Genomic DNA, 171,744 nt, shown 5'->3' with positions numbered 1-171,744 from the left:
TCGAACTCGGCCGTGAAACCTGACTGCGCCGATGGTACTATCGCTTAAGCGCTGGAAGAGTAGGTCGCCGCCAGGCTTTGCAGCAGGCGCATCCGGATTTGTTACATCAGAACCCATTCATAATGTTACGGCCTCGGCCGACGAGAAAGCTCCCTTCGGGGAGCTTTTTTTGTGCCCGGAATCCGGGAGGCGGAACTGCCTTCGATACTGCAGACAAACCCGGATCGTCATGTCAGCCCTTCGACTGTCGGCAAGCAGGCCTGCAGGATAAACCTCATTCCCGGTGATGGCCGGCATCTCCCGACCATATCGGGCCGTATCTGTGGCAGATTCCAGCCCGTGCTCGCTGCCATTCCAGATTTGCGTGAGAGAAAGCGCAAGGCAAACGCTCGCTGAATTTCGCGCTTTCGCGTCTTCGCGTGAACTTTTGCGGTCCTGGCGGCCACGGCCAGGCCCCATTGGTTTCACGCGAAAGCGCGAAGCCGCGAAGAAAACAGGGCTGAAGCGCTTGTTTGCCTGAAGGTCACCGATCCTCCGCGTCTCCGCGTGAACCTGTTGGTTCAAGCCAGCTATGGATCCTGCTTCTTCTGTTCTCCGACGTTTCACGGAAAGGCAGGATCCCCGCGTTCGCGGGGATGACAGGTGGAGGCAGTTCTGGGGAGTGCCCGCTCAGCCTGGCGGCAATGCCCAGTCGATCGGCTTCATGCCCCTGGCTTCGAGGAACGCATTGGCCTTGGAGAAATGGCGGCAGCCGAAAAAGCCGTTATGCGCGGAGAGCGGCGAGGGGTGCGGCGCCTTCAGCACCAGATGGCGCGAGCTATCGACGAACGCGGCCTTTTTCTGCGCGTAGCTTCCCCACAGCATGAACACCACGGGATCGCTCCGTTCGTTCACGAGCTTGATCACCGCGTCTGTGAAGCGTTCCCAGCCCTTGCCCTGATGCGCGGCCGCGCGCGCCATCTCGACGGTGAGCACCGCGTTGAGCAGCAGCACGCCTTGTTCCGCCCAATGTTCGAGGAAACCGTGGTTCGGGCGGGGCAGGCCGAGATCGCTTTCCAGTTCCTTGTAGATATTGACCAGCGACGGCGGCGTCCGCACGCCGGGCCTGACGCTGAAGCACAGGCCATGCGCCTGGCCCTCGCCATGATAGGGATCCTGGCCCAGGATCACGACGCGCACCTTGTCGAGCGGAGTGAGATCGAGCGCGCGAAAATATTCGCTGCCCTTGGGGAAGATCCGCCGGCCTTTCGCTTTCTCGTCGATCAGGAACTGCCGCAGCGCCGCCATATAGGGGCTGTCGAATTCCGGCAGCAAAGGTGTTTTCCAGCTGTCGTGCAGCTTGACCGCGTCGCTCATGCCGGGCTTTGTCGATGACGGGCCGCGCCGAGTCAATCGGCGGCGGCGGACAGTGAGCGTGCGCGGAGGATGCCGGTGAATCAGCCCATATTCTATTTCGATTTCGGCAGCCCCAATGCCTATCTGGCCTGGCGCGTGCTGCCAGCGATCGAGCGCCGGACGGGCGCGCGCTTTCGTATGATCCCCGCGCTGCTCGGCGGCATCTTCAAGGCGACGGGAAACCAGTCACCGATGACCGCATTCGCGGGCATTCCCGCCAAACTCGCTTATGAACGCCGTGAGATCGAGCGCTTCGTCGCCAGGCACCGGCTGTTCGAATTCCGGATGAATCCGCATTTTCCGGTCAACACGCTGATGCTGATGCGCGGCGCGGTCGCGGCGGAGGCCGAAGGGGTGTTCGACGCCTATGTCGCCGCCGCCTTCCATCACATGTGGGAGGCGCCCAAGAAGATGGATGATCCGCAGACATTCGGTGACGCCTTTCGCGCGTCGCGCCTGCCGGTCGATCGCATCGCCGATCGCGCGCAGGATCCGGTGATCAAGGATCGGCTGATCGCCAACACCCAGGCGGCGATCGATCAGGGCGTATTCGGCCTGCCGTCGTTCATCGTCGGCAGCGAACTCTATTTCGGCAAGGACCGGCTGGAGGAGATCGAGGCTATGCTGCAACCCGCATCCGTGGTTGCCGATTGACAGGATCGACGAAGCGCCGCCTGATTGGCGGATGAGCAGCTTCGAAACCATCGCGGTCGATATCGACGGCGGCATCCTCACCCTGACCCTCAACCGACCCGATCGCCTCAACGCCTTCAACAGGGCGATGATGGCGGAGGTGATCGCCGCGCTCGATATCGCCGATGCCGACGATGCGGTGCGCGCGGTGATTGTGACCGGCGCCGGCCGCGCTTTCTGTGCGGGCGCGGATCTGGGGGCGGGCGGCGCCACATTCGATTATGGCGAGGGATCGCGCTGGAGCGATGCCGGGTCGCCCGTCCGGAGCGACGGCAGCGTCGATTACGATCATGAAGGCGTGCGCGATGGTGGCGGCCTGGTGTCGCTGCGCATCTTCAATTGCCGCAAGCCCGTGATCGGCGCGATCAACGGCGCGGCGGTGGGCATCGGCGTCACCATGACGCTGCCGATGGATATCCGCCTCACAAGCGAGGATGCGCGGTTCGGCTTCGTCTTCGCACGGCGCGGCATCGTGCCCGAAGCGGCATCGAGCTGGTTCCTGCCCCGGCTGGTCGGCATGCCGCAGGCGCTCAGATGGTGCTATTCGGGCAGGATCTTCGACGCGGCCGAGGCGTTGGCGGGCGGGCTGGTCAGCGCGGTTCATCCGGGTGACGCGTTATTGCCGGCCGCGCGTGCCCTGGCCCATGAACTCACCGACGAGAGCGCGCCGGTATCGGTCGCGCTCACCCGGCAGATGCTCTGGCGGATGGCGGGCGCCGCCCATCCGATCGAGGCGCATCGGCTCGACAGCCGGCTGGTCTGGGCGCGGGGAAGCAGCGCGGATGCGCGCGAGGGCATCGGATCGTTCCTGGAAAAGCGCGCCGCGCATTTTCCCGATCGCGTCTCCACCGACACGCCGCATTTTGCGCGCTGGATGGATGACCCCGATTATGCGTAATTCAAGATAAGAGGCCCCGGACGTGTGCGTGACTTCACGTCCGGGGCCCTCACCGGCCCACTGAAGCTGAAGCGGGCGGTGAGATCCGATGATAGGTTCAGAACGAGAACTTGATGGTTCCGCCCCATGTTCTGGGATCGCCCGGCTGGCCGGCGATCAGGCCGACATTGCTGGGGGCGACCTGAAGCAGCTCGAAATAATTGACGTCGAACGCGTTGCGCACCCAGCCATAGACATCGAAGCCATCGGTACGGAAACCGGCGCGGAAGTTGGTGAGCGCATAGCCCTTGATCCAGGTATAGTCGGACGGTGACGGGTTGGACGAGAAGTTCGACCGGTAATTGCCGTCGACGCCGAAATAGATCTGCCCGTCCTTGGCGAGCAAGGTGACCGGCGCGTTGACCTCGGCGCCGTAGGAGAAGGACCATTTGGAGACGCCGGGCAGGCGCTGCCCCGAAATGTCGCAATTGGCCGGGCTCAGGCCGCCGGGCGTGCCGGGTGCGCTTGGCGTCTGGCCGGCGCCGACGGTGGTGCCGCCGGAGAGTTCGGGCGGGCAGGGCGCATCGACGAACTTGACGTATTTCGCGTCGGTATAGGCTGCGCTGGCATAGGCGGTGAAGCGCTCGCTCGGCCGGACCGAGAAATCGGCTTCCAGACCCTGCGAGCGGACCTTGCCGGCATTGGCGAGATAGCCGCGCAGAACGCCGAGCTGCCCGTTGGTGACCGTCGCCTGATAATTCTTGATCTCGGTCCGGAAGGCCGAGAGGTTGAAGGTGGCGCGGCGATCCCAGAACTGCGTCTTGATGCCGGCTTCGAAGTGGTTCACCGATTCCGGCTTGATCACGCCTGCCGAGGTGATCGGATTGCCGGCGGCGTCGGTGGGCAGGCCGTTCTGGTTGATGCCGACGGTCTTGAAGCTCTTGGCATAGGTCGCATAGGTCAGGATGTCCGGCGCGATCTTGTAGCTGAGCGTCAGATCATAGCTGAAATTCCAGTCGCTGACCGAAGGCGAACTCACCTGGGGCGAGAAGACGCCGCGCTGCGCCACCTTGATCGGATCGGTCTGGCCGAACAGCACCGGATTGCCCTGCGCGTCGAACACCTTGCGTTCGTAGAAGCCGGACTTCTTGTCATAGTTCAGGCGCACGCCCGGCTGAATGGTGAGCGCGTCGGTCACCTTCCAGCTCACCTGGCCGAACAGTGCGGCGCTCGTGCTCTTGAGCCACTGGGTGTTGATCGCGGTCAGGCCGTTCAGGATGCTCGGATCGTTCGCCTGGGCGCCGGTGAGGTTCCATTTGCTCGATGCCGCGCCATGCTGCTCGGTACCCTGCGTGTCGATGCGCTGCTTGAAGCCGAAGGCACCGACGACAAAGTCGATCTTGTCGGCCGAATAATTATAGCGGATTTCCTGCGAATACTGATCCTGCTGCGAGGGGTTCTGCGATTTGGAAACGATCGGCAGGCCGGTGAAGTCGCGGTCGTTCTCCGGCTTCCAGTCCCAGAAGCGCCAGGCGGTGATCGAGGTCAGCGTGCCGGGGCCGACATCCCATTTCACCTTCAGCGACGCGCCGCCGATCTTGTTGCCGGCGTTCAGGCTGGCATCGATATCGGTCAGGCGATCGAACGGATTCTTGCTGACGACGCTATAGCCCTGAAGCGCTGCGAGCGCGTCATATTGCCGGGCCAGCGCGCGTTGCGTGCGGCCGACGCGCACGAATACAGTGCCGCAGCATTCGGGCTGCTGGTCGCTGTAATCGCCGGCCAGCGTGATGCTGAGATCCTCGCTGGGCTTGAACAGCAACTGCCCGCGCAGGCCGAAATTATCCTGTTCGTTGATCCAGCGATCGCTCTTCACGTTGAAGATGGTGCCGCGACGGCTGGTGGTCGAAACCGCGATGCGCGCGGCGATCGTGTCGGACAGCGGGCCGGAGATCGCGGCCTTCGCTTGCTTGAACTGGAGGTTACCGAGCGACACCTCCGCCTTCCCCTCGAAGTCGAAGGTCGGCTGGTTGGTCGTGATGTTGATCGCGCCGGCGGTGGTGTTCTTGCCGTAAAGCGTGCCCTGCGGCCCACGCAGCACTTCGACCTGCGAAACGTCGAGGAAATCGAAGACGGCGGCGGCGACGCGCGCGTTGTAGACGTCGTCGACATAGATGCCGACGCCCTGTTCGAAGCCGTCGCTGGTCAGGCCGAACGGCACGCCCAGGCCGCGGATATTGACGGCGGTGTTGCGCGGGTTCGACGAATAGACCTGCAGCGTCGGCGTGATCTGCTGAAGCTTGTTGATGTTGAAATTGCCGGTGGCCTCGATGCTTTCGGCGCCGATCACCGAGATCGCCAGCGGCACGTCTTGCGCGGTTTCGGCGCGGCGGCGGGCGGTGACGATGATCTCGCCCTGGCCCGGCGCGGCGTCGGCCGCCTGCGGGTCCTCGGTCTGATCGGGCACGGCATCCTGCGCGGACGCGGCGAATGGCAGTGCAAGCGAGACGAGCGCCGTCCCGGCGAAAAGCAGATTCCGAATGGTCACGCAGTAGCCTCCCTTTGATTCGGACTGTTCTCTACCGATTCGATTGAAAACTTTGGAACATAGATTTTCTTGTCTATCAATTCAGTTGGCTTTTATGAGTCGTCCGAACGCCCGGAATCCGGGCCGAACCGAAGGTCGCGCGCGGCTCCGCTCGACTTTGCCTGCCCTGCCGGGCTAGGGTCGGCGTTCGATGGGGAGCGATTGATGAGCAAGTTATTCAGAAAAAAGGAAATAATTGTCGGCGATGCGCAGCCTGCGGATCAGCGGATGGCGCGGACCTTGTCATGGCCGCATCTGGTGGCGTTGGGTGTGGGTGCGATCGTCGGTACCGGCATCCTGACGCTGATCGGGGTCGGCGCGGATCGCGCCGGGCCGGCGGTGCTCATCTCCTTCGCGGTCGCCGGGCTCATCTGCGCCTGCGCCGCGCTCGCCTATGCCGAGATGTCGACGATGATGCCGGCATCGGGCAGCGCCTACACCTATAGCTATGCCGTGCTGGGCGAGGTCTTCGCCTGGGTGATCGGCTGGAGCCTGATCCTCGAATATTCGCTGGTGGTCTCGACCGTCGCGGTCGGCTGGTCAGGCTATGCCGCGCCGTTGCTCCATGATTGGCTGGGCTATCCGCTCGAACTCGCCAGGGGGCCGGAACTGGGCGGCATCATCAACCTGCCCGCGATCTTCATTATCGCGGTCGTCGCCGGCCTGCTCTCGGTGGGGACGAAGGAAAGCGCCACGCTCAACGCGGTGCTGGTGCTGGTGAAGATCGCCACGCTCACCCTGTTTGTCGCGGTGGCGCTGCCGCATTTCGATGCGACCAATCTCGAACCCTTTATGCCCTTCGGCTTCGGCAAGACCATGGCGCCCGATGGCGTCGAGCGCGGCGTGATGGCGGCGGCCGCGATCATCTTCTTCGCCTTCTACGGCTTCGACGCGATCTCGACCGCGGCGGAGGAGACCAAGAACCCCGAACGCAACCTTCCGATCGGCATCGTCGGATCGATGCTCGCCTGCACGGTGATCTACATGGTCGTCGCCGCCGCCGCCGTCGGCGCGTTGCCTTTCACCAGCTTTGCCGACAGTCCGGAGCCGCTCGCGCTGATCCTGCGCGACCTGCAACAGCCCGGTATCGCCACCATCATCGCCGCCGCGGCGGTGATCGCGCTGCCGACCGTCATCCTCGCCTTCCTCTACGGGCAGAGCCGCATCTTCCTGGTGATGGCGCGTGACGGCTTCCTGCCGCCCGCGCTCGCCCGGATCTCGTCACGCGGCACGCCTGTCCGTATCACCATGATCACCGCCGCCCTCGTCTCGATCATCGCCGGCGTGCTGCCGATCGACGAGATCGCGGCCCTCGCCAATGCCGGAACGCTCGCCGCCTTCGCCGCCGTCGCGCTCTGCATGCTCATCCTACGCCGTCGCGCGCCCGATGCGCCCAGGCCTTTCCGTACGCCCGCGGCTCTCCTCGTCGGCCTGATCGCCATCCTCGGTTGCGCCTATCTTTTCCTCAGCCTGCCCACCAAGACGCAGCTCTATTTCCTCGTCTGGAATGGGCTGGGGCTTCTGGCCTATTTTGGATATGGAATGCACAAAAGCCTCGCAAAATAAGAGGGGTGCCTATGGGAAGGATGCTTTGCCTCGCGGCGCTGATCGCCGCGAGTTCGACGGGGGCCGCCGCCAGGACCATCACGGTCGAGGCGGGCCCCGACGCGCAGGAGCGGCTTCAGACCGCGCTGATCGAAGCGGCGCCGGGCGATGTGGTGCAGATCGGGGAGGGGCGGTTCGAACTGACCGACGGCCTGTCGCTCGACGTGCCGCGCGTCACGGTGCGCGGCACCGGCATCGACGGGACGGTGCTGAGCTTCAAGGGACAGCAGGGCGCGGGCGAGGGGCTGCTCGTCACCTCGGACGACGTGGTGCTGCGCGATTTCGCGGTGGAGGACAGCAGGGGCGACGGCATCAAGTCCAAGGGCGCCGATCGCATCGTCTACCACAATATCCGCGTCGAATGGACCGGCGGGCCGAAGCCGACCAACGGCGCCTATGGTGTCTATCCCGTCGAATCGCAGGATGTGCTGATCGATACCGTGCTGGTACGCGGCGCGTCCGATGCGGGCATCTATGTCGGCCAGTCGCGCCGGATCGTGGTCCGCAATTCGCGCGCCGAACGCAATGTGGCGGGCATCGAGATCGAGAACAGTTTCGAGGCCGACGTCCACGACAATATCGCGCAGTACAACACCGGCGGGATCCTGGTGTTCGACCTGCCCAACCTGCCGCAGATGGGCGGGCATTCGATCCGTGTGTTCGACAATATCGTTTCGGACAACGACACGCCCAACTTCGCGCCCAAGGGCAATATCGTCGCGACCGTGCCGATGGGGACGGGCGTGATGATCATGGCCAATCGCGACGTGCATGTCTTCAACAACGCGTTGGAAGGCAATGCGACCGCCAATGTCATGATCGTCGCGTACAAGCAGCCGTTCGAGGACGCCAAATACGAACCGCGCGTGCGCAATCTGGTGGTGCGGGACAATCTGCACGGCCGCGCCGGTTTCGCGCCCGATTTTCCCGGCGGCAAGGATCTGGCGGCCGCGATGGGCGGATCGCTGCTGCCGATCTTCTGGGACGGCGTCGGCGGCGCGGATACGAATATCCGGGTGACCGATCGGGTGGGAGTGCTCAGCCTCAATCTCGCCAAGCCGACCTCGCCGGTGACGGAGGCCAAGCCGGCGCCTGCCGACCTATCGGGTGGGGCGGATATCGCGGAGCCGAAACCGGTGGTGCTGCCGGCGGCGATGGAGGCGGCCATACGGTGATTGTAGAGGGTAGACGTCCCTTCATCGTCACCCCGGCGAAAGCCGGGGTCCATGCGATCTTTCAAACTGCTCGGACGATGGCCGATCCAGCATGGGCTCCAGCTTTCGCTGGAGCGACGGCGGAGATCTGATGATTCACCGTTTGGGCCTCACGATCGCCTGGCTGTTCCTCGCCAGCGCCGCGCCCGCACCGGTCGCGCTCGATCTCGTGCTTGGCGATACGCTGCCGCCCCGGCTCTCCGATTTCAGGCTGTTCACCGATGCGCGCGGCACCCGGCCCAATGACGGTGTCGAGCCTTATGACCTCAACACCCCGCTCTTCTCCGACTATGCGGAGAAGTTCCGCTATCTCTACCTGCCGCCGGGCACCACGGCGCGCTCCGATGGCGATGGCCTGCCCGATTTTCCGGTGGGCACGGTGCTGGTCAAGAGCTTCGGTTATCCCGCCGACATGCGGCATCCGGAACGTGACGTCTCGATCATCGAAACGCGCCTGCTGATCCGCCGCGCGCACGGCTGGGTTGCGCTCCCCTATGTCTGGAATGCCGAACTTGGCGATGCAGAGTTGAAGCGCGGCGGGAAGCGTCTGCCGGTCGACTGGATCGACGCGCAGGGGCGAAGCCGCAGCATCAGCTATGCCGTGCCGAACCAGAATCAATGCAAGGAATGCCATGCGCTGTCGGGCGAGATCACGCCGATCGGACCGAAGGCGCGCAATATGCGCGGCGGCGCGCGCGCGACCTTGCCGGTCTGGAACGATCCCGGGACCGGCTCGCTCGACCGGCGCGCCCGCGCCTATCTCGACGTCAATTGCGGTCATTGTCACAACCCGAAGGGCGCCGCGAGCAATTCGGGACTGTTCCTCACCTGGGAGGAGAGCGACCGCACGGCGCTCGGTATCGGCAAGCGGCCTGTCGCCGCCGGGCGTGGCAGTGGTGGGCTGGATTTCGATATCGCGCCCGGCCATCCCGAACGATCGATCCTGACCTTCCGGATGAAGACCACCGAACCGGGGCTCGCCATGCCTGAACTGGGCCGCGCGACCGTCCATGACGAAGCGATTGTCGTTATCGAGAACTGGATTCGGGCGATGAACTGATCGCAAAGGTCTTGCCGATCCTGCCCCTTCGGTGTTCATGGGCGACCAATCTCTATCAAGGTGACGGCATGAGCAGCGAATGGACCATCGGCGTGGTCGGGGGATCCGGCGTCTACGCGATCGACGGTCTCGAGGATCCCGAATGGATCGCGATCGATACGCCCTGGGGGGCGCCTTCCGACGAATTGCTGACCGGCCGGATCGAGGGGGTGAAGTTCGTTTTCCTGCCGCGTCACGGCCGTGGCCATCGCATTTCACCAAGCGAGCTCAATGCCCGTGCCAATATCGATGCGCTGAAGCGGGCGGGCTGCACCGATGTGATTTCGCTCTCGGCGATCGGCTCGCTCCAGGAGCATCTGCCGCCAGGGAAATTCGTGGTGGTCGACCAGTTCGTCGATCGCACCTTCGCGCGCGTGAAGAGCTTTTTCGGCACCGGCTGCGTCGCGCATGTCTCGGTCGCCGATCCGGTCTGTCCCCGGCTTTCGGCGATGCTGGCGGCAGCGGGCCGCGCGGTCGGCGCCGATATCCATGAAGGGGCGACGCAACTCGTGATGGAGGGGCCACAATTCTCGACGCGTGCCGAAAGCCGGCTCTATCGCCAATGGGGCTGCGACGTGATCGGCATGACCGCGATGCCGGAGGCCAAGCTCGCGCGCGAGGCGGAGCTTCCCTATGCGGTGGTCGGCATGGTGACCGATTATGACAGCTGGCGCGAAGGCGAAGGCCATGTCGAGGTGGACGAGGTCATCGCGCAACTCATCGCGAACAGCGGCCTCGCCAAACAGCTCGTCGTCGAATTCGCGAGGTCGCTTCCCGCCGAACGGACGCCGTCGCCGATCGACACCGCGCTCGACGTCGCGCTGATGACCGCGCCGGAGAAACGCGATCCGGCATTGATGGCGAAGCTCGACGCGATCACCGCGCGGGTGCTGGGCGGACGGTGAACGACGCGTGAGCTGGTCTTTTTCGATCGATCGTGGCGGCACCTTCACCGATATCGTTGCGCGAACACCGGAAGGGCGGGTGCTGACCGCCAAGCTTCTCTCCGAAAACCCCGAACAGTATGAGGATGCCGCGACGGCGGGCATCCGCATGCTGATGGCCCAGCATGGCGGCGGCGCGATCGAGTCGGTGAAGATGGGCACAACCGTCGCCACCAACGCGCTGCTCGAACGCAAGGGCGACCGGACCTTGCTCGCCATCACGCGCGGTTTCGGCGACGCGCTTCGAATCGGCTATCAGGCGCGGCCAGACATTTTCGCGCGCAGGATCATCCTGCCCGATCCGCTTTACGAACGCGTCGTCGAGATCGACGAGCGCGTGACCGCCGATGGCGACGTGCTCCAGCCGATCGATCTGGACGCCGCCGAAATCGCGCTCCGCGCAGCCCATGCCGATGGCATCACCGCGATCGCCATCGTGCTCATGCATGGCTGGCGCTGGACCCGGCATGAAGCGGCGCTGGCCGAACTCGCGCGCCGGATCGGCTTCGCGCAGGTGTCGGCAAGCCATATTGTCGGCCCACTCGTCAAGCTGATCGGGCGCGGCGACACCACGGTGGTCGACGCCTATCTGTCGCCGGTGCTCCGGCGCTATGTCGATCGTGTCGTCGCGTCGCTCGACAGCGATGCGCATCTGCTGTTCATGCAATCGAGCGGCGGGCTGATCGAGCATGACGGGCTGCAGGGCAAGGATGCGATCCTGTCCGGCCCGGCGGGCGGGATCGTCGGCATGGTGCGGACCGCCGCGCAGGCCGGCCATAACCGCGTCATCGGTTTCGACATGGGCGGCACCTCCACCGACGTTTCGCATTTCGCGGGCGAATATGAGCGGACGGTGGAGACCATGGTGGCGGGCGTGCGCGTCCGCGCGCCGATGCTCGAGATTCATACCGTCGCGGCGGGCGGTGGATCGGTCTGTCATTTCGATGGCACGCGCTTCCGCGTCGGCCCCGATTCCGCCGGCGCGGTTCCCGGCCCCGCCTGCTACCGGCGCGGCGGGCCGCTGACCGTCACCGATTGCAACCTGCTGCTCGGCAAGATCCGGCCGGAGCATTTTCCCGCCATGTTCGGACCCGACGGCAACCAGCCGATCGATGCCGACATCGTGCACGCCAAATTCGTCGTGCTGGCCGAGGAGGTGGCGTCCGCGACGGGCATGCGGATGACCCCGCAAGAGGTGGCGCAAGGCTTCCTGCGCATCGCGATCGACAATATGGCCAATGCGATCAAGAAGATCTCGATCGCGCGCGGCCATGACGTCACGCGCTATACCCTGGCCTGTTTCGGCGGCGCCGGCGGCCAGCACGCCTGTCTTGTCGCCGATGCGCTGGGCATGGAGCGCGTGCTGATCCATCCGCTTGCCGGCGTGCTTTCCGCCTATGGCATGGGCCTCGCCGATATCAGCGTGCTGCGGCAGGAGAGTTTCGGACGGCCGCTCGGCAGCAATCTCGTGCCGATCGACCGGCTGGCGCGCGAGGCGCTGACGACCTTGCGCGGGCAGGACGTGCCGCTGGCGCACAGCGTGGTCCAGCGCCGTGTCGCGTTGCGCTACGAAGGCAGCGACAGCACGATCGAATTGCCTCTGGGCCTTGCCGACGAGATGCTCGTCGAATTCGAGGCGCGGCACCAGACGCGCTTCGGCTTCACCTCTCCCGGTACGCCGGTCATCGTCGAGACGCTGATCGCGGAGGCGATCGGCCGGTCATGGGACGAAGGCGGGTTGCTCGACATTCCCGAAGCCGCGCTGGACCGGCCGGCGAACGATACGCACATCGCATCGGGCTATGGCGCGGTTCACGATCGCGCGATGCTGCGCGAACGCGATCTCGTCATGGGGCCGGCGCTGATCGTCGATGCCTCGTCCACCACCGCCGTCGAGCCGGGCTGGCAGGCGGAGGTCGATGCGATCGGCAACCTGTTGCTGACGCGGGCGACGCCGCGCGAGGCGGCGCATGCGATCGGCACCGATGCCGATCCGGTGATGCTGGAGATCTTCAACAATCTGTTCATGGCGATCGCCGAGGAAATGGGCGTCGCGCTCCAGAACACCGCGAACTCGGTCAATATCAAGGAGCGGCTGGATTTCTCGTGCGCGCTGTTCGATGCCGGCGGCGCGCTGATCGCCAATGCGCCGCATATCCCGGTCCATCTGGGATCGATGGGCGACAGCATCCGCACCATCATCGATGCGCGTGGCGCCGACGAACGCGGCGTTCCGCGCGACGGGCGCGGCATGAAGCCGGGCGACGCCTATGTGCTCAACGCCCCCTATCGCGGCGGCACCCATTTGCCCGATATCACTGTGATCAAGCCGATCTTCGTCGATGGCGGGTTGGCGCCCGCCGCCTTTGTCGCGGCGCGTGGCCATCATGCCGATATCGGCGGGATCGCGCCGGGATCGATGCCGCCCGACAGCCGCAGCGTCGATGATGAAGGCGTGCTGATCGACAATCACCTGCTTGTCGATGCCGGCCATTTTCGTGAGGCGGAAACGCGGGAATTGCTCGCATCGGGCGCCTGGCCCGCGCGCAACCCCGATCGCAATATCGCCGACCTGAAGGCGCAGGTGGCGGCCTGCGCGCGCGGCGAGAGCGAGTTCCGCCGCGTGGTATCCGAATATGGCGCGGATGTGCTCCGCGCCTATATGGGCCATGTCATCGCCAATGCCGAGGAAGCCGTGCGCCGGCTGATCGCGGGATTGAGCGACGGCGCCGCGACCGTCGAGATGGACAATGGCGCCGCGATCCATGTCGCGGTCTCGGTCGACAAGGCGGCCCGATCGGCGCGGATCGATTTCACCGGCACCAGCGCGCAATTGCCCGACAATTTCAATGCTCCCTATTCGATCTGCCGCGCGGCCACGCTCTATGTGTTCCGCACATTGGTGGACGACGCGATCCCGATGAATGACGGTTGTCTGAAGCCGATCGAGCTGGTGGTGCCCGCCGGATCGATGCTCAATCCCGCCTATCCTGCGGCGGTGGTCGCGGGCAATGTCGAGACCAGCCAGGCGATCACCGACGCCCTGTTCGCCGCGACCGGGGCGCTGGCCGGATCGCAGGGGACGATGAACAATTTCATCTTCGGCGATGCGCAGCACCAATATTATGAGACGATCGCGGGCGGCGCCGGTGCGGGCCCGGGCTTCGATGGTGCCAGCGCCGTCCAGACGCATATGACCAACAGCCGGCTGACCGATCCCGAGATATTGGAGACGCGCCTGCCGGTACTGCTCGAATCCTTCTCGGTGCGCGAAGGCTCGGGCGGCGGGGGCGCCGCGACCGGCGGCGATGGAGTGGTCCGCCGCGTTCGTTTCCTTGCGCCGATGCGCGCATCGATCCTGTCGAACCGGCGCGCGGTGCCACCGCGCGGCCTGGATGGCGGTGAAGACGGCGCACCGGGCATCAATCGCGTGATCCGTGCCGATGGCGGCGAGGAATTGCTGCCGGCGACCGCCGGGGTCGACATGGCGGCAGGGGATGTGTTCGTGATCGAGACACCGGGGGGTGGCGGCTATGGTGCGAAGGACTGAGAGTCTGTTTGGAAATGCGCCGATGGCGCATTGCCGCACCACCCTCCACAGGCATTCCAACGATGCTTCGCATCGCCGGAACCTTGGCCTGTTCCGCCCGCTCCCCCACCCGGCCTCCCAACGGCAGTATCTTCTGGGAGGCCGGGTGGGGGAGCGGGCTGGTGCGGCCTTGAAAATGTGTTCTTCCGCACATTTTCAAACAGACTCTGACTGGTCGATCGCTGGTTCGAATAAGGGGGAGGAGCGATGAGCTACCTCCCGCTGCTCGGCATCCTCGTCGTCATTGTCGGCTTCGTGCTGCGTTTCAATCCGCTGCTGGTGGTGACCGTCGCGGCTTTCGTCACCGGCCTGGCGGCGGGCTTCGATTTCGCCGCCGTGCTCGCGGCGCTCGGCAAGGCGTTCAACGACAATCGCTTCGTCACCGTCGTCTATGTCGTCTTGCCGGTGATCGGCCTGCTCGAACGTTTCGGCCTGCAGCAACGCGCGCGCGCGCTGATCTCGGGCGTGAAGGGGGCCACGACCGGGCGGCTGCTGCTGCTCTATCTCGCCTTGCGCCAGGGACTGTCGGCGCTCGGCCTCACCTCGGTCGCCGGCCATCCCCAGACGGTGCGTCCGCTGGTGGCGCCGATGGCGGAGGCGGCGGCCGAACGTCAGGGCGCGGGTGACGAGGATACGCGCGAAGAGGTGAAGGCATATGCCGCCGCCACCGACAATGTCGGGCTGTTTTTCGGTGAGGATATCTTCATCGCCATCGCCTCGATCCTGTTGATCAAGGGGACGTTCGAAACCTACGGCATCGTGCTCGCACCATTGCAATTGTCGGTCTGGGCGATCCCGACCGCGATCCTCGCCTTCCTGATCCACGGCACGCGGTTGTTGCTGCTCGATCGCCGGCTCAAGGCACGTGCTGCGGCCGGGCAGGGGCGGGAACCATGATCACGCTCGGCTGGCTGTACACGCTCGGCGGCGCGATGTTCGCCGCCTATGCCGTGCTCAGCGCGCGCGATCGCCTCAATCCCCGGCGCTGGGGCAATGCCGCCTTCTGGGGGCTGCTCTCCCTCAGCTTCCTCGGCGGTCACATGCTGGGCGATATCGGCAATGGCGTGCTGGTGCTGTGCCTGGTCGGGCTGGCGGGCTTCGGCGCGATCGGCCGGGGGGCGCCCGAGACGACGAACGACGCGGAACGGGAGGCGCATTCACGGCGGCTGGGCAACCGGCTGTTCCTGCCGGCCCTGATCATTCCCGCCACCGCCTTTTTCGGCACGCTCGCCTATAATTACACCCCGTTCGGGCAATCGGGGCTGTTCGATCCGAAATGGGTGACGCTGATCCTGCTCGGCACCGGCGCGCTCGCTGCGGTGGCGGTGACGATGGTCTGGCTGAAGCCGCCCGCAATAGCGCCGCTCCAGGAAGGGCGGCGACTGATCGATTCGATCGGCTGGGCGGTGGTGCTGCCGCAGATGCTCGCGGCGCTGGGCGCGGTCTTCGCGCTCGCCGGCGTCGGCGACATTATCGGCGCGCTTGCGGGGCATGCGATTCCTGAGGGGAACCGCTTCGTCGCCGTTGCGATCTATGCGCTGGGCATGGCGCTGTTCACGATGATCATGGGCAATGCCTTCGCCGCTTTTCCGGTGATGGCGGCGGCGATCGGCGTGCCCTTGCTGATCAAGGGCTATGGCGGCGATGCGGCGGTGATCGGCGCGGTCGGCATGCTCGCCGGCTTTTGCGGCACGCTGATGACGCCGATGGCCGCCAACTTCAACATCGTGCCCGCCGCGTTGCTCGACCTCAAGGACCGCAACGGCGTGATCAAGGCGCAGATCGGCACGGCGCTGCCGTTACTCGCCTGCAACCTTTTGTTGATCTATTTTCTCGCCTTCCGATGAGTCTGTTTTGAAATGCGCCGAGGGCGCATTGCCGCACCGGCCCACTCCCCCACCCGGCCTCCCAACGGCAGTATCTTCTGGGAGGCCGGGTGGGGGAGCGGGCCGGTGCGGCCTTGGAAATGTGCTCTTCCGCACATTTCCAAACAGACTTTAAGCGCCCTGATCTGATAGGGCGCGGGGCATGACCGCTCTCACCCAGGATCTCGCCACGCGTTTCGCCACGATCGCGCTCGGCCATGTCACGCTCGAATATCCGCACAAGCTCGATCATGTCATGGACGGGCCGGAGGATGTGCTCGGTCCCAGGGCGCTTCACCCGATCTTCCATGGCAGTTTCGACTGGCATAGTTGCGTCCATGGCTATTGGCTGCTGCTGTCGTTGGCGCGACGCTTTCCCAAGGCGGTATTCGCGGCCGACGTCCGCGCGCTTGCGGACAGGATGCTGACCGCCGGCAAGGTGGCGGGCGAACTCGCCTATCTCGACCGCGCCTATACCGGCGGCTTCGAGCGCCCCTATGGCTGGGCCTGGCTGTTGGCGCTGCACGGCGAGGCGGCACGGCATGAAGATGCTGAATGGGCTGAAGCGCTGGAGCCGCTGGCCCGCGCCTTCGCGCAGCGTTTTCACGATTTCCTGCCGCGCCAGACCTATCCGATCCGCACCGGCACGCACTACAGCACCGCTTTCGCGCTGATACTCGCGCTCGATTGGGCGGAGGTGCATGATCCGGCGCTGGCGGATCTCGTACGCGCGCGTGCGATCGACTATTTCGGCGGCGACCGGGCTTGCCCGGGATGGGAACCGGGGGGTGACGAGTTTCTCTCATCGGCATTGATCGAGGCGCTGTGCATGCGCCGCATTCTGCCCGCGCCGGATTTCCGCACCTGGTTTGCCGGCTTTCTGCCCGGCCTGGCGGCCGGCGAGCCGGCGAGCCTGTTCACGCCGGCGTTCGTGTCCGATCGCAGCGACGGCAAGATCGCGCATCTCGACGGCTTCAACCTCAGCCGCGCCTGGTGCTGGCGATCGCTCGGATCGGCGCTGGACGAAGCCGGGAAAGGACTTGCGCTCAAGGCTGCCGACGCGCATCTCGCCGCCAGCCTGCCACATGTGTCGGGCGATTATATGGGCGAGCATTGGCTGGCGAGCTTCGCGCTGCTGGCCTTGATCGCGGGGGAGAGTGAATGAGCCGCGTAACCCTGTTCGATTATTTCCGTTCGTCCGCGAGTTACCGCGTCCGCATCGCGCTCAACCTGAAGGGCGTGACCTATGAGCGCGTCGATATCAGCCTGCTCGACGGCGATCAGCGGACACCCGCCAATCTGGCGCGCAATCCGCAGGGTTTCGTGCCGACGCTCGAGATCGACGGGCATCGACTGACCCAGAGCCTGGCGATCATCGACTATCTCGACGCGAAATATCCCGATCCGCCGCTGGTTTCGCAGGATCCCGCCACGCGTGCGGCGACGCTCGCCCAGGCACTGGTGATCGCCGCCGATATCCACCCGATCGATAATCTGCGCGTGCTCAAATATCTGAAGGATGTGCTGGGTGTCGATCAGGACGGGCGCGACACCTGGTATCGCCATTGGGTCGCCGAAGGGCTTCGCGCGCTGGAGGCGATGGCGGTCGATGCCGGCGCGTTCCTGGGCGGTGACCGGCCGGGCCTCGCCGATATCTGCCTGGTGCCGCAACTGTTCAACGCGCGGCGTTTCTCCTTGCCGCTCGACGATTATCCGATCCTGACGCGGATCGATGCGGCCTGTGCCGCGCTGGAACCGTTCGCCGCAGCCCATCCCGACCGTGTCGGAGCACAGGCATGATTCGTCGCTTCGGCCTGGTGCTTGCCTGTGTCGCGACCCCCGCGCTGGCCGAGGATCCCGATATCGTCGTGACCGGCCATGGGCTGGAGGAAGCGAAGGGTGACGCGGCCTATGACATCGTCCGGATCGATCGCGACCGGCTGACCGGCAGCGCGAGCGGGCGGCTGGAAGATGTGCTGAAGGATGTCGCCGGGCTGCAGCAGTTCCGCCGATCGGACGCGCGTTCCGCCAATCCGACGAGCCAGGGCGTGACCTTGCGCGGGCTCGGCGGCAACGCGTCGAGCCGCGCGCTGGTGATCCTCGATGGCGTGCCGCAGAGCGATCCCTTCGGCGGCTGGATCAGTTGGCCGGCCTTCGCGCCGGGGCGGCTCGACCATGTCCGCGTCACGCGCGGTGGTGGCAGCGGCGCGCTCGGCGCGGGCGCGCTGGCGGGCACGATCGAACTGACCAGTGCTGGCACCGATACGCTGCCGCGCTTCGGCGGCGGCGTCGCCTATGGCAGCCGTGAATCGATCACCGCCGATGCGACGGCGGCGCTGCCGCTGGGCGCGGGTTTCGCTACGATCAGCGCCGATTATGCGCGCAGCGACGGTTTCATCCCGATCGCCGAGGCGAATCGCGGCCCCGCCGATCGGCGCGCGCCCTATGAACAGGCCAGCGTCGCCGCGCGCGCGGTGATTCCGGTGGGCGAGGAGACCGAGCTTCAGGCGAACATGCTCGCCTTCACCGACGATCGCGATCGCGGCTTCGCCTTCAGCGCAAATGGTGGTGATGGCGCCGATGCCAGCCTGCGTTTCGTTGGGCGTGGACGCTGGGGCTATTCGGCGCTCGCCTATCTCCAGGTCCGCGATTTCTACAGTGGTTTCGCCAGCCTCAGTCCGGGGCGGACGACGGCGACCGCCGTTGCCGAACAATATAATGTGCCCTCGACCGGGCTTGGCGCACGGTTCGAGCTGCGGCCGCCGGTCGGCGAGGCGCTGGAATTGCGGCTTGGCGCCGATTGGCGGCGAACGAGTGGCGTTACCAAGGAATATTTCTTCTACAACGCGGCCGGCGCGCCGCAGCGCGGGCGCGAGGCGGGCGGGCACAGCGATACCGCCGGTGCCTTCGCCGAACTGAGCGCCGATCTGGGCGACGCGCTGACGTTGACGGGCGCGGCACGGATCGATCGCTGGTGGATCGGCCAGGGTTTCCTGCGCGAGCGCAACCTGTCGGGCGGGCCGCTGATCACCAACGCCGTCTATGCCGCGCGGCAGGGATGGGAGCCGACGGCACGCGGCGGCATCGCCTATCGTCCGCTCGAAAGCGTCACGCTGCGCGCCGCCGCCTATCTCGGCTGGCGCCTGCCGACGCTCAACGAACTCTATCGTCCGTTCCGGGTGGGCAATGAAACGACGCAGGCGAATGCGGCGCTCAGCCCCGAGCGGCTGTCGGGCGTCGAGGCGGGCATCGACTGGCGGCCGAGCGATTCGGCGCGGATCGGCGTGACTGTGTTCACCAACCGGATGAAGGACGCGATCGCCAACGTCACCGTGGTGCCGCGTGTCACCCGCCGCCGTGAGAATCTCGATGCGGTCCGCGCGCGGGGCGTCGAACTCGACGCGAGCTATGCGGCGGGCGATCTGCGCTTCGCGGCATCCTATGCCTATACCGAAAGCGTGGTGCGCGCGTCCGGCCTGGCATTGCCGCTCGATGGGTTGCGCCCCGCGCAGACCCCGCGACACATGGCGTCGGCCACGCTCGGCTGGCAGCTGCCGTCGGGGCCGGCCGCGTCGGTGACGCTGCGCTATGTCTCGGTGCAGTATGAGGATGACTTGAACGTCGTGCCGCTGCGCGATGCGCTGACCGCCGATGCGCGCATCCTGTTCCCGATCACCAAGGGCCTGTCGATCGAGGCGCGTGGCGAGAATCTCGGCAATGTCCGGGTCGATGCCGCGCGCAGCGACGATGGCGTGATCGAACGCGCCAGCCCGCGTACCCTGTGGCTGGGTGTGCGAATCGCGACCTGATCGGATTGCGGGGAAGGGGCGCCGTTCGGGCGCTCCTGCCCAGCCTCAGTCGGGCTTCTTCTTGGTGCTGCGATTGACGTAGAGCAGCGCGGCGACGATCGCGGCCGATCCGATCGCGGCGCCAAGGCCGGCATTGGACCAGCGTGACGAACGCTGTTCGCCCTTCGATGCGGTCTCGGCCTTGGATTTCGCGGGTGCCCGCTTTGCCGGCGCGGTCTTCGCCGTGCGCTTGGGCGCAGCGCGCTTTTTCGGAGCTTGCTTCGATTCGGGCGTGTCGTCAGCCATCCGGCACTCCGCTTACGCGATCCAGAACATGTTGGTCGGGGAGAGAGGATTCGAACCTCCGGCCCCTGCCTCCCGAAGACAACTCCGGGCGACGTATGTGGCAGTATTGCGTCATCCCTGCTGATGCAACCCTGTCGTTTAGTGCGCCCTGTTCCCCCCTCGTTCACGGATAAGGTTCAAGCTGAACTCAGTGCCCCTGTTCTTCATCCTGCTGTGCGAATATCGCCATTGCCGCGCGCCGCGCGCGCCGCTGTGCGCCTAGTCGGGGATCGCGGCGTAGGGCGAGATCGTGGAACCATTGCGCCCGTTTCAGATGCGCGTCCCGGCGATCGCGCGCCAGCTGTTCCAGGTCGACGTTCGCGTCTTCGCAGCAGAAGCCCCAGTGGCGCGGCGGCTGTCCGCAGCGCGTGCATTTGAGACGCGCCGCCACGGCGGCGAGGCCGGTCGGCCAGCCATGCGCCAGCGCCCAGTTATAGAGCTGCCCGTGCGCGAAGACCGAGATCCGGCCGCAGCCGCATTCCACCCGGAAATTCAGCCGGTGCTGTCGCAGCTCGCCAAGGTTCCTGATGTTCTTTCGGCCCATGCGGGCACGATAGCCCGTTCGCGAAAATGAGAACAGATTGAGAACAAATCGCGGCGGGTGTATGCAGGCTGGCGACTCGATTCGTGGAGGGACCATGCAAGTCGCGACCGATACCTGGAACATCGTCGAGGAAACGGCCCGCTGGAGCTACGCGGCCGACATGATCGACGAACATGGCGAGCACGCCCGCTGTGTCATCATGGACAAGGTTTATGAAGGCCAGTCGAAAGGCGATCGCAACGCTGTCGATTTCTGGATGGACATAGCCGGCCGGGCTCTCGCTCTCGTCAGCTCTGCCGTGCATTAGGAGGATGGACATGAACGACAGGATCCGGCCGTTCGATCGCGGCTATCCCGGCGAAGAACTCGCTTCCCTGTCGGACGGCGAGCTTGCCGATTATATGCGCAAGGATGTCGATATGGATCCGGAATGCCGCCGCGCATCTACGCGATCGGTGCTCGCGGAGATCGAGCGCCGGAACCTGACCGGCGAGCAGCTGGACGCGGCATGGGATCTGCTAGAGCGCGAGCAGGCGGCGAGCGGAAAAGCCCGATTGACTCCCATCGCCTGACAGGCCGATGTTGCGGCCATGTGCAATCTCTATCGCAACGATGTGAGCGGTAAGGAGATCGCCGAAGCGGTTGATGCCGTGATCGGCGGAGATTCGTTATGGGCGGCCGGCTATGTCGCCCCCGGCAAGCCTGGCGCCGTGATCCTTGGCGGCCCAGGCGATCGCGAAATCGCGATCATGAATTGGGGCTTCGAAACGCGCCGGCCGCGCAAGGTCGCGCCCAAAGAGGGGCAAGCGCCCTACGTCTCGGAATATTGGACCAACGCCCGCAATCTCGACGGCAATCTCTGGCGGCCGATCGCCAATCCCGCACAGCGCTGCCTCGTGCCGTTTACCCGTTTCAGCGAGCCGAAAGGCAAGGCGGATCGCAAGGATGCCAAGGATCTCTATTGGTGGTTCACCGTCGATGATCAGCCGTTGCCATGCTTTGCCGGCATCTGGCGGCCGGGCTTCGACGCGCCGGAGTTTGCGTTTCTAACGACCGAGCCGAACCCGATCGTTGCGGCGGTTCATCCCAAGGCGATGCCGGTCATCCTGCTCGCCGAAGATCATGACCGATGGCTCAACGGATCGCTCGACGACGCGCTGTCGCTACAGGCCGCGTATCCGTCGCAATTGATGCGGGTCGAATAGCCCAAAAAATCTGAAAATGATGTCCCAAAATGTCTCTTTTCGCTTGCACGATGGGACATTTTGGGACATAAGGGCTTTGTCAGACGGCGACACCAACCCGGCAAGCCCGCTGACCTAGCCCCGAAAGGAAAAGAGGCATGGTAGTGCATCTAATCCGGTTCCGGATCTGGCGGATCGAAGTGAAAATCTTCGAACTGACGATCCGATAAGAACCCCCCGCCCTGTGGCTGCCACCACAGGGCGGGGATAGGGGCAAAATAGGGCACAGATGATGACGATGCAAGCAAACGAGCTGATCGAGATCCGCAAGGCGCTGGGCATGACGCAGAGCGCATTAGCGGATGAGCTAGGGGTGAGCCGCAAAACGATCATGCGGATGGAAGACGGCGGAGAGATCGATCGCCGGACGGAACTAGCCGTCCGATATCTGGCGGCCGTTCATGACGATGACGACGAACCGGCCGTGGACACTCTGAATTACCGACCGGCGACCGAAGAAGATATCGCAGCCGTCCGTGCGGGCCAGCAAAGGGAATTGCTGAATATGGAAGCCGACCTCAACAGGATCCGGAAAGCCATCCGCCGGATTGCCAGCCAGACGCCGGAGAATGACCGATGACCGCCGCGTTTTACGCTTGGTGCGTCATCGCGACCGATAGCGGCTATGAAGCGCGGGAGCTGCCCTACGAGAAGCTGGACGCACCAAATGTGCTGGCGATCCACCCCGATCGCAATAGCGCGGACAATGCGGTCAACCGCGCGATCCTGATGCGCGAACAGGTTGACGAACAATGGCGGCCACAGTTCGACCGCGAACAGAAGGTCCGCGCCGAACTGCCAGCCGGAGCGATCGCCGAACGGCTCGCATCGATCGAGTATGAGACGACGCTGCGGAACAAGCTGTCGGCTTCGATACGCGAGATCGCCCAGCCCCGAGCCTAACCCTTCGGCCAAGCATCCACGGCCCGCTGCCGCCGCCCGTCGCAGCGGGCCAGGTCGCCGTCGCGCAGGCGGAGATTCATTTCCGCGTCAGCGCTCGTCATCGATCCGTCCGGCTGCACCTGCGGCGGTGTCCGGTCGCACGGCATCGCCGCGTCGATCGGCACCGGCGGGATAGGCGGGAAAGAGGGCGGCGGCGTCCGCTTCGATCCCGCGCACGCGGTCAGCAGCAAGGCAGGCAGCACGGCCAGCAGGGGTCTGCGCATATTGGATCACTCTTTCGGTTGAACGCAGGATGATCGGATCGATCGCCGCGAGGCGTTCGGCGTATCGAACCGCCGAAGCCGTCTCGCGGCGCTCATTCTCCACGCGCAGATCAGCGATGCGCTGATCCCTCACGCGGACTTCGGCCTGCCACTTCGCCGCTTCGGCCAGCCGGCCGGCGTCGTGACGGGCATTCCCGAACATCCATATGGCGAACGCCGCCAGCGCGAGGATCCCCGCGCCGGCGGCAAGCTTCGCCCACATGCTATTTCGGCTTCTGGCCGAGCGCGGCGGCGGCGGCATCCGCCTTCGATCCGCTGCGCAGGAACACGGCCGTGATCGCGGCGAAGCCGGCGCCGATCGCCTGCCCATCGGTCAGGTCACCGTTGAGCCAGCTGATCACCACTGCCAGCAGAGCCGCCAGCACGGTCAGATAGGTCTTTTTGCCAGCCAGGAAGTCCCGCATGGCATTCTCCTTTCGTGGTTGCCGGGAAACCGCCCGGCGCGGATCAGGCTTCGTTCGTGGAAAGCCCGCCGGTCGCGGCGACGCGGTAGGGCTTCATGCTCGCCGGCGGCGTCGTCATCGGTGGACGGCGAACCGCGATGCAGCGTGATTTCAGGATGCGCGTGATGGTGACCGCGTCGGACTGGTTGCCGCCCAGCACATGATAGGCCTGGTCATCTTCGGCGATGTAGAAGCCCACATGGCCGCCGCCGTCACGCACGAAGACAAGCACGTCGCCAAGCGACGCCTTGGGCGAGGGCGCGCCGAACTTCGCCCAGTTGCGCGCCCAGAGCGGACCGGCGATCACGGGCTTGCCCGCGCGCTTCACGACGACGGCCGCGAACAGGCCACACCACGGGATGCTGTCCGCGCCATAGGCGGCGGCCACATCCTTGCCCACTTCGCGCGCCCATCCGAGAATGACGGGATTGTTCGCGGCGCCAGGCGCTTCCAGCGTGCCATACAGCGCCAGCCCCTCGCTGATCACCTTCGGCAGCGTGCCGATGGAGCCCAGCCACGCGTATTTCTTCGGAATCGGCATCGGCCGTCCTTTCCTGCTCGTTGGTTGTTCGGGTGCCGGCGCGATCGCGCCGGATCAGGTGTCGGTCTTGGCCAGCTCGCTCGCGGCGGCCGCCGCGTCGATCCGATCCAGCATCATCCCGAAATCGACCGGGAAGGCCTTGGCCAGCATCTGTTCGGCCTGGATTAGCGCCGGGTTTTTCGGATCGATGCGGATTAGCGCCGCCGCGACATGATGGAAGGCGAAGCGGATCGCCTCGTTCTGGCGGCTGATCGCCTCCAGCCGGGCTTTCATCCGGTCGTTATCGGCCTTGAGCTCTTCGCGGATCGCCTGCCACTCGCGATCCACGCGCTGATCCTGCGCGTCGAGCAAATCCTGCCGGCGATCGAGGCGGCCGGTGATCCACTGGAAAAACCAGCGGATCGCATAGAAGCCGCCCCCGGCCCCGGCGCCGCCCGCCGCGATCTGCACCGCGTTATCGACGATGCCCCCATCGTCCATCACAGCGGATCCACCAGCAGCAAGGATCCGGCGTTGAGCTGCGCGGCGGAAGACCCCACTTCGGTGCCCCAGCGGATTTCGAGCGATCCGGATCCGGTGCAGACGAAAACGAAATCGGCGATGATATGCGTCGGCGTATTGATGGTGGTCACGCCGGTGGTGACCAGCTCCGCCGGCAACGCGCCGATCGCCATCGCCAGCGCCGTGGCGGCCGCGTTGTGGTTTATCCCGCCCGCCATATAGCCGTTGATGGTGCCGGTCGCGCCGGAAACGGCCGCGATCGCCAGACGCCCGCCGGTCGCCGTCGCTGCGGTCTGATAGGTACCAATGATCTGGACGCGATAGGTCTGCCCATTGGCCACGGGAAAGGTCCAGTCGCCATTGGTATCCGTGATCAGCGCCGCCGTGGGGCTGGTGCTCGATTCCGCCGCTGCGAGAACCCTACGCGTGCGGTCATCCTGCTTGCGCGGGCCGCTCAGGGCGATCCGCCAATCCGTCTTCGTGCCGCTGCCGCCTGTGTAGCTGACATTGATGGTCAGCGATCCGGTCGTGGCGTTATGCGCGGTCACCTGCCCATACATGTAATTGGCCGGATCGGCATTGCTGGCGGCGATCGCGAACTGACCGACCTGGAAGATCTTCTGCGTCTGGATCGCGAAGACCTTCGACCCGGTGCCGATCGCAAGGCTGGTCGTGCTCGTCGCGTTGTAGTTGTCGGCGGTGTAGGCCGCGACCATCGCCGCCACGAGCGCCTGAATTTGATAGCTCCAGAGGTAGAGCGCCAAGTTCCACTCGTCGCCCTTGGTAACGAACGCGTCCTTTTCATCGACAAGGCGCTGCGGCGGTTCGGGTAGTTCATCGACAGTTGGTAGTGCCATCAGGTCAGCCCTTCGATTTCGAGGGTGCAGACCGACAGCGTCGGATATGCGACCTCGATGTTGAAATCCTTGTAAAATCCGAAAATCACGGACGAGCTGAAGCCGCCGTCCGGTTTCCAGAGAGCGGCCGTCGCGCGGTATTGCGCGAGCATGTGATGCACGCGATCAACCTCGACATTGTCGAGATAGACCTTGAAGGAGCCGCGCCGGCTGTAGCCGCGCTCCACCACCGCGAAATTGCCGAAATCGTCGCGCGCCTTGCGGCTATAATCCTGAATACCGAGCGACAGGCCTTGTTCGGTCAACCCGACCGTTTGGCTCTGGCCGACGACGAGCGCACCGACGGCTGCCATCCCGCCGGGCGCGGCGACGGTGACCCAGACCTCGTCATAATTATATTGTTCGATGTCATCGACGATCAGGTCGGTCTTGCGGACGATCGGCTCGTAATAATAATCCCACAGATCGAAGACCTTGGAATTGTCGGTCATGATGAAGCTGCGCTCGATCGGATCTTCAAGCTGTTCCGCAATGAGCGAAATGCTGATCGTGGCCGCGTCCACGTTCAGGAATGCCAGTGTGTCGAAGCTCCGGCCGAAGATCAGCCGATAGCTCATGGTCTCAGGGGCGGTGGTCTGCGTTCCCGGCGAATTATCGAGCATCGCCCAGCGGTTCGAGGGCTCGCGATCAAGCCAAAAATCGATATCCGAAAGCGGCTTGTTGAAGGTCGGGTTGGCGGTCGCGGTGATCGTGTCCGTTACGCCGCTGCCCGTCGTGTTGAGCGCAGCGCCGCCGGGTGCCGCTGCCAGGTTGAAGCTGTTCGCCAACGGCGACTTGACATAATAGACGACCAACTCGTCCAGCCCGGCGGGCATGATGCCCGTGCTTTCGAAGACGATCGGCGTGTCGGCGGGCAGATCGTGCCCGACCCAGGACACGACAGCCGGCGTGCCGATGCTGATCGTCACGACCGCTTGCGTCCCCTGCAGGGCCTCCATGGTCCGGTGGTTGACGATGTCGAGCACCCGATCGCCGGCCTTGAACACGAAGTAAGGCAGAACGTCCGGGGTGAGCGCCATGTAGGTCCAGGCGGTTTTCTTCCACGAGCCGGGCGACGTTGCGGGATAGTTGCCGAGGTTGTCGTCGTGCAGGCTGATGTAGGTGGTGATGACCCCGCCATAGACGCCGACCGAGGCGCCTTCTCCCGCCGTATAATTCCAGGCCGGATTGAAGGCGCTCGCCATCTCACCTTCAGCAACCGTGGTGCTGTCCAGCCCCAGATCGTTGATCGGCGGCAGGATCGGGATCAGCTTCATGCGACCTCTTTCGTGTTCACCGGGCTCGCCACGGTGTTGATGATCGTCACCTCGCCGGTCAGCGGCTGGTCGCTTTCGTTGCGAATGGTGATCGCATCCTCGCGGATCACGCGGTTCAGCAGCCGCGCGATCGTGGCGGTGTTTATCGCGATCGCCTCATTCTGCGCGCGATTGTCCTCGCGCAGGCCGGTCAGCGTCGATGCCAGCGCATCGAGTTGCGGTGCGCTGGGCGCCGGCGCCGACAGCCCCGGCGTGCTCGCCGGCAACGCAACGACGGGCGAGGGCGAAAGTGCATCCTCTTCCTCGATCGCGTCGAGCAGCGCCAGCATGGCTTCCTCCACGCTTAGCACCGCGTCGGTCGTGTCGATCTGCCCCGCGACAAGGGCCTCCAGCTGGCTCAGCTGCTGATCCGCGATCGTCACTTCCCGATCGGCCGCGCCGATCGCCGCGTCGGTCGCGCGCGCCACCCGCGCCACATCCCGCTGATATTCGGCCAGCGACGACGCGCGATCCAGGCTGGCGTCGAGGAATGACTTGCCGACGGCCGCCATCGCGCCAAGCGCCTGTTCGTCGCCGCGCCGCGCCCGCGCCGCCGTATCGACGAACTCCGCCTGCGCACGGCGATACTGGTCGAAGATCGAATCTCCACCGATCACCAGCGTACCGCGGAACTCGCGGAGCGAGGCCGAGAAGGACTTGAACCGGTCGATCGTGTCGCGAAGCGCGCCGCTTTCGCGCTCATAGGCCGCGCTCAGGGCGCCGCGCGCTTCCGTCACCTTGTCCGCCGCCGCCTTTTGCCGTTCGGCCAGTTCGGCCGCCGCGACCTCCGCATCCTCATACGCATAGATCAGCTGCTGCAACGGCCGCAGGCTGGCATCCATCGCCGCCAGTTCCTGTGCGCGCTTCATCGCCGTGGCTTCGGCGGTGCGGCCCTGCAACTCCAGGATCCGGATTTCCAGAGCGCTCCGGTCCTTGGCCAGCTGCTCGGCGCGCTGGGCGGCTTCCTCTTGCGCCTTCGCCAGCTCTTCCTGCGCGCGCGCCGCGTCTTCGGCCGCCCAGATCTGCTGCTGGAGCGCGCGAAGCGTCGGATCCAGCGCCGCCAGCTCACGCTGCCGCTCGCGCGCCAGCGCTTCGGTATCCTTGCCCAGCGCGCGCAACAGCTGGATCTCCATCGTCGCGCGCTGGTCCGCCAGCGCCTGGGCAGCGCGCGCCGCTTCTTCGGCGGCCTGCTGCTGCTCGCGGATCGCGGCTTCCTGCGATGCCTGCGCCTGGCGGTTCGCTTCCGCCTGGGCGGCCTGTACCCTGGCGAGATCTTCGGCGGCATAGATCGCCTGCAACGTGGCGTGCAGGCTGGCGTCGGTCGCGGCCAGTTCCTGCTGCCGGCGCGCCGCAAGCGCCGCCTCGCTATGGCCCTGCGCGTCGAGCAGCCGGATATTGAGATCCGCCGCCTGTTTCGCGATCGCCGCCGCATCGGCCTGCGCCTGCGCCAGCGCCTGCTGCGCCGCTGCCGCATCCTGCGCCGTCCACACCGCTTGCTGGAGCGCGCGCAACAGCGGATCCAGCGCCGCCAGCTCGTCCGCCCTGCGCGCCGCCGCCGCGCCGGCGGCGTCGCCGGTCGCCTCCATATACTGGATCTCCAGATCGCGTCGCTTGTCCGCGATGGCCTTGGCCTGGGCGGCGGCTTCCTCCGCGACGCGCGCCGCTTCCGCCTGTGCTTCGGCCAGCGCCTGCTGCGCCGCCGCCGCGTCCTCCGCCGCCCAGATCGCCAGTTTCAGCCCGCGCAGGCTGGCGTCCAGCGCCGCCAGCTCGTCCGCGCGCGCCGCCGCCGTCGCGCCGGCGGTATCGCCCAGCGCGCGCATCAGGTCGATTTCCAGCGCGCGCCGCTGCGCCGCCAGGTCCTGCGCCTGGCGAAGCGCTTCGGCCTGCGCCGCCGCTTCCTCGTCCGCGCGCTGCTGTGCCGCCTGCGCTGCCGCCTCTTCGGCCGCGCGCAGATCCTCCAGCGCATAAATGCGTTCCTGCAACGCGCGCAGGCTGGGATCCAGCGCCGCCAGCTCGTCCGCGCGACGGGCCGCCAGCGCGCCGACCGCATCGCCGGTCAGCTCCATGATGCGGATGTCCATGTCGCGCCGCTTGTCGGCCAGCGCCGCCGCTGCCTGGGCGGCCGCTTCGGTCGCGGCCGCCAGTTCCTTCGCCACCGCCGAAGCGTCCAGCGCCGCCCACACTTCCAGCTGTTTCGCCCGCAGCGTCTCGTCCAGCGCCGCCAGCTCGTCCGCGCGACGCGCCGCCAGCGCGCCCGCGCTGTCGCCCAGCGCGTCCATCAGCTGGATGTCCAGCGATCGCGCCTGCTTGGCGATGGCGGCCAGCTCCGCAGCCGTCTTGCCGGTCTCGCCCAGCTCCGCGTCGAGCGCGCCCATATACTCGATCACCTTCGAGAACGCGGGCGCCACGGCGAGCAGCGAAGCATACATGTCCTGCCCACTTACGGTGGAGAGATCCAGGCCGAGCACGAGATCCTTGAACTGGTCCTTCGTGGTTACGCCGGCATGGCCAAGCCGCGCCATCTCCGCCGACACCGCCGATACGATCGGCGCCATCTGTTCGGCTTCGCTCAGGAAATTCTCGCGGAAAAACTGCGTCTGCTCGGTAAAGGCGTCGAGCCCGCCGAACAGGTCGATCAGATCCTCGCGCGCCGCGACCGATGCCATGCCCACCGCGCCGAAGGTCATGCCGATCGCGCGCAGGGCGGTGTCGATCGTGGCATAATCCTTGGCCAGCCGCGCAAGCGTTTCGAACGTGCCTTCGCCCACCTTCTGGAATGCGGCCAGGCCGGGCAGGGCGGCGTTCGCCATGTCGTCGCCCAGCTTGGAGAACACGGCTTCCAGCTGCTCGCGGATCTCGTCCCCGCTCAGATCCTTGATAGAGATCTTGCCGATATTGACCGAGAATGCGTCCAGCGCCGCCTGCGCGCCCTCCACGCCCAGCATGCCGGCGGCGTCGATGATGCCCGCACGCATCGATCCGATGATCAACGCAACCTGGCGCTCCATGTCATTGTCCAGGTCGCCATATTCGGTCGTCACCTTCGTCTTGTTGGACGTGGTGATGCCAAGGAACTTCTTCTTCGTCTGGGTCTGGATGTCGCTGTAGATCTGGCCGATCGCGCCGCCGTTGATGATGTCTTCCACGGTCTGTGCCGCGAAGCTGATGCCCTGATCGAGCAGGGTGACCGTCTTTTTCGTGCCGAACAGCGCCTTCGCGATGCCGCCAAGCAGCCCGCCGATGATTGGAATGTCATCCAGGATGTTGATGACGGTCGGCAGCATGAACGGCAGCTTGGTCGTTTTGCCGAGACCGAAACCCGATGTGTCGAAATCGCCGCCGGTCACGCCCAGCTGCCGCGCGAGCTGGTTTGTCAGCGCGCCGATATTGGTTTCGATCGCGCGCAGGCTGCGCACCATCTCGTTCGTATATTCCAGGTCCTTGTTCGTGTTCTTCAGCATCAGCGCCAGGCTGTTCGCGATCGAACCGGATTTCGCCTCGCTGTCCCCCAGCACACCGCCCGCGCCCTGCGCCGCCTGCACCTCTTCGGCGGATGGCGGGCGATAGCTCGCACCCCCGCCGCCGGCCACGGCCGCGCCCAGCCCGGCCATCACCGCCACCATCGCGGCAACGGCGGGGAAGCCGAACGGGCCGAGCGTCGCGAACATCTTGGCCGCGCCCGCCGCGATGTTCACGGCGGTATTCGCCAGCTGCACGATCGCGAACGCTTTTTCCGCAGCCGCCATCGCCTTGTATCCGGCGCTGTGTTCCTTGAAGAGCGATTTGGCCGCGCCCATCGTGCGGCCCATCGTGTCGAGCTGGAGATTGCCCAGCCGCGCTTCGGCCTGCGCCTGGTCGATCGTGCCGGCCTTCACCTGCGCTTTGATGAGTTCCTGTTTCTCGCCATATTCGGCGAGCAGCGCGACCACTTCGCCGATCGCCCCGCCGACGCGCCCGAACGCGCTCGCCATGGTATCGGCGGCGTCATTCGCCGCGTCGGACAGTTCGGCCAGATCATCCAGCATGGCTCGAGTGGCGGCCTCATTCGCGGCCCGACTGTCTTCCCGCTGCACCTGGTCCAAACGCGCCTTGGCTTCCTCAAACTCGGTACGCGCTGCCTCGAATTCTTTGACCTGGTTGGAAATCCAGCTCCGCACATCTTCGCGGAACGCGCTTTCCAGATCTCGCTCGATGCCGTTCGATGCGCGCTCAAGATCTTCGAGAATTGCGACGAACGCGTCCACATCGGCCTTGGCCTTTTTGCTGGCAGCACCAGCGGCGCCTATCGCCTGCTCGACCTTTCGGCCGTTCGCGCGCTCCATAGCGGCATAAAGTTCTTGCAGTGCCCCATCGAGGGCCACCACGCGCTTCTTCGTGCCATCGAGCGTCGCCTGCGCCTTCCCGACAGCGTCAGCACCGGTCCCAAAGATACGGTTGAGCAGGCCGTTAAGACCGAATCCCATGCCATTCGCTTGGCGCCTTGCAAGATCATAATCACCCGCGCCGCTGCCACCACCCATCATACTGGCTTGCAAACTGGCATTTGCTGACGCGATCGCCTTTGCATTCGCCAGTTCGGCCTCCGCGCTTCGGAAGAGGGCTACAGCCTTTTTCCCTTCGGCCACGATGCGCGCTTCCGCTGCCCTCGTCGCCGCCTCAGATGTCGCGATATGAGCGCCGGTCGCGGTGTCGAGATCTTCGATCGCCTTGCGTGATATCGCGATGGCGTCGGCTACCCCTTGCTGGCCGGCAGCGAAACTTTGCGAAGCGTATTTCGACTCGTCGACTTTTTTGGAAAGCGCCAGATAGGCAGCACCGGCCGCGACCAACGCGATACCCAACGGCCCTAGGGCCGTGGCGATCACCGCGCGGATGGCAACGCCAAACGCGGTCATTGCACCTGTCGCCGCTACCTGCGCAGCGGCGGTAATACCCAACGTCCGCGCAGTGGTCGCGAGCAGGCCGATATGAATGCCCAGACTGCCATTCATGAGCGTTTGGACTGCCGCCGATGCGAGCAGGGCACCGCGATAGGTAACAAAGCCAGTGGCAACAGCACCGGCAAGCTTCGCGATGTTGCCGAAATTGTCGACCAGCCATGACAATGCCGGTGCAACATCCTGCGCGATCGCGGTGGCCGATCGGATCAGCTCGCCCGCTATCGCGCCCAGCTGGGCTGCGGTCCCCTCCGCACCGGCCGCAACGCCCGTCATTGCGGAAAGGGCATCGCCCAGTGCATCGTTGAATCCGCCTTCACCAAAGGCGATGAAGGCGGCGGTAACAGCATCTTCCAGATTGGCGAACTGGCCATTCAGCGTCTGCATCTGCGCGTCCATCGCGCCCGCGAACTGCACATCGCCTATGCCGCGCAGATAGGCTTGGATCTCGTCCGACGATTTCTTGACCGTCGTGGTGACACCTCGGAACGTGAAGGAGACCTTGTCGCCTTCCTGGGCGGCCTTGATGCCGAATTCCTTCAGCCTTTCGAACTCGCCAGTTGAGGCGTCGGCGACGGCCTCGATCATTTGCATCAGGTCCTTGCCCATGCTGGCGGACGTGTTGCCGTAGCTGCGCAACGCGTCAGTCGAGGGATCAAGGCCGAGATTCTTGAGCTTGATGAAGGCTTCCACGGCCTGATCGACCGCAAACGGCGTTTCCTGCGCGAATTGCTTCAGCTTATTATATTCGGCCGCAGCGGCGCCGACCGATCCGGTGGCGACTTTCAGCGAGGCCTGTAGGGACTGAAACTCACGGTTCACGTCGATTGCGTCACCCGCCAACGAGGCAAGGCCGATCGCGCCGAGCGCCGCACCGACGACACCGGCCGCCGCCGCGACGCCGCTGAAGCCGGATGCAGCGGCGCCCGCCGCACCGTTGAGCCGAGTGAAGCCGGTGGCGGCGTCGCCCGTCGCTCCGCCCACTGCGCGCTTCATTTGGTTCATGTCGCTCTGCAGGCGCGCGATATCCGCGAAGATCTGGATTTCGAGCGAACCCGCCGGAACTCCCATCGACATTCCCCATAAGAAAAGGCTGCCGGGTCACCCCCGACGGCCTGTGGTTCAAAACGGTGCCGCTGGACACGAAATCCAGTGGCAGATAGCCTCCCGCCTTTCGGGGGAGGCGCAAATGTTTCGACGTATCCTATTGTCCGTCACAGTGCTGTTCGGAACGGCTGGATGCGATCAGCTCGCCCAGAAACAGCTTTCGGACATTCAAAAGCAGGTCGCGGAGGATGCGGTCAAACAGTACGAAATCGTCCGCAATTCCGGCACGGCAGTTGATAAATGTGTGCACGCGGGGTTGGTCGCTGCCTCCTATTTGCAGGCCCAAGACGAGAGCAACTATCAACATTGGAAGGCGATCGAAGCCGGCAACTGCGCAGCAGCCGGCGTTCCCCGCTAACCCTCAACCGCAGCCGCCGCGAGAGATTCCAGCACCGCATCCACCTGCGCCGCGACCGCCGCCCGATTATGTTCGGCCGGCGCCTCGATCCAAGGTGCCGGGCATTTCTCATCCTTGGCCTGTTCGGCCATGGCGAGAAACGCGCTGGACAGGCCGATCAGCGTCCGCGCCTCCCATGGCGTCAGCAGCCCGCCCGTATTCGCCTTCCAGTGGCTGATCGTATCCCAGCCGATCGGCGCCGCGCCCATGCCTGTCGCGATCGTCGGGCCGATCTCCATCAGCAGCTCTACCATCTCGGGCAGCTCCACCCATGGCAGCGGCGGCGCGATGCCGTTCGCCTTCATGCGCGCCAGCCGGGATACGGGCTTTACCTCTTCGCCCCCGTCGATCGGGTTCAGCGTCGGTTTCGCCTTCGGCGCCGGCACGGCGTTGAGCCATGCCAGCTGCCGAACATGCAGCGTCAGCTCTGTGCTGACGCTTTCGAGAAATTTTCCCAGTCGCCCACATGGGCGTGCACCTGGTCAGCGATGAAACCCAGCTTGCGGTTGGAATAGACCGCCTTGGTCAGCGCATCGCCGGTCAGGTCGCCCAGTTCGAGATTTTCGAAATGGCTGGTGATGTCGCAAAGATAGCGCACGCCATCTTCGAAGATCTCGTCTGCCGACAGCTCCTTTTTGCCCTTGCGCGCGCGTACCAGGTTGCGGCTGCCGCGCTTCGCGTTCGCCTTGGCATACTCCGGCGACGCGGGGCCAAAGAGCACCACATTGACGGGCTTTTTGCTTTCCTCGCCCTTCGGATCCTTGGTCACGTCATACATCAGATCGCCATCGGCGTCCTTCAGATGCAACGTGCCGGTTTCCAAAACCTCTTTTTCCAGAATGTTCATGATTGTCTTCCCGTGGATGGTGCACCGCCCGTCCTGCCTCCACGAGACAGCAGGACGGGCGATGCGCGTTGACCGGCTCAGCGCCGGATTGGTGTGGAGGCGTCAGGCGCCGATCAGGACGATCGTGTAGGTGACGCCGGATCCGCTCGATCCGTTCGCGATCTTGAGCAGATCGGCCGTCGCCGCGGTCACCGCGTATCCGGCCGCCGTGGGCGCGGCGAGCACCAGGAAGCCGCCGGGCTTCACCTTCACCGTGTCGGTGGACGCACCGAACATGGAGAAGACGCCGTTGCTCGATGCGCCACCCACGACAACGTCATTGGTGTTGCCCGGCGCCGCATAGACGATCAGCGCCTTCAGCTTGGTCATCGCCATCGCATTGCCGAACGCGTCGATCAGCGTCGTGCCGTTCAGGTCGAGATCTTCGGATGCCGAAGCCGCGAGCGAGCGCGTATCGGTGAAGATCTTGTTGGCCTGGCCGGCGCCGGCGCCGTCGGTGAAGACGACATTGGGGTTGAAGTTGATCGGATAGTTCGCCGATCCGATGTCGAGGATATTCGCGAGGATGCCAGCCAGGCTGACGCTCAGGCTCGCGCTCAATGCAGTTGCCATGTCGATTGCTCCCTATGAGCGGATTGAAAGGGAAGGGCGCTGCGGCCGATCAGACGACGACGATGCCGACGCCGCTGTCGGACGTGGTCAGCTCAAGCTGCGCCGTGACCGAGACGACGTTGTCGACGCCGCCGAAGGCCTTTGGCGCGCTCATCACCAGGGCGAGGAAATAGAAGACCTTCCCCGACTGGCTGACGATGCGGATGGCGTAGGCGGCATCCGAATTGACCGCCTGCTCCATGATGACCTGGCCGGCGTCGCTGGCGTCATAGCCATAGGTCAGCTGGATGGTGCCTTCGTTGAAGCTGCCCTTCAGCTTCTTCGTTCCGCGCGTCTTGATCGGCTGGTGAGTGACCAGCGCATAGACGCGGCCGAAGCTGCCCAGATCGGTCACCTCGCCGGCTTCGATGAACGGCAGCACGCCATACCCGGCGGCGTCGTAGGTTGCGGGAAGCGTCGCACAGATCGAAATCGTCGTGCCCGCCGTGGTTTCAACACCCATTGGCTTTCTCCATTAAAAAAGCCGCCAGAATCTGGCGGCGGGTCATCACCGGCGAGCCGGCAATTTCGGTGCGGTCAGGCCGCTTCGTTTGTTTCCGGCCAGGCCGTGGCCGGATCGATGTCCTCGATCGGGCAGACGGACAGGGCGGCGCGCTGATCGGCATGGGCCGGATCGTGAAGTACGCCCAACGGCAGCACATAGGATCCGGCGAGATCTCCGGCCGCGATCTTCACGGGGCGAAGTTGATGTTCGCGCCCCATGGTCGCCACCGTGACGGCCTGGGCCAGATCGGGCGACAGGAGGATGCACAGGGCCATCAGATTGCTCCGGCGAGCTGAAGGCGCCGCTTGGTGCGCGCATGGAAATTGGCGAGATCCAGATCGGTCAGGCCGGCCCCGGACATCATCGCCAGCTGAAGGCGGCCACTGAAGTTCGCCGGCACGCCGCCACTGGTTCGCGCCGCAAGGCTCAGCAGCGTCTGGTTGAGCGAAATTCCGGCCGCCACCTGCGCGCTATAGACCGGCACGCCATCGTCCTTGACGGTCCAGAAACCGTTCGCGTCCCGGCGGGTCCAGCAGAAGAAACCTATCGAAGTCGGCACGGCCAAGGCGACATTGAGCGCCGCCGTCTGGTTCGAACGGACAATCGCGACCGCACCGTTCCGGCCCGCGATCATGGCGCGGCTGTGGCCGACGTCGAACTGTGTGCCCGACGATATGTCCGTGCCCAGCCACACGCCCAGATGCGCGTCAGCCGCCTTGTACTTGGCGGAGGGATACGCTGCCGGGTCAAAGCCGCTGTCCAGATAGGCGGCGATCTGGTCACCAATGAAACCCTGCCCGCGAAGGAAGGTCGGCGAGTTGACGGCGATGTCGTCGAACGCCGCATTCACATAATCCAGCCGCGCCGCCTGTTCGTCTCGCTGCGGACGGATCTTCAGCAGATCCAGCTTCGCCCAGATCCCGTCTTCCTTCAGGCCGCGAATATATTCGTCATCCGCCGCCATTTCGGCATCGGTGGCCGCGACCGATCGGCGAGCCCAGAGCGCCAGCGCGTCCTCGTCATGGACGGGCGCCGCCGCGACGCTGGTTTCCTCATTGTACGAAACCATGAAATCCTGCGCCCGCATCTTGATGCCGGTCGGACCGGTGAAGTCCGGCCCTTGGCCGTCCGTCTGCACCGATACGCGCGCGACCAGGTCGAAATCGCCCAGCTTGCCCGCCGCCGCGCGACGCACCAGCCCGATCAGCTTCAACCGCTCGACGGCATCTTGCGCGTGCACCGTCACCTGCACCCGATCGGTGACCCGCTGCACGGGCATCATGCGCACCGGTCGGCGATCCACCGAACTGACCTGCTCAATCGTGATTGCCGGGATAACAGTGCCCTTCGGCAAGTCACCAGCGACGACGCGATCTGCGGGAACCTTCGCAACCAGCGGATCGCTGGCGAGCAGCAGCGCGCGCATCACGGCAATCCCGCTCACGGTTCGAATTCCTCCGTCACCGCCAGCGCCGGCGCCTGGAGCGAACCCCAGCTCAGCCGCTGTGCGATATACTGGCCGCACACGTTGATCGCTTCGGCCGCCTTCGTATCCAGCGCCGGCCGCAGGAACGGATAGGCCGGATGGCCGGGGTGATACACATACGGCCCGACGAAATTGCCGTTGATCACCAGGCTGCCGTCGCGAACCATGTTGTTCAGATCCCGCGTCCGCGTCTTCGTCGATCCCCGCTTCCGCGACCGGATCTTGCTGCGGACGATATCCAGCTCGCCGCCGGCGACGACAATCCAGTGCGCCTTCACGCCATATTCCAGCCAGGGCGCGATATAGTCATGCGCCCCGCGCACGATCACCTTCGCCGATATCACGCTGCCCTGTACCCGGCTGCTCAGCTTGATCGCCCGCGCAAGGCGGCCGGAGCGCTTCCGCACATTCTGTTTCGCCTGGTCGCGGATCACGCCGGCGCCGGCACGAACGCCGCCACGCACCGCATTGCGGCCGATCTTGCGGGGTAGCTGATCCATCAGCGCCAGCAGCTCCGGCCCGCCGTTGAGCTTCATCTCCATCATGAGACGGGATCTCCGGCGCTGCTATATTCCTGCGCCATCAGCTCGATGCCCTGGCGGCGCCCCAGCTCGACCGGGCCGGAAACGATCTCCAGCGTCCGCCCACGATACAGGATCCGCATGTCGCCGGTGATATCGGTGCGATACCGCATCCGGATCCGCACCGGCCGCAATTCCATGTTGATCGCGTCTTCCAGCTGCTCAGCCTTGCTGGGCAGCACTTCTTGCACATTCGCCCAGCGCTTGCCGCCATGCGGCACCCAGCCGCCGGCCGTGATCGCACCCAGGCGAGGATCGCGGATCACCGCCTTGCGCTGGAACTGGATCTGCCGATCCAGCTTGCCGATCGAAAACGGCCGCATGGTCAGATCGTCGGCAGCCGCGTGAGATCGCACCAGGCGCGCGCGCCGGGCGACAGCTCCGAAACGTCGTCGCCGCGATTCTCATACAGATGCGACAGCATCAGCTTGACGGCCTGCACCAGATTGCCCGGCCGCGTTTCGTCCGAATAGCCGGCGGTGAACGTCACCGTCACCACGCCGTCATCCTGTGCCGCCATCGGCCAGCTCTTGCCGATGCCCGGCACCAGCTCGCCCAGCGCCAGCCGCCAGTCGCTGGCCGAAAGCGAAATCGCATCGCCATAGGGATCGAGATACGAGATCGCCGTGACTTCGGTCACCGGCCCGGTGCCAAGCACCATCCGCGACGCAAAACGCCCTTGCCAGGTCCGCGTCGCGGAACCCAGCATGACCTTGGTGTAAAGCTCGACGGCCGTGATCGCGGCATCGCGAAATGCCCCGATCACGGCGTCTTCCGCATCGTCATCGGCGTCCACGCGCAGATGCGCCTTGGCCGCCTCCAGGGAAAGCACGTCCTCCCCATAGGAGACGGCCAGGGGCATCAGCATGAACGACATGATCGATCAGGCCGCGTTCGCGACCGGGCCGTTTTCGGGATGGCCCTTGAGCACGGCCATGCCGATCGGCGTGCCGGCGCCGTGCGTGCCGCTGAAATCGGCCAGCAGCTTCAAATAGCGGCGCCCGCCCTTATAGCCGATGCGATAGGCCGCCGCAGCGGCATGCGCCGACGTCAGCGCCTTGATGATGCCGCCCGAACCGACCGACGCCAGGCCGAGCACATCCCCGATTTCGACGGGATCATAGGTCACGTCGTCATCGCTGTGCGTCAGCTTGAATTCGATCTTGTTGGAGCCGGTGAACGTGATCCCGCCGATACCGATCAGCAGCAGGATTTCGGCCGAGTTGAAGCCCTGCAGGTCGATCGCGACAGGGGTGTTGTCGGCACTCAGGGCCGCCGCTTCCACAAGCGCGGCGGCGATGTGCGAATGCAGATCGCGCATTGTCTGTCCTTTCGAGAAAATGTCACGGCGGCGGGCCACCCCCGCCGCCGGATTGCGATCAATCGATCAGGCGGAGCACTTCAGAAGCTTGATCGCTTCGAAGTTGGTCACCCCACCGCCGACGCGCTTCGTGGTATAGAAGTGCACGAACGGCTTGTTGGTATAGGGGTCACGAAGCACCCGCGTGCCAATGCGATCGACGATGGTGTAGCCGCGCTTGAAGTCACCGAATGCGACCGGAAGATTGCCGGCACCCAGGCCGGGCATGTTATCGTCCGTTTCGATCGGTTTACCCAGGATCGAGCCGACTTCCGCGACAGCCGAAGGGGGCGACCAAAGATAGTTGCCCTCGCCATCTTTCCATTTCCGCATCGTGCCCAGCACGGCATCGCTGGTCAGGAACGACGCATTGTTCCGATACCCCTTCTTGAGCGAGTAATAGAGATCGATCAGCGCATCGGCCGGATCGCTTGCCGCGAAGCCGGATGCTCCCCCCGTCTTCACGAAGCCGAGCTTACCCCACACATGGGAAGCGTTCGCGACGGCATCGTAAGCCAAGATGCCACGCGGCTTCTTGTTGCCGTTGCCGAGAATGAAGGCTTCACCCTCTTGCTCGGCGAACTCAATCGATACCTCTTCCGCCAACCATTCGGCGATATCGATCATCGCATCGTCCAGCAGGGTCTGGGTCGCGGCCGGGTTGGCATAGATTTCCCCGGTGTTGATCGCGATTTCGCGCAGGGTCGGCGTATCGGTTTCAGGGCGGGCGTCTTCCTCGCCAACCCAGCCCGAGGTCGCTCCACCGACATTGACCAGCTTCTTGTAACCGCTGGTCCCGATCCGGATGACGCGGGCCATCCCCCGCATGGCCGAAACGGTACCCAGAACGCGCTCGATGCCCCGCTCCATTTCGATCGGCACGACATAGCCGCCATCGGGATCGGACTGGGTGGTCAGCTCGGCTTTGATCGACAGATCCTTCAGATCGGCGTCGATCGCCCGATCGCCCTTGCGGAACCACGTATTGAAAACGCTGGAATGTTCTGCCGCTTCGGGCGAGATTCCGTCCGGAGCGCCGCCGATCTTTGCAGCGGCGAGCGCGACGTTGGCAGCGTCCAGGGCCTTTGTCAGGGTGGTCAGATCGGCGTTGATCTTATCGATCTTCTCGTTGAGCACAGCGTCATCGACCTTGCTCTTGAGCGCCTGATCGTTGGCTTCCTTGAACGACTCGAACGTGGTCTGGATGCTTTTGATCAAGTCGATCGGATCGTCGGACTTGGCCATCGGCATTGCGGAAACCGCTCGCGGCATAGTGGCGAGCGCCGTCGACGCCGCGATGATCGCGACGGTGGCAACCTTCTTCATGTTAAGCTCCTTGGCTTTAGCTTTTCAGGGTGGCGAGCAGACCAGCGAGGGCGCTGGTCAGACCCGGATCGGCAGCGCCAGGCGTGCCGGCATCGTGAGCAGCGCCGGGCGTGCCCTTGATCTTGTTGATGGTCGCGCGCGCTTCGGTGCGGCTGCGGCCGGCCGCGACCAGCGTCAGCTCTAGAGCGCGCAGCTCGTTGACTTCGCGATCCTTCGATTTCGCCGCGTCGTCGGTCGTGACCTGATCGGCAGCCAGCATCGCATCGGCGAAGCCGCGCTCGATCGCGGTGGATCCGGACATCCACGTTTCCGCGTCCATCCAGCGCGCTACCTCTTTCGCGTCGGCGCCGGTGCGGGCGGAATACACGTCCACCATGGCCTGGTCGAACGGCGTCAGCCATTCGGCGGTTTCCGCCATGTCGTGCCGATTGCCGATTGCGAGCACCCAGCAATTATGGATCATGATGAAGCTGGCCGCGCCGATCTCGATCGTGTCGCCGGCCATGGCGATGATCGACGCGGCCGACGCCGCCATGCCCATCACCTTCACCGTGATATCCTGCGGATGCTCGCGCAGCACGTTGTAGATCGCGATCCCTTCGAACATGTCGCCGCCGGCGGAATTGATCTGGATCTCGACCGGACGATCGCCGATCGCGCGCAGCTGGGCGGAAACCTTTTTCGCGGTGATGCCGCCGCCCGTCCACCAATCCTCGCCGATCACGTCGAACATGGTGATGACATTGTCACCTTGGGCGACGGCATGCGGCCGGACGCCGGCGGCGTCCTCGCCCCAGCGCTGGAAGACATCGGGCTTCGTGAAAGCGGAAACGCGGCGGTCGCCGGGAACCGGCAACGCGGCCGGGCGCGCCATCGCGTAGACGCGGGCATGATTACGCATCTTTCGGTTCCTTTTCGTCGTCATTGTCGTCAAGGCCGGTCTTTCCGGCGGTGTTCGGCGGCGGATAGTAAATGTCGCCGCCCTCGCGGGGGTTTTCATCCTCCAGCGCGCGAACTTCGTTGGGGCTGTAGACGCCCCATTGCAGTGCCGCGATATAGCTTGCCCAGCGCGTCTTCATGTCCGCTCGCGCTACGGCATTGCGGTTAAATCGGGCATAGACCTTCAGATCGTCGACGCAGTCGGCGGTCAGCGCCTCCTCCCACATGACGTAATCGTCTTCGAGGCAGTAGATCCGGAACGCGGTGGCCTTTTGCTCCAGCCCGGTGCCCCAATTAGAGTCCGATCCGCTATTGTCCCCGATCATCGACGGCGGCACGCCGAAGAACATGCAGATTTCGGAGCGCGACAGCTTCTTGCTCTCGATCCACTCCGCGTCTTCCTGGTTGAGCGCAATCGCCTTGTAATCGAGCCCTTGCTCCAGCACGATGATACGCCCCGCATTCTCGCCGCCGCTGCGATAGCGATCGGCCGATTCCTGAAGCCTGTCGCGCGCTTCGGGGCTCAATTTCTGCGTTGTGGTCAGCGCGCCGCTGACCTGCGCGCCGTTCTTGAACACGTTGGAGCCATGCCGCTCCATGGCGATCGCCTGGCCGATCGTCTCTCGGGCATAGGCCAGCGGCGTAACACCCCGAACGCCATCCAGCGTCAGGTTGAGCAGGTGCAAGACATCGCGCTGGTCGAACTTGACCTGGCGCCCGTCCTTCCGGGTCCAGGTATATTCCAGCGACAGATCTTCGCGCTGTTTCACGTCCACCCGATCGGGATGGAGCGGGATCAGCGCCTGCACCCCGCCGAGTGCGCCCCGGACGATCGCCGCATAGGCGTTACCGCGCAGCAAGACATGCGCCTGCATCATCCGCTTAAACACGGCGGGTTTCTGCCACTTGTTCGGCCGCCGGGTCAGCACCGACCAAAGCTCCAGATCGTCCGCATCTTCGCGCGTCCGCGCATCGACGCGGCGCATCAACTTGATCGGCGTCGTCGCGACCGCGCTGCTGCGGATCCGCACACACCCGAATACCGTCGCGACCCGCATCGCCGTTTCGGCGTTCACGACTTCGCCCGAAGCCGTCGTGCTACCGGTGCGAAGCGCTTCTTCCAGTTCCGATGACGAAGAGATCAGGATACCGCCATCAGGCACCGAAGCCATGGGCGTATAGCCGGTCGAAACAGAGGGCGCGCTGCCTGTCGAGCTGATACCGTTCCGGCGGTACTGCTCTGCTGTCATGACGCTGCCCGGCATATCAGAGGATCATCAACTCGCCGTCGATAATGCCGGCGGCTTCAGGGTTGCGCTCCAGCAGCTTCGTGGCGTTGAAGATCGCGATCAGCGGATCGATTTTCGCCTTTCCGGCAACCTGCTTGTCGATGACCACAGCGTTACCCCTTTGCTCTGCCTTCGCGTTCCCGACGCACCAGGCCGCCAGCGGCTGCCCACCATGGACCGCCACTTTGTCTTTCAACTTCCGTTCAAGTGACCACACTGCCGACGACAGGCGATAACCCTGCCCGATCGCGACGCGCTGTTCCTCGGTGATGCCGATCCCATCGAGCGCATCGACCAATACGCCGACGCCCTGCGGGTCGAGCCCGATCGCCGCCTTATCGGGGAACAGACCCATGTCGTTCACCCGTTCGATGATCGCGGCGATTTCCTCGATATCCTGCTCGACGTGCTTGCACTCGATCAGGTCACCGTCATCCACAAAGTCGCGCAGCAGTTCGGCGATTTCAGGGCGCAGGCCGATGACTTCCGGCTGCACCCAGGCGCGCACCCAATAGAGCCACTTGTTCGTATCGCGTTCGCGACCAGCGATGCACAGCGCGAACAGGTCATCTAACCCCCCGCCGTCGACGCCCGCCACCACCACTTCACAGCGCGCCAGCAGCTGATCGAGGCTAAGCTCCCTATCAGCGGCACCCTCCCAATAATCGGCGCCTCTCCAACCGTCGGATCGCAGCCGGAGCCCGATCTCGACGTTGAAGTGCTGCGACGCTATGAGCAAGAGCTGTTCCGCGCCGTCACGTTCGGCCTTGCGCAGCTCGCGCTCTAGGAAGGGTTCGTCAACCGACCGGCCAAGGTTCGGATTGACCATGGGCCAGTAGCGCCGTTCCTTCCAGAGATGCCCCTCAAGCACCTTTTCGGGGAACTCGTAGAGGATAGGCAGCAGCGGCAGATCGATCTTGCCGTCGCGGACGTCGCGGGCGTTCGCCAGCTCGGTCTTGAACACTCCGGACGGCGGATCCTTCGATTGCGTCGTCGTCTGGATCAGGAAACCGTCCGGACGCTTCGCCAGGGCACCGCGGAGTTCGACGAAGATATCGGCCGCGTTCGCCTTCTTGGCGAACACGTGCGTTTCGTCGATCAGCGTGCCGACTGGCTTCCCGCCCGTAACCACATCGGTGTCAGCTGCTTTGATTTGCAGCTGCGTCCCTAGCGTCCGGTGCGTGATCGTCCGGACATGACGCTGGATCTGGAACAGCTTCTCCAGTTCCGGATCCGAAAGGATCGTGTTCATCGCCTGTTTGAAGGCGATGTTCGCAACCTGGATGGTTGGTGCGATGATGTTGAACTCCGCTTCCGGTCGCCGATTGACGATCGTCGCGGTGAGCATCAGCGCGCCACCGGTACTCGACTTCGAATTGCCCTTGGGGATGAGCAGGAACAGCTCCTGAATCATCCGCCGGTTCGTTTCCGGATCGTATGATCCGAGCAAGGCTTCCACGATCGGGAAGAACCATGGGCCGCACGCATCGGCCATCCGTGGCTTCCCGATCACGTCGGGGATCCGCAACCGCTTGAAGACGCGGAGCGCCCGCGCCGCCTCTTCCTTGAACAACGGTAGCGTCGGCACCAGCGAGGTGCCCTCCGTGAGCCGCTGTTCCCAGTCTAGGCACGCGGTCGACCAGGGGTTCATGACTTAGTGTCTGGTGCCCGGCAGCAGATCGTCACCCCAGTCGCTGTCCTGCCCGGCCGTCTTAGCAGCTTCCGCCGCCATCGCCTTCTTCCCCATCCGCGACGCCCGAAGCGCGACGTCCTGATCGGCCTCGTCTTCGCTGTCGTCGGCCTGGTCGCTGCCTGCGGCGCCGAACATCGCCGCGTCCAGCCGATCGATCGTCTTGCCGATCTCCTTCAGCGCGGAGACATTGCCGGCCTTGGCTTGCTCCCAAAGCAGCGCCAGGTGCCCGGCCTTCACCTTGTCCAGCGCCCCGTCGCGAACCGCGAGCTGCCGGAAATAATACTTCGCCAGTGTCTTGTCCGTGATGCCCATCGCGCGAGCTATGCGCCAGTTCGGCCAGCCCTGCGCCAATAACAGCATGACTTTGCTGCGATTTTGATCGGTCGCGATGTGCGGCGGCCGACCGCGCCGACCCAGACCCTCAGGGATCGGATCCCCCAGCAGGTCAAAATCCCAGTCGGCCATGAAAAAAATCTCTCCGTGGGATCGGACGCGGTACAGGTCCGCGCGCCTCTCCGAAGTTTTGACCCTCCCCCCGGTCAGACCCGACCGAGCGCGCGTCGCCGCCGAGCTTCCGCCGTTTTCTTCGCGTGATGCGCGGCGCACAGCAGCTCGATGTTCGACGGATCGAGATCCGCGCCACCATCGCGACGCTCGACGATATGATCCGCGATCAACCCCTTGGTCGAGCCGCACCGCTCGCAGAAGGCGCCGCGTTGCCGCTTGATCTGGCGGACCAACGCGCGCCACTCCGGCGAGCTGTAGAACTGATCGGCGATCTTCGGCGCTGGGCGCACTCGCGACGGCAAGCCGCCGACACGTCCGCCAAGGCTGGTCAATCGCCCCATCACATGCCCCGAAAACGCCGCGCCCCGCCGGGCCGGAGCCGAGCGGGGCGCGGAAGTTGGGAGAGGAACACCCGGTCAGTCACAAGGCCTGCCCAAGCGTATCCCTAAATAGGCTCAAATCGGCCGAGATACGAACAGGCAAGGATTTGCAAATTTATGCAAATGCTACCCCCTTGACACGCTATTCCGCCCAAAACGGCGGTTCGCACGCTCGCACACCTTGAGCATAGCGCGGCTATATCGCATCCGGAGCCCATCGGCGCCGCGCTTCACGCCCATCGCGCGCCGCAGCTTCATCCACGGCACCCGTTCATGGCCCTTGGCGAGCGCGCGAATGGCAAGGGCGATCAGCCGGCGATCATCCTCCGATGCCGCCATCAACCAAGCGAACGCCTCTTCCATCTCCGCCATCTCTTTCCGCGTCAGCTTCGGCTGGACGGGCATGGCGGCAGCATTGGGCGGCCCGAACGCATCGTGATCGCCAAAGCCGGTATGGTGGCGATAGTCCGGCCAGCTCGCCTTGACGGCGTGCCATTCGCGCTCACGGTCGGGCATGCGCCAGGTGCACTGGACAGCCTCGATCAAACGACCCTGCACATCCTCCAAGGACATGAACCTCCCTTCCTCCCGAGCCTTGCGAGGATCAAAGGGAGGATCATTATCAATGTTTTCAGTAGGATGATCAGTCTTAGGGAGCATGGGAGCATATCCGCAATAAGTCTTGTGCGCGCGCCTGCGCCTGCGCATGTGACGCAAGGGGCCGGAAATCGCCTCCCGCAAGCTCCCATCCTCCCTAAACGGCAGAAATCGGCGCTTCCCGTGGCGTTCTATCCTCCCTCATTCGGCCAGCGCGAGGGAGGAAGGGAGGATCATGGCGGCAAATCATCATCGCTATATCGCCCGGTATCAGGGGCCGGGGGATCGAATTGCGGCGGCGGAGCGGCCCCAGGCGGCAGGCCAGCGCTGGGCTTGTCCGGATGCTTCGGTGCGGGCAGCTCGCGCGCCTGCGGCTTCCCGTCATGATCGGTGAAGTCCGTTTCCACGAAGCGCGGCACGATATCATGCCATTGCATCGTGCTGGCCTTGTTGATCTTGAAGCCCTTCTTTTGCATCTGGGCGTTCAGGTATTTGGCCGACCACGCCTTGCCGGACGCCGGCAGCTGCTGCGCCCAGGTCTGCCACGCTTCGAACAGCCGATGCAGCGCCGTCGCGCCCAGCTTGTCGCCAGGCGATCGCGCGATGCACAGATCGAGGAACATGCCCAGCATGTCGTTTTCCTCGTGGTACTGCTGGGTGGCCTCGACCATGGCGTCTGGCATGGGCAGCCCGTCGGTCAGATAGGCCAACGCGCCGGCGACCACGCGATTGAGCACGCCTGACATCTCAGCCTTGATCTTGTTCTTAAGCTGAATGTCGCGTTCTTCCTTTGGAATGATGACATCCCACGGGACGACTTGCGCGCGCCGCCTGGTTCCCCAATCGGTGCCGATCCGGGGCAGCGTATTCGCCATGATCGTATTGGCCCAGGTGACCAGCAATTCGAACGGCGGACGGTTCAACTCACGGACACCGCCGATCGGTTCGTCCGACGTCAGCGCCTTCAACAAGCCGTCCGAGAACTTCGAACTGTCATCAGGCTCGTTGGCATAGACCATGCGGCGTCCAGCAAGCGCGGCAAGGTCCGTCGTCGGACCGCCGCCAGTACGCTTGGGGCCACCGCCCATGAATGTCTCGATGCCCGTTGCCCAGGCATAGTCGCCCAGCAACCAGGCGATCGTCTGGACCCAGACGCCCTTGCCATTGGACCCTTCACCATAGAAGATCGCCATCCGCTGCGCATCGGCCAGGCCGATGGCATTGTATCCCGCCCAGCAATCCAGAAAGGTGCGCATGTCCGCACCGGGCTGCACGCGCTCCAGGAAGGTGTCGAACACCTTGGAGATCGCCGCCGGATCGAAGCTCGCCCGCGCGATCTTGGTGATTCGATCCTTTCGCTGATGCGCACGCAATTCCACATGCGCCGCCGCACCATCGACGGGCCGGAAGAATTGCAGAGTGCCATTCTGCACGTTGAGCGCCAGCGGATCCACGTCGAAATCTTCCGTTCGGGCGGATAGCCGCGACTGCGCCATTGTCGGGATGCAGCTGATATGCCCTGCGCTTTCCGAAGCGCGTCCCCAGGCCGCGACCTTGTCGGAGAGCAGCACGATATCGCCGTTGCTCTTCACCTGGACGATCGCGTTGTGGCGCGGCCCCTCGCCGCCGGTTTCGCGGGCGAGCAGCCGCTGGCGATACCACATGTGCGATTTCAGCTTCCGGCGCTGCTTTCGGAATTCGCGGATGAAGTGCGGGTCGCGTTCGTCGACATTATCGTCCGGATGCGGCTCGCCATCATCATCGTCGTCGTTCAGCTCGACATCGCCATCCTTGGGCGGAAACGGCACACCGCTGGCCCGCACCAGATCCGCTTCGTCCTGCACCAGCCGCATGGTTTCCTGCACCGCACGGCCGATCATCGGCACCGCCATGTCCCGGTTCCAGCGCTGCCCGTCCCACGCCAGCCAGCCCCAGGCCTCCACGAACAGGAAGTTGGCGCCATAGCGGGCAAGGAAGCGCTCCAGATTGCCCAGGTCCGTCTGGGGCATGAACGCGCAGCGCAACGTCAGATCGTCGCCCCAGCCCCCATCCTTGCCCGGCCCGCACCCCAATTCGCTCCCATCGCCGCCATTCCCTCCCGCATGGGAGCTTTGCCCATTCCTCCCGTCGTCATCCGGGGGCGGGGGGGAGGATCGGTCAGGAAGGCCGGGGGCGGATGACGAAGCGGCCGCGGGCCTCCCGGCCCGCGAACTCCCGTTCGCTTGGGCAGAGCTTGGGCGCGCGCCAGCACGCGTGCCGACGTCGGACAGATCGTGCGCGTTCTGCATGCCGTCGCGCAGCCCGTTCTCCATCGTCTGTTCGGCGCCGTCCGGATCCTGGTTGTTCGGCATGTTGCGGATGACGTCGCGAAGCGCCGCGCGCACCACGCTTTCGCTCAGCCACCCGCCGGCGACAAAGCCGCCCAGTTTCAGCGCCGCGAAATAGATGCCGCGATTCCGCCCGCCATGGCGGCCGCCGCCCTCCGGCGTCTTCTCCAGCTCCGCGCACTCGTCTTCCAGCGCGCGCAGGGCATAGCGCCGGCGCACCACATCGGCGGGATCATCGCTGCGGTTTACAGGTGGCGCCGATCGCGTTGACGGTTCGGCCGCATCGGTTTCCGCCGGCGCCGCCGCCCGCGCCCGTTTCGCGGTCGATCGCAATATCTCGATCAGCGCCGCCGGCGCGTCGACGGCTTCATCGCCCAGCTTCCCGCGATACCAGCGATACCGCCCCTTTTCGGTGCCGTCGTCATGATAGGTCACGCTGGGCGGCGCGATCACATAGCCGCCCTCTCCGCGCACATCGACATGCCGGGGCAGGTTCCCGCGATTCCGGATCGGCTCCCCGTCCGGCTGGCGCAGATACACATGCACGCCCTCGCTCTGCGTTATCGCCGTCAGCGAGGGCGGCAGCGCGCAGCCCATCTGCTCTTCCAGGTCCGCTTTCAGCTGCTCCAGCGTGAAGACTTCGCCCGTCACCGCATCGTGGCGAGGATCGAAGTCGAGCACGAAACAGCCGTTGCGACCCGTCGCCAGCCCGATCAGCGCATTGGGGTGTCGCCGCCACCATTCGCGGATCCGCGCTTCGTCGGTGGTCGCATCCTTGAAGCCCGCGCCGGTATAGGGCGATTTCGCCTTGTATGTCCGCTCGTTGCCGTTCGCCAGGCGCACGGTTTCGTCGCGCTCGCGACACGGGAAAACCGGCCAGCCATGCCGCGCGTATCGCAGAGCGGCCGAACACATCGGCGAAGGTAGGTCGGCACTCGGCACGGTCAGCAAATCCCCCCGTGAAAATCACGGCACACGAACGAAAACAGGCTTCCCGGCCGAACCGGGAGGATGCGGCTAGAACGGAACGTCGTCGTCGAGATCGAGGCGAGACGGGCCGGACGATGCGGGAGGATCCGCGCGATCGGCGCCGCCGGCGGCATCGCGGCCGGACTGGGGGCGCTCCGCCTGGTCGGACTGGCCGCGATCGAGCAACCGCAGCTCACCGCTGAAACGCTGGATCACCACTTCGGCGATGCTGCGTTCCACGCCCTCGCGATCGCGATATTTGCGGTGCTGCGTCTGCCCTTCCACATAGCAGCGGCTGCCCTTGCGCAGATAATCCATGGCAAGCTTGCCCAGATGCTCGCTGAAGATGACGACGCGGTGCCAGTCGGTGCGTTCCTGCCGGTTGCCGTCGCGATCGTTCCAGCGCTCACTGGTCGCCAGACCGAACGAAACGACGTCGTTCCCATTGGGCATCGTCTGCCGCTTCGGATCCGCGCCAAGGTGGCCGATCAAGAGCTGCTTGTTGAGGGAGGCGGTCATAGTTCGAAGCCTTTCAGCGCTTCATGGACCCGCAGCATGCGCACGACGTCGCCTGAGGCGAGCGCAGCAATGCCCTCGACGATCGACGCTTCCATCAACGTAATCGCCGGCTCAACGATCACGCCTGGCATGGTGCGGAATTGCTTGTAGGCGTCCTGCACCGCTCGAACGCGGTTGATCTCGCGGGGCAGCGCTTCGGCCAAACTCTCCGTCATGACCGACCACCCTCAACCGCTACCGCGCGCGCCCGCCGCGTCCCCACCTTCTGATCGGAGCCGTGCCAGACGAATTCGCCATCCTCTCCGACAGGGAAATGATCGCGACACGCGACACAGAACGTGCCCGAATAGAATTCCGGCTGGCGGGCATATGTCTCGGCCAGCTCGATGCCCATCGCGGTGACGGCGCCGCAGGTCTGGTGCACATAGGATCGCCGCACCGGCTCGACGAAGCCCTTCGCGCGCTCTTCATCGTTCAATACGACATAGCCCTTTTGCATGCCGGTGGCGGGATCGATCTCGCGATGATCGGGAGTGACCGGCGAACCGTCGGTCAGCGTGGTTTTCGTCATGGCTTTTCTCCGACCACAAAGGTGAAGCTGCGCGCTTGCTCGTTGAGCTGCATGGAGAGATTGAACCGACCGGTGCCGTCGATCTCCGCGTTCGGGATCTCGATCGATCCGCCGGCGCGATTGACCAGCACGATCAGCAGCTGTCCCAGCATCGCGTCGATGGCTTCACGCGCGATCGGATTGGCCTGCATCTGGGTAAGCCGGTTCATGCCGGTGAAGTGCTTGCGGCCGCTCACGACAGGATCACCCCGTCCCAGGCGTGAAAGACTTGGGTCCAAGCCTCGCATTGAACCTGCTCGCCCGTTTCATCATCAATGTACGAACTGGGCGGATAATCGATCGTCTGCTCTTCCATCGTCGCAGCCGCGACGGTGCCGAGCGCATAGGTGGTATTGGATCCGAATGCGCCATTCTCGGGAGATTTGAAGATCACCGGCTTGCTCGGATCGAGCGCTTGCAACTTCGCGATAAGGTCGCCGACCGTGATGGTTTGCGGATTGTGATCCGACTGCGGATAATAGTTGCCGCTCATCCCTTCCTCTCCTTTCGGTTTCCATCCAGCACCTGGTCGACCAGCCCGGCGCCGGCGACGCGGGTGATGATCTGGGTTGCCAGTTCGACCAGGCTCATTCGCCGGCGGTTGATATGCGGGCGCAGCTGCTCAACGGCCTGCGGCGGGATCGAGATGATCGGCCCGGCATAGCCACGCCGGCGCGCCGATCGCGGATGCGATGCCCGCCACTCCAACGAATTGACCACTGTCCGCTTGATCCCCAGCCGCTCCGCGATCTGGGCCGTGCTCAACCCCTCCGCGCGCAACGCGACCACGGCCGCAGTGCGGCTCGGATAGCCAAGGGCGGGGATCGTCACAGCAGCAGCCTCACGACAGCGGCCGGATCGATCGGCTCGATCACTTCCACGCCCACGTCGCGCAGGCATTCGGTGCAAGGCTTCCACTCGCCGGGATCCGCTTCGCCTCGCTCGATCTTGTTCCGGCGAACATGCGGCCAGATCTCGAAACAGGATGGATCGCCATATTCGGCGCACCGATCCTGACAGGCGTTGCGGCAGGGATCGACGTTCACCGCTTCCTCCCCGGATCGCGATTCCACGCGTCGGCCGCCGTGGCGTCGTCGCGATAGGCGTCTTCGATTTCCGGCCCGGTCGCGCGACAGCCGGGGCATTCAACCCAGGTCTTCATCACGTCTTCGGCAACGCGGCGCGCACGAAGGCCGGGCATCCGCCCGCAGGGGCAGCGATTGAGCGAGGGGCGATCTGTGATCCGCAAGGGCGCGCCCGATGACGCACCGCTGGGGGCCTCGCGAGCCGTACCGGACCCCTCTGGGGTATTCTGTCCTGAAATCGTCATGCCGCGTTCCGCAGCGCCGCCGCACGCCGGCGATAGAAGCGGTTGAGCGCCTTGAGCAGCGCGGCGGATCCCTGCACGCAATCGCGGCGGTGCCGCTGCTCGGCATCACCCGCCAGCGGCTCCACCGGCGCAAAGGTGCGCTCCAGCACCAGCGCGGGCTTGGGCGCCACCTTCGCCGCCCGCCGCTGTTTCAGCCATACGCGCAGCTTCGCCTGGCGATCGATGCCCAGCGTGTCCTTTTTCAGGCGGCTGACCGCAAAGGGATCACCCATCGCCAGCCGCCCGACCTGCCGGGCATTCATGTTGGTTTCCGCCATATAGGCGGTGATCTCTTCCAACAGCGTCACTCCGCCGCCTCCATCGTCTCTTCGGCGAGCAGGTCGAACAGGCTGGCCGTGGCCCGGCCGGCATCCTGTTCGCGCAACAGCATCACGCCATCTTTGAAATATTTCTCGCTCAGCTCGGTCGCCCAGCCGCGCCGGCCGTGCTTCACCGCGCGCAGCGGCACGCTCAGCAGCCCGCCGAACGGATCGAACACGACGTCGCCGGGATTGCTCCAGTTCAGCACCGCGCGATCGACGATATCGAAGGGGAGGGGGCACAGATGCTCTTCGCGGCCCTTGGCGGACTGGACGGTATTGGCGCCCAGCATCCGCGCCACATCTGTCCACACATCCGGGTGCCAGCTCTGCGCCGGCATCAGCGCGAAATCGACGGGAAGCGACCAGCGCGCCTCCATTGCCTCGACCAGGGCGACATGGCCGTCATGGTCATAGACACTGGCATAGCTCCAGCCGCGGAACAGGCGGTAGATCTGCTTGAACGGCTTGCCGACCAGGTCCTCCGGCGTCAGCACGCGATCGCCGCTGCTCCGCCACATGCTGCACGCATCGGTCTGCCACCGCGCGCGCGAATAGCCGGTACCGCCGACCGGCCGGGCCTTCATGCCCTTCACCAGATCATCGGCGCGCTTGCTGTCCCACCGGATGATCTCGCCGGTGTCGACGATCTCCAGATCGGGCTTGCCCTTCACCACCGGCACATCGGCATAGCCGTTCGATCGGTCCGACGGCGGCTTGCGGAACAGCAGAAGATATTCGGGCAGGCCAACGCCCATGCCCGATGCATCCTTGCACTGCTCGGTCCAGCCCAGCCGATAGGTGCCGGCATTCTCGCGCACCACGTCGGTCACGATCGTGATCATGCCGAGATAGGCGAAGCCGTGCCGCTGATAATGCGCGATGCACCGCGCATGGAACGGCTCGATCGTGCGGAAGCCCAGGCCTGTCAGCCCGCTCGGCACCACGCGATCCTTGACGTGCACCGCCATGCGCCGGCCGGGCTGAAGGACTCGCAACAGCTCCGGCGTCAGATAGTCCATCTGGCCGAAGAAATGGTCGAGATCGTCGGTATGGCCGAAATCGTTATAGCTCGGGCTATACTCATACTGGTTGCCGAACGGCACGCTGGTCACGATCAGGCCAACACTGTCCGCCGGCAGCGCCGCCGTCTGGATGACGGTATCGGCGTTCCACACGCGCCAGCTGTCGCCCTCCACCGCCGGCGCCGTCTCGGTCGCCACCGTCCGCGCCAGCACGTCGCGCGCACCGGCCAGGCCAAGCCCATAGGTGCGGATGATCTCGCTCATCCGCACAACGGTTTCCTTGTGCCGCGCCCACTTCTCCTCGAGCACGCGGCGCACCGCGCGTTCCGCCTCGGAATAGATCAGGTCGATGCGAACCCGGTGCGTCTGCAGGAATCGCTGGATGCGGTGGATCGCTTGGATGAAGTCGTTGAACTTGAAGCCGATGCCGAGGAAAACCGCCCAATGGCAATGGCGCTGGAAGTTGCAGCCGCTGCCGGCGAGCACCGGCTTTGCCGCAAGCTCCTGGATCTCGCCGTCGGAAAAGCGGATGATCGTCTTTTCCCGCTGCCCCAGCTCCTGATTGCCATAGACGCTCGCGACATTCGGGATCGCGCGCTCGATCGCGGCGCGCTCCGCCTCCAGATCGTGCCAGATGATGCGATGCGCGGCAGGATCCTCCGCGCGTATCTCCATCAGCTTTTCGATCCGGGCACCCAGGCTGTCGCGCTTCTCGCGCGCCGCGTCGACCAGACCGATCGCATCCTTTTTCAGCAGCAGGCCCTGGCCGCTCTTGTCGGCGCCGGCGACGGCATGATCCGCCGGCACTTCATGCCAGCGCACGTCCAGCTCGGGCAGCTCATAGCCTTCGTCGGAGAAACCGAGATCGGACGGGCGTTGCACGAACGCCGCCCAGCTGTTCACCCACAGCCAGAATTCATCCGCCTTGTGCGGATGGATCGTCAGCTCGTCCGCCTTTTCGCTGTTGCGCTTGAAGAACCGCGTCTTGGCCTGGCCGACGTCCATGATTTCCAGGAACGCGGCATAGGCCAGCAGCTCGACATATTCGTTCGGGCTGGGCGTCGCCGTGGCGACGAACTTATATTGCATCCCGTCGAACAGGCGCATGAACTCGCGGAACGTCTTCGTCCCGCCGAACCCGCGCAGGCACGATGCTTCGTCCAGCGAACAGGCGTTGAACAGCGACAGGTCGATCTTGCCTTCGCGAACGCTTTCATAGTTGGTCAGATAGAGCTGGCCACTGGGCCCAGGCTCAGCCGCGATCGCGATCTCCGCCGTCGACCGAATGAAGATCGGTGACATGCCGAGCATCGCGGCATCGCGCTTGAACTCGATCAGCACCGTCAGCGGCACCACGATCAGCTGGCGCCCGCCGAGCTGGGCACCCAGCTGCCGCATGATCTCCAGCTGCATCAGGCTCTTGCCCAGCCCGAACGCCGCGAAGATGGCGCGCCGTCCGCCTGCCACCGCCCAGCGGACAAGCGCCTGCTGATGCGGTTTCAGGATCGGATGCACATCGTTCGCCGCCACCGGCACGCCCAGCGGCGGCAGATCCAGGATCTTCGCGCGAACGAAATCCAGATAATCCAGCGGCTGGGCAGCGGTCGAAGCCGCAAGGGCGGGACCGCGCCTCATGCCGGCATCCCGCTATGCTGGACGCCATCGAGCAGCCGCCCGGTGATCTTCTTCGTGCCCCGGAACATGGCGATGCCCGGCCCGCCGCGCGATGCGGCATGGCCCGTGCGAACCGAACCGTCCGGCCAGGCCGCGAAACCAGATGTCGCAGGCCGCGCGCCCATCAGCGGCGCGAACCATCCCCATTGCTTCAAAAAGAAGGCGGTGTCCGTGTCCGCGCAGTCATCGCGAATGTCGCGCACCCATTTGGGATGCATCGCCCGGGGGCCATTCTCTCCGCCCACGATCGCCTGATCGATCGAAAGCGCCGGGCTCCCTTCGGGATAGGGGCGCGTGACGTCCCAATCACCGATATAGGGCACGCCGCTTTCGACATACCGGCCGGCGAGCGCATCGATATGGATGCCGGCCCGCGCCGAGCCGAGCACCTGCGGCACGATGCAGATCCGCCGAAGATTAACCGGCCCCAACAGCGGCTCCAACGAAAGGAAACGCACCGCTGCCGGCGTATTCAGCAAATGCGGGATCCGCTCATTCGCGCGCGGTTGATCCTCGACAGACGTGCCCAGCCAGACATTCTTGAACCCGGCATTGGTCCGATGGTCGATCCGCTTGAGCGCGTCGACGCAAGCCTGCCGCGCCGCCATGCCGGCGGCTTCGTCCCAGCGGCCCTTGAGCGTAGCAGCGATCCGATAGGCCGCGTCCGAAATCCGATCGAGCCGAGTGTAAAACAGCGAATTGAGCGGCTGGGTCAGATACGCCCGCATCCGCTCCGGCCGCTTCGTCAGCACCTGGAATATGTGCTGCGGGCATAGCGCCATCACCGCGAACACCGCGTCGATCACGTCGTCTGAAACGGCTTCATGGAACAGATCGCCATGCGCGCAGACGAAGATCCGCTTGGGCTTCCGCCAGCGCAGCGGCTGCAACAGCACCTTTCCATCGACCCGAACCTGCCCGTTCCACACCGGCCCGGCCGCCGTGTCGATCGTCAGCCCCGCGCGCGACGGATGATTGCGCAGTCGCGTCCCCGCCAGCCGCATCGCATAGCAATGCTTGCACCCCGGCGAGAGGACGGAACACCCGTTCACGACGTTCCACGTCGCATCGGTCCATTCGATCAGCGTGCGGGCAGCCATCAGCGAGCCCGCCCATCAAGCCCGGTCGCGCTCAGCGCCGCGCGCACGGCGACGCGGACCTCTCGCGGTTCGAAGCCTTCCATATGCAGGCCGATCGCCACGCCTTCGGCGAACACATCCACCTGTTTCGCCAGCAGCGTGCCTTCGTCGGCGGTCAGCCGCCCCCTGGCGATCTGCACCTCGATCCGCCGCCGATGATCGGCCGCATAGGCCTTCACCGCCGCCCGCTCGGTTGCGATCGTCTCCGCGCATAGGCCGGCAAGTGGATCAACCGGCTTGCGCTCAATGCGAAATTGGCCTTCCAACCGCTCGGTCGCATAGCCATCGTCGCCAGGAATGGGCCGGCCGTTCGCGTCTCTGAGACAGCGAACCAGCCAGCCTTCGGCTGCGTTTACTTCGACAACGTCCCGAATCTCGACGCCGTCAGCGTCGACGATGAGAAGATTGAACCAATTATCTGGCGGTCCACCAACGCAGGCATATGTGACGTCCGTCATGCCGCTGCCCTCACTTCCTGATACCGGGCAAACGCGACCCGCGCGCGATGCGCCTTGTCGATCGCGCGCTTCAACGCCGCTTCCAGCAGGTCGGATTGCTGCTCGACCGCGAGCGCAGCCGCGCCGGCCTGCTCAGCAGCCTTGTCCGCACGCGCTTTCGCGGTCGCGATCTTCCGGTCCTGGTATCGCCGCCGCGCCGCTTTCAGCGCGACCAGCCGTTCCCGCCGGCGATGCTCGGAATCCAGCAGCCCCACCGCACGCTTCTTCGCGTCCAGCGCCGCCAGCTCCGCGAGCTGGGCGGCGATCGCTGCGGCTGAACTCTTCATGCCGCCAGCGCCAGTTGCGCCAGGCGCGCCGCCGCACGGTCCAGCTGCTCGGCACGCCGCCGCGCGCGCCACCAATTGCGCAGCCGCTCGCGGCGCAGCAGATCGTCCAGCCGCGCCACTTCCTGATCGGAAAGGCTGCGGGTCAGGTTGATGCGCTCCAGCCGCGCGATCTCCGCGCGTTGCTCGGCGATGGATTGGCGGTTGATCATCGTCCCCCCTCTTTCCTTAAGCCTTGCCGCTGACGACGGCGTCCGCATGTGCCCCGCGACACGCCCGAATCCCGGCGTCGAGCGCATCGCGCATCGAGACGGCGGCGGGCACGTCCAGCCGGAAGGCGAAGCCCATTCCGGTCAGCAGGAAATCATTGGCCGATCGGCTGTCGCTCACCGCATGGAACAGCGGCCCACTGGGCAGCTGGTCGCCCAGCCGCCCGCTGCACAGATGCGCGCCCAGCGGCGCCGTTTCGGCGGATGGCGCCAGCACGGCCGCCGCATCGGCTTCGATCTCCGCGATAGCTTCATCGATCTCCGCCGGGACGGGGATGACTTGGTCGAAATGGGCGGCCACGACCGCGCCGCCGCTCACTTTCTCGATACGCTCAAGCAAAGTGGCCATCAGTGCAGTGGGCGCAGTGCAGCAGAGTAGAAGCTCGATCGCCTCGCCCATCGCGAACGGGTTGGACAGGCTGCGCGACAGCAGCGCCGCCTGGCCGGGCGCGGTCATGATCCAGTTCGCCAGCGCCAGCGCGCCCGCATTCCAGTCATCACCGCCCGCCACATCCTTGCCGGCCAGCGCACGGCAGCACGCGACCAGCTCCGCGCCGGTTTCCACCGGCCCGTCCAGCCAGCTCTTGTCATCCAGCGTGAACCGCATCAGCGCACATCCTCCAGCATGCGTTCGAGCACGGCTTTCAGCCGCACCGCCGCCTCGATCCCTTCGGTGACTTCCTTGATCGCGTGCTCCAGCTCGCCGCGGTCGAACTTGCCGTCCGCAAAGCCCGCGACGATCGTCGAGGCGCCATCCGAATGCTCTTTCAGGCTGACGGCGAGCGCCGCGTGAACATCGGCCGGCAGCGTGCCGGCACGGGGCAGGGGAACGAACACGCCGCCCATGACCTCGCACAGCCGGCGCGTCACGTGCGGCCAGCCTGGCCGGTTCTTCGCCTTCGGCTCCAGATCCGCGACAACGTCTATTGGCACGAACCGGTCTGGATGATCCTCGCTGGCATATTCCGCCAACACGCTCTTCCCGACGCGGCACAGGCTGGCGGCGGCTTCCAGCCCGCCACAGCCCTTGATCATGTCGTGCGTGACGTCTTTCAGCTTGATCTGTTCGGGGGTCAGGTCGGTCACGCCAGCGCCTCCCGTAAAAACGTCCAGCGCTTGCCGTCCCAATAGGCCCAGGCCGCAAGGTCCGTTCCGGTGCCCAGATCGATCCCGATAACGGGCCGCTTGAACCGGGCGGTGTTGCCAAGCGTGTACGGCAACAGTTCGAACTGCGTCGGGGTCACGCGGGTTTTCCGGCGCAGCTTCCATGAGCGCCGACGCTTCACGCGCTCACCCGTGCGGAAATTTCCCCGCCCTTTCCGGATGACGGCGGCGTAACGATCAGGCTAGCCGCTACGCTGTGTTGCAGAACCAAGCCCTCCGCAGAGATCTTGCCCCCCGATGCGGCGATGATGCGCCGCATCACATCGCGGGTGATGTTCTGCTCACCCTTGCGGATGCGCGATATCGAAGCCTCGCTGAGGCCGACGCGTCCGCCGAAGTCGGCGGCCGTGATGTCCTCGCTGGTGAGATAGTCATCGAGCGTCATAGCACGGCGACTTACACCCAGCGTAAGTCTTACGTCAAGCGTAACTTACATGGGGCGGCATTCTCAGTGCACGCGCCATGTAGGACACTCGCTTACATGGTACGCAATCCCGCCTCGAAACATCGGACCTATTTCAAGGAATGGCGCAGCTATCGGGGGCTGACGCAATCGGCAGCCGTGGCGCGGATCATCGAGCTGGCCGGCGATACGGACCCTGACGATCCGGGCCGCCGTGTTCCGAAAACCGAAGCCAGCCTTAGCCGGATCGAGAACGGCAAGCAGCCCTACACACAGGCGGTGCTGGAAGTGCTGGCCGATGTGTATCAGACGCACCCGGAATACCTGATCTCCAGAGATCCGACGAAGGAGGGCAAGGTGCTTTCCATTCTCGATCACCTGACGCCAGATCAGTATCGCCAGGCCGAAGCGGTCTTGGAAGCGCTCGCGCGCAGCGGCACGCACGGCTAAGCCGACAACCTGATACATCGTCGATCGCCTAGGTGGGCGCGAACGCGGACGCGCGTTTGCGCCCTCTTTCGTCCATTCTCGATCAATCTCGCCTTTCCTACACGCCCGAAAATTGCGCAGCATGCAATCTATGCGAGTCGCGCCCATATCGATTCCGAAACGGTAAATTACACCATACGTAATTTCCATTTGACAGAGAACTTACACCACACGTAATTATCGCCCCCGTCAACAACGGGAGGCAAACATGCTTCAATCTGTTCCATTCCCTCATGCTGGCTCCAGCGCGTTGCTTGCCGGCCAGCCGGTCAAGATCCATCAGTGGAACCGTGACGGCTCCGCTGTCGTCATCACCGATCGCGGCACGCGCCGCGCCCAGCCAGACGAACTGTCGCCCCCGGCGGAGCCGACGCTGTTCGAACGCTGGCTGGCCGATCGCGTCGTGCCCCGCATCCATCCGGCCAATCTCGATATCGACGAACAGGCCCGCACCCCCGCCACGGATGTCCTGTCCGACTACATGAACTGGCTGTCCAAGAATGGCGGCCACGCGGAGGACTACCCGACCAGCGAATATGCCTTTCGCCGCATGATGCTGGAAAAGGGCCATCGCATCGTGCGCGGCTTCTGGCGCCGCCCCGGCGACACGCACGCGCGCAGCCGCATCCTGTTCAAACTCGCGCTCAAGACGGTGCTCTGATGAGCCGCGCCCGCCAGTCAGAGAATTGCCGGCTCCATGTGGAGGCCAGCAACCTGCCGAAGATCGGCAGCGAAACCGAATTCCGCCGCATGGCGACGATCGATTGGAGCGAAATCCAGCCGAGCGACGACGATCAGGCCGCCGATCGCGCCCGAGCCCGCCGCGATCGCCGCCTCTACATCGCCTTCGGCCTGATCGTCGCCGTCGTCATCGCCGCCCAGGCAGTCAGGTGGGCGATATGAGCCGCTGGCTTGACATGAAATCCATGCCGATCGGCGACCAGCGCCATATCGTGGTCGAGGTTCGGGGCGCGCCGCAGCCGCAGGCGCTGGCATACTGGACGGGCCGCATCTGGGCACTCGCCCCGATCAGCGACAATCCCGTCGATATCGGATTTAACCCGGTCGAATATCGGATGCCGATCGAACAGGCGGCGGCGTCAAGCGACCCCGCATCCACCGATCTCCGCCAGGGCGTCAGTAAGGCCACGCATGAAGCGCTCGACATTCTCGACGTGCTGCACAGCCCCGAATGGGACAAGGTGCGGCAGAACACCAATTACTGGCTGGCGGCACTAGGCAGGCCAGAGCTGTCCGCGTTGGGCCATCACGCGCAATCCGTCGAAGTGCTCGTGCGCCTCGTCGTCGACGAAAGCCAGCCGCGCGCAGAACGCCGCGATCTGGCTCTGGGCCTCGCCGCGAGGATGCTGGCGATGATCGACCTGTGGGACGCCGAAGAAGCGACGACGCCAGCGGAGATCCCGGAATGACGATCGAACCGGGGGACATCCGGGTGCTGATCGGCTGCGAACGCAGCGGCGCCATCCGCCGTCAGTTCGTTGCGAGGGGCTTCGATGCATGGTCGTGCGATCTGGAGCCGGCAGACGATGGCAGCAATCGCCACATCACCGGCAATCTGCTGGATCATCTGGACGATGGCTGGGACATGCTCGCCGTCTTCCATCCGCCCTGCACGGTGCTTTGCAACTCCGGCGTGAAATGGCTCTACATCGACGGGAAGAAGATCAACGGCCCGGATCCGCAGCGCTGGGCCGAGCTGGAAAAAGCCGCCGCATTCTATCGGGCGGTTCGGGATGCGCGCCAGATCCGGCGCCGCGCGATCGAAAATCCCGTCATGCACCGCTACGCGATCGATCTGACAAAGCGCGGCCGAACGCAGTTTGTGCAGCCATGGTGGTTCGGAGATCCATTCTTCAAGGCGACGGGCCTTGAACTCATCGACCTGCCCGATCTTGTGCCGACCGACCGGCTGGACCCGCCGGCCCCGGGTACTGACGAGCACAAGGCATGGAGCCGCGTTCATCGTGAACCGCCGGGGCCGGAGCGCGCGCGCAAGCGCAGCGAAAGCTTTCCCGGCATCTCCGCCGCCGTCGCCCAGCAATGGGGCGACCACCTTCTGGCGCAAATGCTTGCCGAAAGGGCAGCGGCATGAGCCTAGTGCATAACCTCGCCTATGAACTGGCGGATCTGATCGACCAGCGCGGCATGCGCGAGCGAGCAGAGCCCGCCGTCGCAGCCGTTCACGAGATCGTGAAGGGCCATGCCATGACGATGCCGACCGCGATCGAAGCAGCGTGCGTCGGTATCGTGGTGGCTGAAAACATACTGCGGGAGGCGATCGAATTCGCCGTTCGATCCGCCGAAGCATCGGGCGCGGAAGCCGACGCGATCCGCGCCGCAATCGAGCTTGTGTTTGCTGGTATGCGCCCATGACCGACGCCCCCCACTTCGCGCACGATTGGGATCTGATCGCCGCCGAAGCGGCCGACGCCGCGCGCCGGCGCAAGGCCTCGATCGAGATCCTGACCGAACGGCTCGGCGAGATCGCCGCCCAGGCCGAGCTGGCTGCCTGGCGCGCGATCGCGGCCGATTGGCATTGGGTAGTCAACCATCAGCGCCCCGCCGGCATCGACGATGTCAGCCAGCTCGCGAAGCTGACCGCGCTGGAAGAGTCCTATACGCGCTGCACGCAGCAGCTGCGCAAGGCGCAAGACGATTTGCCCGTAGAGATCCGCGCGACGATCGACGGCAACACCGAAACCGGCCTGCGCTACATCCACGGCGATCTGATCGAACCGTACCTTACGGCCTGGCGCCGCCGCGAGCTGGTCGAGGCGATGCTGTGGTGGCAGCGCCGCACCGGCGATCAGTCCATCCGCATCCTTGTCCTCGCCAACATCAAGGCCCGCCAAGATCGCGCGCCGGCCATCCAGGGAGAAGCCGCGTGAACGCGCATGTCGTCCTGCCCGATTCCGACGCCCGCCGGCCATTCACGGTCAAGACCTTGGCCGCGCATTGGGAATGCAGCGAAGGCGTCATTCGCAAGCTGATCGAGCGCGGAGAGTTGCAATGCTTCCGCGTTGGCGATCTGATCCGCATCCGCCACACCGAAGTAGAGAGATTCGAATGCAGTCCGACCCCTTCACAGTCCAGCGGCTTCGCGGCGGATACGCAATCGTCTGGCAGGATGCCGAAGGAAAGCGCCGCCGCCACGCCCTATCCGCGACCGATCGAATCGGGGCTGAGGCCGAAGCGCGGCAGCGCTGGCGGCTCGGCAACCGTTCTGCCCGGACCGTGGGAGACATAGTCGAGGCCTATCTCGCCGATCGGCGGGCAGAAGGCATCGTCACCGCGAATCGGCAGTCGGATGCCTGGAAGGCAATGCGCGACTATTGGGCAGCGGTTTCACCGAACCTGATCGATAAGGAAATGGCCAGGGGCTATGCCGCGCGTCGTCGTGCCGCGCCGGCGACAGTGCGCTACGAATTGTCGATGCTGTCGGTCGCGCTTCGCTGGGCGAAAGACGAGAAGCTGATCGATAACGCGCCGGAGATCTGGCGACCGTCGCCGCCGGAGCGCCGCAAGCGCCATCTCAGCCATGCCGAATTCGAAAAATTCTTCGCGGCCGTGAAGGCGCCGCATGCCAGGCTCTACGTGTTGCTCGGCCTCTACACGATGGCGCGGCCGGCCGCGCTGCTCGATCTGACATGGGATCGCGTGAACTGGCAAAAGGGAACGATCGATCTCAATCCGGAGGGGCGGGTTCAAACCGCGAAGCGCCGTGCCGATGCGCTGCCACTGAACGAAGAGGCGCTGGACGCTCTGAAAGAGGCGTGGCGCGCGCGCCAGAGCGAATATGTGATCGAACGGGGCGGCAAGCGAATCGCCAACGTGAAGAAACTTTTCCAGGCCGCCAGCGAGCGCTGCGGCTTCCACGTCACTGCCTACATGCTTCGCCATACCGGCGCCGTATGGGCGGCGGAGGCGGGCGCCCCGATGACGGAGCTGGCGCAGTTCATGGGGCATGAAGATAGCCGCACCACGGAACGTCACTACGCCAGGTTCACACCCGGCCATCTGAGGGGTGTAGCAAGCCGAATCCAGCGCAGGGCAGGGGGGCAAGGTTCAATCGAACCTTGGGGCACTGTCCAAACTGGCTAGAAATTGGCTGAAAATGTGGTCGGGGAGAGAGGATTCGAACCTCCGGCCCCTGCCTCCCGAAGACAGTGCTCTACCAGGCTGAGCTACTCCCCGACCGATGCGGAACCGGCACGAAGCCGGTAGGCAGGCGGCGGCTTATAGCAGCGGTTTGGCGCACCGCAAGCCCGCTTCAATCACTCCGTGCCGCGATCATCTCCGCGACGTTCACGAACTTGCCGCGCGGGCTGCCGTCGCGCGCCCGCGCGACTTCCGCCGCTTCGATTTTCTGCCAGTCCCGGAAGGTGACGACGTCGACCTCTCGGCGGGCGAGCAGCGAATCGAGCCCCGCGCGGCCGGCCTTTCGCGAAGGCTCGGGCAGGTCGGCCGCGATCTTCTCGGCGATCATCTGGCCATCCGGCCGATTGGTGCCGATGGTGCCGGTCGGCCCGCGCCGCGCCCAGCCGACGCAATAAAGGCCGGGCAGGATGCGGCCCTCGTCATTGGCGAATCGGCCGCGGCCATGTTCATAGGGCACCCCCTCGATCTGCGGGGTGCTGTAGCCGATGCAACTCACCACCAGCCCGCAGGGAATCGCATAGCGCTCCCCCGTCCCGTGCGAGCGGAGATCGGCGTCCAGCTCGGTGCGTTCGACGATCACGCGCTCGACCTTGCCGTCGCCCTCGATCGCGACGGGCATCGCGAAGAAATCGAAATCGATCGTGATCGGCTTCTTCGCGTCGGTCGCGGCGAAGTCGCGAAGATGCGTCACCGATTTGCGCATGCCGGGTTCGAGCAACGCGTCGTCACCGGTCGGCGGCAGGTCCGCCGGATCGACATGCGGTGCCGCGCGTTCGAGATGGCCGAGTTCTCCCAGTTCCTTGGGCGTCATCGCGATCTGGTGCGGGCCGCGCCGGCCGAGGATCGAGACCCTGGTGATCGACGATTCCGCGAGTGCCGCCAGCGCATGGTCGACAATGTCCGATCCCGCGAATTCGGCGGGCGTCTTGGAGAGGATGCGGGCGACGTCGAGCGCGACATTGCCGTTGCCGATGACGACGACGCCGTCGATATCGAGTCGCGGCGAAAGGTCGGCGAATTCCGGATGGCCATTATACCAGCCGACAAAGGCGGCGGATCCGACGACGCCGGGCAGATCGTCCCCCGCGATGCCGAGCGGCCGGTCGCGCGGGGCACCGGTCGCCAGCACCACCGCATCGTAGAGCGACTGAAGCTCGTCGATGCTGACGTCGCGTCCGACCAGGACATTGCCGACGAAGCGGACATTGTCGCTGAGCGCCACTGCTTCATAGCGTTTGGAAACCGCCTTGATCGACTGGTGATCCGGGGCCACGCCGAAGCGGATAAGGCCATAGGGCACGGGCAGACCGTCTATGACGTCGACGCGGACCTCGCCGCCGAAAAGCTTCTGGCAGGCCTCCGCCGTATAATAGCCGGCTGGCCCCGAACCGATCACCGCGATGTGCCGCATGGATCATCTCTCCTTGCTTTTTCAGGATCGTAACGCGGCGGAAAGGCGGCGCAAGGGGCGTTGGCAAGCGCGCCGCGCCGCTGCTATCGAATGGGTGTGAGCGCGCTCGAAATCATCGCGGTGATCCTGGGCGTGATCAACGTCACGCTGATCGTGCTGCGCAGCATCTGGAACTATCCGTTCGGGATCGTGATGGTCTCGCTCTATGCGGTGATCTTCTACCAGACGAAGCTCTACAGCGACTCGCTGCTCCAGATCTTCTTCTTCGTCATCCAGATCTACGGCTGGTGGTATTGGCACCGCGCCCGGGCGGAGGCGGGCGAGGTGCGCGTCGAACTGCTCTCGGGCCGCGCCCGCGCCGCCTGGGTTGCGGCGCTGCTGGCCCTGATCGCACTTTGGGGCTGGATGATGGATACGCGCACCGACGCGCATTTTCCTTATTGGGACGGCGCGATCGCGATGATGAGCGTGGCGGCGCAGATCCTGATGTCGCGGCGTTTTCTGGAGAACTGGATCTTGTGGATCCTGGTCGATGTGCTCGCGGTCGGGCTCTACTGGGTCAAGGATCTCAAACTGACATCCGCACTCTACGTCGTCTTCCTGGCGCTTTCGATCTGGGGATTCGAGGAATGGATGCGCGCGCGCAGGGCGAGCGGGCGCGCGGCGTGACGACCGGATTTCTGCTGGGCAAGTTCATGCCGCCCCATCGCGGGCATGTGCTGCTGTGCGAAACGGCGCGCACGCTGGTCGACCGCCTGACCATCCTGGTCTGCTGGCTGCCCGACGATCCCGTGCCCGGCCCCCTGCGGCTGCAATGGATGCGCGCGCTGTTTCCCGATTGCGAGGTGATCGGCCATGACGCGACCGTGCCGCAGGAGCCCGCCGACCATCCGGACTTCTGGCCGATCTGGCGCGGCATCGTGAAGACCGCGCATCCCGATCCGATCGATTTTGTCTTCGCGTCCGACGCCTATGGCCAGCGGCTTGCCGACGAGGTCGGCGCCCGCTTCCTGCCGGTGGACCCCGAGCGCCGCGCCGCGCCGATTTCGGGCAGCGCCGTTCGCGCCGATCCCTGGCGGCACTGGAGTGACATTCCCGCGCCCGTGCGACCCTATTATGCGCGCAGCATCTGCCTGCACGGCCCGGAAAGCGTGGGCAAGTCGGTGCTGTCGGCGCGACTTGCCGCGCATTTCGAAACCGATCTGGTGCCCGAATATGGGCGCACCTGGTGCGAACAGTTCGGCACCGATCTGACGATGGACGATCTCATCTGGATCGCGCGCGGGCATGACGCGATGACGCGCGCCGCGCTCCGCCAGTGCAATCGCCGGCTGATCCTCGATACCGATCCGCTGATGACCGCCGCCTGGGCCGAGATGCTCTTCGGCCGCCGCGATCCCTGGTTCGATCGCTGGGATGCGACGGCCGATCTCTATCTGTTGCTCGATACCGATCTGCCATGGCGTGACGATGGCACGCGCCTGTTCGGTGCGCCTGCCGATCGCGCGCGTTTCCTGGAGGTTTCCCGCGCCGAGCTGGAACGGCGCGGGGTTCGCTGGGCAATCGTCGACGGCGAGGGCGAGGCGCGGTTCGAGGCTGCGCTCGCCGCCATCGCAGAGGCGGGATTGGGCTGATCTTCCCCCCTCCCGTGAACGGGAGGGGGAATGGCATCAGCGGACCACGGGCAGTTCTATGTACGACGCATTCTCGCCGTCATGGTGGATGCTGTTGTCCGCCACCACGCCCTTGCTTTCGCTCTCGTTCGGGCCGCCCGTGTTCAGGTTGCGCACGAATTTGGGGAAGCTGGACGAACTGACCTCGACGCGGATGCGATGGCCGGCGCCGAACTGGATGCTCGTCGCCATCGGCGTCGGGCGGATCGTATAGACCTTGCCCGGCTCCATCATCTTCGGCTTGTCATATCCGTCGCGATAGCGTGCGCGGAAGATCGTGTCCGCGATGATCCAGGCGGTGCCGTCGGGCGCGACATCGACCAGCTTGACCGCATAATCGGTATCCTTGGCGCTCGACGAGACCTTGAGCACCGCATCGACGAAGCCGCTGACATTGACCGGTGTCTTCAGCGGCTCGCTGGTATAGACGAGCACATCGTTGCGCGCCTCCACGCCGCGCTGGTCGAACGCGCCGGGCACGACGATTCCGCCATTGCAGCAATCGCCGCCGCCGACGGTCTGCACCGGGTTCATCGGATCGTAGCGATAGCGATCGGCCGCTTCGCCCCTGGGCGGGGCGGCGGCTTCGAGCCGGCCATCGCCGTTCAGGCTGTTGGCGCCGCCGCCGCTGCGGAGATAAAGGCGCATGGGCTCCACGCCCTTGGGCGGCCAGCTCGCCGCATTCTGCCAGCGATTGGCGCCCATCTGGTAGAATTGCACGCGCGGCGTGGCGGCTGGCCAGGCGGCTGCATTGCCCTTCAGCCAGCGGTCGAACCAGGCGAAGATCGTGCCGCTGGTGTTGAAGCTGGTATCGCCCATGTCGCGCTCGCCGACGACGGTCTTGGGCCCTTGCTGCCAATATTGGCAATGCGGCATCGGGCCGATCACCGCATATTGGTTGGCGCTCGCTTCCTTGTCGGTGCCGGCCGCCTGCGCGTGATTGAACAGTTCCAGATTGGGGCCGATCGAGACGTCGTACCAGCTATTGAACCACAAGGCGGGTACGCCCCAGCCCATATCGTCATGATACAGGCCGCCCTTGCGCCAGCCGGGATCGGCCGGGGTGCGTTTGATGAACTGCTCGAAGGTCGCGGGCGGCTCGCCGAGATCGGATAGCATCTGGTCGACCGGCAGATGCTTGATCTGCTTGTTCCAGTCGACCTTGGGCTTGGTCGCGGCAAGGTCGTTATAGCCCGCGATGCGCGCGCGCATCGCGGGATCCAGGCCCTTGGGCAATTCGGCGCGCAGCGGATTGTCGACGCCATAGAGCCAGACGAAGAACAGGTTGCGCGGCACGCCGCCGGTGTACCAATTGCCCTGTTCCTGGAAACGGCCGACCTTGCCGATGCCCGCGCCCGAGGCCATCGGCACCATCGCCGCGTGCGCCGGGTGGTTCTGCGCGGCGAGCGCGAGCTGCCATTCGGCGGAGGAGGAGCAACCGAGCGTGCCGACCTTCTGGTTCGACCAGGGCTGTTTCGCGATCCAGCTGAGCGTGTCGTAGCCGTCGGTCTGCGGGTAGCCGAGGATCTCGTATTTGCCTTCGGAGAAATAGCGGCCGCGTTCGTTCTGGACGATGAAGACATAACCGCGCTTGACCGCTTCCAGCGCGAGCTGCTGCGTCATGCCGCGCGGTACATGCTCGTTATAGGGCGTCTTCCACAGGATCACCGGCAATGGTCCGGTCGCGCCCTTGGGCTTGTAGATGTTGGTGGAAAGGCCGACACCGTCGCGCATCGGCACCAGCACCGCGGTTTCGGCGGTGGCGATCTCCGCCATTTCCTTGGTGGCCGCTTCGGGCGAATATTTCGAATAATCCTGTGCCGCGACAGGCATGTGGAGCGTCAGCGCCACGGACATGGCTAGGACGGCGCGTTTCATCCGGCAATCTCCCCCTCATTCTGTGTACCGACTGTTTCGGCAATCATGCATATTGTCAAGAAAACGGCGCGATCAGGACATGTTTTTCTTATTTGAAAATGCCTGTGTCAGGGCGCGATGCCGAGCCCGTCGCCATTCTTGCCGGCAGGGATGCGCCGGAGCACGGTGCCGTTCTTCATATCGACTTCCGCGATCTCGTTGCGATAGGTTTCGGCCGCATAGAGGCGTTTGCCGTCGCGCGAGAACAGGATCGTGACCTGGCCCGCATCCTTCTGGCCGCTCACCGATATCGTCTTCAGCACCTTGCGCTTCGCGACATCGATCAGCGTCAGCGTACCCGATTCGAGATTGGAGGTGACGGCGGTCTTGCCGTCCGGGCTGATCGCGACACGGATCGCCACCGGATCGACGGGCAGTGTCGCAACGGTCTTGAGCGTCGCGGTATCGACGATACGGACATGCGGGGCCGACAGATCGCCCACCCAGAGCTGCTTGCCGTTGGGTGTCAGCGCGATGCCTTCGGGGCGTCCGCCCACCGCGATGTCGGCGATCTTGCGGCGCGTATCGATGTCGATCACGCTGACCGTGCCCGATGCGATATTGGCGACATAGGCGCGCCCGCCGGTGGGCGCGATCGCCACCATGTGCGATCCGTTCTGGTCGGTAGCGACCGCGCTGACGGCGCCGGTGGCGGGATCGACCAATGTCAGCGACTTGCTCTTCTCGGTGGTGACGACCAGCCGGCCGTCGCGCAGCCAGGCGATTCCGTGCGGCGCGACATTGGGTGACAGGTCGATCCGCTTGACCCGGCTGGCACTGGCGACGTCGAAGATATCGAGCGTGGTGCCGCCATAGGCCACGACCGCTGCCTGTTTGCCGTCCGGCGAGATCGCGATCTCGTGCGGCATATGCGCGGTTTCGACGCGGGCGCGTTCCTTGCCGGTCGCGAGATCGATGAAGCTGACCGTGTCTTCAGCCTTGTTGCCGATCAGCAGCGTCTCCGCGGCGGCGGGGACGGCAAGGGCGAAGCTTGAGGCAAGGCTCACGGCAAGCAGGACGAATGGGCGCATCGGGTCTCTCCTTTGCGCGGATGAATACGCAGGAACCGCACAAAAACAAAGCGCCGCCCCGGCGGACCGGGACGGCGCTCCATTCGGTTGTGCCTGTCGCTTATTTGCGGGCGACGGGCGCCGCGGCTGCCGCGTTCTCGGGCAGGCCGCCGAGCTGGGTGACCAGCTTGGTATAGGCGTCGAGATAGGCGAGCACGATGACCTGGCCGATCTCGGTGTTCTGGTAGCCGCCGCCGCCGGCCGCGGCGAGGCCGCCGCCCCACAGCGCGCCGCCGCCGCCGCCGAAGCTGACGTCCGACTTGCGGGCATAGCCCTCGGTCAGCGCCTCTTCCTCGGTGGTGCGGCCGTTGACGATCGAAAGCGTGACGTTCGCTTCCTTCTTCTTGACCGACACGCCGCCGGCGATGCCGCCGATCACGCGGCCGGCGCCGCCGAACAGGCCGCCCAGCGCGCCGCCGAGCGCACCGCCCGCGCCGCCGCCGCCGCCATTGGCATTCGCGCCGACGATGTTGGGCTCAAGATAATAGTCGGCCGTCTTCACCTGGCCCTTGCCGAGGTTGGAGCCCGACTGAAGCTCGCCCGAATCGGCCATGGCGCGTTCCATCGCGCGGCTCTGCATCGCGCGGCCGCGATTGACGATGGTGAAGCAGCCCGACTGCTGGACGAACACCTTCAGGATCGCTTCGGGGCTGCCCAGATTATAGTCGCGCCACCACTGGGTGTCGGGCTCGACGATCGCGACCGAGCCGAGCTTGCGGGTGCAGCGCGGAATTTCCTGCGTTCCGCGGGACTGCTCCTGGCGTGCGGACGAACCCTTCGTATCCTTCGCCAGCGCGGGCGAGGCCGCGAGGCAGAGCGAGGATGCGACGAGCAACGAAGTCAGTTTGACGGACACGATATTCTCCCCAAATGAAAATCGGCGCCTTGTTGCGTGAGATGTTTTCACGCCCCCCGGAAGCCGAGATGCAAAATCCTGCGCGCGACCCGCTTGTTGACGGTGTGACGCCGCCATATCACCAAAGCCGCAACCGCGTAAGTGCTCTGGATCACATGACGGGCTTCGTCATATATCGCCGCCGCTGTTGGTCGATGACATCGGGCGGCAGCGATGCTAGGCGCGCGCCATGACTCCGCTCGACAAGATCCGCAACTTTTCAATCATCGCGCATATCGACCATGGCAAGTCGACGCTGGCCGATCGGCTGATCCAGCGCACCGGCGGCCTGACCGAGCGCGAGATGTCCGCCCAGGTCCTCGACAATATGGAGATCGAGAAGGAGCGTGGCATCACCATCAAGGCGCAGACCGTGCGCCTCGACTGGAAGGGCTATGTCCTCAACCTGATGGACACGCCGGGCCATGTCGACTTCGCCTATGAAGTCTCGCGCTCGCTCGCGGCCTGCGAAGGCGCGCTGCTGGTCGTCGATGCCGCGCAGGGCGTCGAGGCGCAGACGCTCGCCAATGTCTATCAGTCGATCGAGCATGATCACGAGATCCTGCCCGTCATCAACAAGATCGACCTGCCGGCGGCGGAACCGGAGCGCGTGCGCGCCGAGATCGAGGACATTATCGGCCTCGACGCGTCGGAAGCCGTGCTGGCGAGCGCCAAGTCCGGCATCGGCATCGAAGAGATTCTCGACCAGATCGTCGCCAAGATCCCGTCGCCCAAGGGCGATCGCGACGCGCCGCTGAAGGCGATGCTCGTCGATAGCTGGTACGATCCCTATCTGGGCGTCGTCATCCTCGTCCGCGTCATCGACGGCGTGCTGAAGAAGGGCCAGCAGATCAAGTTCATGCAGGCGGGCACCACCCATCTGGTCGACCGCACAGGCTGCATGCGCCCCAAGATCGAGCAGCTGCCCGAACTGGGGCCGGGCGAGATCGGCTTCATCACCGCGCAGATCAAGGAAGTCGCACAGACCATGGTCGGCGACACCATCACCGACGCCAAGAAACCCGCCGCCGAAGCGCTGCCGGGTTTCAAGGAAGTGCAGCCGGTGGTGTTCTGCGGCCTGTTTCCGACCGATGCCAATGATTTCGAGAAGCTGCGCGAGAGCATCTCGAAGCTGCGGCTCAACGACGCCTCCTTCAGCTTCGAGATGGAGACGAGCGCGGCGCTGGGCTTCGGCTTCCGCTGCGGCTTCCTGGGGCTGCTCCATCTGGAGATCATCCAGGAGCGGCTGACGCGTGAATATGATCTCGATCTGATCACTACGGCGCCGTCGGTGGTCTATCACCTGACGCTCACCCATGGCGGCGGGCAGCTCGAACTGCACAATCCGGCGGACATGCCCGATCCCAACCGGATCGAGGAGATCGAGGAACCCTGGATCGAGGCGGTGATCTATGTGCCCGACGAATATCTGGGGCCGATCCTGAAGCTCTGCCAGGATCGTCGCGGCATCCAGAAGAACCTCACCTATGTCGGCGGCCGCGCGCAGATCACCTATGAACTGCCGCTCAACGAAGTGGTCTTCGACTTTTACGACCGGTTGAAGAGCATCAGCCGCGGCTATGCCAGCTTCGACTATCACCAGATCGGCCATCGCCCCGGCGATCTCGTCAAGATGAACATCCTGGTGAACAACGAGCCGGTCGACGCGCTCAGCATGATCGTCCACCGCAGCGCCGCCGAGGCGCGCGGCCGCCACATGTGCGAACGGCTGAAGGACCTGATCCCGCGCCACCTGTTCAAGATCCCGATCCAGGCCGCGATCGGCGGCAAGGTGATCGCGCGCGAGACGATCGCCGCGCTGCGCAAGGATGTGACCGCGAAATGCTATGGCGGCGACATCAGCCGCAAGAAGAAGCTTCTGGACAAGCAGAAGGAAGGCAAGAAGCGGATGCGTGAATATGGCAGCGTGAGCATCCCGCAAGAGGCCTTCATCGCGGCGCTGCGCATGGGGGATGACGCCTGATGGCCGAGCGTTTCGAACGGCATCGCCAGCCCTGGACGAGCGACGAGATCCAGAAGCTGCATCAGCTCGCCAAGAAGGGCATGGCGCTGAAGGCGATTTCGAAGGCGCTGACGCGCAGCGAGGAATCGATCAAGGATCGCGCGAAGCTGGATGGGCTGAAGATCGCGAAATTGCGCTGAGCGCCGCTATTCGCAAGTCGTGAACAGCGACCCGATAATATCGATCGCCGATGCGGATCGCAGCGCGTGCGATCGTGATTGTTACGCGACTATGGCAATTCGTCGGCTCTGTCCGGCCTTGTCGATTTTTTCCAACCGGTGTGGCAGCTATGCATCACTTGGGAAAATAACGAACCCCCCGTCATCGCAGTGCAACATTTGGGCCTTTAAGGGACCGCCGTGCTGTTGCAGTGCAACCTAGGACTTAGGATCACGAGTCGGCTTTGAGGGAAGGCGACCGGGTCCATCAAGGGGACTATCCATGAAGAATATGCTTTACGTCGGTGTAGCCGTTGCTGCGCTCGCGATTCCGGGCGCGGCGTTCGCCCAGTCGACCGGTTCGGTCGATTTCGACGATACCGAAATCGTCGTCACCGGCGCGCGTGCCGACAGCGGCGTCGCCGGCGTGATCGCGCCCGATACCAGCAAGGCCAAGGCCGTGCTGACGCAGGATTTCATCGCGCGCCAGGTTCCCGGCCAGACGGTCAACGACATCATCAACCAGCTTCCGGGCGTTTCCTTCCAGAACAACGATCCGTTCGGTTCGGCGGGCGGCAAGCTCTACATCCGCGGCTTCGACAATTCGCGCATCAGCCAGACCTTCGACGGTATCCCGTTGAACGATTCGGGCAATTACGCGCTTTATTCGAACCAGCAGGTCGATCCCGAACTGATCGAGCAGGTCAACGTCAACCTCGGCACCACCGATGTCGACAGCCCGACCGCCGCCGCTTCGGGTTCGACGGTCAACTATCGGACGCGCAATCCGTATCAGGATTTCGGCGCCAAGATGGCCGGATCGGTTGGCGATTACGGGTTCTTCCGCGTCTTCGGATCGGTCGACACCGGCGAGATCGGTCCCTGGGGCACGCGCGCATTCTTCGCCGCCAGCCACGCCGAGAACAACAACCCGTTCAATCGCGGCGGCTCGGCCAATCGCGTCGGCAAGATCGACAAGCAGCAATATAACGGCCGCATCTATCAGCCGATCGGCTCGAACGGCGATTTCGTGTCGCTGTCCGGCCATTACAACCAGAACCGCAACAACTTCCTCGGTTCCGTGGCCCTGCGCACGGATACGACCGGCGGCCGCGTGGTGACCAACCGCCTGCCGCTGACCAAGGACGAGCGTTTCTACGCGATCCCGCGCTGCTCGGCCAACACCGTGGCGCGCCCCGGCGTCGCCGATACCGCGAACAGCTGCGGTTCGACCTTCGACGAGCGTTTCAACCCGTCGAACACCGGCAATATCCGCGGTGCGTCGAAGTTCACGCTGGCTGACGGCCTGGTCTTCACGCTCGACGCGAGCTTCCAGTACACCAAGGCCAATGGCGGCGGCACCGTGGTCGGCCAGGAAGGCCGCTACGACGTCGATCGCGGCGCCGGCACCTCGCTCCAGACCGGCTATGCCGCGAACTCGGGCAGCGGCGCTCCCTATTTCGGCCGCGATCTGAATGGCGATGGCGATATCCTCGATACCGTCCGCCTGCTCGCGCCGAGCCAGACGATCACCCGCCGCTTCGGCGCGATCGCCGGCCTGCGCTACGACATCGACGACAACAACACGGTCCGCGTCGCCTATTCCTGGGATCGCGCGCGTCACCGCCAGACCGGCGAAGTCGGCTATCTCGACATCGACGGCACGCCGTTCGACGTGTTCCCGATCAACGATCCGCTCGCAGACGTGAACGGCAATATCCTCCAGAAGCGCGATCGTCTTTCCTATGCGATCCTGCATCAGATCGCCGGTGAATATCGCGGCGAGTTCCTGGACGATCGCCTGGTGGTGAACGCCGGTCTGCGCGTGCCCTTCATGAAGCGCGAACTGAGCAACTACTGCTTCACGCGCGATGCGTCGGGCAATGTGGACTGCTTCGGCACCAACGCCGCCGCCGCCACTGCCTATGCAGCCGCCAACGCGGCGATCCAGGGGCCGCAGACGCGCACCTTCAAGTACGACAAGATCCTGCCGAACGTCGGCTTCGTGTTCGACATCGTCGATCGCGCGAGCATCTTCGGCAACTTCTCGATGGGCCTCCAGGCACCGCGTACCGACTCGCTGTACAACTCGTTCTTCTTCGCGCCGAACACGCCGCAGGCGAACCCGACGCCGGAAACGACGAACAATTTCGACCTCGGTGCCCGCTATCGCAGCTCGAAGGTTCAGGCGCAGGTCTCGGTCTGGTTCACCCAGTACAAGAACCGTCTGGCCGAGGCCTATGATCCCGATCTGGATCGCAGCGTCTTCCGTAACCTCGGCAATGTCGACAAATACGGTATCGACGGCAGCATCAGCTATCAGCCGATCCCCGAAATCTCGCTGTACGCCTTCGGTTCGTACATGAAGTCGAAGATCAAGGACGATCTGGTCGTCGCCGAACTGCCCAACGGCACCACCGTCACGCTGCCGACCGCCGGCAAGCGTGAGTCGGGCGCGCCCGTCTTCACGCTGGGCGGTCGTGCGCAGGCGTCGCTCGGTCCGCTCGATCTGGGCGCCCAGATCAAGCGCACCGGCAAGCGCTTCGTGAACGACTCGAACCTGCCGGTCTATGTCGGCGCGGCCCAGACCATCGTTTATCCGGCCGCCGCGCCGGCCTATACGCTGGTCGATCTGGACGCCCGTCTGTCGCTGGAATTCCTGGGTCTGAACGACAAGACCTATTTCCAGCTCAACGTCACCAACCTGTTCGACAAGATGTATGTCGGCGGCTTCGACGGCGGCAACCAGACCCCGACCTATTCGGGCAACACGCTGACCGGCTATACCTCGCCGATCTTCGTGCAGATGGGCCCGCCGCGCACCGTGATGGGTTCGCTCGTCGTCGCGTTCTGATCGCGAGCCAATGGTTCATAGCAGGACCGCCGTCCCGAAAGGGGCGGCGGTTTTGCTGTATATGCGGGCGAAAAGGTGGGTTACGCCGCTTCAGCCGTCCTCGAATAGAGGCTCTGCCTGGGCCGTTCGAACAGCTTCATCACCATCGGTTCGAAGAAATCGAGCGGTGCGCTTTCATAAGCGGGGTCGAACGCGGCCTGATCGTATTTCTCGCAGAACTCCGCGCAGGCCTCGAAATGCGGATGGCCTCTGAACGTCTCGCGCAGATCGCGGTCCATGCCGAGATGATGGAAGAAATAATAGCCCTGGAAGATGCCGTGCTGGGCCGTGATCCAGTGGATCTCTTCCGATACGAAGGGCCTGATGATCGCGGCGCCGATATCAGGGTGGTTATAGGCGCCCAGCGTGTCGCCGATATCGTGGATCAGCGCCATCACCACATAATCGTCGGGGCGGCCGTCGCGATGCGCGCGTGTGGCGGTCTGCAGCGAATGTTGCAGCCGGTCGACCGGGAAGCCGCCATAATCGCCGTCGAGCAGCTTCAGATGATCGAGCACCCGCCGGCCGCCCTTGGCGGCGAAGGGGATGAAATGGCTGCTGATCGCCTGCCAATCGGCCTGGGTGCCCTCGGTCATCGCGGTGAATGTCGCGCGATCATGAGTCTGGTCGTTCATGGATCCTCTCCTCCGGTGGAGAGGATAACGCCGAATCCGCTCAAGTTGCAAAACGCGACCTGATCGCCCGCCAGATCCATTCTCCCGCCAGTGCCGCCAGCATCGTCGCGCCGGTCAACGGGAACAGCGCGCCCACCGTCACCATGATCGCGGCGACGCCGCGGCGGGCGCGGCGGTTGTCGGCGCGGGGTGGGGGCGTGAGCCGGCCCGCCCGGCGGCGCTTCCACCAGAGGATCGGTGCGGTCAGGGCGAGCAGCCATGCGCCGATGCAGCCGGCGAGCATGACGAGCCGATTGACCTCGCCATATTGCTGGCCCTGATGGACGGCGATGCCCCATTCGATCGCCTGGGCACCCCGCCCGAATGTCGCATAGGGTGCATCGAGCAACACCCGGCCATCGGCGGCGTCGAGATAGAGCACGCGCGCACCATCGGCGCGCGGGGTGGCCGCCGCGATCAGATAGGGTGCGCCGGCCTCGGCGGGTGGCGTGAGGCTCCAGGCGGACTCGATCCCGCGCGCCGAGGCGATGGCGATCGCGCGATCCGGGCCGATATCGGCGCCGCCATGCCCCATCGGGTGGCCGCGATGCCGCATCGACCAGGGCAGGGCGGGGTCGGCGGAGCCATGATCGGCATGGTCGCCGCGCGCCGGCCCCGGCGCGGCCGGGCGCCCGCCGCCCGAAGCCGTGACCGCGCCGCGCAGCCAGCCGCCCCAATAGCCTGACCAGGGCATGCCGGTGACGGCAAGGAACAGGATCACCCCGCCGACGATCGCACCCGCCGACGCATGGAGATCGCGCCAGAACAGGCGCTGTCGTGGGTGCCCGCGCAGCGCGATCGCTCTTTGCCCAGCACGGGGCCACCACAGATAAAAGCCCGAAAGGCACAGCAGGATCACCCAGCCCGCCGCGATCTCGACCAGCGCGTTGCCGATTGGCCCGGTGATCGCCAGGCTGTGCAGCCGCTTCACCGTCTCCATCACGCCGCCCTCGGCAGCGCTGCCCAGCACCTGACCGAAGGCGGGATCGACGAACACTGTCAGCCGCTCCCCGTCGGGCCGGACCAAAGTCATCCGCCAGCTCGCATCGGGATCGGCGGGGCGTTCGATCCGCGTCACCCGGCCCGGCATCTGCGCCGCGACGCGATCGAGCATCGGCGCGAGTGCCGTGGGTGGCCCGGTGAACTGACGCTGCGTCCATGTGCCGTAGACGACGCGCTCCAGCTCCGGCTTGTAGAGATAGAGCGCGCCGGTCGCGGCGAGCCACATCAGCATGGGCAGCACGATCAGTCCGGCATAGAAATGCCAACGCCAGACCGCGCGATAGAGTGACTCGCGCATCATGCCCTCAGAAGCGGGCGTTGACGCCGACGGAGACCGCCCGGCGTTCGACAGGGTAATAAAGCGCCTGGGCAGGGCCGCTCACTTTCACCACTGCGGATATATCTCCGGCAGATTTTTCACCGGTCAGGTTCCTGGCGTCGACGAACAGCATGATGCCCTGGCGCAGTTCGGCATGGGCGGTGGCGCCGAGCAGCGCATAACCATCTGTGCGGACGCTGTTGGCATAATCGGCCCAGGCGCCGCGTGGCACCCATTCGATATTGGGCGTGACGGAGAAGCGGTCGCCGCCCAACCGGAGCGCCGCGCGGTACAGATGCGGCGCGATGACGGGCAGGCGATTGCCGCCGAACTGCACGTCGCCGCGGAAACGGAAATCGGCATATTGCCAGCTCTGGCGCAGCCGCGCCCAGCGGGTGAGATCGAGATCCAGTCCCGCCTCCACCCCCTGATGGCGTGTGCGGCCGGCATTGAAGGTCGCGGCGGGGATCGATCCCGGCACGACCGAATATTGCAGCAATTCGCCCTTCAGGTCGGCGCGATAGAGGCTGATATCCCACCGGGCCGGGCCCCATTCGCCGCGCGTGCCGATCTCGGCGGTCCAGGCTGTCTGCGCGTCGAGCGGGACGAAGCCGGGCACCGGCTGGGCTTGCGCCAGTTCGCTGAAGCCCGGAATCTCCGCCGAGCGGCTGTAATTCGCGTAGAATTGCACGGCCGGCACGGGTTCGAACAACAGGCCGAGCTTGGGAGAGAATTGGCTGAACGCCTGGCTGTCGCTGGCGCCGGGGTTGAAGCGGTTGTCCACCGACCGCCGCCCTTCGACATGAACGGCGCCGGCGATCAGGCTCAAACGATCGACGGGTTTGAAACGCAATTCGCCGTAGAGATCGATCGTGCGTGCGCTCTGGCGTGCATCGGCTGTCGGCGCGCCGCGTCGCCCCGCGACATTGACGAACTGTTTCGCGGCGACATTCCCCCAGCGCGCGGTGCCGCCGACCGTCAGCGCGAAACGCCCCCAATCGCGATCGTAGCGGGCATAGCTGCCCCAATCGGTCGATTTCTGATCGATCACCTGGAAGATCGGATGGAAGAGCTGCTTGGCGTTCAGGAACAGGCCGATATCGAGCGTGCCGTCGCCGAGCGCGAAGCGTGTCCGGTTCTGCAGGCGGATCGAATCGATGTCGCGCTGCTGATCGCCGGTGATGTTGGCCGGCAGCGAGGTTCGTGGCCTGGTCAATATATCGGCCATCGCCAGGGCGCCGGGCAGATCCTGCCGGATATGCTGGGCGCTGGCGTAGAAGCGCGTCTCGATCCGATCGGTCAGCCTGATGCCGACATTGCCGTTGAAGCGCAGCGCCGAGCGGCGCGCATGATCGCGATCGCCATCGGACCGGTCGGCGGCGATCGCCACCCAGGCATCGGCGCGGTCATCGGAGAAGCCGGCTGAGGCGAGGCCGCGAAGCGTGTCGAAGCTGCCGCCGTCGATACGCAACGCGATGCCCGGCGCGGTCCGGCCGGTCGGCGTCACCGCGTTGATCGCGCCGCCCAATGTCGCGCTGCCGAAGCGTAGCGCGTTCGATCCGCGATAGACCTCGAGATGCGACATGATCGTGGGATCCAGTTCCTGGAAGTCGCCATTATTGTCGGCCATGTTGATCGGAATGCCGTCCTGCAGCAGCGTCAGGCCGCGCATGTGAAAGCCCCGGCTCAATCCGGAGCCGCGGATCGACAGGCGGACTTCCTGACCGAAACGTGGCTGGGTGTAGACGCCGGGGGAAAAGGCGAGCGCGTCACGCAGCGAGACCGCCGCCTTGTCCGGATAGTCCGCGGCGGAGACGGTGTTCGCACCGCCGGGCGTGCGCGCGGTTCGCGCTTCGGCGCCGTCCAGGCGGTCGGCGGTGACGATAATGGGTTCGGCGACGGTTTCCGGGCCGTCCTCGGCAAAGGCTGGAATGGCGGACAGCAGCAGCGACGCGCCGGTGAGCGCGCGGGAAATGCGGGACATGGAAAGACCTTCCTGAAAAACGGGATCGGCCCGCGATCATGCGGGCAGGCTTGGTTTTCAGGCGGTGACGGGTGGTCCGGTGGCGGGCGGCGGCGGCGCGGGCAGGCCGCGTCCGACGGAGATGATGGCCGGGAAGCCGGCGGGCCGGTCGGCCGGAATGGCGTGCGAAGCGGTGATCGCGGGCGGTGGCGCATCGGCGAGCGCCAGCGCCAGGCCCGAAAAGGCACAGGGCTGATCGTGGCGCGGATCCGATTTGGGCGTGCCCTGCTTATGGACGTCGCCCGAGCGATCGACCCAGGCGACGACGCGGCCTTCGCCCGTGCACAGGGTGATCCGGGTCATGCCGTCGCCGCCGACAACGGGCATCCAGCCGGTGGGCACCAGGATCCGGAGCATCAGCGCAGCCGCGAGAATCCACAGCGCGACCGCCCTGTTTCGTCCCGTGAAGCTGCGCCGCCATGCGTTCATGGGCCGCGCCTATGCGCGCGGGTGGAGGCTGGCGCAACGGGTTTCGAGATGGTGGGACGATTTGACCTATTGCCGACGACCGAATGAACGGTGTGGCGCTTCACCTTCGTGTCGTGACGCGATACAGCGGCGCGATGGCGAGCATCGGGCTCAAGCAACGGCCGTTCTTCGACGACAAGAACCGGGCTTTCTGGAACCTCCAGTCGGCGGGCTGGGCCGGCTATCTGGTGCTGCGCGCATTGTCGGGCTTTTCGAACGGTTTCCCGCTCGAATTCCTCGTGCCGCTGCTGATCCATGTCGTCACCGGCTATTCGCTCACCCTGGTGCTCGGCGTGATCTATCGCATGGTGATCAGCCGCGCGCGCATCGTCACCTGGGGCGTGTCGGTGGCGGCGATCCTGATCGCGACCCTGCTGTTCGCGGTGATCGACGCCTGGGTGTTCTCGACGATCAACAAGCCCGATACGCCATTGGCGACCAATCTGGTGCTCGGCACGCTGACGCTCGATTTCACCATCCTCGCGGCCTGGTCGGCGCTTTATTACGCGATCAACTTCTACCTGATCGTCGAGGAACAGGCCGATCAGCTCGTCAAGCTCGACGTTCAGGCGACATCGGCGCAGCTTGCGATGCTGCGCTACCAGCTCAACCCCCATTTCCTGTTCAACACGCTCAATTCCATCTCCACTTTGGTCCTGCTCAAGCAGACCGAGCGCGCGAACACGATGTTGTCGCGCCTGTCGTCGTTCCTGCGTTACACGCTGGCGAACGAGCCGACCGCGCAGGTGACGCTGGCGCAGGAAATCGAGACGCTGAAACTGTATCTCGAGATCGAGAAGATGCGCTTCGAGGACCGGCTGCGCACGCATTTCTCGATCGAGGACGGCGCCGCGAAGGCGCGGTTGCCCTCATTGCTCCTCCAGCCGCTCGTCGAGAACGCGATCAAATATGCGGTGACGCCGCAGGAAGAGGGGGCCGACATCTCCGTCGATGCGCGGTTGGCCGGAGATCGGGTGCAGATCACCGTGTCCGATACCGGGCCGGGGTTGAAGGAGAACGCGATCAGGCCCAGCTATTCGACCGGAGTGGGTCTCGCAAATATTCGCGACCGTCTCGCCCAGGCCTTCGGTCCCGAGCATCGTTTCGATGCTGGTTCGAAACCAAGTGGCGGGTTCAGCGTTACGCTAGAGTTCCCGCTCATATTGGAAGAACAGCCGAAAGTGGCCGCATGACGATACGCACCATTCTGGTCGATGACGAATCCCTGGCGATCCAGGGCCTGAAGCTGAGACTGGAAGCCCATGACGATGTCGAAATCGTCGATACCTGCCTGAATGGCCGCGAGGCCATTCGCTCGATCAAGACGCACAAGCCCGATCTTGTCTTTCTCGATATCCAGATGCCCGGCTTCGACGGCTTTTCCGTCGTCCAGGGCCTGATGGAAGTCGAACCGCCGCTGTTCGTGTTCGTCACCGCCTATTCCGATCACGCGATCCGCGCGTTCGAGGCGCAGGCGATGGATTATCTGATGAAGCCGGTCGAGCCCGAGCGACTTGCCGACACGCTCGACCGCGTACGCCAGCGCCTTGCCGAGAAGCGGGGCCAGGAGGAAGTGGAGCGGCTGAAGGAAGTGCTGTCCGAAGTCGCGCCCGAAGCGGTCGACCAGATCGCGAGCGACAGCGACGCGCACGCCGCCAGCCGTTACGAAAAGCTGATCAACATCAAGGATCGTGGCCAGATCTTCCGCGTCGACGTCGATTCGATCGAGCGGATCGATGCCGCCGGCGATTATATGTGCATCTATACCGGCGACAACACGCTGATCCTGCGCGAGACGATGAAGGATCTCGAGAAGCGCCTCGATCCGCGCCGCTTCCAGCGCGTCCACCGCTCGACCATCGTCAATCTCGATCTGGTCAAGCAGGTGAAGCCGCACACCAATGGCGAATGCTTCCTGGTGCTCGATTCGGGCGCGCAGGTGAAGGTCAGCCGTTCCTATCGCGACGTGGTGGCGCGCTTCGTCCACTGATCGTCGCATCCAGCATCTCGCCCCGGCCGCTGGCGGGGCGAGATGCCAGGAGTCTTAATTGTCAGGTGCGTCTTCCAGAACCTGCACCGTTCCCACGGCATAGCCCTTCTCGATCATCTCCTTGCGATAGTCGCTGCGCGCATCGGCGAGTTCGCGGCGATATTCGGTCCATGCTTCCTCGCGATCGCTCGGTTTGCGGGCGCGGCGGAGGTCGCTGGCGAGTTCGCGCCGCGCTTCGCTGAGATCGGTCTGATAGTCCCGCCAATAAGCATTGTCGGGATCGCCCGGCGCCGGGCTGTCATGGGCGATGGCGGGCGCCGCGAGCGCCATGCCGCCCAGGGTGAGCGCGATCATGGTAACCTGCATGGCTCGTCTCCTCGTCGTTGAACACCGCCCGCCAACGGATCGCCATCCCGTCTTCTACCGGGGCTTGCGCCGGGCCGTGGCGGCACCGGGCTGATACGATGATTCCGCGAGACCCCGCTTAAGCCAAGGTTCGTCCGGCGCCGCCTAATCGGGCGGTGATGGAGAATATCGTTTCATTTCGTGGCGGGCCGAACCGCGGCCGGCAGGATCATTATCGTCGGGCTGGATCGGGGCGGGGCAGGGGGCCAGGCTGGCCCGGATTCTCGGCGCTTTTGCTTGCCGGCTGCCTGGCCGGGCTCGCCTATACGCAGATCGATTTCCGAACCGATCCGGTCGCGACCGACACGCAGCCGCCGAACAGGGAGGCGCTGGATGTTCAGCCCGACCGGCTCTCGGCGACCGGTCAGGCCGGGCTTCGGTTCGAGCTTTGCCACAGCGGCGGCGGACGCAACTGCGTGGTCGACGGCGATACTTTCTGGGCGGACGGCGCCAAGATCCGGATCGCCGATATCGATACCCCCGAAACCCATCCGCCGCGTTGCGCCGCGGAAGCTGAGCTTGGCGCGCGGGCGACGCGCCGCCTGCAGGCATTGCTCAACCAGGGGCCGTTCGAGCTGGAAGTCAACGGGCGCGCCACCGATCGTTATGGCCGGCAGCTCCGCACGGTCACGCGGAACGGCAGGTCGATCGGCGACATGCTGGTCGCGGAAGGCCTGGCCCGGCCCTATGGGCGTGGCCGGCGATCCTGGTGCGACTGATCATGCATCCTTGCGGCACGATCGTGCGTTGAGCGCGGGTCATCCAAAGGAGATGGTTCATGACCGATAGCAGCCGGATTCGCGAACATATGGAAGTGATCGGCGCCGATGGCGTCCATGTCGGCACCGTCGACAAGGTGGAGGGCCACCGCATCAAGCTGACCAAGGCCGATAGCGGGCAAGGCAGCCATGAAGGGCATCATCACTTCATATCGATCGGCCTTGTCGCCGATGTCGAGGGCGACAGGGTTCGCCTGTCGGCGAACGGCGATGTCGCCGTGACCTTCGAGGAGGAGGAAACGGGCTGACGCCGGCGGCGCCGGGCGTCAATCCTCCACGATCATGCTGGTCCGTTTCGTGTCCGGCACCAGCAGGAACGCGATCGTCGCGATGCCGATCAGCGCGGTGATGTACCAGTAGAATGCCGCTTCGACGCCCTGGTTCTTGAGCCAGAGCGCGACCGTTTCGGCGGTGCCGCCGAACGCGGCATTGCCGATGGCATAGGGCAGGGCGACGCCCAGCGTGCGGATATGCGCGGGGAACATCTCCGCCTTCACCACCGCGCCGATCGCGGTGTAGGGCGCGATCGCGACGAGCGGGATCAGGCTCAGCACGAAGGCCATGACCGGATCGGTGGTCGTGGACAGCATCGTGAAGACCGGAACCGTCACGATCATGCCGGTGATGCCGAACCAGAGCAGCAGCGGCTTGCGCCCGATCTTGTCGGACAACAGGCCGAGCAGCGGCTGGAGCAGCATGAAGACGACGAGCGCCAGCGCGGTGATCTGCGTCGCCGTCTCGCGGTCGAAGTCGCTGGTGTTGACCAGGAATTTCTGGAGATAGGTGGTATAGGCGTAGAAGGCCGACGAACTGCCCGCCGTCATCATCACGAGCAGGATCGTCGGGCGCAGATGCGCCTTCACCAGATGCCGCGCCGATGAGGTGGGCAGATTCGTACGGTCCATCGCCTGGAACGCCGCAGTTTCCGCCAGATTGCGACGCAGCAGATAGACGGCGAGCGCGAGCAGGGCGCCGATCAGGAAGGGGATGCGCCAGGCCCAGCCCTCGATCGCGGCCTCGCTGAGCACCGCCTGCATCACCAGCAGCACGGCGAGCGCGGTCAACTGGCCGCCGATCAGCGTCACATATTGGAAACTCGAATAGAAGCCGCGCCGGTCGCGCGTCGCCATTTCGGAAAGATAGGTGGCGCTCGCGCCATATTCGCCGCCGACCGAAAGCCCCTGCAGCATGCGCGCGAACAGCAGGATCAGTGGTGAGAGGGCGCCGGCCTGATCATAGGTGGGCGCGATGGCGATGATCAGCGACCCCGCGAACATCAGCCCCACCGACAGCGCCAATCCGGCCTTGCGGCCATGCCTGTCGCCATAAATGCCCATGATCCAGGCCCCCAGCGGCCGCATCAGGAAGCCGACGGCGAAGATCGCCGCGGTGCTCAGCAGTTGCGCGGTCGGGTTTCCCTTCGGGAAAAAGGCCGGCGCGAAATAGATGGCGAGCGACGCATAGGCGAACCAGTCATACCATTCGACGAGATTGCCCGCCGATCCGCCGATGATGGATTTCAGTCTCCTGGCTTCGATCGACATGCATCCCCCTGTTTCGACACCTTATGTGCGGCGTCGCCGCGACGGGCAAGCGCGGTTGCGCGACAGGTGCGGCTTGTGCCGATCGGGCGAGCGCCTATGCTCGCCCGATCGGTGGTTCTGGAAGGAATGGTATGCGTAAGGCCGGCTTTGTATCAGTCATCGTGCTGGCGGCACTTGGTGGTTGTGTCAGCCCGAGCGCGCCCGCGCCTGCGCCATCGCCGCCGGCACCGCCCCCCCCGACACCGACGCCCGCCCCCGTTCCGCCGCCCCCGGCGCCCGGCGAATGGACGGATCGCGCGGCGACGCCGGGTGACTGGAGCTATCGCCAGGATTCGGGCGGTTCGGTCGCGCAGTTCGGCCAGCCCGGGGCCGCGCCGCGTTTCGCGGTGCGCTGCGAAAAGGCGGCGCGGCGGATACGGTTCGAACGATCGGGCGTGCTCGATCCGGGAAGCAGCGCGCGGCTGACGCTGACGTCGACGGCGGGCACCGCCAGCTATGCCTTGGCCAATATCGGCGGTTCTCCGCCGAACGTCGCGGCCTCGACGGGCGCGAGCGACGCGTTTCTCGACAAGCTGGTCTACACCCGCGGCCGCTTTCTGGTGCGTGCGGACGGGGCGGAGGAGATGGTGCTGCCGGGCTGGGCGGAAATCGCGCGGGTGGTGGAGGATTGCCGGGGCTGACGGCGCGCGGCGCGAAGCGTTGAATCTTGCCCAGAAAAAAAATCAAAACAAGTCTTGTCTCGCGAATCGTGATGATTCACACATGGGGCGTGCCAAGAGGCACAAGGGCTTCAACAAGCGAAAGGAGGTGATCCGATGTCTCATGGTTCAGCAATGAGGTCGGTTCAGTCCGTTCGGGGGACGCGCGGCTAAATAGCGCGATCAATGGTCTCCCGGGCTGGATACTCCGGCCGCTGACCATGTTAGGGGGTTGCCGGGCCGTCAGGCCCGGCAGCCTCTTTTCATATCCGGCGTGATTGATGTCGAGCGGGCGCTGACGGCAACTCGCCAGAAAATTTAAGCGTTGATCGCCGGTACGGCGCGGATTGTCTCAAAACCGTAATTTTCCGCCCCGTCTTTACCAGTGATTCACCCACTTTCCCTACACCCTCGCGGATGGATTTTGCATTCGCCCGGTTCGAGAATCTGCTCGCGCGGCCGCTGGGAGTGGTACCCGATTTTCCGGTGCTGCTCGCCGGACTCTCCGCGCAGCAATCGGTGACCGCGACAGCGCGGTGCCAGATCCTGATCGAGCGCGACGCGGTGGATACGGGGCCGTCGCGCGATCCGATGATCATGATGTTCGCCGATGGCGCGACGATCGCGCCGGCCGAGCTTGGCGGCAGTTTCAATATCGCCGCGGCCCGCCGCATCACGTCTGGGCTGCGAACATGAACGGCGGACTGCAAACATGACCGGAATATTTACTCTCCGGGTTTAGGCTTATTTCAACGTCCCTGGTGTAACGCGATTCAGCACAATGACAGACCGCGAACTGGTTTGAGGTAGGAATGATCGAAAATCAGAAGATAAGGCCCGCGCAAGTGATCGGTCCGCTCGGCGAGCCGCTCACGCTCGATACGCTGCCGCCGCCGTCGACGACCCGCTGGGTCGTCCGCCGCAAGGCCGAAGTGGTCGCGGCCGTCAATGGCGGTTTGCTGACCGTGGACGAAGCGTGCGAGCGTTATGGCCTGACTCTCGAGGAATTCGCAGGCTGGCAGCGGGCGGTCGATCGTTCGGGCATGCCCGGCCTGCGCGTGACGCGCATCCAGCATTATCGTTCGCTCTACGAGCGGCAGCAGCGTTACTGAGCTTTTCCGTCGGCTTCGCCGACTGTTCGCCCCACCCGCCAGCCGATGGCGCGGTGGGGTTTTTCTTGTCCGGCAGATATTTGCGGCCGTGACGCCATCGGAACAAAGGCCATCGGCCGATCGTATTGTCCCTGCTCAGGCCATCCGGTGGTTAACGGATGGCGGCGACAGGAGGACCTTCCATATGAGTATCATTCTTTGGCTCATCGTGGGCGGCATCATCGGCTGGCTTGCCAGCATCGTGATGCGCACCGACGCGCAGCAAGGGATTTTCCTGAACATCGTGGTCGGCATCGTCGGCGCGTTCATCGCCGGACTGTTCATTTCCGGCGGCTCGATCAACAATGCGGGATTCGACGCCCGTTCGCTGATCGCTTCGTTCGTCGGCGCGATCGTGCTGCTCGGGATCGTCAATCTCGTGCGTCGCGGCCGGGTGCGCTGATCGGCTGCCCATAAAAAGGGCCGCGCGGGGAGGCCCGCGCGGCCCTTTTTTTTACCGCGAGCGCGGCGGCATCGTCATTCGAGTTCGAAGCTGACCGAAACGGTGATGCCGACCGACTGTTCGCCGGCGACAACCATCGTGTCGGCTTCCTTGCCCGCCATGTTGGCGCGCATATAGGCGATCGGCGGCGGCGGTGCGTAGCCGCCCGACTCGCTGATCGACAGGATGCGCTTCACCTTCAGGCCGGCGGCGCTCGCATAAAGTTCGGCGCGCGCGCGCGCCTTGCGGATCGCGTCGGTGCGTGCCTCGTCCTCGGCCGCCTCCGGCTTGTCGATCTGCAGGTTCGGGCCGTTGATCTGGTTGGCGCCCTGCGCGACCAGCGCGTCGAGGATAGCGCCGCTCCTGGCGACGTCGCGGAAGCGGATCGAAACCGTGTTTGTCGCCTGATAGCCGGTGATGACCGGCGGAACGTTCTCGCCATAGCGATATTGCGGATTGAGGCTGATCGTGGCGGTGGCGATGTCGCGTTCGGCCACGCCCGCCTTGCGGAGCGCGGCGACGACGCCGGACATGCGCTGCGCGTTCTCGCGCATCGCGCCGGCCGCATCGGCGGCCTGGGTGACGACGCCGGCGCTGATCACCGCGATATCGGGCACGCGCTTCGTCTCTCCGGTCGCGACGATGTCGAGACGCGTTCCCTGGAGGACGGCAACTGGCACCGGAACGGTCGTCTGCGCCGCCAGGGTGGCGGGCGTCAGGGCAAGGGCGGCGAGCGTCACGGCGATCGGGGCCTTGGTCATGAACTCATATACTCCTCTGTTCCGCCAAAACGCGGCGGTGGCCCTGCATAACCAGAGTGACGCTGCATGGAAGCTTAATGGCGTGTGCGGCCGGCCATGATCAGGCGATAGAGGATGAGCAGAACGATCGATCCGAGCGTGGCGCCCAGAATCGTCTTCCATATGCTGGAAGGCTCGCCGGGTTCGGACAGGCCGATGATCTGCCCGACATAACCGGCCAGCACCGCGCCGGCGATTCCGATCAATATGGTGACGAAGAAACCGCCGGGATCGCGGCCGGGCATGATGAACTTGCCCAGCGCGCCCGCGATCAGCCCGACGAAGATCCACCAGAAAATGTCCATCGGCCGTTCCTGCTGCGCCGTTCCTGCGCATGTTGTTTCGTCAATGCGCGGCTTTGGCAAGCTGTAAGGTGGGATGACGACACGCCTGGGCAGTCATGTCCGGCCGTGGGCCGGCGGCTTTGCCGGCGCCGGGGCTGGACGCTTGCGGCTTGGAATTATTGCCGGAATCGCTACGGTTCCGCTTGATCGGCGACGTCATCAGGCGCAGAGGCGCCCGTCCTGCAATGGTCGCGCCCATTCGGCGGAAAATCCTGGCCCGACTTTCCGTGCACCGCGCGAAAAGTCCCGCTTGAGACTACTGACTTATTGATGTAATACACCGCCGTCCTGGGAACCGGCACGAAGCTGAAGGCAGAAGATGATGAATTACGAGACGCGTTTGACGGCCAACCAAGGCGTCGAGCTGCTTTCCGAGGAGGAGGCCGCGCGCCAGGCTCGGCGTCGTCGCCTGATGATCGGCGTCGTCGCGCTGATCGCCGTCGCCTTTGCGGGTCTGCTTGCCTACAGGGCCTTCTTCGGCGGTGCGGGAACGGACGCGGCGCCCAGCCAGGCGATGCCCGTGGTAACGGTGATTCAGCCCGGCCAGCAGGCGGTCGATCACGTGATCTCGGTCACCGGCACGCTGGCGGCGCGCCGCGAAATGCCGGTCGGTGTCGCGGGCGAGGGCGGTATGGTCTCGCGCGTGCTGGTCGAGCCCGGCCAATGGGTCTCGGCCGGTCAGGTGCTCGCGACCATCGATCGCTCGGTGCAGGTCCAGACCAATGCCCAGCTCGCCGCGCAGATCAATGTCGCCCGCGCCGATGCGCGGCTTGCGCAGTCGGAGCTTGATCGCGCCCAGTCGCTGGTTTCGCGCGGTTTCATTTCGAAGGCCGATGTCGATCGCAGGACCGCGACGCGCGATTCCGCGGTCGCGCGTGTCCGCGTGGCCGAAGCGTCGCTCGGCGAATCGCGTGCGCGGACCGATCGGCTCGATATCCGTGCGCCCGAAGCCGGCATGGTGCTCACCCGCAATGTCGAGCCCGGTCAGGTCGTCAGTTCGGGCAGCGGTGTGCTGTTCCGCATGGCGAAGGGCGGCGAGATGGAACTGCTTGCTCGGTTGAGCGAAACCGATCTGTCGGGTCTGCCGGTCGGCGCTCAGGCCGCGGTCACGCCGGTCGGCACCGATCGCAGTTTCACCGGCCGCGTGTGGCAGGTGTCCCCGGTCATCGATCCGGCGACGCGCCAGGGCATCGCCCGGCTCGCCCTGCCTTACGATCCCGCCATCCGCCCGGGCGGCTTCGCCACGGCGCGGATCGTGCGCGGAACGCAGCAGCAGCCGCTGCTGCCCGAATCCGCGGTGCTGAGCGATGAGAAGGGCAATTTCGTCTATCTCGTCGGCAAGGGGAACAAGGTCGAGCGCCGGCCGGTGACCACCGGTACGGTGACGGCGACCGGTATCGCGATCACCTCCGGCCTGAATGGCACCGAGAAGGTGGTGATGCGCGCCGGCGGCTTCCTCAACCCGGGTGAGACCGTCAAGCCGGCCCTGGCGGGCAAGAACTGACATCGATCGCCCGCCATGACGGGCATCGAAACATGGACATGAGACGATGAACTTCAGGAACATCTCCGCCTGGTCGATCCGCAATCCGGTCGTCCCCATCGTGCTGTTCGTCGGTCTGACGCTTGCCGGCATCGTCAGCTTCATGCGCATGGAGGTCCAGAACCAGCCGGATATCGAATTCCCGCTGGTGATCGCGTCGATCTCCCAGCCCGGCGCGGCGCCGACCGAAATCGAGACGCAGATCACCCAGCGCGTCGAATCGGCGGTGCGCAGCATCGACGGTGTCCGCAACATCAGTTCGACGGCGAGCGAGGGTTCTTCGTCGACGATGGTCGAATTCCAGATCGGCACGGATATCAATCAGGCCGTCAACGAAGTGAAGAACGCGATCGACCAGATCCGCGGCGAGCTTCCCGACGGCATCATGGAGCCGTTCGTCCAGAAGGAAACCACCGCCGGCGAACCGCTCGCCTATTTCGCGGTCCAGGCGTCCGACATGACGATGGAGCAGCTGAGCTGGTTCGTCGACGACACCATCGCCAAAAGGCTGATGGCGATCAGCGGCATGGGCAAGGTGGAGCGCAACGGCGGCGTCGATCGCGAGATCCGCGTCATCCTGGATCCCGCGCGGATGCAGGCGCAGGGCGTCACCGCCGCGCAGATCAACAATGTGTTGCGCCAGGTGAACATCAACGCGGCGGGCGGCAAGGCGGAAATCGCCGGATCACGTCAGTCGGTGCGCGTACTCGGCAACGCCGCGGATGCATATCAGCTCTCGCAGACCCAGATTTCGCTCGGCAACGGTCGTACCATCCAGCTCGGCGAGGTCGCCAACGTCACGGACGGGTACAGCGAGCAGGTTCGCATCGGCAAGGTTTCGGGCAAGCAGGTCGTCAGCTTCTCGATCTCGCGTGCGCGCGGCGCGTCGGACGTCTCGGTCTTCCATGCCACGGAAAAGGCGATCGCGCAGATCGAGAAGGAGAATCCCGGGGTCAAGGTGATCCCGATGTTCAACAATGTCGTCTATACCGAAGCGCAATATCACAGTTCGATGGCGGCGATGATCGAGGGTGCGCTGCTTGCCGTCGTCGTCGTCTTCCTGTTCCTGCGCGACTGGCGGGCGACATTCATCTCGGCGCTCGCCATTCCGCTGTCCGCCATCCCGACCTTCTGGGTCATGGACCTGATGGGCTTCACGCTCAATTCGCTGTCGCTGCTCGCGCTCGGCCTGGTTGCCGGCGTGCTCGTCGACGATGCCATCGTCGAGATCGAGAACATCGTCAGACATATGCGGATGGGCAAGACCGCCTATCAGGCGTCGATCGACGCCGCCGACGAAATCGGCCTGGCGGTGGTGGCGACGACGTTCTCGATCGTCGCCGTCTTCCTGCCCGTGGGCCTGATGCCCGGCGTGTCGGGGCAGTTCTTCAAGAATTTCGGCCTGACCGTCGTCGCGTCGGTGCTGATCAGCCTTGCGGTCGCGCGCATGATCACACCGATGATCGCCGCCTATTTCCTGAAAGCGCATGGCGAGGCCGAGCATGGCGGCGGGGCGCTGATGGATCGCTATATGAAGGTGCTCGACTGGTCGCTCCATCATCGCTGGTGGACGATGGGGATCGGCGTGCTCGCCTTTGCCGCGACGATCGGCATGTTCTTCGTCATTCCGATGCAGTTCTTCCCCACGGTCAACCAGGATACCAGCCAGGTCCGCATCGAAATGGTGCCCGGCACCACGCTGCAGCAGACCGAGGCGGTTGCCGAGCGTGTCAACACGCTGCTCAAGCAGCAGCCTGAAACCGAAGTGACCATGGAGAGCGTGCGGGAGGGCAATAGCCAGATCTATGTCAGCCTGAAGAAGAAGCGGGAACGTACCAGCATCGAGTTCGAACGCGATCTGGCGCCGCAACTGGCCAATATCGCCGATGCGCGCGTCTATTTCCAGGCGCAGAACAGCGGTGGCGGCACCGGCCGCGATATCTCGGTCATGCTCTCTGGCTCCGATCCCGCGCTGCTCGATCAGACGGCGGTGAAGCTGGTCGAGCAGATGAAGGGATTGAGGGAAATCCGTTCGCCCCGCGTGACCGCGGATATGCGGCGGCCGGAACTGATCATCAAGCCGCGGCTCGATCTGGCGGCACAGCTCGGCGTGACGACGGCGGCGCTCAGCCAGGCGATCCGTATCGCGACGCTGGGCGATATCGATCAGAACAGCGCCAAATTCTCGCTGTCGGACCGCCAGGTGCCGATCCGCGTGATGCTGGCCGAAGGATCGCGGCGCGACCTTTCGACGATCGAGAATCTGCCGGTGCAGACGGCGGATGGCGGATCGGTGCCGTTGAGCCGCGTCGCCGAGATCGGCTTCGGATCCGGCCCGGTTTCCATCCAGCGCTACAACCAGAACCGCCGTGTGTTCATCGGCGCGGATCTTTCGCCGGGCACCGTCAAGGGCACGGCGATGACGAAGATCAACAATCTGCCGGTCATGAAGAACCTGCCCCTCGGCGTATCCAACGCACCCTTTGGCGAGGACGAATGGCAGGCGGAGATGATGAAGAGCTTCGGTATCGCGCTGGTCTCCGGGATCCTGCTTGTCTTCGCGGTGCTGGTGCTGCTCTACAAGCGCTTCATGTCGCCGCTGGTGAACATGGGATCGCTGCTATTGGCCCCGCTCGGCGGGCTGATGGCGCTCGCCCTGATCGGCCAGCCGATCTCGATGCCTGTCTTCATCGGCATATTGATGCTGTTCGGCATCGTCGCGAAAAACTCGATCCTGCTGATTGATTTCGCGATCGAGGAGATGCAGGCGGGGGCCGACAAGTTCCATGCGATCATGGAAGCCGGGCACAAGCGCGCCCAGCCGATCGTGATGACGACGGTTGCGATGGTGGCCGGCATGGTGCCGACCGCCCTGTCGCTGACCGGCGACGGCGCCTGGCGCGCGCCGATGGGTACCGTCGTGATCGGCGGCCTGATCATGTCGACATTGCTGACCCTGCTGATCGTGCCTGCCGGTTTCAGCCTCGCCGACGGCTTCGAAAAGAAGATCGGTCCGAAGCTGCGCCGTGGCCTGCTCACCTACAAGCCGGGTGACGACAAGGCGGCGGCGACGCCATATCCGGCGGAGTGATCCATATCCGCTCGCGAAAAGGGCTTGAACCATTTCGCGGGCGGATCATTCTAACATCATGAATGTGTTCGCACGCACGGGCATCTCGCGGCTCAGCCCCGTCCAGAGCGGTGCCGCCGGCATGCGCGTCGTCGCGACCGGCCTGCTCGTGGTCATGGCTTGCGTCTATCTGGCCGCGCGCGCATTCGAGGATCGACATCCGGCGCTGGGGTTCGTCCGTGCCTTTGCCGAAGCGGCGATGGTCGGCGGGCTGGCGGACTGGTTCGCGGTCACCGCGCTGTTCCGTCATCCGCTGGGCCTGCCGATCCCGCACACCGCGATCATCCCGCGCAACAAGGATCGGATCGGCGACACGCTGGCGCTGTTCCTGAAGGATAATTTCCTGACGCCCACCGTGGTCGCGCGCCGCATGTACAAGGTCGATGTCGCCGCCGCGATCGGACGTTTCCTCGACAATCCCGACGTGACGGGGGAGGGGCGGCTGCGGCAGGGCGCCTCGCGCCTGTTCGCGACGATTCTCGACGCGCTCGATCAGGAACGGCTGGGCGGCATGGTCAAGTCCGCGATCGGGCAGCGCCTGCGCGCGCTCGACGTTTCGCCGATGCTGGGCCAGGCGCTTGAAGCCGCGATGAAGGAGGGGCGGCACCTGCCGCTCCAGAAAAGCATCATCGACTGGGCGGGGCAGACGCTCGCCGCAAACGAGGATCTGATCCGCGCGATGGTGCACGAACGCGCCAATACGCTGCTGCGCTGGACCGGGCTGGACGAGGATATCGCCAACGCGATCATCAAGGGGCTGCACAAGCTGCTGTTCGACATGGCGGACGATCCGGATCATCCGCTGCGCGCCAAGGTGAACGAGGCCTTTGCGAACCTTGCCTTCGACATGCAGCACGACAAGGAGATGAAAGCCAAGGTCGCACAGTGGAAGGGCGTGATCCTGGACAACCCCGCACTTCAGCGCTGGCTCGACGGACTGTGGGAACAGGCGCGCAGCGGCCTGCTCAAGGCGGCGCGCGATCCCGATGCCGTACTCGCCGGCAAGTTCGGGGAGATGCTGCGCCAGCTCGGCCAGACGCTGCAGCACGATGTGAAATTGCGTACCACGATCAACCGCTTCGCGCGCCGCGCCGCAGTGGGCGCCACCGCCAGCTATGGCGACGGTATCGTGCGGCTGGTTTCGGATACGGTGCGTGGCTGGGATGCGCACACCGTCACCGGCCGCCTCGAAAACGCCGTTGGCCGCGATCTGCAATATATCCGCGTCAACGGCACGATCGTGGGCGGGCTGGTCGGGCTGACCATCCACGCGCTCAACGTCTGGTTATAGGGAGCAAGCGCGCCCGGCGGGTCAGCCGGCGCTGACCCTCTCGATATCCGCGCCCACGGCCTGGAGCTTCTCCTCCAGCCGCTCATAGCCGCGGTCGAGATGGTAGATGCGGTTGACCTGGGTTTCGCCCTCCGCCGCCAGACCGGCGATGATCAGGCTCATCGAGGCGCGCAGGTCGGTCGCCATCACGGGCGCACCCTTGAGTCCCTCGACGCCGCGGACCACCGCGGTGCGGCCGCGCACTTCGATATCGGCGCCCATCCGCGCCAGTTCGGGCACGTGCATATAGCGATTTTCGAAGATCGTCTCGGTGAAGACGCTGGCGCCGTTCGCCAGCAGCACCATCGCCATGAACTGGGCCTGCATATCGGTCGCGAAGCCGGGAAAGGGCGCGGTGGAGAGAGTGAGGGGTTGCAGCTTGCCGCTCGCCGAGACCTGGAGCCCGTCGCGAACCTCTTCGACGGTCACGCCGGCCTGGCGAAGCGCCGCGATCGTCGCGCCCATATCCTCGGCACGGGCGCCCGCCAGTTCGACGCTGCCGCCCGTGATCGCGGCGGCGCAGGCATAGCTGCCCGCTTCGATGCGATCGGGCATCACCTGATAGGTGGCGCCGTGCAGCCGGTCCACGCCTTCGATCGTCAGCGTCTCGCTGCCGATCCCCTCGATCCGCGCGCCCATCGCGACGAGGCAGCGGCAGAGATCGACGATCTCGGGCTCGCGCGCGACATTGTGGAGCCGCGTTCCCCCCTTGGCGAGCACCGCCGCCATTACCGCATTCTCGGTGGCGCCCACGGAGACGACAGGGAAGGTGAAGTCGCCACCGGGCAGCCGGCCGGCGGGTGCGCTCGCCTTCACATAGCCGGCCGCCAGCTCGATCTCCGCGCCCATCGCTTCCAGTGCCTTCAGGTGCAGGTCGATCGGGCGGTTGCCGATGGCGCAGCCGCCGGGGAGCGACACCGTCGCCTCGCCTTCACGGGCGAGCAGCGGGCCGAGCACGAGGATAGAGGCGCGCATCTTGCGGACGATGTCATAGGGGGCGACGGTGGAGGTGACCTTGCCGGCGCGCAGCGTCATCACCCGGCCGAAATCCTCGGGCCGCGCGCCTTCCACCATGGTGGAGGCGCCAAGCTGGTTGAGCAGGTGCCCGAAGCTGTCGACATCGGCGAGACGCGGCAAATTCCTGAGCGTCAACGGCTCGTCCGTCAGGAGCGCGCAGGGCAGCAGCGTGAGCGCCGCGTTCTTTGCGCCGGAGATGGGAAGGCGGCCTTGGAGCGTCTTGCCGCCCCGGATGATGATGCTGTCCATTCCGTCTCCTTAGCCGCTCGTCCCCGGCTCACGCAAACGGGTCACAAGTCATTGCGCCTTATCAATAAAATTGGGCAGGCATTGATCGGTGTTAAGGCGCGCAGGCGAATCCATCCGCTAGAGCCGATCCATGGACGGGGCCGCGCTGCCCAAGTTCGTCGAAAGCGTGAACCGGGCCCGTCTCATCGCGGGGTCGTGCCGCGTGCCCAGGCCGGGCTCGGCCCGGGACTGTCGAGGTCGGAGGGGGTGTTTCGTGCGGGAAGTCGTCGGGTCCTGATGACGCGAAGCTGCTTCGCGGAAAGGCTGGAGCGGTATCTGCCGCTGACGGATCGGGAGGCGCACGCGCTCGCGTCGCTGGAGGATCATCAGCGCGAAGTGCCGCGCGGCACGACGATCGTGCGCGAGAATGACGCCACCGACGACATCTATGTGATCCGCCATGGCTGGGTGATGAGCTATGTCATCCTCGATGATGGCAGCCGGCAGATCCTGCGGCTCCATTTTCCGGGCGACATGATCGGCATGTCGAGCACCGCCTTTGCCGAGGCGCCGGAAACCCTGGTCACGCTGAGCGAAGCGACGATCTGCCCGTTCGACAAGAGCGCGCTGCGCATCATCTTCGAGGAGCATCCCCGCCTGGCCGCGCTGTTCCACATCGTCGCCCAGGCCGAACGCGTTTCGCTGACCGACCGGCTCGCATCGCTCGGCCGCACGTCCGCCAAGGCGCGTGTGGCGGCGCTGCTGGTCGATGTGCTGGTGCGGCTGCGGTTCCTCAACACGCAGATCATCGACACCATCCCGCTCAAACTGACGCAGGAGGAAATCGGCGACGCCACCGGCCTCACCGCCGTCCATGTCAACCGCATGATGCGCGCGCTCAGCGAGGAGCGGCTGATCGCGCGCCGCGACGGCCATGTCCGCATCCTCGACGAGGCCGCGCTCGCGCACACCGCCAATTATGTGAACCGCTATGCCGAGCTCGATCTGCGGTGGCTTCCCAAGCCACGTTGAATGAGCTTGACCGGCGCCTGCGTACTGGGGATGTCGCGCTCAATCGCCGCGTGGGCTTGACCGGCCGCACCGGGCCGGGCGAATGATCGTTCCATGCTCACATCGAACGCCGTCAGCACGATCGCGCAGACCATCCAGCTTTCGGTGGCGCCGGTCTTCCTGCTCGCGGGCATCGGTGCGATCCTCAACGTCATGGCCGGGCGGCTGGGCCGGGTGGTCGATCGCGCGCGCATGCTGGAGCAACTTCATCCCAAGAGCGTTGGCCCCGAACATGATCGCCATGTCTGGGAATTGCGGCTGCTCGATCGCCGCATCTCCGTGATCAACGCCTCCATTTCGGTGATCGTGATGAGCGCGATCGCGGTCTGCCTGCTTGTCGCGCTGTTGTTCATCGCGGAACTGACGCATCTGGAGATCGGCAATGCGGTCGCGATCGTGTTCGTGCTGGCGATGGCGCTGTTGATCCTCGCGCTCGGCCTGTTCCTGCTGGAGGTGCGGCTGGCGCTGCGCAGCATCCGCATCCGCGAGGAACTGCTGGAGCGCAAGGGACGCCGATCTTTGCCTTGACCGCGCGGCTGCGCTATGGCGCGCAGCATCATGACCCCCGATTTCCAGCTTGAAGCGCCGCTTTCGAAGCGCCGTATCGTCGTCGCCATGTCGGGCGGCGTCGACAGTTCGGTGGTGGCCGCGCTCGCGGCGCGCAGCGGCGCGGAGACGATCGGCATCACCCTGCAGCTCTACGATCATGGCGCGGCGGTCGGGCGAACCGGAAGCTGCTGCGCGGGGCAGGACATACGCGATGCGCGCGCGGTCGCCGATCGGCTGGGCATCGCCCATTATGTCTTCGATCACGAAAGCGCCTTCCGTCAGTCGGTGATCGACGATTTCGCCGACGAATATATGGCCGGGCGCACGCCGATCCCCTGCGTGAAGTGCAACATGGGGGTGAAGTTCACCGATCTGTTCCGGCTGGCCAAGGAACTGGGCGCCGATTGCCTGGCGACGGGCCATTATGTCCGCCGCGTCGTCGGCGCGGATGGCCCGGAACTGCATCGCGCCGCCGATCCCGCGCGCGACCAGAGCTATTTCCTGTTCGCGACGACGCGCGCGCAGCTCGATTATCTGCGCTTTCCCTTGGGCGGCCTGCCCAAGCCGCAGGTGCGCGAGATCGCGGCGGAGCTCGGCCTGGCGGTCGCGCTCAAGCCCGACAGCCAGGATATCTGCTTCGTGCCCGATGGCGACTATGCCGCGATCGTGCGCAAGGTGCGGCCGGAGGCCGATACCTCGGGCGAAATCGTCGACCTCGCCGGCCGCGTGCTCGGCCGCCATCGCGGGTTCATCCACTTCACCGTCGGCCAGCGGCGCGGGCTGGAGATCGGCGGGCAGGCGCAGCCCCTCTATGTGGTGCGGCTGGAGCCCGAGACGCGCCGCGTCGTCGTCGGCCCGCGCGAGGCGTTGGCGGTCGCGGCGGCGAGGCTGACCGACATCAACTGGCTGGGCGGAGACCGCGACGGTCCGCTCACCGCCAAGGTGCGTTCGCTGGCGAAGCCGGTTCCGGCGCGGCTGGATGATGGCAGGCTGATCTTCGACGCCCCCGAATATGGCGTGGCGCCGGGGCAGGCGGCGGTGCTCTATGATGGCGATCGGGTGCTCGGCGGCGGCTGGATCGCGGAGACCGAGCCGGCGATGCTGGCGGTGGCGGCCTGATGCGCGACGATCCGCGCTGGCGCGCCGCGGTTCGCAATCCGCGCCCGCAATGGGCGCTCTATGCGCTGATCCTGTTGCTCGACGTCGCGGTCGCTGTACTCATCCTGAGCGGACTGGTCGAACTGGGCGACTGGGTGGAGGATATGATCTGGCCGGGCGGCGTGGAGTGGATCGACTGACCCTCACCGATTGGGCGGGCAAAAAAAGGCCGGCGGATCGCTCCGCCGGCCTTTTTCGACCCAGGGAATGAAGGTCAGGCGACCTGTGCGTCCGCGAGGCGGCCTTCGACATCGTCGGGATCGCGCAGCACATAGCCGCGGCCCCAGACGGTCTCGATATAATTGTCTCCGCTGCACGCCAGGCTCAGCTTCTTGCGCAGCTTGCAGATGAAGACGTCGATGATCTTGAGCTCGGGCTCGTCCATGCCGCCATAAAGGTGGTTCAGGAACATTTCCTTGGTGAGCGTGGTGCCCTTGCGGAGCGAGAGCAGCTCCAGCATCGCATATTCCTTGCCGGTCAGATGGACGCGCGAACCATCCACCTCGACGGTCTTGGCGTCCAGGTTGACGGCGAGCTTGCCGGTGCGGATCACCGACTGGCTATGGCCCTTGGAACGGCGGACGACGGCGTGGATGCGCGCGATCAGCTCCTCGCGATGGAAGGGCTTGGTCACATAGTCATCGGCGCCGAAGCCGAAGCTGCGGACCTTGGAATCCATTTCGTTGATGCCCGACAGGATCAGCACCGGCGTCTGCACCTTGGCGACGCGCAGCTTCTTGAGCACGTCATAGCCATGCATGTCGGGCAAGTTGAGATCGAGCAGGATGATATCATAGTCGTACAGCTTGCCGAGGTCCAAACCCTCCTCGCCAAGGTCGGTCGTGTAGACGTTGAACCCTTCGGTCGTGAGCATGAGCTCGATGGCCTTGGCCGTCGTCGGCTCGTCCTCGATCAGCAGCACCCGCATGTGACAACCCCCTGTGTGGCGGCGGGACCGCTCGGGCCGCGCTTCCAGACATATCCATTAACCAAAGGACCTCTGAACGCAAAAGGTTAATTTCAGATTAAGCTAAGGAAATCCGCGAGTCGCGGCGAGCGCGGTAACCAGTTCCGGTGAGATTCGCGCAGGAGTTGTTAGTGATTCGCGCGCACCACCTTCACGCCGAACATAATTTGCGGAAACGCTGCGACAGGAAGTCGATCAGCCGCTCGACGCGCGCGGGGCGGTGGCTGCCCGGTGGGCTCAGCAGGTGCAGGCCGACGGGATCCTGGCGTGTCCATTCCTGCAGGATCGTGACAAGCCTGCCTTCGGCGATATGCCTGTCGACGATGAAGCCCGGCAACACGGCGATGCCCAGCCCGGCGCAGAGCGCGGGAACCATGGCTTCGCCGCTATTGGTCCGGATGGGGCCCTTCAGTCGGACGATCGCTTCCTCGCGCGCGGCGTTGCGAAACCGCCAGACATCGGGGGGCGCGAGGTTGGTGTAGATCAGGCATTCATGCTCGGCGAGTTGTGCGGGATGTGTCGGCGTGCCGCGGCGTTCGAGATAGGCGGGTGCCGCCACGACATGGGCGTGCACATCGCCTAGCCGGCGCGCGCGCATCGAACTGTCGGGCAAGGCCGCGATCCGCAGCGCCATGTCGAACCCCATTTCGATGATGTCGATCTTTTCGTCGCTGAAATGCAGGTCGATCGAGATGCCGGGATGTTCGGCAAGGAAATCGGCGATCGCGGGGGCAACGTGCATCAGCCCGAAGGTCATCGGTGCGGCGAGGCGGATCGCGCCGCTCAGCGCGGTGGCGCCGTCGCGCGCGGCTTCCTCCGCCGCTTCGGCCTCCAGCAGGATGCGGCGGGCATGTTCGGCGAGTGGCTTGCCGCTTTCGGTGAGCGACAGGCGGCGCGAGGTGCGGTGGAACAGGGCGGTGCCCAGGCTGGTTTCGAGCCGCGTGACCGCCTTGGACACCGTGGCCTTGGAAACGCCGAGCGCGTCGGCGGCGGCGGTGAAAGACCGATGCTCGACGACGGCGGCGAACATGGCCCAGGCTTCGAAATCCGGTAGTCTCATGTGGAAACGATCCGTTTCAAAGGTTTCTATTTATGATCTGATCCTGCGCGCTATCTCGTCTTCGAGCAACCCCTCAAGCGAGGTTCGACGAGATGATCGACAAACGCCCCTTCGACACGCTCGGCCATGCCGATCACGGCTGGCTGAATGCGCGTCATCATTTCTCCTTCGCGGACTATCATGATCCCGCCCGGATGGGCTGGGGCGCGATCCGCGTCTGGAACGACGACGAGATCGCGCCAAATAGCGGCTTTCCCCCGCATCCGCATCGCGACATGGAGATCGTCACCTATGTCCGCCAGGGGGCGATCACGCACCAGGACAGCATGGGAAACCAGGGGCGCACCGGCGCCGGCGACGTTCAGGTGATGAGCGCGGGCACAGGCGTGCGCCATGCCGAATATAATCTCGAGCCCGAGACGACCCGGATCTTCCAGATCTGGATCCAGCCGAAGCGGCTGGGCGGCCAGCCGAGCTGGGGCGCCAAGCCCTTTCCGAAGGATGATCGTTCCGGCCGGTTCGTGACGCTCGCCAGCGGTTTCGAAAGCGATCTGGCGAATGAGGGCGCCCTGCCGATCCGGGCCGATGCCCGGGTGCTCGGCGCGACGCTCAAGGCCGGCGAGAGCCTGGAGCATCAGGTCGGCACCGGACGGCACGCCTATCTCGTCCCCGCGACAGGCCGGATCGAGATCGACGGCGAAACCGTGGATGTCCGCGACGGTGCCGCGCTCAGCGGCGGTCGCACCTTCACCATCACCGCGCTGGAAGACAGCGAGATCGTTCTGGTCGACGCCGAATAGGGCGTCGTCCCGCCGCCCGCGCCAATCCTCCCCCTCCCAAGGCGCGGGCGGCTCCCCTCAATCAGGAATTTCGAACAGGAGTAAGGCACATGGCAAAGGTTCTGGTCCTCTATTATTCGTCCTATGGTCATATCGAGACGATGGCGAACGCCGTCGCCGAGGGCGCGCGGGCGGCCGGCGCGACGGTGGACGTGAAGCGCGTTCCCGAAACCGTCCCCGAGGAGGTCGCGCGCAACAATCATTTCAAGCTCGATCAGGCGGCGCCTGTCGCGACCGTCGCCGAGCTTGCGGATTATGACGCGGTGATCATCGGCACCGGCACGCGCTTCGGCCGCATGTCGAGCCAGATGGCGGCGTTCCTCGATCAGGCCGGCGGTCTGTGGGCGCGCGGCGCGCTCAACGGAAAGGTCGGCGGTGCCTTCACCTCCAGCGCGACCCAGCATGGCGGGCAGGAAACCACCTTGTTCTCGATCATCACCAATCTGCTGCACTTCGGCATGGTGATCGTCGGTCTCGACTATGGCCATGCCGGACAGATGGGGCATGACGATGTCGTCGGTGGTGCACCCTATGGCGCGACCACGATCGCGGGTGGCGACGGCAGCCGCCAGCCCAGCGAGGTCGAGCTGGAAGGCGCGCGCTATCAGGGCCGCAAGATCGCGGAGACGGCGGCCAAGCTGCACGGCTGAACGGCGCGACAATGCATCGACGAAGCGGTTTCGGCCTGGTTCGGCCGAAACCGCTTCAGGCTGACCGGCCCGAAACGTCGATCAAATGCCGATGCCGACGGTTGACGGACGCGATGGCGCGGGGCCATTGCTGGCAGCGGTTTTGCGTAACGAAAGGCCCCGCATGCGTCGCTCCGCCCTGGTTCTCGTTCCGGTCCTGCTCGGGATCGCGGCGTGCAAGGAAACGCCGCCCGCACAGGACAATGGCGGAACCGCCAACCTGACCAGCGCCAATCTGGCGCCGCTCGCGGAAAAGTCGAACGATCCGTCCGCGCTCAAGCTCGCCTTCGCGGCCGCGTTCGAAAACCCCCAGCAGAAGGTTGGGGACGACAGTTACACTTATTCACCCACCGCGCTGTATCGGCTGGACAAGGCCTGGGTGCTGCTTTCGGAAGGCACCGGCCCCGATTGCCATGCCTGTTCGGGCTGGCTGGCGATCCATTATCTCAACCGCACCGATGACGGCTTCCAGCTGGTCAAGGGCTGGAACGACGCGATTCCGGGCACCAGCTTCGGCGGTGCCCCCGAATGGAAGATGCGCACCGACCTGACGACCGCGCCGGTCATCGAATCCGAAGGCGGCGGCACCTGGCAGGGCTATAGCTGTTCGGTCGCGCGGCTCACCGAACTCACCACCGACGGGCCCAAGGCGATCGCGGAGCGGATTCCGCTCAGCTACAGCGATGCCGGCGCGATCGTCGACGAGACCAAGCCGCGCGAAGTGGCGGGCACGATCGCCGAGGGGCAGCGCGGGCAGAGCTTCACCGTGCACTATAAGGGCACGGTGACGCGCGATATTCCCTATACCCGCGCGGGCGCGACCTTCGCGCCCGGCAAGGGCGCGGACGAAATCCCGCAATGCTGAGGCCTGTTTGAGAAAGCCGGCTGGTACAGCCTCCAGAAAGTGCTTTCGCGCTTTCTCAAACAAGTTGTAAGTTCCGCGCAACCAGTGCTTAGGCTGGCGCCATGCTGGCCGACCATGTGCTCTTCATCGACGGCGAGGCGATCATCGTCGACAAGCCCGCCGGCCTGCCGGTCGATACTCCGCGCGACGGTTCGATCAGCGTCGAGAATCATCTCGCCTCGCTGACCTTCGGTTTCCAGCGCTGGCCCTTGCCCGTCCATCGGCTCGATCGCGACACCAGCGGCTGCCTGTTGCTTGCGCGCAATCCCAAGGCGCACAAGCGCTTCGCGGCCGCGTTCGAGGCCGGCACGGTCGAGAAACATTATCTCGCGGTGGTCGAGGGCGTGCCGGAGGCGGAAGACGGGGTGATCGACCTGGCGCTCGCCAAGATCAGTTCGCGCGAGCAGGGCTGGCGGATGACGGTGAGCGACCGGGGCAAGCAGGCGACGACGCGCTGGACGCGGCTTGCGGTTGCCGGTGGGCGGGCGCTGATCGGTTTCGCGCCGCAGACCGGGCGGACGCACCAGATCCGCGCTCATGCGCTCCATGGGCTGGGTTTCGCGATCGTCGGCGATCCGGTCTACGGCAAGGGCGGCGCGCCGATGCTGCTCCACGCGCACCGGCTTTCGGTGCCGCGCGATGGCAAGCCGCCGGCCGAAGCGACGGCGCCGGTGCCCGAGCGGTTCGCAAGAGCCGGATTCGCATATGGCGAAGGCTGAATTCCCGCCGATCCCGGACGACGCCATCGTCGAGGAGAAATTCCTCGCGGCGACCGGCCCGGGCGGCCAGAATGTCAACAAGGTCGCGACCGCCGTCCAGCTTCGCATCGATGCCTTTCGGCTGGGGTTGCCGCCCTATGCCTGGGCGCAACTGAAGATACTTGCCGGCAGCCGGCTCACCGCCGAGGGTGAGTTGCTCATCACCGCGCGCCGCTTCCGCACGCAGGATGCCAATCGTTCGGATGCGCGCGAGCGGGCGGCGGAACTGGTTGCCAAGGCGTATGAGCGTCAGGCGAAGCGGATCAAGACCAAACCAAGCAAGGCGGCCAAGGCGCGACGGATGGAATCCAAGTCGGCGCGCTCCCAGGTCAAGAAGGGACGGGGCAGGGTTTCGGTGGATTAGGCCCGCCCGAGCGATGAAGGATCAGATCATGTACCAGTTCGATATCGATCGCGGCGGCGCCAAGGCCGAGCTTTATCGCGACCTGCTGTCCGCCATCGATGCGATCACCGCCGACGAGCCCGACCCGATCGCGAACATGGCCAATGCCGCGGCGGTGATCTGGGAATATCTGCCCGATCTCAACTGGGCGGGCTTCTATCGGCTGATCGGCGAGACGCTGGTGCTTGGCCCCTTCCAGGGCAAGGCCGCGTGCATCCGTATCGCGATCGGCGCGGGCGTCTGCGGTACCGCCGCCGCGACGCGCGAGACCCAGCTTGTGGTCGATGTCCACACCTTTCCCGGTCACATCGCCTGCGACGCGGCGAGCGCATCCGAACTGGTGGTGCCGATCGTTCGCGACGGGGTCCTGCTGGGCGTGCTCGATCTCGACAGCCCCCTGCCGGGGCGGTTCGATGATGCCGATGCGGCCGGCTGCGAAGCGCTGGCAACCCTGCTCGCCGCCCGGATTTCCTCAGCCGCCTGACCCGCAACGGGACATATGAAGATGGTTAAGGTGGTGGCATAGCCGCATCCCGAGTGTTAAAAAATCGTTAACGACTGCCCATTTCATGGGCGGAGCGTCCGCTGTGTCCCAGGGAGGCGATGACGATGAAAACACTAGCTTTTGTGGGCCTTGCCGCCGCGATCGCGCTGCTGCCCGGCGCGGCCGAGGCGCGCGGCGACTCGCGCGGCGCCCGTCCGATGATGACCGGCGCGCCACGGATGATGCCGTCGCATGCCCGCCCCCCGCAGATGCGCCCGCCCCAGATGCGTCCCCCCCAGGCCCGCCCCCCGATGCACCGTTGGGGACCGCGCCAGAATGGCCGCTGGATCGGCGGCTGGCGCGCGCCCGGCGGCTGGGCGGCCTATCGCCGTCCTCTGCGTGGCTTCTATGTGCCGCGCTACTGGGTCGCCCCCAGCTTCTATATCGGCAATTGGGGCGGCTATGGCCTGCCGCAGCCGTCCTACGGCCTTGGCTGGTCGCGCTATTACGACGATGCGGTGCTGATCGACGGCAATGGCTATGTCTATGACAGCCGCAGCGGCGTCGATTGGGATCGCGACGACGGTTATTATGACGGCGATCGCGATGATGACGGCCGTGGTTACGAGCGTCGCGACGATGGCGTCGGCGGCGCGCTGATCGGCGGCGCGGTCGGCGCGATCGCGGGCAACCGTATCGCCGGGCGCGGCAACCGCACCGAAGGCACGCTGATCGGCGCGGGCGTCGGCGCGCTCGCCGGCCTCGCGATCGACAAGGCGGAGGACAAGGGGCGCCGTGACGGGCGAGGCGGCCCCGCCGTCCCCTATCCCTATGCGGACGGCACGCCCGGTTACGATTACGGCTATGTCGACGATCGCGTGACCGACGGCAGCTATTCGGGTGGCTGGAACGGAAGCTGGAAAACCGCCGATCGCTACGAGGGCACCTGGACCGGCAGCTATGAAGGCCCGCCGGGGGCGAGCTATCCGGCGCCGGACGATCGCGGCCCGCCGCCGATGGTCCATCGCGGGGCGCCGCCGGTCGTCCATCATTCGGGGCCGCATGCCGGCCCGGCGCCGCAGGTCTATACCTATTACGGTCCGGGCGTCACCACGGTCGTCGTCCAGCCGGCGATGATGACCACCACCACGACCACGACGACCTATATCGAGGAAGTCGCGGCGCCGCGTAAGGCATGGCGGGCAAAGGCCAAGCGGGTGTGGAAGCCCAGGCCGAAATGCGCGTGTAAGTAATCGGAATCCGAGGGGGAGGAGAGCCCGGGGCCAGCAATGGCTCCGGGTTTTTCGTGTCCGGTTCAGCTCAGCCTGTCGATCGCGTCGCGGTCGAGCGAGCCCGGGATGATCATCACCGGACAGGGCAGGGCGCCGGCGCCGGCGCCGGTGAAATGGGCGACCAATGGCCCTGGACCGCCCGTCGCGGCCGCGCCGAGCACGAGCGCGGCGACGTGCGGATTCTCTTCCAGCATCTTGCGGACGACGGCGATCGGCTCACCCTGTTTCACCGTGATCGACGGGCGCACGCCCGATTCGTCGACCAATGTGCCCGCCGCACCCGCGACGAGCGCTTCGGCGCGCAATCGTGCTTCTTCCTCGATCGTCGCCTGGACGCCGCCCCATTGCACGAATTCGGGTGGCGGAATCAGGGCCAGGATTTCGATCGCACCGCCTGTTTTCGCGGCGCGTCGCGCCGCGAAGCGCAGCGCGATGCCGGCTTCCTCGGTCTCGTCGATAACGACCAGATAGGTCCGCACCGGCTGTTCTCCTCCCCCAAACGCGACGAGCGTGCGCGAATATTGCGGTCGCTGCAAGCCTGCGGCCTTGACCCGAACAGGCAATCGGGTGGAGAGGAGGCGACGATCCACGGAATCAACGCGAGGTTTGGTCCCTACATGCCCATCGAGCTCAAGATGCCTGCCCTGTCGCCGACCATGGAAGAAGGCACGCTTGCCAAATGGATGGTCAAGGAAGGGGACAGCGTGTCCTCCGGAGACCTGCTGGCCGAAATCGAAACCGACAAGGCGACGATGGAATTCGAAGCGGTCGATGAAGGCACGATCGCGAAGATCCTGGTGCCAGAAGGCAGCGAAGGCGTGAAGGTGGGCGCGGTGATCGCGCTGATCGCCGGCGAAGGCGAAGATGCCGCGGCAAGCCCGGCGCCCGCCGCCAAGGCGGCGCCGGAAAAGCCGGCGGAAGCCCCCAAGGCCGTGGCCCCCGAACCCAAGGCCGAGGCGCCGGCGCCCGTTGCCGCGCCGTCGCCGAAGGCCGATGAAGTCGATCGCGTGAAGGCCAGCCCGCTGGCGCGCCGCCTTGCCGAGCAAAAGGGCGTCGACCTCGCATCGGTGCGGGGCTCCGGCCCCGGCGGACGCGTCGTCAAGGCCGATCTCGACGCCAGCGCACCGGGTGTGGCGAAGCCCGCTCCGGCCGCCGAAGCGCCTGTCGCGGGGGAAGCGGCGACCGTCGCCGCGCAGGCGGCACCCGCCGTTCAGCCCGATTCGAACATTCCGTCGGAAAGCATCAAGCTTTCGATGATGCGCAAGACGATCGCGCGGCGCATGGTCGAATCCAAGTCGACCGTGCCGCATTTCTATCTGACGATGGATTGCAATCTCGACGCGCTGCTCAAGCTGCGGACCGAGCTCAATGCCGGGCTCGAGAGCCGTGGCATCAAGCTGTCGGTCAATGATCTGCTGATCAAGGCGCTGGGCGTCGCGCTGGAACAGGTGCCGGACGCCAATGTCAGCTTCGCCGGCGATACGCTGATCAAGTACAAGCGCGCCGACATTTCGATGGCGGTGGCGATCCCCGGCGGCCTCATCACCCCGATCATCACCGACGCAGGCGGCAAGGCGGTCTCGAAGATCGCGGTGGAGGCCAAGGATCTGGCGGCGCGCGCGCGCGACGGCAAGCTGCAGCCGCACGAATATCAGGGCGGCACGGCCTCGATCTCGAACCTCGGCATGTACGGCATCAAGCAGTTCGATGCGGTGGTGAATCCCCCCCAGGGCATGATCATGGCCGTGGGCGCGGGCGAGAAGCGCCCCTATGTCGTCGACGACGCACTCGCGATCGCGACGGTGATGAGCGCAACGGGCAGCTTCGACCATCGCGCCATCGACGGCGCGATCGGCGCGGAATTGATGGCCGCGTTCAAGCAGCTCGTCGAAAAGCCGCTGGGAATGGTCGCCTGACATGGCGATGACGCGCTCCGCGATTTTCGGGGCGCTCGCGGCACTCGGCGTGCCGACCATCCTGCGCGATGTGGACGTGAATGTCGCGGAGTTCATCTATCACAGCTCCACTGCGTTCAATATCGCCGGAATCTGGCTGCGCTGGTCGTGGCCGGTCTTCGTCCTGGTGACCCTGCTCAGCTTCATCCTGCTGCAGGTCAGTAGAAACAAATAGCCGCGTCCTGCGGCGCACCGGATACCATTATTGCAGAGAGCAGGAGCTATCCTTGGCTGATACCTACGACCTTATCGTTCTCGGTTCGGGCCCCGGCGGCTATGTGGCGGCGATCCGCGCCGCGCAATTGGGATTGAAGACCGCGATCGTCGAGCGCGAGCGGCTGGGCGGCATCTGCCTCAACTGGGGCTGCATCCCGACCAAGGCCCTGCTGCGGACGTCCGAAATCTATCATTACATGACCCATGCCGAGGCCTATGGCCTGACGGTCGAGAAGCCCGGATACGACCTGACGAAGATTGTCCAGCGCAGCCGCAAGGTCGCCGATCAGCTCAACAGCGGCGTCAAGGGGCTGATGAAGAAGCACAAGATCGCGGTGCATGAAGGCACGGGCAAGCTGGCCGGCAAGGGCAGGCTGATCGTGACCCAGGGCGACAAGACCGTCGAGCTTCAGGCGAAGAACATCATCGTGGCGACCGGCGCGCGTGCGCGCGAATTGCCCTTCGCCAAGGCAGACGGCAAGCGCGTCTGGACCTATCGCCACGCGCTGGTGCCGGAGGAGATGCCGACCAAGCTGCTCGTCATCGGATCCGGCGCGATCGGCATCGAATTCGCCAGCTTCTATTCGGACATGGGCGCGGAGGTGACCGTGGTCGAGATGCTCGACCGGATCCTGCCCGTCGAGGACGAGGAGGTGAGCGCGTTCGTCCACAAGGCGCTGACCAAGCAAGGCATGAAGATCCACACCGCCACCGGCGTGCAGAAGCTGGAAGCCGGCGCCAAAGGTGTGAAGGCGGAGATCAAGGCGGCCGACGGCAAGATCGAGAGCGGCGAATACAGCCATGCGATCGTCGCGATCGGTATCGTCCCCAATGTCGAGGATATCGGGCTGGAAGCGGCGGGCGTGAAGCAGCGCCAGAACCGCCATATCGAAACCGATGGCTATGGCCGCACCAATGTCGACGGCATCTGGGCGATCGGCGACGTCACCGGCGCGCCCTGGCTGGCACACAAGGCGATGCACGAGGCGGTGGTCTGCGTCGAGGCGATGGCCGGGGTGAAGGGCGTCCATCCGATGGAGACCGGCAATATCCCGGGCTGCACCTATTCGCGCCCGCAGGTCGCGAGCGTCGGCCTGACCGAAGCCAAGGCTAGGGAAGCGGGCTATAAGGTCAAGGTCGGCAAATTCCCGGCGATCGGCAACGGCAAGGCGATCGCGCTGGGCGAGGTCGATGGTTTCGTGAAGACCGTGTTCGACGAAGCCACCGGCGAATTGCTGGGCGCGCATATGGTCGGTGCCGAAGTGACCGAGCTGATCCAGGGCTATGTCATCGCCCGCGAGCTCGAAACCACCGAGGCGGAGCTGATGGCCACCACCTTCGCGCATCCGACCTTGTCGGAGATGATGCACGAAAGCGTACTGGGCGCTTACGGAAAAGCCCTGCACATATGACGGTACCGACCGCGATTCTGTGGCCGACCTTTGCATTGGTTGCGCTCGTCTTCGCGGTCTGGTTCGTTCTTTTCGTCCAGCGTATGGCGCATATCCGCCGCAATCCGCCGCGCCGCGAGGATTTCGCGACCGGCGACGCGGCGATGCGCTATTTCGAGCCGGTGGAGATGCCGGCCAATAATCTGCGCAATCTGTTCGAGATGCCGGTGCTGTATCTTGCGCTGGTGCCTCTGCTGCTGTTCACCCATCAGGCGGGCCATGCGCAGGTCGCGCTCGCCTGGATCTACGTGGCGCTGCGTGCCATCCACAGCTTCATCCATATCGGGCCGAAAAAGGTGCAGCCGCGCTTCATGGTCTATCTTGCATCCTGCGCGACGCTCTCCGCGATGTGGATCGGCTTCTTCGTCGATATGGTCGCCGCGGTCTGAGCACCGCTTGCCGCGCGTGCCACAGGGTGCCACCAAGAGCGCGATCAACAAGGGGCCTTGATGTGATGAAAACCGTTTCGTTCGCGGCGATGCTCGCCGCCGCGCTTGCCGCCGCACCCGCCGCCGCCGAGACGGTGGTCGTCACCGCCGATCGCATGGTGGATGTGCTGGCGGGCAAGACGATCGACAAGCCGGTGGTGGTGATCGCGAATGGCCGCATCGTGGCGGTGGGCAGCGCCGGATCGGTGGCGGTGCCGGGGGACGCGAAACGGATCGATCTTCCGGGCAAGACCATCCTGCCCGGGCTGATCGACATGCATGTCCATCTGGAGGGACATCCCAAATATAGCGGCTATAACGGCCTGGAGTTCACCGACAGCTTCTGGCCGATCCAGGCGACCGCCAACGCCAGGGGGATGCTCGGCGCGGGCTTCACCACCGTGCGCAATGTCGGCGCCAACAATTACACCGATGTCGGGCTGAAGGAAGCGATCGAAGAGGGCTGGATTCCGGGGCCGCGGATCGTGCCGGCCGGCCATGCGCTGGGTGCGACCGGCGGGCATTGCGACGAGACCTTCCTGCCGCCTTCATTCAAGCGCGTGGGGGAGGGGGTGGCCGACAGTGCCGACGGCTTCCGCCAGAAGGTGCGCGAACAGAAGAAATATGGCGCCGAGGTCATCAAGATCTGCGCGACGGGCGGCGTCTTCTCGCGCGGCGATGAACCCGGCCAGCAGCAACTGACCGCCGCCGAACTGGAGGCGATCGCCGACGAGGCGCATATGGCGGGGCTGAAAGTGGCGGCGCACGCGCATGGCGCGTCGGGCATCAAGGCCGCCATCCGCGCGGGCATCGATACGATCGAACATGCCAGCCTGATCGACGACGAGGGCATCGCGCTCGCGAAAAAGGCGGGCACCTGGCTGACGATGGATATCTTCAACACCGACTATACCCAGTCCGAAGGGGCGAAGAACGGCGTGCTCGAGGATAATCTCCGCAAGGATCGCGAGATCGCGCAGATCCAGCGCGACAATTTCCGCAAGGCGCATGCCGCCGGGGTGAGGCTGCTGTTCGGCACCGATGCCGGCGTGATGCCGCATGAAACCGCCGCCGGGCAGTTCAAATATATGGTCCAGTACGGCATGACGCCGATGGAGGCGATCCAGGCGGCGACGCGAAGCGGCGCGCAGGCGCTCGGGCGTGAGCGCGATGTCGGCGCGATCGCGGTCGGCCGCTATGGCGACATCATCGCCGTGTCCGCCGATCCGCTCGCCGACATTCGCGCGCTCGAACATGTCGACGTCGTGATCAAGGGCGGCGAGGTCGTGAAGGCCGATTGAGCATGGATCCGATCGTTCGACGTTTCGCGCGGCTGTCGCTCATCTGCTGGCTCGCCGGGATAGCGGTGATCGCACTGGCATGGGGTGGCGTGCTCCAGTCCTTCGATGAAGCGGCCCTGCGCGGTCTGCGGGGATTCGGTAACGCGCTGCCCGGATTCGCGACCGATCTGATGCGCGGTGCGAGCTGGCTGGGTGATGGCTGGCCACGTTCGATCCTCGCCATCGCCTTCATCGTCTATCTGATGATCCGGCGGCTGGCGCGCGCGGCGTCCTATATCCTCTACACCGCGCTCGGCATCGCCGCGCTCAATGCCTGGGTGCTGAAGGCGGTCGTGATGCGCGCGCGCCCCGATGTCGTGCCAAGGCTGGTCGAGGTCGACCAGAGCTGGAGCCTGCCGAGCGGCCATGCCGCCAACAGCGCCGCAGTCTATGGCGCGATCGCGCTGGTCGCGACGGTGCTGTGGTGGCGCAAGCGACAGCGCCGCGCGATCTGGGCCGTGACCGGGCTGCTGGTGTTCGCGATCGGCCTGTCGCGTGTCTGGCTTGGCGTGCATTGGCCAAGCGACGTCGTCGCGGGCTGGCTGGTCGGGGCCGGCTGGGCGTTGCTGCTGGCGGTGTTGCTCAAGCCCGTTCAGGCGAGAGGGGCGGTCACTCCGCCACGGAAACCAGCTTGAGCTGGGCTTCGCCGCCATCGGCGAGCAGCGCCCCGCCGCGCAGGGTGAAGCGTCCCTCCACCCGGCCGCCCGGTGCGATGCTGATCGTTTCGTAGCAAACGTCACCGGTGATGTGCGCGGTGCGCTCGATCACCAGTTCGCGTGCGCTGATCGATCCGTCGACGATGCCGGAAAGCCGAGCGGAATCGGCGGTTACACTGCCCTTGATGCGGCTGCTTTCCCCCTGGACGAGCGCCGCGCACTGGATATCGCCCTCGACGATGCCGTCGATATGCAGGTCCGCCTGCGCGCCGATATTGCCGGTGATCGAGACATCGGCGCCGATCACCGAAAAGGATCCGCCGGCGTGATTATTGCCCGTCGAACCGCCGTTTGACGCTGTCTTGGACCTTGAGAACATCGGCATGGGCCTCCAGGAACGGACGTGGGTTGATCGCACGATCGTTGATGCGCACTTCGAAATGGAGATGGTCGCCGGTCGAACGGCCGGTGCTGCCCATGCGGGCGATCTGCTGGCCGCGCGTCACCATCTGGCCGGGACGAACGTCGAAGCCGGACAAATGGCCGTAGCGGGTCTGGATGCCATGGCCGTGATCGAGGATCACGAGATTGCCGTAGCCGCCCTGCTGGCCGACCGAAACGACGCGGCCGGCGGCGGCGGCCATGATCGGCTGGCCGCGATCGCCGGTGATGTCGATGCCGGCATGAAGGGCGGCGGCGCCGTTGAACGGATCGGATCGCACACCGAAGCCGCTGCTGAGCGTCAGCGGCATGGCCGGCGCCGAATTGGGCAGCGCCATCAGCGCGCGTTCCATCGTGTCGAGCTGGCGCAGCGATGTCGCGAGTCGCGTGAGGCTCAGATCCTTCAGCGTGCGCGGCGCCGTGGCGCGCAGCGGAATGAAGGGGCCGCCCATCGCCCGATGCGGCGCCATCGCGCGCGGATCGACGCCGAAGCGACGAATGGCCTTTTCCGCTTCCTGCGCGCGCATCGTCGCTGCCATGGTCAGCGTATCGGTGAAGGCGAGCTGGCGTGCTTCGATCCGTGCGAGCGGGGCCGCTTCGGGAATGACCGCGCCGATCTTGGCCGGCGCCGCGGCAGGAGCGGGGGCGGGCGCGGGTTCGACCGCGCCGAAATAGCGGGTCACCATCTGGTCCAGAAGCTGCTGGCGCTTCTCCAGCCGGTTCGCCATGCCCTCGACATTCGATTGCCAGGCCTCGACGCGTCCGGCGGAGCGATCCACCGCGCTTTGCTGCGCGCCCAGCGCGATCCGATCCTGCACCGTGCGGATCTGCAGGCCGACCATGAACACTGTCGAGACCAGCCAGATGGCGAAGATCAGGGCGGCGAGCGCCGCGAGCTTGATCTGGAAACCGGTGGTGATCCGAAGGAAACGCATCTGCCCGCCGGAGCGGACATAGATTTCGTGATCAGGAAAGAACCGCACCAACCGGGCATAGAGCCCGGACGGCTGCTTCGTTGTAACGGGCACCGCGCGACCTGCGATTATTGATGGATTGACGCTCGCATAGTGGCAGGTGCGCGAGTCGCGAAATCATGAAGGGTGGACTCGTGACGAGTCGGGGGAGTCTTCGGACGAGACGAAGAAGAAGATTAAAAAACTATATGTATTCGCGTCGCCGAAAGCGCGGTGATGCGCCCGGATTCATGAGGATCGATGGCCCGATTCGTGGCCGATTCGAATTGTAACGAATGATTATGTCTTTGGTTCCCCGGCCATTTCCATCAGAACGCGCCATTCATCCTTGGCGATGGGAACCACCGAAAGCCGCGACTGGCGGATCATCGGCAAATCGGCCAGTCTCGGCTCGGCCTTGATCGCCTTGAGCGAGACGGTTTTTTTGAGCGGCCTGACCGGTTTCACGCGCACGGCGACCCATCGGCCGGTGCTATCGGTGCGATCGGGCTCCGCCTCGCCCGAAATCTCCATGATGCCGACCGCCTCCAGCCCGATATTGCTGTGATAGAACAGCACCCGATCGCCCAGCTTCATCGCGCGCATGTGCATCGCGGCGGTGGGATTGCGCACGCCGTCCCAATAGCCTTCGCCGTCACGCACAAGATCGTCCCAGCCATAGGCGTCCGGTTCCGATTTCATCAGCCAATGGGCGTGGTCGGTCATCACATCCTCCGATCGGGGTTCCATGGATGGTCATACCGCATCGACGCGATCGTGCTCCAACAATCTCTTGGCCAACAACCTCCTCACCAGCGATCTCCTGGAACGATCGTTTCGGCTGAAAAGCGTTTCCCGCGAATCCGGACGATGCTTTATCGTCGTTACACCCAATTCAGAGGAGTCGCCCGATGATCACCCGCACCGCATCCGCCCGCTACGAAGGCTTCGGCAAGGACGGAAAGGGCCATGTCTCCAGCCAGTCCGGCGTGCTTTCGGACACCAATTACGGCTTCAACACACGTTTCGAGGACGGCGCGGGAACCAACCCCGAGGAACTGATCGCCGCGGCGCATGCGGCTTGCTTCACCATGGCGTTGAGCTTCGCGCTCGCGCGCGAAGGGTTTTCGGGCGGAACGCTCGAAACCAAGGCGGCGGTGAAGCTCGACAAGGATGGCGACGGCTTCTCGATCACGCGTTCGGACCTGACGCTCTCGGCAAGCGTCCCGGGAATCGACGCCGACAAATTCGCGGAGATCGCGGCCGGTGCCAAGGCCAATTGCCCGGTCTCGAAGCTGCTCAAGGCCGAAATCACGCTGACGTACACATTGTCGGAATAACGATCGGGATCCGAATCCAGGACCCGGACAACGGTCAGGCGGGCTGTGGCGTCCTGTGGAACAGCCGGCCGCGCTCGGTGACGAGTATCGTGCAGAGCGCGGCGAGCCCGCAGAGGAAGAAGCCAGTGTAGAGCGGGATCGTCGTCCCGTCGAACTGGCGGCCGACGCTGATGCCGATCGCGGCGCCGAAGATCGTCTGGAACGCCCCCTGCAGCGAACTCGCGGTGCCGGCGACATGGCCGACGCGTTCCATCGCCAGCGCGCCGAAATTTGCGGCGGCGAGCCCGAAGCAGCCCATCGCGGCCGCCTGAAGCAAGGCGAAATCGATCATGGTTTCATGGCCCGAAAGGGCGACGGCCAAGTGGATGCCGCCGAACAGCGTGAAGCCGATCAGCGCCCAATGGCCGATGAAACGCATGCCCAGCCGGACGACGAGCCGCGAATTGATCAGCGAGCCGATCGCCATGGTGGTCGCGACGGCGGCGAAGACGATGGAGAGCATGCCCGGTGCACGAAAGACGTCGGTGAAGATCTGCTGCACCGAATGGATGAAGCTCATCAGCGCGCCGTTGATGAACGCTCCGGCCAATGTGTATCCGTTCGACTGACGGTCACCCAGCACCATGGCATAGGATGCGCCGAGCCCGGCCGGGGTGATCGCGATGCGGCGTTCCCTGGGCAGGGTTTCGGGCAGGCGCAGACCGGCCCAGAGCAGGATGAGGATGCCGATCGCGGCGAGCGCCACGAAGATCCAGCGCCATGGCGCCACCAGCAGGATCATCTGCCCCAGGCTGGGGGCGAGCACCGGGGCCGCCATGAAGACGATGAACGCCAGGCTCATCACCCGCGCCATCTGCCGGCCGACATAGCGATCGCGCACGATCGACACCACCAGCGCGCGGCCGCCGGCGGCGCCGGCGCCCTGCGCCATGCGTGCGGCGATCAGCAATTCGAAACTGGGCGCGAACGCCGCCGCAAGGCTGAAGATCGCATAGCCGGCGACCGAGATCAGCAGCACCGGGCGCCGGCCGAACCGGTCGGACAAGGTGCCGATGAAGAATTGCGAGACGCCGAAACCGATCAGGAAGGCGCCGATCACGAACTGGCGATCATTGTCGTGAAGCACGTTCAGCGACTGGCCGATCGCGGGCAGCGCCGGGATCATCGAATCGATCGCCAGCGCCACCGTCGCCATGATCAGCGCGATCAGCGCGATGAATTCGCGCGGCCCGGGGCGCTCCGCCACGGGGGTTTCCTGGGGCACCGGTGAATCCATGAAGTGCCACTTGGCGCATCGTGCGGCGGATTGCCAGTGTTGCGGCGCAAAAATCAGCCGGAAATGCCGAGTCCGAGCAGGAACAGCAGGAACAGCACCAGCGCGATCGACGCGAAGATCAGCAGCAGGAAGGTGCGGACCAGTGCACCGAAGCGCCCGATCTCATAGGCGCCCTTGAGCTGGAAATAGATGTGGACCGGCGGGATGACGAGCGCCGCGACGCTGATCACGTCGCTGTTCAGGCCGGCGACCCACAGCATCGTCAGCAGGATCGTCAGCAGCGACATGAAGGCGAGCGAATAGGTGACGAAGATCGCGTGATCGTAAACCCGTCGGCGAAAGTGCCACAGGAACATCAGCCACACGAACGGCACCGAGATCGGGATCAGCGCCCAAGAGAATTTATAGGCGTTGGACTGGATCTTGTAGAGCGCCAGATTGGGGTTGGCATTCGCCTTGGCGATACCCTTGTCCAGCTTCGGCCAACCTGTCCTGATATTGGCGAAGCTCGGCGGCTTGCCGCGCGACGCCGCCTCGACGGTCTTCAGCATCTCGCGGCGCGTGGCCAGATTCTCCTGCAGGGCGGTGGTGTCGCGGCCGGCGGCCCTGGCCTCGGCGATCTTGCGTTCGGTATTTTCGACGCCCTTGCGCTGGATCTCGATCTGGTTCGCCGCCTGCGCCTGCAATTGCGGGGTGGTGGCGACGTTCAGATCGGGCGTTTCGAGATGCCCGCCGAACAGGTTGATCACCGCGAACATCAGGAAGACCGAGAACAGGAACAGCGCCAGCGGGGAAACGAAACGCGCGCGTTCGCCATGAACGTAACGGCGGGTCAGTTCGCCGGGGCGAAAGGCGAGCATCGGCAATGTGCGCCAGATCTTGCCCTCGAAATGGAGCACGCCATGCGCGAGATCGTGCCAGATCGCGGCGAGGGAGCGATGGATGTGCCCCGCCTGGCCGCAGGCATGGCAATAGGGGCCGGCAAGTGCTGTGCCGCAATTGAGGCAGATGCCGTGCGACGCGTCGCCGTCGTGACCGCCCGTGGCGGGCTCGACAGCATGCGCCACCAAACCCGCGCTCACCGCGTCTCCCGCTGCTTCGATGCCCCCTGACATGATCCGGTTCGTAGCAGCCGGGCCGGGAGGCGGGGAAGCGCTATTTCGTGTGGACAATGATCATGCTAGGCGCGCCGGCATGAACGATCCGCACGATTGCGAAACCCTGATCCGTGACATGGCGGCCGCCGCGCGCGTGGCCGCCGGCCGGCTGGCCGCGATGCCGGGGCCGCGAAAGGCGGCCGCGCTGGCCGCCGCGGCACAGGCGGTGCGCGAGGACGAGGCGGCGATCCTGGCAGCCAATGCGGAAGACATGGCGCGCGCGACCGCCGCCGGGCTCTCCTCGGCGCTGCTCGATCGGCTGCGGCTCGATCCCGCCCGGCTTGGCGCGATGGCGGACGGTATGGCGGCGGTGGCCGCGCTCGACGATCCGGCGGGCACGATCATCGACGAGACCCGCCGGCCCAACGGCATGATCCTGCAGCGCATGCGCGTGCCGCTGGGCGTGATCGGGATCATCTATGAAAGCCGCCCGAACGTGACGGCGGATGCAGCCGCGCTCTGCTTCAAATCGGGCAATGCGGCGATCCTGCGCGGCGGATCCGAGGCGATGGCGAGCAATCGCGCGATCCATCGCGCGCTGGTGCGCGGCCTGGTGTCGGAAGGTGCGCCGGAAGCAGCGATCCAGCTCGTGCCGGTCACCGATCGCGCGGCGGTCGGTGCGATGCTGGGGGCGATGGGGCTGATCGACATGGTGGTGCCGCGCGGCGGCAAGTCGCTGGTCGCGCGCGTCCAGGCGGAAGCACGCGTGCCCGTGCTCGCGCATCTCGACGGCATCAACCATGTCTATGTCGACGTCGCCGCCGATCCGGCCAAGGCGCGAGACATCGTCGTCAACGCCAAGATGCGGCGGACGGGCGTGTGCGGCGCGATGGAGACCTTGCTGATCGATCGCGCCTATGCCGGCGCCGGCGATCTGGTCGATGCGCTGATCGCGGCCGGCTGCGAAGTGCGCGGTGATGCCGCGACCCAGGCGCTCGATCCGCGCGTGGACGAGGTGTCCGATGCCGATTGGGATACCGAATATCTCGACGCGATCGCGTCCGTCGCGCTGGTCGATGGCCTTGATGCCGCGATCGCGCATATCGCGGCGCATGGTTCGCATCACACCGACGCGATCGTCACCGAGGACGCGGCGGCAGCCGAGCGTTTCCTGGGCGAAGTGGACAGCGCGATCGTGATGCACAATGCCTCGACCCAGTTCGCGGACGGCGGCGAATTCGGCCTTGGCGCGGAGATCGGCATTTCCACCGGCCGCCTCCATGCGCGCGGCCCTGTCGCGCTCGAAGGGCTGACGACATACAAATGGCTGGTGCGGGGCAGCGGCCAGACGCGTCCCTGATGCGCATCGGTCTCCTTGGCGGCTCGTTCAATCCGGCGCATCAGGGGCACCGCGACATCAGCCGCTTCGCGCTCGACGCGCTCGGGCTGGACGAGATCTGGTGGATGGTCTCGCCCGGCAATCCGCTGAAGTCCGCGAACGACATGGCGCCGCTGCCGGCGCGGCTCGGTTCCGCGCTCAGGATGAGCCGGGGCCTGCCGATCCGTGCGACCGCCATCGAGCGGACGCTGGGCACCCGCTACACCGTCGATACGCTCGACGCATTGGTGCGCCGATACCCCAAATATCGGTTCATGTGGTTGATGGGGGCCGACAATCTCGACCAGTTCCACCTGTGGCGCGACTGGCGGAAAATTGCGCGAATAGTTCCGATTGCCGTAATCGCCCGTCCGGGTTATGATCGGGCCGCCCATGCAGGTGGTGCTATGGGATGGCTGCGGCGCTTCGTCCGGCCCGCCAGCCAGCGAAAAAGTTGGACGAATTGGAGATTGCCGGCGCTCGTGCTGTTGCGCTTTCGCCCCGATCCAACCTCCGCAACCCGTCTGCGACAGGCAGACCCCCATTGGCATCGCGATTTTGCCGCCCGCGTTCCGCGCGACCGCGTCACGCGATTGCCGGTATCCTAGAAGGAACACTCTTGCCTCCATCCGCTTCCGCATCGAAGGCGTCTTCCGGCCCAGAGGAGGTCGAGGCGCTCCATAGGCTCGTGCTGGATTCGCTCGACGACGATCAGGCGGTCGAAACCGTCTCGATCCCGCTCGCCGGAAAGAGCAGCATCGCCGATCACATGGTGATCGCGTCCGGCCGCTCGACCCGTCAGGTCGCCTCGATGGCGACCAAGCTCGCCGAGAAGATCAAGGCGCAGTGCGGCCGCAGCGCGCGTATCGAAGGTCTGCCTGCTGCCGATTGGGTGCTGATCGACGCCGGTGACGTGATCGTCCACCTCTTCCGTCCCGAAGTGCGCAGCTTCTACAATCTGGAACGGATGTGGAATTTCGGCGACGCGCCGCCGGCCAACGAAGATTGAGACTGATCCGGGCATTTCGGGCGGTCGTCCGAAATGCCCGGGGGCGATGATGGGGGTAGATCAGCGTGCTTCTCCATATCGTCGCCAGGGGCAGGATCGGTCGTTCGCCGGAGGCGGAACTCGTCGACCGCTACGTCAAGCGGCTGAGCTGGCCGTTCAAGCTCACCGAATTGCCTGACACCGGCGGACGCATGCCGGTGCGCGATCCCGGCACCGTCCTGATCATGCTCGACGAGAAGGGTGAGCAGCTCGGATCGATGGAGTTCGCGCGCAGGCTGGAACGCTGGCGAGACGACGGCCGGCGCGAGGCGCGTTTCCTGATCGGCGCCGCCGACGGCTTCGACGATGCGATGCGTGCCGAGGCCGATCTGCTGATCGCGTTCGGCCGGGCGACCTGGCCGCATTTGATGGCGCGCGCGATGCTGGCCGAACAGCTTTGGCGCGCAACCTCGATCCTTGCCAATCATCCCTATCATCGCGAAGGGTGAGCGCGTGATGCGCGTCGCCCTGATTTCCCTGCCGGTGATCGCCGCCGTCGCGGCATTGGGTTTCGCGGCCCATGCGCCGGCGGCCACGACGATCGCGGAAGAACAGCGTTCGCTCGTCAAGGCGCGCCGCGATGCCGCGACGGCTTCGGCGCGGTCCGCGCAGCTCGAACGCGACGCCGCCGCGGAACGGGACGAGGCGGCACGCGCGGAGGCGCAGGCGGCCGCCGTCGCCGCGCGCATCCAGTCCGCCGAGGCCGAAATCGCCGCCGCCGAGGCGCGGATCCGCATTCTGGCCCGGCTTCAGGTGGCGCAGCGCGCGCGGCTCGCCGAGCGCCAGCAGCCGATCGTGCGGCTGACCGCCGCGCTCCAGACCATGGCGCGCCGCCCGTCGGCGCTCGCGCTGGTCCAGCCGGGATCGACCGCCGATCTTGTCCATGTCCGTTCGCTGCTCGCGACGATCGTGCCGGTGGTGGAGGAGCGGACCAGCGGGCTGCGCGACGAGATCGCGCGCAGCCGCGCTCTGCGCCGCAGTGCCGATCTGGCGGCCTTGTCGCTGCGCAAGGGACGCGAGCGGCTTCAGTCCGAGCGATCGGCGCTGGCCAAGCTGGAGACGGCGCATCGTCAGCGTTCGCGTCAGTTCGCCGATAGCGCGATGTTCGAATCGGATCGCGCCATCGCGCTTGGCGAGCGCGCGCGCGATATCGTCGATCTCATGTCGGCGCTCGATGAGCAGGCGGGCGTGCGCGAGACGCTGCAAAGCCTGCCGGGGCCGCTGCTCCGTCCGGTGCGTCCGGGCGGGATGCAGGCGCCGCCGGACGATCCCCGCCTGACGCAGCAGCGCAATCCGCCCTATCGCCTGCCGGTGTTCGGAGAGGTGGTGACCGGATTGGGCGAGGTCTCCGCTTCGGGCGTGCGCGCCAAGGGGCTGACGCTGGAGACGCGGCCGGGCGCGCAGGTGGTGGCGCCGACGCGCGGGCGTATCGCCTATGCCGCCGATTATCGCGGTTTCGGCAAGATCGTGATCATCGATCATGGCCAGGGCTGGACGTCGCTCATCACGAATCTCGCCGCACTCGACGTCAAGGTGGGCGACGCGGTGGCGCAGGGCAGTCCACTGGGCCGGGCGGATGCCGGCCGCCGCCCGATGGTGACGGTGGAATTGCGCCGAAATGGCCGGCCGGTGGATATCACGCCGCTCGTCAGCTGAGGTTCAGCCGGCCCGCGCTTTTGTGTTCGCACGCCGCTTTTCTGGCTCGTCTGCGGTTTTGCGGACGGTCAAAAGCCTGTATGCTGCCATCGAGAAGTCTGGGTTCCAGTCAGTCGGAAAGCCTGTTGCAGATGTCCAAGTCGATCATCCATGCCGCCATCGCCGTTTCCGCGATCGCGCTCGTCCCGGCGACCACCGCCAGCATGGCGGCGGTCGACGCCAAGACCTGGCGCGAATTCGATCAGTTCATCGCAGTGTTCGACGAGGTGCGCAGCAAATATGTCGAACAGGTCGACGATCAGACGCTGCTCAAGGGCGCGATCGACGGCATGCTCGCCGCGCTGGATCCGCACAGTTCCTATCTCGACGCGCGCGATTTCGAGAATCTGCGGACGCAGACCGACGGCGCCTATGGCGGCCTGGGCCTGACCGTTTCGATGGAGGACGGCGCGGTCAAGGTGATCACCCCCACCGAGGACACGCCGGCATTCCGCGCGGGCATCAAGGCGGGCGATTATATCACGCATATCGGCAAGACGCTGATCTTCGGCGGCACGCTCGACGACGCGGTCGAACAGATGCGCGGCCGCCCCGGCACGACCATCACGCTCACCATCGTGCGTCCGGGACGCGAAAAGCCGTTCGACGTGACGTTGACCCGCGAAATCATCGAACTGAAGCCCGTGAAATGGGAAGTGAAGGACCGCGTCGGCGTCATCAACATCAACGCCTTCTCCAAGACCACCGCCGACAGCGTTCGCGCGGCGGTTGTCGGGATCGAAAAATCGCTGGGCGCGCCGCCGCTCGGCTATGTCGTCGATCTGCGCTCCAATCCGGGCGGCCTGCTCGATCAGGCGGTCGAAGTGTCGGACGTCTTCCTGGAGCGCGGTGAGGTGGTTTCGCAGCGCGGTCGCGAAAAGGGCGATATCGAGCGTTTCTATGCGACCAAAGGGGATATGGCGCGCGGTCTGCCGATCGTGGTGCTCGTCGATTCGGGGTCGGCGTCCGCCGCCGAGATCGTTGCCGGCGCGCTGCAGGATCATCATCGCGCGGTCGTGATGGGCGAGCGCAGCTTCGGCAAGGGCTCGGTTCAGACCCTGTTGCCGCTGACCGATACGACGGCGCTGCGCCTGACCACGGCGCGCTATTTCACGCCGTCGGGCCGATCGGTCCAGGAAGGCGGGATCGAGCCCGACGTGCTGGTGCCGCAGCTTTCGGATCCCGACTACAAGACCCGGCCGCGTTTCCGCGAGGCCGATCTCAAGCGTCATCTGATCAATGAGGCCAAGGTCGACAATTCGGTGCTCGAAGACGATTCGAAGGACGATCCGCGCTTCACCCAGACTGCGGACCAGTTGAAGAAAGCGGGCGTCACCGATTTCCAGCTCGATTATGCGATCAAGGCGGTCACGCGATCGCGCAAGCCGGTGGTCGTGGCGAACGCAGCGGCGCGGCCGGGCGGTCGCCGCTGACGGCTGTCTCCGTTTTCCTGTCCGGTCATGCCGGAGAAAGCCGGCCATCGCCATGATGCCGGTCGCCGTGCACGCGACGTGAAGAAGGTTGCTGATGGATCGCCTTAAAACTGCCCGCGCCCTCGCCTTGCTGACGCCGGCACTGCTGATGGCCGGCGCGCTCGGATCGCAATATCTTGGCGGCCTTTATCCGTGCGAGATGTGCCATTGGCAGCGCTGGCCGCATTATGCCGCCATTCCGCTGGCACTGCTTGCCATCCTGCTCAGGGGGCAGGCGATCGGCAGGCTGTTCCTGGCGCTGGCGGCGCTGGCGATCCTGACGAGCGGTGCGATCGGGGCGTTTCATGCCGGGGTCGAATATGGCTGGTGGGAAGGGCTGACCAGCTGTTCGCGCGTCGCCGATACCGGCGGCAATGTCGACGACATGCTGCGCAACCTGATGACCGCGCCGGTGATCCGGTGCGATCAGGCGCAATGGACATTGGCGGGGATTTCGCTTGCCGGGTTCAATGCGATCTTTTCGATCGGCGCCGCATTCACCATATTCGGATTGATGATGAAGGCGCGCAAGGCATGACCGGTCTGTCGAGGCCCGATACCGCATCGATGCTGCGCGTCGATCAGGCGGGCGAATATGGTGCGACACGCATTTATGCCGGCCAGATGGCGGTGATGGGCGATCGCACGCCGGCGGCGCGGATGATCGCGGGCATGGCCGCGCAGGAGGAGCGCCACCGCCGCCATTTCGATGCGATGATCGCGGCGCGCGGCGTGCGGCCCACATTGCTGCAGCCGATCTGGGACGTCGCCGGCTTCTGGTTGGGGGCGGCCACGGCGGCGATCGGCCCCGAAGCGGCCATGGCCTGCACCGCCGCGATCGAGACCGAGATCGACAACCATTATCGCGAGCAACTCGAACAGCTTGGCGACAGCGATCCCGAATTGTCCGAAGCGATCGCGGAATTTCGCGCCGAGGAGATCGAGCATCGCGACCAGGCATTGGCCGCGGGCGCCGAGCGGGCGCCGGCCTATCCGGTGCTGAGCGCCGCGATCCGGCTGGGCTGTCGTGCCGCGATCGCGCTTTCGAAGCGGATCTGACGGAGATTATGGAGCGCTCGGGCGTTTCCGACTTGAGCAAGGACCGGTGTCATGCGTAGCGCGTTCCTCATTGCCGTCGCTCTTTCCGCCCTTGGCGGCGCGATGGTTGCCACGCCGGTCCAGGCGCAGGAACAGCGCGTGATCGTCGTTTACGGCGACGATCCTTGCCCGGTGGCGAAGGAAGGCGAGGAGATCATCGTTTGTCCGAGGCGGCCCGAAAGCGAGCGGTATCGCGTGCCCAAGCGCTTCCGCAACCAAGACGTGGCGCCGGGCAATGCCAATGAAAGCTGGGCGGTGCGGTCCGAAGCGCTCAACGAGGCGTCGCCGACCGGCATCAGCAAATGTTCGGTGGTGGGCCCTGCGGGCTGGACCGGTTGCTATGCGCAATTCCTGCGCGAGGCCCAGGCCGATCGCCGGGCACAGCGCCGCGCGGACGGTGCGATTCCAAGCGTGAATGATCGTCCGCTCAGCGATGCGGACGAGCATGAGGATGACGGAGAATGACGATGCGCTTCCTGGCCCCGATATTCGTGCTCGCGCTTGCGCCGGCCGCCGCGCATGCCCAGGCGGTGCCCGATCCGGGCGCGAACGAGAAGATCAATCAGGTGATCGTCTATGGCGATCAGCCTTGCCCCAAGGGCGCCGCCGACGAGATCGTGATCTGCGAACGGCGCGCCGATCCCTATCGTATTCCCAAGCCCCTGCGCAGCAACCCGAACGCGCCGGAAAACGCGGCCTGGGGCGCGCGCGCCGAGCAGCTCGAATATGTCGGCCGCAACGGCATCGGCAGTTGTACGCCGACCGGTTCGGGCGGCATGAGCGGCTGTTTCAACCAGCTTGTCCGCCAGGCCCGCGCGGAACGTGCGCAGGGTGACGGCACCAATTGGGTCGCGCTGGTCGAGCAGGCGCGCGAGGAGCGCGTTGGCCGGATCGACGCGGATTCGGAAGCGATCGAAGCGCGCGTGAAGGCGGAGGAAGCGGCGAGGGCCGCCAAGGAAGCGGAAGCGGCGAAAGAGCCGAAATAGCCTCACATTGTCGCTCCAGCGAAAGCTGGAGCCCATCGGATGCCCGGGCCGCTATTGGGGTTGAAGCATCGGATAGTCTCCAGCCTTCGCTGGGGCGACGATCCAATGGGGAAAGCGCACCGATGATGACCGGCCTATGGCCTGATCATTCGGCGCGCGTCTTCTCCGCCGCGATCCATGCGTTGATCTGGGCGTCGAGCACGTCGAGCGGCACCGCGCCCTGGCCGAGCACAGCGTCGTGGAAGCGGCGCAGGTCGAATTTCGCTGCCAGCGCCTTTTCGGCCCGATCGCGCAATTCGCGGATCTTGAGTTCGCCCAGCTTGTAGGCGAGCGCCTGGCCCGGCCATGTGATGTAGCGATTGACCTCCGCATCGATATTGGCGTCGGTCAGCGCGCTATTGTCCTTCATGAAGGCGACCGCCTGCTCCTTGCTCCAGCCCTTGGCATGGATGCCGGTATCCAGCACCAGCCGGCAGGCGCGCCACATCTCGTATGACAGGCGGCCCATGTCCTTTTGCGGCGTGTCATAGATGCCGGTCTCTATCCCCAGCCGCTCGGAATAAAGGCCCCAGCCCTCGGTGAAGGCGGTGAAGCCGTTGCCATAGCGTCGCCACAGCGGGATATCGAGTTCCTGCTGCAGCGCGATCTGCTGGTGGTGGCCGGGCACGGCCTCGTGGCTCGTGAGCGCCGGAATCTCCCAGAAGGGGCGCTGGTCGAGCTTGGAGGTGTTGACATAATAGGTGCCGGCGATGCCGGTGACGGGGGAGCCCGGGCCGTAATAGGCGGTCGTCGTGCGCTCGGCGGTTTCCGCCGGAATGGCGCGGATGCCATAGGGCAGGCGGGCGACCTTGCCGAACAGGCCGGGCATCATGCCGTCGATCGTCTTCGCCATGCGCGCCGATTTTTCGAGCAGTTCCTCCGGCGTCTTCGCGAAATAGGCGGGGTTTGTCCGCATGTCCGCGATCATCGCCTCGCGGCTGGCAAAGCCCGCCTTTTTCGCGACGCCGTCCATTTCGGCGCGGATCCGCGCGACTTCGCTCAGGCCGATCCGGTGGATCGCATCGGCGCCGAGATCGGTCGTCGTCTCCTGCCGGATGCGGAACGCGTAATAGGCGGCACCACCCGGCTGCGCCGAAATGCCCGGCGCCTTCGCGCACTTCTTCGCATAGGTGCCGACATAGAAGTCGTGGTGCTTGGTGTAGGCGGGGTTGATCACGTCGGCCACGATCGTCCGTGCCCGCGTCTTCATCGCGGCCCAGTCGGCATCGCTCATGTCGGCGGGCCGGGATTTCAGGAAGGGGGCGTAGAAGCGCGATTTCTCCGGGTCGGCGGAAACCACGCCGATAATGCCCTTTTCATAACCCTGGAGCGCGATGCAGGGCAGCACATAGCCGCCGTCCACCGCCTGCTGCGTGATCTTCAGCGCTTCGTCGTTGAGCCTGGGATATTGCGCGATCCGCGTCAGATAGCTCTGATAGTCGGCGCGCGTGCGGAAGGGCAGGTCGTCCGCCATGCCGGCAAAACCCTGATGCCAGCCATAATAGGTGGTGAAGAGCATGGTGCGCTGGCCGAAGCGATTCTCCTCCACGGCTTCCGAGAAGGTGCGGCGCAGGATCGCCTTGTTGACGCGGTCGGCGGCCGACAGGCCGGCATCGGGGATGGCCTCCAGCCGTTTCAGGAACGCGGCATTGTCCGCGGCGCGCCGATCTGCCGCTGCCAGGCTGATGTCGCGGATGCGATCGTCATGGTCGCGCACGCCGAGCGATGTTGCCAGCGTCGGCGATTCACGCAGCATCCACGCTTCGTAATCATCCTGCAGCCGCTTGAAATCGTCGGCGGGCGCCGCGGCCACGGGGCTGGTGGACAGGAACAGGGCGGTCAGAAGCCAGCGGCGCATCGATGGTCCTTGCGGGAAGGTGGAAGGCCGCAACGCTAGTCAAATCCTTGCCCCATGCCTACTCCCGACCAGCTGGACGGCGATGCGACGAACCGTGCGCCGGATCCGGAACCCGCGGGCGGGCATGTCCATTCTATGTGCCATGAGCGGGATGAATATCGAGGCGCGCCGCTTGCGGCGCTCCGGCAAGTTGCGGCGTGAAGCGGAAAATTGTCTGGCCATCGCGGTTCGGGAACCACAGCCCGACATGGCCGCGCTGCTGATCGACGAAGCGGTCAGGCTGGCCATGCGCGCCCGCGAACTCGGCGGAGAGGCGAACGACGCCTGAGAGTCTGCTTGGAAATGCGCTAATGGCGCATTGCCGCACCGCCCTCCACAGGCATTCCAACGATGCTTCGCATCGCCGGCACCTTGGCCTGTTCCGCCCGCTCCCCCACCCGGCCTCCCAACGGCAGTATCTTCTGGGAGGCCGGGTGGGGAGCGGGCTGGTGCGGCCTTGGAAATGTGCTCTTCCGCACATTTCCCAAACAGACTCTCAGATCGGGCGCCGATTGACTTCGCCGTTTCGCATCGCTAACGACGCGCCCGCTCGCCAATCCCGGCGGGCGAAAGGAACTGCAATGTTCGGACGCTTGCATCTGCCGGGATTGATCCCCGCGGCCGTCCGGACCTCGCCGAAGCGCTAGTCGCGCCCTCGGCCGGGTCCGCGGATCCGGCTGCCATCATCCCGAAAATTCCAGAATCAATGCCCGTGGCGCTTTGCGTCCGACGGGCCGATCGGGTGAAAACATGGGCGAGAAAGACCTTGCGCGGGGCATGATCCTGCTGCTGCGCGAACATATCGACGCGGAGTCCGGCGCCGGAAAGGCGCTGATCGAATGGATCGAGAAACATCGCGACTGGCTATGGCCGGCGGGCGAGGCGCCCGAAACGGTGGATTGGGAAATGATCGGCGCTTTCGCCGATCGAATCGTGGCCGGCGAAGCGCCGGGCACGCCGCTGCTGCTTGCCGAGGCGATCGCCGACGTGCTGGCGCTCGACGGTTTCGATCGTGCGCTTCTGGCTGCCGCGATCGGCTTCCATCGCGCCGACCGGCTGACCGGGCTGCGCGCGGCGCTCGAAAAGGAACGGACCGACATGTCGGTGCTGTTCGGCATGCTCGCCGGCGCGGAGCCGGGGCGGGCGGCCTTCGCGGTGCGCACCAGCCTGCCGGTCGGGCTCGGCCTGCTCGAAGTGGCGATGAAGTCGATCGGCGGCGTCGATATCGATCTGAGCTGGACGTTCGAGCGGCTGCTCAATCGCGGCGTGCCGGAACCCGACTGGCTCGCCGACGCGCTTGCCGGTCCGCGTCAGGGCGCGGTGCTGACGCTCGACGATTTTGCGGGCGTCGCGGAGGCAGGCCTGCTCGTGCGGCTGCTCAAGGGAGCAGTTTCTGGGCGCGAGACCGGCGTCAACATCCTGATCCACGGGCCGCCGGGCACGGGCAAGACCGAACTGGCGCGGACGCTGGCCGCCGCCGCCGGGGCGGCGCTCCACGCCGTGGGCGAGGTTGACGAGGATGGCGACGAGCCCTCGCGTTTCGATCGCATCTCCGCGCTTCGCCGTGCCCAGCGCGCGCTGGAGCGGCGCGGCGGCACGCTGCTGCTGTTCGACGAGATGGAGGATCTGATCGGCAGCACGCGACAGGGCGGCAATGGCTATTCCGACGCACGCATGGGTTCGAAGATCTTCGTGAACCGCATGCTCGAGACCAATGCCGTCCCGGTGATCTGGACGAGCAACGCGATCTCGATGATCGATGCGGCGCATCTGCGGCGGATGAGCTTCGTGCTGAAGCTCGATCATCCGCGCGGACGCGACCGCGCGCGCATCCTGTCGAAGATCGCCGCGCTGGAGGAGATGCCGGGCGCGGCCGAACCGCTCTCCGCGCTGGCGCGGGACGCGGTCGAACTGCCGAGCATCGCGCGGGTGGCGCTGCGTTCCGCACGGATCGCCGGTGGCGACGCGGGCGAGGCCGCCATGGTCGCCGGCGCGCTGGTGCGCGGGCTGCGCGACGAGGATGGTTGCGCGCGTGAAACGGCGAAGCCTTTGCTCGATCTCGATCTGTTCGAGAGCGATCCGCCGGTTGCCGAACTGGTCGAAAGGCTGACGATGCCGGGTGCGCCGGTGGATTTCTCCATGCTGCTCACCGGCCCGCCCGGTACCGGCAAGACCGCGCTGGTCGGCCATGTCGCGCGCGGGCTCGATCGCCCGCTCCACGTCAAGCGGACGTCGGATGTTCTGAGCAAATGGGTGGGGGAGACCGAGCGGAATATCGCCGATGCCTTCGAGGATGCGCGGCGCGATGGCGCCGTGCTGCTGTTCGACGAGGTCGATTCGCTGCTGTTCGATCGCGCGGATGCCACGCGATCCTGGGAAGTCGCGCAGGTCAACGAACTGCTGACCTGGCTCGACGGCCATGGGTTGCCCGTGTTCGCTGCGACCAACCATCCGGGAAGGCTCGATCCGGCCGCGCTCCGGCGTTTCGTTTTCAAGCTGTCGCTCCGGCCGCTGTCGCACGCCCGTGCGGTCCGCGCGTTCGAACGCTTTTTCGGCATGGCGCCGCCGGCCGGCGTGCCGATGCCGGACAATCTGACCCCCGGCGATTTCGCGGTGGTGAAGCGCCAGCTTCGCTTTCGCGCCGGGCTGGAGCCGCACGTCATCGTCGCGCTGCTCGAGAGCGAGGCGCAGGCGAAACCCGGCATGGCGGGGCGGATCGGGTTCTAGGGTCCGAGGCGGATGGCGTCATCTGCCGGCCCGATCCGCCACCGGATTGATCAAAATCAGCGACAAGTCGATTTTGAGAACGTACAGTGAACAAATGTCTCAGCTCGATGTTCGCCAGAAGCTCGAAATCCTCGCCGATGCCGCCAAATACGACGCGTCATGCGCCTCGTCGGGAACGGTCAAGCGCGACTCGTCCAAGGGCAAGGGGATCGGATCGACCGAGGGCATGGGCATCTGCCATGCCTATGCGCCCGACGGGCGCTGCATCTCGCTGCTCAAGATCCTGCTGACCAACAGCTGCATCTTCGACTGCCATTATTGCATCAACCGCAAGAGCTCGAACGTGCGCCGTGCGCGCTTCACCGCCCGGGAGGTGGTGGACCTGACGCTCGCTTTCTACCGGCGCAACTATATCGAAGGGCTGTTCCTCTCCTCGGGCATCATCCGGTCTTCCGATTATACGATGGAGCAGATCGTCGAGGTGGCGCGCGCCTTGCGCGAGGATCATGATTTTCGCGGCTATATCCATCTCAAGACGATCCCGGACGCCGATCCCGAACTGATCCATCAGGCGGGGCGCCATGCCGATCGTGTGTCGATCAATGTCGAATTGCCGACAGAACGTGGCCTCAAGCGGCTGGCGCCCGAAAAATCGGGCGCGCGCATCGAAGGGGCGATGGCCGGGCTCAGGGCCGCGATCGCCGACACCGCCGATGCGCGTGGCCGTTACCGCCATGCGCCCGATTTCGCGCCGGCGGGCCAGTCGACCCAGATGATCGTCGGCGCCGACGCGGCGACCGATGGCGACATCGTGATGCGCGCGAACAGCCTGTACGATCGTTTCGCGCTGCGCCGCGTCTATTATTCGGCATTCAGCCCGATTCCCGATGCCAGCGCGGTGCTGCCGCTCAGCCGGCCGCCGCTGATGCGCGAGCATCGCCTTTACCAGTCCGACTGGCTGATCCGCTTTTACGGCTTCGCGGCCGAGGAGGTGGTGGCTGCCGCCGACGGTGAGACGGGCATGTTGCCGCTCGATATCGATCCGAAGCTCGCCTGGGCGCTCAAGCATCGCGACCGTTTTCCCGTCGATATCAATCGCGCGCCGCGTGCGATGCTGCTCCGGATTCCCGGGCTAGGCGTCAAGGCGGTCGATGCGATCCTGACCGCCCGGCGCTGGCGCCGGCTGGGCCTGGCGGATCTTGCGCGGCTGACCAGCTCGGTGGCCAGATTGCGTCCGTTCCTGATCGCGGAGGACTGGCGGCCGGTCGCCCTGTCCGACGCCGCGGACATCCGCCCGCTGGTCGCGCCCAGGCGCCGGCAACAGCTTGAACTGTTCGGCGCGTGAACGATCCGGATCGTCGCGTTCATGCGGTCTTGCCATGGCGCTCCGACTCGGCTTCATTAGGGGCGAGTCGAGGGAGAAATCATGGCATCCCAGCCTTTCGATCACGATGTCTGGAAACGGCGGGTGTCCAACACCTGTGCGGGTGCGCTGGTGGTCTTCGCCCTGCTGCATATTCTCTGCCTTGCCGCCGCATCGGGCCATGCGGCGGTGTCTCACATGATCGCGCTCGTCGTGCCGGTGGCGGCGGCGATTCCGCTGATGGCGCGCTTCGAGGCGCATTGGCTCGCCCGGCGCGATGCGAGCGGCTTTCGCGGTGCCGCGGCCCTGCTGTGGGTGGCCGCCGTGGTCGTGCCTTTCCTCTGGAGCGGGCTCTATCGCCTGATCGGTTGAACCCGGACGGGGCTCCGGCCGTTGATCCTCCACACTGAATGGAGGCAGATCGATGGCGACCCCGGAAATCTTCGAACGACTGAAGCAGGATCACGACCGGCATCGCACGATGCTGGCCAGGATCGACGAAACCAAGGGCGACAGTGCGGAACGGCGTGCGCTGTTCGAGGCATTTCGCGTCGAAGTGACCGCGCATGCCGCCGCCGAGGAGGAATCGCTCTACGCGACGATGCTCGCCAAGCCCGATCTGCGCGAGGATGCCCAGCATTCGGTGTCCGAGCATAAGGAGATCGATGATTTCCTGGAGGAACTCGACGAGATGGAATTCTCGTCGCCCGGCTGGCTGACGCGCTTTCGCGCGATGCGCGATCGTTACGAGCATCATATCGATGAGGAAGAGGAAGAGATGTTCCCCGACGCGGCGAAGGAATTGACCGATGCGGAGGAGGCGCGGCTCGCCGAGGTCTTCAAGCGTCGCAAGCCCGCCGAGCTCGAACGGGCGAAATAGGCGCGGCAATGCAGGTAGCGGCGCTGGCCGACGAGGATGATTTCGAAGGCTGGCGCCGCGATGCCCGAACGCTGGCGGTCGCCGGCGTGCCGCCCGGCCAGGTGACATGGCAGGTCGGCGCGGGCGCGGCGGATCTGTTTGCCGACAGGCCGGTGCCCCCGACGGATCAGGCGGCTTTTTCGGTTCCGCGCGCATTTCTCGATCTGGCCGAATCCGCGATCCTGCACCGGGATCCCGAACGGTTCGCACTGCTCTACACCTTGCTGTCGCGGCTCATGAATCAGTCCGGCCTGATCGAGGACCGCGCCGATGCGTTGGTGAGGCGGCTGACCCGGATGGCGGGATCGGTGCGGCGCGACATGCACAAGATGCGCGCTTTTCTGCGCTTTCGAGAAACGTCGGATACGCAAGGGCCACGTTTCGTCGCCTGGTTCGAGCCGGAGCACCATATCGTGCGCGCCAATGCGGGTTTCTTCGTCCGTCGCTTCCCCAATATGCGCTGGTCGATCCTGACGCCCGAACTGTCGCTGCACTGGGATGGCGAAACGCTGTCCGAAGGGCCGGGCGCCCGCCGTGAGGATGCGCCTGGCGACGATCCCGTCGAAGCGGTGTGGAAGACCTATTACGCCTCGATCTTCAATCCCGCGCGATTGAAGCCGGGCATGATGCTGAAGGAAATGCCGCGCAGATATTGGCACAACATGCCCGAAACCGCGTTGGTCCCCCAATTGATCGCGGGCGCCCAGGCGCGGGAGAGCGGCATGATCCGAACGGCGAGGACGGCACCCCCGACCAATATCGACGCGGCATGGACCGCCCTGCGCGACGAAGCCGAAGGTTGCACGCGCTGCCAGCTCCACAAGCACGCGACGCAGACGGTTTTCGGCGAAGGGCCGCTCGATGCCGGGATCATGCTGGTCGGAGAGCAACCCGGCGATCAGGAGGATGTGCAAGGGCGTCCGTTCGTCGGGCCGGCGGGTCAGGTGCTGGATGACGCGCTGGCGGCGGCGGGGATCGATCGCGGCCGCGTCTATCTCACCAATGCGGTCAAGCATTTCAAATATGAGTTGCGCGGCAAGCGCCGCATTCATCAGCGTCCGCTGACCGGAGAGATCAATGCATGCCGATGGTGGATCGAGCAGGAGGCGCTGCTGATCCGTCCGAAGGTGGCGATCGCGCTCGGCGCCACCGCCGCGCAGTCGCTCTTCGGCCGCGCGATGAAGATCGGCGAAAGCCGGGGGCGGGCGATCGCATTGCCCGATGGCGGTGAAGCCTGGATCACCATCCATCCAAGCTATCTGTTGCGGATGCAGGGCGATGTGGAGGCGGAACGCACGCGCTTCGTGGAGGAATTGCGGATGGCGGCGCGAAGTGTGAGGTGAGCAGCCAAGAGTCCGAGCAAGTTCCGTTTGTCCCGAGCGAAGTCGAGGGACACAGCACCCGCGATCAAAAACGTCCCTCGACTTCGCTCGGGACAAGCGGTGCAGTTGGCCGATCGCTCAGGCGGAGGCGCTGGGGCCTTCCGTCATAAGCCCCAGCCGCTCCGCGATCCCCTTCACCTTGTCCTCGCGTCCGGGCGCATGCCTGGCCACCAGCGCGCGATAGGCCGCGAGCGTTTCCGGCGTCGCCTTGTCCGGCGATCCGGAATCGAAGGGCGGGGCGGGATCATATTCCAGGCTGAGCTGGATGAAGCGGGCATGCGCCTCGCCCCGGATCGCGGCGGCGAGCGACAGGCCGAAATCGATGCCGGCGGTCACGCCGCCGCCGGTCACGCGGTTGCGATCGAACACCACGCGCTCCGCCACCGGGATCGCGCCGAACCATTCGAGCTGATGGCGCGACGCCCAATGGCATCCCGCGCGATAGCCCTTGAGCAGCCCTGCGGCGGCGAGCACGAGCGATCCGGTGCAGACGCTCGTCACCCATTCGGCGTCGGCGGCGATGCGGCGCACCCAATCCAGCGTTTCCGTATCCTCCATCGCCGCGACCGTTCCGAATCCGCCGGGCACGCAAAGGATATCGGCGGTTTCGATCTCGTCGAAGGTCGCGGTGGGCAGCAGCGCGAAACCCGCATCGGTCCGCACCGGATCGCGCGTCTTCGCGACCAGTTCGACCGTGACGTCGCCGATCCGCGACAACACCTGCGCGGGGCCGGTGAGATCGAGCTGGGTGACGTCGGGAAAGAGAAGGAAGGCGATACGCATGGGATGATGCTCCGGTTCGCGGCCGATCATTCCGCCGCCAGCAATTGTTCCGCGCCGCCCAGATCGACCGAGACCAGCCGGCTGACCCCGCGCTCGACCATGGTCACCCCGAACAGCCGGTGCATGCGGCTCATCGTCACGGCATTGTGCGTCACGATCAGATAGCGGGTTTCGGTTTCGCCGACCATCACGTCGAGAAGGTCGCAGAAACGCTCGATATTGGCGTCGTCGAGCGGGGCGTCGACTTCGTCGAGCACGCAGATCGGCGCCGGATTGGTGAGAAACAGGCCGAAGATGAGCGCGACGGCGGTCAGTGCCTGTTCGCCGCCGGAAAGCAGGGTCAGTGTCGACAGTTTCTTGCCCGGCGGCTGCGCCATGATCTCCAGCCCGGCTTCGAGCGGATCGTCCGAATCGACCAGTTCGAGATGCGCCTGTCCGCCATTGAACAAGGTGGTGAACAATCGCCTGAAATGCCCGTCGACCGCTTCGAAGGCGGCGAGCAGCCGCTGGCGCCCTTCGCGATTGAGGCTGCCGATCGAGCCGCGCAGCCGGTTGACCGCCTGGCCCAGTTCCTCGCGCTCGGCGGCGGAGGTGGTGCGCTCGGCCTCCAGTTCGGTCAGTTCCTGTTCGGCGATCAGATTGACCGGACCGATCCGTTCGCGGTCGAGCACCAGCTTGTCGTTGCGCGCCGATTCCGCGTCGGCATCGCCGACATCGGCGCTGGCGAAGCCGATCTTTTCCGGCAGCACCGGCGGCGGGCATTCGAAGCGTTCGCCCGAGATCCGGCTCATCTCGATGCGGCGCTGCTCCTGGTTTTCCGCGCGCGCCACCGCGCCCGCGCGCGCCTCGCGCACCACGGCCATGGCTTCCCCCGCTTCGGCCAGCGCGGCTTCGGATTTGCGCAGCGCCGCATCGGCCTCGCGCTCCTCGACCAGCAAGGTCTCGGCGCTTTGCGTCAGCGCGCGGCTCGCCTCGTCCTGCGCGGCGATCTTCGCGTCGAGCGCGGCGGGCGCTTCGGCAAGGCTCGCCGATTCCTTGTCCGCCGCCTCGCTGCGCTTCGCCATTTCCTCGATACGCTTGGCCGCTTCGCCCGCGCGGGCACGCCAGCCCTTGGCTTCCGCCTGCGCCGCCGACAGCCGTTCGCGATCGGTGGCGATGGCGCGATCGATCGTGGCGCTTTCCGCCTTCAACTGCGCGACCGTCGCGCGTGCGGCTTCGTTGACCGACTGGAGCGCCGAAACCTGTTGCGCGGTCGCCGATCCGTCGGGCAGCGCCGCCACCGCGCCCTCGGCCCGGCGAACTTCCTCGCCTGCTTCGCCGGTTTCCGCGTTCGCGCGTGCGATCCGTTCGGCCATTTCGGCGCGGCGTGCCGCCAGTCGCTCGATCTGCCCGTTCGCCTGGTCCTCTTCGCGCGCCGCATTGCGCGCGATCTGCTCGGCACGGGTCTGTGCCGCGCGCGCGGCATCGGCGGCGGCGCGCGCGGTTTCGACCGCGCCTCGCGCCGCATCCGTCTCTTCCCCGGCGCGCGCGACCGCGGCCTGCGCCGCGGGCAACAGACCCTCGATCTCGGCAAGCCGGTTCAACCGGATCAAGCGTTCGGCCGCCGCGGCACCGCCTTCGAGCGCGACATACCCGTCCCAGCGGCGCAGCACGCCGCCCAACGTCACCAGCCTTTGCCCCACCGCGAGCGGTACGCCGTCATCGGTCTCCACCACCGCGATCTGCGCCAACCGTCGCGCGACCGCGTCGGGCGCCTTGACATGGTCGGCAAGCGATGTGGCGCCCTTGGGCAGCGCCGGATCCCCGGATTGCGGCGCCGCGCCCGCCCAGTAACGCTTGGCCTCGGTCGACATGCCGGCGTCGAGATCATCGCCCAACGCCGCCGCCAGCGCGCGCTCATAACCGGGCGCGGCCTTGATTCTGTCAAGCAGCCGGTCCTTGCCGCCGCCCTGTTCGACGGCGCGGAGCAGCGCCTTGGCTTCGCTTTCCAGTGCGGAAAGATCGGCCTTGGCCGATGCCATCGCGCTTTCGGCGGCCTGGCGTGCGGTCGCGGCCTCGTCGCGGCGGCGTTCGGCATCGCCGATCGCGCTTGCGGCGGTGCTGGCCTCGGCCTCCGCCGTTTCGCGCGTGGTGACCGCCGCATCGCGCGCCGCGATCAGCGGCGCCTCGTCACCCAGCGCATCGCGTTCGCCCGCAAGGCGGCCGGTCTCGCGTTCGGCGCGGTCCAGGCGCGCGCGCGCATTGCCGAGCGCGGCCTGGGCGACGCGTGCCTCCGCCTGCTCGCTCGCCTGCGCCGCCATCGCCTTGGCCAGGCTCACCTCGGCATCGCGCGCGGCCGCTTCCGCATCGAGCACACGACGCTCGAGACCGGGGCGATCCTTTTCGGTCGTGGCGACGCGCGCGTCGAGCATCTTCACTTCGTTGCCGAGCCGCGCAAGCGCGTCGGCGGCATCGTTGGCGAGCGCACCTTCGCGCTCGCGGTCCTGCGCCATGCGCTCCTTCTGCGCGGTGAGCTCGGCGATGCGCCGGTCGAGCGCGGCGCGTTCGCTGCGGAGCGTCGCCAGCACATGCCCCGCCTCCGACGCCTTTTCACGCGCGGTCTGCGCGGCCGAGCGCTTGTCCGCCAGCGTCTGTACCGCTTGCGCCTGCCAGGCGGCGGCACCGCGATGCGCTTCGGTCGCGCGCGCCACCGCCGCTTCGGCCGTTTCCGCTTCCTTACGCGCAGCATCCGCCGCCGCCGCCGCATCGCGCCAGCGCGCATAGATCAGGCGGGCCTCGGCGATCTTGATCTGATCGGTCAGCAGCCGGTAGCGCTCGGCCTGCTTCGCTTGCCGCTTGAGCGCGGCCGCGCGCACTTCCATGTCGGCAAGCAGCTCGTCGAGCCGGGTCAGGTTGGTCTCGGTCGCGCGCAGCTTCTGTTCGGCATCCTTGCGGCGGACGTGCAGGCCGGCGATGCCGGCCGCTTCTTCCAGCATCTGGCGGCGCTCGGCCGGCTTGGCCGCGATCACCGTACCGATGCGGCCCTGGCTGACCAGCGCGGGCGAATGCGCGCCGGTCGCGGCATCGGCGAAGAGCAGCGCGACATCCTTGGCGCGCACGTCGCGGCCATTGACGCGATAGGCGGAGCCGGCGCCGCGCTCGATCCGGCGGATCACTTCGACATCGCCGTCATTGGCGGCGGCGATCGGCCCCGGCGTCTCACCGGGGGGTCGTTCGGTCAGGATGGCGACTTCGGCGAATGCGCGCGCGGGCCGGGTGTCGGTCCCGGCGAAGATCACATCCTCCATGCCGCCGCCGCGCATGGATTTGGCGCTGGATTCGCCCATCACCCAGCGGATCGCTTCCAGCAGATTGGATTTGCCGCAGCCATTGGGGCCGACGATGCCCGTCAGCCCCGGCTCGATCCGCAGCTCCGCCGGTTCGACGAAGCTCTTGAACCCGGAAAGTTTGAGGCGCTTGATCTTCACCTGGTCCGGCGCCCCTTCGTCTGCCCGGCTTCGATCAGGCGCCCGCCGCGATCAGCAGCGGTTCGACGGCTTCCCAGGTGTTCACATCCTGTTTCTGGCCGTTGATGATGAAGGTCGGGGTGCCCGTGATCTGGAACTGTTTGACGCCATTCTGCATCATCGTCTCGAGTTCCTTGATCGCGGCGGTGTCGGCCAGGCATGCATTGGCCTGCGCGGTGCTGATGCCGCGCTGCTGCACGAAGCTGTCGAAACCATAGGCCTTGCCGATCGCCGCTGCGAGCTGGTTCTCCTTCAGGCCCTGCCAGCTCTGCTGCTCGGCGGGGGAGACCGACTGCGCCTTGGCGAAAAAGTCCGCCTGCGCCTCGAACATCTGATGGGCGATCGTGAAGAAGGGGCCGGGGCCGGAGCAGCGCGCCAGCAGCGAAGCCGGCAGGTCGTAGGAATTGAGCATGAACGGGCGGAATTCGAAGCTCACCGTGCCCTTGGCGACATAGCTCATCAGCTTGTCGTGCGATTTTTCGGAGAACTCTGCGCAATGGCTGCAGCTGAGCGCGCCATATTCGATCAGCTTCACCGCCGCTTGCGGATTACCGATGACGAAGCCGCCTTCGGCCGTCTTCGAAACGGTGTCGGTCCAGGCCGAGCCCGCCGGGGCCGATACCGCGCTCGCGGTGCTGTTCGCCGCTGTCGCATTGTTGCCGTCGGCATCCTTGCCGCATGCGGCAAGGGTCAGCGCAAGGCCGATCAGGGGAAGGGCGGTGAGGCTTTTCATCTTGGTCGTCGCTCCTTGGAACATCATTTGGCTGCGGCGTCGAGCTTGGGCTTGAGCGCCGCCCAGTCGTTGGTATCGGGCGCCAGCGCGCCGTTGATCAGGAAGGCGGGGGTGCCGGGAACCTTGCGAACCTTCCATGCCTCGTCGGCCATGGCGGCAAGCACCGTCAGCTGCCCCTTGTTCGCCAGACAGGCATTGATCTTCGCCTGCGGCATGCCGCGTGAGCGCATCAGCGCGACCAGTCCCGATCCATGGGCGAATTCGCTTGCGATCTGGACTTCGGGCAGCTTGCGGACCCGTTCGCCGTTCGCGGCCATGAATTGCTGCCCCTTGGCCAGCAGGTCGCGCTGCGCCGCGAAGATCGCCTCGCTATGATCCAGGAAGCGCGCGGGGCCGTCGCAGCGCGCGAGCAGGGCGGCCGCCATGTCGATCGGATCGCGCAGCGCGTGGCGGACCTCGATGCTGGCAGTGCCGCGCGCCAGATAATCGCGTTTCAGCGCGGGCCACGCTTCCTCGGTGAAATGCGCGCAGTGCGAACAGGTATAGCTGAGATATTCGACCAGCTTGGCCTTGGCCGCGGGATTGCCGAACACATAGGTGCCGGCCTTGGTCGGCACCGCGGTGCGCGTCCAGTCGCGCGCCGGCGCGGCCAGCCCGGCCGCGCCAAGCCCCGCACCGACAACGCCCGCCAATGCGAGCGAGGCGAGGATCGCGAAGCGCCTCATCATGCGTCTCCTTCGAAAACGGGCGGCCCATGGGTCGCCGCCACGCCGCGCGCGAGCGATTCGAGCACGGCCTTGAGTTCGGGGTCCCCGATCGCGCGCAGGCTGTCGCCCAGGTCGATCGGCAGGGGCTTCAGTGACGGTGGCGCCTTGCGCGGCGTGGCCGGCTTCGGCGCGCCGCCCTGGCGGATGACGACGCGCGCGACCGCCGGATAGCCGAAGAACCGGTTCACGCGCTCGACGATCTCCGGCGCCACATGCTGCATCATCGGCGCATGCGCCCCGACAACCGCCAGCGTGAGCACGCCATCGGCGCGCTGGCCTTGGGGAAAACGGATCGATTCGGGCGTCGAGACCCCGGCATAACGATCGCCGACGATTTCGGACCAGCGGCTGACGACCGCGCTCTGCACGAAACCGAAGCGGCGATAGGCGGCTCGGCCGATATCGGGCAGCATCTCGGCAACGGTGCGCGTGCGCCCGCCGCGCGGCCCTTCCGCCTGGCCGGTTCCCGATTTTCGTGTACGCCCTTCGCTCATCCGGCACTCCATGCCATAGCCGACCCATGCCAGTCGAGTTCGCGCGAAGACTTATCCACGGATTTCGGAAAGGGGCCAGCCGGTGAATGTCGCATCGCAGCTGCTCGCCTGGTACGATCGCCATGCGCGGGCACTCCCCTGGCGCAGCCCGCCCGGCACGCCGCCGCCCGATCCCTATCGCGTCTGGCTCTCCGAAGTGATGCTCCAGCAGACGACGGTCGCGGCGGTGCGGACGCATTTCGCGCGCTTCACCCAGCGCTGGCCAACGGTGCGGGATCTGGCCGCCGCACACGACGAGGCGGTGATGACCGCCTGGGCCGGGCTCGGCTATTATGCCCGTGCGCGCAATATGCTCGCCTGCGCGCGGGCGGTGGTCGCCGATCATGGCGGGCATTTTCCGGGTGACGAGCAGGGGCTGCTGACGCTCCCCGGTATCGGCCGCTACACCGCCGCTGCGATCGCCGCGATCGCGTTCGGGCGCCGCGCCGTGGTGGTGGACGGCAATGTCGAGCGTGTGGTCGCGCGCCTGTTCGCGGTGGAAACGCCGCTGCCCGCCGCCAAGCCCGAACTCTATGCGCTGACCGATCGGATCACGCCGTCCGAACGCCCCGGCGACTTCGCGCAGGCGATGATGGATCTGGGGGCGACGATCTGCACGCCGCGCAATCCGCTCTGCGCATTGTGCCCGCTCGACCGCGATTGCGCGGCGCGGGCGTCGGGCGATCCCGCCCGCCTGCCGCGCAAGGTGCCCAAGGCGGCGCGCCCGCGCCGATACGGAACCATCTTCTGGATCGAGCATGACGGCGCGGTCCTGCTGGTCCGCAGGCCCGACAAGGGGCTGCTCGGCGGCATGCGCGCGTTGCCGACCGGCCCCTGGGTCGAGGCGGATCCAGGCCTCGCGGATGCGCCGGCGGCGCTCGACTGGCGTTGGATCGGCGGGCATGTCGAGCATGTCTTCACGCATTTCGCGCTTGAACTGCGCGTCGCGTGCGGTTTGCCGGAAAAGGGTTGCGCCTCGCAACTGGACGGAGAATGGTGGCCCATCGAACGGCTGGACACGGCAGGATTGCCGACCGTCTTCGCCAAGGCAGCCCGGCGGGCGATCGAGGGAGAAGCGGATGGCTGAGACGATGTTCGAGCGGCGCGATTTCCTGCGCGGGCTGGCCGCGCTGGGATTCGCCGGCGCGCTGCCCGTTCCGGCGCTGGCACGCGCCGCCGGCGGCGACTGGCCGCTCGTTCAGGCGCTGCTCGATTCGCTCGCGCCCGCCAAGCTTCCGGGCCTTGCCGGCGCGATCGGCAAGGAGACCGCGCCCGCCGATTTCCTGTTCGCGGGTACGATCGCCAAGGACAGCCCGGTCAAGGTCGATGTCGATACGCTGTGGCGGGTTTACTCCATGACCAAGCCGATCACCGGCATGGCGGCGATGATGCTGATCGAGGACGGCAAGCTGAAGCTCGACCAGAACATCGCCGATTTCATTCCCGGTTTCGCGGCGCCCAAGGTGCTCGTCGATCCGGAAAAGAGCCTTGAAACCCGCCCGGCCAAAGGGCCGATCACCGTCCGCAACCTGCTGACCCATACCGCGGGGCTCGGTTATTCGATCGTCACCAAGGGGCCATTGCTCGACGCCTATCACCGGCTCGGCATATTGCCCGCCCAGCTCAGTCGGCAGAAGATGCCGGGCGCGCCCGATTTCCCGACCGCGCCGAGCCTGGCCGAATTCGCCGATCGGCTGGCGACATTGCCGATCATCGCCGATCCGGGCACGAAATGGAGCTATTCGGTATCGCTCGACCTGCTCGGGCGCGTGATCGAACTGGCATCGGGCAAGAGCTTCGACGCGTTCCTGCAGGAACGCATCTTCGATCCGCTCGGCATGACGAGCACCTATTGGCAGGTGCCGGCGAGCGAGGCGCACCGGCTGGTCACCAATCATTTCGCGATCGCGATCGGCCTGATCCCGATCGATCCGGGGGCGACGAGCATCTATCTCGACAAGCCGGCCTTTCCCTTTGGCGGCGCGGGGCTGGTGATGAGCGCGCGCGATTATGATCGTTTCCTGCTGATGCTCGCGGGTCAGGGCGCGGTGGAGGGCAAGCGGATCATGAAGGCGGAAACCGTCCGGCTCGGCATGTCCAACCTGCTGGCGCCCGGCGTCGATACCGCCGGCACCTTCGCGGAGGGGCAGGGCTTCGGCGCGGGCGGCCGCGTGACGATCAAGCCGACGCCGGGCGGACAGGGCATGGGAACCTATGGCTGGGGCGGCGCCGCCGCGACGATCGCCTGGGTCGATCCGACGCGTGGCATCCGCGCCGCGGGCTTCGCGCAATATATGCCCGACAGCGCCTTCGGTTTTCCGAAGGAATTCGCCAAGGCCGTTTACGCGGATCTCGCATGATGTTGTGGCAAGACGGTCACCAGCCGGGCTTCACCGGCAGCGCGCTCGATCGCGAGGATCTGATCCGCACCGATCCTGATCGGCTCGCGGCGATGACGTCGAGCCTCTCGGCGCGGTTGCTGGCGCTCGACGGAATCGATCCGGTGCTCGACGACAGGGGGATGCTCGGCTGGAAAAGCCTGGCGGAAGCCGATCCGGACAGCGAGCTGATCTTCCTTGGCGTGCTCGACGGCAGGCCGCGCTTCACCGAGGTGCGGCCCGATCTGCCCGAGGGTGCGACGCGATCGATGGCGATCTTTCGCGTGCTCGACCTGCTGCCGCCCGAGGAGGCATCGACCTATGCCGCCGCGCGCAGCCTGATCGACTGGCATGTCCGCCACGGTTTCTGTGCGAAATGCGGGACCGCGACCGCGATCTTCCGCGGCGGCTGGGGCCGCAATTGCGGCGCGTGCGGCGCCGAGCATTTCCCGCGCGTCGATCCGGTGGTGATCATGCTCGCCGAATATGAGGGGCGGGTGCTCGTCGGCCGCCAGCCGCGCTATCCGCCGCGCCGTTATTCGGCGCTGGCCGGATTCCTGGAGCCCGGTGAATCGATCGAGGAAGCCGTCGCGCGCGAACTCCATGAGGAGGCGGGCATGAAGACGTGGAGCGTGCGCTACATCGTCAGCCAGCCCTGGCCGTTTCCATCGTCGTTGATGATGGCCTGTATCGCCCGGGTCGAGGATGACGCGCTCACCATCGACTATACCGAACTGGAGGACGCGATCTGGGTGACGCGCGACGAGGTTGTGGCGAGCATGAACGGCGATCCCGACGCCCGTTTCCTGCCGCCGCCGCCCTATGCGATCGCGCATACATTGTTCCGGCGATGGTTGGATGAGACGGGCTGAAAGCGCGGCATTGATGAACAGGCGATATTGATCCCCGGCCGTCATGCCAGCCATCACGCGCGCGGTGCGAAATACCGCCTGGCGACCAGCGCGATCGGGATCCCGACCAGGATGCAGTGCGAGAACAGCGCATTGCCGATGCCCCAGGCGGTGTGGGGCAGCGGCATTTCCGGCCAGCGCATCGGTCGGACGATCCAGTACATGACGATCCACAGCAACACGCCATAGGCGACGCCCGCGACCACCGGATGGCGCAGCAGCGCCGGAATGCGGGGGACGGCGATCATATAGGCCGCTGCCATGCAGGTCATGATCGCATAATGGACGAACAGCCCCGCGATCGCCCAGCCCGTGGTGGGTGTCGGTGCATCCCCGAACGGGCCGCTCGCGACGAAGACGAGCACGGCCATGGGCGACATGCCGGCCATGCCGGCGAAGACGAAGGCGGAAATGATATCGAGCGTTCCGGCGATCAGCGTCGCCAGCGCAACGGGTCTGAACATGCGATCCTCCCCTTTTATCGGCGAGGACTGTAACCCATTGCGCGCGGCGAGAGAATGCGCCGCTGTTTTCAGTAATGGCCGCTGAAATTGGTCAGGTTGAACGCGAAGGCGATCCAGAGCAGCACGATGAAAGCCAGCGCGATCAGGACCGACCAGAGCCTGCCTGCCCAGCTCTTTCGCGCGGACCAATGCGCAGCCAGATCGTAGAGCGCCGCCGCCGATCCTCCGGCGAAGATCGCCACCGCCGCCAGCTTCACGCACAGCAGCCAGGGATCCATCGCTTCGCTGAACCGCTCGATATCGGCGGTCATGTAGGTCAATGTCGCCAGGAAGGTCAGGATGGCCGCGATCGCGGCCAGGCTCAGCGCACGGGTGAGCCGGTAAAAGGTCGCCGCGCTGCCGGCATAGGCCAGCGCCGCGCCATAGCGCCGCCGCACCATCGCGCGAACCGGCCAGGCGAGGCCGTTGATCAGCAACAGGGCGAGCGATGCGAGCAACGCCGGCATCAGCCATGATGGAGAGCGCCAGGCCGGCGCCGGGATGAACGCCTGGGGCGCGGCTATGTCGAAGCCGAGCATGATCGGCCGCCCGTCCTTCACCAGCGCCTGGATCTTGTCGGCCCCATCGACGTCCTGCCAGACGAAAGGTGCGATCTCCCGCCACTTCGTCATGCCCTGGCCGGGCATGTCGAAGCCGATCGTGCCGTCGGCATTGGCGGTGATCATGAACGGCCCCATCAGGCTGCCGAGACTGAGAAAGCTGGAATCCGAACGGCGGCTCGAATCCCAGGGCCCCGCCATGAGCCGGGCGTGGCGCACCGCCGTCGCCGTGTCGACGCCCTTCGGCTTGGCGGATGGGCGGGCCGGGAAATAGCGATCGGCGAAACCGCGGAACAATGCGTCGTGCAGGCCCGATGCCGCACCTTCCACCCCCGGGCTGTTGAGCGAGATGAAGATGCCGACGCCGTCGTCGAGGAACAGATGCATGTCGCTGTGGAAGAACTGCGTGCCGCCATTGTGCGCGAGGATGCGGTGGCCGTTGCGGCTATGCTCGTAAAAGCCCAGCGCCATGCCGTTGAGCGCGGGGAAGATACGCGGCTGGATCATGTGCATCTGCGCGGCGGTCGCGGGGGCCAGGATCTGTGCGTTGCCGAAGCGCCCCTGCTGAAGATGCGCGATCATGAAGCCGGCCATGTCGTGGCTGGTTGCGAGCAGGCTGCCGGCGGGCGCGACGCTCCAATGCTCGAAATAGGTCGGCTCTTCCGAACCGGCGGCATAGCCCTGGCTCAGCAACGGCTGCAGCTTCGCCGGGGCCGGCTGGCGAAAGCTCGACAGCGTCATGCCGAGCGGGCCGAGGACATGGGCGTCCATATAGTCGTAATAGTCCTGACCGGAGACGCGCTGGACGACATAGCCGGCAAGGGCGGAGGCATAGTTGGAATAGGCGGGAACCGTGCCGGGCGCGTAGATGCGTTCGGGCACCCAGGTCTTGAGATAGGTGCCGAGCGGCGGTGACGGACGGCTGCCCGTGGTGAGATTCTTGATCGATTCCTCGAAACCGGGCGTATGCGTCATGATCTGGCGCATGGTGATCGGCTTGCCGTCGCGCGGCGGAATCCTGAAATCGAGATAGGTGTTCACATCGGCATCGAGATCGATCCGGCCTTGTTCGACGAGTTGCATCACCGCAGTGAAGGTGAGCGTCTTGGAGATCGAGCCGGGATGGAAGATCGTCGTCCTGGGATCGACCGCCCGCTTCTTCGCGATATCGGCATAACCGAAGCCGCGCTCGGTCAGGATCTGGCCGCCTTTGACCACCACGACCACGCCGCCGGGAATCTTGCCCCTGCGCATCGCGCCCGGAACCAGGCCGTCGAGCCAGGCATCGACATCGGCGCGCTCGAGGCTCGGCGTTTTTGGCGAGGGGGCGGTCGGTGGGGTGGGCGCTGGAGCTGGGGGCTGGGTCAGCGCCACGGCCGGTGCGATCAGCGCGACCGCCAAGGCGGACAGGATGATATGCCTCACACGCGCGAACGAGATCATGGCCGGCTCCCCCCGATTTTATCGACGGATCATGACTCAATTCATGGCCATGTGCAACCTGATGGGGATCGTATAATCCTGATCGGATAATTCTTGCCGGATTCGGCCGCGTATTCCGTCAGCGTATGCGGCGCACGCTGATGATGCGGATCGGCTGCTTGATATGCTGGCCCTTGGTGGTGATCGACCGGCCACCCGGCCAGGTGGGCAGGGCAAGAATGCGGTGGACGATCGCCATGCCGCTGACGACGCGGCCGAACGCGGCATAGCCGGGGCTGCCATCGCGTGCGTCGAGATAGGCGGAAGGGCCGATCGTGATGAAGAAATCGCCCATCGCGCTGCCGGGGGCATTGCGTGCCATCGACAATGTGCCGTCGACATGGCGCAGCCCGGTCTTGCTCGTCGGCTCATGGTCGATCGGCCAGCGCGCCTTGCGCACCTTGCTGTCGATGCCGCCCTGGATCAGCCCGCGGGTGGGATCACCCTTGTTGCGTGCGGCGCGGTAGAAGGTGGTGCCGTCGAAACGCTTTTCCTCGGCATAGGCGAGGAAATTGGCCGATGTGACCGGCGCGCGTTTCAGATCGACTTCGACCACGATCGCGCCCAGGCTGGTTTCGATCCTGACGCGGGCCGTGGCCGGCCCCGCCGCGTTTGCGGGAAACGCGGACAGGGCAAGCAACAGCCCGATCAGGACACGAAACAAACCGCTCATTTACGCAAGCGCTGCGTCAGCCCCCATCAGAGCGGGGAAGAAGCCTTCATGCGCCTTGCGCAGGTCGGCGATCGCCACGCCCGCCACGGCGGTGCCGCGCACCGTGCCGATGCGGACGGCATTCGGGAAGGACGCGTCGGCCGATCCGGTCACGACATAGCGGCCCTGATCCTCGCCGAATGCCTTGGCGGCGTCGAGCGTGATGGTCAGGTCGCAGCCGAGGTTTCCGGCCAGCGCCATTTCGGCGAGCGTGACGAGCAGGCCGCCATCGCTGATGTCGTGCACGGCATTCGCCTTGCCCGATCCGATCAGGTCGCGGATCGCGCTGCCGCGCGCCTTTTCCTGTTCCAGGTCGACCGCCGGCGCTTGGCCGTCCTCGCGGCCATGGACTTCGCGCAGCCAGATCGACTGGCCGAGATGCGTGCCGTCACCGCCGATCAACCAGATCGCGTCGCCTTCGGTCTTGAACGCGATCGTCGCCGATTTCGACCAGTCGGCGAGGAGGCCGATGCCGCCGATCGCGGGAGTCGGCAGGATCGCCGAGCCGCCGCCGGTCGCCTTGGATTCATTGTAGAGCGAGACATTGCCGCTCACGATCGGGAAATCGAGCGCGCGACAGGCATCGCCCATGCCGTCGAGGCAGCCGGTGAGCTGTGCCATGATCTCCGGCCGCTGCGGATTGGCGAAGTTCAGGCAGTTGGTGACGGCCAGCGGCGTCGCGCCCACCGCCGAAAGGTTGCGATAGCATTCGGCGATCGCCTGCTTGCCGCCTTCATAGGGGTCGGCATAGCAATAGCGCGGCGTGCAATCGGTGCTGATCGCGATGCCTTTCTGCGTGCCGTGCACGCGCACCACCGCCGCGTCGCCGCCGGGGCGCTGCACGGTGTCGGCGCCGACCATGTGATCATATTGCTCCCAGATCCAGCGACGGCTGGCGATGTCGGGCGATCCCATCAGCGTGACGAGATCGGCCGCGATATCGGCGCTCTCGGGCACCTCGCCCAGCGGCTTCACGCCCGACCAGGCCTTGTAATCGTCGCGCGGCATCGCCGGGCGATCGTAAAGCGGCGCATCGTCCGCCAGCGGCGCGAGCGGCAGGTCGCACACCGTCTCGCCGTGATGGACCAGCACCATCCGGCCGGTATCGGTGACCTCGCCGATCACCGCGAAATCGAGTTCCCATTTGTGGAAGATCGCCTCGGCGAACGCCTCCTTGCCGGGCTTCAGGACCATCAACATGCGCTCCTGGCTTTCGGAGAGCATCATCTCATAGGCGGTCATGCCGGTTTCGCGCTGCGGCACCTTGTCCATGTCGAGCCGGATGCCGACGCCGCCCTTGCTGGCCATCTCGACCGAGGAGGAGGTGAGTCCGGCGGCGCCCATGTCCTGGATGGCGACGATCGCGTCCGATGCCATCAGTTCCAGGCACGCCTCGATCAGCAGCTTTTCGGTGAAGGGATCGCCGACCTGGACGGTCGGGCGCTTCTCTTCCGCATCCTCGCCGAAATCCGCGCTCGCCATGGTCGCGCCATGGATGCCGTCGCGGCCGGTCTTGGAGCCGACATAGACGATCGGATTGCCGACGCCCGACGCCGCCGAATAGAAGATCTTGTCGGTATCGGCGACGCCCACGGTCATCGCATTGACCAGGATGTTGCCGTCATAGGCGGGGTGGAAATTCACCTCGCCGCCCACCGTCGGCACGCCCACGCAATTGCCATAGCCGCCGATGCCATGGACGACGCCCGCGATCAGGTGGCGCATCTTGGGATGGTCGGGCCGGCCGAATCGCAGCGCGTTCATGTTCGCGACCGGGCGGGCCCCCATGGTGAACACGTCGCGCAATATGCCGCCAACGCCCGTGGCCGCGCCCTGATAGGGCTCGATATAGCTGGGGTGGTTGTGGCTCTCCATCTTGAAGATGGCGGCCTGGCCGTCGCCGATATCGACCACGCCGGCATTCTCGCCGGGGCCGCAAATCACCTGCGGGCCGGTCGTCGGCAGCTTCTTCAGGTGGATACGCGACGATTTGTACGAGCAATGCTCGGACCACATCACAGAGAAGATGCCGAGTTCGGTCAGATTGGGTGTGCGCCCCATCGCGTGCAGCACGCGATCATATTCTTCGGGGGACAGGCCGTGTTCGGCGACGATTTCGGGCGTGATCTCGGTCATGCGCCGCGCCTTAGCGGCGGCGGCGCGGTTCGCCTAGAGCATCGTGCGGAAAAGTGGGAACCGGTTTTCCGCAACAACGATGCGATAACAACTAACAACAACGGGCTACGCGATCCGCTTTTCGCGTAGCCCGTTGTAGACCTTGATCGCCTCAAGCCCCGGTCAAAGCATGAATCGATGCTTCGCTCAGGCCGCCGCGGCGGCTTCCGCCGCCGGCTTGGAGCGATCGCGGCGCAGGCGGCTGAGATCGTCGCGTGCCGCCAGGAAATCGATTCCCTGCGCGCGCGCCAGCCGCATGGCGGCGCCGTGCACCGTTTCGCCGGGTTCGAGCGATTCGACATAGACATAGCCGGGGCCGGGCAGGCCCCACATGTCGCGCATCGACTTGATCAACGCGTCGTTGACGTCGACTTCCAGTGCGAAGCCCGATCCCTCGCCATAAGGCACGGCATCGCCCAGGATGCGGAACTGCCAGCCCATGTTGACGACGAAGGTGAACATGCGCGTGTCGGTGAAGGCGACGAGCCTGTCGAACCCGCGCGCGTGCATGATCTCGAACGGTGCCGTCATGCAGGCGCCCTTGCGCTGCATGTTCCAGGGCTTGCGGCCATATTCCAGGCAGAATCCGCGCGTCGCTTCCCAGGTCCTGCCGTCGTTCAGCGGGCGCATGTCGGCAGGCAGGCTGTGGCCGAAGAGATCGCCGAGCAGCGAGATGTCGTCGGTCGGGCGCAGGCGCAGCGACATCACCGAATTGAGCGCCGAATCATAGCCGACGACATATTCGGCGCGCGCGTCGTCGAACTGGTCGATATCCATGCCGTCGGTGAGCTTCAGATCCCAGCCGAATCCATCGACGAAGATCTGCTTGCGCGCGCGATACAGGTCTTCGAGCTCCGGCCCGTAGAGATGCTTATTGCCAGCATTGATCAGATGCATGACCACGGTGCGAAAGACCCCTGATTTGTTTCGCAGGAGTCTAGATCGAAATGCAGGTGGTTATCAATCAGTTAACCATATTACATCTAATTTGGTGCGAAAAGAATTTCCGGCTCGCGGTCGAGACCGGCCAGCCAGCCCCGTCGCGCGGCGATCGAAACCGCTTCGGCGCGACTACGGGCGGACAGAAATTTCATAGCGCTTTCAATATGTCCGCGCACGGCGAGTGGGGTCAGGCCGAGCGTTTCGGCGATCTGCGGATCGCGTTCGCCGGTCAGCAGCCGGGCAAGGCACTGGCGCTGAACAAGGCCCAATCCGGATGCAGTCATCACGTCGCGTTCACGTTCGAGCAGCGACAGGCCATAGGTGGCATAGACCTCGGAACGCCCCTGCAGCGACGCGCGCAGCACCGGCCCGATCGGCACGCGCCGCCCGTCGAGGCTGATGAACAGGTCGCCCTCGTACCAGCCATGCAGCTTCAGCAGCAGATGGCCCGGCCGATTCCAGCTGGCCGCGTCGAAAGGTGCGCGTACCGACAATGAGCCGGCATCGCCGAACAGCGGCTCGATCAGGCCGGCGTCGCCGATTCCGAAGCAGAGATGCGATTGAAACCCGTCGGCCGCGATCGATTCGCTGAACAGTCCGGTCAGCGCCTCGAGCGTTTCCATGGCCTGGGCGCGCGCGTGCAGCGCGCCCATCGTCATGGGAACGGCGTGTTCATCCTGTTTGGTAAGGGGGCGGGTCGCTCGCGCCATAGCATCCTCGTTCGATGCGATGGTTATCGCGGCGTTACGTTAAAAAAGACCGAAGCGCGAATTTACAGATGCGTTAACCGATTTGCAGGTCCCTCGCCTTAAGGAGGTTGATGATGATCCGGCTGCCAGCCTTGATGGGGACATGACGAACGCGCGTTCGACCATAGCGACGCTCGATCCCGGCCGCGTGCAAAGCGTGCTTGAAAGGATCGAGGATGTACCGGCGCCGATTCGCGCCGCGCTCGCCGATGCGGGCGTCGCGATGGCGTATCTGCTGCGGACCGAGCGTCAGCTTGTGCTGGGCGATGCCGCGCGTACGCTGCTCGGTGCGCGCAACACCACGGTCTCCATCGAACAGGCGCTGCGGACGGTGGATCGCCGCAAGCGGCGCGCGCTTGTCGGCTTTTTCGACGAACAGCTTGCCGGCGAAGGCGAGCAGGGCGCCGAAATGGTGGTGCCGATCCAGGCGGGATCCGCGCCGCGCCGTTTCATCAAGATGAGCCTGTCGGCCGACGAAAAGGGCGACGGCTATTTCGTCGTCATGCGCGACAATACCGCGCAGACCGAATATATCGAGAGCCTGGAAACCGAGCGCGACCATCTGCGCCATACGGTGGAGCTCAATCCCCAGCTCCCCTGGCTGGCGGACGCCAACGGCAATATCATCGCCTTCACCGAGCGTTACGAGAAATATACGGGCCGCACGCAGGAGGAGCTGGTCGGCGGCGGCTGGGCGCTCGTGGTTCATCCCGACGACATGGCGGTGACGCAGGAGCGCGTGATTCATTCGGTGATGACGGGCACCGTGCTCGATGTGCGCTGCCGCGTGCGGACGGCGGCGGGCGCCTATCGCTGGATGCGCGCCACTGCCTATCCGCTGCGCGACGACAATGGCAAGGTCATCCGCTGGTTCGGCTATAGCGAGGATATCGACGACCACGTCCTGATCGAACAGCAGATCCGCTGGACGGCGGAGCATGATGCGCTGACGCGTCTGCCCAATCGCATGGTCTTCAACCGCCAGCTCGAACGGATCATCCGCGAGGAGAACAAGCTGGGCCTGAAGGTCGCGATCCTCTTGGCGGACGTCGACAATTTCAAGGACGTCAACGACGTGCTCGGCCATGATGCCGGCGATTCGCTGCTGATGGCGTTCGGCGACCTGATCGGCCGCGTGCTGCCCGAAAAGGCACTGCTGTCGCGCATCGGCGGCGACGAGTTCGCGATCATCCTGCCCTTCGACGGCCCGTTGAGCGAGCTGCACGACGTCAGCGCGACGATCTTCGAGGCGTTGCGCGATCCGGTGACGGTGAACGGGCAGAGCGTGGAATGCCGCGTCTCGATCGGCGCGTCGATCTTCCCCTTCCACGGCCAGAGCCCGACCGAGCTGTTCAAGAACGCGGACATCGCGCTCTACCAGGCCAAGGCGCGCGGTCGCGGCCAGATGACGATCTTCTCGCTCGACATGAAGCAGGAGACGCAGCGCCGCGTCGCGATGATCAATCTGGGCCGCAAGGCGGTCGAGACCGATTCGATTATTCCCTATTATCAGATGCAGGTCTCACTCGACGGCAACCGCCCGATCGGGTTCGAGGCGCTGCTGCGCCGCAAGGATCGCCAGGGCCGGATCTGCGCGCCTTCGAGCATCGCCGCCGCTTTCGAGGATGCCGGCGTTGCCGAAGCGATCGGCGATGCGATGCTCCGCGCCGTGCTGAAGGACATGGTGCGCGCCAAGCAGCAGGGCACCGATCTGGGCACTGTCAGTGTCAATTTCTCGACCGCCGAATTCCGCAGCACCACCTTTGTCGACCGGTTGACCAACCGCATCTCCGACGCCGGCATCGCCTTCAGCGAAGTGATGATCGAAGTGACTGAAGGCGTGTTCCTCGGTCGCCAGGTCGATACCGTATCGGAAACGATCCGCACGCTCGACCGGCTGGGCTTCAAGATCGCGCTCGACGATTTCGGCACCGGCTACGCCTCGCTCGTCCATCTTCGCCAGTTGCCGGTCGATACGCTCAAGATCGACCAGTCGTTCATCCGCACGCTGGCGGAAAGCAAGGACGATCTCGCGATCGTCACCGCGATCATCAATCTGGGCGCAAGCCTGGATATCAACATCATTGCCGAAGGCATCGAGACCGAGGTCCAGCTCGGCATATTGCGCGATCTCGGCCTGAAATACGGCCAGGGCTATCTGTTCGCGCATCCGGTGCCGATCGAGGAAGCGTGCGCATTGGTCGCGCCGTTCCAGTCGATCGAGCCCGGGCTGGCGGAATCGCTCTGGGCTTCCGCCGGCCGCGGCAAGCGGGTGATCGGGCTGCGCTGAACGGTTTCCGCAAAAGAAAAGGGCCGGTCGGATCGCTCCGCCGGCCCCTTTCCGGTTCAACAGGGTCTGAAGATCAGGACTTGCAGCTCTGGCTGCCCTTGCCGGGAAGGGTGATCGTGATCGACGACTGGCTGCCCTCGAGCGAATAGCCTTCGGCGACCATCGGCTTGCCGGCTTCCTCAGCCTTGACCAGCGTGGGCATGCCCGCCTTTTCGGTGCGGATGTTGGCCGATTTGTCGCCCGACAACCAGTCGATATAGACGAGGCTGCTGTCCTTGCAGCGATAGGTCTTGCTCTCCTTCACCGACGGCGGCAGCTCGACCGGCGCCGCGTTGGCGAGTTCCGCGGCCATGTCGTCGGGCGTGCCGCCGCCGACGATGGTCTCGGGTTCGGAGTTGCACGCCGAAAGGGCGAGGAGTGCGGAGGCCGCGGCGAAGGGAAGGGTGAATCGAATCTTCATAGCGGGCTGACGCTTTGCGGCTGCGACGCCGTTCGTCAAGTTCACTTCCATGACAGCCGGCGATTTTCCTTGTGCGGCGCAATAAAGTTGCGGTGTAACGTATCTATTCGTGGAATTCGGCCATGCTGGGGATACGTCCGAACGCGATGCGTGCGCCGACATGATCGATCCGGCCGCCATGCAAGGGCCCCACGCTGACCGCGTTGCGGCCGAATCGCTCGTTGATCCGGTCCATCGCACGGCTGAGCGCCAGGTTGCGGGTCTCGCGCGCCAGCGGATCGTCCGGATCAAGATGCGCGAAAAGCGACGGCTGTTCGCCCTCGACAGGCTCGATCCCGGCGATGGTGACGCCCACCATGCGCATGCGAAAACCGCCGCGCCGCGCGGATCCGGCTTCGCGCAGCCTTGGCCACAGGCTGTCGATCGCGGCAAGAATGGCGAAGCTGTCCTCGGTCGCGGGCAGCTTGTGGCTCGCGCGCCAGTTGCTCTTGTCGTCCTCGAATTTGGCGTGAAGCACCAGCAGCCGCGCCCGGCAGCCCTTGCGCCGCAAACGGCTGGCGCATTTGAGCGCGAGCCGGCGCGCGGTGAGCCGCGTCGCCTCCGGTCCGCGTTTCGCGGGCGACAGCACATGGCTGTGCCCGATCGTGCGATGCTGGGTGGGTTTTTGGGGCAGGTCGACGCCGTGCAGCAGATACCAGAGCCGATCGCCATTGGTGCCGCCCCAGGCATGGCCGGCGTCGCGCGGCCGGCGCGCGCAGAGCTGCGCGATATCGTTGATCCCGTCCTGGGCCAGGCGCCGTTCGATCTTGGCGCCGATGCCGGCGATCGCGCGCAGCGGCAGGCCGAACAACCGGCCGGGCAGATCCTCTGCACGCAATATGACGAGCCCGTCGGGCTTCACCATGTCCGACGCCAGCTTGGCGAGCAGCCGGTTGGGTGCGATGCCCACGGAAGCGGTCAGGCAATCGCCGACATTGGCGCGGATACCCGCCTTGATCCGCTCGGCGAGCGCACGCGCGTCGGTCTCGTCATTCTCATTGTCGAGCAGGCGGCACGCCACCTCGTCGATCGAACAGACCGCATGGACCGGCACATGGCGTTCCACCTCGGCCACGATCGCGTCGTGGAAACGCACATATTCCATATGCCGGGCCGGAGTGACGATGATGTCTCGGCACAATTGCTTCGCTTCCCAGACCGGCGTTCCGGTGGAAATGCCGTAGCGCTTGGCTTCGACCGAGGCGGCGATCGCGACGGTGGTGTCGCTGCCCACCGGTGCCACGATCACCGGCTTGCCCCGAAGCGCCGGCTGGAGCTGCTGTTCCACGGCCGCGAAATAGCTGTTCAGATCGACATAGAGCCAGCGCAGCGGGCGTGGCGGAAAGGCCGGTGGCGAGTCGGTCTGCATCCCCCACGAATAGCATGTTGGGAACATATAGTGAACATATGGGGCGCTGCCCCGATTCCGTCAGGGAACGAGCCGTTTCGGCGATGGTTGTTAATCTTTGTTAACCGCGATCGGCTAGAACCGTGATGATGTTTGCGCCGCGTTCTCTTGGGACTGCCGCTCGCCGTCGTCGGGTGGTTTTGCTGGGCCTGGCCTATTTCGTGGCGGCGAGCGCCGCTGTCGCTTTGACCCGCTTCGAAGGCGGGGTCGCCTGCCTCTGGATCGCCAACGCCCTTTTGCTGGCGGCGTTGTCGTCGCGCCTGTTCAGCGACTGGCTCGCCCCGATGCTGGTGTGCGGCGCGGCCGGCATGGCGGCGACCACATTTTTCGGCCTTGGTTTCGGCCCGGCGCTGCCGCTGGCATTGTCGAACCTCACCGAAGTCGCGATCTCGGCCGCGCTGCTCGCGCGCTGGCGATTGCGCAAGGATGCGCTGGGTTCTCTCTCGCAATTCTCGGCTTTCGTACTTGCTGCAGGCCTTGCCGGGCCCGCCGTCGGCGCATTGGCGGGTGGTCTGACCGCCTCGCTCGCCTCATCGACGCCGCTGGTCTCGAACATGGCCAATTGGTTCCTTGGTCATGCGCTCGGCGCACTCGCCTTCTTCCCCGTTTTCGCCTTCATCCTGAACGGCGACATCAAGCGCTGGGTCGGCGGGGCGGGGCGCCGCCAGTTGAGTGAAGGCATCGCGGTGCTGACGCTGGTCGGCCTGACGACGCTCGCGGTGTTCGTTCAGAACCGTTTCCCCATCCTCTTCGTGCCGATCCTGCCGGTGATCCTGGCGACCTTCTGGCTTGGCCGGCTGGGCGCGGCGGTTTCGGTGGTGCTGATCGCGATCATCGGCGGGGCGCTCACCGCGCGCGGCATGGGCCCGATCTATCTGATCGAGGGCGGCACGCTCGCGCATGTCCAGTTCTTCCAATTCTATCTGGCGGCGACGGTGGTTTCGGCACTGCCGATCGCCGCCGAGCTCAAGCGCCGCAAGCGGCTTGGCGACCGGCTGCGCGACAGCGAGGCGCGCTATCGGCTGATGACCGACAATTCGACCGACATCGTGATGAACCTCGATCCCAATGGCGTCATTCGCTACGTCTCGCCCTCGATCGTCCAGATCGGCGGCTATTCGGTCGAGGCGCTTCTCGGCACGCCGGTGATCGAACTGGTGATGTCCGAGGATCGCGAGCGCGTCCGCGCGGTCCATGTCGCGGCGCTGGGCGCGCCGGCGCAGACCTTCATGGTCGAGTATCGTGGAGTGACGGCGGACGGGACCGTGCGCTGGTTCGAGACGACGACGCGCAGCGTTCTCGACGAGGGTGGCCGGATCGTCGGCGTCGTCAGCGCCATTCGCGACATTTCCCACCGCAAGTTGGTCGAGGCCGAACTGACGCGCGCGGCGACCATCGACCCGCTGACCGGCCTCTACAACCGGCGCGGTTTCAATGCGGAACTGGACCGGCGCCTCGCGGAGGCGCGCGGGTCCCGGCTCAAGGGGTGTCTGGCGATCTTCGACGTCGATCATTTCAAGCGGGTCAACGACACCTATGGGCATGACGCCGGTGATCAGGTGCTGGAGAGCTTCGCCTCGATCGCCAAGCGCACGGTTCGCGATTCCGATCTGGTCGGGCGCCTGGGCGGCGAGGAGTTCGCGATCATCCTGCCCGGCGTGACGATCGACCAGGCGCATTATATCTGCGATCGCCTTCGCATCGCCGTTGGGGAGACCGCGCTGTTCTGGGGCAATGCCAGCATCCGCGTGACGGTGAGCGCCGGTGTCGCCAGCTTTGACGGCCATGCCAATCCCGATCGCATCCTGAAGGCGGCGGACACCGCGCTTTATGCCGCCAAGAATGCCGGGCGTGACCGGTTGATGATCGCCGCCTGAATTTGCGGTGTTCGCGGCAAGGGGATAGCATCCCTGCGATGGACCGACCGATCACGCGCTATGCCGATTTCTGGCCTTATTATCTGCGCGAGCACGCACGGCCCGCGACGCGTTCGCTCCATTATGCGGGAACCGCGCTGACCTTCGTCTTCGCGGGGCTGGCCCTGTCGCTGGGCGGCTGGTGGTGGCTCGCCGTGCCGCTGGCGGGCTATGGCTTCGCCTGGGCCGCGCATTTCGCGGTGGAGCATAACCGGCCGGCGACCTTCACCTATCCCCTTTGGTCGCTGTTCAGCGACTATCGCATGTTCTTCCTGGCACTTGCCGGCCGGCTCGGCCCGCATCTGGAGCGCGCGGGCGTCCACTGAGAAAGCCCGGCTGAATCGGCGACTGCAAAGCCTTGCTTGGCGACGGCGCGGTTTCGCCCTAGATCATGCGTCCGGCTTTCCCCCACCCCAGATATCAGGCCCTGTCGATCCGCATGACCGTTACTCCCGACACGCTTTCACTCATCGGCAACACCCCGCTCGTCCGGCTGGCCGGGCCAAGCGCGGATACGGGCTGCGAAATCCTCGCCAAATGCGAGTTCGCCAATCCGGGCGCGTCGGTGAAGGATCGCGCGGCGCTGTTCATCGTCAATGATGCCGAGGAAAAGGGGCTGATCGGCCCCGGCGGCACGATCGTCGAGGGGACGGCGGGCAATACCGGCATCGGTCTGGCGCTCGTCGCCAATGCCAAGGGCTACAAGACGATCATCGTCATGCCGGAGACGCAGAGCCGCGAGAAGATGGACACGCTGCGCGCGCTGGGCGCCGAACTGGTGCTGGTTCCCGCCGCGCCCTATTCGAACCCCGGCCATTTCGTGCACACCTCGCGCCGCATCGCCGAAGAGACGGAGAATGCGCTCTGGGCCAATCAGTTCGACAATATCGCCAATCGCAAGGCCCATATCATGGGTACGGCGGAAGAGATCTGGGCGCAGACCGGCGGCAAGGTGGACGGTTTCACCTGTGCGGTCGGCACCGGCGGCACCTTTGCCGGCGTCGGTCTGGGGTTGAAGGCGAAGCGCGACGATATCGTGATCGCGCTGAGCGATCCCGACGGCGCCGCCCTCTACAGCTATTATGCCTGTGGCGAGTTGAAGGCGGAGGGTAGTTCGGTCGCGGAGGGCATCGGGCAGGGGCGGATCACCGCCAATCTGGAGGGGGCGCCGGTCGATGCGCAATTCCGGATCTCCGATGCCGAGGGGCTGGTGCAGGTGCATCGCCTGCTTGAGGAGGAAGGGCTTTGCCTGGGGCTTTCCTCGGGCATCAACGTTGCCGGCGCGATCGAACTCGCCCGGCAGATGGGCCCTGGAAAGACCATCGTGACGATCCTGTGTGATACAGGATTTCGCTATCTTTCAACGCTTTACAATGCGCAATGGCTCGAATCCAAGGGGCTGGTGGTCCCGGCTTCGTTGCGTTCCAACTAAGCCCGCATTCGACAAAGCGATTCCGCTTCGCTATCTTCGGTCATGTGACGGGTTCGCATGACACCGATCGACATGAACGGCTCCAGCGGGTGCGCATCGGCGTGACCGGCCTGGCGGCCGTTTTTCTGGTTGTGATGGGCGCTGGCGCGCTGACGCGTTCGGCCAGCGACGAGACGCCGGTACAGGATCAGGCCGATGTCGAAGTGCCGAACGGGCTGCCCGAACTTGTCGGCAACAATCTCGCGGCCGAGGAACTGCCCAAGGAACCGCTGGCCGAACTCGGCGTCGCGCCCAGCACCGGCAACAACGCCGCACCGGTCGATCCCTCGAAGCGCAAGGGCCCCTGATCTTGGCCCTGGTCGGGGCTGGGGATTTCGCGGGACGCGTTCCGACTCCATAGTTGTCGTCATGCCGTTCGTCTTGAATTTAGGGCGTTTCATTTGCGGATTCGGTCGAGTCTCAGGAGGAAATTGCGAACATAATAAGAACAATCTAAATATCGGGCCTGAACAGTGATTTTGGATCCATAAAATATCAAGCAAAATCAATAAGTTCTATCTGTCCCCGGAAATCCCCAGAAAACCCCTTTATTCCCCGCACTGCCCCTGATACCTAATGGGTACAGGCGGGGTCTCCCCATGCAGCAGTGATGGGCGGAAGCGGCGATGCCGCTTTTCCGGACGGGAGAGGCTCGCCTGAGTGCAAGGGCGAGCCGACGGTGACGAACAGGGAGATCTATGTCGGAGGGGGGCTGAGCGCGATCGACGCCAAAGGTCGGGTCGCGATTCCTGCCCAGCTTCGCGGATTGATCCTCGAAAACAGCGGCGGCGCGCCCGAGATCGGCCTGGTCCGCAGTCGAAACGCCCCCTGCCTGACCTGTTTCGACAAGCCCTATATCAAGCGCATCCCCGAAACGCTCGAACGCGACTATGCGGAGCGCAAGGATCCCACGGTCACGCGCGAATATCTGGCGCGCCAGGCCTTCGCGACGATCGAGACCGTTCCGTTCGACACCTCCGGCCGCTTCATCATCTCGCCGCTTGTCCGCCGCCTCGGCAAGCTCGAGGATCTCGCCTATTTCTACGGCGTCGGCGACTATATCGAGATCTGGAATCCGGCCCTTGCCATGGACTCGGATCTCGTGCCCGAGGAAGCGAAGATCGCGCTGGAATTCTTCCTCGAGCAGCGGGGGGCGAAATGACCGTCTCCGCCACCGGGCCATCGGCCGCCCCGCATGTGCCCGTCCTGCTCGACGAAGTGATCGATGCGCTGGCGATCGCGCCGGGCGAGACGCATGTCGACGGCACGTTCGGCGCCGGCGGCTATTCGCGCGCGATGCTTGCCAGGGGGGCGCATGTCTTCGCCTTCGATCGCGATCCCGATGCGATCCGCGACGGTGCGGCATTGGTCGCCGAAAGCGAGGGCGCGCTGATCCTGGTGCCCGAGCGCTTCTCGCGCATGGCCGACGCGCTGGCTGAGCGCGGCATATCGGCGGTCGACGGCGTGACGCTCGATATCGGCGTATCGTCGATGCAGTTCGATCGCGCGGAGCGCGGCTTTTCCTTCCAGGCGGACGGACCGCTCGACATGCGCATGGAGCAGTCGGGCCAGAGCGCCGCCGATTTCCTCAACACCGCGGACGAGACCGAGATCGCCGACATCATCTATACGCTTGGCGAAGAGCCCAAATCCCGCCGCATCGCGCGCGCCATCGTCGCCGCGCGCCCGATCACGCGCACCGGCGAACTCGCGCAGATCGTCCGCCGCGCCACCGGATACAAGCCGCATGACAAGAAGGATCCCGCGACGCGGACCTTCCAGGCGATCCGCATCCACCTCAATCGCGAACTCGGCGAACTCGAGGACGGGCTGGCCGCGGCCGAACGTGCGCTCAAGCCGGGCGGGCGGCTGGCGGTGGTGACCTTCCACAGCCTGGAAGATCGCATCGTCAAGCGCTTCCTGCGCGATCGCAGCGGCGCCGCGCCGCAGGGCTCTCGCCATTTGCCCGGCATGCCCGTCAAAGGGCCTGAACCCAGTTTCGAAGCGGTCGGCAAGGCCGTGCGCCCCGGTGAGGCGGAACTCGCGCGCAATCCGCGCGCGCGCTCGGCAACGTTGCGCGTGGCGCGCCGCACCGCGGCCCCGGCACGGGAGGATGCGGCATGATCGCGAAGCGCTTCCAGTCCTTCCAGCGGCTTGCCGCCTGCACCTGCGCGGTGATGGGCCTGTACATGATTACCTCTCAGGTCGCGTCCGAACGGACCGATCTGGAAAAAGTCGATCGCCAGATCCTGTCCGCGCGCAAGGACATCCGCCAGCTTCAGACCGAGCTGGGCACGCGCGCCAGCCTGCGCCAGCTCGAGCGCTGGAATGGCGAGGTGCTGGCGCTGACCACACCCGATGCCGACCAGTTCGTCGGCAACGAGCGTGCGCTGGCGACGCTCGATCGTTCGGGTATCGTGCCGGGGCCGCGCTATGCGCCCAGCGCGGTGCTGATGGCGATGACGACGGCGCCCGCCGCATCGGTTCCCGCGCCCGATGCGGCGAAGCCGGCGGCCCCGGTCGCGAGCGATGCGGTCGAACGGCCCGCCGCCGCCACCGAACGCCGCGTGCTGGCGGAAGAGGCGCGCAAGCCGCAGCCCGTGCTCGTCGCCGTGGCCAAGCCGGTCGCCAAGCCCGAGCCGAAGCGCAAGGAAGCGAAGAAGCCGATCGACCTGCTCGAAGCCAAGCTGCTCGATGACGGCCTGATCGGCGAACTGGCGAGCCGCGCCAGAGCGGAAAGCGGGGGGCGGCGATGACGACGCTGATCGCGCGCCCGCACCGCGTTCGCGATACCGGCACCCGGCATCAATGGCTGTCGACCGCCTATCTGCGGCTGATGATGCTGATGCTGATGTTCCTGGGTATCGGCACGCTGATCGGCGGCCGGCTGCTCTGGCTCGGCGCGTTCGGTGATCCGCCGCGCCGTGGCTATATCGGCTCCACCTTCGTCCCCGCGCGCGGGGATATCGTCGATCGCAACGGCGTGCCGCTGGCGCGCACCATCGATGCCTGGTCGGTGGGGGTCCATCCCGATCGCCTGCTCGGCGATCCGGAGGATCTGGCGCCGCAGCTCGCGCGATTGATGCCCGAAAAGTCCGAGGCGGAATATCTGGCGATCCTGCGATCGGGCAAGAGCTTCACCTATCTGCGCCGCCGCGCGCTGCCCGAACTGGTTTCGGCGGTGAACGCGCTGGGCGAGCCGGCCATGGCGTTCGCGCGCGAGCCCGAGCGGCTCTATCCGCAGACCACGCTCGCCGCGCATGTGCTCGGCTATACCGATTTCGATGGCCATGGCGTGATCGGCATGGAGAAGGTGCTGGACAAGGTCCTGACCGATCCCGCCACGCGCAGCACGCCCGCGATGCTGTCGATCGACAGCCGCGTCCAGGCGGCGATGGAAAGCGAGCTTTATGCCGCGATGACGCGGCACAGCGCGCTGGGCGCGACCGGTCTTGTTCTCGACGTCGACACCGGCGAAGTGCTCGCACTGGCGTCGCTGCCCGTGTTCAATCCCAACAAGTTCGGCAATTCGCCGGATGAAGCACGCCGCAACAATGTGACGCAGAGCGTCTACGAACTGGGCTCCACCTTCAAGCCGCTGACCATCGCCCAGGCGATCGATGGCGGCGTCGTCAATTCGATGGCCAAGCGCTACGACGCGACCGCGCCCGTCGCGATCGGCCGCTTCCGCATCAAGGACGACCACCCGTCGGGCCGCTGGCTCAACGTACCTGAAACGCTGATCCACAGCTCCAACATCGTCACCGCGCGCATCGCCGACGAAATGGGTCAGGCGCGGATGGAGGACCTGTTCCACAAGCTCGGCTTCGCGGCGGCGCCCGCGATCGACCTGCGCGAAAAGGGTTTCCCGCTCTACCCGCGCAACTGGGGCCGCGCGACGACGCTCACCACCGCCTATGGCCATGGCATCGCGGTGACGCCGCTGCATCTGGCCAGCGCCTATGCCGCGCTCGTCAATGGCGGGGTTCTGCGCCCGGCCACGGTGCTGAAGCTCGACAAGGATCATGTCCCCAAGGGGCGCCGCGTCTTCACCGAGAGCACCAGCGCGCGCATGCGCCAGTTGCTGCGCATGGTGGTGATGGACGGCACCGGCCGCAAGGGCGATGCGGTCGGTTTCCGCGTCGGCGGCAAGACCGGCACCGCCGAGAAACCCGGCATCGGCGGCTATTCGAAGCGCGTCAACGTCTCGACCTTCGCCGCCGCCTTTCCGATGGACAGGCCGCGCTATGTCGTGATCGCGATGCTCGACGCGCCCAAGGGTACGGCCGAGACCTTCGGCCTGACCACCGCCGCCTGGACCGCCGCGCCGGTGGTGTCGAAGGTGATCGCGCGCACCGGGCCGATGCTGGGCGTCATTCCCGACGAGAAGAAGGATGTGGATGTGTCCGATCTGACCCCGCTGATCTGGAAGGCGAAGGGCGAGGAATGATGCGATTGAGCGCGCTCACCGGGGGCAGCGAGTCCGCACAGGTGACGGGCTTCGCCATCGACCATCGCAAGGTCGCGCCGGGTACCGTCTTCGGCGCATTCGCCGGCGCGCGCTTCAATGGTGAGGATTTCATCGCCCAGGCGATCGCCGACGGTGCGGTCGCCATCGTCGCCCGGCCCGAGGTGAGGGTGGAAGGCGCGGTCCATATCGCGGCGAGCGAACCGCGCGAGGCGTTCGCGCGGCTGGCGTCGAAATTCTTCGCGCCCTATCCGGAAACGGTCGTCGCGGTCACCGGCACCAACGGCAAGACCTCCACGGTCGAACTGACGCGCCAGCTCTGGCGGATGGCTGGATTCAACGCCGCCTCGATCGGCACGCTGGGCGTGACCACCGCGGGCGACCAGGCCAAGACCGGCCTCACCACGCCCGACATCGTCACTTTCCTCTCCAATGTCGCGGGGCTGGAGCGCGAGGGCGTGACCCACCTCGCCTTCGAGGCGTCGAGCCATGGCCTGTCGCAATATCGCACCGAAGGCCTGCCTGTTCAGGCGGCCGCCTTCACCAATCTGAGCCGCGATCACCTCGATTATCACGGCGACATGGATTCCTATCTGGCCGCCAAGCTGCGGCTGTTCTCCGAAGTGGTCGCGCCCGGCGGCAAGGCCGTTGTGTGGATGGACGATCCGGCTTCGGAAAAAGTGGTTCGCACGGCTCTCGAGCGGGGGCTCGGAGTGCTGGGTGTGGGAGAGCGCGGCGATACGCTTCGGCTGATCGCCCGTTCCCCCACCCAGTATGGACAATCGCTGACGATCGAAGCCGAAGGCGGCACGCACAAGGTGAACCTGCCGCTGATCGGCGCCTATCAGGCGGCGAACGCGCTGACGGCGGCTGGCCTGGCATTGGCGACAGGCGGGCCGCTGGCGACGGTGCTCGCCAATCTGGCGCGCGTGCAGCCGGTGCGCGGCCGGCTGGAGCGCGCGGTGGTCACCAGGGCGGGCGCGCCCGTCTATGTCGACTATGCGCACACGCCCGATGCGATCGAGGCCGCGATCGCGGCGCTTCGCCCGCATGCGCGGGGCCGGATCATCATCCTGATCGGTGCCGGCGGCGATCGCGACAAGGGCAAAAGGCCCGAAATGGGCGCCGCCGCGATCAGGCTCGCGGATCATGTTGTCGTCACCGACGATAACCCCCGCACCGAGGACGCTGCCGCCATCAGGCGTGACGTGATGGCTGGCGCGCCCGGTGCGGTCGAGGTTGCCGGGCGGCGCGAGGCGATCGCCGAAGCGATCGCCGAAGCCGGCGCCGACGATATCGTGCTGCTGACCGGCAAGGGGCATGAACAGGGCCAGATCGTCGGCGATCTGGTGCTGCCCTTCGACGACGTGACCGTCGCGCGCGAGTGCGCGGCATGACGGCGCTCTGGACCTCCGCCGAGATCGCGGCCGCGGTCGCGGGCGCGGCGTCCGCAGAGTTCGCGGTGGGCGGCGTCGCGTTCGATTCGCGTGAGATCGGCCCCGGTGACCTGTTCGTGGCGATGAAGGGCGAGGCGACCGACGGCCACCGCTTCATCGATCAGGCTTTCGCCAGCGGCGCGACCGGCGCGATCACCAGCCAGGCCGTCGATCACCCGCATATCCTGACCGCCGACACGATGGTGGCGCTGGAGGCGCTGGGAACCGCCGCGCGCGCGCGGACGGCGGCGCGCATCGTCGGCGTCACCGGCTCGGTCGGCAAGACCGGAACCAAGGAAGCACTGGCGCTGGCGCTCGAACGGTCGGCGCCCGGCCGCGTCCATCGCTCGGTCAAGAGCTACAACAATCACACGGGCGTGCCATTGAGCCTGTCGCGCATGCCCGCCGATACCCGGTTCGGCGTGTTCGAGATGGGCATGAACCATGAAGGCGAACTGGCGGCGCTGACGCGGATGGTGCGCCCGCACGTCGCGATCGTCACCGCGATCGCGCCCGCGCATCAGGCCTTCTTCGCCAGCGTCGAGGCGATCGCCGACGCGAAGGGCGAGATCTTCCAGGGGCTCGAACCCGGCGGCACCGCGATCGTGCCGTTCGACAGCCCCCATCGCGACCGGCTGATCGCCGCCGCCCGGCCTTATGCCGGCACCATTCTGACCTTCGGCCTGGGCGAGGGCGCCGATGTCCGCGCGGTCGAGGCGGTGCCGGCCGCCAATGGCGGCACGCTGGTGACGGCGCATCTGCCCGGCGGCGAACTGGGTTTCACCATCTCCCAGCCGGGCATGCACTGGGTATCCAACGCGATGGCGGTGATCGCGGCCGTCGAGGTGGTCGGCGGCGATCTGGCGGCGGCCGGGCTTGCGCTCGCCGAAATGCCAGGGCTCAAGGGGCGGGGCGCGCGGCACCGTATCGCCATCGACGGCGGCAGCGCGCTGCTGATCGACGAAAGCTACAACGCCAATCCGGCGTCGATGGTGGCGACGATCCGCCAGCTCGGCCGTGAATCGGCGGATCGCCGGCTGGTCGTGCTCGGCGCCATGCGCGAGCTGGGCGAAGCGAGCGATCGTTTCCACGCCGAAATCGCGGCGCCGATCGAGGAAGCCAACGTCGATTTCGCACTGCTCGTCGGTCCGGAGATGGCGGCGCTGGCGACAAGGCTTGAGGGCAGCGTCGATTTCGCGCATGTGCCCGACGCCGCGACGGCACTCGAAGCCCTGTCGGAAATGCTTCAGCCCGGAGACGCGGTCCTCATCAAGGGGTCGAATTCAATCGGACTCGCCCGCGTCGTCGACGCGCTGGCGGGCGGGACGGACTGATGCTCTATCTTCTTGCCGAACAGCTTGGTTTCCCGGGCATATTGAACCTGATCCGCTATCTGTCGTTCCGCACGGGCGGAGCGATCGCGACCGCGTTGTTCATCGGCCTGATCATCGGGCCGCGCTTCATCGGCTGGCTGCGCGTGCGCCAGGGCAAGGGGCAGCCGATCCGTACCGACGGCCCGCAGACCCATCTCGCCAAGCGCGGCACGCCCACCATGGGCGGGCTGATGATCCTGACCGCCGTGTCGCTGTCGCTGCTGTTGTGGATGGATATCCGCAACATGTATGTCTGGGCGTGCCTGTTCGTCACCCTGGGCTTCGGCGCGATCGGGTTCCTCGACGATTACGACAAGGTCAGGAAGGCAAGCCACAAGGGCGTTTCGGGCCGCACGCGGCTGGCGGCGGAATTCCTGATCGCGGGGATCGCGAGCTGGATGATCCTGAGCCAGTCGGGCACGCATCTCTATGTGCCTTTCCTCAATTATCCGCCGCTCGATCTGGGCTGGTTCTACATCGCGTTCGCCGCCTTCACGATCGTGGCGTTCGGCAATGCCGTGAACCTGACCGACGGGCTGGATGGCCTCGCCACCTTCCCGGTGATCATCGCCAGCCTGGCCTTCCTCCTGATCGCCTATCTGGTCGGCAACGCCAAATATGCGGGTTATCTGGGTATTCCGCACATTCCGGGCGCGGGTGACCTGACGATATTGTGCGGCGCGATCATCGGGGGCGGGCTTGCGTTCCTGTGGTTCAACGCGCCGCCGGCGGCCGTGTTCATGGGCGATACCGGCAGCCTGGCGCTGGGCGGCGCGCTCGGCGCGATCGCCGTCACCGCGCATCACGAAATCGTGCTCGGCATCATCGGCGGCCTGTTCGTCGTCGAGGCGCTGTCGGTCATCATCCAGGTGTTCTTCTACAAGCGTACCGGCAGGCGCGTGTTCAAGATGGCGCCGATCCATCATCATTTCGAACAGATGGGATGGTCCGAACCCACGGTCGTCATCCGCTTCTGGATCATCTCCATCGTGCTGGCGCTTGCCGGCCTGTCGACGCTGAAGCTGCGGTGATCGTTTCGGACGCCTTTGCCGGCAAGCGCTATGCGGTGCTGGGCCTTGCCCGATCGGGGCTGGCGACGGTCGGCGCGCTCGTCGCGAGCGGCGCGCATGTGACCGCGTGGGACGAACGTGCCGAAGCGCGCGCCGCGCTCGGCGCTTCGGTCGCGATCGCCGATCCGCTGGCGATCGACCTTGCTGGTTTTGACGGCGTGGTGGTGTCGCCCGGCGTGCCGCTCAACCGTCATCCGATCGCGCAAAAGGCGCGCGATGCGGGCGTTCCGGTGATCGGCGATATCGAATTGTTCGCGCAGGCGCGTAGCGGCCTGCCGGCGCACAAGGTGGTCGGCATCACCGGCACCAACGGCAAATCGACCACCACCGCGCTCATCCACCATATCGCAAAGACCGCCGGCCTGCCGACGACGATGGGCGGCAATATCGGCCTGCCGATCCTCGGCCAGGATCCGCTGGCGGCGGGCGGCGTCTATGTGCTGGAGCTGTCGAGCTATCAGATCGACCTGACGCATTCGCTCGACTGCGATGTCGCGGTGCTGCTCAACATCACGCCCGACCATCTCGATCGGTATGACGGGTTCGAGGGGTATGCGGCGTCCAAGGAACGGCTGTTCGCGCTGCAATCGTCCGGCCATGTCGCGGTGATCGCGACCGAGGACGATCCCAGCCGCGCGATCGCGTCGCGCGTCAATCATCGCCTGTTGCGCGTCGCGGGCGCCGACGCCGGCGATCAGGGCGGCTGGCCGACGCTGCAGGGGCCGCACAATGCGCAGAATGCGGCGGTCGCGATCGCCGTGGCCCGCGCGCTCGGCATCGGCGAGGAAGCGATCGCGGCGGCGCTCGCCAGCTATCCCGGCCTGCCGCACCGCATGGAACGCGTGGCGACACGTAACGGCGTGCTGTTCGTCAACGACAGCAAGGCGACCAACCCGACTTCGACCGCGCCGGCGCTCGCGGCCTATCCGGCGATCCACTGGATCCTGGGCGGGCGCGCCAAGACCAACGAGCTCGATGCCTGCGCGCCGCATTTCGGTCATGTCCGCGCGGCCTATACCATCGGTGAATCGGCTGAGATGTTCGCCGGTCTGCTGCGCGCCCATATGCCCGTCAGCATCTGCGGCGATCTGCGCACGGCGGTGGCGCGCGCGGCCGATGCCGCGCGGCCGGGCGAAGCCGTGCTGCTGTCGCCGGCCTGTGCCAGCTTCGATCAATTCACGGATTATGAAGCGCGGGGCGAAGCCTTCCGCGTCGCGGTGGAGGCGCTCGCCTGATGGCCACGATTCCAGGCCCCATGACCGGACCCGTCGTTCCCCGCAGCAAGGCGGTGGTGTCGCGCCAGAACACGCGCGACAAGCACCCGCAGCTTGGCTTGTGGTTCTGGGAGATCGATCGCGTCCTGCTGCTGCTCGTCACGCTGTTGATCTCGATCGGCATCATCGCGGTGGCTGCCGCGTCGCCCGCCGCCGCCGAGCGCTATTCCGAAGGCACGGTGCGTTTCGATCAATATCATTATCTCTACCGCCAGCTCGTCTGGGTGGTGCTGAGCGTGCCCGTGATGCTCATCATCTCGACCATGCCCAAGGAACGCGCGCGGCGCATGGCGCTGGTGCTGGCCTGCATCTTCCTGTTCTGCCTCGCGCTGGTCCCGATCCTGGGCAGCGAGGTCAATGGCGCGAAGCGCTGGATCGGCTCGGGTTTCGCCAAGTTCCAGCCGTCCGAATTCCTGAAGCCCTGCTTCACCGTCGGCATGGCCTGGCTGTTGTCGCTGAAGGTGCAGGATCGCACCCTGCCGGTGGTGCCGCTGTCGGCGCTGTTGATGGGTGTGATCGCGGTATTGCTGATGAAGCAGCCCGATTTCGGCCAGACCGTCATTTTCGGGACGGTATGGCTGGCACTGCTGCTGCTGTCCGGCGTCAGCCTGCGCATCATGGGCTGGCTGTTCGGCGCGGGCGTGGCGGGCGTGATCGGCGCCTATCTGTTTTACGATACCGCGACGCGGCGCATCAACGACTTCATCTTCCAGACCGGCGATACCTATCAGACCGACATGGCGCACGCCACGCTGACGGCGGGCGGGCTGCTCGGCACCGGGCCGGGCGGCGGCGAGATGAAGTTCCGCCTGCCCGAAGCGCATACCGACTATATCTTCTCGGTGATCGGCGAGGAATTCGGGCTGATCGCATGCCTCGGCATCGCGCTGCTTTATGTGGCGATCGTCGTGCGCGTGTTCGTGAAGCTGCTGGACGAGGAGGATCAGTTCCAGCTTCTCGCCGCCGCCGGCCTCACCACCCAGTTCGGCGTGCAGGCGATGATCAACATGGCGGTCAATACGCAGCTCGCGCCGTCCAAGGGCATGACGCTGCCGTTCATCAGCTATGGCGGCTCGTCGATGCTCGCCCTGTCGCTCGGCTTCGGTCTGTTGCTGGCCTTCACGCGGCGGAACCCGTATCTCGTTCGCTCCCCCTATGTCTTCAAATGGAGCGGCAAATGACGGTGACGCGTCACTTCGTCCTCGCCGCCGGCGGCACCGGCGGCCATATGATTCCCGCGCATGCGCTGGCGGCCGAGCTGATGAAGCGCGGTCACCGCGTCGCATTGGTCACCGATGATCGTGGTGCCAGGATCCCCGGCCTGTTCGATGGCGTGCAGACGCATGTGCTGCCCGCCGGGCGGATCAGCAAGAGCCCGGCGGCCTTGTGGGCGGCGGCCCGATCGATCCTGGCCGGCCGCGCGATGGCCATACGGCTCTATGAGACGTTCGAGCCGACCGCCGTGATCGGCTTTGGCGGCTATCCGGCTCTGCCTGCCCTGCTCGGCGCGCTCAAGGCGGGCATCCCCACGGCGGTTCACGAACAGAATGCGGTGCTCGGCCGCGTCAACCGGCTGCTCGCCGGCCGCGTCGACGCGATCGCGACCGCCTATCCGGATGTGAAGCGGCTCGCCGCGCGCCATGCCGGCAAGGTGCATCTGGTGGGCAATCCCGTGCGCGACGAAGTGATGGCGCTGCGTGGCGAGCCTTTCCCGGCGTTGGAGGAGGACGGCATTTTCCGCCTGCTCGTGACCGGGGGCAGCCAGGGTGCGACGATCCTGTCCTCCGTCGTGCCCGATGCGCTCGGCCTGTTGCCGCTCAACTTCCGGCGGCGGATGCAGGTGACGCAGCAATGCCGTGCCGAGGATATCGACCGTGTCCGTGCGATCTACGCCGATTTCGGCATTCCCGCCGATCTCGCCACCTATCTGCCCGATCTGCCCGAGCGGTTGGGCTGGTCGCATCTGGTGATCGCGCGCGCCGGCGCATCCACCGTCGCCGAACTGACCGTGGCCGGCCGGCCCGCGATCCTGGTGCCGCTGCCGTCGGCGACCGACGATCATCAGACCTACAATGTCGCGGAGGCGGTCGCGGCGGGTGGCGCACGTTCGATCCCGCAGCATCTGTTCACCGCCGTCGAACTCGCCAAGCAGATGCAGAAGCTGGCGCTTGAGCCCGGATCGCTCGCCAATGCGGCGCGGCGCATGTGGCAGTGCGGCCGGCCCAACGCGACGAGCGATCTCGCCGACCTGCTCGAAGGGCTTGGCGCCGTGCCGGTGCAGACGCTGGTGCCCGCTTCGTCAGGCCGCCCCGCCGTTCCGAACGGAGAGGGCGCGCTGGCATGAAAGGCGTCAACACCGATATCGGGATCATCCACTTCATCGGCATCGGCGGGATCGGCATGTCCGGCATCGCCGAGGTGATGCACAATATGGGCTATTCGGTGCAGGGCTCGGACATGGCCGAAAGCTATGTGATCGAGGGACTCCGCTCGCGCGGCATCAAGGTGATGATCGGCCAGCAGGCCGAGAATGTCGAAGGGGCGGCGGTCGTCGTCACCTCGACCGCGATCAAGCGCGGCAATCCCGAAGTCGAGCGCGCCTATGAGCTGCGCATCCCCGTGGTGCGCCGCGCGGAAATGCTCGCTGAGCTGATGCGGCTCAAATCGACGGTGGCGGTCGCCGGAACGCACGGCAAGACCACCACGACCTCGATGATCGCCGCGGTGCTCGATGCCGGCGGGATCGATCCGACGGTGATCAACGGCGGCATCATCAACAGCTATGGGTCCAACGCCAGGCTGGGGGCCAGCGAATGGATGGTGGTGGAAGCCGACGAGAGCGACGGCAGCTTCCTGCGCCTCGATGGCACGATCGCGGTCGTCACCAATATCGATCCCGAGCATCTCGACCATTATGGTTCGTTCGATGCGGTGAAATCCGCCTTTATCGAATTTGTCGAGAATGTGCCCTTCTACGGCGCGGCCTTGCTCTGCCTCGATCATCCGGAGGTGCAGGCGATCCTGCCGCGCATCCGCGACCGTCGCGTCGTGACCTATGGCTTTTCCGCCCAGGCCGATGTGCGCGGCGAACTGGTGACGCCGGTGCCCGGCGGCAATCGCTTCGACGTCGTCATCCGCAACCGCGACGGATCGCTGCGCCGGATCGAGGGCGTCGAACTGCCGATGCCGGGGCGCCACAATGTCCAGAACGCGCTGGCCGCGATCGGTGTCGGGCTGGAAATGGGCATCGATGATGCGACGATCCAGCAGGGCTTCGCGCGCTTCGGCGGCGTCAAGCGGCGCTTCACCAAGGTCGGCGAAGTCGCGCTCGACGGCGGTTCGGTGACGGTGATCGACGATTACGGCCATCATCCGGTCGAGATCCGCGCGGTGCTCGCGGCCGCGCGTGAAGGCGTGAAGGGCCGGGTGATCGCGGTTGTCCAGCCGCATCGCTATTCGCGCCTCGGCAATCTGATGGACGAGTTCCAGCAGGCGTTCAACGACGCCGATATCGTGTATGTGACCCCCGTCTATGCCGCCGGCGAGGCGCCGGTCGAAGGCGTCGATTCCGCCGCGCTGGTCGCGGGGCTGCGCCAGCGCGGGCATCGCGCGGCGAACGAGATCGCGAGCGCGCAGGCGCTGGCCGATGCGCTTGCGAAGGACATCCAGCCCGGCGACATGGTCGTGTGCCTGGGGGCGGGCGACATCACCAAATGGGCGGCGGGCCTTGCCGACGGCATCACGGCGGCGCGGTCCGGGGTGGACGGATGAGCGCGATCGACACCATTCCCCGCGTTCGCGGCAAGCTGACGCCGCAGGCGCCGCTCGCGCCCCTCGTCTGGTTCAAGGCGGGTGGTGTGGCCGAATGGCTGTTCGAGCCCAGGGATATCGAGGATCTGAGCGATTTCCTCGCCGAGCTCGATCCCTCGGTTCCGGTCATGGGGCTTGGGCTCGGATCGAACATGATCGTGCGTGACGGCGGCGTGCCCGGCGTGGTCGTCCGCCTGGGCAAGCCGTTCGCAAAGGTCGAGCGCATCGACGCCACCACCCTCTCCTGCGGCGGTGGGGCGAGCGGCATCCTGGTTTCGTCCACCGCACGCGACGCGGGCATCGGCGGCCTCGAATTCCTGCGCTCGATTCCGGGCACGGTGGGTGGGTTCGTCCGCATGAACGGCGGCGCCTATGGCCGTGAGGTCAAGGACATATTGGTCGATTGCGAGGTCGTGCTGCGCTCGGGTGAGCGCAAGACCCTCGCGCTCACCGAGCTTGGCTATACCTATCGCCACAGCGAATTGCCGGCCGGCTGCATCGTCGTCGGCGCCACCTTCCGTGGGCATATCGACGATCCCGCCGCGATCCAGGCGGAGATGGACCGCATCGCCACCGAGCGCGAAGCGTCGCAGCCTTTGCGCTCGCGGACCGGTGGATCGACCTTCAAGAATCCGGACGGGCACAAGGCCTGGGCGCTCATCGATGCGGCGGGCTGTCGCGGTCTCCGGATCGGCGACGCGCAGGTGTCGGAGAAACATTGCAATTTCCTGCTCAACCTGGGTTCGGCGACATCGGCCGAGATCGAGGAACTGGGCGAGGAAGTGCGGCGCCGGGTGAAGGCGCAATCGGGCGTGACGCTCGAATGGGAAATTCAGCGTATCGGAGTGACCAAGTGAGCGAGCCCCTTCACATCGCGGTGCTGATGGGCGGCTGGTCGGCCGAACGCGAAGTCTCGCTGTCCAGCGGCAAGGAGATCGCCGACGCTCTCGAAAGCCTGGGCCACAAGGTCACGCGCATCGACATGGATCGCAACGTCGCGCAGGTGATCGCCGGCGTCCGCCCCGATGTGGTGTTCAACGCGCTGCACGGCTCGCCCGGCGAGGACGGGACGGTGCAGGGCATGCTCGATCTGATGCAGATCCCGTACACCCACAGCGGCATCGCCACCTCGGTGATCGCGATCGACAAGGAACTGACCAAGCTGCTGCTGGTGCCGCATGGCATTCGCATGCCCGAAGGGCGGATCGTCGAAAGCGCGAGCGTTCATGATGCCGATCCGCTGGCCCGGCCCTATGTGCTGAAGCCGGTCAATGAAGGCTCGTCGGTCGGCGTCGCGATCGTCACCAGGGACGGCAATTATGGCGACCCGATCGGCCGCGACGTCGAGGGCCCCTGGCTGCATTTCGACCGGTTGCTGGCCGAACCCTTCATTCGCGGCCGCGAACTGACTGTCGCGGTGCTACGCGACAAGCCGCTGGCCGTCACCGAACTCCGGCCGAAGAGCGGTTTCTACGATTATGATGCGAAATATACCGACGGGCTGACCGACCATATCTGCCCCGCGGACATCCCGGCCGATATCGCCGAAGCGGCGCTCGACATGGCGGTCCGCGCGCACCGCCTGCTCGGCTGCAGGGGCACGAGCCGGTCCGATTTCCGGTGGGACGACGAGCGTGGCCTCGACGGACTCTATCTGCTCGAGGTCAACACCCAGCCCGGCATGACGCCCCTCAGCCTGGTGCCGGAGCAGGCCAGATATTGCGGCATTTCCTATGCCGAACTGTGCGACCGCATCGTGAGGGACGCCCTATGAGCAGCGCATCCACTATCCGCAGGGGCAATGCCGGGCGCGCCCGGCCCAAGGTTTCCGGTCGCAGGCCGGCGGCCAAGCGCAAGTCGATGATGACCCGGCTGGCGGAGGCGCTGCCGGTTCCGATCGAGACGATCCAGCGCGTCGCCGGCTATGGCATGATCGCGCTGATCATTCTTCTCGCGGGCACGGCGGCGACGATGATGGGTCTGCCCCAGGCGACCGGCGTCGCGCTTGCCGAGATGACGGGTCGCGCGGGTTTCGAAGTGAAGCGCATCGAACTGACGGGCGTCGACCGGATGGAACGGCTGACCGTCTATGCGATCGCGGCGGATCAGCATTCGATGGCGATGCCGCTGGTCGATCTGGAAAAGGTGCGCCGCCAGCTCATGACCTATGGCTGGATCGCAGACGC

At 65.5% G+C, this 171,744-nt stretch carries 179 protein-coding genes and 1 tRNA gene (1 of these 180 only partly in view); 98 read left to right on the top strand and 82 right to left on the bottom strand.

All coding sequences use genetic code 11. The features are described from left to right. Positions 1 to 669 precede the first annotated feature (669 nt). Positions 670 to 1,356 (bottom strand): uracil-DNA glycosylase, encoded by a 687-nt coding sequence (ung, locus tag K7G82_RS27870; protein ID WP_222993513.1) that lies wholly within the window; start codon positions 1,354 to 1,356, stop codon positions 670 to 672. Between the two features lie 69 nt (positions 1,357 to 1,425). Here ung and K7G82_RS27865 point away from each other — a divergent pair, with 69 nt between their 5' ends. Then, positions 1,426 to 2,049 carry a 2-hydroxychromene-2-carboxylate isomerase gene (locus K7G82_RS27865; RefSeq protein ID WP_222993510.1) on the top strand — a complete coding sequence of 208 codons (624 nt, stop codon included), beginning with the start codon at positions 1,426 to 1,428 and terminating at the stop codon, positions 2,047 to 2,049. A 31-nt stretch (positions 2,050 to 2,080) separates the two neighbouring features. Beyond that, entirely contained in the window at positions 2,081 to 2,986 is a 906-nt protein-coding gene (locus K7G82_RS27860) for a crotonase/enoyl-CoA hydratase family protein (protein WP_222993508.1), read from the top strand. A gap of 97 nt (positions 2,987 to 3,083) precedes the next feature. On the opposite strand, the gene K7G82_RS27855 is transcribed toward K7G82_RS27860, so the two are convergent. Next, a complete protein-coding gene (locus K7G82_RS27855; RefSeq protein ID WP_222993506.1) occupies positions 3,084 to 5,513 on the bottom strand; it encodes a TonB-dependent receptor in 2,430 nt (809 codons plus the stop codon). Positions 5,514 to 5,717: 204 nt separating this feature from the next. On the opposite strand from K7G82_RS27855, the gene K7G82_RS27850 reads away from it, so the two are divergent. From K7G82_RS27850 to K7G82_RS27805, 10 genes are all read left to right on the top strand, one after another. Further along, positions 5,718 to 7,118 (top strand): amino acid permease, encoded by a 1,401-nt coding sequence (locus tag K7G82_RS27850; protein WP_222993505.1) that lies wholly within the window; start codon positions 5,718 to 5,720, stop codon positions 7,116 to 7,118. An 11-nt stretch (positions 7,119 to 7,129) separates the two neighbouring features. Continuing rightward, complete coding sequence (locus K7G82_RS27845) at positions 7,130 to 8,332, top strand: parallel beta-helix domain-containing protein (protein WP_222993504.1); 1,203 nt, start codon at positions 7,130 to 7,132, stop codon at positions 8,330 to 8,332. A gap of 130 nt (positions 8,333 to 8,462) precedes the next feature. Next, entirely contained in the window at positions 8,463 to 9,431 is a 969-nt protein-coding gene (locus tag K7G82_RS27840; protein WP_246623928.1) for a hypothetical protein, read from the top strand. Positions 9,432 to 9,499: 68 nt separating this feature from the next. Beyond that, a complete protein-coding gene (locus K7G82_RS27835) occupies positions 9,500 to 10,375 on the top strand; it encodes an S-methyl-5'-thioadenosine phosphorylase (protein ID WP_222993503.1) in 876 nt (291 codons plus the stop codon). A gap of 7 nt (positions 10,376 to 10,382) precedes the next feature. Further along, positions 10,383 to 13,964: a hydantoinase B/oxoprolinase family protein gene (locus K7G82_RS27830; RefSeq protein WP_222993501.1), complete on the top strand. Its 3,582-nt coding sequence runs from the start codon at positions 10,383 to 10,385 to the stop codon at positions 13,962 to 13,964. 246 nt (positions 13,965 to 14,210) lie between these two features. Beyond that, positions 14,211 to 14,900 (top strand): DUF969 domain-containing protein, encoded by a 690-nt coding sequence (locus tag K7G82_RS27825; protein ID WP_222993499.1) that lies wholly within the window; start codon positions 14,211 to 14,213, stop codon positions 14,898 to 14,900. Further along, positions 14,897 to 15,850, top strand: a complete 954-nt coding sequence (locus K7G82_RS27820) for a DUF979 domain-containing protein (protein WP_222993497.1) — start codon at positions 14,897 to 14,899, stop codon at positions 15,848 to 15,850. The genes K7G82_RS27825 and K7G82_RS27820 overlap by 4 nt, the downstream gene beginning before the upstream one ends. A gap of 181 nt (positions 15,851 to 16,031) precedes the next feature. Then, complete coding sequence (locus tag K7G82_RS27815; RefSeq protein ID WP_222993495.1) at positions 16,032 to 17,033, top strand: DUF2891 domain-containing protein; 1,002 nt, start codon at positions 16,032 to 16,034, stop codon at positions 17,031 to 17,033. Further along, complete coding sequence (maiA, locus tag K7G82_RS27810) at positions 17,030 to 17,668, top strand: maleylacetoacetate isomerase (RefSeq protein WP_222993493.1); 639 nt, start codon at positions 17,030 to 17,032, stop codon at positions 17,666 to 17,668. The genes K7G82_RS27815 and maiA overlap by 4 nt, the downstream gene beginning before the upstream one ends. Further along, positions 17,665 to 19,677, top strand: a complete 2,013-nt coding sequence (locus K7G82_RS27805) for a TonB-dependent receptor (protein WP_222993491.1) — start codon at positions 17,665 to 17,667, stop codon at positions 19,675 to 19,677. Before maiA ends, K7G82_RS27805 begins: the two co-directional genes overlap by 4 nt. A gap of 45 nt (positions 19,678 to 19,722) precedes the next feature. Here the strand turns inward: K7G82_RS27805 and K7G82_RS27800 are convergent, their stop codons facing one another. Together K7G82_RS27800 and K7G82_RS27795 are read right to left on the bottom strand one after the other, a co-directional pair. Then, the gene (locus K7G82_RS27800) at positions 19,723 to 19,962 is read right to left on the bottom strand and encodes a hypothetical protein (protein ID WP_222993489.1); all 240 of its coding nucleotides are present in this window, start codon (positions 19,960 to 19,962) and stop codon (positions 19,723 to 19,725) included. A gap of 187 nt (positions 19,963 to 20,149) precedes the next feature. Next, complete coding sequence (locus K7G82_RS27795; RefSeq protein ID WP_222993487.1) at positions 20,150 to 20,545, bottom strand: hypothetical protein; 396 nt, start codon at positions 20,543 to 20,545, stop codon at positions 20,150 to 20,152. A 94-nt stretch (positions 20,546 to 20,639) separates the two neighbouring features. On the opposite strand from K7G82_RS27795, the gene K7G82_RS27790 reads away from it, so the two are divergent. The 5 genes from K7G82_RS27790 to K7G82_RS27770 all read left to right on the top strand — a co-directional run bounded on the left by K7G82_RS27790 (position 20,640) and on the right by K7G82_RS27770 (position 22,692). Continuing rightward, on the top strand, positions 20,640 to 20,852 hold the full coding sequence (locus tag K7G82_RS27790; RefSeq protein ID WP_222993485.1) for a hypothetical protein: 213 nt from the start codon (positions 20,640 to 20,642) through the stop codon (positions 20,850 to 20,852). A 10-nt stretch (positions 20,853 to 20,862) separates the two neighbouring features. Continuing rightward, positions 20,863 to 21,117: a hypothetical protein gene (locus tag K7G82_RS27785; RefSeq protein WP_222993483.1), complete on the top strand. Its 255-nt coding sequence runs from the start codon at positions 20,863 to 20,865 to the stop codon at positions 21,115 to 21,117. A gap of 18 nt (positions 21,118 to 21,135) precedes the next feature. Next, positions 21,136 to 21,750 (top strand): SOS response-associated peptidase, encoded by a 615-nt coding sequence (locus K7G82_RS27780; RefSeq protein ID WP_222993481.1) that lies wholly within the window; start codon positions 21,136 to 21,138, stop codon positions 21,748 to 21,750. A 268-nt stretch (positions 21,751 to 22,018) separates the two neighbouring features. Next, on the top strand, positions 22,019 to 22,369 hold the full coding sequence (locus tag K7G82_RS27775; RefSeq protein WP_222993479.1) for a helix-turn-helix transcriptional regulator: 351 nt from the start codon (positions 22,019 to 22,021) through the stop codon (positions 22,367 to 22,369). Beyond that, positions 22,366 to 22,692, top strand: coding sequence for a hypothetical protein (locus K7G82_RS27770; protein ID WP_222993477.1), 327 nt, complete (start codon positions 22,366 to 22,368; stop codon positions 22,690 to 22,692). Before K7G82_RS27775 ends, K7G82_RS27770 begins: the two co-directional genes overlap by 4 nt. Positions 22,693 to 22,779: 87 nt before the next feature. On the opposite strand, the gene K7G82_RS27765 is transcribed toward K7G82_RS27770, so the two are convergent. The 7 genes from K7G82_RS27765 to K7G82_RS27735 are packed head-to-tail and all read right to left on the bottom strand — an operon-like array spanning position 22,780 to position 32,720. Beyond that, positions 22,780 to 23,256, bottom strand: a complete 477-nt coding sequence (locus K7G82_RS27765; RefSeq protein ID WP_222993476.1) for a hypothetical protein — start codon at positions 23,254 to 23,256, stop codon at positions 22,780 to 22,782. Next, on the bottom strand, positions 23,219 to 23,419 hold the full coding sequence (locus tag K7G82_RS27760) for a hypothetical protein (protein ID WP_222993474.1): 201 nt from the start codon (positions 23,417 to 23,419) through the stop codon (positions 23,219 to 23,221). Before K7G82_RS27760 ends, K7G82_RS27765 begins: the two co-directional genes overlap by 38 nt. Before the next feature lie 43 nt (positions 23,420 to 23,462). Further along, complete coding sequence (locus K7G82_RS27755) at positions 23,463 to 23,999, bottom strand: TIGR02594 family protein (protein WP_222993472.1); 537 nt, start codon at positions 23,997 to 23,999, stop codon at positions 23,463 to 23,465. Positions 24,000 to 24,053: 54 nt separating this feature from the next. Continuing rightward, entirely contained in the window at positions 24,054 to 24,479 is a 426-nt protein-coding gene (locus K7G82_RS27750; protein ID WP_222993470.1) for a hypothetical protein, read from the bottom strand. Beyond that, complete coding sequence (locus tag K7G82_RS27745) at positions 24,479 to 25,357, bottom strand: hypothetical protein (protein WP_222993468.1); 879 nt, start codon at positions 25,355 to 25,357, stop codon at positions 24,479 to 24,481. Before K7G82_RS27745 ends, K7G82_RS27750 begins: the two co-directional genes overlap by 1 nt. Then, positions 25,357 to 26,673: a hypothetical protein gene (locus tag K7G82_RS27740; protein WP_222993465.1), complete on the bottom strand. Its 1,317-nt coding sequence runs from the start codon at positions 26,671 to 26,673 to the stop codon at positions 25,357 to 25,359. The genes K7G82_RS27745 and K7G82_RS27740 overlap by 1 nt, the downstream gene beginning before the upstream one ends. Further along, positions 26,670 to 32,720, bottom strand: a complete 6,051-nt coding sequence (locus tag K7G82_RS27735; RefSeq protein ID WP_222993463.1) for a hypothetical protein — start codon at positions 32,718 to 32,720, stop codon at positions 26,670 to 26,672. Before K7G82_RS27735 ends, K7G82_RS27740 begins: the two co-directional genes overlap by 4 nt. Before the next feature lie 118 nt (positions 32,721 to 32,838). On the opposite strand from K7G82_RS27735, the gene K7G82_RS27730 reads away from it, so the two are divergent. Then, positions 32,839 to 33,114 (top strand): hypothetical protein, encoded by a 276-nt coding sequence (locus K7G82_RS27730; RefSeq protein ID WP_222993461.1) that lies wholly within the window; start codon positions 32,839 to 32,841, stop codon positions 33,112 to 33,114. Here the strand turns inward: K7G82_RS27730 and K7G82_RS27725 are convergent. The 35 genes from K7G82_RS27725 to K7G82_RS27555 form a co-directional block, all read right to left on the bottom strand. Continuing rightward, a complete protein-coding gene (locus K7G82_RS27725; protein WP_222993459.1) occupies positions 33,111 to 33,539 on the bottom strand; it encodes a hypothetical protein in 429 nt (142 codons plus the stop codon). The two genes, K7G82_RS27730 and K7G82_RS27725, sit on opposite strands and share 4 nt — an antisense overlap. Positions 33,540 to 33,574: 35 nt before the next feature. Continuing rightward, positions 33,575 to 34,000 carry a hypothetical protein gene (locus K7G82_RS27720; protein ID WP_222993457.1) on the bottom strand — a complete coding sequence of 142 codons (426 nt, stop codon included), beginning with the start codon at positions 33,998 to 34,000 and terminating at the stop codon, positions 33,575 to 33,577. Positions 34,001 to 34,102: 102 nt separating this feature from the next. After that, positions 34,103 to 34,612 carry a hypothetical protein gene (locus K7G82_RS27715; protein ID WP_222993455.1) on the bottom strand — a complete coding sequence of 170 codons (510 nt, stop codon included), beginning with the start codon at positions 34,610 to 34,612 and terminating at the stop codon, positions 34,103 to 34,105. Between the two features lie 49 nt (positions 34,613 to 34,661). Continuing rightward, complete coding sequence (locus K7G82_RS27710; RefSeq protein ID WP_222993453.1) at positions 34,662 to 35,114, bottom strand: hypothetical protein; 453 nt, start codon at positions 35,112 to 35,114, stop codon at positions 34,662 to 34,664. 74 nt (positions 35,115 to 35,188) lie between these two features. After that, a complete protein-coding gene (locus K7G82_RS27705) occupies positions 35,189 to 35,431 on the bottom strand; it encodes a hypothetical protein (protein WP_222993451.1) in 243 nt (80 codons plus the stop codon). After that, a complete protein-coding gene (locus K7G82_RS27700; protein WP_222993449.1) occupies positions 35,431 to 36,600 on the bottom strand; it encodes a hypothetical protein in 1,170 nt (389 codons plus the stop codon). The genes K7G82_RS27705 and K7G82_RS27700 overlap by 1 nt, the downstream gene beginning before the upstream one ends. Next, a complete protein-coding gene (locus tag K7G82_RS27695; protein WP_222993447.1) occupies positions 36,597 to 37,187 on the bottom strand; it encodes an HK97-gp10 family putative phage morphogenesis protein in 591 nt (196 codons plus the stop codon). The genes K7G82_RS27700 and K7G82_RS27695 overlap by 4 nt, the downstream gene beginning before the upstream one ends. Next, positions 37,184 to 37,546, bottom strand: a complete 363-nt coding sequence (locus tag K7G82_RS27690) for a phage head closure protein (protein ID WP_222993445.1) — start codon at positions 37,544 to 37,546, stop codon at positions 37,184 to 37,186. Before K7G82_RS27690 ends, K7G82_RS27695 begins: the two co-directional genes overlap by 4 nt. 2 nt (positions 37,547 to 37,548) lie before the next feature. After that, a complete protein-coding gene (locus K7G82_RS27685; protein WP_222993442.1) occupies positions 37,549 to 38,091 on the bottom strand; it encodes a head-tail connector protein in 543 nt (180 codons plus the stop codon). 15 nt (positions 38,092 to 38,106) lie between these two features. After that, positions 38,107 to 38,544, bottom strand: a complete 438-nt coding sequence (locus K7G82_RS27680; protein ID WP_222993440.1) for a hypothetical protein — start codon at positions 38,542 to 38,544, stop codon at positions 38,107 to 38,109. 66 nt (positions 38,545 to 38,610) lie between these two features. Continuing rightward, positions 38,611 to 39,909 (bottom strand): phage major capsid protein, encoded by a 1,299-nt coding sequence (locus K7G82_RS27675; protein ID WP_222993438.1) that lies wholly within the window; start codon positions 39,907 to 39,909, stop codon positions 38,611 to 38,613. A 16-nt stretch (positions 39,910 to 39,925) separates the two neighbouring features. Beyond that, complete coding sequence (locus K7G82_RS27670) at positions 39,926 to 40,810, bottom strand: head maturation protease, ClpP-related (protein WP_222993436.1); 885 nt, start codon at positions 40,808 to 40,810, stop codon at positions 39,926 to 39,928. Next, on the bottom strand, positions 40,803 to 42,098 hold the full coding sequence (locus K7G82_RS27665; RefSeq protein WP_222993434.1) for a phage portal protein: 1,296 nt from the start codon (positions 42,096 to 42,098) through the stop codon (positions 40,803 to 40,805). Before K7G82_RS27665 ends, K7G82_RS27670 begins: the two co-directional genes overlap by 8 nt. 16 nt (positions 42,099 to 42,114) lie before the next feature. Then, complete coding sequence (locus tag K7G82_RS27660) at positions 42,115 to 43,788, bottom strand: terminase large subunit (RefSeq protein WP_222993432.1); 1,674 nt, start codon at positions 43,786 to 43,788, stop codon at positions 42,115 to 42,117. Between the two features lie 3 nt (positions 43,789 to 43,791). Beyond that, positions 43,792 to 44,295: a hypothetical protein gene (locus K7G82_RS27655; RefSeq protein ID WP_222993431.1), complete on the bottom strand. Its 504-nt coding sequence runs from the start codon at positions 44,293 to 44,295 to the stop codon at positions 43,792 to 43,794. Between the two features lie 74 nt (positions 44,296 to 44,369). Then, positions 44,370 to 44,669 carry an HNH endonuclease signature motif containing protein gene (locus K7G82_RS27650; RefSeq protein WP_222993430.1) on the bottom strand — a complete coding sequence of 100 codons (300 nt, stop codon included), beginning with the start codon at positions 44,667 to 44,669 and terminating at the stop codon, positions 44,370 to 44,372. Between the two features lie 174 nt (positions 44,670 to 44,843). Then, on the bottom strand, positions 44,844 to 45,377 hold the full coding sequence (locus tag K7G82_RS27645; protein WP_246623927.1) for a hypothetical protein: 534 nt from the start codon (positions 45,375 to 45,377) through the stop codon (positions 44,844 to 44,846). A 170-nt stretch (positions 45,378 to 45,547) separates the two neighbouring features. Beyond that, positions 45,548 to 48,556, bottom strand: a complete 3,009-nt coding sequence (locus K7G82_RS27640) for a phage/plasmid primase, P4 family (protein ID WP_246623940.1) — start codon at positions 48,554 to 48,556, stop codon at positions 45,548 to 45,550. A gap of 102 nt (positions 48,557 to 48,658) precedes the next feature. Then, positions 48,659 to 49,129, bottom strand: coding sequence for a single-stranded DNA-binding protein (gene ssb / locus K7G82_RS27635; RefSeq protein ID WP_222993426.1), 471 nt, complete (start codon positions 49,127 to 49,129; stop codon positions 48,659 to 48,661). Next, entirely contained in the window at positions 49,126 to 49,344 is a 219-nt protein-coding gene (locus tag K7G82_RS27630; RefSeq protein ID WP_222993424.1) for a hypothetical protein, read from the bottom strand. The genes ssb and K7G82_RS27630 overlap by 4 nt, the downstream gene beginning before the upstream one ends. Beyond that, the gene (locus K7G82_RS27625) at positions 49,341 to 49,700 is read right to left on the bottom strand and encodes a hypothetical protein (protein WP_222993422.1); all 360 of its coding nucleotides are present in this window, start codon (positions 49,698 to 49,700) and stop codon (positions 49,341 to 49,343) included. The genes K7G82_RS27630 and K7G82_RS27625 overlap by 4 nt, the downstream gene beginning before the upstream one ends. Then, entirely contained in the window at positions 49,697 to 49,936 is a 240-nt protein-coding gene (locus tag K7G82_RS27620; RefSeq protein ID WP_222993419.1) for a hypothetical protein, read from the bottom strand. The genes K7G82_RS27625 and K7G82_RS27620 overlap by 4 nt, the downstream gene beginning before the upstream one ends. After that, positions 49,933 to 50,232, bottom strand: coding sequence for a hypothetical protein (locus K7G82_RS27615; protein WP_222993417.1), 300 nt, complete (start codon positions 50,230 to 50,232; stop codon positions 49,933 to 49,935). The genes K7G82_RS27620 and K7G82_RS27615 overlap by 4 nt, the downstream gene beginning before the upstream one ends. Further along, positions 50,229 to 50,570 (bottom strand): hypothetical protein, encoded by a 342-nt coding sequence (locus tag K7G82_RS27610; RefSeq protein ID WP_222993415.1) that lies wholly within the window; start codon positions 50,568 to 50,570, stop codon positions 50,229 to 50,231. Before K7G82_RS27610 ends, K7G82_RS27615 begins: the two co-directional genes overlap by 4 nt. Next, entirely contained in the window at positions 50,567 to 50,812 is a 246-nt protein-coding gene (locus K7G82_RS27605; RefSeq protein ID WP_222993413.1) for a hypothetical protein, read from the bottom strand. Before K7G82_RS27605 ends, K7G82_RS27610 begins: the two co-directional genes overlap by 4 nt. 253 nt (positions 50,813 to 51,065) lie before the next feature. Further along, positions 51,066 to 51,416, bottom strand: a complete 351-nt coding sequence (locus K7G82_RS27600; RefSeq protein ID WP_222993411.1) for a hypothetical protein — start codon at positions 51,414 to 51,416, stop codon at positions 51,066 to 51,068. Next, on the bottom strand, positions 51,413 to 54,088 hold the full coding sequence (locus tag K7G82_RS27595; RefSeq protein WP_222993409.1) for a DNA methyltransferase: 2,676 nt from the start codon (positions 54,086 to 54,088) through the stop codon (positions 51,413 to 51,415). Before K7G82_RS27595 ends, K7G82_RS27600 begins: the two co-directional genes overlap by 4 nt. Beyond that, on the bottom strand, positions 54,085 to 55,227 hold the full coding sequence (locus K7G82_RS27590) for a DUF5131 family protein (protein ID WP_222993407.1): 1,143 nt from the start codon (positions 55,225 to 55,227) through the stop codon (positions 54,085 to 54,087). Before K7G82_RS27590 ends, K7G82_RS27595 begins: the two co-directional genes overlap by 4 nt. Further along, on the bottom strand, positions 55,227 to 55,724 hold the full coding sequence (locus K7G82_RS27585; protein WP_222993405.1) for a hypothetical protein: 498 nt from the start codon (positions 55,722 to 55,724) through the stop codon (positions 55,227 to 55,229). The genes K7G82_RS27590 and K7G82_RS27585 overlap by 1 nt, the downstream gene beginning before the upstream one ends. Then, positions 55,721 to 56,050 carry a hypothetical protein gene (locus tag K7G82_RS27580; RefSeq protein ID WP_222993403.1) on the bottom strand — a complete coding sequence of 110 codons (330 nt, stop codon included), beginning with the start codon at positions 56,048 to 56,050 and terminating at the stop codon, positions 55,721 to 55,723. Before K7G82_RS27580 ends, K7G82_RS27585 begins: the two co-directional genes overlap by 4 nt. After that, positions 56,047 to 56,259, bottom strand: a complete 213-nt coding sequence (locus tag K7G82_RS27575; RefSeq protein WP_222993401.1) for a hypothetical protein — start codon at positions 56,257 to 56,259, stop codon at positions 56,047 to 56,049. The genes K7G82_RS27580 and K7G82_RS27575 overlap by 4 nt, the downstream gene beginning before the upstream one ends. A 16-nt stretch (positions 56,260 to 56,275) precedes the next feature. Then, positions 56,276 to 56,923, bottom strand: a complete 648-nt coding sequence (locus K7G82_RS27570; RefSeq protein WP_222993399.1) for a hypothetical protein — start codon at positions 56,921 to 56,923, stop codon at positions 56,276 to 56,278. Next, the gene (locus K7G82_RS27565; protein WP_222993397.1) at positions 56,923 to 57,402 is read right to left on the bottom strand and encodes a phage regulatory CII family protein; all 480 of its coding nucleotides are present in this window, start codon (positions 57,400 to 57,402) and stop codon (positions 56,923 to 56,925) included. The genes K7G82_RS27570 and K7G82_RS27565 overlap by 1 nt, the downstream gene beginning before the upstream one ends. Then, positions 57,399 to 57,602: a hypothetical protein gene (locus K7G82_RS27560; protein ID WP_222993395.1), complete on the bottom strand. Its 204-nt coding sequence runs from the start codon at positions 57,600 to 57,602 to the stop codon at positions 57,399 to 57,401. Before K7G82_RS27560 ends, K7G82_RS27565 begins: the two co-directional genes overlap by 4 nt. Further along, positions 57,599 to 57,865 carry a helix-turn-helix domain-containing protein gene (locus tag K7G82_RS27555; protein ID WP_222993393.1) on the bottom strand — a complete coding sequence of 89 codons (267 nt, stop codon included), beginning with the start codon at positions 57,863 to 57,865 and terminating at the stop codon, positions 57,599 to 57,601. The genes K7G82_RS27560 and K7G82_RS27555 overlap by 4 nt, the downstream gene beginning before the upstream one ends. 96 nt (positions 57,866 to 57,961) lie before the next feature. On the opposite strand from K7G82_RS27555, the gene K7G82_RS27550 reads away from it, so the two are divergent. From K7G82_RS27550 to K7G82_RS27515, 8 genes are all read left to right on the top strand, one after another. Then, positions 57,962 to 58,333, top strand: a complete 372-nt coding sequence (locus K7G82_RS27550) for a helix-turn-helix domain-containing protein (RefSeq protein ID WP_222993391.1) — start codon at positions 57,962 to 57,964, stop codon at positions 58,331 to 58,333. A 247-nt stretch (positions 58,334 to 58,580) separates the two neighbouring features. Next, positions 58,581 to 59,033: a hypothetical protein gene (locus K7G82_RS27545; RefSeq protein WP_222993389.1), complete on the top strand. Its 453-nt coding sequence runs from the start codon at positions 58,581 to 58,583 to the stop codon at positions 59,031 to 59,033. After that, positions 59,033 to 59,275 (top strand): hypothetical protein, encoded by a 243-nt coding sequence (locus tag K7G82_RS27540; RefSeq protein WP_222993387.1) that lies wholly within the window; start codon positions 59,033 to 59,035, stop codon positions 59,273 to 59,275. The genes K7G82_RS27545 and K7G82_RS27540 overlap by 1 nt, the downstream gene beginning before the upstream one ends. After that, positions 59,272 to 59,802 (top strand): hypothetical protein, encoded by a 531-nt coding sequence (locus K7G82_RS27535; protein WP_222993385.1) that lies wholly within the window; start codon positions 59,272 to 59,274, stop codon positions 59,800 to 59,802. Before K7G82_RS27540 ends, K7G82_RS27535 begins: the two co-directional genes overlap by 4 nt. 23 nt (positions 59,803 to 59,825) lie before the next feature. After that, entirely contained in the window at positions 59,826 to 60,485 is a 660-nt protein-coding gene (locus K7G82_RS27530) for a hypothetical protein (protein WP_343228666.1), read from the top strand. A 5-nt stretch (positions 60,486 to 60,490) separates the two neighbouring features. Then, the gene (locus K7G82_RS27525; RefSeq protein ID WP_222993381.1) at positions 60,491 to 60,766 is read left to right on the top strand and encodes a hypothetical protein; all 276 of its coding nucleotides are present in this window, start codon (positions 60,491 to 60,493) and stop codon (positions 60,764 to 60,766) included. After that, a complete protein-coding gene (locus K7G82_RS27520; protein ID WP_222993379.1) occupies positions 60,763 to 61,281 on the top strand; it encodes a hypothetical protein in 519 nt (172 codons plus the stop codon). The genes K7G82_RS27525 and K7G82_RS27520 overlap by 4 nt, the downstream gene beginning before the upstream one ends. A 178-nt stretch (positions 61,282 to 61,459) precedes the next feature. Further along, positions 61,460 to 62,494, top strand: a complete 1,035-nt coding sequence (locus tag K7G82_RS27515; protein ID WP_222993377.1) for a tyrosine-type recombinase/integrase — start codon at positions 61,460 to 61,462, stop codon at positions 62,492 to 62,494. A 16-nt stretch (positions 62,495 to 62,510) separates the two neighbouring features. Here K7G82_RS27515 and K7G82_RS27510 read toward each other — a convergent pair. Then, a tRNA-Pro gene (locus K7G82_RS27510) sits at positions 62,511 to 62,587 on the bottom strand. Positions 62,588 to 62,663: 76 nt separating this feature from the next. Further along, positions 62,664 to 63,962 carry an FAD-dependent oxidoreductase gene (locus K7G82_RS27505; RefSeq protein ID WP_222993375.1) on the bottom strand — a complete coding sequence of 433 codons (1,299 nt, stop codon included), beginning with the start codon at positions 63,960 to 63,962 and terminating at the stop codon, positions 62,664 to 62,666. 96 nt (positions 63,963 to 64,058) lie between these two features. Between K7G82_RS27505 and pnuC the strand changes: the two genes are divergently transcribed. Then, a complete protein-coding gene (gene pnuC, locus K7G82_RS27500; protein WP_222993373.1) occupies positions 64,059 to 64,631 on the top strand; it encodes a nicotinamide riboside transporter PnuC in 573 nt (190 codons plus the stop codon). Then, complete coding sequence (locus K7G82_RS27495) at positions 64,592 to 65,596, top strand: AAA family ATPase (RefSeq protein WP_222993371.1); 1,005 nt, start codon at positions 64,592 to 64,594, stop codon at positions 65,594 to 65,596. Before pnuC ends, K7G82_RS27495 begins: the two co-directional genes overlap by 40 nt. A 36-nt stretch (positions 65,597 to 65,632) precedes the next feature. On the opposite strand, the gene K7G82_RS27490 is transcribed toward K7G82_RS27495, so the two are convergent. From K7G82_RS27490 to K7G82_RS27480, 3 genes are all read right to left on the bottom strand, one after another. Further along, positions 65,633 to 67,513: a CocE/NonD family hydrolase gene (locus K7G82_RS27490; RefSeq protein ID WP_222993369.1), complete on the bottom strand. Its 1,881-nt coding sequence runs from the start codon at positions 67,511 to 67,513 to the stop codon at positions 65,633 to 65,635. A gap of 107 nt (positions 67,514 to 67,620) precedes the next feature. Continuing rightward, the gene (locus K7G82_RS27485) at positions 67,621 to 68,583 is read right to left on the bottom strand and encodes a beta-propeller fold lactonase family protein (protein WP_222993366.1); all 963 of its coding nucleotides are present in this window, start codon (positions 68,581 to 68,583) and stop codon (positions 67,621 to 67,623) included. A 100-nt stretch (positions 68,584 to 68,683) separates the two neighbouring features. Then, positions 68,684 to 69,478: a CsgG/HfaB family protein gene (locus K7G82_RS27480; protein ID WP_343228665.1), complete on the bottom strand. Its 795-nt coding sequence runs from the start codon at positions 69,476 to 69,478 to the stop codon at positions 68,684 to 68,686. A gap of 229 nt (positions 69,479 to 69,707) precedes the next feature. Between K7G82_RS27480 and lepA the strand changes: the two genes are divergently transcribed. The 3 genes from lepA to K7G82_RS27465 all read left to right on the top strand — a co-directional run bounded on the left by lepA (position 69,708) and on the right by K7G82_RS27465 (position 74,552). Then, on the top strand, positions 69,708 to 71,501 hold the full coding sequence (gene lepA, locus K7G82_RS27475; RefSeq protein WP_222993362.1) for a translation elongation factor 4: 1,794 nt from the start codon (positions 69,708 to 69,710) through the stop codon (positions 71,499 to 71,501). Further along, positions 71,501 to 71,680 (top strand): hypothetical protein, encoded by a 180-nt coding sequence (locus K7G82_RS27470; protein WP_222993360.1) that lies wholly within the window; start codon positions 71,501 to 71,503, stop codon positions 71,678 to 71,680. The genes lepA and K7G82_RS27470 overlap by 1 nt, the downstream gene beginning before the upstream one ends. Positions 71,681 to 71,981: 301 nt before the next feature. After that, complete coding sequence (locus K7G82_RS27465) at positions 71,982 to 74,552, top strand: TonB-dependent receptor (protein WP_222993358.1); 2,571 nt, start codon at positions 71,982 to 71,984, stop codon at positions 74,550 to 74,552. Between the two features lie 80 nt (positions 74,553 to 74,632). Here the strand turns inward: K7G82_RS27465 and K7G82_RS27460 are convergent, their stop codons facing one another. The 4 genes from K7G82_RS27460 to K7G82_RS27445 are packed head-to-tail and all read right to left on the bottom strand — an operon-like array spanning position 74,633 to position 79,038. Next, positions 74,633 to 75,226 carry an HD domain-containing protein gene (locus K7G82_RS27460; protein ID WP_222993357.1) on the bottom strand — a complete coding sequence of 198 codons (594 nt, stop codon included), beginning with the start codon at positions 75,224 to 75,226 and terminating at the stop codon, positions 74,633 to 74,635. Between the two features lie 40 nt (positions 75,227 to 75,266). After that, complete coding sequence (locus K7G82_RS27455; RefSeq protein ID WP_343228664.1) at positions 75,267 to 76,565, bottom strand: PepSY-associated TM helix domain-containing protein; 1,299 nt, start codon at positions 76,563 to 76,565, stop codon at positions 75,267 to 75,269. A gap of 7 nt (positions 76,566 to 76,572) precedes the next feature. Next, positions 76,573 to 78,570 carry a TonB-dependent receptor family protein gene (locus tag K7G82_RS27450; RefSeq protein WP_222993353.1) on the bottom strand — a complete coding sequence of 666 codons (1,998 nt, stop codon included), beginning with the start codon at positions 78,568 to 78,570 and terminating at the stop codon, positions 76,573 to 76,575. A gap of 57 nt (positions 78,571 to 78,627) precedes the next feature. Continuing rightward, entirely contained in the window at positions 78,628 to 79,038 is a 411-nt protein-coding gene (locus K7G82_RS27445; RefSeq protein WP_222993351.1) for a hypothetical protein, read from the bottom strand. A gap of 134 nt (positions 79,039 to 79,172) precedes the next feature. Here K7G82_RS27445 and K7G82_RS27440 point away from each other — a divergent pair, with 134 nt between their 5' ends. Both K7G82_RS27440 and K7G82_RS27435 read left to right on the top strand, forming a co-directional pair. Then, a complete protein-coding gene (locus tag K7G82_RS27440) occupies positions 79,173 to 80,270 on the top strand; it encodes a sensor histidine kinase (protein ID WP_222993538.1) in 1,098 nt (365 codons plus the stop codon). Continuing rightward, positions 80,267 to 81,067, top strand: coding sequence for a LytR/AlgR family response regulator transcription factor (locus K7G82_RS27435; RefSeq protein ID WP_222993349.1), 801 nt, complete (start codon positions 80,267 to 80,269; stop codon positions 81,065 to 81,067). The genes K7G82_RS27440 and K7G82_RS27435 overlap by 4 nt, the downstream gene beginning before the upstream one ends. Before the next feature lie 54 nt (positions 81,068 to 81,121). Here the strand turns inward: K7G82_RS27435 and K7G82_RS27430 are convergent, their stop codons facing one another. Further along, the gene (locus tag K7G82_RS27430) at positions 81,122 to 81,433 is read right to left on the bottom strand and encodes a hypothetical protein (RefSeq protein WP_222993347.1); all 312 of its coding nucleotides are present in this window, start codon (positions 81,431 to 81,433) and stop codon (positions 81,122 to 81,124) included. 158 nt (positions 81,434 to 81,591) lie between these two features. On the opposite strand from K7G82_RS27430, the gene K7G82_RS27425 reads away from it, so the two are divergent. Together K7G82_RS27425 and K7G82_RS27420 are read left to right on the top strand one after the other, a co-directional pair. Further along, on the top strand, positions 81,592 to 82,191 hold the full coding sequence (locus K7G82_RS27425) for a thermonuclease family protein (RefSeq protein WP_222993345.1): 600 nt from the start codon (positions 81,592 to 81,594) through the stop codon (positions 82,189 to 82,191). Positions 82,192 to 82,250: 59 nt separating this feature from the next. After that, the gene (locus tag K7G82_RS27420; protein WP_222993343.1) at positions 82,251 to 82,499 is read left to right on the top strand and encodes a DUF2171 domain-containing protein; all 249 of its coding nucleotides are present in this window, start codon (positions 82,251 to 82,253) and stop codon (positions 82,497 to 82,499) included. Positions 82,500 to 82,517: 18 nt separating this feature from the next. On the opposite strand, the gene K7G82_RS27415 is transcribed toward K7G82_RS27420, so the two are convergent. Beyond that, the gene (locus K7G82_RS27415) at positions 82,518 to 83,795 is read right to left on the bottom strand and encodes an MFS transporter (RefSeq protein ID WP_222993341.1); all 1,278 of its coding nucleotides are present in this window, start codon (positions 83,793 to 83,795) and stop codon (positions 82,518 to 82,520) included. Between the two features lie 131 nt (positions 83,796 to 83,926). On the opposite strand from K7G82_RS27415, the gene K7G82_RS27410 reads away from it, so the two are divergent. From K7G82_RS27410 to K7G82_RS27395, 4 genes are all read left to right on the top strand, one after another. After that, positions 83,927 to 84,475 (top strand): hypothetical protein, encoded by a 549-nt coding sequence (locus tag K7G82_RS27410; RefSeq protein ID WP_222993339.1) that lies wholly within the window; start codon positions 83,927 to 83,929, stop codon positions 84,473 to 84,475. Between the two features lie 435 nt (positions 84,476 to 84,910). Continuing rightward, positions 84,911 to 85,189 (top strand): hypothetical protein, encoded by a 279-nt coding sequence (locus K7G82_RS27405; RefSeq protein ID WP_222993337.1) that lies wholly within the window; start codon positions 84,911 to 84,913, stop codon positions 85,187 to 85,189. Positions 85,190 to 85,305: 116 nt separating this feature from the next. Then, positions 85,306 to 85,605, top strand: coding sequence for a CtrA inhibitor SciP (sciP, locus tag K7G82_RS27400; RefSeq protein WP_222993335.1), 300 nt, complete (start codon positions 85,306 to 85,308; stop codon positions 85,603 to 85,605). A 184-nt stretch (positions 85,606 to 85,789) separates the two neighbouring features. Continuing rightward, a complete protein-coding gene (locus K7G82_RS27395) occupies positions 85,790 to 86,047 on the top strand; it encodes a GlsB/YeaQ/YmgE family stress response membrane protein (RefSeq protein ID WP_222993333.1) in 258 nt (85 codons plus the stop codon). Between the two features lie 74 nt (positions 86,048 to 86,121). Here K7G82_RS27395 and K7G82_RS27390 read toward each other — a convergent pair whose 3' ends face one another. Beyond that, a complete protein-coding gene (locus tag K7G82_RS27390; protein ID WP_222993331.1) occupies positions 86,122 to 86,847 on the bottom strand; it encodes an SIMPL domain-containing protein in 726 nt (241 codons plus the stop codon). Between the two features lie 74 nt (positions 86,848 to 86,921). Next, on the bottom strand, positions 86,922 to 87,191 hold the full coding sequence (locus tag K7G82_RS27385; protein ID WP_222993329.1) for a GlsB/YeaQ/YmgE family stress response membrane protein: 270 nt from the start codon (positions 87,189 to 87,191) through the stop codon (positions 86,922 to 86,924). Positions 87,192 to 87,552: 361 nt separating this feature from the next. Here K7G82_RS27385 and K7G82_RS27380 point away from each other — a divergent pair, with 361 nt between their 5' ends. Genes K7G82_RS27380 through K7G82_RS27370 form a run of 3 tightly spaced genes read left to right on the top strand, consistent with a single transcriptional unit; the run spans position 87,553 to position 93,194 of the window. After that, positions 87,553 to 88,734, top strand: coding sequence for an efflux RND transporter periplasmic adaptor subunit (locus K7G82_RS27380; RefSeq protein ID WP_222993327.1), 1,182 nt, complete (start codon positions 87,553 to 87,555; stop codon positions 88,732 to 88,734). 46 nt (positions 88,735 to 88,780) lie between these two features. Then, positions 88,781 to 91,864 carry an efflux RND transporter permease subunit gene (locus K7G82_RS27375; RefSeq protein WP_222993325.1) on the top strand — a complete coding sequence of 1,028 codons (3,084 nt, stop codon included), beginning with the start codon at positions 88,781 to 88,783 and terminating at the stop codon, positions 91,862 to 91,864. Between the two features lie 58 nt (positions 91,865 to 91,922). Further along, positions 91,923 to 93,194, top strand: coding sequence for a DUF445 domain-containing protein (locus tag K7G82_RS27370; RefSeq protein ID WP_222993323.1), 1,272 nt, complete (start codon positions 91,923 to 91,925; stop codon positions 93,192 to 93,194). Between the two features lie 21 nt (positions 93,195 to 93,215). Here the strand turns inward: K7G82_RS27370 and murA are convergent, their stop codons facing one another. Continuing rightward, positions 93,216 to 94,499 carry a UDP-N-acetylglucosamine 1-carboxyvinyltransferase gene (gene murA / locus K7G82_RS27365; RefSeq protein WP_222993321.1) on the bottom strand — a complete coding sequence of 428 codons (1,284 nt, stop codon included), beginning with the start codon at positions 94,497 to 94,499 and terminating at the stop codon, positions 93,216 to 93,218. Between the two features lie 276 nt (positions 94,500 to 94,775). Here murA and K7G82_RS27360 point away from each other — a divergent pair, with 276 nt between their 5' ends. The 4 genes from K7G82_RS27360 (at position 94,776) to K7G82_RS27345 (ending at position 97,396) form a co-directional block, all read left to right on the top strand. Beyond that, positions 94,776 to 95,510 carry a Crp/Fnr family transcriptional regulator gene (locus K7G82_RS27360; protein ID WP_222993319.1) on the top strand — a complete coding sequence of 245 codons (735 nt, stop codon included), beginning with the start codon at positions 94,776 to 94,778 and terminating at the stop codon, positions 95,508 to 95,510. Between the two features lie 93 nt (positions 95,511 to 95,603). Beyond that, positions 95,604 to 96,077 carry a DUF2721 domain-containing protein gene (locus tag K7G82_RS27355; protein WP_222993317.1) on the top strand — a complete coding sequence of 158 codons (474 nt, stop codon included), beginning with the start codon at positions 95,604 to 95,606 and terminating at the stop codon, positions 96,075 to 96,077. 30 nt (positions 96,078 to 96,107) lie between these two features. Further along, positions 96,108 to 97,217 (top strand): tRNA 2-thiouridine(34) synthase MnmA, encoded by a 1,110-nt coding sequence (gene mnmA, locus K7G82_RS27350; protein WP_222993315.1) that lies wholly within the window; start codon positions 96,108 to 96,110, stop codon positions 97,215 to 97,217. Then, on the top strand, positions 97,217 to 97,396 hold the full coding sequence (locus K7G82_RS27345; RefSeq protein ID WP_222993313.1) for a hypothetical protein: 180 nt from the start codon (positions 97,217 to 97,219) through the stop codon (positions 97,394 to 97,396). Before mnmA ends, K7G82_RS27345 begins: the two co-directional genes overlap by 1 nt. A gap of 74 nt (positions 97,397 to 97,470) precedes the next feature. Here the strand turns inward: K7G82_RS27345 and ctrA are convergent, their stop codons facing one another. Both ctrA and K7G82_RS27335 read right to left on the bottom strand, forming a co-directional pair. Further along, on the bottom strand, positions 97,471 to 98,184 hold the full coding sequence (gene ctrA / locus K7G82_RS27340) for a response regulator transcription factor CtrA (protein ID WP_222993312.1): 714 nt from the start codon (positions 98,182 to 98,184) through the stop codon (positions 97,471 to 97,473). Between the two features lie 190 nt (positions 98,185 to 98,374). Further along, positions 98,375 to 99,283 carry a LysR family transcriptional regulator gene (locus K7G82_RS27335; protein ID WP_222993311.1) on the bottom strand — a complete coding sequence of 303 codons (909 nt, stop codon included), beginning with the start codon at positions 99,281 to 99,283 and terminating at the stop codon, positions 98,375 to 98,377. Positions 99,284 to 99,375: 92 nt separating this feature from the next. Between K7G82_RS27335 and K7G82_RS27330 the strand changes: the two genes are divergently transcribed. The 7 genes from K7G82_RS27330 (at position 99,376) to K7G82_RS27300 (ending at position 104,613) form a co-directional block, all read left to right on the top strand. After that, the gene (locus K7G82_RS27330; RefSeq protein ID WP_222993310.1) at positions 99,376 to 100,083 is read left to right on the top strand and encodes a pirin family protein; all 708 of its coding nucleotides are present in this window, start codon (positions 99,376 to 99,378) and stop codon (positions 100,081 to 100,083) included. Positions 100,084 to 100,172: 89 nt separating this feature from the next. Continuing rightward, on the top strand, positions 100,173 to 100,772 hold the full coding sequence (gene wrbA, locus K7G82_RS27325) for an NAD(P)H:quinone oxidoreductase (RefSeq protein WP_222993308.1): 600 nt from the start codon (positions 100,173 to 100,175) through the stop codon (positions 100,770 to 100,772). A 163-nt stretch (positions 100,773 to 100,935) separates the two neighbouring features. Then, positions 100,936 to 101,676, top strand: a complete 741-nt coding sequence (locus tag K7G82_RS27320; protein ID WP_222993306.1) for a hypothetical protein — start codon at positions 100,936 to 100,938, stop codon at positions 101,674 to 101,676. Positions 101,677 to 101,777: 101 nt separating this feature from the next. Continuing rightward, on the top strand, positions 101,778 to 102,434 hold the full coding sequence (locus tag K7G82_RS27315) for an RluA family pseudouridine synthase (RefSeq protein ID WP_222993304.1): 657 nt from the start codon (positions 101,778 to 101,780) through the stop codon (positions 102,432 to 102,434). Then, positions 102,421 to 102,837 carry an alternative ribosome rescue aminoacyl-tRNA hydrolase ArfB gene (arfB, locus tag K7G82_RS27310; protein WP_222993302.1) on the top strand — a complete coding sequence of 139 codons (417 nt, stop codon included), beginning with the start codon at positions 102,421 to 102,423 and terminating at the stop codon, positions 102,835 to 102,837. Before K7G82_RS27315 ends, arfB begins: the two co-directional genes overlap by 14 nt. Before the next feature lie 28 nt (positions 102,838 to 102,865). Continuing rightward, positions 102,866 to 103,360, top strand: coding sequence for a GAF domain-containing protein (locus K7G82_RS27305; RefSeq protein ID WP_222993300.1), 495 nt, complete (start codon positions 102,866 to 102,868; stop codon positions 103,358 to 103,360). Between the two features lie 125 nt (positions 103,361 to 103,485). Continuing rightward, on the top strand, positions 103,486 to 104,613 hold the full coding sequence (locus tag K7G82_RS27300) for an RcnB family protein (RefSeq protein ID WP_222993298.1): 1,128 nt from the start codon (positions 103,486 to 103,488) through the stop codon (positions 104,611 to 104,613). Positions 104,614 to 104,675: 62 nt separating this feature from the next. Here K7G82_RS27300 and K7G82_RS27295 read toward each other — a convergent pair whose 3' ends face one another. Further along, on the bottom strand, positions 104,676 to 105,131 hold the full coding sequence (locus K7G82_RS27295; RefSeq protein ID WP_222993296.1) for a universal stress protein: 456 nt from the start codon (positions 105,129 to 105,131) through the stop codon (positions 104,676 to 104,678). 138 nt (positions 105,132 to 105,269) lie between these two features. Between K7G82_RS27295 and K7G82_RS27290 the strand changes: the two genes are divergently transcribed. From K7G82_RS27290 to K7G82_RS27265, 6 genes are all read left to right on the top strand, one after another. Next, complete coding sequence (locus K7G82_RS27290; protein ID WP_222993294.1) at positions 105,270 to 106,568, top strand: pyruvate dehydrogenase complex dihydrolipoamide acetyltransferase; 1,299 nt, start codon at positions 105,270 to 105,272, stop codon at positions 106,566 to 106,568. A gap of 1 nt (position 106,569) precedes the next feature. Continuing rightward, a complete protein-coding gene (locus K7G82_RS27285) occupies positions 106,570 to 106,782 on the top strand; it encodes a hypothetical protein (protein ID WP_222993293.1) in 213 nt (70 codons plus the stop codon). Positions 106,783 to 106,834: 52 nt separating this feature from the next. Further along, a complete protein-coding gene (lpdA, locus tag K7G82_RS27280) occupies positions 106,835 to 108,235 on the top strand; it encodes a dihydrolipoyl dehydrogenase (protein WP_222993291.1) in 1,401 nt (466 codons plus the stop codon). Continuing rightward, entirely contained in the window at positions 108,232 to 108,663 is a 432-nt protein-coding gene (locus tag K7G82_RS27275) for an MAPEG family protein (RefSeq protein ID WP_222993289.1), read from the top strand. The genes lpdA and K7G82_RS27275 overlap by 4 nt, the downstream gene beginning before the upstream one ends. Positions 108,664 to 108,728: 65 nt before the next feature. Beyond that, positions 108,729 to 110,003: a Xaa-Pro dipeptidase gene (locus K7G82_RS27270; RefSeq protein ID WP_222993287.1), complete on the top strand. Its 1,275-nt coding sequence runs from the start codon at positions 108,729 to 108,731 to the stop codon at positions 110,001 to 110,003. Positions 110,004 to 110,005: 2 nt separating this feature from the next. Next, a complete protein-coding gene (locus K7G82_RS27265; RefSeq protein ID WP_222993285.1) occupies positions 110,006 to 110,677 on the top strand; it encodes a phosphatase PAP2 family protein in 672 nt (223 codons plus the stop codon). Here K7G82_RS27265 and K7G82_RS27260 read toward each other — a convergent pair. From K7G82_RS27260 to K7G82_RS27250, 3 genes are all read right to left on the bottom strand, one after another. Then, the gene (locus K7G82_RS27260) at positions 110,652 to 111,077 is read right to left on the bottom strand and encodes a bactofilin family protein (RefSeq protein ID WP_222993283.1); all 426 of its coding nucleotides are present in this window, start codon (positions 111,075 to 111,077) and stop codon (positions 110,652 to 110,654) included. The genes K7G82_RS27265 and K7G82_RS27260 overlap by 26 nt on opposite strands. Then, on the bottom strand, positions 111,028 to 112,074 hold the full coding sequence (locus K7G82_RS27255; protein ID WP_222993281.1) for a M23 family metallopeptidase: 1,047 nt from the start codon (positions 112,072 to 112,074) through the stop codon (positions 111,028 to 111,030). Before K7G82_RS27255 ends, K7G82_RS27260 begins: the two co-directional genes overlap by 50 nt. 318 nt (positions 112,075 to 112,392) lie before the next feature. Further along, entirely contained in the window at positions 112,393 to 112,818 is a 426-nt protein-coding gene (locus K7G82_RS27250; RefSeq protein WP_246623925.1) for an EVE domain-containing protein, read from the bottom strand. A 185-nt stretch (positions 112,819 to 113,003) separates the two neighbouring features. Here K7G82_RS27250 and K7G82_RS27245 point away from each other — a divergent pair, with 185 nt between their 5' ends. Next, positions 113,004 to 113,432, top strand: coding sequence for an OsmC family protein (locus K7G82_RS27245; protein WP_222993279.1), 429 nt, complete (start codon positions 113,004 to 113,006; stop codon positions 113,430 to 113,432). A gap of 34 nt (positions 113,433 to 113,466) precedes the next feature. On the opposite strand, the gene K7G82_RS27240 is transcribed toward K7G82_RS27245, so the two are convergent. Next, entirely contained in the window at positions 113,467 to 114,696 is a 1,230-nt protein-coding gene (locus tag K7G82_RS27240) for a multidrug effflux MFS transporter (RefSeq protein WP_343228662.1), read from the bottom strand. A 65-nt stretch (positions 114,697 to 114,761) separates the two neighbouring features. Continuing rightward, complete coding sequence (locus K7G82_RS27235; RefSeq protein ID WP_343228661.1) at positions 114,762 to 115,790, bottom strand: DUF3667 domain-containing protein; 1,029 nt, start codon at positions 115,788 to 115,790, stop codon at positions 114,762 to 114,764. A 112-nt stretch (positions 115,791 to 115,902) separates the two neighbouring features. Here K7G82_RS27235 and K7G82_RS27230 point away from each other — a divergent pair, with 112 nt between their 5' ends. The 10 genes from K7G82_RS27230 to K7G82_RS27185 all read left to right on the top strand — a co-directional run bounded on the left by K7G82_RS27230 (position 115,903) and on the right by K7G82_RS27185 (position 123,482). Continuing rightward, the gene (locus tag K7G82_RS27230; RefSeq protein WP_222993273.1) at positions 115,903 to 117,165 is read left to right on the top strand and encodes a glutamate-5-semialdehyde dehydrogenase; all 1,263 of its coding nucleotides are present in this window, start codon (positions 115,903 to 115,905) and stop codon (positions 117,163 to 117,165) included. Next, positions 117,162 to 117,791: a nicotinate-nucleotide adenylyltransferase gene (locus K7G82_RS27225; RefSeq protein ID WP_222993534.1), complete on the top strand. Its 630-nt coding sequence runs from the start codon at positions 117,162 to 117,164 to the stop codon at positions 117,789 to 117,791. Before K7G82_RS27230 ends, K7G82_RS27225 begins: the two co-directional genes overlap by 4 nt. An 11-nt stretch (positions 117,792 to 117,802) precedes the next feature. Further along, a complete protein-coding gene (gene rsfS, locus K7G82_RS27220; protein WP_222993271.1) occupies positions 117,803 to 118,192 on the top strand; it encodes a ribosome silencing factor in 390 nt (129 codons plus the stop codon). A gap of 65 nt (positions 118,193 to 118,257) precedes the next feature. Then, positions 118,258 to 118,680 (top strand): 23S rRNA (pseudouridine(1915)-N(3))-methyltransferase RlmH, encoded by a 423-nt coding sequence (locus tag K7G82_RS27215; protein ID WP_222993269.1) that lies wholly within the window; start codon positions 118,258 to 118,260, stop codon positions 118,678 to 118,680. Positions 118,681 to 118,687: 7 nt separating this feature from the next. Then, complete coding sequence (locus K7G82_RS27210; protein WP_222993267.1) at positions 118,688 to 119,887, top strand: murein hydrolase activator EnvC family protein; 1,200 nt, start codon at positions 118,688 to 118,690, stop codon at positions 119,885 to 119,887. 131 nt (positions 119,888 to 120,018) lie between these two features. Then, positions 120,019 to 121,359, top strand: coding sequence for a S41 family peptidase (locus K7G82_RS27205; protein ID WP_222993265.1), 1,341 nt, complete (start codon positions 120,019 to 120,021; stop codon positions 121,357 to 121,359). 94 nt (positions 121,360 to 121,453) lie between these two features. Further along, positions 121,454 to 121,936, top strand: coding sequence for a disulfide bond formation protein B (locus tag K7G82_RS27200; RefSeq protein ID WP_222993263.1), 483 nt, complete (start codon positions 121,454 to 121,456; stop codon positions 121,934 to 121,936). Further along, the gene (locus K7G82_RS27195; RefSeq protein ID WP_246623924.1) at positions 121,933 to 122,457 is read left to right on the top strand and encodes a demethoxyubiquinone hydroxylase family protein; all 525 of its coding nucleotides are present in this window, start codon (positions 121,933 to 121,935) and stop codon (positions 122,455 to 122,457) included. The genes K7G82_RS27200 and K7G82_RS27195 overlap by 4 nt, the downstream gene beginning before the upstream one ends. 51 nt (positions 122,458 to 122,508) lie before the next feature. Then, on the top strand, positions 122,509 to 122,961 hold the full coding sequence (locus K7G82_RS27190; protein ID WP_222993262.1) for a hypothetical protein: 453 nt from the start codon (positions 122,509 to 122,511) through the stop codon (positions 122,959 to 122,961). Next, on the top strand, positions 122,958 to 123,482 hold the full coding sequence (locus tag K7G82_RS27185) for a hypothetical protein (protein ID WP_222993260.1): 525 nt from the start codon (positions 122,958 to 122,960) through the stop codon (positions 123,480 to 123,482). Before K7G82_RS27190 ends, K7G82_RS27185 begins: the two co-directional genes overlap by 4 nt. Before the next feature lie 145 nt (positions 123,483 to 123,627). Here the strand turns inward: K7G82_RS27185 and K7G82_RS27180 are convergent, their stop codons facing one another. After that, positions 123,628 to 125,379, bottom strand: a complete 1,752-nt coding sequence (locus K7G82_RS27180) for a DUF885 domain-containing protein (protein ID WP_222993258.1) — start codon at positions 125,377 to 125,379, stop codon at positions 123,628 to 123,630. Between the two features lie 151 nt (positions 125,380 to 125,530). On the opposite strand from K7G82_RS27180, the gene K7G82_RS27175 reads away from it, so the two are divergent. The 6 genes from K7G82_RS27175 to K7G82_RS27150 all read left to right on the top strand — a co-directional run bounded on the left by K7G82_RS27175 (position 125,531) and on the right by K7G82_RS27150 (position 131,770). Continuing rightward, on the top strand, positions 125,531 to 125,707 hold the full coding sequence (locus tag K7G82_RS27175) for a hypothetical protein (RefSeq protein WP_222993256.1): 177 nt from the start codon (positions 125,531 to 125,533) through the stop codon (positions 125,705 to 125,707). A gap of 461 nt (positions 125,708 to 126,168) precedes the next feature. Further along, on the top strand, positions 126,169 to 128,145 hold the full coding sequence (locus K7G82_RS27170; RefSeq protein WP_222993254.1) for an AAA family ATPase: 1,977 nt from the start codon (positions 126,169 to 126,171) through the stop codon (positions 128,143 to 128,145). A gap of 94 nt (positions 128,146 to 128,239) precedes the next feature. Beyond that, positions 128,240 to 129,490, top strand: coding sequence for a putative DNA modification/repair radical SAM protein (locus K7G82_RS27165; protein ID WP_222993252.1), 1,251 nt, complete (start codon positions 128,240 to 128,242; stop codon positions 129,488 to 129,490). An 81-nt stretch (positions 129,491 to 129,571) separates the two neighbouring features. Then, positions 129,572 to 129,880 (top strand): hypothetical protein, encoded by a 309-nt coding sequence (locus K7G82_RS27160; RefSeq protein WP_222993250.1) that lies wholly within the window; start codon positions 129,572 to 129,574, stop codon positions 129,878 to 129,880. Positions 129,881 to 129,932: 52 nt separating this feature from the next. Continuing rightward, positions 129,933 to 130,388 (top strand): hemerythrin domain-containing protein, encoded by a 456-nt coding sequence (locus tag K7G82_RS27155; protein WP_222993248.1) that lies wholly within the window; start codon positions 129,933 to 129,935, stop codon positions 130,386 to 130,388. Between the two features lie 8 nt (positions 130,389 to 130,396). After that, on the top strand, positions 130,397 to 131,770 hold the full coding sequence (locus K7G82_RS27150; RefSeq protein ID WP_222993246.1) for a UdgX family uracil-DNA binding protein: 1,374 nt from the start codon (positions 130,397 to 130,399) through the stop codon (positions 131,768 to 131,770). A gap of 117 nt (positions 131,771 to 131,887) precedes the next feature. On the opposite strand, the gene K7G82_RS27145 is transcribed toward K7G82_RS27150, so the two are convergent. The 5 genes from K7G82_RS27145 to K7G82_RS27125 are packed head-to-tail and all read right to left on the bottom strand — an operon-like array spanning position 131,888 to position 138,092. Beyond that, complete coding sequence (locus K7G82_RS27145; protein WP_246623923.1) at positions 131,888 to 132,592, bottom strand: DJ-1/PfpI family protein; 705 nt, start codon at positions 132,590 to 132,592, stop codon at positions 131,888 to 131,890. Between the two features lie 26 nt (positions 132,593 to 132,618). Continuing rightward, complete coding sequence (smc, locus tag K7G82_RS27140; protein WP_222993242.1) at positions 132,619 to 136,059, bottom strand: chromosome segregation protein SMC; 3,441 nt, start codon at positions 136,057 to 136,059, stop codon at positions 132,619 to 132,621. Positions 136,060 to 136,093: 34 nt separating this feature from the next. Beyond that, positions 136,094 to 136,831, bottom strand: coding sequence for a thioredoxin domain-containing protein (locus tag K7G82_RS27135; protein WP_222993240.1), 738 nt, complete (start codon positions 136,829 to 136,831; stop codon positions 136,094 to 136,096). Positions 136,832 to 136,854: 23 nt separating this feature from the next. Next, positions 136,855 to 137,556: a DsbA family protein gene (locus tag K7G82_RS27130; RefSeq protein ID WP_222993238.1), complete on the bottom strand. Its 702-nt coding sequence runs from the start codon at positions 137,554 to 137,556 to the stop codon at positions 136,855 to 136,857. Beyond that, positions 137,556 to 138,092 (bottom strand): DUF721 domain-containing protein, encoded by a 537-nt coding sequence (locus tag K7G82_RS27125; protein WP_246623922.1) that lies wholly within the window; start codon positions 138,090 to 138,092, stop codon positions 137,556 to 137,558. Before K7G82_RS27125 ends, K7G82_RS27130 begins: the two co-directional genes overlap by 1 nt. A gap of 82 nt (positions 138,093 to 138,174) precedes the next feature. On the opposite strand from K7G82_RS27125, the gene mutY reads away from it, so the two are divergent. From mutY to nudC, 3 genes are read left to right on the top strand one after another with little or no spacing between them, the layout of a single operon-like run. Then, the gene (mutY, locus tag K7G82_RS27120) at positions 138,175 to 139,218 is read left to right on the top strand and encodes an A/G-specific adenine glycosylase (RefSeq protein ID WP_343228660.1); all 1,044 of its coding nucleotides are present in this window, start codon (positions 138,175 to 138,177) and stop codon (positions 139,216 to 139,218) included. After that, the gene (locus K7G82_RS27115; protein ID WP_222993234.1) at positions 139,211 to 140,491 is read left to right on the top strand and encodes a serine hydrolase domain-containing protein; all 1,281 of its coding nucleotides are present in this window, start codon (positions 139,211 to 139,213) and stop codon (positions 140,489 to 140,491) included. Before mutY ends, K7G82_RS27115 begins: the two co-directional genes overlap by 8 nt. Further along, positions 140,488 to 141,381 (top strand): NAD(+) diphosphatase, encoded by an 894-nt coding sequence (gene nudC / locus K7G82_RS27110; protein ID WP_246623921.1) that lies wholly within the window; start codon positions 140,488 to 140,490, stop codon positions 141,379 to 141,381. Before K7G82_RS27115 ends, nudC begins: the two co-directional genes overlap by 4 nt. Positions 141,382 to 141,434: 53 nt before the next feature. Here nudC and K7G82_RS27105 read toward each other — a convergent pair whose 3' ends face one another. The 6 genes from K7G82_RS27105 to K7G82_RS27080 all read right to left on the bottom strand — a co-directional run bounded on the left by K7G82_RS27105 (position 141,435) and on the right by K7G82_RS27080 (position 148,453). Next, positions 141,435 to 141,884 (bottom strand): hypothetical protein, encoded by a 450-nt coding sequence (locus K7G82_RS27105; RefSeq protein ID WP_222993232.1) that lies wholly within the window; start codon positions 141,882 to 141,884, stop codon positions 141,435 to 141,437. A 68-nt stretch (positions 141,885 to 141,952) separates the two neighbouring features. Then, a complete protein-coding gene (locus K7G82_RS27100; RefSeq protein WP_222993230.1) occupies positions 141,953 to 143,926 on the bottom strand; it encodes a serine hydrolase domain-containing protein in 1,974 nt (657 codons plus the stop codon). Between the two features lie 118 nt (positions 143,927 to 144,044). Beyond that, the gene (locus tag K7G82_RS27095) at positions 144,045 to 144,638 is read right to left on the bottom strand and encodes a peptidylprolyl isomerase (protein WP_222993228.1); all 594 of its coding nucleotides are present in this window, start codon (positions 144,636 to 144,638) and stop codon (positions 144,045 to 144,047) included. After that, on the bottom strand, positions 144,639 to 146,813 hold the full coding sequence (gene purL, locus K7G82_RS27090) for a phosphoribosylformylglycinamidine synthase subunit PurL (protein WP_222993227.1): 2,175 nt from the start codon (positions 146,811 to 146,813) through the stop codon (positions 144,639 to 144,641). Between the two features lie 186 nt (positions 146,814 to 146,999). Beyond that, positions 147,000 to 147,749, bottom strand: a complete 750-nt coding sequence (locus K7G82_RS27085) for an acyl-homoserine-lactone synthase (protein WP_222993225.1) — start codon at positions 147,747 to 147,749, stop codon at positions 147,000 to 147,002. 86 nt (positions 147,750 to 147,835) lie between these two features. Beyond that, positions 147,836 to 148,453: a helix-turn-helix transcriptional regulator gene (locus K7G82_RS27080; RefSeq protein WP_222993223.1), complete on the bottom strand. Its 618-nt coding sequence runs from the start codon at positions 148,451 to 148,453 to the stop codon at positions 147,836 to 147,838. A 193-nt stretch (positions 148,454 to 148,646) separates the two neighbouring features. Between K7G82_RS27080 and K7G82_RS27075 the strand changes: the two genes are divergently transcribed. After that, positions 148,647 to 150,833, top strand: coding sequence for a putative bifunctional diguanylate cyclase/phosphodiesterase (locus K7G82_RS27075; RefSeq protein ID WP_222993221.1), 2,187 nt, complete (start codon positions 148,647 to 148,649; stop codon positions 150,831 to 150,833). Between the two features lie 73 nt (positions 150,834 to 150,906). Here K7G82_RS27075 and K7G82_RS27070 read toward each other — a convergent pair whose 3' ends face one another. After that, complete coding sequence (locus K7G82_RS27070; protein WP_246623920.1) at positions 150,907 to 151,293, bottom strand: hypothetical protein; 387 nt, start codon at positions 151,291 to 151,293, stop codon at positions 150,907 to 150,909. A 103-nt stretch (positions 151,294 to 151,396) separates the two neighbouring features. Further along, complete coding sequence (locus tag K7G82_RS27065; protein ID WP_246623919.1) at positions 151,397 to 152,701, bottom strand: Y-family DNA polymerase; 1,305 nt, start codon at positions 152,699 to 152,701, stop codon at positions 151,397 to 151,399. A gap of 173 nt (positions 152,702 to 152,874) precedes the next feature. Here K7G82_RS27065 and K7G82_RS27060 point away from each other — a divergent pair, with 173 nt between their 5' ends. The 18 genes from K7G82_RS27060 to K7G82_RS26975 form a co-directional block, all read left to right on the top strand. After that, positions 152,875 to 154,617, top strand: a complete 1,743-nt coding sequence (locus K7G82_RS27060) for a GGDEF domain-containing protein (RefSeq protein WP_222993219.1) — start codon at positions 152,875 to 152,877, stop codon at positions 154,615 to 154,617. A 38-nt stretch (positions 154,618 to 154,655) separates the two neighbouring features. Next, positions 154,656 to 154,982 carry an Mpo1-like protein gene (locus tag K7G82_RS27055; protein ID WP_222993218.1) on the top strand — a complete coding sequence of 109 codons (327 nt, stop codon included), beginning with the start codon at positions 154,656 to 154,658 and terminating at the stop codon, positions 154,980 to 154,982. A 113-nt stretch (positions 154,983 to 155,095) separates the two neighbouring features. Next, a complete protein-coding gene (locus K7G82_RS27050) occupies positions 155,096 to 156,088 on the top strand; it encodes a cysteine synthase A (protein ID WP_222993216.1) in 993 nt (330 codons plus the stop codon). A gap of 44 nt (positions 156,089 to 156,132) precedes the next feature. Further along, positions 156,133 to 156,435 carry a hypothetical protein gene (locus K7G82_RS27045; protein ID WP_343228659.1) on the top strand — a complete coding sequence of 101 codons (303 nt, stop codon included), beginning with the start codon at positions 156,133 to 156,135 and terminating at the stop codon, positions 156,433 to 156,435. Between the two features lie 371 nt (positions 156,436 to 156,806). Continuing rightward, positions 156,807 to 157,289 carry a division/cell wall cluster transcriptional repressor MraZ gene (locus K7G82_RS27040; protein ID WP_222993214.1) on the top strand — a complete coding sequence of 161 codons (483 nt, stop codon included), beginning with the start codon at positions 156,807 to 156,809 and terminating at the stop codon, positions 157,287 to 157,289. Next, positions 157,286 to 158,251, top strand: coding sequence for a 16S rRNA (cytosine(1402)-N(4))-methyltransferase RsmH (gene rsmH / locus K7G82_RS27035; RefSeq protein ID WP_222993212.1), 966 nt, complete (start codon positions 157,286 to 157,288; stop codon positions 158,249 to 158,251). Before K7G82_RS27040 ends, rsmH begins: the two co-directional genes overlap by 4 nt. After that, entirely contained in the window at positions 158,248 to 158,883 is a 636-nt protein-coding gene (locus K7G82_RS27030) for a colicin transporter (RefSeq protein WP_222993210.1), read from the top strand. Before rsmH ends, K7G82_RS27030 begins: the two co-directional genes overlap by 4 nt. Further along, positions 158,880 to 160,577, top strand: coding sequence for a peptidoglycan D,D-transpeptidase FtsI family protein (locus K7G82_RS27025; RefSeq protein WP_222993208.1), 1,698 nt, complete (start codon positions 158,880 to 158,882; stop codon positions 160,575 to 160,577). Before K7G82_RS27030 ends, K7G82_RS27025 begins: the two co-directional genes overlap by 4 nt. Further along, positions 160,577 to 161,992 carry a UDP-N-acetylmuramoyl-L-alanyl-D-glutamate--2,6-diaminopimelate ligase gene (locus tag K7G82_RS27020; RefSeq protein ID WP_222993522.1) on the top strand — a complete coding sequence of 472 codons (1,416 nt, stop codon included), beginning with the start codon at positions 160,577 to 160,579 and terminating at the stop codon, positions 161,990 to 161,992. The genes K7G82_RS27025 and K7G82_RS27020 overlap by 1 nt, the downstream gene beginning before the upstream one ends. Beyond that, positions 161,989 to 163,365 (top strand): UDP-N-acetylmuramoyl-tripeptide--D-alanyl-D-alanine ligase, encoded by a 1,377-nt coding sequence (locus K7G82_RS27015; RefSeq protein WP_222993206.1) that lies wholly within the window; start codon positions 161,989 to 161,991, stop codon positions 163,363 to 163,365. The genes K7G82_RS27020 and K7G82_RS27015 overlap by 4 nt, the downstream gene beginning before the upstream one ends. Continuing rightward, positions 163,365 to 164,435, top strand: a complete 1,071-nt coding sequence (gene mraY, locus K7G82_RS27010) for a phospho-N-acetylmuramoyl-pentapeptide-transferase (RefSeq protein WP_222993204.1) — start codon at positions 163,365 to 163,367, stop codon at positions 164,433 to 164,435. Before K7G82_RS27015 ends, mraY begins: the two co-directional genes overlap by 1 nt. Continuing rightward, complete coding sequence (gene murD / locus K7G82_RS27005) at positions 164,432 to 165,709, top strand: UDP-N-acetylmuramoyl-L-alanine--D-glutamate ligase (protein WP_222993202.1); 1,278 nt, start codon at positions 164,432 to 164,434, stop codon at positions 165,707 to 165,709. Before mraY ends, murD begins: the two co-directional genes overlap by 4 nt. A gap of 20 nt (positions 165,710 to 165,729) precedes the next feature. Continuing rightward, positions 165,730 to 166,929: an FtsW/RodA/SpoVE family cell cycle protein gene (locus K7G82_RS27000; RefSeq protein WP_222993199.1), complete on the top strand. Its 1,200-nt coding sequence runs from the start codon at positions 165,730 to 165,732 to the stop codon at positions 166,927 to 166,929. Further along, positions 166,926 to 168,092 carry an undecaprenyldiphospho-muramoylpentapeptide beta-N-acetylglucosaminyltransferase gene (murG, locus tag K7G82_RS26995; protein ID WP_222993197.1) on the top strand — a complete coding sequence of 389 codons (1,167 nt, stop codon included), beginning with the start codon at positions 166,926 to 166,928 and terminating at the stop codon, positions 168,090 to 168,092. Before K7G82_RS27000 ends, murG begins: the two co-directional genes overlap by 4 nt. Next, positions 168,089 to 169,519 (top strand): UDP-N-acetylmuramate--L-alanine ligase, encoded by a 1,431-nt coding sequence (gene murC, locus K7G82_RS26990; RefSeq protein WP_222993195.1) that lies wholly within the window; start codon positions 168,089 to 168,091, stop codon positions 169,517 to 169,519. Before murG ends, murC begins: the two co-directional genes overlap by 4 nt. Then, complete coding sequence (gene murB / locus K7G82_RS26985) at positions 169,516 to 170,415, top strand: UDP-N-acetylmuramate dehydrogenase (protein WP_222993193.1); 900 nt, start codon at positions 169,516 to 169,518, stop codon at positions 170,413 to 170,415. Before murC ends, murB begins: the two co-directional genes overlap by 4 nt. Beyond that, positions 170,382 to 171,332 (top strand): D-alanine--D-alanine ligase, encoded by a 951-nt coding sequence (locus K7G82_RS26980; protein ID WP_222993191.1) that lies wholly within the window; start codon positions 170,382 to 170,384, stop codon positions 171,330 to 171,332. Before murB ends, K7G82_RS26980 begins: the two co-directional genes overlap by 34 nt. Further along, positions 171,329 to 171,744, top strand: partial view of a cell division protein FtsQ/DivIB gene (locus tag K7G82_RS26975; protein ID WP_246623918.1) — the 5' portion only. It continues 574 nt past the right edge of the window; 416 of the gene's 990 nt are visible here — the first part of the coding sequence; it begins with the start codon at positions 171,329 to 171,331; its stop codon lies beyond the right edge, outside the window. Before K7G82_RS26980 ends, K7G82_RS26975 begins: the two co-directional genes overlap by 4 nt.

The organism is Sphingomonas colocasiae, assembly GCF_019880585.1.
Classification (GTDB): Bacteria; Pseudomonadota; Alphaproteobacteria; order Sphingomonadales; family Sphingomonadaceae; genus Sphingobium_A; species Sphingobium_A colocasiae.
The sequence above is the reverse complement of the archived record's forward strand: the minus strand, read 5'-3'. Positions and strand labels throughout refer to the sequence as shown.

Excerpts from the sequence above, each read along its gene's own strand:
- K7G82_RS27440 (WP_222993538.1), top strand. The coding sequence starts at position 79,173 with ATGGCGAGCATCGGGCTCAAGCAACGGCCGTTCTTCGACGACAAGAAC.
- maiA (WP_222993493.1), top strand. The coding sequence starts at position 17,030 with ATGAGCCGCGTAACCCTGTTCGATTATTTCCGTTCGTCCGCGAGTTAC.
- K7G82_RS27130 (WP_222993238.1), bottom strand. The coding sequence starts at position 137,556 with ATGAGGCGCTTCGCGATCCTCGCCTCGCTCGCATTGGCGGGCGTTGTC.
- K7G82_RS27815 (WP_222993495.1), top strand. The coding sequence starts at position 16,032 with ATGACCGCTCTCACCCAGGATCTCGCCACGCGTTTCGCCACGATCGCG.
- K7G82_RS27095 (WP_222993228.1), bottom strand. The coding sequence starts at position 144,638 with ATGAGCGGTTTGTTTCGTGTCCTGATCGGGCTGTTGCTTGCCCTGTCC.
- K7G82_RS27690 (WP_222993445.1), bottom strand. The coding sequence starts at position 37,546 with ATGCGGCCGTTTTCGATCGGCAAGCTGGATCGGCAGATCCAGTTCCAG.
- K7G82_RS27055 (WP_222993218.1), top strand. The coding sequence starts at position 154,656 with ATGGACCGACCGATCACGCGCTATGCCGATTTCTGGCCTTATTATCTG.
- K7G82_RS27460 (WP_222993357.1), bottom strand. The coding sequence starts at position 75,226 with ATGAACGACCAGACTCATGATCGCGCGACATTCACCGCGATGACCGAG.
- K7G82_RS27840 (WP_246623928.1), top strand. The coding sequence starts at position 8,463 with ATGATTCACCGTTTGGGCCTCACGATCGCCTGGCTGTTCCTCGCCAGC.
- K7G82_RS27115 (WP_222993234.1), top strand. The coding sequence starts at position 139,211 with ATGGCTGAGACGATGTTCGAGCGGCGCGATTTCCTGCGCGGGCTGGCC.
- K7G82_RS27285 (WP_222993293.1), top strand. The coding sequence starts at position 106,570 with ATGGCGATGACGCGCTCCGCGATTTTCGGGGCGCTCGCGGCACTCGGC.
- K7G82_RS27595 (WP_222993409.1), bottom strand. The coding sequence starts at position 54,088 with ATGAGGCGCGGTCCCGCCCTTGCGGCTTCGACCGCTGCCCAGCCGCTG.
- K7G82_RS27860 (WP_222993508.1), top strand. The coding sequence starts at position 2,081 with ATGAGCAGCTTCGAAACCATCGCGGTCGATATCGACGGCGGCATCCTC.
- K7G82_RS27150 (WP_222993246.1), top strand. The coding sequence starts at position 130,397 with ATGCAGGTAGCGGCGCTGGCCGACGAGGATGATTTCGAAGGCTGGCGC.
- K7G82_RS27785 (WP_222993483.1), top strand. The coding sequence starts at position 20,863 with ATGAACGACAGGATCCGGCCGTTCGATCGCGGCTATCCCGGCGAAGAA.
- K7G82_RS27640 (WP_246623940.1), bottom strand. The coding sequence starts at position 48,556 with ATGTGTTCGGCCGCTCTGCGATACGCGCGGCATGGCTGGCCGGTTTTC.
- lepA (WP_222993362.1), top strand. The coding sequence starts at position 69,708 with ATGACTCCGCTCGACAAGATCCGCAACTTTTCAATCATCGCGCATATC.
- mnmA (WP_222993315.1), top strand. The coding sequence starts at position 96,108 with ATGACCCCCGATTTCCAGCTTGAAGCGCCGCTTTCGAAGCGCCGTATC.
- K7G82_RS27270 (WP_222993287.1), top strand. The coding sequence starts at position 108,729 with ATGAAAACCGTTTCGTTCGCGGCGATGCTCGCCGCCGCGCTTGCCGCC.
- K7G82_RS27165 (WP_222993252.1), top strand. The coding sequence starts at position 128,240 with ATGTCTCAGCTCGATGTTCGCCAGAAGCTCGAAATCCTCGCCGATGCC.
- K7G82_RS27680 (WP_222993440.1), bottom strand. The coding sequence starts at position 38,544 with ATGCGCGATCTGCATTCGCACATCGCCGCCGCGCTTGTGGAAGCGGCG.
- K7G82_RS27465 (WP_222993358.1), top strand. The coding sequence starts at position 71,982 with ATGAAGAATATGCTTTACGTCGGTGTAGCCGTTGCTGCGCTCGCGATT.
- K7G82_RS27765 (WP_222993476.1), bottom strand. The coding sequence starts at position 23,256 with ATGCCGCCGCCGCCGCGCTCGGCCAGAAGCCGAAATAGCATGTGGGCG.
- ssb (WP_222993426.1), bottom strand. The coding sequence starts at position 49,129 with ATGACCGCCTCCCTCAACAAGCAGCTCTTGATCGGCCACCTTGGCGCG.
- K7G82_RS27865 (WP_222993510.1), top strand. The coding sequence starts at position 1,426 with ATGCCGGTGAATCAGCCCATATTCTATTTCGATTTCGGCAGCCCCAAT.
- K7G82_RS27750 (WP_222993470.1), bottom strand. The coding sequence starts at position 24,479 with ATGGACGATGGGGGCATCGTCGATAACGCGGTGCAGATCGCGGCGGGC.
- sciP (WP_222993335.1), top strand. The coding sequence starts at position 85,306 with ATGATCGAAAATCAGAAGATAAGGCCCGCGCAAGTGATCGGTCCGCTC.
- ung (WP_222993513.1), bottom strand. The coding sequence starts at position 1,356 with ATGAGCGACGCGGTCAAGCTGCACGACAGCTGGAAAACACCTTTGCTG.
- K7G82_RS27835 (WP_222993503.1), top strand. The coding sequence starts at position 9,500 with ATGAGCAGCGAATGGACCATCGGCGTGGTCGGGGGATCCGGCGTCTAC.
- K7G82_RS27085 (WP_222993225.1), bottom strand. The coding sequence starts at position 147,749 with ATGCATCTGATCAATGCTGGCAATAAGCATCTCTACGGGCCGGAGCTC.
- K7G82_RS27370 (WP_222993323.1), top strand. The coding sequence starts at position 91,923 with ATGAATGTGTTCGCACGCACGGGCATCTCGCGGCTCAGCCCCGTCCAG.
- K7G82_RS27185 (WP_222993260.1), top strand. The coding sequence starts at position 122,958 with ATGACGATGCGCTTCCTGGCCCCGATATTCGTGCTCGCGCTTGCGCCG.
- K7G82_RS27390 (WP_222993331.1), bottom strand. The coding sequence starts at position 86,847 with ATGACCAAGGCCCCGATCGCCGTGACGCTCGCCGCCCTTGCCCTGACG.
- K7G82_RS27420 (WP_222993343.1), top strand. The coding sequence starts at position 82,251 with ATGACCGATAGCAGCCGGATTCGCGAACATATGGAAGTGATCGGCGCC.
- K7G82_RS27315 (WP_222993304.1), top strand. The coding sequence starts at position 101,778 with ATGCTGGCCGACCATGTGCTCTTCATCGACGGCGAGGCGATCATCGTC.
- K7G82_RS27160 (WP_222993250.1), top strand. The coding sequence starts at position 129,572 with ATGGCATCCCAGCCTTTCGATCACGATGTCTGGAAACGGCGGGTGTCC.
- K7G82_RS27720 (WP_222993457.1), bottom strand. The coding sequence starts at position 34,000 with ATGAACATTCTGGAAAAAGAGGTTTTGGAAACCGGCACGTTGCATCTG.
- K7G82_RS27550 (WP_222993391.1), top strand. The coding sequence starts at position 57,962 with ATGGTACGCAATCCCGCCTCGAAACATCGGACCTATTTCAAGGAATGG.
- K7G82_RS27330 (WP_222993310.1), top strand. The coding sequence starts at position 99,376 with ATGATCGACAAACGCCCCTTCGACACGCTCGGCCATGCCGATCACGGC.
- K7G82_RS27445 (WP_222993351.1), bottom strand. The coding sequence starts at position 79,038 with ATGAACGCATGGCGGCGCAGCTTCACGGGACGAAACAGGGCGGTCGCG.
- K7G82_RS27540 (WP_222993387.1), top strand. The coding sequence starts at position 59,033 with ATGAGCCGCGCCCGCCAGTCAGAGAATTGCCGGCTCCATGTGGAGGCC.
- K7G82_RS27755 (WP_222993472.1), bottom strand. The coding sequence starts at position 23,999 with ATGCCGATTCCGAAGAAATACGCGTGGCTGGGCTCCATCGGCACGCTG.
- murG (WP_222993197.1), top strand. The coding sequence starts at position 166,926 with ATGACGGTGACGCGTCACTTCGTCCTCGCCGCCGGCGGCACCGGCGGC.
- K7G82_RS27380 (WP_222993327.1), top strand. The coding sequence starts at position 87,553 with ATGAATTACGAGACGCGTTTGACGGCCAACCAAGGCGTCGAGCTGCTT.
- K7G82_RS27065 (WP_246623919.1), bottom strand. The coding sequence starts at position 152,701 with ATGCAGACCGACTCGCCACCGGCCTTTCCGCCACGCCCGCTGCGCTGG.
- K7G82_RS27670 (WP_222993436.1), bottom strand. The coding sequence starts at position 40,810 with ATGCGTAATCATGCCCGCGTCTACGCGATGGCGCGCCCGGCCGCGTTG.
- K7G82_RS27515 (WP_222993377.1), top strand. The coding sequence starts at position 61,460 with ATGCAGTCCGACCCCTTCACAGTCCAGCGGCTTCGCGGCGGATACGCA.
- K7G82_RS27505 (WP_222993375.1), bottom strand. The coding sequence starts at position 63,962 with ATGCGGCACATCGCGGTGATCGGTTCGGGGCCAGCCGGCTATTATACG.
- K7G82_RS27490 (WP_222993369.1), bottom strand. The coding sequence starts at position 67,513 with ATGAAACGCGCCGTCCTAGCCATGTCCGTGGCGCTGACGCTCCACATG.
- K7G82_RS27360 (WP_222993319.1), top strand. The coding sequence starts at position 94,776 with ATGACGCGAAGCTGCTTCGCGGAAAGGCTGGAGCGGTATCTGCCGCTG.
- K7G82_RS27080 (WP_222993223.1), bottom strand. The coding sequence starts at position 148,453 with ATGACGATGGGCGCGCTGCACGCGCGCGCCCAGGCCATGGAAACGCTC.
- K7G82_RS27495 (WP_222993371.1), top strand. The coding sequence starts at position 64,592 with ATGGATGCGCGCGCGCAGGGCGAGCGGGCGCGCGGCGTGACGACCGGA.
- K7G82_RS27780 (WP_222993481.1), top strand. The coding sequence starts at position 21,136 with ATGTGCAATCTCTATCGCAACGATGTGAGCGGTAAGGAGATCGCCGAA.
- K7G82_RS27305 (WP_222993300.1), top strand. The coding sequence starts at position 102,866 with ATGTACCAGTTCGATATCGATCGCGGCGGCGCCAAGGCCGAGCTTTAT.
- K7G82_RS27665 (WP_222993434.1), bottom strand. The coding sequence starts at position 42,098 with ATGACAGCAGAGCAGTACCGCCGGAACGGTATCAGCTCGACAGGCAGC.
- K7G82_RS27275 (WP_222993289.1), top strand. The coding sequence starts at position 108,232 with ATGACGGTACCGACCGCGATTCTGTGGCCGACCTTTGCATTGGTTGCG.
- K7G82_RS27740 (WP_222993465.1), bottom strand. The coding sequence starts at position 26,673 with ATGAAGCTGATCCCGATCCTGCCGCCGATCAACGATCTGGGGCTGGAC.
- K7G82_RS27345 (WP_222993313.1), top strand. The coding sequence starts at position 97,217 with ATGCGCGACGATCCGCGCTGGCGCGCCGCGGTTCGCAATCCGCGCCCG.
- K7G82_RS27105 (WP_222993232.1), bottom strand. The coding sequence starts at position 141,884 with ATGTTCAGACCCGTTGCGCTGGCGACGCTGATCGCCGGAACGCTCGAT.
- K7G82_RS27230 (WP_222993273.1), top strand. The coding sequence starts at position 115,903 with ATGAACGATCCGCACGATTGCGAAACCCTGATCCGTGACATGGCGGCC.
- K7G82_RS27470 (WP_222993360.1), top strand. The coding sequence starts at position 71,501 with ATGGCCGAGCGTTTCGAACGGCATCGCCAGCCCTGGACGAGCGACGAG.
- K7G82_RS27155 (WP_222993248.1), top strand. The coding sequence starts at position 129,933 with ATGGCGACCCCGGAAATCTTCGAACGACTGAAGCAGGATCACGACCGG.
- K7G82_RS27585 (WP_222993405.1), bottom strand. The coding sequence starts at position 55,724 with ATGACGGACGTCACATATGCCTGCGTTGGTGGACCGCCAGATAATTGG.
- murC (WP_222993195.1), top strand. The coding sequence starts at position 168,089 with ATGAAAGGCGTCAACACCGATATCGGGATCATCCACTTCATCGGCATC.
- ctrA (WP_222993312.1), bottom strand. The coding sequence starts at position 98,184 with ATGCGGGTGCTGCTGATCGAGGACGAGCCGACGACGGCCAAGGCCATC.
- K7G82_RS27435 (WP_222993349.1), top strand. The coding sequence starts at position 80,267 with ATGACGATACGCACCATTCTGGTCGATGACGAATCCCTGGCGATCCAG.
- K7G82_RS27190 (WP_222993262.1), top strand. The coding sequence starts at position 122,509 with ATGCGTAGCGCGTTCCTCATTGCCGTCGCTCTTTCCGCCCTTGGCGGC.
- mraY (WP_222993204.1), top strand. The coding sequence starts at position 163,365 with ATGCTCTATCTTCTTGCCGAACAGCTTGGTTTCCCGGGCATATTGAAC.
- K7G82_RS27075 (WP_222993221.1), top strand. The coding sequence starts at position 148,647 with ATGACGAACGCGCGTTCGACCATAGCGACGCTCGATCCCGGCCGCGTG.
- K7G82_RS27485 (WP_222993366.1), bottom strand. The coding sequence starts at position 68,583 with ATGCGCCCATTCGTCCTGCTTGCCGTGAGCCTTGCCTCAAGCTTCGCC.
- K7G82_RS27015 (WP_222993206.1), top strand. The coding sequence starts at position 161,989 with ATGACGGCGCTCTGGACCTCCGCCGAGATCGCGGCCGCGGTCGCGGGC.
- K7G82_RS27170 (WP_222993254.1), top strand. The coding sequence starts at position 126,169 with ATGGGCGAGAAAGACCTTGCGCGGGGCATGATCCTGCTGCTGCGCGAA.
- K7G82_RS27850 (WP_222993505.1), top strand. The coding sequence starts at position 5,718 with ATGAGCAAGTTATTCAGAAAAAAGGAAATAATTGTCGGCGATGCGCAG.
- K7G82_RS27425 (WP_222993345.1), top strand. The coding sequence starts at position 81,592 with ATGGAGAATATCGTTTCATTTCGTGGCGGGCCGAACCGCGGCCGGCAG.
- purL (WP_222993227.1), bottom strand. The coding sequence starts at position 146,813 with ATGACCGAGATCACGCCCGAAATCGTCGCCGAACACGGCCTGTCCCCC.
- K7G82_RS27715 (WP_222993455.1), bottom strand. The coding sequence starts at position 34,612 with ATGGCAACTGCATTGAGCGCGAGCCTGAGCGTCAGCCTGGCTGGCATC.
- K7G82_RS27000 (WP_222993199.1), top strand. The coding sequence starts at position 165,730 with ATGACCGGACCCGTCGTTCCCCGCAGCAAGGCGGTGGTGTCGCGCCAG.
- K7G82_RS27545 (WP_222993389.1), top strand. The coding sequence starts at position 58,581 with ATGCTTCAATCTGTTCCATTCCCTCATGCTGGCTCCAGCGCGTTGCTT.
- K7G82_RS27395 (WP_222993333.1), top strand. The coding sequence starts at position 85,790 with ATGAGTATCATTCTTTGGCTCATCGTGGGCGGCATCATCGGCTGGCTT.
- K7G82_RS27320 (WP_222993306.1), top strand. The coding sequence starts at position 100,936 with ATGCGTCGCTCCGCCCTGGTTCTCGTTCCGGTCCTGCTCGGGATCGCG.
- K7G82_RS26980 (WP_222993191.1), top strand. The coding sequence starts at position 170,382 with ATGGGAAATTCAGCGTATCGGAGTGACCAAGTGAGCGAGCCCCTTCAC.
- K7G82_RS27430 (WP_222993347.1), bottom strand. The coding sequence starts at position 81,433 with ATGCAGGTTACCATGATCGCGCTCACCCTGGGCGGCATGGCGCTCGCG.
- K7G82_RS27210 (WP_222993267.1), top strand. The coding sequence starts at position 118,688 with ATGCGCGTCGCCCTGATTTCCCTGCCGGTGATCGCCGCCGTCGCGGCA.
- K7G82_RS27760 (WP_222993474.1), bottom strand. The coding sequence starts at position 23,419 with ATGCGGGACTTCCTGGCTGGCAAAAAGACCTATCTGACCGTGCTGGCG.
- K7G82_RS27845 (WP_222993504.1), top strand. The coding sequence starts at position 7,130 with ATGGGAAGGATGCTTTGCCTCGCGGCGCTGATCGCCGCGAGTTCGACG.
- K7G82_RS27820 (WP_222993497.1), top strand. The coding sequence starts at position 14,897 with ATGATCACGCTCGGCTGGCTGTACACGCTCGGCGGCGCGATGTTCGCC.
- K7G82_RS27195 (WP_246623924.1), top strand. The coding sequence starts at position 121,933 with ATGACCGGTCTGTCGAGGCCCGATACCGCATCGATGCTGCGCGTCGAT.
- K7G82_RS27450 (WP_222993353.1), bottom strand. The coding sequence starts at position 78,570 with ATGTCCCGCATTTCCCGCGCGCTCACCGGCGCGTCGCTGCTGCTGTCC.
- K7G82_RS27375 (WP_222993325.1), top strand. The coding sequence starts at position 88,781 with ATGAACTTCAGGAACATCTCCGCCTGGTCGATCCGCAATCCGGTCGTC.
- K7G82_RS27205 (WP_222993265.1), top strand. The coding sequence starts at position 120,019 with ATGTCCAAGTCGATCATCCATGCCGCCATCGCCGTTTCCGCGATCGCG.
- K7G82_RS27745 (WP_222993468.1), bottom strand. The coding sequence starts at position 25,357 with ATGGCACTACCAACTGTCGATGAACTACCCGAACCGCCGCAGCGCCTT.
- K7G82_RS27385 (WP_222993329.1), bottom strand. The coding sequence starts at position 87,191 with ATGGACATTTTCTGGTGGATCTTCGTCGGGCTGATCGCGGGCGCGCTG.
- K7G82_RS27260 (WP_222993283.1), bottom strand. The coding sequence starts at position 111,077 with ATGTTCTCAAGGTCCAAGACAGCGTCAAACGGCGGTTCGACGGGCAAT.
- K7G82_RS27695 (WP_222993447.1), bottom strand. The coding sequence starts at position 37,187 with ATGATGGAGATGAAGCTCAACGGCGGGCCGGAGCTGCTGGCGCTGATG.
- nudC (WP_246623921.1), top strand. The coding sequence starts at position 140,488 with ATGATGTTGTGGCAAGACGGTCACCAGCCGGGCTTCACCGGCAGCGCG.
- K7G82_RS27790 (WP_222993485.1), top strand. The coding sequence starts at position 20,640 with ATGCAAGTCGCGACCGATACCTGGAACATCGTCGAGGAAACGGCCCGC.
- K7G82_RS27735 (WP_222993463.1), bottom strand. The coding sequence starts at position 32,720 with ATGGGAGTTCCGGCGGGTTCGCTCGAAATCCAGATCTTCGCGGATATC.
- K7G82_RS27410 (WP_222993339.1), top strand. The coding sequence starts at position 83,927 with ATGCGTAAGGCCGGCTTTGTATCAGTCATCGTGCTGGCGGCACTTGGT.
- K7G82_RS27800 (WP_222993489.1), bottom strand. The coding sequence starts at position 19,962 with ATGGCTGACGACACGCCCGAATCGAAGCAAGCTCCGAAAAAGCGCGCT.
- K7G82_RS27255 (WP_222993281.1), bottom strand. The coding sequence starts at position 112,074 with ATGCGTTTCCTTCGGATCACCACCGGTTTCCAGATCAAGCTCGCGGCG.
- K7G82_RS27290 (WP_222993294.1), top strand. The coding sequence starts at position 105,270 with ATGCCCATCGAGCTCAAGATGCCTGCCCTGTCGCCGACCATGGAAGAA.
- K7G82_RS27265 (WP_222993285.1), top strand. The coding sequence starts at position 110,006 with ATGGATCCGATCGTTCGACGTTTCGCGCGGCTGTCGCTCATCTGCTGG.
- K7G82_RS27355 (WP_222993317.1), top strand. The coding sequence starts at position 95,604 with ATGCTCACATCGAACGCCGTCAGCACGATCGCGCAGACCATCCAGCTT.
- K7G82_RS27775 (WP_222993479.1), top strand. The coding sequence starts at position 22,019 with ATGATGACGATGCAAGCAAACGAGCTGATCGAGATCCGCAAGGCGCTG.
- K7G82_RS27415 (WP_222993341.1), bottom strand. The coding sequence starts at position 83,795 with ATGTCGATCGAAGCCAGGAGACTGAAATCCATCATCGGCGGATCGGCG.
- K7G82_RS27685 (WP_222993442.1), bottom strand. The coding sequence starts at position 38,091 with ATGCTGATGCCCCTGGCCGTCTCCTATGGGGAGGACGTGCTTTCCCTG.
- K7G82_RS27675 (WP_222993438.1), bottom strand. The coding sequence starts at position 39,909 with ATGAAGAAGGTTGCCACCGTCGCGATCATCGCGGCGTCGACGGCGCTC.
- murA (WP_222993321.1), bottom strand. The coding sequence starts at position 94,499 with ATGGACAGCATCATCATCCGGGGCGGCAAGACGCTCCAAGGCCGCCTT.
- K7G82_RS27770 (WP_222993477.1), top strand. The coding sequence starts at position 22,366 with ATGACCGCCGCGTTTTACGCTTGGTGCGTCATCGCGACCGATAGCGGC.
- K7G82_RS27555 (WP_222993393.1), bottom strand. The coding sequence starts at position 57,865 with ATGACGCTCGATGACTATCTCACCAGCGAGGACATCACGGCCGCCGAC.
- K7G82_RS27580 (WP_222993403.1), bottom strand. The coding sequence starts at position 56,050 with ATGAAGAGTTCAGCCGCAGCGATCGCCGCCCAGCTCGCGGAGCTGGCG.
- K7G82_RS27645 (WP_246623927.1), bottom strand. The coding sequence starts at position 45,377 with ATGCTCCCTAAGACTGATCATCCTACTGAAAACATTGATAATGATCCT.
- K7G82_RS27020 (WP_222993522.1), top strand. The coding sequence starts at position 160,577 with ATGCGATTGAGCGCGCTCACCGGGGGCAGCGAGTCCGCACAGGTGACG.
- K7G82_RS27125 (WP_246623922.1), bottom strand. The coding sequence starts at position 138,092 with ATGAGCGAAGGGCGTACACGAAAATCGGGAACCGGCCAGGCGGAAGGG.
- K7G82_RS27070 (WP_246623920.1), bottom strand. The coding sequence starts at position 151,293 with ATGAAGATTCGATTCACCCTTCCCTTCGCCGCGGCCTCCGCACTCCTC.
- K7G82_RS27570 (WP_222993399.1), bottom strand. The coding sequence starts at position 56,923 with ATGCGGTTCACGCTGGATGACAAGAGCTGGCTGGACGGGCCGGTGGAA.
- K7G82_RS27250 (WP_246623925.1), bottom strand. The coding sequence starts at position 112,818 with ATGACCGACCACGCCCATTGGCTGATGAAATCGGAACCGGACGCCTAT.
- K7G82_RS27135 (WP_222993240.1), bottom strand. The coding sequence starts at position 136,831 with ATGAAAAGCCTCACCGCCCTTCCCCTGATCGGCCTTGCGCTGACCCTT.
- K7G82_RS27050 (WP_222993216.1), top strand. The coding sequence starts at position 155,096 with ATGACCGTTACTCCCGACACGCTTTCACTCATCGGCAACACCCCGCTC.
- K7G82_RS27590 (WP_222993407.1), bottom strand. The coding sequence starts at position 55,227 with ATGGCTGCCCGCACGCTGATCGAATGGACCGATGCGACGTGGAACGTC.
- K7G82_RS27795 (WP_222993487.1), bottom strand. The coding sequence starts at position 20,545 with ATGGGCCGAAAGAACATCAGGAACCTTGGCGAGCTGCGACAGCACCGG.
- K7G82_RS27710 (WP_222993453.1), bottom strand. The coding sequence starts at position 35,114 with ATGGGTGTTGAAACCACGGCGGGCACGACGATTTCGATCTGTGCGACG.
- K7G82_RS27805 (WP_222993491.1), top strand. The coding sequence starts at position 17,665 with ATGATTCGTCGCTTCGGCCTGGTGCTTGCCTGTGTCGCGACCCCCGCG.
- K7G82_RS27535 (WP_222993385.1), top strand. The coding sequence starts at position 59,272 with ATGAGCCGCTGGCTTGACATGAAATCCATGCCGATCGGCGACCAGCGC.
- rsmH (WP_222993212.1), top strand. The coding sequence starts at position 157,286 with ATGACCGTCTCCGCCACCGGGCCATCGGCCGCCCCGCATGTGCCCGTC.
- K7G82_RS27455 (WP_343228664.1), bottom strand. The coding sequence starts at position 76,565 with ATGCGCGAGTCACTCTATCGCGCGGTCTGGCGTTGGCATTTCTATGCC.
- K7G82_RS27245 (WP_222993279.1), top strand. The coding sequence starts at position 113,004 with ATGATCACCCGCACCGCATCCGCCCGCTACGAAGGCTTCGGCAAGGAC.
- K7G82_RS27405 (WP_222993337.1), top strand. The coding sequence starts at position 84,911 with ATGGATTTTGCATTCGCCCGGTTCGAGAATCTGCTCGCGCGGCCGCTG.
- K7G82_RS27730 (WP_222993461.1), top strand. The coding sequence starts at position 32,839 with ATGTTTCGACGTATCCTATTGTCCGTCACAGTGCTGTTCGGAACGGCT.
- K7G82_RS27660 (WP_222993432.1), bottom strand. The coding sequence starts at position 43,788 with ATGAACCCCTGGTCGACCGCGTGCCTAGACTGGGAACAGCGGCTCACG.
- K7G82_RS27705 (WP_222993451.1), bottom strand. The coding sequence starts at position 35,431 with ATGGCCCTGTGCATCCTCCTGTCGCCCGATCTGGCCCAGGCCGTCACG.
- K7G82_RS27145 (WP_246623923.1), bottom strand. The coding sequence starts at position 132,592 with ATGCGTATCGCCTTCCTTCTCTTTCCCGACGTCACCCAGCTCGATCTC.
- murB (WP_222993193.1), top strand. The coding sequence starts at position 169,516 with ATGAGCGCGATCGACACCATTCCCCGCGTTCGCGGCAAGCTGACGCCG.
- K7G82_RS27615 (WP_222993417.1), bottom strand. The coding sequence starts at position 50,232 with ATGAGCGGCAACTATTATCCGCAGTCGGATCACAATCCGCAAACCATC.
- K7G82_RS27625 (WP_222993422.1), bottom strand. The coding sequence starts at position 49,700 with ATGACGAAAACCACGCTGACCGACGGTTCGCCGGTCACTCCCGATCAT.
- K7G82_RS27520 (WP_222993379.1), top strand. The coding sequence starts at position 60,763 with ATGACCGACGCCCCCCACTTCGCGCACGATTGGGATCTGATCGCCGCC.
- K7G82_RS27300 (WP_222993298.1), top strand. The coding sequence starts at position 103,486 with ATGAAAACACTAGCTTTTGTGGGCCTTGCCGCCGCGATCGCGCTGCTG.
- K7G82_RS27100 (WP_222993230.1), bottom strand. The coding sequence starts at position 143,926 with ATGATCTCGTTCGCGCGTGTGAGGCATATCATCCTGTCCGCCTTGGCG.
- wrbA (WP_222993308.1), top strand. The coding sequence starts at position 100,173 with ATGGCAAAGGTTCTGGTCCTCTATTATTCGTCCTATGGTCATATCGAG.
- K7G82_RS27575 (WP_222993401.1), bottom strand. The coding sequence starts at position 56,259 with ATGATCAACCGCCAATCCATCGCCGAGCAACGCGCGGAGATCGCGCGG.
- K7G82_RS27025 (WP_222993208.1), top strand. The coding sequence starts at position 158,880 with ATGACGACGCTGATCGCGCGCCCGCACCGCGTTCGCGATACCGGCACC.
- K7G82_RS27175 (WP_222993256.1), top strand. The coding sequence starts at position 125,531 with ATGAATATCGAGGCGCGCCGCTTGCGGCGCTCCGGCAAGTTGCGGCGT.
- K7G82_RS27335 (WP_222993311.1), bottom strand. The coding sequence starts at position 99,283 with ATGAGACTACCGGATTTCGAAGCCTGGGCCATGTTCGCCGCCGTCGTC.
- K7G82_RS27200 (WP_222993263.1), top strand. The coding sequence starts at position 121,454 with ATGGATCGCCTTAAAACTGCCCGCGCCCTCGCCTTGCTGACGCCGGCA.
- K7G82_RS27630 (WP_222993424.1), bottom strand. The coding sequence starts at position 49,344 with ATGACGGAGAGTTTGGCCGAAGCGCTGCCCCGCGAGATCAACCGCGTT.
- K7G82_RS27655 (WP_222993431.1), bottom strand. The coding sequence starts at position 44,295 with ATGGCCGACTGGGATTTTGACCTGCTGGGGGATCCGATCCCTGAGGGT.
- K7G82_RS27030 (WP_222993210.1), top strand. The coding sequence starts at position 158,248 with ATGATCGCGAAGCGCTTCCAGTCCTTCCAGCGGCTTGCCGCCTGCACC.
- K7G82_RS27825 (WP_222993499.1), top strand. The coding sequence starts at position 14,211 with ATGAGCTACCTCCCGCTGCTCGGCATCCTCGTCGTCATTGTCGGCTTC.
- K7G82_RS27180 (WP_222993258.1), bottom strand. The coding sequence starts at position 125,379 with ATGCGCCGCTGGCTTCTGACCGCCCTGTTCCTGTCCACCAGCCCCGTG.
- arfB (WP_222993302.1), top strand. The coding sequence starts at position 102,421 with ATGGCGAAGGCTGAATTCCCGCCGATCCCGGACGACGCCATCGTCGAG.